Source organism: Actinomadura sp. 6N118 (assembly GCF_044326415.1).
Taxonomy (GTDB): domain Bacteria; phylum Actinomycetota; class Actinomycetes; order Streptosporangiales; family Streptosporangiaceae; genus Spirillospora.
Genome location: NZ_JBIRAZ010000001.1, coordinates 396,984 through 626,851 on the forward strand (window position 1 = coordinate 396,984; position 229,868 = coordinate 626,851).

The following is a 229,868-nucleotide window of genomic DNA, read 5'->3' on the forward strand; positions in this document are numbered from 1 at the left end:
CGGAGCATCCCGCTCGCCATGAACGCGACGAGCAACTTCATCGTGGACGACAACGATCACCTGATCGACCTCACCCGGATGATGTGGGCCATGCGCGGCGTCTCCGGCGGCGACGGCCTCACCACATCGGTCCCGCTTGGCCCCTCAGGCTCGTCCCGCGCGGCGGGCTCGTACCTCACCTGGCACCCCACGCAGTCCAAGCGGCTGTTCTCCGCGCTCAAGGAGGACCAGCCGGTGCCCAAGGAAGTCATTACCAAGTAGCCCTGTCATTACCAAGTAGCCGGGCCAGTGCGCGGCATGCGGATGCTCAAGGCATGCCCCTGTGACTAGAGTCGGGGGCATGCCCGATGAGACGCCCGAGTCAGCGGAGCTTGAGAGCCTGTCGTCGAAGGAGCTGCACGACAGGGCGATGGACCTCGCCAAGCAACGCCGCGACGTCGGCTTCCTGTGGGACCTGCTGCGCTCCATCCCCGCGGCCGCGGCGGCGACGGGCGACCACCAGCGCGCCAGTTTCGACATGTTGCACGGGTTGTCGTTGCTCGAAGAGTTCACCCATGCCGGCGAAGGCGAACTCGCGGAGGCCCTACGCCCGGTGTATCTCGAGTATCTGACTCGGCACGGTACGCCTCCTTCGTCAGGTGCTTCGTAAAAGTTCCCCTGAAAGTTCCAAGTGAAGGTGTGTTGAAGGTGTCCGAACGCGCCTGAAAGCAGGGTCTGAACGCACGCCCGAACGCGGCTGAAGGTGCCGCAAAACCTCAACCCCTCTGACTGTTCCTTTGTGAATCCTTGGCCGCCCCTCGCCTGCCGCTGGGAATCACTCCACGTAGGCACATGACAGCGGAGAGGCAGGCAGCGTGAACAAGAAGTTCCTGAAATTTGGGGCGATCGCATTCGTCGCCTGGTATGTCATCACCAGGCCTGAGGGGGCCGCCAGCCTGGTGAACAGTGCCTTGGGGGGTCTCGGCAACGCTGCGGAGTCGTTGTCCCAGTTCGTGAGCGCAATCCCCTAGCCGGAGCGCGGCCACCGCAGCGGAGCGAGGGCGTCCGCACGACCGTCTTAGGGAGCCTGCCCCAGGATTCGACAGCTCTGCGAGGCCCCGTGCCCTTCGGCCGGTACGGGGCTCTTTCGTGTGCGCTATCCGGCACTTGCCCCCAGGCACAGTAAAATCGCGCTTTGCGGGCCGAAGCAGCTGGGCACAATTGAATCGGGTCAGTGTGTCGCTGCGCTACAACAGGGACGGCGTACGGATGAATAAGAAGAACCTCCGCTATGTGGCCATCGCCTTCGTCATCTTCTACCTGCTGAGCAACCCCACGGAAGCCGCCGCTGTGGTGAACAACGGCATCGACCAGCTTGCCAAGGCGGGCAACCAGGTCGCCGCCTTCGTGGGCGCGCTCGGGACGTAACGGCGGCCAGGGGCGGGTCTAGGATCTGCCCCATGTCTGTCTATGAAGTAGAGATCGGTGGTCTGCAGGGTGGCTCTGCGGACCTCGGACAGTACGAGGGCAAGGCCGTGCTGGTTGTCAACGTCGCGTCCAAGTGCGGCCTCACCCCGCAGTACGCAGGGTTGGAGCAGTTGCAGGAACGGTTCGCGGCACGTGGGTTCTCGGTCCTCGGCGTGCCCTGCAACCAGTTCATGGGCCAGGAGCCGGGCTCGCACGAGGAGATCGCGCAGTTCTGCTCCGCGACGTACGGCGTGACGTTCCCCATGACCGAGAAAGTCGAGGTCAACGGGCCGGGACGCCACCCGTTGTACGTCGGCCTCGTCGACGTCGCCGACGCCGAGGGGCACACCGGCGACATCCGCTGGAACTTCGAGAAGTTCCTCATCGCGCCCGACGGCACCGTGGCGGCGCGCTTCGCCCCCCAGACCGAGCCCGAGTCGGCCGAGGTCGTCGGCGCCATCGAGAAGAATCTCCCCGCCTAGAAGAACGCGTCATCCCGGGGGCCAGCGGCCTCCCCCGGGGGGCCGGCGGGCTCTCGCGGGTGTCGTGGCGGCGGTGAGTCTGTGGGGTTCGGAGTCTGTGGGGTTCGCCACATCCCGGGTGAGCGGTTGTCGCTATTCGACGGCCGCCCTAATTTGGGAAGTCGAGATATGACGTGGAGGTGGCCCTCATGAGCGGCTGGACTGCGGCGGACATCCCGGATCTCACCGGCCGGCGGGCGATCGTCACCGGAGCCAACAGCGGCCTCGGCTACCACACCGCGCTGGAGCTCGCCCGGCACGGCGCGTCCGTCGTGCTGGCCTGCCGCAGCATGGAGCGCGGACAGCGCGCCCACGACCGGATCATGTCGGCGGTCCCGGCGGGCGAGGTCGCCCTGGCTCCGCTCGACCTCGCCGACCTCGCCTCGGTACGCACGTTCGCGGGCACGCAGGCCGCCGCCCCGCTCGACATCCTGGTCAACAACGCGGGGGTGATGGCCCTCCCGCACCGGACGACGGCCGACGGCTTCGAGATGCAGTTCGGCACCAACCACCTCGGGCACTTCGCGCTCACCGGGCTGCTGCTCCCGGCGCTTCTCGCCGCGTCCGCCCCGCGCGTGGTGACCGTCACCAGCGGTTTCGCCCACGCCGGGCGGCTGCGTTTCGACGACCTGCAAGGGGAGAAGCGCTATCGCAAGTGGGGTGCGTACGCCCAGTCCAAGTTCGCCAACCTCGTCTTCGCCAAGGAGCTGGCGCGGCGCTTCCCCGACGTGCTGAGCGTGGCGGCGCATCCCGGCTTCGCCGCCACCAACCTGCAGGGGGCGGGCCCGAAGATGACGGGCAACAAGCTGGAGGAGCGGGTCGCCGCGGCCGGCAACGTGGTGCTGGCCCAGTCGGCGGCGGCCGGGGCGCTGCCTTCGCTGTACGCGGCGACCGCGCCCGGTGTCCAGCCGGGTGCCTGCTACGGCCCGCGGCTCGCGCAGCTCCGGGGTGCTCCCACAAAGGTCTTCACGGCGCCGGCCGCGTCCAAGCCCGAGGTGGGCCGTCGGCTGTGGGAGGTCTCCGAAGACCTCACCGGTGTCGGCTACGAGGTCTCCGCCAAGGGCTGATCCTCCAAGGGCCGGCCGGTCCCGAGGCCGTGCAGGGCCTGGACGACCGCCGTGGAGATGACCTCCTCGGCGTTGCCCGGCCGTTCGGCGAAGAGCTTGGCCGCCGCGTCGACGATGCCCTGGATCAGATGGGCGCGCAGCTCCGGCCCGGAGACCCCGGCCTCGTCGAGTGCCGTCACGAGCGGCCGCAGCAGCTGCGCGTGCCCCTCACGGATCCGCCGAGCCTCACTTCCCTGACTCCGCCCCGCCGTCCCCGGTTGCGCGGGCTCAGCCAGCGCGTGCTCCACGAGCGCGACGGCGGCCGCGTGGCGGCCGTCGGTCATGACCCCGAGCTGGACGCGGATGTAGGCCTCGACCTTGCCCGCCAGGTCCGGCGGGCCCGCCAGCGCCTCATCGACCAGCGAGGCCCAGCGCGGCAGTTCCTCTTCGACGACGGCCGCGACCAGGTCGTCCTTGGAACGGAAGTACTCGTACAGGCTCGGCCGTGACAGCCCGACTCGCCGCGCGAGCGCGGCGAGCGACAGTGCCTCGATGCCCTCCTCGGCGACGAGAGCGCGGGCCGCGTCGAGAAGGGTCCGGAGCTGGCGGGCGCGGTGCTCGGCGACGGTGGCTTCGCTGATTTTCGGCACCCCGCCATTCTCCCCTACGGAGCGGTGGGGCCCTGGTCCGGATCCCAGTCGAGGGTGGCGGGCACCGAGCCCTCCAGCGTCAGCAACCACCGCTTGACCTCGATGCCGGAGCCGCCGCTGTAGCCACCCAGTCCGTTCGCGGCCACCACCCGGTGGCACGGCACGATCACGGGGATCGGGTTGCTGCCCATGACCTGGCCGATCGCCTGGGCGCCCACGTTGAGGCCGCTGAGCCTGTCAAGCTCGCCGTACGTGACGACCTTCCCGTACGGCACCTGCTCGTACAGCGTGGTCAGGACCTTGCGCTGCACGTCCGACGTCAGCCGCCAGTCGATCGGCACCTCGAACGTCAGGCTCTTGCCGGCGAAGTAGTCGGCGAGTCCCGCCAACGCCTCGGCGGTACGGTCCGGGTCGTCCACGACCGGCAACCCGGCCCTCTTGACCGCGCGGGCCCGCGTGCCGGGGGTGTCCTTGAACGACAGGTAGGCGACGCCGTTCTCGGTGGCGCCGACCAGCAGCCGGCCCAGCGAGGTCTCGATCGCCCCGAGTGTCAGCGTCTCCGTCATGGTGTCCATGTTCCGGACCTCCTCCTCCATAACCTCCACGTCTCCTGTCACCTTCTCGGCCGTGAACGGCCGAACTTGGAGGCCCGGTGTTCACACCTTGTCGCGCTCCCCTTCGCGGCTGGCTGCCGTGCCGGGGGCGCATCACCCTTTGTCCCGTGCCTGGCCCGGGTGGGCTGGGGGTGGGGGTCGGGGTCGGGCATGGTGACAAATGCCCACGCCGTGCGCGCCCGGTTGCGGAGGTTCACGGCGGCGATGTCGTCGGCCAGGCCAGCGAGCCCGCACGCGACGCACAAAAAGGTGCCCCGGGTGGGGCGGTTGTTGCGGGAGACGTGCCCGCACCAGGGGTTCGGGCAGCTTTGCGAGGTGTAGGCCGGATCCACCTGCTGGAACGGCACCCCGGCCCGCAGGGCCTTATACGCCAGGAAGGTGCCCAGTTGGTGGAACGGCCAATTGGACAGTGTGGCCCGCTGGTGCCGCCTGAGCCGGACCCGGTCGCGAATCCCATCGAGGTGCTCGATGGCGATGCCGCGTCCGGTGCGTTGGGCATCGGCCACGATCTGCTTGCTGATGATGTGGTTCTGGTTGGTCGCGTGCCGGGCCTCGCGCGCCTTGCGTTTGGCCAGCCTGCGCGCCGCCGAGCGGGACCCGGCGGCCTTCTTGGCCTGCAGTTCGGCGCGGCGGCGCGCCTGCGCCCGCCGGTACCGCTTCAGCGCCTGGCCCTGGTAGTTGTTCCCGTCGCTGGTGGTGGCCAGGTTCTCGATCCCCCGGTCCACGCCGAGCCAGTCGGCCGGGTCGGCGTTGAGCGGCTTTTCGGGGACCTCGCAGGTCGCCAACAGGAACCACAGGCCGTCCCGGTGGATCAGGTCCGATTCGCCCTGGCGATGCTCGGCCAGGGTCTTCAGCTGCGCGGTCGAGCCGGTGAACGCGATGCCCCGCATCCGGCCCGCCGTCGTCCAGATCGACACCGTCCGGGCGTCGTACTGCCAGCTGAGACACCGGTCGTCGAACGCCTGGGCCGCGTCCGGGCGGAACGCGATCGGCTTGGACTCGGCTTTACGGCGCCGCTTGGACCGCTCACCGCCCAGCAGCCCGGCGTCGATCTGCGCGTGCAGCGTGGTGTAGGCGTCGGCGACCTTACGGATCACGTGAAGTGTCGGCTGTGCGGACAACCCCACCGCCTTCAACTCCGCGTACACGTCCTTCTGCAACTTCGCACGGGAGAACACCCGGCTCTCATACGCCCGGGCCGACACCCGGTTCGCCGCCTGATTGCACGCGTGCAGGGTCGCCGCCAGGGCCGCCGCCTGCTCAGGCGACGGCAGCAGCTTCACCTGCACCACGATCTTCACACCCACAAAGTAACCAACGGCACCGACAAAATCACTCAACGTCACACATCTGTGGTGATCGACACATCCACCGCCGCTCCACCACCGACCCCGGCAGCGCCAGCGCGCCACATCACACCACAAGCGATCCTTCCCGGCCCTGAAGCTGAAGGGCCGGGATTCCTCGCTAGAACCGCGTTGAACAACACCGGAACGCCCATGATCGTTGCATGCCTCAGGCCCCTGGCGGGCGGCGAAGCCAGGTAAGGACCAGCGCCGCGGTCATGGGGAGTACCAGGAGCACGGCGATCGCGGAGAGGGTGCCGTAGGAGAAAACGGTCACGATGGCCCCTGCGGCCAGGCCGCCCAGGGCGCCGCCGCCGTTCATCATCAGGTCGGAGATGCCCTGGACGGCCGGACGCTGCGCCGGGGGGACGGACTCGGTCAGCAGGGCGGAACCGGCGACGAGGCCGAACGACCAGCCGAGCCCCAGCAGGACCAGGGCGATCGTCAGCCGGGTGACGTGGTGCGGGGCGGAGACGGTGGCCAGGGCGGCGGCGGACGCCAGAAGGGCCATGCCGACCAGGAGAGCCGGGATCCGGCCGTGGCGGTCTGCCAGCCATCCTGCGACGGGCGAGAGCGCGTACATCCCGGCGATGTGCAGGCTGATGACGATGCCCACGACCGTGAGGCTCGCGTGGCCGTGGTTGAGGTGGACCGGTGTCATGGTCATCACGGACACCATGACCATGTGGCTGACGACGATCGCGGCGACGGCGAGCCGCGCACGCGGGGTGGCGCGGAGGGCCTGCCAGCCGTTGGAGCGGCGGGTGGTCGTCTTCGGTCCCGCGTTCTGGAGCGGGTCGGGACGGAGGAGGGCGAAGACGCCGAGCATCGCCAGCCCGTAGGCGGCGGCTGCGAGGGCGTAAGGACCTGCCCACTCGGACAAGCCCAGCGTGCGCCCCAGGTCGTCGGCGGGTTGGGCGAGGTTGGGTCCGGCGATCGAGCCGATCGTGGTGGCCCAGACGACGACGGACAGGTCCCGGGCGGCATGGGTGGGGCGGGCCAGGTCGGTGGCGGCATAGCGGGCGGCGAGGCCGCCGGCGGCACCGCCGCCGAAGAGGAACAGGCCCGCGAGGAGCAGTGGCCAGGAGTCCAGGGTGGCGGCGACCATGGCGATCACGGCGCCCAGGGTGCCCGAGCCGTACGCCAGGGTGAGAGCGGCCCGGCGGCCGTGCCGGGCGGCGGCGCGGGCCATGGGTATCGCCATGACGGCGGCACCCGTGACCGCGCTCGTCTGGGCCAGGCCACCGATCGTCTCGGAGCCGGAGAGCGTGGCGGCGGCCAGGGCGCTGATGGCGACCCCGGTGGCGACGCCGATGCCGCCCAGCACCTGGCTCGCCGTGAGCACGGCGAGGACGCGCCGCTGGGCGGGATGCCGCCCGAGGGCGGGTTCGGCCGGCGTCTCGCTGAGAGCCGTCATGTCCCACCCCGTCCTGTCATGACTGAACGCGCAATTGTACCTGAATTGTGCGCTCATGATACGGGAAGGGGGTATTAAGTCAAGGCCCGGTGAAGGCGCCCGGCCTCGCGTGCCAGCCTGCTCGATCCGGTCCGCCCGGCGAGCTCGGCGAGCTCGGCGGGGATCATGGACCGGGTGCCGGTCTCCGCCGCCTCGGTGGCGAGGGCGATGAGATCGGCCAGACCGGCCGGAGGGCGTTCGCCGGGCCGGGGGAGCAGGGCCGGGAGCGCGGCGGTGATCACGTCGAGGACGTCGGGATACGCGCCGGCGCGAGCCGCGTCGGACAGTGCGCCGGTCACCCGGTTGAGTTTGATCTGCCCGTCCAGCGCGCCGATCGCCTCGCCGACCGGCGGAAGGTGCCCTCGTGCGTAGAACGTGAGAAAGGCGTCGACCGAGGCGGAGCGCTCCTCTGTTCTCTTGGAGGTGAGGCCGAGGGCGAGCGCGGTGGCCATCGCGGGGCCGATGGGACCGTCGGCCTCGGCCAGGGCGAGAAGGATGGCCCCCTGACCGTCGCGGGCCTCGGTCCGGTCCGCGAGAGGGACGAGCAGGTGTGCGGCGAGGATCTCGCGATGGGAGGGGAGGAGAGAGGGCCACCACGAGAAGCAGGAGGGCGCGTACGTCGCCGAGGGCAGCCGTGTCCACTCCCCGCCAGGGGGCAGGTCGAGCAGCCGCCCGGCGACGCCGTCCGGGTCCGGCATGACACCGTCACTGTCCCCGGCGAGGATTGCCGGCAGGACGCGCACGACGTCCTGCTGTTCGCTGCCCCGCCAGGAGTACACGGTGCGCGGGAGGGAGACCGCTTTGCAGATCACGGCCGGATCGGGCATCCCGCGGTCCGCGAGCCACGCGGCCGTCCAGCGGCCCTCCGGTGAGGTGAGGCGCTGGGCGCGGAGCACGATGTCATCCGGGAGGTCACGGGGGAGCCGGAGCAGAGCCTGATCCAGGTCGAACGGGCCAGGCCGCAGGTCCGCCGCCTCCAGCCGTTCGAGCCGGTCGACAAGGACCTCCGGGGCGATGTGGCCGGTGGAGCGGGTCGGCGTCGACAGGAGCACCGGGAGGCGGCCCACCGCGCCGACTATCTCGCGCATCCGGGCGCGCAAGGCCGCGGTGGGTGCCGGTCCGCTCCCTGAGAGCCGCGGGTCGGCGTCCGGGGGCGACGCCGGGTACGGGCGGGGATCGGTCGGCGGGACCAGCGCACGGAGGGCGGCGCCCAGCCAGGTGGTGGGGTGGTCGCTGAAATGGTCGTGGTCGAAGAGCAGCCACGGCGCGACGTCCGGAACGAGCCGTCGCATGGCGGCCCGGGTCTCGTCGGGCTCGCGGTGAGCGAACTCGACCAGACCGGCGAGCACCCGTTCGCCGTCCGCCCATGTCAGGCTGCCGCGCAGGTGCGCCGCCATCTCCTCGGTCAGCTCGGCGACGGAGGCGATCGGGGGCGGAAGTTCACGGGGTGGCGGTGGCGGTGCCAGGCGGGCGGCCGGCGCGGTCACGGCCGTGACGGTCACCGTGCCGAACGCTTCGGCGACACGGTCGCGGGCCTCCTTGGGCAGCCCGGCCGCCGCCTGCCGGACGGCGTCGCGCGCGGCCTCGCTCGCCTTGGCCGCGTGCTTGGCGGCGATGTTCGCCGCGCGATCCCGGAGATCGAGGCTTTCCTGGCCGAACGCGACGGTGAGCGCGGCGAGTGTGGCGTCCACGCGGTCACGCTTGCGGGCGGTCCGGTCGATCCACGAGAACGTGGCGCGGACCAGTTTCGGCTCCGGACGGAACAGAAGCGCCTCGGCCACGTCGGCGAACGTCGCATCGTCGAGTTCACCGGCGTCGTCGACGCGGCGCAGCTCCTCCAGCGCGAGCGCGGCGATCTGGCTCGGCGCGGCGGGCAGCAGCCGGGAGAGATCACGAGTACGTTCGGACACCTCCGTGAGCGACGGCTCCAGCGTCCGGTAGAGCGCGGCGTACCAGCGCAGGTCCTGGATCCGCCCGCCGCGCAGGAAGCGGCGGATACAGCCGTCGAGCAGAAGCTCCCGCTTGACACGGCCCGCGCTGGCCAGCCGCAGGAGCATGTCGATCCACGGGTTGTCGCCGGGAAAGCCGCCGAGCACCCGGCCGACGGCCTCGACCTCGAACAGCCGGGGAACGAGCACATCGAGGTACGGCTCCTCGTTCAGCTCGGGATACGGCCGGGTCCATCGCACCCACCCCACGGTGTACGCGTCATCCTCGGGGAGACCCTCACCCGCTCCGCGGGCGAGCACGTCCGCGAGCCGCCAGTGGGCCTGCGAACCCCACATCACCTGGTCGGCAACGCGCAGGCGGTGGGAGATCCGCCGGGCCACCTCCGCGCGCCAGGGTGCCGGGCGGTCGGCGACGACCTGAGCGATCAGCAGGGCGTGCGCCGTCGCCTGGTCGTTGATGTCCAACCGGTCCAGGTCGGCGCGGCACAGCCAGTTCGCCGCCGCGGCGGCGCCGGGGATGCAGGCCGCGCCCGCGACCAGCAGTCCCTGGATCTGCCGGGTACGTTCGGTCCAGTGAACTGTGATGCCGGTCCCGTCTCTGATGTAGCCGGGCAGTTCCGCGGCGATCGCGCGCCGCTCGGTCTCGCCGAGCATGGTGAGCATCGCGGCCACGACCTCGAAGTTTCCGGCGGTGATCTGGTCGCGGACGTTGTCCCACGTGTACATCGGCGTTCCTTTGTCAGTGTTCTTTTTTCAGGATTCCTGCGCCAGGGTGCGGTGCAGCCGGGCCGCCTCCCGGACCAGGCGGCTCGTGCCGCCGCGCCCCGCCACGTCGGAGAGCCCGGCCAGGCCGTCGCGGGCCCCGGCGGCCTCGGCGGTACGGGTCGCGAGGGCGAGCAGGTCGGGAAGCCCGGCGGCCGCCCGTTCACCGCGAACGGGGAGGAGCCGCGGCAGGGCGGTGGCGAGGACGGTCCACACGTCGGCGTGCGGACCGGCCCGCGCGGTCTCGTCGAGGGCCTCCGCGACACGGTTGATCTTGAGCCGGCCCTGCCGGTACAGCGTGGGGATGGCGTCGCCCAGCTCGCGCGCGGGAAGCTGCCCCCGGCCGCTGAACGCCAGGACGGCATCGACGGAGCCCGCCCGTTCGGCCTTGGTCTGGGCGCTCAGCCCATAGGCCAGGACGGTCGCCGTGGCGGCACCGGCGGGGCCGTCCGCTTCGGCCATGGCCAGGAGCACCGTGCCCGGATCCTGCCAGTACTGCGACCACTCCGGCAGGTACGGCACCATGTGCGCCGCAGTCACCTCACGGTGAGAGGGGAGCAGCGTGGGCCACAGACTGAGGCCGCCGCGGTAGTACCCCTTGGGCAGGCTCTGCCACGTGCCGGTCCACGGCAGCCGGCAGAGAGCGGCGATGTCGCCGGGCACATCGGCCTTCGCGGTGACGGTGGCCAGCATGCGCGGTGAGGCTTCGAACGGAGGGTACGGGCCGGGCAGCGTCACGTTCGCACAGGTGACCTCGGGGTCAGGGAGGCCGCCCGCGGCGAACCATGACGCCAAGGTCCGGCCCGCGTCGCTGGACAGCCGTGCGGCCGCCGCCAAGGTGTCGGCTCCGATGTCACGATGAACCCGGAGCATGGCTTGGCACAGGTCGGACGGCAGGGGCGCCAGCCTGGCCTCTTCCAGCCGCCGCATCCGGGACACGAGCACGTCGGCGTCGACGTGACCGCTCGCGGCCGTCGGCGTGGCCAGCAACACGGGTGAACGGCCCGCGGCCGCCGGAATCTCGTGCATCCGCCAGGCGATGAACCGTTCCGGAAGAGGCCTGAAGCCCTGCGTGTACCAGGCGGGCTTCCGCTGGAGCCTCCCGAGCAGGACGCGCAGTCCTCGAGGAGCCTCCGAAGCCGTGAACCTCGCAGTGATCCGGGTCAACCATGTCGCCACCTGGGTGGCGTCCGGTGCGGAGGCCTCGTTTGCCGCATCTGGCAGAACACGCGCCAGCGCCGTCCGGGTGCCTTCGGCGTCACGGTACGAGCACTCCACGAGCCCGGCGAGCAGGCGGTCGAGAGCGTAGAGCGCCTCGTCGGGCGTGACACGCATCGTCGCGCTGACCTCTTCCGCCAGCTCAGCGGGTGACGCGATCGGGGCGGGATGCTCGCGCGGCGTGAAAGGAGGAGGACCGGGCAGAGCCATGGGCGCTTTCGCCGACTCCACGGACAAGGCGGCTCGCGTATCGGCGCTCGCCTTCGCGGCGTGCTTGGCGGCGATCTTCTCCGCGCGTTCCCGCAGGTCGAGATCTTCGGCGTCGAGCAGGACGGTGATGGCCCGCAGTGTCGCGTCCACGCGATCCCGCTTGCGCGCCGTCCGGTCGAGCCAGGTGAGCGCGGCGCGGACGAGCTTCTTCTCCTGGCGGAAGAGCACCGCGTCCGCGACCTCCGCGAAGATGTCGCCAGTGAGCGGCTGCGCCTCGTCCACCCGGCGGATCTCCCGCAGCGCCAGCTCGGCGACCGGAGCGGGAGCCGCGGGAAGCAGGCGAATGAGGTCGCGGAGCCGGGCGGCCGCCTCGTCCACCGCCGGTTCGAGCGACTCGTACAGCTGGACGAACCAGCGCAGGTCGGCGACCTGCCCGCCGCGCAGGAAACGGGCGACGCACCCGTCCAGCAACGTCTCGCGCTTGATCCGTCCGTCCCGCGCGAGGGTGACGAGCGCTCCGTGGAACGAGAGCCCTGACCCGAGGCCGTCCACCTCGAACAGCCGGGGCAGCAGGGTGTCCAGGAACGGGTCGTGTTCCAGCTGGACGCGCGCGGGGCTCTTCTGGGCCCACATGACCACGAACGCGTCGTCGGTCGGCGGCTCCTCGCCCAGGTCACGGATCAGCTCGGCCGCCAGCAGCCAGAGCGGAAACTCGCGCCAGCGCTCGCCGTTCACCCGCATCCGGGCCGCGACGCGGCGGGCGAGGTCGGACCGCCACGCCTCCGGCCGGTCCGCCACGGCCTCGCGGACGAGCAACCAGAAGCCCCAGTCGCCGTTGATGACGCCGCCCGCCGTCCGCATCTCGGTGCGGCACACCCAGGCGGCGACGCCCGCCGCGCCGCTGATCGTCGCCGCACCGGCGACCAGCAGCGACGTGATGACGGCGTTGTCCAGCCATCGGAACTCCGCGGCGTCGCGACGGTCTCGCAGATAGCGGGGGAGCTCGACGGCGATGGCCCGGCGCTCCTCCGGCGCGAGGGCACGGGCCCGGCGGATCACCTCGGCCGGATCGTCGATCTCGACCCACGCGTGCAGGGTCTCCCGGGCGTTCACCGCGCTGTCTCCGTTCACCGCGCCCTCTCCCCGGACGTCTCCAGGGTCTTGGCGCGGACGATGCGGGCCGCGAGGACGTGCTTGCACGGGCCACGCCCACCGCGGTGGTCGGCCCACCACGGGCAGGTACACGAGACGCGGTCGCCGTCGAAGCGCACCTGACGCGGTCTGCCGTCGACCGTGACGACGGCGAGGTCGTCCGCGGTGAAGTCGACGGCGCCCTCGTCCACCAGGGCGTGCGCCGAACGCAGGCGCGGATTCATGGCGGCCACACGATCAGGGTCGTACGGCAGCTCGCGGTGGAAGTGCGCGGCCTCGGCGGCGTCGTAGCCGACACGGCCCGACGTGCCCAGCTGCGTCAGCGCCGCCTTGACCCGTGACCGGTCGAAGCCCGCGCGTTCGGCCAGCAGGTCGGGTTCAACGCGCGGCTCGAACGCCAGCAGCGCGCCGATCAGGTCGGCGTCCCCCGCAGCCTCGTCGGTGATGAGCGCGTCCAGGACAGCGCCCTCACCGGAGAATCCGCGCCGCACCTCGGGAGAGAGCGTCAGCACGTACCGCATGCCGGGCAGCTCCAGCTCCCACGCGCTCGCCACCGGTCCGCTCCCGCCCGCGACAGCCGGCCCGTACGTGCGCAGCGCACGGGCGAAACGCAGCAGCGGAAGCATGGTCTGCAACCGCTCAGGCCCAGGCAGGCAGACCGAACCCGGCGACGGGCGGGACGTCAGCCGCAACCCCCGCCCGGCGGGAGTCGCCCACAGAACGTCCCGGGCACCGCGTGGCAACGCCCGCAGGAACCGGACCGCCTCCGGGCCCGTCAACTCCGCCCGCAGGTCGAACCCGGCGGCGATGACCTGCACCTCGGCGAAGCCGCGCAGCCAGCGCTCTGGCAGCGGGACCTTCTTCTCGACCACCGCGCCGTCGAGCGTGGTGACCGCCAGCCCGTCGCCGCCGACCGCCAGATGCAGCGGATCGGAGCCGCCGACGCGGGCGAGCGCCTCGCGCAGCGGCCCGTTCACGTCCACGTTGGTGGTGCCGAGCGCGACCACGTCCCCGTCGAGCGCGCCTTCGAGCACGTCGAGCCGCGCGTAGACGCCGCAGCACGCCGAGAACGACTCCATCCGGAGGCGGTCGCCGTTGCACGTCACCACCGGGTCGCGCATCGCCGTGAGCTGCGGCTGGAAGTAGCGGGCCCGCGCGACGTCGGCGAGGCCGATCAGGGCGGCGGCGGCCGGGGCGGCCTGGGTGAGCAAGCCGCTGAAAAAGTGGGGGTGCGCATCGGGGCCCGTGGCGGTCGTGCCGCCGGAGGTCGACAGGCCCAGGGCGTCTCCGGCGAGCGCGGAGGGGCGCGTATAGGCGTATGCCTGTGCGGTAGCCATGCCCCCGGAAGGTAGACCCGCCGACCGACATTTATGGGCGATTTGGAGATCAGTCGAGGACGCCAGGGAAGAGCAGCGCCAGCTCGCGCGGGTAAGCACCGATCAGCCGCAGCTCGTCGTCGGCGAGCGGGCGACCGGTCATCGCGTTGCACAGCTGGACGAGCTTGAACGAGAGCTCCTCGTCCACCGGCTCGATCCCGAGGCCCTCCATGACATGCCGGAACCCGGCCTTGCCACCGTACTCCCCGGTGAGGATCACCCGCCCGGACCGTGCGTGCCAGTCGTCGGGGAACGGCCCGAGCGTCGCCTTCTCGTATAGCTCGTAGTTGCCGTGGTCCTTGAGCGCGCCGTCGGCGTGGATGCCCGACTCGTGCGCGAAGGCGTTGCGGCCCACGCCGACCTGGTTGTAGGGGAGGGGCTGGCCGAGCGCGTAACTCGCCCACAGCGCGAACCGCCGGGCCCACGACAGGTCGATCGGATCGCCGATCCGCGCGCCGCGTTCCGCCAAGCCGAATCCGTGGCGGAACGCCAGGATTGTGGACAGCAGGTCGGCGTTCCCCGCCCGTTCGCCGACGCCGTTGACGCAGGTGTTGATCCAGGCATCCTGTCCCGCCTCCAGGTCGCCGAGCGCGCCGGAGACCGAGTTGGCCACCGCCAGCCCGAGATCGTTGTGGCAGTGCGTCTCGACCGGCATCCCCACGGCGGCGGCGAGCTTGGCGAAGCGTTCCCGGATCCGGTCGGGGGTGTCGCCGCCGATGGTGTCGCAGTAGCGGACCCGGTCGGCGCCCGCCTCCTTGGCCGCGAGGGCGAACTCGGTGAGGAACCCGTCGTCGGTGCGCGAGCCGTCCTCGGCGTTGACCCCGACCGTCCGCGCTCCCCCGGACTTGGCGGTACGGACGGCGGCGGTCATCTCCCGGATGATCGCGTCCCGGTCCAGCCTGCCCCGGAACTTGTTGGCGATCATGTAGTCCGAGGTCGAGATCGACAGGTTGTAGTGCGCGAGCCCGAGCGGCAGCGCCTTCTCCACGTCCTGCGCGACGCCACGGCACCAGCCCGACAGCCGGAGGTCGACGAAGGCACCGGCCTTGGCCAGCGCGACCTGCGCGCGGACGTAGGGCACCTCGTGGAACAGGAACGGGAAGCCGATCTCCGACTGGGCCACGCCGAGCCGGCCCAGATAGAAGTTCACCATCGTCTTCCCGAACTTCGACAGCCCGGTCCGGGCGGTCTGAACACCGTCACGGTTGGTGACGTCAAGGAAATGAATCTGAGGCATGCGCTCAGATTGACACCTTCATCAACATGTATCAATATTGATCAAAATCAATGCTGCCGATGGTCCGAGGCGAGGGGATGCCCGGTGGGGGAGTGGATCGACACCGAGGTGGCGGCGGAACGGCTCGGTGTGAAGCCCGCCACGTTGTACGCGTACGTGAGTCGTGGTGTGCTGCAGCGGAGGCCCGACGCCGACGGGCGGCGCAGCCTCTTCGACGCCGACGAGATCGAGGAGCTCGCCCGGCGCGGCAGGCCCCGGCGCCCGCCGAGCCCCACCGAGCTGGCGATCGAGTCGGCCATCACCGCGCTCGGCGCGGACCGGCAGTACTACCGGGGGCGGGACGCCACCGAGCTCGCCGCCACAAGCAGCTTCGAGGAAGTCGCGAGCTGGCTCTGGACAGGCGACCAGGAGCCGGGCGAGCAGAAGCCGGGCGAGGGCGAGGCGGGCGAGCAGGAGCCGGGCGAGGACGGGCCAGGCGAGGGTGAGCCCGACGTGGACGCCGTGGGCGGGACCTGGCGCGCGCCTGAGGAGGGTCTCGCGGCCGCCGTCGCCGCGCAGTCCGGGCTGCCCGGTGATGTGCTGCCGCTGGACCGGCTCCAGGTGATCACCACGGCGCTGGCCGCCGTCGACCCGCTCCGGTTCCAGCTCGACCGGCCGGGCGTCATCGCCACGGCCCGCGCCCTCATCGCCGGTCTCGTCGACGCCCTGCCCGCCGCGGGTGAGGACGCGGACAGCACGATCGCCGGACGGCTGTGGGGCCGGCTGAGCGCGCGCCCGCCGGAGCCGGGGCTGCTGCGGGTGGCCGGGGCGGCGATGGTGCTGCTGGCCGATCATGAGCTGGCCGCCTCGACGCTGGCCGCCCGCGTCGCCGCGTCCGTCCGGGCCGACCCGTACGCCGTGGTCGCCGTCGGGCTCGGCACGGTCGGCGGCCCGCTGCACGGCGGCGCCTCGTTCGGCGCGGAACGCATGTTCGCCGAGATCGGCGAGCCCGGCCGGTCGGGCCGCGTGATCGGCGAGCGGCTGCGCGCCGGTCAGCGCATCCCCGGCTTCGGCCATTCGATCTACAAGTCCGGTGACCGGCGCGCCTCCGTCTTGTTCGACCTGATCAGGGAAGTGGCGCCGGATCACCCGTGGCTGGCCGTTGCGGACACCGTGCTGACCGAGGCGGCGCGGCGGCGGCTGCCCGAGCCGAATGTCGATCTCGCCCTCGCCACCCTCACCTCGGTCGCAGCGATGCCCCCGGGCTCGGGTGAGGCGATCTTCGCTGTCGCGCGCACCGCGGGCTGGATCGCGCACGCCCTTGAGGAGTACGAACGCACCAGCCCGCTCCGCCCACGGGCCATCTACGTCGGTCCGCCGTTGCCACCGGCCGCGAAGCGGCGGACGCGGTCATGACAGACGCGGTTATACGGGGTTGTGTGTGGGCTGGCGGAGACCGGCGGTAGTCTCGATGACGTGCGAAGGTTCCTCACCCCCGGCTGGCTCGGACTGCATGCGCTGGCGATCGTGCTGTGCGCCTCGTTCCTCGGTTTCGGATGGTGGCAGTACGACCGCGCCCAGGCGGGCAACGACCGCAGCTGGGCCTACACCTTCGAGTGGCCGATCTTCGCCATCTTCGTGATCGCGATGTGGATCAAGATGATCCGCGACGAGCTGAGCGGCGACGAGAGCCGCTCGGCGCCCAAGGTGATCGAGGAGCCCGCGGAGGCCGCGGTCAAGCGCGAGATCATCCGGCAGCAGGAGGATGAGGACCCCGCCCTGGCGGCCTACAACCGCTACCTGGCGCGCCTCAACTCCGAGAGTCACCGGCGCGACTGACCGTCCTCGCGTCACCTCCCCTGAGAAAGGTGTGATCTGTGGAAGCGGCCATCACCCGGTACCGCCTCCTGGCCATCGTCGTCGGCGTGATGCTGCTCCTCGTGGTCTTCGTGGGAATGCCCATCCGCTACATCGGTGGCAACGGGACCCCGTCGGCGATCATCTCGCCGATCCACGGCGCGCTCTACATCGTCTATCTGGCGATCGCCTATGACCTGTGGCGCAAGACCGGCTGGCCGCTGAAGCAGATGGCCATCATGGTCTCCGCGGGCCTGATCCCCTTCCTCGCCTTCTTCATCGAGCGGAAGATCGTCCGCGAGGCGCGGGAGCTGGCCGCCGTCCAGACCTGAACGCCTCGGTTCGCTGGGCCTGATCGCCTCGGTTCGCTGGACCGGGGCCGCCTCGCGCGCTTATGTTTGACTGAGTCAAACATAAGCGCGGAGGTGAGTCGTGGACGTCATCGCGGACGAGATCGCCACGGTCCGGTCGTTCAACCGCTTCTACACCGGCGTGATCGGGGTGCTCGGCGAGGGCCTGTTGAAGACGCCGTACTCCCTCACCGAGGCAAGGGTGATCTTCGAGCTGGCGCAGCGTGACGCCACCGAGGTCCTGGAACTGCGTCGCAGCCTCGATCTTGACCCCGGTTACCTGAGCCGGATGCTGGCCCGGTTCGAGAGCGACGGCATCGTCGCCCGGGAGCGGTCCGCGGCGGACGCGCGCCGCCAGGTGGTCCGGCTCACGCCGCACGGCCGGGAGGTGTTCGCGATGCTGGACGACCGTTCCGTCGGCGAGATCCAGGCGATGCTGGAACGGCTGCCCGGCGAGGACCGGCGCCGGCTGGTGGCGGCCATGAAGACCATCCGGAGCGTGCTGAACGAGGAGGCGCGGTCCCGCGAGACGTACATCTTGCGCCCGCTGCGGCCCGGCGAGCTCGGCTGGGTCGTTCAGCGGAACGGCGCGCTGTACGCCGAGGAGGTCGGCTGGGACCGCACGTACGAGGGGCTCGTCGCGAAGATCGTCGCCGGGTACGGGGAGGGGCACGACCCCACGTGCGAGAACGCCTGGATCGCCGAGGTGGACGGTGAACCGGTGGGCAGCGTCTTCTGTATGAAGCAGGACGAGACGGTCGCCCAGCTGCGGCTGCTCCATGTCGAGCCGCACGCCCGCGGGCTGGGCATCGGCGCCGCCCTGGTCCGCGAATGCCTGAGCTTCGCGGAGAAGGCCGGCTACGCGGAGATCATGCTCTGGACGACCGCGCTCCAGCGGCCCGCGCACCGGATCTACCGTGCCACCGGATTCGAGCTCGAACTGGAGGAGGAGCCGGTCGAACGGTTCGGCGACGTCATCCACGGACAGTACTGGCGCAAGAAGTTCCAGACGTCCTGAGGGCGGGTGCGTCACGGCCCGTGGCGGCGGTGTGCCTCCACGGGCCGTGCGTCGCAGCGGTGCGAAACTTCCTTCAGGGCGGCCCGGGACGGGGTCGGGACAGGATCCGGTCCGCCCGTTCGTTCCGGTTAGGTCGCGTTCTCACCCCCCTCCCGAAGCGGACCGGTCTGCTGTCGGCCGATGAGCGGCGCGTCCGCGTCTCCCGCGAGGGCGGCGGGCGAGGCGCACGGTCGCTGGATGGCCGGGCCGGCGGCATTGCTCGACGATGCCGCCGGCCCGGCGGTGAAGGACGGCGGTGCCGCGGGGGCGTACGGCGCCGGCGTCCGGGGATGGTCTGGTCGGACGGCCGTGCTGTCTGTGGTGCCTGTGGTGTCCGTGGACCGGCGGCCTGCCGCCACTCCGCGCTCGCGTGGCGGCAGGCCGGTCGGTTTCGCGCCGGACGCCGCGCGCGGTGCCGGGCGAAGCGCGGGGGCCGGTCCGGGACGGCCGAGGACCCGAGGTGTGTCGCCGAGCGCCGCCGTGTGCGGTATGCCGGGAACGCCCTCGGCCGTCCGGACCAAGCCAGGTAGGAAGCCGTCGACGAGATCGGTGACGGCAGCGCCGGACGTCGAACACCGCATGTGACCCTCCCTTGAACGGCGGAGCTCAGGAGCTGGATCTTTACCGGTCCAGGGGTTCGCCTTCACTCTGCGTCACGATCTCGTTGCGGTAAGTACCCCAGCGTCATGGGGCCGTAAACCCAGGTCAACGAAGATTTGGCGGCCGAGATCGTTCAAGGCAGGCGACGGAGGGTGAGGAAGTGCGCGCAACAAAAGAGGCTGGTGCCGCCGGGGCGGCACCAGCCTCAACGCCAGAACGTCATCGCCTGGGAGTCACCACGGGGGAGTTGAACGGGAGGACCAGGAGAGGCCCGGTCACCACCACGCGGTCGGTGTTGGGGCCCCAGTTGAGGTTGGCGGTCTGGTGGCAGGTGCCCCGGTCTTCGATCCAGTACCGGGCGTTCGCCCCGTCCGCCCCCGACTTGAAGCGTCCCATGAGCGAGATGCGGTCGCGCACCTTGCCCTTGCCGTCGACGATCAGGCCGTGGATCGGGTACGTCCCGCGGAACCCGCCGTTCTTCGTCCGCGCCTCGTACCCCAGGTCCGAGATGAAGACCCGCAGCGTCTCCCCGGCGGCGTCCGTCACGGTCGCGTCGATCTCGCCGAGGAACGGGGTGACGAAACCGGGGAAGGCCGTCTGGAACTGCTCGGGGTAGATCGCAGGCCGCCGCTCCAGCAGCGAGAACCGCCAGGCCCGCTTGAACGTCCCGGCCTTGATCGTGTACGTCCCGTTCTCGCACACGAACGGCCGCAGGGTGCGCCCGGCGAAGTCGATCAGCTGCCGGACGATCGGGTTGCCGGTGCTCGGATCGCCGAACTTATCCTCGTTGACCCGGGTGACGATGCCGTCCTTGTTCAGCTTCAGGACGAAGCCCGGCCCGAGCGCCTTGAACCCTCTCTTGTTCTCCTTCACCACGATGTCGTGCCGCACGCCGCCGCCCGTCGCATGGGCGGCAGGGACGGACACCAGGCCCGCGGCCATCGCCACACCGGTCACGGCGGCGAATCGAATGCCAATTTTCACGAAACCTCCAGTACCGCGCACCTCGTCGTACGAAGGATCATGATCACCTATAAAGCGCGATTCGCACAGGCCCCGGCCGTGATCGGACACCCCCGGGCCGTGATCGGTCAGCCGCCCATGAGCCTGAGCCGTACCTCCTGGAGAAGCTGCTGGCGCTGGAGCTCCTCCTGCCGGTCGCGCGGCCGGAACATCACGAGCCCTTCCTCCAGCACCTGCCAGTACTGCGGGTGGGGTGTCGCCAGGCCCCGCCGGAGGAGCCCGCGGATCTCGGTGAGCTCCAGTCGGCCGACCTCGGCGGCCACCCGCCGCTGCGCCCGCCGCTGGCCCTGCTCCTGCTTGATCGCTGTGATGAGCCCGGCCACGCCGAAGAGCGCGACCGCCACGACGATGACGATCGTGTGCGGTGCCAGTAGTCCAAGATCCATAACGCCGACCCTAACCGCGCTATCCCGCCCGCGGCATGTAGTCCCTAGGACAGGCGCCGGCGGACCAGCCAGAAGCAGAGCCCTGCCAGCCCGAGGGAGAGAACGGTGTAGATGGCGGTCTCGTACCACTGGAAGGTCCAGAAGCGGCTGGCGGGATGGTAGGTCAGCTCCTGCCGGTAGCCGAGCCGCTTCAGCTCGTTGAGGCACGGCGACGTTGCCCGCTCGGGCCGTTCGCCTCGCTCCCCGAGCGGCCTCGGTGCGCAGGGGCCTGACTCCGTGGACACGGGAACGGTTTCGCCGACCGTCTTCCCTGAGGCGTTGATGAGTCGGCTCGACAGGACCCAGGCGCCCGGATCGGTGGCCACCTGAGATTCCAGGCTCAGGTAAAGAGGCCCGCCACGGCCCTCGATCCCGAGCGTGTCGATCTCCGCCTGGGGCAGCTCGATGGTCGCCTTGACCGGCGCGACGAAGTGGGGCCTGGCCAGCAGCGGCATGGCGACCTGGACGGCGACGAACACGGTCAGGGTGATGGCCATGGCAGGCAGGGTGCGGCGGACCAGGATCCCGAGGGTGACCCCGAGAGCGAAGGCGAACGCCGCGTACCCGATGGGGACGATGCCGCGGGCGTCGAACAACAGCGGGCCCATCCGCGGGAAGCCGGGGGAGTTGCCCGCGGCCGCCTTATCTATGGGGCCGGACCACCAGGTCACCGCCAGGCTGCCCAGACCGGCGGCGCCCATGGAGGCCAGGCCGACGAGCCCGAGCTTGACGGTCAGCCAGCGGGTGCGCGTGATGCTCTGGTTCCACACCAGCCGGTGCGTTCCGGTCTCCAGCTCCCGGGTGATCAGCGGCGCTCCCCAGAACAGCCCGACGAGAGCCGGCAGGACCAGCATGATCGCGGTGACGGCGAGGAAGGGTGCCTGGTGGTCGTGGAAGAACGCCTGGACGTAGTTCGAGCAGCCGCCGTTCTGGCCCGTACAGGTGGCGATCCCGGAGGCATAGTCGTTCGCTATGCCAGGGCCGGTCAGGGCTAGCACGGCGGCGAGCGCGGCGAGGGCGGCGGCCATCATCGCGGCGGCGGCGCGGAACTGCCGCCAAGTCAGCCAGATCATCGCTGGACCTCCAAAGCGCGCAGGTGGGTCTGGGTGCGCTCGTCCATGTAGGCCAGCACAAGGTCTTCCAAGCTGAGCTTCGTGACCGTCCAGGCCGGGTCGTGGATCGGCCCCGTGGTCCGGACGATGAAGTTGCTCTGGCGTTCGGTATGGCTCGCTGACACCACGTGCTGATCAGCAGGCAGCCGGTCACGACGCGGCCCGGTAAGCCGATGGTGGGTGGCCAGCAGCTCATCGACCTCGCCCGCCACCCGCACCCGGGAACCGACGAGCACGATCAGGTAGTCGCAGACCCGTTCCAGGTCGGACACCAGATGCGAGGAAAGCAGCACACTGAGCTCCTGCTCAGCCGCGGCCTCCATCAGCCCCTGCAGGAACTCCCGCCGCGCCAGCGGGTCCAACGCAGCCACCGGCTCGTCCAAAACCAGCAGCTCTGGCCGCTTGGCGATGCCCAGGGTCAAAGCCAGCTGGGCACGCTGCCCGCCCGACAACTTCCCCGCCTTTTGATTGAGCTCCAGGCCGAGCTGCTCAAGACGTTCCCTGGCCAAACCATCGTCCCAGCCGGGATTGAGTCGTGCGCCCAGCCGTAGATGGTCGGCGATGCTTAGCCCTGCATAAGTCGGAGTGTCCTGAGCGACGTACCCGACCTTGGCCAACTGCGCGGGCCCGGCCCCAGGCTTGTCCCCGAGCACCGTGATGTCACCGGCCGTAGGGCGCAACTGCCCCACAGCCAGATTGAGCAGCGTGGTCTTCCCCGCCCCGTTGGGACCGACCAGCCCCACCACGTGCCCGGCCGGGATGTCCAGGTCGCAGTCCTTGAGCGCCCAGCGGCTCCCGTACTTCTTGCCCAGCGCCTGGGCTCGCAAGACAGTCACGCTATGTCCTCCTCAGCGGCGGCCCGAAAGGTCGTCATGAACAGGGCCTCGATGCTCTCCTCGTCCAGCCCGGCCAGCCGCGCCTTGGCCAGCCACCGCCGCAGGTCCTGCCGCAACGGCCCGTGCGCCGCCAGCGACGCGTCGGCCAGCGTCGCGGTCACGAACGTGCCGACCCCCGGCCGCGCCCCCACCAGCCCCTCGTGCTCCAGCTCCCGATAGGCCTTCAGCACCGTGTTCGGGTTGATCGCCAGCCGCGCCACGACCTCCTTGACCGTGGGCAGCTGATCCCCCTCCCGCAGCAACCCCAGCCGCAATGCCTGCCGGACCTGCCGCACCAGCTGCAGATAAGGCGACAACCCCGACCGCTCATCCAGATGGAACTCGATCATGCTTCACCCCAAACATCTAGCTAACTAGTACAATAAGACCCTATAAGGACAGGCTGTCAACCCCGCTTACCCGGTGATCGCCAACCTGACGCGCCATGACAGCAGGTCAGACCCCCCTGATGGTCCCGCGGAGAGTGTCAGGGAATCGGTTACGGGAGCGGCCGGCCTTGCGCGTGGACTGCTTGGCGTAGCTGGGCTGCCATTTCGGAGGTGCTGGCCTGATCCATGCGGAGTACGCCGCTGTCGGTCATGAGCGCGTGGAATTGTTGTTGCCGGTACGGGACGCCTGGGGGGAGCCCCGCGATGTGCCAGTGCAGGTGCGCGTTGCCCTGCTGGCTGCCCAGGGAAAGCAGATAGGTGCGCTCGGGTCGGAAGACCGTTTCGACGGCCAATGCCACCCTGCGGACGACGAGCATCAGGCGGGTGTAGGCGGCCTCGTCCAGGTCGCCGACAACGTGCTCAATGTGCAGCCTGGGAGCGACCAAGACCTTGCCGGGCACGGTGGGCCACCTGTCGAGGAAGGCCACGTGGTCGTCGTCCTCGTAGATGGTCTCGTGTGCATAGTCGGGGTGGCCGGAAAGGAAGGAGCACACGAAGCACGGCCCGCTCCTTGCCTGAGCCTGGTAAGCCTCATGGTCCATGGGTTGCCGGTCCGTCATCCGCGCTCCTCAGTCCGCTCGAACTCGCAGGTCAACCCATGACGACCAGCTCGACCGTGCGCCCGTCCGGATCTTCTAGAAGGTGACGTCCGGGTTCCAGCCCTGCAGCAGCGACAGTGGTGAAACCGAGCCGTAGACGACCGGTCTCGCCTCGCGGACCGGCGGGGTAGAGCTCGACCACCGTGCCGTCATCGAGCTCCGCGGCATAATGCTCCGGCCCCTGACCGTGCCTTTCCAGCGCCAGTGGCAGGCCGAGGTCCGTGTAGAAGGCCCGGCACTCTTCCAACCTCGCCGTGTAGATCACGATCAGAGCTACCCGCACAGGGCCCTCCCGAATTACCCGTCAGTCCAGCCAAACCTCCCACGTCCGTCGCCGGCTCCGCCCAGCGCCGGCGAGCGTGTCCGTTCCACGAGAAGGTTGCAGGCGCCAGTGAGCTGAGCAGCGGGTCGCAAAGCAGATCCTGACGGCGGTGGCCGATCTTCGAGGGCTTGCCCTGTGGCGGCTTCCGGTGGATCAGGTGCTCGCTGATGTCGACCTGACTCGGCTGGATTCGGTGGCGCTGACGTTGGGTTCGTTGGCGGACGTGGATTGGCTGGGGCGCCTCTCCGGCGTCCGCTATCTGGCGTTGCGTCGGGTGCGGGGAGTAGCGGACCTGAACGTGCTCACCGGTTTTGAATCGTTGGTGTGGCTGTGGCTCGACTCGCTCGGGAAAGTGACCAGACTGCCCGAGATGCGTGGCTGTATCGCGTTGCGGCGGGTTGAGTTGACGGAGCTCAAGGCTCTGCGCGAGGCGACCGCGCTGCAGGGTCTTGCCGGTGCCCCGCAGCTTCGTGAAGTACTCGTTAGCGAGTCTCGTTTGCCTGTCGAGGCATTCGAGCAGTTGGCGAAGCACCCGCGCCTGGAGCGCATCGGCGTCGGGCTCGGGAGCGCGCGCCGGAACGCAGCGGCCGAAGCTCTGCTGGCAAGACCGCCTCAGCGGTCACCAGAAGAATTCGCTGCCGAGCAGGGCATCTTGCACCTGCTGTAGTCCCTCCGCAGGAGACGGTCAGGTCTCGGCGGCTTCGGCAGTCCATGGTCACGTACTGCCCCACCTGGCACGAGCCCCAGCGACTCCACGCTGAGAGCGCGACCTCCCGGGCGGAAGAGCTGATCAGACCCGGTCTCAGGTCGCCGTGAAGATGACCGCACGTCCTGCTTTGGCCGCTCGCTCGTAGAACGCCCGCACGTCGACAAAGTTTTCCCAGACGTACCCGAAGTCACCGCCGTGGTCGGCATCTTCTATGGCGTCGAACCGCTGGCGCAGCCATGCCTCATCCACCCGGCTAAGCCCCTCGGCCACGTCGCAAACCTCGGCTGCGTTGAGGTAGACGACGTAGTACTCCTCGTGCAGATGCCGGCCGCCGAGGACGGCGTACGACAATGGATACTCGCCGCCATCTGGGTCGAGAGTTCCGTCGCTGAGGCAGCGGTGCATCTCGTCCCACGCCTTGTCAGTGGATACCGAGAGAACGTCGTCGTCCCAGCTCTCTTCGATGTCTTCGAGGATTTCTCCGATCCCCGCGTCCGTCGCGAGTAGGAGTCGCTCATGGTCGGCGGTGATGGCGAAGTGCACTCCAAGCATGTCCAGGGATGCTACGCGTCACCAAGCAGCGGGCCCACTCGACATCACCGACAAACCAGTCGCACAGGCATTTGGTACACACGTCGACTTCGAACTCACCGTGGCCTGAGGCGCTGAGCGGGCCTGAGCGTGATCAACGGATGCCGTTCAGATCTCCGGGCAGGCCCAGGCAAGCCGGTGAAGTCCTGCCGCCGGTGCGCGGACGGGACATCGGGGTGGTGATCGCTTAGAGCGAACGTTGCTGAGGAAACAAATTGCTGCTCCGTTTTCTTGAGTGTGTATGACTCAACCTTCGGGTGGGGTTCCTACGAGACTTTGGAGCTGAGCATGAGCGAGACCCTGACGCTGCCGGTGCTGCCCCTGGACGACGGGGCCGTTCTGCCGGGCATGGTCGTTCCCCTGGACCTTTCCGAGAGCTCGGAGGTGCGGGCGGCCATCGAGGCGGCACGTGCGGTGGCCCAGTCGAAGGGGCCGGGCATCCGGTCCGCCGTCAAGCCGCGGGTGCTGCTGGTGCCTCGGCTCAACGGGCAGTACGCCGCGGTGGGAACGCTGGGCGTGATCGAGCAGGAGGGGCGGCTGCCCGGGGGAGAGCCTGGGGCTGTGGTCCGGGGTGTCTCCCGGGTGCAGATCGGCACCGGGACCACGGGGCCGGGTGCGGCGCTGTGGGTTGAGGGCACCGAGATCGAGGTGCCGGCCACGAGTGGGCGCGCGGATGAGCTGGCCAAGGAGTACAAGGGCCTGGTGAGCGCGATCCTGCAGAAGCGGGGCGCCTGGCAGGTCGTCGATGTGATCCAGCAGATCGATGACCCCTCGGCGCTGGCCGACAACGCGGGGTATGCGCCCTACCTGTCGATCGAGCAGAAGATCGAGGTGCTGGAGACCGCGGATGTCGTGGAGCGGCTCGATCTGGTGATCGGCTGGGCGCGGGACCATCTTGCCGAGCTGGATGTGGCGGAGACCATCCGCAAGGACGTCCAGGAGGGGATGGAGAAGACCCAGCGGGAGTTCCTGCTGCGGCAGCAGCTGGAGGCCGTCCGTAAGGAGCTCGCCGAGCTGAACGGGGACCCGGCGGACGAGGAGGACGACTACCGGGCACGGATCGAGGCCGCCGACCTTCCCGAGAAGGTGCGTGAGGCCGCGCTCAAGGAGGTCGACAAGCTCGAACGTTCGTCGGATGCGTCACCCGAGGGCGGCTGGATCCGGACGTGGCTCGACACGGTCCTGGACATTCCGTGGAACGAGCGGACCGAGGACTCGTACGACATCGCGGGCGCGAGGGAGATCCTGGACGCCGACCACGCGGGGCTTGGTGATGTCAAGGAGCGCATTATTGAGTACCTCGCCGTAAGGAAGCGGCGTGCGGATCGGGGTCTCGGTGTCGTTGGCGGGCGCAGGTCTGGGGCTGTGCTGGCTCTGGCCGGTCCTCCTGGAGTCGGCAAGACCTCACTGGGCGAGTCTGTGGCGCGGGCCATGGGGCGCAAGTTCGTGCGTGTCGCCTTGGGCGGCGTGAGAGATGAGGCGGAGATCCGCGGGCACCGGCGTACGTATGTCGGCGCTCTGCCGGGCCGGATTGTGCGGGCCATCCGCGAGGCGGGCTCGATGAATCCTGTTGTGCTCTTGGACGAGGTCGACAAGGTCGGCGCCGACTACCGGGGCGACCCGACGGCGGCGCTCCTGGAGGTCCTGGACCCGGAGCAGAACCACACCTTCCGGGACCACTACCTGGAGGTCGAGCTCGACCTGAGCGACGTGCTCTTCCTGGCGACGGCGAACGTCATCGAGGCGATCCCCGGGCCGCTCCTGGACCGCATGGAGCTCGTCCAACTGGACGGCTACACCGAGGACGAGAAGGTCACGATCGCCCGCGACCACCTGCTGCCGCGCCAGCTGGAGAAGGCCGGTCTGGAGGCCGCCGAGGTCGCGTTCGACGACGGCGCGCTGCGGCTGCTGGCCGGGGAGTACACCCGGGAGGCGGGCGTCCGGTCGCTGGACCGGTCGATCGCGCGGGTGCTGCGCAAGGTCGCCGCGAACGTGGCGCTGGAGAAGGCCGAGCTGCCGATCGCGGTCGGCGCCGAGGACTTGAAGGACTATCTGGGACGGCCCAGGTTCACGCCGGAGGTCGAGCTCAGCAAGTCCGAGCGGCGGACCAGCGTGCCCGGTGTGGCGACGGGCCTGGCGGTGACCGGTGCGGGCGGTGACGTGCTCTACATCGAGGCGTCGCTGGCCGACAAGGAGACCGGCGACACCGGGGTGACGCTCACCGGCCAGCTCGGCGACGTCATGAAGGAGTCGGCCCGGATCGCGCTCAGCTACCTGCGTTCGCGCGGCGCCGAGCTCGAACTGCCCGTCGGCGACCTGAAGGAACGCGGCGTGCACGTCCACGTGCCCGCCGGCGCGATCCCGAAGGACGGGCCGAGCGCGGGCATCACGATGACCACCGCGCTGGCGTCGCTCCTGTCGGGGCGGCCGGTCCGGTCGGACGTCGCGATGACCGGCGAGGTCTCCCTGACCGGGCGGGTGCTCCCGATCGGCGGGCTCAAGCAGAAGCTGCTCGCGGCCAGCCGCCTCGGCATCACGACCGCGATCGTGCCCAAGCGGAACGAGCCGGACCTGGAGGAGGTGCCCGCGGAGGTGCTGGAGAACATGACGGTCTTCGCCGTCAGCGACGTCCGTGAGGTGCTGGACCTGGCCCTGGAGCCCGCCACCACCGACACCCCCGTCACCGTCTGATTCCAGAAGGGAACGCCTGTGCCAGGCCCCTGCGGCCTGGCACAGGCGTTCTGTCGTGTTCAGCGGATTGTCGTGCTTAGCGGATTGTTAGCGGCTCGCGAGATGCTCTGTGCGCACGGGAGGACGGGGCGTCTTCGCGAGGGCGGGGCCATGTTGCGGGGCGTGCGCCATCGGAGAAGATCCGGTGCGTGTCCGAGTCGCGGAGACGCCCAATCCGTTGCGGGGACCGACACGTTTCAGCGTCGGCCGTAGCCACGGCCCCCGCCTCGTACGGCGGCCGAGGCGGGGGCAGGAAAGCGGCAGGAAACGGGCAGGCAAGCGGCAGGACCACAGAGGTGATGACCACAGGCGCATAGCGGTTGGCGGAAATCCGGCATAACGGGAGCGGAGCGGCTACAGTGGGCGACTCCCCGCCCTCTTTTCGCATGCCGTGAGGTAGACGCCGATGCCCGGTGGGCTGTACTTCCGCGTCCTCGGCCCCGTGGTCGCCGAACGCGACGGCGTGCCGCTGGACGTGGGTGGCCCCCAGCCGCGCGCCGTGCTCGGCCTGCTTCTCCTGGAGGCCGGCCGGGTCGTGTCGGTGGACCGGCTGGCGAGGGCGCTGTGGGAGGACGAACCGCCCAACTCGTGGCGGGTCCAGCTCCAGGGCATGGTCTCCCGGCTGCGCCGCAACCTGGGCGCGGGCGGCGAACGCACGTCCGCGCCGATCGACACGGTCCCGCCCGGATACCGGCTGCGGTTGTCAGACGATCAGCTGGACCTCCTGGTCTTCCGGCGCGAAGTCGACCAGGCCAGGCGGCACATGGCGGCGGGGGAGCACCTGCTCGCCGCCGAGCTTTTGCACGCGGCGATGGCCCGGTGGCGCGGCCCGGTGTGCGCCGACGTGGTCTCGCCGTACGTTCGGCAGGCCGCAGCGGACTGGGAGGATCTCCGGCTGGCCGCGCTGGAGGACCGGATCGACGCCGACATGGCCCGGGGCCATCACGACGGGCTTGCCGCCGAGCTGCAAGGGCTCGTCCGGGAGCATCCGCTCCGGGAGCGCTTCAGCGGCCAGCTCATGACCGTCCTCTCCCGCGCGGGACGGCCGGCCGACGCCCTGGCGGTGTTCCGGGACGCCCGCGAACGCATGGTGGCCGAGCTGGGGATCGAGCCGTCCACCCGGCTCCAGCAGCTCCACCGGGCCATCCTCACGGGTGTGCACGGTGCGGAGAACGCCGACGCCGTGCGGGGCCTCCCGTACGTCGTGCCGCGCCAGCTCCCCGCCGATGTCGTCGACCATGTGGGCCGGGAAGGGCTGCTGGCGGAGCTGGACGCCGTCCTGTCCTCGGGCGTGCCCCGGGCGGCTCCGCCGCGTATCGCGATCACCGGGCCCGGCGGCATCGGCAAGACCGCGCTCGCCCTGCGCCTGGCTCACCGGAACCGCGAGGTCTACGCGGACGGCCAGCTCTACGCGCGGCTCGGCACCGCCGACGCCGCCGATGTGCTGGCGACCTTCCTGCACGCGCTCGGCGTGCCGCCCGCGGGCGTGCCGCAGGAGGTCGACGAACGCGGCTCCCTGTTCCGCGAGCTGCTGGCCACCCGCCGCGTGCTCCTCGTCCTGGACGACGTGACGGACGAGGAGCAGCTGCGTCCGCTGATGCCCGCCGAGCCGCGCTGCGCGGTTCTGATCACCAGCCGCCGGCGGTTGTCGGGCGAGGGCGCGCTGCGGGCCGTCCAGCTCGACGCGCTGCCCGCCGACGCGGGCCTGCGCCTGTTCGGAGCCATCGCGGGCCCGGAGCGCGCCGCGGCCGAGCCGGACGCGGCGGCCGAGATCGTCCGGTTGTGCGGTGGGCTGCCGCTCGCCGTCCGGATCGCCGCCGCGCGCCTTCGTACGCGGCCCGACCTGACGGTCCAGGACATGGCACGGCGCCTGGCCTCCCAGCGTGACCGGCTCGACTGGTTAAAGCAGGGCGACGTCGGCGTGCGGGCCAGCTTCCAGGAGTCCTACTCCGCGCTGAACCCCGATCAGCAGCGCCTCTTCCGGTGTCTCGGGGCGCTGGAGGCCCCGGAGTTCCCCTCATGGGTCCCCGCCGCCCTGCTCGCGGGCGACGCCGCGGAGGCCGAACGCCTCCTGGACGACCTCGTGGACGTTCACCTGGTCGAGCCCGCCGGCCGCGGCGTGACCGGGCCGCGGTACCGCGTACACGACCTGATCCACCTCATGGCCGCCGAGCTCGCGGACCCCGCCGATCGGGTCACCGCGCTCCGCCGCCTGCTGGGTGGCTGGCAGGACCTGGCGGCGACGGCCGACGCCGAACTCCCGCACTGGTACGGCCTCGACCCTGCCCCGGCGCCGCTCTGGCGCGCGCCCGCCCACATGCACGAGGCCGTACGAGCCGCACCGTTCAGCTGGTTCGACGAGGAACGTGTCCAGCTTTCCGGCCAACTGAGATCGGCGGAGAAGCAGGACCTCGGCGCGGTGTGGCCCTTGGCGCAGAGCGCGACCACCTACTTCGACCTGCGGGGCCGGTTCGACGAGTGGAGCGCGGCCCTGCACGCCGGGCTGCGGGTGGCCGAACGGACCGGGGATCGCCTCGGGGAGGCCTGCATGCTCGGCCTCCTCGTGGACTGCGAGTCGAGCCGGTTCGAGCTCGGCGCAGGCCTCCAGTACGCCGAACGCGCGCTGGCCGCATACCGGTCGCTTCCGCCGTACGAGCATGAGCCGCTGCCGACGGCGCCCTTGGACGAGCATTGCCCGCCGCTGGAGGAGGCCCGGCGAGCCGGGGACGCCCTCGGCGTCGGCCGCTTCGCCTTCACGCTCTGCCTGCGCAGCCGCGAAACGGGGGAACGCGGCGACTACCTGTCACTCCTGGAGGAGGCCACGGCGGCGTTCGAGGCCTGCGGCGCTCCCGTGGCCGAGCTGTGGACGCTCAAGACCGCGTGGCTGGCGCACCTCAAGCTCGGCCGGATCGACGACGCGCTCGCCTCCCTGGAGCGGGGAATAGCGATCATCATGCGGCTGGGGGACGACTTCGAGAGCACGTCGGTCGTCGGCGAGATCGGCACGCTGCTGGTCACGGCAGGCCGGCTCGGCGAAGCCGGCGAGCTGGCCCGCGAGACCCTGCGTCGTGCCCGTGCGCACGGCCACCGATGGGATGAGGCCGCCGCGCTCGACATCCTGGCGACCCTCGCCGAAGCCTCCGGTGACCGGCACGCCGCCGTCGACGCCCGGCTGCAGGCCCTCGCGTTGTGGCGGCGGCTGAACGCCGAGGCCCGCATCTCCGACACCATGGCCAGGCTCGCAGGTGACCTCAGCGTCAGCAGCCTCCTGCAGGGCTAGTCCTTCGGCAGCCTCCCGCCGGGCTAGTCCTTCGGCGTCAGGCGGAAGATGCGCAGCTGGCGTTCCACGCGTTCGACGTAGCGGTCGTACACCGGCCAGACCTTCATGAGCTTCGGCCACACTTCGGTGCGCTCGTCGTCGTCGAGCAGGTGCGCGGTGACCGCGACCGTCCGGCCGCGGAAGCTCACCTCGGCGTCGGGGTTCTTGAGGAGGTTGCCGGTCCAGGCCGGGTGCTTCTCGCGGCCGAAGTTGGACCCGACGATGACCCAGGTGCCGTCCGGCTCCGGCATGCAGGCGAGCGGCGCCTGCCGAGGCTTGCCGCTGACCGCGCCCGTGGTGGTGAGGACGAGGCTGGGCACGAGCGCCTGGCCGAGCAGGAAACGGCCCCCGCTGGCCTTGTGCAGGGCGCGGTCCAGCGGTGGCACGATCTTCGGGGCGATCTTGGCGAACACGGGGGAGCCGGAGACGCGCTGCATGATGGGGCCCATCGTGCGCTGGATGAGGGTGGGCATCTGCTGCTCCTTGCTGGCGATGTTCGGGGCCGGGGCGAGGCGTCCGGCCTTGCGCGGATCGAGGTGGCCGGCCGCGGCCAGCCAGCGGAGCCCGTCCTCGACGGTGTCGCGGACCGGCCGCAGGTCCAGGTCCAGGGCGTCGAGGGCGGGCCGGTCGTCGGTCGGCACGAGCTTGACCATGAACTCGGCGGCGTCCCGGGTCAGTGGATAGTCGAACGTCTTGACGCGCTTGGCCAGGTCGAGCGCCGAACCCAGGCCGAGCATGACGGAGCCGGGCACGGTGAGGCGGCGGCACTTGACCCCGGTGAGGTCGTCGCAGAGATCGGCGCATTCCGGCCATGTCAGATAGTGGCCACCGAGCAGCCAGCGTTCGCCGCTCCGTTCGGCGGTCACCGTGCGCGCGACGGCCTCCGCCAGATCGCGGACATCGATGATCGAGACGCCTCCGCGCGGCATCGGCCAGGCCTTGCCGAGGGCCCCCGCGAGCCCTTCCATCAGCGCGTCCAGCGTCGGCTGATGGGGACCGCAGACGCCGCCGGGGTAGAGGATCGTGACGGGTGCGCCCTCGTCCTGGAGGCCGCGGACGTATCGCTCGGCCTCCAGTTTGGATTTGCCGTAGTCGGTGCGCGGTGCGGCGAGCGGGCCGTCGGCGGTGATGACGGGGCCGGACGGCGGGACGAAGACGGCGACGGTCGAGATGTGCACCACCGGGTCGAGCCCGCGGGCCACGGCGCCGCCGATGACGTTGCGGGTGCCGTCGACGTTGACCTTCACGATGTTCGCCTCGGTGCCGGTGACCCCGATCGCGGCGGCGGCGTGGACCGCGGCGTCGCAGCCGTCCAGGCCCTCGGCGACGGCGGCCTCGTCGAGCATGTCGCCGGGCACGAGTTCGACGTTCTCGGCGGGGACGCCGACGGCGTTGAGGACCTTGGCGGCCTTGCCCGGGTCGCGGACGAGCGCTCGCGGGCGGTGCCCGGCCGCGAGCAGGGCGGCCACGGTGTACGACCCGACGAAGCCGGACGCGCCGGTGAGGAAGACCCGCATGCGATCAAACTAGCGTTTGGTCGGGTAGGGATTCAATCGCGACGCCTCTTTCCGGTTTCGGTCTTCATCTTTTGCCGTCAAATCTGGTCCTGGCCGTTGACGGTTCTGGAACGCTCCAGCACACTCGGGTCCCACCCAACCGCGAACGGGAGGGGACTTATGAGAATCGCATTGGCAGGCGCGGGACGCATCGGGGCCCGCCACGCAGCCGCGCTGGCCGGGCTGCCCGAGGTCGAGGCCGTGCTGGCCGCCGACGCCGATCCGCGGCGCGCCCGCGATCTGGCCGCCAGGGTGCGCGGCGTACGGGCCGTCGACACCGTCGAGAAACTGTTCACCACGGGCGCCGACGGCCTGGTGATCACCGCCGCGACCGACGCGCACGCCGGGCTGGTCGGCCGGAGCGTGGCCGCCGGCATGCCGGTCTTCTGCGAGAAGCCACTGGCGTCGACTGTTGATGGAACGTTCCAAACCGTTGCCGCCGCACGTGCCGCGGGAGTGCCCGTGCAGGTCGGCTTCCAGCGCCGCTTCGACGCGGGCTACCTCGTGGCACGGGACGCGGTCGCCTCCGGACGGCTCGGCTGGCTGCACACCGTGCGGTCGTGCAGCTTCGACCCGGCGCCGCCGCCCGCGGGCTACATCCCGACGTCCGGCGGGCTCTTCCGGGACTGCGTGATCCACGATCTCGACTCCATCCGCTTCGTCACCGGCCGCGAGGTGGTCCGGGTCATGGCCATGGGCGCCAACAAGGGCGACGAGATCTTCCGGGAGAGCGGCGACGTCGACACCGGGACCGCACTCGTCACGCTGGACGACGGCACCCTCTGCACGGCGTCGGCCACCCGCTACAACGCCGCCGGGTACGACGTGCGGCTGGAGGTCTTCGGCTCCAAGGACAGCGTCGTCGCCGGTCTGGACGACCAGACGCCCATCAGCCCCATACCTGAACGGGCCCGGCCGGCCGGGCACGCCGCCGAGGCCTACAGCGGCTTCCTCGAACGCTTCGCCGCCGCGTACGACGCCGAGCTGCGCGCGTTCACCGACCTGGTCGCCGGGCGGCGGAGCAACCCGTGCCCGCCTGAGGAGGCGCTCGAAGCGTGCTATCTGGCCGAGGCCTGCGAGCTCTCCAAGCACGAGGGCAGGGTCGTCGAGATCGAGGAGGTACGGCGATGAGGATCGCCGGGGCGCCGATCTCGTGGGGTGTGTGCGAGGTGCCGGGCTGGGGCCACCAGCTGGCGCCGGACCGGGTGCTGGCCGAGATGCGCGACCTCGGCATCACCGCGACCGAGCTCGGCCCAGCCGGGTTCCTTCCGATCGGGCGGGATGAACGCGACGAGCTGCTCGAGTCGTACGGGCTGGAGCTGATCGGCGGGTTCGTGCCCGTCGTCCTGCACGATCCCGCGTACGACCCCATGCCGGAGGCCAGGCGTGCCCTCGACGACCTCGGCGAGGGCACGACGCTGGTGTTGGCGGCGGTCACCGGGCTCGACGGTTACGACCGGCGGCCGGCCCTGGACACCAAGGGCTGGACCACCCTGCTGGCCAACCTCGATGCGATCTTCGCCATGGCCGCCGACCGCGGGCGGTGTGCCGTCCTGCATCCGCATGTCGGCACGATGGTGGAACGCCGCGACGAGGTCGAGATGGTCCTCGGCGAATGCGGGATCCCCCTCTGCCTCGACACCGGCCACCTCCTCATCGGAGGCACGGACCCGTCCTGGCTGGCCCGCACCGCCGCCCACCGGATCGCCCACGTTCACCTCAAGGACGTGGACACTCAGCTCGCCGAGCAGGTGCGCGCGGGGCAGACCGGCTACACCGAAGCGGTCGGCGCCGGGATGTACCGGCCGCTCGGCCGCGGGGACATTGACATCGCCGGGATCGTCCGCAGTCTGGAAAACGCCGGGTACGAAGGCTGGTACGTCATGGAGCAGGACGCCGTGCTCACCGCCGAGCCCGCACCGGGCGGCGGGCCCTACGACGACGTCCGGGCGAGCCTGGAATACCTGGCCGAGTCCGACCTGACTGAGTCCAACCTGACTGAGGTGGACCTGACTGAGCCGGACCTGACAGACGCGGGCCCGGCAGAGGCCGGTTTGGCGGAGGGGGCGTCGTGACGAGCCGGTACGACCTGATCACCATGGGCCGGGTGAGCGTGGACATCTACCCGCACCAGGTGGGCGTCCCGCTGGAGGACGTGGAGACGTTCGGCAAGTATCTCGGCGGGAGCCCCACCAACGTGGCGGTGGCCGCGGCCCGGCTCGGCCGCCGCACCGCGGTGATCACCCGGACCGGCGACGATCCGTTCGGCCGGTTCGTGCACCGCGCGCTCAAGGAGTACGGAGTCGACGACCGCTTCGTCACGGCGGTTCCGGGGCTGCCGACACCACTGGCGTTCTGCGAGATCTTCCCTCCGGACGACTTCCCGCTCTACTTCTACCGGTATCCGAAGGCCCCCGACCTGGAGATCCGGCCGGACGAGCTGGACCTGGACGCCATCCGTTCCGCGCGCCTCGTCTGGGCCACGGTGACCGGGCTGTCCCAGGAACCGAGCCGCGAATCCACCCTGGCCGCGCTCGCAGAGCACACCGGGAGCGCCGGGCGGACCGTGCTCGACCTCGACTACCGGCCGATGCTCTGGTCCGCGCCCGAGAACGCCCGGCGGTGGGCGCAGTCCGCGCTGGAACACGCGACCGTGGCCGTCGGAAACCTGGAGGAGTGCGAGGTCGCGGTGGGCGAGCGGGAGCCGCACGCCGCCGCCCGCGCCCTCCTCGACCGCGGCATCGAACTCGCCGTCGTGAAGCGCGGCCCCGAGGGCGTCCTCGCCGCGACAGCGGATCAGGTGGTGGAGGTCCCGCCCGCGCAGGTGAAGGTCGTGAACGGGCTGGGAGCCGGGGACGCGTTCGGCGGCGCCCTGTGCCACGGGCTGCTCGCCGGATGGGACCTTGAGCGTGTCATCACGTTCGCGGGCGCCGCCGGTGCGATCGTGGCCTCACGGCTGGCCTGCTCCGACGCCATGCCGACCGAGACCGAAGTGGACGAACTCCTCTGGGAGACTTCGAGATGAAGCATCACCTGCCCTCTGGGATGACCGCCGACGGGCCGTACCGCCTGATCATCACGCCCGAGACGGCCGGCTGGGAGCACACCGCGCTGCGGGTGCTCGAACTGCCGGTCGGCGGCGCGCACACGTTCGGCACCGGCGAGTTCGAGATGATCGTGCTGCCGCTCTCCGGCTCGTGCCGCGTCACCTGCGACGGGGAGGTCCTGGAGCTGCGCGGCCGCCGCACCGTCTTCACGCGGGTCTCCGACTTCGCCTACGTGCCGCGCGACGCGCAGGTCACCATCACTGGGCGGGGACGGTTCGCGCTGGCGGGGGCACGGTGCCGCGAACGGCTCGTACCGCGCTACGGCCCGGCGGGACGGGTGCCCGTCGAGCTGCGCGGAGCGGGACCGGCCAGCCGCCAGGTCAACAACTTCGGCACACCCGAGGGGTTCCCGTACGCGGACAAGCTCATCGCCTGCGAGGTCCTGACGCCGGGTGGTTGCTGGTCGTCGTTCCCGCCGCACAAGCACGACGAGGAGACGCCGACGGAGTCCGTCCTCGAAGAGATCTACTACTTCGAGGTCGAGGGTCCGTCCGGCATGGCCTACCAGCGGGTCTACGGCTCGACCGACGTCCTCGAAGAGGTCCGCACCGGGGACGCCGTGCTGATCCCGCACGGCTGGCACGGCCCGTCGATGGCGGTGCCGGGACATGATCTCTACTACCTGAACGTGATGGCCGGGCCCTCGGACGAACGCGCCTGGCGGATCTGCGACGACCCGGCCCACACCTGGATCCGCGAGACGTGGACCACGCAGTACATCGATCCCAGGCTCCCGTTGACGTCGGTGGAGGAACGATGACCAGGCTCACCGTCGCGCAGGCGACCGTCCGCTTCCTGGCGCACCAGTGGTCCGAACGGGACGGCGAACGTCACCGTTTGATCTCGGGATGCTTCGGAATCTTCGGACACGGGAATGTGGCGGGGATCGGGCAGGCACTGCTGGAGGAGGGCTTCCCCTATCACATGGCCCGCAACGAGCAGGCGATGGTCCACACGGCCGTCGGGTACGCGCGCACGCAGGACCGGCTGCGCACGTACGCCTGTACGACGTCGATCGGTCCGGGCGCGACCAACATGGTCACGGGCGCCGCGCTGGCCACGATCAACCGCCTCCCCGTGCTGCTGCTCCCCGGCGACATCTTCGCCACGCGCAGCGCCAACCCCGTGCTCCAGGAGCTGGAGGACGCCCGTTCGTACGACGTGTCGGTCAACGACTGCCTCAAGCCGGTGTCGAAGTACTGGGACCGGATCAACCGGCCGGAACAGCTCCCGTCCGCGCTGCTGGCCGCGATGCGCGTGCTGACCGACCCGGCCGAGACCGGCGCGGTCACGCTCGCGCTGCCGCAGGACGTCCAGGCCGAGGCGTACGACTGGCCGGACGAGCTGTTCGAGGACCGCGTCTGGCACGTCGGCCGCCCGGTGCCCGAGCCCGCCGCACTCGCGCGGGCGGCGGCGTTCCTCACGGCGGCGGAACGGCCCTTGATCGTCGCGGGCGGCGGTGTCATCTATTCAGGTGCCGCCGGCGAACTGCGTGCGTTCGCCGAGCAGACCGGCGTGCCCGTCGCCGAGACGCAGGCGGGCAAGGGCTCGCTCGCCTGGGACCACCCCTGTGCTGTGGGCGCGATCGGCGCCACCGGTTCGACCGCCGCCAACGCGCTCGCGCGCGAGGCCGACGTCGTGCTCGGCATCGGGACCCGCTACAGCGACTTCACCACCGCCTCACGCAGCCTCTTCGCGCGGCCGGGCGTGCGGTTCGTCAACCTCAACGTCGCCGCCTTCGACGCCGCCAAACACGCGGGGGAGTCCCTCGTTGCCGACGCACGGGCCGGCCTCGCCGCCTTGCGCGGAGCGGTCGGTGACTGGGCCGTCCCGGAGTCCTACCAGGAGGAGGCCCGGATCCTGGTCGCGCGCTGGAACACGACCGTCGACCAGGCGTACGCCCTCGGCCACACGCCGCTCCCCGCCCAATCGGAGATCCTCGGCGTCGTCAACGAGGTCAGCGGGCCCCGCGACGTGGTGGTGTGCGCCGCCGGGGCGATGCCGGGCGACCTGCACAAGCTGTGGCGGGCCCGTGACCCCAAGGGCTACCACGTGGAGTACGGCTTCTCCTGCATGGGCTACGAGATCGCGGGCGGGCTGGGCGTCAAGCTCGCGGCGCCCGACCGGGACGTGTTCGTGATGGTCGGCGACGGCTCGTACCTGATGATGGCGCAGGAACTGGTGACCGCCGTCGCCGAGGGGGTCAAGCTGATCGTCGTCCTCGTGAACAACCACGGCTACGCCTCCATCGGCGGCCTGTCGGAGACGGTCGGCGCCCAGCGTTTCGGCACGGCTTACCGCGACCGCGAGGGCGGCCTGCTCCCGGTCGACCTCGCCGCCAACGCCGCCAGCCTCGGCGCCGACGTCGAGCGCGCGGGTACGATCGCCGAGTTCCGCGCCGCGCTGCAGCGGGCCAAGGAGTCCGCGCGCACGACCGTCGTCCACGTTGAGACCGATCCGCTCGTATCCGCTCCCGGCAGTGAGGCCTGGTGGGACGTCCCCGTCGCCGAGGTGTCGGCGCTGGAGACGACCCAGGAGGCCCGCGCCCGATACGAGAAGGAGCGGCAAGCCCGACGCTCCTACCTGTGACCTTTCTTCGCTTTCCTAGCCCACCCCATTCGGGGAGAACGGAGAACGCCCAATGAAGCGCATACGGAGGTCCGGCCTGACGGCCCTGGCGGTGGCGGGCGTGCTGTCCTTGGCGCTCACCGCGTGCAGTGAGTCGGGCGGCAAAGAGGCAGAGAAGACGCCGGGCGTGGGCGGTGCTGGGCCGAGGCTCAAGGTCGCCATGGTCACGCACTCCGGGCCGGGCGACACGTTCTGGGACATCGTCCAGAAGGGCGCCAAGGCGGCCGCCGCCAAGGACAACGTGGAGTTCCTCTACTCGGCCGACCCGGACGGCGGCAAGCAGGCGCAGCTCGTCCAGGCCGCCATCGACAAGAAGGTGGACGGCATCATCGTCACCTTCGCCAAGCCGGACGCGTTGAAGGACGTGGTCGCGCGCGCCACCGCGGCCAAGATCCCGGTCGTCTCGATCAACTCGGGCGCCGACGTGTCCGCGCAGTACGGCGCGGTCGCGCACTTCGGACAGGACGAGACCGTGGCGGGCGAGGCCGCCGGCCGCGAGCTCGCCAAGTCCAATGCGAAGAAGGCGCTGTGCGTCATCCACGAGCAGGGCAACGTCGGCCTGGAGGACCGCTGCGCCGGCGCTAAGAAGACCTTCGGCGGCTCGATGCAGAACCTCTTCGTGCAGGGCACCAACATGCCGCAGGTCAAGTCGTCCATCACCGCCAAGCTGCAGGCCGACAAGTCCGTCGACGGCATCCTGACCCTGAACGCCGCGATCGCCGCCACCGCCGTCGACTCAGCCAAGGAGGCGGGCAGCCAGGCCAAGGTGGCCACGTTCGACATGAACAAGGACCTGGTCGCCTCCCTCAAGGCGGGCACGATCCAGTTCGCCGTCGACCAGCAGCCCTATCTGCAGGGATACGAAGCGGTGGACGAGATCTGGCTGCTCAAGAACAACGGCAACGTCCTCGGCGGCGGGCGGCCGGTGCTGACCGGGCCGGCCATCGTCACCAAGGACACCGCGGCCTCGATCGAGCAGTTCGCCAACCAGGGCACGCGCTGATGGGTCAGGCAGTCGTCCAGCCGCCGCCGATCGCGGCCGACGAACGGGTCACCCGGCGGTCGCCCGTGCGGCGGCTGCTGGGCCGCCCGGAGCTCGGCGCGCTGATCGGCGCGGTGGCGGTGTTCGTGTTCTTCTCCGTCGTCGCCGACGCGTTCCTGCAGGCCAGCTCGTTCTCGACGGTGCTGTACGCGGGTTCCACGTTCGGCATCATGGCGGTCGGCGTCTCGCTGCTGATGATCGGCGGCGAGTTCGACCTGTCCGCCGGGGTGATGGTGACGACGTCGGCGCTGATCGCCGCGCTGTTCAGCTACCAGCTCACGCTGAACGTGTGGGTCGGCGTGGTGATCTCGCTCGTTCTCACGCTCGCGCTGGGATTCCTCAACGGGCTGCTCTATGTCAAGACCGGGCTGCCCAGCTTCATCATCACGCTCGCGACGTTCTTCATGCTGGCCGGCGCCAATCTCGGCGTGACCAAGGCCGTCACCGGCAACGTCGCCAGCGACTCGGTCCGCGACATGGACGGGTTCGCCACGGCGCGGAACGTGTTCGCGTCCGACGTGGTGATCGGCGGTGTCAACGTCAACATCACGGTCTTCTGGTGGCTGCTGCTGGTCGCGGTGGCGACGTGGATCCTGCTGCGCACCCGCACGGGCAACTGGATCTTCGCGTCCGGCGGTGCCGCCGCCAGTGCCCGGGCGGTCGGCGTCCCGGTCACCCGGACCAAGATCGGCCTCTTCATGGGGGTCGCGTTCTGCGCCTGGTTCTCCGGGATGCACCTGCTGTTCGCGTTCGCCTCGGTGCAGTCCGGCGAGGGCGTCGGCAACGAGTTCTTCTTCATCATCTGCGCGGTGATCGGCGGCTGCCTGCTGACCGGCGGCTACGGATCGGCGATCGGCGCCGCCATCGGCGCGTTCATCTTCGGCATGGTCAACAAGGGCATCGTGTACGCCGAGTGGAACCCCGACTGGTTCAAGTTCTTCCTCGGCGCGATGTTGCTCATCGCCACCGTCGTCAACCTCATCGTGCGCCGACGAGTGGAGCAGTCGAGATGACGACCGGGAACACCGACACGACCGGGGCCACCGAAACGGCACAGCCCCTGGTCAGGCTCGACGGGGTCGGCAAGAACTACGGCAACATCATCGCCCTGCGCGAGGTGTCCCTGGAGGTCTCGCCCGGCGAAGTCACCTGCGTGCTCGGCGACAACGGCGCCGGCAAGTCCACCCTCATCAAGATCGTGGCGGGTCTGCACCGCCATGACGCCGGCGCGTACCACGTCGAGGGGGAGGCGGTCTCCTTCGCCTCGCCCCGCGAGGCCCTCGACCACGGCATCGCCACCGTCTACCAGGACCTGGCGGTCGTGCCGCTGATGCCCGTCTGGCGCAACTTCTTCCTCGGCTCGGAGAAGCGCAAGACGTTCGGGCTCATGGACATCGAGTTCATGCGCAAGACGACCAAGAGCGAGCTCCTCGCCATGGGCATCGACCTGCGTGACGTCGACCAGCCCATCGGCACCCTCTCGGGCGGCGAACGCCAGTGCGTCGCGATCGCCCGCGCCGTCTACTTCGGCGCGAAGGTGCTCGTGCTGGACGAACCGACAGCCGCCCTCGGCGTCAAGCAGGCGGGCGTCGTCCTCCGCTACATCGTCCAGGCACGCGAACGCGGGCTCGGCGTCATCTTCATCACCCACAACCCGCACCACGCCTACCCGGTCGGCGACCGCTTCCTGATCCTCAAACGCGGACGCAGCATCGGCTACCACAGCAAGGACGACATCACCCTGGACGAGCTCACCGCCCTCATGGCGGGCGGCTCCGAACTCGAAGAGCTCGCCCACGAGCTGCAAGGCATCACCGCGGGCAAGGAACTGACCGAGGAGGCCAAGAAGCTCGGCCTCACCGACTAGAGCCAGGTGGCAGCGGCGAGGATCTTCTCCAGGCCGGGGGTGTTCCAGTCGTCCACGATGAGGATCTTGGACTGCGGGAAGAACCACGTCTTCTGGATGAACGGGTCCTTGCGGGTGCCATTGACGTCCTGGGCGATGCAGTAGAAACGCCACTCGTAATACTCGGCCTTGCGGTTGCCGACCTGCGCCAGGCCCTTCTTCATGAGCCGGTCGGGAGTTCGCATCCGGTAGGTGGCGGGTTTGGGCGGGCACACGCCGCCCGGATCGTTCGCAGGGTGGAAGCCCTTGCCCCGCCGGTACCTGGCCTCCTGTGCCTCCTGCGTCCAGAGCATCTTGTTCTCGTCCAGCAGCGCGAAGCTCGGGCAACCGGAGTTGTAGTAGGTCCTCCTCATGTCCGGGTACCAGGCGTTGGCCGGGCAGCGGCCCGGCACGTCGACCCGGTAGTTGCCGCCCGGCCCGCCGAGGCGCTGGACCTTCCATCCCTGGGGGACCGACAGCTGCAGCCTGCCAAGGGTGATCGGGATGCCGGGCGGCGGCGCGGGGGACGAGTTGGCGGCCGGCGCCTTGGGCTCCGGCTCGGGTTTGGCGGCCTGGTAGACGCCGACGCCACCGGCGGTGGCGCCGACGACGGCCGTTCCGGCGATGGCGACGGCGGTCTTGGTGCTGAGCGCGGTGAGCACCCCGCTGGAGCCCGCGGTGGAGGCGCCGGCCCCGGCCGCCGCCACGGACGCGCCCGGTGCGAACCCGGCTGCGGCGAGCGGGAAGAGCGCGGCGAGCGCGATGGCCGTGCCGGCGAGGGCGCGGACGCCGCGTGACTCCCAGTCCGGGCCGTACGTGGAGCGGGCGACCTCTTCGAGCTCCCCGACGAAGACGGCCGCGCTCGCGGGGCGTTCACCCGGTTCCTTGGCCATGCCCTTCGCGACGAGCGGCCGCAGTGCGGTGGGGATGGCCTCCAGCGGGATGGGCGTGTTGACGTGCCCGTTCATGAGCGCGGCCTGGTTGCCGCCCTCGTACGGACGGCGGCCGGTGACGCATTCGAAGAAGACGCAGGTGGCGGCGTAGACGTCGGTCGCCGGGGACGCCGGTCCACCCCGCCACTGCTCGGGCGCCATGTAGAGCGGCGTGCCGGCGGACGACGACGCGCCCTCGGGCGTGGCGATCCCGAAGTCGATGAGCTTGCTCCGCCCGTCGGCCGGTACGACCACGTTCGCCGGTTTGTAGTCGCGGTGGACGACGCCCGCCGTGTGAGCGGCGGCAAGGCCCAGCAGCGAACCCTTGAGGACGGTCAGCGCCGCCTCCGGCTCCAGCGTCCCGTACCGCTCCAGGATCGTCTTGAACGGGACGCCCTCGACCGCCTCCATGATGATCGCGACGCCCTCGTCCGTCTCGACCAGCCGGTAGAGGCGGGCGACATGGGGGTTGTCGACCTGCCCGAGCATGCGCGCCTCCTGCCGGAGCCTTCGCTGAGCCTCCGGGTCGGCGTCGGCGGGCAGGTACTTGATCGCTACCGGCGTGCCCCGCTCGGCATGCCGGGCGAGCACCACCCTGCCCTGGGCGCCCCGGCCCAGCTCCCGCACTTCCTCGAACCCAGAGACCCGCCACTCCGTCAACGCCGTGCTCCCTGCCCGTCAGTGATCCGCCGCCTGTCTGACGCGGATCCCGCCCTCCAGGTTCGCGGACGATGATCTCTGACCCGTCACGTCAGGCCGCCGTGTCAGACTGCTCTGTCAGATCGCTGTCAGGCCGTCCAGGTGGCCTTCTGGAGGATCGCGCCGAGGCCGGGGGTGTTCCATTCGTCCACGATGAGGACGTTCGACTGCGGGAGGTACCAGAGGCGGTGCACGAAGCTGACGTTCGTCTTCTCGTACTTGGGAATGATCTTCGCGCAGGTGATCTGCCACTCGCGGTACTCGGCCTGGCGCCCGCCGATGGGGGCCAAGCCTCGTTTCACGAGCTTTTGACCTCCGACGCCGAACAGGTCGGCGCGGGGCGGGCAGGCGTGCGTCGCCTCGGTGTCGGGGGCGAAGGTACTCGTGATCTTGAACGTGTTCCAGCCCAGCTCGCCGTCGTTGCGAAACGGCATGACGATCACCGCGAAGCTCGGGCAGTGGTTGTTGTAGTAGGGGTCCTGCTCGCGCGTCTTCCCCTCGCGCTTGTCGTTTTCCTGAACCAGCTTCGGCACGCGGCATTGACCGGGCACATTCACCCGGTAGTTGTACGTCAAGGGCGTCCGGGAGTTGCGTTCGTACACCGGTAGCGGGTGCGACTTCCAGGTCAGGGGGAGCCGCAGGGAAAGCTTGCCGAACGCGACGTTCTTGCCCGGAGCGAGCGAGCTCGCCGCCGCGGCCGGTCTGCGCGGCTGCGTATCGTCGGACTGCGCGTACTCATAGACGCCGAAGACGCCCGCCGTGGCGCCGACCACGGCGGTGCTCGCGATCGCCACGGTGGCCTTCGTCCCCAGCGCTCCCACCACACCGGACGATCCCGCGGCCGAGGCGCCCGCGCCCGCGGCGACGCCCGCCGGGGCGAGGCCCGCGGCGGCGAGCGGGAACAGCGCGGCGAACGCCAGGGCGGCGCCGCCCAGGATCTGCACCCCGCGCGACTCCCAGTCGGACCCGTAGGCCTTGCGCGCGGTCTCCTCCAGCTCGGCGACGAACGCGGCGGCGCTCGGCGGGCGTTGCGCCGCCTCCTTGGCCATGCCGCGCGCCACGAGATGCCGCAGCGGCTGGTCGACCTCTTCGAGCGGGACGGGGGTGTTGAGGTGCGCGTTCATGAGCGCGGCCTGGTTGCCGCCCTCGTACGGACGGCGGCCGGTGACGCATTCGAAGAAGACGCAGGCGGCCGCGTAGACATCGGTGGCCGGGCTCGCGGGCCCGCCCCGCCACTGCTCGGGCGCCATGTAGACGGGCGTGCCGGAGGCGGAAGAGCTTCCGGTGAACGTGGCGATGCCGAAGTCGATGAGCTTGCTCAGGCCGTCGGCCCGGACGACGACGTTCGCGGGCTTGTAGTCGCGGTGGACCACACCCACCGCGTGGGCGGCGGCGAGGCCCAGCAGCGAACCTTTGAGGACGGTCAGCGCTGCTTCTGGCTCCAGCGTTCCATAACGTTCGAGGATCGTCTTGAACGGAACGCCCTCGACGGCCTCCATGATGATCGCGACGCCCTCGTCCGCCTCGACCAGCCGGTAGAGCTTGGCGACGTGCGGGTTGCGCACCTGGCCGAGCATCCGTGCCTCGTAGCGGAAACGCTCCTGCGCCCCGGCGTCCGCGTCGGCCGGCAGATATTTGATGGCCACAGGAGTGCCCTTGACGGCATGCCGCGCCAGCACAACGCGACCCTGCCCGCCCCGGCCAAGCTCCTTGACTTCTTCGAATTCCGAAACACTCCACTCAGTCACGCCCATGTGACGCATCATGCACCCGAAAAGTTGTCGTTCGTCCCTGGAGTGTCACTCGTCCGACGTGATGATGTGGCGTGCGGTGTAGCTGACATCCGGATGGGCGTGAGTGCGAAGAAGGCGGAGCAGGGCGCGCCATTCCTCCGGCCAGCCCGCTCGCGGTGCGTGACGACCGGCCAGGGCGCAGGCGAACAGGCCACCGGACAGGTCGCCGCGCGCGGCGAGCCGTTCCGCGTGCGGCTGGACCTGCGCGGGCTCGGGCAGCAAGTAGCCGTACGACCAGGGCTCCACGTCGCCGGAGGCCAGCGCGTGCGCGACGGCGTCGACCGCCAGGACGCCGCCCATGGGCCGGTCGGCGAGCGCGTCGATCTCAGCGGCGACGCCGGGGGCGTCCCACCGTACGGCCGCCGCGAGGAGCTCGCTCGCCTGCGGTTCCGGCAGCCGCCCGTCGAGGGCACGGACGGCGGGTTCGGCGGCGTCGCGGGAGCGCACGGCCTTCGCGCGCACGGCGTCGACGAGGGCGCCGAGCCGCTGGAAGGCGGGCCGGTCGCGGTCGGCGGCCGCGTCGGGCTCGGCGGAGGCGCCAGCGAGAGCGTCGGCCGCCGCCGAGAGCTCGGCGGCGCCCGTGCCGCTCGTTGCGCAGCCGATCAGTGCGTCGAGCGCGGCCCGCCAGCCGGTCACGGCCAGGTCGGTGAGGAGCGCGGCGGCGACGGCGGGCGCGTCGGGCGCCCACGGCGCCCAGGCGGGGAGCGCGGGCAGTGCCGCAGCACGCGCCTCGGGGTCGGTGGAGCGGGCGACGTGGACCACAAGCCGCCCGTAGGCGGGCCGGTGCCGATCCTCGATCAGGAACGGAGACGTGCCGAGGACCTGGCGGGCCAGGTCGCGCGGACCGTTCGCGGCCTCGGTCAGGATCCGCATCGCGACCGGGTCGCCCAGGCGCGCGCGCATGGCCGAGGCGATCGCGGCCCGCACATCGCGATGCTGGCCGGGGTCGTCCCAGGCGGCCTCGATCAGGGCCATCGCCTCGGGCACCCGGTTGTGCAGGAGGATGCGCAAGGACTCCTTGCGAGCGGTGATCTTCCCGGTGGTGAGCACCGGTCCGAGCTGGGCCGCGAGGGCGCTCGGCGGTACGTAACGTGCCGCCCGGGCCGCCGCGTACACCGCGACATGCGCGTCATCGCCGGACGCGTGCTCCAGCAGAACGGGCAGCATGTCCTGGGGCGTCGAGATCCAGGGAGCGGCGGTCAGCGCGACCCGCCGCAGCAGTGCGTCCGGATGGGTGAGATAGGGGAGGAGCTCGTCAGCCCCCACGCCGGGCACCGCGCCGATGTTGCGGACGGCCTCCGCACGGCGCGCGTCGGGCGTGCCCTCGTCCTGTGCCAGGAGATGCTGCAACTCCAGGTAGCGGACGCGCTGCCCGGCAGTCCAGCGGCGCGGCCACGAGGACTCTGCCGAGGGCACGTGAACGACGTTCGGCGTCGAGAAGCGGCCCGGCGGCACGTTCCCCGACAGAGGAACGTCCAGCAGATCGGTACGGGCGGTGGCCATCACAGCGAACACGCTGGCAAGAGCCACCGCGGACGGCTCCCGCGCCAGAAGGCGGGCGACGCGGTCCCCACGAGCCCGCGGCGGGGCGAGCCACAGCCTGATCGCTTCCTTGGCCACGGCCGTCTCCCGTGCGTCCGTGGCCTTCTCCAGCGCGTCCTGGAGCAGCGGGACGTCGTGCGCTCGGCGGCGCAGAGACCTGGTGAGCCTGAGCGCCAACCCGTGGTCGCCCCGCCGCTGCGCCTCGGAGAGCTGCGCCGCAAGCACGCGTACAAGACCGTGTTCGGCGCCGTGCGGCAGCACCGTGTCCAGCTGTCCGAACGCCGCGTCACCCAGGTGGTCGGTGAGCTTCCCGAACAGCTCCAGCCCCTCGGCCACAAGGCTCTCGTCGCCGCGCATCGCACCCTGCCGGCAGATGAGCCGGGCGAGCCGCGCGATCGCGTCGCGTGTGGCGTACGAGCAGTCGCGCGCGTTGAGGGCCTCCTCGGTGAGCCGGGCGAACGTGGCGCCATGCTCCCTCCGGATCTGGCCGGGCGGGATGGCGGCGAGCGCGTGCAGCGCCGCTGACCGGACCGGGTCCTGCTCGTTCCGCAGCCGCCCGAGCGAGTCGAACAGCCGCGCCAGCACGTCGGGGTCGCGGGCCCGCCCGGCGCAGCCGATGAGCAGCCGGTAGCCGGTCGCGCGTTCGTCGGCGTCCTGCCGCTCGGTGAGCGCCTTGAGGATGGGGAACGCCTCGTCGTACGGCAGATAGGAAGCGATCTCCCAGTACCTGGCCGGTGTATGAGCCACCCGCCGCAGCTCCAGCATGCGCCGGGCCTCCCGGACGCGCGCCGCAGCGGGCAGCACGTCGAGCAGTTCGGTGTTCAGCTCCATCGCGCCGCGGTCCACGCCGGTCATGACCAGCTCGAAGACCTGCTCCCGGCGGCTCGGCGGGAACTCCTCGACCAGCAGCCGCAGGACGCGCTCGTCTGCCCGGACCGCGTGCGCCACGGCGGCCAGGTCGTTCTCTCCCAGCTTGGTCATCCGCCGCCGGATGGACGGCGTGCGCAGCAGATTGACGAGCTGATCCCGGTGCGGCTCCGACAGCAGCAGCCGCATCATCCGGTCGCGGTCGGCGTCCAGGAGCTGCCCCAGCGGCGGGACCAGCGCCGCAGGCAGCGCTCCTTCCACCCAGTGACTTTCAAGAAGGCCGATGACTCGGCCGGGCTCATGCTCAACGGCCGCCGCGACACCGTCCGCCGGACCCCACCACCAGTGGCGCCGCATTCCCTCGGGGAGACCGGCGAGGGCCTCCTCCGCGTGGTCGAGCATCACGCCGGGGTGGGAGCGGCCGAACGACCGCCAGTTGGGCACCGCGTGGGCGAGCGCGCCGATGCGTTCGCGGGCAACCCGCTCTCCGCAGACCGGCAGCAGGGAGGCCGCCTCGTCCTCGCCCCACCGCGCCGCCACACGTTCGATCAGCGCCTCGGCCAGGTCCGCGCGCCGCCATCGCCGGATCCCCTGGTAGGCGGCCGAACGGAGGGCGGCGGGCGCGTCGTCGAGCAGCGCGGCGAACGCCTCCGGACCGACTCCGAGCCGTGCCGACCAGCCGATCGCGACCCCCGCCAGATCGACGGCGGGGTCCCGCATGGCCGCCGCCAGATGATCCAGACCCGCCGTGTCACGCGCGGCCGACGCGATGAAGATCGCCAGCGACCGTTCATAGTGGTCACCGCGGCCGAGCTCGTCGAGTACCTGGGGCTCAACTCCCTGGCGGGCGAGCGCCGCCAGGCGACGGCAGCGTTCGCCATGGGCGAGGGGTTCGATCTCGTTCAGCAGTTCCGCGACGCGCATGGAGCGCATCCTTCCGGATCACGAAGTCGCGGTCACCTCGATATCCGGCACGGGCCGGGTGGCGGAGATCTGGGCGGCTAGGAGGCGGACGCGGGGTTCGTGGTCGTCGTAGCCGACGACCACGGGGGGCTCGTTGTAGGGCATGGTGTCGGACGAGCGGCGCAGCTTCACGTACTGCCCGCAGGCATCGATGGCGTACGGCTCCATGTCGTCCTGGAGTGCGCCGATGACCGTGATGCCGTGCGTCTCACCGATCTTGCGGAAGAGGGCGACGGCCTCCTTGCGGTGCTCCTTGCCGAGGTTGCGGCCGAGCTCGTCGAGGACGAGGACCAGGCGGCCGCCGCCGGAGCTGGCGAGCGCGGCGGCGCAGACGAGCTTGACCGCCTTCTCGTCCATGAGGGCGGTGTTGGCACGACGGTTGTACGGGACGTACCGCTGGCCGTCCGAGCGTCGCCACTTGGGGGTCACGCGCCAGCGCCACTCCTGCTCGGGGTCGCCGGGTTGTTCGGGGGTCGGGAATTCCAGGGTCGCGCCATATCCGCCGTATGCCAGGTCGAGCTTCTCGAATTCTTCTGAAACGCGTTGGAGGCGTGCCCGGATCGCGGCGGTGAGGGCGGTGCGGTGGGCCTCGGCGGCACCGGCGGCCTCATGGGCGCCCTTCTGGGCCTTGTCGAGGTCGGCCCGGCGGGCGGAGAGCTGGACTTCGATCTGGTGGCGCTGGTGCCGTTCGTAGTCCTCCTGCTGGCGGAGGTAGTTCTCCAGGACCCTGACCAGGCGGGGGAACGTTGCCTGCTCTCGTTCGGTCCGGCGGCCTTCGCCCTCGGCTCTTGCGTTGAGGAGGAAACGCATCTCCTCCGGCATGTCCTCGTCGGCCGGGCCGTCGGGGAAGACCCGGCGTGTCCCTTCGGACAGGTGCTTCTCGGCGCTGTGCCACCACTCGTCGGGCGTCCAGGTCCGTTCGTCGGCGTCGAGGGCCGCCAGCCACTCGGCGGCACCGTCACGGGACCCGCCCCACTCCTTTTCGAGGTCGTCGAGGCCCAGGGCGGCCCGCTTGCCTGCGAGATCTGACTGTGCGGTGCGGATCCGGTCGCGGTCGCGCTCGTGCGCCTCGCGGCGGCCGCGCAGGCGGTCCACTTCGAGGGCGCGGGTGTCGGCCTTGGCCTGGAGGCGCCGGAGCGCCTGTTCGGCTGAGCCGAGGCGCGGCCCGAGCTTGGCCTCGCTGCCCGCGAGGTCTTCGAGCTGCTCGCGGAGGCCGGTCATCTTCTCGCGTACGAGCTCCAGCTCGACGGCGGCGCGGGCGCCGGTGAGACGGCGGCCGGCGAGTGCGATGTCGGCGGCGGCGTCGGAGGTGCGCTGCCGGGCCTTTTCCAGGGTTTCACTGGCTGTCTGCACTGCTGCCCGGGCCGCCTGGACGCGGGCGACGCGGCCGGTGACCGGCTCGGGGAAGCCGCCGATGATGATGACGCCGGTCCCGTCGGCCGAATCGAGGGCGGTGAAGAATCCGCGCAAGGGGAGGGCGGAGTTCACGCCGTCGGGGTGGCCTTCCAGATCGGCGCCGTCGGGGTCCAGATCGCCGTCCGCCGGGACGATCATTGAACCGGGGAGATCGCGCAGAGCGGTGGTTGCGGCGTCGATGTCTGAGGATCCGACGACGACGGCCTCGCGATAGGGCCAGAGCGCCGCTTCCCAGCGTTCCCGGATGTCCTCGGCGAGCTCGACCGCGTCCAGGAGGCCGACGGCCGCGATCCCGGCTGCGGCGAGGGCACGGATCTGCGCGGGGGCGCTGCTCTCACCCGCCTCGGCCTCGGCGAGTTCGCGCTCGGCGCGCGCCACCACGCCCTTGGCCATGCCGAATTCCTGCTGCGCCTCGTCGCGGCGCGCCTCGGCCTCGGCCAGCTCGCGCTGCGCGGTCTCGGCGTCGCGGCCGTCGGCTTCGCGCTGTTGCTCCTCCAGCGCCGAGACCTGGCGGCGCAGCTCGTCCATGCGGTTGCGGGCCACGGCCTTGTCCGCGCCGATCTTCTCGGCCTGCCCCTTGAGGTCGGCGAGGGCGGCGCCGGCCTCGGCGAGCTGCGCGTCCAGCGCGCCGCCGGTGAGCTGCTCGACCTCCTTCGCGGCGGCGCCGATCGCCGCGACGATCTCCTCGTTCTCCTCGTGCAGCCGTTCCTGCTCGGCGGCGTACGCGGCGTCGGCCTCGGCGGCGTCCACCAGGAGCCGCGCCTGCCGGGTCCGCCAGTAGCGCTGCGCGGCGGCCACCTCGGCACGGGCGCGGTCACGCCGGTCGAACGTCTTCAGCAGCGAGCCCGCCTCGTTCTCCCACTCGGCCAGCCGCTCGCCCGCCTCCACCACCTTGGCCCGCTCGCGGTGCTCCTCCGAACGTGACGTGCGCTCGGCCTCCAGCTCCCGGTCCAGCCCGGTGAGCGCGGCGATCGCGCTGAAGATGCGCTCCGGGCTGATCTCGTTGAGGGGCTGGGAGAGCAGGTTGGTCGCGACCTTGGACCGTACGGACGTGGAGAGGAACGACACGCAGCGCACCTGGCCGCCGTACAGGGTCCTGCCCAGGTCCTTGGCCACCAGGTCGCGGCGCCCCGCGCTGCGGGGCAGCGAGGCCCACATCCGGTCGGCCGCCGCGACGCGTTCGGCCTCCGAGGGCGCCGCGGCGAGGTGCACACCCTGGCGCCACCGGATCTCCAGATGCGGCGCGTCCGCGTTGACCCGCAGCCACACCGTCACCGCCGTGCCCCCGACGATCCCGTCGGCCTCTTCGCCCTCGGCGTGTTCGAGTTCGGCCTCGTCAACCTCGGCGTCTTCAGGAAAATCGAAGACGCCGACGATGTAACCGTGGTCGGCGCTCGCCCATTGAGCGTCGCCCTGCGCCGCCAGCTCGGCGTTGAACAGCAGCTCGGCGACGGCCCGCGCGCCCGACGCGAACCGCCACTGCTCGTCGCCCAGCAGCGCCGTGATCGCTGCGATGAACGACGACTTGCCCGCGCCGTTGGAGTCCTTGGGCCCCTGCCCGGCGACGACGATGAGCGTCCCGGGCACGGTCGGCACCGGGTGCGTGGACAGCCGCGAGATGTTCACGGCCTGGACGGCGATCAGCGTACGGGCGCCGACGACGCCCTCGGTGCCCACGCCCCCGCGGGCCGACTCGGCACCCGGCAAGAGCGGTTCGAGGACAGCGGTCATGGGTTCCCCCCGGCTTGGTTGCGGCGGCGTGCCCTGATGGCCGCCGCGAGCGGCGAATCCGGCCCGGCCGCGAGAATGAGCTCCTCCTGCAGTCGGCGGCGCGCCGCGTCGGTGAGCCGGTGGAACTGCGGGCCCGGAACGAATCCGCCTGCCTCTTCCGTCCCCGCCTTCACCTGGGACACCAGCCCCGCCGTACGGAGCCGCCGCAGCGCGCTCTCCAGCTCCCCGATCGGCAGCTGCGACCGGCGGCGCAGCTCCTCCAGCGGCGTCGGGTACGTCGACATCCACGAGTCGTCGCCCAGCAGCCCGGCCGCCCGCGGGATCGCCACCGAGTGGATCAGGACGAGCACCAGCACGGCACGGTCCCCGACCGAGGGCACGCACGCGGGGTCGCCCGCCAGCTCGGCGGTGACGTCGTCGCGGTATCCCGAGATCCACTCGTTCTGGCTGGAACGCACGAGCGTGCGGCCGGTCAGCCCGAGCATGCCCTCGACCGTGCGCCGCAGCGCCGGCTCGCGCAGGGCCGTGAAGCGCACCTCGGGTACCGGTTCGGCGGCGTGCTCGACCGCCATGTAGGCGGCGACCAGCTCCGACCGCCGCTTCTCGTCGTACGACCGCAGCAGTGGTTCGAACAGCTCACTCACCCGGCGCCTCCGGCGGCTGCGGGAGACGCCGCAGCAGGTCGCGCAGCGAGGACAGGGATTCCTCCGGCCACATCGCGACCCGGGGCCCCGGCCGTACCGTTCCGGCATCCTGGTCGAGCAGCAGCCAACCCGTGTCGGCCAGGCGGCGCAGCTCACCCGTCGCCCACCGGCGGGCGAGCTCGCTGTCGCCGCGCGACATGCCCACGTACACCTCCAGCACGGCGGCGACCGGCGCCCGCTCACCAGGCCACGGCGCGTCGTCCAGCCGGGGCCAGCAGCAGCGCAACGCCGCAGCCAGGACGCGTCGCGCCTGCCCCGGCCGGTCCAGCGGCATCGGCGCGGTCTGGTACTCCTCCAGCAGCGCCGGCGTGGCTCCGTCCGGCCAGGAGGGCAGCAGCCACACCCGGCCCCCGCCGGCCTCGGTCGCGGCGGTCAGCCCGGCCGGGACCGGCTCGGACGCCGGGATCGAAGGAGTGCCCAGCACGCGGGACCGCGCCCGCGCGAGCACCTCCGGCTCAACGCTCACGAGGCGGTCCTTTCGAACGTGCTGGTCCTTTCGAACGTGCCGGGGGAGAGCCAGGTCGGCGACCCGCCCTCCCGGACGGTCATGCCGTCCGACCACACCAGGCGGTAGGGAAGCTCCGGGTGCAGGTGGGCCGCCGACAGGTCGGCCAGCATCCGGCGCGCCGTCACCCAGTCGTCGCCCAGCACCTCCTCGACCGCGACCCGGTCTCCGCCCCTGAGGACGTGCTCAGCGACGGTGCGCAGTCGTTCAGCGGTGGCGTCGTCGGAGCCGGTGTCGTCCGACAGGCCGGGGTCGGGCCCGGACGGCCGGGGCGGCGCGGGCCGGGGCGGCGTGGTGCGCGGCCCGTCCTCCACCGCCGTCACCACGGCCGACGGCTCGTGCCAGGGCGCCGCCGCGTCGAAGACGAACTCTTCCAGGACGGCCGCCAGGTCCTCCCGTGACGCCGTGCGGGCGAACGTCCGCCATGTCTCCGGAGGCAGCAGGGTGAGATTGCGGGTCGTCCCCGCAGAGTCGGTCAGCCGCGCCGCCGCCCGGCGGGACGCGTCACCGTAGGCGTAGATGGCCGCGCGCAACTCCGTGCACGTCCGGTCGAGCTGCGGCCAGCGCCGCAGAATGGCGCCGTGCAGCCGTTCCGCTCGCAGCAGGATCTCCTCGGTGCCCCACAACTTGGGCGCCTGCTCGCGCAGCTCCTCGATCGTTCCATTCGTCAGGGTCAGCAGCTCGACGCTCCACAGCCGGAACGCCCGCGCCAGACCCTCGGCCCCGTCCCGGGCCTGGGCGGGAGTCATCCGCGGGTCGGCCACGTTCAGCTGTTCCAGGGCCAGCAGCCGGTGCATCTCGCTCTGGCCGCCGTCCAGCATCATCCGCCGGACGAACATCAGGCCCACCACGCTGGTGAACGAGGCGCGGTAGCGGAGCTGGTTGGGCTTGGGGAAGACCTCGCGGATCGCGCCGAGCCCCTTCAGCACCCGCAGCCGGTTTTCGAAGACCTCGGCCGGGTAACGCCGGCATACGTACCGCATCTGTTCGCGGCTCAGCCCGTCCTCACCCGCGTCAGCGAACGCGGTCAGCAGTGTCTCGGCCACGTCGACCAGATCGGGATCGTCCACCACCGCGCCGCTGTCGCGGGCCAGGGCGGCGAACATCTGCCGGTAGACCCCCAGCACCGCCTCGCCGACCAGCGCGTCGTCCAGGCTGGGCACGGCGGGGTCGTTGATCACGTTCTCGGGGGAGGATGACACGGCGCACTACGGTACGGCCCCCGGGCCCTCAACGTGGAATCGACGGCCGAAGAAGGGCGTGTTCACCTGCGCGCTCACCTGTTTGGTCACCTGTTCGCTCACCACGGTGGGGCAGGGGCGGCAGGCCTCGGCGGAGCGGCGATCGGGGCGTGGACCGGTGCTGGGGCGGCGGCCAGGGCAACGCCCATCTGGGCACGTTTCTTCAGGCGCGCGGGAATGGTGAGGCAAGCGTGCAGCGGCGCGCCGAAGGTGAGCACGAGGAGAGGAACGGTGAACCACAAGGACCGTTCGGACGTGACCTCCGACATCGTGATCGTGAATGTCAGCAGGACGAGGTAGAGGGCGCCGAAGAGGATCCACAGCCGATGCCGGTGCCGGATCCCGATGTAAAAGAACGAGACCCACGACGTGAAGCCGAGCGAGAACGTCGGCAGGACCCAGAGGCTGTGCAGCAGGATCCAGCCGATCGAGTGTTTTTGCGACCCCGGAATATGAGCAGGGGCCGCCGCGATGCCGTGTCGTCCGGTGCCCGGGTCCATGGTCGTCGTTCGTGCCCGATACGGCGGTGCGGTCGCAGCGGCTCCCGGCCCTTCTGACGGAGCTGGTACGGCGAGACGAACGAGGGCCTGGGCATAGAGGTGGTGGCCGCTGAGCGTGGCGGGCGAGAGCACGATGCCGCCGATCGGCGCTGCGGGCCCGACATGACCGAGGAGTCCCTCGTACACCTCGCGGGCATCACCGGGACGGTCGCGCGGCTCCTTGGCGAGCAACCGCTGGACCAGCCACTCCAGCTGCGGCGGAACGTCGGTCCGGCCGATGGGGGCTGGGGACTCCTGAAGGTGCTTGTAGCTGAGGGCATGCGGGGATGTCGCCTCGAAGACCGGCCGGCCCGCGAGCATCTCGTACATCACGCAACCGATGGCGTACAGGTCGCTGTGCGGCGTGACCCGTTCGCCGCGCAGTTGCTCGGGCGCCATGTAGGCGGGCGTGCCGACGGTGTCGCCGGTCTTGGTGATCCTCGGCACCCCGGCCGCGTCGAGCACGGTCGCCACGCCGAAGTCGAGGACCTTCGCCGAGCCGTCACCGGTCAGCATGAGGTTCTGCGGCTTGAGGTCGCGGTGCACGAGCCCGCGGCCGTGGGCGACCGTCAGCACCGCGCACACCTGGGCCGTGATCGCCGCGACCCAGGGGACCGGCAGCGGGCCCTCCTCGGCGATCAGATCGCCGATCGTGTGCCCCTCGATGAGCTCCATCACCAGGTAGAGGCCTCCGCCATAGGCCCCCGCGTCGTACACCGCCGGCACTCCGGGATGCTGCAGGCGCGCGGTGAACGCGGCCTCGCGGGCGAAGCGCTGGACCAGTTCCTCGGGGTCCGTCCGGGCCGTGATGAGTTCGTTGGTGAGCAGCTTGACCGCGACCTTGCGGTTGCCGAGTTGCCGGTCGGAGCCCTCCCAGACCTGGCCCATGCCACCACGTCCCAGCGGCGTGCTCAGGTCGTAGCGACCCGCGAGTAGCCCCGGTGCCATCGTGTCCCCTTTGCAGCCACCGCCCCCGAAGTGGCACACATTGTGGCCTATCGGCGGGCCCGCGGGGACGGCTTGGCGATCTTCAGCGAGCTTCTGGCTTCAGCGATCTTCAATGATCTTCTGGCAGAAGGTGGCCTTGCGCCACGCCGTCGGCCAGCAGCTGGGCCATCTCGCTTCCGAGGGCGACGCTGCCGCGCAGCGCGTACTCCAGCTCCTGGACGCGGCGGAACACCACGCCGAGCCGGCGCTGCTCGTCCAGCGGCGGCCGCGGCACCTGGGCCCGCCGCGGGTCGACCCGGCTGCCGGTCGTGGCCCCCGAGGCGGACCGCACGTTGGCGGTGCTGCGCAAGATGCCCGCGAGGTAGTGCGGGTCGAGCACCGACGCATCCACTCGTACCAGCCAGAGGTGCGGGCCGAGCAGCGCGCCGTCCTGCTCCACGACCCGGGCGGCGAAGTGGCGGGCGGCCGCCGTCACCACCACGTCCCCGCTCCGCGTGATGATCCAGGGCTCGCCGGTGCCGGCCTGGCCGGCCTCGGCTACACGGCCGGCCTCCACGACCCGGCCGGACGGCCGCCGGCCTTCGATGACGTCCTCGGTGGTGAGGAGCGGACGGCCGGACCCGGCCGCATCGGGCTCCCGGCCGGTCGGCCCCTGGAGCAGGGACAGCGCCCCGATCCGGGCGAGCTCGGCGAGCGACGTCACCGGCAGCTCGCGCGGCTCCGGCTGCGGTTCGACGCCGGGGATGAGCTTGCCGAGCCCGTTGACGAGCGCCGCCAGCCGGTCGCGGGTCTGCAGGTAGCGTTCGGCGGTCTGGGGCCCGCCTGCCGTGGCCAGGTGCCGGCCCGGCGTGAGGTCGACCTCGTCGTCCAGCAGGTCGATGACGGGGACGACCCGGCCGAGACCGGGCTCGTCCAGGTCGGGTTTGGTCTGGAAGTCGCTCCAGAGCCGCGTGACGCCTTCAGCGTCCGCGCCCTCGACCATCAGCACGCCGTTCGGGGACGCCGTCGTGCCGGGGTGCCGCAGCAGCCAGAGATGGTACGAGTCGGAGAGCGCGACGACGGCGCGCAGCGCGCCGCGCCGCAGGAGCTGGGCGCGGATCCGGCGGCCCGAACGGCGGCCGGCGGCGGCGGGCGGCATCAGGACCACGGCCAGGCCGCCCGGATGGAGATGGGCGAGGGCGTGCTGCACCCACGCCAGCTCCGGCTCCATCCGCGGAGGCAGGCCGTACTCCCAGCGCGGGTCGGCGGTGAGCTCCTCATGGCCCCAATGGCGGTGGTGGAAGGGCGGGTCGCACAGGACCGCGTCGGCTGTGTTTCCGCTGAACGCGTCGTCCCGCAGCGAGTCGCCCATCCGGATCTCGACACCCTGGTCTCCGGCGAACTCCAGCCGGGTGCGGGCGATGTGAGCGAGACCTGGATCCTGCTCCTGGCCGAGCAGCCACCGCACAGACCGCGCCGACTGCGCCGACTGCCCTGACTGCGCCGACTGTGCCTCGCGGAGCAGGGCGCCCGTTCCGCAGGCGGGGTCGAGCACCGCGCCGGTGCCCGGGTCGAGGAGGCCTGCCATCAGCGCCGCGATCTCGGGGGGCGTCGTCTCGCCGCGCCGCGCGTGCACCTCCAGATGCCGGCCCACGAGGAACTCGAACGCCTCTTGCGCGCCCCAGGCCTCGGCCAGCTCCCGGAGCCCTTCGACGGTCATGGGCCGCGTTCCCCGCAGCTGGTCACCGGCCTCGCCGACGACAACGCCGAGGTGGGCCTCGTCGGCCGCCATCCCGCGCAGCCGCTGCCAGACGTCTTCTTCGAGCGGGACCTCGTTCAGCTTGCCCTGCGTACGAAGCCAGGCCGTGATCTCGGCGAGGGAGAACGTGGGACTGGCCACCGTCCCGCCCACCGGACGCGGGAAGTCCGGATGCCGCCGCCGCCAGTTGCTCACCGCGGCCCGGCCTACTCCGGCCAGCCGTGCGATGTCGGCCGCGGTCACCGTGGCGTCCTCGGGCACGTCCGGTCCTCCTCTGCTCGGCAACAGAACGCTAACACGATGCATGCCGACACACAGGACATGGCCGTGAACTCAAGTCACATCGACACAAATAGATTCACACGTTCTTCTTGTGAACTCAATTCACTCATGCTCTAATCGGTGCCGTCGAAACGCCCGCCCTTCCAGCGCGGCCCCTTGCCAGCACAGACCCTGGAGGTCTCATGTCCGTTCGTCGCCTCATCGCCGGCCTGGCCCTTGCCTCGCTCGCGCTCACCGGCACCGCCTGCGGAGGCGCGTCGGGATCGTCGGGCAAGCCCGCGAAGGGCTCCAAGAGCAAGACCAGCACGAAGGGCAAGACCGGCAAGGCCGGGAAAGCCGGAAAGGCCGGCAAGCAGGTCGCCAAGCTCGGCCAGGAGGCCAGGGACGGCAAGTTCGCCTTCACGGTCACCAAGGTCAAGCCCGGCGTCCGCAAGGTCGGGTCGGGGATCCTCGCCGAGAGGCCGCAGGGCGAGTTCGTCCTCGTCGCGGTCACCGTCAAGAACATCGGCGACGAGGCTCAGATGTTCATCGACTCCGAGCAGAAGGTGGTCGACACCGGCGGCAAGGAGCACACTCCCTCAACCGAGGCCGCCATCGTCCTCAACGAGAAGACCCGGGCCTTCCTGACCGACATCAACCCTGGCAACTCGGTCAAGGGCCTGCTCGCCTTCGACGTCCCCAAGGGCACGAGGCTCGCCTCCCTCGAACTCCACGACTCGGCCTTCTCCGGCGGCGTCGCGGTGTCCCTCGCCCCGTGAACGTGCGTCACTGCCGCGGCCCCGTGAACGCGCGGCATTGCCGCGCCGTCCTCACTCCACGCGCATGGCGAAGATCGCCATGTCGTCGTCGAGGGGGCTGCTGGTGAACTCGCGTACGGCGGCCTGGATGCGCAGCGTCACGGCCCGCGCGGTCAGTCCGGTGCAGTCCGACAACAAGCGTGCCAGCCCGTTGTCGTCGTCCAGTTGCGCGTCACCACGCCGCCGTTCGGTGATGCCGTCGGTCACGCACAACATCACGTCGCCCGGGGCCAGCTCCATCGTGTCGAGCCGGTACGCCGGCTCGGTGACCGCGCCCACCAGCAGCTGGGACATCCCGATCGCCGTGACCTCGCCGTCGGGCCGCAGCCGCAGCGGGAGCGGATGGCCCGCCGAGGTGACCGAGACCCGCAGGTTGCCCGTCGACAGGCGTTCGAGCTCGCCGTGCACGATGGTCAGCAAGCGGGACGCCTCGTCGTCCAGCATCGCCTCGTTCAGGCTGTCGAGCGCGCGGGCCGTGCCGCGGCCCTCGCGGCTGAGCGCGCGCAGCGTGTGCCGGACCAGCCCGGTCACCGCGGCGGCGGCAGCACCGGTGCCGCAGACGTCGCCGAGCATGAAGCGCCAGCGGTCGCGGCCCGCCGGGAACAAGTCGTAGAAGTCGCCGCCCGCCTTGGCGTCCTGCCCGGCGGGCAGGTAGACGATGCTGTAGTCGATGCCGGGGATCTGCGGCAGCTGCGCGGGCAGCAGGCTGCGCTGCAGGGTCTGGCTGACGGCCACCTGCTCGCCGTAGCGGCGCGCGTTCAGCAGGGCGAGTGCGAAGCGGCCGCCGAGGTCTTCGGCGAGCCTCACCTGCTCTGGCCGGAAGTCGTCGTCGCCGGGGCCGCCCAGCACGATGCAGCCGAACCGGTGCTCCCGGCACGCCAGCGGCAGTTCGAGCACGTGGGAGCCGCTGATGCGGCGAGCGGCAGGCTCCAGCGACGCGAACATGTTCCACTGCCGCGCTTCCCGTACTTGGTGGGAGGTGGGTGCCGGACAGCCCGCCAGCAACTCACGCAGAGGCCCGATGAGCTGCTCGTCGGCGTGCCAGACATGCTCGAGCACGCCCTTGCCGCCCTGGTCGTCGAGATAGACCGCGCACCAGGAGGCGATCCGCGGCACGAACAGCTGCGCAGCCAGGGCGAGCACCAGCTTCTCGTCCAGCGTCCCGGCGAGCAGGTCGTTCGCTTCGGCGAGGAAACCGAGCCAGCCGCGGTAGCCGTTGTGCCCGGTCGTCTGCTGCTCCCGTGACAACACCGGCGCGAGCGACTCCGCCGCGTACTCGAGCCGGCTGATATCGGCCGGGCCGAACCGGTCGGCCTCCTCTGCGGTCACCACGACCAGGCCGAGCCGTTTGCCGCTGACCCTGAGCGGCGCGGTGGCCAGCGACTGGAACGTGCTGCCCGTCGGCGGTGGCATCACCGCCGCGTCGTCGTGCGCGACGATGGCCAGCCGGGTGGCTTCCGCCGGTCGCAGTGCCGGTCGCAGTGCCGGTCGCAGCCCAGAGGGCTCCGCCGGTCCGTCCGCGGCGTGACCGGCCGCGCCGCCGGGGTCGTGACCGGCCGTGCCGGCGGGGTCGTGACCGGCCGCGCCGGCGGGATCGTCGAACGCCGACGCCCGCACCTTGAGGGACTCGTCATCGGCGCCCACCAGCACGTACGCGGCGTCGGCGCCGGTGGACGCGCGCGCCCACTGCACGACGTGGTCGAAGAGCTGCTCGGCGGGCAGGATGGGAGCCGGTAGGCCGGGCTCCCCGATCCCGGGGGAGATCTCCACACCACCCGGCGAGAGCGTCCCTGGGGGGATAGCCGACGTCGGAACCGCCGACGTGGTCATGAAGGGCCCGGGCGTGCGCGGCGACGGCACCGGCTGGACGGGCTGGATGCGCAGGAGCGGGGACGCAGGACAGGGCGGTTGTCGGTCGGGCGGTTGGCCGGACGGTTCGTCGGACGGCTCGTCGTGCATCCGGGCCGTTCCGGCCAGCTCGAACCAGACGGTCTTGCTGGCCTTGGTGTAGGTGACGCCCCACGCCTCCGCGAGCGAATGCGTGAGCACCAGGCCGCGATGCCCGTCCAGGCGGCCCGCGACCTGGTCCGGCGCGTCCACGCGGCGCATCGGCAGCAGGTCCCGCACCTCGATCCGGACGGTGCCGCCGGGCGCGTCGAGATGGCACGTGAGCTCGAGGTCGGTGCCCGCGTGCACGACGGCGTTCGTCACCAGCTCGCTGGCGATCAGGACCGCGTCCTCGACACGGTCGAAAGGGAGGTCCCAGGCGTAGAGCGTCTCCCGGACATGCGCCCGGGCAGCCGGAACGGTCGTGCTCTCCGGCACGTACTGGGCGCTGGACCTCCGCGGAACCGACACGATGACCCCCCTGCGGGAAACATGCTGATTCGCGGGGTGAAGCTAGAGCCATAGTGACAGAATGAACGGGCTCAGATACGCCGAGTTGGCAAGGTTCGTCCAATGAGTGCAACCTCGAGCAGGTCGCAAGGCCAGTCGCAAGGCGAGTCGCAGGGTCAGCAGCCCGTCCCGGCGGGAGGCACCGAAGGCGCCGAAGGCGCCATACCGGCAGACACCGAATCAGCGGACACTGAATCGGCGGACACAGGCGCGGCCCAGCGGCTGCCGGAGAGCGAGGCCGCACTCCGGTCCCTGCTGGAGGCGATGCGGGCGTTGCGTGACGGGGACTTCCGGGCGCGTTACAAGGCACCGCAGGACGGCACCCTCGCCGAGATAGGCGAGGTCCTCGAACAGATCCTGGACCGCAACCGGCATCTCTCCGATGAGCTCACCCGGGTCTGCCGGCACGTCACCCGGGAGGGGCGACTGGACGAACGGCTCGCCGCCGGTCCCGGTTCGGGCCGCTGGACCAGCAGCATCGAGTCCGCCAACACGTTGCTCGACCTCATCACCACGCCGCTGAGCAACACCGCGCGCGTGCTGGAGGCGGTCGCGGCGGGCGACCTGTCGCAGCGGGCCGACCTGGAGGTCGGCAACCGCGGCCTGCACGGTGACCTGCGGCGCGCAGGCAAGGCGACCAACCGGATGATCGACCAGCTGACGCTGTTCACCTCCGAGGTGACCCGGGTCGCCCGCGAGCTCGGCACCGAGGGCCGGCTGGGCGGCCAGTCCAAGGTGCGCGGCCTCACCGGCAGCTGGGCGCAGGTGACCGAGGCGGTCAACGACATGGCGGGCCGCCTCACCGGCCAGGTCCGCGACATAGCTGTGGTCACCACCGCGGTCGCCAAGGGCGACCTCACCCGCAAGGTCACAGTCGAGGCGACCGGCGAGATGCTGGAGCTCAAGCTGACCGTCAACACGATGGTCGACCAGCTCTCCGCGTTCGCCGACGAGGTGACCCGCGTCGCGCGCGAGGTCGGCACCGAGGGGCGGCTGGGCGGCCAGGCGCAGGTACGCGGCGTCAGCGGCACCTGGAAGGACCTCACCGAGTCGGTCAACGTCATGGCCAGCAACCTGACCTACCAGGTGCGCAACATCGCCCAGGTGGCGACGGCGGTGGCCAAGGGGGACCTGAGCCAGAAGATCACCGTCGACGTCAAGGGTGAGCTGCTGGAGCTGAAGGACACCCTCAACACCATGGTCGACCAGCTGTCGGCGTTCGCGGGCGAGGTGACGCGCGTCGCCCGTGAGGTCGGGTCCGAGGGCAACCTGGGCGGGCGGGCCGAGGTCACCGGCGTGTCGGGGGTCTGGAAGGACCTGACCGACAACGTCAACGCGATGGCCAACAACCTGACGTCGCAGGTGCGGAACATCGCGCAGATCACCAAGGCCGTCGCCGACGGCGACCTGACCAAGAAGATCGACGTGGACGCGCAGGGCGAGATCCTGGAGCTGAAGTCGACCATCAACACGATGGTCGACACCTTGTCCGCGTTCTCCTTGGAGGTGACCCGGGTCGCCCGTGAGGTGGGCACGGAGGGGCGTCTCGGCGGTCAGGCGCAGGTGCGGGGTGTGTCGGGGGTCTGGAAGGACCTGACCGACAATGTGAATTCGATGGCCAACAACCTGACGTCGCAGGTGCGGAACATCGCGCAGATCACCAAGGCGGTCGCGGACGGGGATCTGTCGAAGAAGATCACGGTTGACGCGCAGGGTGAGATCCTGGAGCTGAAGGACACCCTCAACACGATGGTCGACCAGCTGTCGGCGTTCGCGGGCGAGGTGACCCGTGTCGCGCGCGAGGTGGGCACGGAGGGGCGTCTCGGTGGTCAGGCGCAGGTGCGGGGTGTGTCGGGGGTCTGGAAGGACCTGACCGACAACGTGAACTCGATGGCCAACAACCTCACCAACCAGGTCCGCAACATCGCGCAGGTGGCGACCTCCGTGGCCGGCGGCGATCTGACCAAGAAGATCACCGTGGACGCCCGCGGCGAGATCTTCCAGCTCAAGACCACCCTCAACACGATGGTCGACACGCTCTCGGCGTTCGCCGACGAGGTCACCCGGGTCGCGCGCGAGGTCGGCACCGAGGGCGAACTGGGCGGCCAGGCGCAGGTACGCGGCGCCTCCGGCGTGTGGAAGGACCTCACCGACAACGTCAACGCGATGGCCAACAACCTGACCTACCAGGTCCGCAACATCGCCCAGGTCACCACCGCCGTCGCCAACGGCGACCTCACCAAGAAGATCGACGTCGACGCCCAGGGCGAGATCCTGGAGCTCAAGACGACCATCAACACGATGGTCGACCAGCTGTCGGCGTTCGCCTCCGAGGTCACCCGCGTCGCCCGCGAGGTCGGCAGCCGCGGCGAGCTCGGCGGCCAGGCCCAGGTGCCCGGCGCCACCGGCACCTGGAAGGACCTCACCGACAACGTCAACCTGCTGGCCAGCAACCTCACCACCCAGGTCCGCGCGATCGCCGAGGTGGCCAGCGCCGTCGCCCGCGGCGACATGACCCGCGCCATCACGGTCGAGGCGCGCGGCGAGGTCGCCGAGCTCAAGGACAACGTCAACCTGATGGTGGCCAACCTCCGCGAGACCACGCGGGCGAAGGACTGGCTGGAGTCCAATCTGGCTCGCATCGCCGGCCTGATGCAGGGCCACCGCGACCTGGTCGAGGTCGCCAGCCTCATCCTGAGCGAGCTCACCCCGCTGGTCGGCGCGCACTACGGGGCGTTCTTCCTGGCGCAGCGGGAGGCCGGTGGCGAGCCGACGCTCCGCCTCATCTCCGGCTACGGCTACGGAGGGCACAACCGGCTGAACGAGGAGCTGGACTTCGGCCAGGGCCTGGTCGGCCAGGCCGCCGTGGAGAAGAAGCGCCTCATCATCGTCGATACGCCGCCCGACTACATCAAGATCTCTTCGGGGCTGGGCGAGTCGTCCCCGGCGTGCGTGGTCGTGCTGCCGATCGTGTTCGAGGACGAGGTGCTCGGCGTCATCGAGCTGGCCGCGTTCAGCAAGTTCAGCGATGTGCACCTGGCGTTCTTCGACCAGTTCGTGCACACCATCGGCGTGGCGATCAACACCATCATCGCCAACGCCCGGACCGAGGCGCTGCTGGGCGAGTCGCAGCGCCTCACCCGCGAGCTCCAGGAACGGTCGGGCGAACTGCAGCGCCAGCAGGCCGAGCTGCGCCGGTCCAACGCCGAGCTGGAGGAGAAGGCGGCGCTCCTCGCCCAGCAGAACCGCGAGATCGAGGTCCAGAACACCGAGATCGAGCAGGCCCGCCGGGCCTTGGAGGAACGGGCCGAGCAGCTGGCGCTCTCCTCGCGCTACAAGTCCAACTTCCTGGCCAACATGTCGCACGAGCTGCGCACGCCGCTCAACAGCCTGTTGTTGCTGGCCAAGCTGATGTGGGCCAACCCCGACGGCAACCTGACCGCCGAGCAGGTGCAGTTCGCCCGCACGATCTACGGCGCCGGACGTGACCTGCTCCAGCTCATCGACGACATCCTCGACCTGTCGAAGATCGAGGCCGGCAAGATGGAGATCCATCCCGAGGAGATCCCGCTCACCAAGCTGGTCGACTACGTCAACGTGACGTTCCGGCACATCGCCGTCGAGCAGGGACTGGAGTTCGAGGTCGTCATCGACGACGGCCTGCCCCGGGTGCTGGCGACCGACGAACAGCGGCTCCAGCAGATCGTGCGCAACCTGCTGTCGAACGCCATCAAGTTCACCAACGAGGGCGGCGTCCGGTTGGAGATCAAGCTGGCCCGGGACGTCTTCTTCGCCACCGAAGCGCTGAGCAACGCCGAACGGGTCGTCGCGTTCACCGTCACCGACACGGGCGTCGGCATCCCGCCGGGCAAGCTGGAGGTCATCTTCGACGCGTTCCAGCAGGCGGACGGCACCACCAGCCGCAAGTACGGCGGCACGGGCCTCGGGCTGTCGATCTGCCGCGAGATCGCCGGGCTGCTGGGAGGCGAGATCAGGGCCGACAGCAGGCCCGGCGTCGGCAGCACCTTCGTGCTCTACCTGCCCGAGCGCAGCCCCTACCCGAGGCGAGAGGGGCCTGCGGACGAGAGCCAGGCCGGCGCGCTCGACGCGGTGGGCGACGGCGGGCTGGTGGCCCTGGAGCCGGCCGCCCGGGTGCACGCCGGCGACGACTTCGCCGAGCCCGGCCTGGTCGTCGCGCGGGACGCGGTCTTCGCGGGGCGCAAGGTGCTCATCATCGACGACGACATCCGCAACGTCTTCGCGCTGAGCACCGTGCTGGAGAGGTCGGGCCTCAAGGTCCTCTACGCCGCCGACGGCAAGAAGGGCATGGAGAGCCTGGAGAACAACGACGACATCTCGCTGGTCTTCATGGACGTGATGATGCCCGAGATGGATGGGTACGCCACGACCCGGGCGATCCGTGCGATGCCGCAGTTCGCGGCGCTCCCGATCGTCGCGCTCACCGCCAAGGCCATGAAGGGCGACCAGGAGAAGAGCCTGGTCGCCGGGATGTCCGACTACGTCACCAAGCCGGTCGAGATCGAGCACCTCTTCGGCGTGATGCGCAAATGGCTGGACGAGGCAGACGGGCCCGCGGACGACAAGGGGGAACAGCGGTGATGGACAAGTCCGGCCTGCCGAAGATCCTGCTGGTGGACGATCAGGAGGAGAACCTGGTCGCCCTCGCGGCGATCCTCAAGACGGTGGACGCGGTGGTGGTGCCGGCGCGCTCGGGGGAGGACGCGCTGCGCGCCCTCATGATCGAGGACTTCGCGGTGATCCTGCTGGACGTCGTGATGCCCGACATGGACGGCTTCGAGACCGCGTACCACATCAAGCGCAAGGACCGGACGAAGGACGTCCCGATCATCTTCCTGACCGCCGCGCGCAGCGAGCCGGACCTGGCGTTCCGCGGCTACGCGGTCGGCGCGGTGGACTACCTGGTCAAGCCGTTCGACCCGTGGGTGCTCCGGTCCAAGGTCGAGATCTTCATCGAGCTGCACGAGCAGCGGCGCCGCGCCCGCGAGCAGTCGGCGATCCTGAGCGGCCTCTTCCCGGGCGCCGCCGCGGGGCTGGCGCGCGGAGCCGAGCTCGTCAGCGAGATCAACGACCGGCTGTCCGCCGTGGAGAACGCGCTGAACGTGCTGGCCGACCGGATGAACGACCGCCTCGGCGACGTCGCGGCCAAGGAGGCGTTCGGCCGGCTCGACCGGGAGCTCGGGGCGTTGCGCGGCGCCCAAGAGGCGCTGTTCGGGCAGCCGGCCGACACGTCCCCCGCCGAGGCCACGTAGCCATCCCAACCGGCCATCCCAACCTAGTCATCCCAACGGAAGGACCTCATCGACTGCGGGAGCCGATGAGGTCCTGTCCTGTCCGTATGTACGGGTGACGGATGTACGGATGGCCTGCTCGGGTGTCCTGTCCGGTTCAGGCGGGTCGGGGGATGGCCTTGTACTCCAGGTAGGGGGAGAGGCCTTCGGGTCCCAGCTCCCGGCCGAGGCCGCTGTCCTTGTAGCCGCCGAACGGGGTGTTGGGGTCGAGGACGTAGAGGTTCACGCCGCAGCTGCCGGTGCGGATCCGCCGGGCCACCTCGACGCCGTGGTCGACGTCGGCCGACCAGACGGAGCCGCCCAGCCCGTAGCTGCTGTCATTGGCGATCCGGACCGCGTCGTCCTCGTCCTCGTAGGCGATGAGCGCGAGCACCGGGCCGAAGATCTCCTCCTGGGCGATGCGCATGTCGTTGGTGACGTCGCCGAACACGGTGGGCGCCACGTACCAGCCACGGTCGTGCGGCCGGTTGAGCCCGCCGGCGATGACCTTGGCCCCCTCGTCCTGCCCGACACGGATATAACCCTCGACCCGTTCCTGCTGCCGCTTGGCGACCAGCGGGCCGATCTCGGTGCCGTAGTCGGCCGGGTCGCCCACGTTGAGCGAGCCGACCATCGTGACCAGCGCGTCGGCGACCTCGTCGTACCGGCTGCGCGGCGCCAGGATGCGGGTCTGCGCGGCGCAGGCCTCGCCGTTGTTCATCAGCGCGGCCATCTTGAAGCCCTCGATGGTCGCGGCCAGATCGGCGTCCTCAAGGATGATCGCCGCCGACTTGCCGCCCAGCTCCAGCGTGACCGGCCGCAGGAGTTCGCCGCAGGCCGCGCCGATCTTGCGCCCGGCCTCGGTGGATCCGGTGAAGGCGACCTTGTCGACGCCCGGGTGCGAGACCAGGTACGCACCGACCTCGCGGCCCGCCGGGACGATGTTGATGACGCCGTCCGGGACGCCCGCCTCCTTGATCCACTCCGCCAGCAGGTAGGCGTCCAGGGGGGTCTCGGGGGAGGGCTTGGCCACGACCGTGCAGCCCGCGATCAGTGCCGGCGCCAGCTTGAGCATCAGCGTGAACTGCGGGACGTTCCACGGGTAGATCGCCGCCACCACCCCGACCGGCTCGCGGGTCACGGTGACCGGGCCGAGCATGCCGGCGCGTTCTTCCTCCCAGGTGAACGAGGCGGCCAGGTCCACGTAGTACTGCAGGACCATCTGCGGCATCGCGGCCTGACCGAAGATCGAGAAGAGGATCGGCGACCCCATCTCCGCGGTGACCAGATCGGCCATCGCCTGCTGCCGCTCGGCGTAGATCGCCGACAGCCGCCCGAGGATCTCGGCGCGCTCGGCGGGGGTCATCCGGGGCCACGGGCCCTGGTCGAACGCCTGCCGCGCCGCGGCGACGGCGGCGTCCATGTCCGCCTCGGTGCCCTCGGGCACCCGCCCGATGAACTCTTCGGTGTGCGGGGAGATCACGTCGATGGTGCCGGTGCCGGCCGGTGCGGTCCACTGACCGCCGATGAACAGCCGATCGTGTTCACGCATGCTGCTGGAGCCTCCCGCTATCGACCGAATGCTTGCTTGGTCACAGCATCGCATGGTGCCCTGGGGGATTGGCAAGAGCCCCGTGAGACGGGAGTCTCATTTCTTCTCCGGTCTAGTCTGGAGCGATGATCGCGGACATATGGTTCGATCCCTCCTGCCCGTACACCTGGGTCACGTCCCGCTGGCTGCTGGAGGCGGCGGCGGTGCGGTCGTTCGAGATCCGATGGCACGTGCTGAGCCTCGCGGTACTCAACGAGGGGCGCGACGACGATCCGGAAGACGACCCCGAGGGCTATCTCTGGTATCCCGTCCGGGTCTTCGCGGCCGTCGCGGAACGGCACGGCCAGGAGGCGCTCGCCACGTTCTACACCGCCTTCGGCACCCGCACCCACCGCGACGGCGAGTGGGGCGGCTTCGAGGGCTCGCTCGCCGCTGCCGGGCTGCCCGTGGAACTGGCTGCGGCCGCCACGTCGGAGGAGTATGACGACGCCGTCCGCGTCTCCACCGCCGACGGGATCGGCCGTCTCGGCCCCCACATCGGCACGCCCGTGATCGCCGTCGGCGACGTGGCCTTCTTCGGGCCGGTCAGCTCCCGCATCCCGAAGGGCGAGGACGCCGGGCGGCTCTGGGACGGGACGCTGCTGGTCGCCGGGACCCCGGGCTTCCACGAGCTCAAGGGCGTCCCGCACGCGGAGCCGCAGCTCAGCTGAGCAGGTGGGCGTTCGGTGCCCGGGCCAGGTCTGCGAGCGCCGGCAGCTCCACGACCTCGACGCCTGCCGCGCGTAGCTGCTCCACACCTTTCCCCTCGACGAAGACCGAGGGCTCCCGCCAGGCGAAGACCACTCGCGCTATCCCCGCCCGCAGGATCAGCTCCGAGCAGGTCAGGGGACGTGACTTACGTTCGGCACACGGCTCCAGGGAGCTGTAGATGGTCGTCCCGCTCAGGTCGGCGGCCGTCTTGGCCAGCGCGGACTCCTCAGCGTGGTCGTGCGGGTCGTGTTCCCGCGAATACCCGCGGGTGATCTCCCGCCCGTCCGCGCCGACGATGACCGCGCCGACCGAGAACGCGGTGCGGGACGGCGGGCACAGACCGGCCAGCTCGCACGCGATCCGCAGCCAGCCGACATCATCCATGGGCAGGCGTGCCCATCACATAGCGCAACAGGACCAGGTTGCCGATCCGGGTGCACTCGGCCAGCCGCATCGGGCGGTCCGGGCTCTGCGGGAACACCCCCGAGCCCACGAAGCGCGGCGCGGACGGGTCGCCGATGAAGAACGGCGCCATCACCAGCTGGATCTCGTCGACCAGCCCCGCGGTCAGGAACCGCGTGTGCATGCCCCCGCCGCCCTCCACCATCAGCCGCCGCACCCCGCGCGCGGCCAGATCGCCGAGCATCACCGGGAAGTCCAGCGGATCGCCCGCATCGATCACCTCGGCGCGCCCGGTCAGCCGGGCGGCGAGCGGGTGGGCGGCCGAGGACGCGCAGTAGACGAGCTTGGGCGACTCGCCCGTGGTGAAGAAGAGCGCCTCGGGATCGAGGTCGCCTCTCTCGGTCACCGTGACCTTCGTCAGGTCGGCCGGCAGCCCCTTGGCGACCCGCTGCTCCCGGCGGGTCGGCGATTTGAGGAGCAGCTTGGGGTCGTCCCGCCGGACCGTGCCGGCGCCCACCAGGATCGCGTCACAGGTCGCGCGGACGCCGTCGACGCGGTCGAAATCGGCTGGGCTGGACAGCCGCAGCCGTTCCGGGCTGGCGTCGTCGATGTAGCCGTCCACCGACATCGCACAGCTCAGTAGCACATAAGGACGCTCACTCACGGCGTAACTCTAAGGGAATGAGACATCGCTCACGAATAGTAATCGTGATACTACGTTCTGTATTCGCTTCTCCGTTCGAAGATTGTTTGGGGCTCCTCGGCGTTTCTGCGCCGGATGTGGCGTGCGTGGTGCCTATGGTGACCCCGTCATGCGACTTCTCCACACCTCCGACTGGCATCTCGGCAGATCGTTCCACCGCGAGGACCTCCTGGGCGCCCAGGCGGCCTTCGTGGACCATCTCGTCGACACGGTCCGGTCGGAGAACGTGGACTGCGTGCTGATCTCGGGCGACGTCTACGACCGCGCGCTGCCCGCGGTGGACGCCGTGCGGCTCTGCAACGAGGCGCTCGAACGGCTTGCCGCGCTGACCCGGGTGGTCCTGATCGCGGGCAACCACGACTCGGTGCAGCGCCTCGGCTTCGGTTCGTCCCTCATGGACAAGGCAGGTGTGCACGTACGCACCGACCCCGCGTCCGTCGGGGAGCCGATCCTCGTCGACGACGCCGCGATCTACGGCATCCCCTATCTGGAGCCCGAGCTCGTCCGCCATCCCTGGGACCTGGACGAACGCAGTCACGCCGCCGCGCTCACCGAGGCCATGCGGCGTGTCCGCGCGGACATCGCGCGCCGGGACGCCACCTCGATCGTCCTGGCCCACGCGTTCGTCACCGGAGGGGAGGCCAGCGACAGCGAGCGCGACATCTCCGTCGGCGGCGCCGCCAATGTGCCCGCGTCGGTCTTCGAGGGAGTCGACTATGCGGCGCTCGGCCACCTGCACGGACGCCAGGCGATGACCGACCGCGTGCGCTACTCCGGCTCGCCGCTGGCCTACTCGTTCTCTGAGGAACGCCAGCTCAAGGGCTCCTGGCTGGTCGACCTGCGGCCCGGCGGCGAACTCTCAGCCGAATGCGTCGAGGCCCCCGTGCCGCGCCGCGTCGCACGCCTGAGGGGCCCGATCGCCACCTTGCTCGACGACCCGTCGTACGAGGCCTACGAGGACCGCTGGCTCCAGATCACGCTCACCGACGCGCAGCGCCCCTCCGCCGCGATGGAACGGCTGCGCCGCCGCTTCCCGTACGCCCTCGTCCTGGGTTTCGACCCCGAGGACGAGGGCGCGGCGGACACCAGGACCTGGTCCGAACGCATCCGTGAACGTTCCGACCTGGACATCGCTGGTGACTTCGTCACCGAGGTCTCGCAGGCCCCTGCTTCGGCCGCCGAACGTGACCTGCTCCACGAGGCCTTCGAGCGCTGCCGCCAGAAGGAGGCACTGGCGTGAGGTTGCACCGGCTGGAGATCACCGCGTTCGGGCCCTTCTCGGGCACCGAGGAGATCGACTTCGACGCGCTCTCCGGCGCCGGGCTGTTCCTCATCCAGGGCCAGACCGGGGCCGGCAAGACCAGCGTCCTCGACGCGGTCTGCTTCGCGCTGTACGGCCAGGTCCCCGGCGTGCGCAACGCCATCAAGAACCTCCGCAGCGATCACGCCGCACCGCACCAGGCGCCACGCGTCGTCCTGGAGACCACGATCCGCGGCCGCCGCTTCCGGATCAGCCGTTCCCCGGCCTGGGAGCGGCCGAAGAAGCGCGGCACCGGCACCACCACCGAGCACGCCTCCGTCATCCTCGAAGAACGGGCACACGGCGACTGGATCGGCCTGACCAACCGCCTCGACGAGGCAGGCGATCTCATCGGCCGCCTGCTCGGCATGACGGCCGCGCAGTTCTGCCAGGTCGCGATGTTGCCGCAGGGCGAGTTCGCGAGCTTTCTCCGTGCCGGGGCCGAGGAACGCCGCAAGGTCCTGGAGCGGCTGTTCGCCACGGAGGTCTTCACCCAGGTGGAGAAGTGGCTCGCCGATCGCCGCGCCACGACCCGTCGCGAGGCCGCCGACCTGCGTTCCGCCGCCGAGTCGGTTGCCGACCGCATCGCCGAGGCCGCCGGCACCCAGCGACCGGGCCGATCCCTCGTCCCCGAGCCCCGGCAAGCCGAGCCGCCCGACGAGTCGCTGGACGACATCGAGATCCTGCCCGCCTGGGCTGCAGAGCTGGCGGGCCACCACACGACGATCCACACGATCAACGAGACACTGCTCGCCGAGGCGTCCGCGGCGCACGAAACGGCGAGGACGACCCTGGAATCCGCCCGTACCCTCGCCGAACGGCAGCACCGCCACGCCGAGGCCCTGCGCCGCCGCCACACCCTCGAAGAACGCGCGGAAGAACGCTCGCGGCTCACCGCCCGCCTCGACGCCGCCGCCCGCGCCGACCGCGTCGTCGCGCTGATCAAGCAGGTCCGCGAACGCGCCGAACGCGCCAAGCTGACCCACCGCGAGGCGAACGAGGCCCGGTCCCGTGTCGCGTCGCTGGTGACGCCGGGAGCCGCCGCCGACGTACTCGCCAAGGCCGAACGCGAACGCCGCGACGACATCGCAGCCTTGGAGGGCAAACGCGGCAGCGCCGACCGGCTGCGGCGGATCACCTCCGAACTTGCGGACCTTTATGGCGAACGCGACCGGCTGGAGCCCGAAGAGGCGAAGCTCGCTGCGACGCTCGACGAACTGCCGGGCGTGGTCGACGAACAGCGTGCCCAGCTCGACGAGGCCCGGATCGTCGTGGCCGGACGTTCCGGTGCCGAAGCCGTCCTCCAGGAGGCCGCGCGGCGCCTGGACGCGGCCCGGCGCCGTGACCAGGTGACGGCCCGGCTCGGCCAGGCCGAAGAGGCCCTGCGCGATGCGATCGATGTCGCCCAGCAGGCCCGTGAACGTTTCCAGGATCTCCGTCAGGCCCGCCTGGAGGGCATGGCGGCCACCCTCGCCGAAGACCTCACCCCCGGCGAGCCGTGCCGCGTGTGCGGATCCACGGACCACCCCGCGCCCGCCACCTCGCTCGGCCTCATCCCCGGCGAGGAGGACGAGGAACGAGCGAATACCGCCTACGAACAGGCCCAGACCCGCCGCGAGGAGACAAGCGGCCTCGTCGAGTCCCTGCGTGCCGAACGCGACGCCGCCCTGGAAGTCGCAGGCGAGGCCGACACCGCGACGCTCGGCGCCGACGTCGCCGAGGCCCAGGAGGCCCTCGCCGCGATCGACGCCCGCACGGCCCACCTGGAACGCATGGAGCGGCAAGTCCACCAGGCCGCACAAGAACTGGAACGCGTCCGGGACCGGCGCGACGAGATCGCCCGCGTCCTCACCACCAACCACGCCCGCCACGGCGAGCTCTCCGCCGAGCAGGCCCGCCTCACTGCCGAGCTCGACAAGGCGCGAGGCGACGACCCGACACTGGAAGCCCGCATCGACCGTCTGGGCCACGAGGCCGACGCGCTCGCCGAAGCCGTCCAGGCGCTCCAGACCGCCGATCGCGCCGCCGACGAACTGGCCGCCGCCCGCGCCCGGGCCAAGCAGACCGCGGCCGACGAGGGCTTCGCCACGCCCGACGACGTGATGGTGGCCGCGCTGGAGGACGAAGACCAAGCCGCCCTCCGCGACCGGATCCGCCGCTTCGACAACGAGGAGGCGGCCGTCAAGGAGATCCTCGCAGACCGCGCCCTCATCGCCGCCGCCGCGCAACCCGCCCCCGACCTGTCCGCCCTGGAAGCCGCGCTGGCGATCGCCCAGACGACCCGTACCGCCATCGCCTCCGCCGCCGACCGTGCCCGCAAACGCCGCGAGCGCCTGGCCGAGCTGCGCACCGAGCTCACCACCCGCGTCCACGCCTGGCGTCCTGCCGCCGAACGCCACGCCCTCGCCGCCCGCCTCGCAGGTCTCACCTCCGGCCAGTCCGGCGCCAACCGCCTCAGCATGCGCCTCTCCGCGTACGTCCTCGCCGCGCGCCTCGAACAGGTCGTCGCCGCCGCCAACGAACGCCTGGCCCGCATGTCCGCAGGCCGCTACGCCCTCCTCCACACCACCGACAAGGCAGCAGGAGATCGCCGCGGAGGCAGCGGTGGCCTAGGCCTGCGCGTAGTCGACGCCTGGACCGGCCAGGAACGCGACCCCGTCACCCTCTCCGGTGGCGAGTCGTTCATCACCTCCCTGGCCCTCGCCCTAGGCCTAGCCGACGTGGTCACCGCCGAAGCCGGCGGCACCGAGATCAACACACTCTTCGTCGACGAGGGCTTCGGCACCCTCGACGAGGAAACCCTCGACGAGGTCATGGACGTCCTCGACGCCCTCCGCGACGGCGGCCGCGCCGTGGGCATCGTCAGCCACGTAGCTGAGCTCCGCACCCGGATCCCCGCCCAGCTACGCATCAGCAAACAACGCACCGGCTCCACCGCCGCCGTCACCGTCTGACGGCCACCCTGGCCCAGACGACCTTTCCTCCGCCCTGCGTCTCGTCGACCATGACGATGCCCCATTTGTCGGCCACGTGACCGATGAGTCCCATTCCCCGGCCGTTCTCCTGCTCCTCTGTCGGCGTGAGAATCTCCGGCTCCCGAGGGCACGCGTCCCATACTTCGATCAGCAGATGGCCGGGATCATCGAGCGACACCCGCACGATCAGCCATTCGCCCGGCGAATGCCGGTGGGCGTTCGTCACGAGCTCGGACACCAGGATCCGTGCGGCGAAGTCATCCTTCACCGCCCACAAGGCACAGCACTCCACGACGAAATCGCGAGCGCTCTTGGCGGCCGAGCCGGTCGACGGAAGGAAGAGCGGCAGAACGTCTGTCGCGGTAGCTGCGTGAATCATGGCGGGGTGACCTTCGGGATCGATTCGAGAAGCACTGGCCGTCACCATGAAGCCACGCATCGCTAACGGTTTCTAGAAACCTGCCAGAACGAGAAACAATCCGCAGTTAACCTGATCCCTTGGGTTAATCGAGGTAAGTCCCGGTTGCAGAAAGGCGATCATGTCAAACCCTCAGAGACGTGCGACGACATCGCCGGTGCTGAGCGCGTTCGGCCGTCAATTCAAGCGGTACAGACATGAAGCCGGGTTAACCCAGCAGGTGATCGCGAGAGCGTGGGGAACGACTACTGCTTTCGTCTCACAGGTGGAACGAGGCAAGAAGCGCCCCACGCGCAAGCGCATCGAAAAGGCCGACGCCTTGATGCGCGCGAGTGGCGTGCTGCTGGAGCTCTACGACGACCTCACGACGGATCAGGCGCTCGCCTTCCCTGACTGGTCGGAGTGGGCGCCCATCGAAGCGGACGCCATCATGCTCGTCTCGTGGCAGCCGATGGTCGTCCACGGCTTGTTGCAGAGTGAGGCGTACGCGAGCGCCATCCTCCACGGCAATGAAGCTGACATCGCCAACCGTATGGCTCGGCAAAAGGTCTTGAGCAGGGATGATCCGCCCCCGCCGCGGTTCACTCTCCTGCTGGAGGAAGGCGTCTTGTTTCGCGAGGTCGGCAACCCTGGCATCATGCGGGAGCAACTGCTCCTGCTCGTGGATCGCATCTCCGATCAACTGTCCGTTCAGGTCGTTCCGCCCCGAGGTGAACATGACGGGAACTCTGGTTCGGTCACGCTCGCGCGGTTGGATGACATGTCAGAAGTCGCATACGTCGAGACGATCGGACGTGGGTTCACCCTTGGAGAGCCGGAGGACCTCGTCCGAGTTCACAAAGCTCTGGAGGAAGTCAGGACCCTCGCCTACAACGTCCACGAGTCGGTAGAGATAATAAAGAAGGTCGTAGAGGATAAATGGACTTGAGTGACGCGAAATGGCGGAAGTCATCACAATCCACTTCACAGGGTGGCGAATGTGTGGAGTTGGCCGCAGTGCCGGGCGTCGTTGCCGTTCGTGACAGCAAGGATCCGGAGGGGCCCATGCTGGTGTTCACGGTGAAAGCGTTCAGGCGGTTTGCCGAGGGCGTCCGGCACCGGGCGTGACCATGGACTGCCAGGCGTGACCCGTCACCGGCGTGATACAGCTGCGCTCCATGCGCTGCCACGCGAGTGGCTTCACCCACCTCGCTCGATCGGCCCGTGGCAGGTCAGAGCCGCTGTGCCTGCTCCTAGTACGCTCGTCACCGGCGATCCGGTCGCCGGTGGAAATGCGAGATCGCGAGCTGAGGAAGCACATGGAACTGGTCCACTCCGGCAAGGTGCGCGACGTCTACGCCGACGGCGACGATCTGATTCTCGTCGCCTCGGACAGGGTGAGCGTCTATGACGTCGTGCTCCCCACAGAGGTCCCCGACAAGGGGAAGATCCTCACCCAGCTCTCGCTGTGGTGGTTCGAGCAGCTCGCCGATGTCGTGCCCAACCACATCATCTCCGCAACCGACGTCCCCGGCGAATGGACGGGACGGGCAGTCCGCTGCCGGCGCCTCACCATGCTCCCGGTGGAGTGGATCGCACGCGGCTATCTGGCGGGCCTCGGTCTCAAGGAGTACGAGAAGAACGGCACCGTATCCGGGATCGAGCTGCCCCCGGGCCTGGTCGAAGGCTCCAAGCTGCCCGAGCCAATCTTCACACCGACGACCAAGGCCACCGAAGGCCATGACGAGTTCATCACCTACCAGGACGTGGTGGACGAGATCGGTGACGACACCGCCGCCCGCCTCAAAGAGGTCACCCTGGAGATCTACCGGCGCGGCGCGGCCATCGCTGCGGAGCGGGGCATCATGATCGCCGACACCAAGCTGGAGTTCGGCCGCGCCGCCGACGACACGCTCGTGCTTGGCGATGAGGTTCTGACCTCGGACTCCTCACGCTTCTGGCCCGCGGACGACTGGCAGCCCGGCCGCCCCCAGCACGCGCTCGACAAGCAGTTCGTACGAGACTGGAGCAGCTCGCTCGACTGGGACCGCACACCTCCCGGCCCGCCCATCCCGGCCGAGATCGTGGACGCGACCAGAGCCCGCTACATCGAGGTCTACGAACGACTCACCGGCCGCCGTTGGGGCTGACCATTGCAGCCGTACGATCCCGCTGACCTCATCAAAGACAGCCAGGCGCTACTCACCGAGCGGGGTCTCACTCCGGTGCTCCGGCCAGAACCTCCTGCAGAGATCGCCGCAGCCCACCTCCTCCGCTCGCTCTCGACCACCCCGGCCATGGACGGCAGAAAGCACTGACCCAATCCATGGACAAGATCTGGTCAGACGAAGAGCTCTACGGGTTGTAGGCGGGATCTTAAGGAGTCCCCGGTGGCCTTCTTTCGTTTTCACGGACGCCTGGCCAAGGGCCTGTCTTGCCTATGAGGCCCCTCTTGCCGATGACGTCTCTTTGGCCCATGAGGTGCGCCTTTCGCATAAAGATGTTCGCCATGCCCAAACGACATCGACCGAATTCCGGCGTCGCGCGATCGAGCTGGTGTCCCAGGACGACAAGTCACTCATCCCATTCACCAAATTGCCGGGGGCTTTGGGTGCTCGTTCGTCTGCCGGTTTGTGAATTTGTGGGTTAGTGCTGTGCCGCTGCGCGGTCGGCGGCAGCGGTCACCCCTTTGGCGCCGCACCCAGCCCGGCAGCCGGTCAGTTGGGGCTGAAGGCCAAAAGTGGCGGCGACAAGAAGGTAGGCGGTGGGCGCGGCCTGTGCGTACGCACCGGTTTCCGGGGCAGGCTACTTCGTGCCGCTGCGCGGTTTGCGGCAGCGGTCTCCCCTTTTGGCTTCGCGCCCCGCCCGGGCAGCGGGTGGGTGGATGCTGAAGGTCTAAAAGCGGCGGCGACAAGAAGGCAGTGGGCAGGGACGGCAGGTGCGTAGGCACAGGATTCCGGGCGGCAGCTTTCTTCGTGCCGCTGCGCGGTTGCGGCAGAGGTCTCCCCTTTGGCTCGCGCCCCGCCCGGCAGGCGGGTGAGGCGGGCTAATGGCCCAAAAGCGGCGGCGACAAGAAGGTAGGCGGCGGGCGCGGCAAGTGCGTACGCACCGGTTTCCGAGCGGCAGGCTACTTCGTGCCGCTGCGCGGTTGGCGGCAGCGGTCTCCCCTTTGGCTCGCACTTCGCCCGGCCGGCGGGTGGGGTGGGGCTGAAGACCTAAAAGCGCAGCGACAAGAAGGCAGTGGGCAGGGGCGGCAGGTGCGTACGCACCGGTTTCCGGGTGGCAGCTTACTGATCTGCCGCTGCGCGGTTGGCGGCAGCGGTCACCCCTTTGGCTTCGCGCCCCGCCCGGCAGCCGGTCGGTTGGGGCTGAAGGTCTAAAAGCGCGGCGACAAGAAGGGAGGCGGCGGGTGCGGCGGGTGGGTGTTGTGTGGGTTTGCTGGTGGCTGATGCTCGACCTTAGCCGCGCGAAGAGCGGGATTCCCCACAACCCCAGGCCGCCGCCCGCCCTCACCCTTGTGCACAGACCAGAATCCGCAACAGCAACCAACGTGACCGCAACCCACGACAAAGCCGCACCAACCCGAAAACGGTCATTTCGGCACCGCTCAACCACCCACCCAGACCAGCCGACTTAATCCCCGACTCACCCGCCCTCAACCGACAACAACCGTGGGATGGCACCCCCACCGGCCACCCGCAAAGACGGCCACAAAGACGACCACAAACGGACACGCTGATCCCGGCGAATGATGGCGACATAACCTCCGACTCGCCGCTCCTGGCCCAAGTGGAAATCGCGGGACGGCCACCTATCGCACTGGTCACAAAAAGGTGGCCGGATACCGTCGGCAATCACCCACCCACACCTTGCGATATCACCGAACGTGACGATAGAATAACAGCATGGATTCGATCGTGGCGGGACTAGATTCCGCTTCCACCGCTGACTTGGTGGAAGCGGCCGCCGCGATCACCACCCAACTCACCCAACGATCGGCACCCGACTCCGGGACCGCCTGCATGGAGCTGGCCGAACAGTTCGCCACCGCGCTGGACCAGGGCGAGCAGGTGCTGGCCGGGTTGATCGCGGTGGTGGACCGGACCGGCGAGCCCAAGCGGTGGGGGTTGGCGTCGACTCAGGCGTGGTTGCGGTGCCGGCTGGGCATGCGCGAGGGCCGCGCCCAAGAACGCCTCACCCTGGCCCGCCAACTCCCCCGCCTGCAGCAGATCAACCAGCAACTGGCCACCGGCGCCCTCTCGTATGGGTATGCCGCCACCATCGCCGACGCCGTACAACGCCTCAACGATGACGACTGTACGGCCGCCGAAGGCATCCTGTTGGAGGCGGTGGCTGGCGGGGTGTCGGCGCGGAACCTGGCGCGGCTGGGCCGCAGAGTGCATGACCTGGTCGCCGAACTCACCGGCACCGATCAGCCGCCACAGGATGCGGCGCGGGGGTATCAGCGGTCGTGGATGACCGTCAGCCGGTCGCTGGATGGCGGCTGTTACCTGCACGGCTGGCTCAATCCCGAAGACACCGCCATCCTGGACGGCACCCTCGCGCCGTTGGCCAAACCCGCCGGGACCGACGACCGCCGGGACCTGGCCGAACGCACCGCCGCCGCCCTATCCACCGTGCTGTCTGGTGGGCACAGGGACACCCGGGTCACCGTCATCGCCGACCTGCAGACCCTGACCGGCGACGACACCCCCGGGCGGCTGCGGGACGGCACCCCGATCCCGGCGGCGCAGGTGCGGCGCATCGCCCTCAACGCCGGAATCTCCCCACTGATCCTCAGCCCCGACCACGTCCCGCTGTACCTCGGCCACGCGGTGCGGATCGCCACCGCCGGGCAACGCCGGGTGCTGGAAACCCTGTATGACACCTGTGCGGTGCAGGGCTGTGAGGTGCCGGGGCTGTTGTGCGAGGTCGACCATGTCGATGGGTGGGCGCTGGGCAACAGCCCCACCGACATCGACAAACTCGCCCTATGCTGCGGCTGGCACAACCGCTGGAAACACACCCACCCCCACCAGATACACATCACCACCACCGACGGCCGCTTTGTCTACCGGGCGCTGCCTCCCGACGGGGTCGCCAGATCCAGACGCGGCAGACCTGTCGATCAGGCCGACAACCCCTGGCATGACCACGCGGCCTGACCACTCCGCACACCCCCCAGCCTGCAGCCCGGCGCACCCTCAGCGCCGGGCCTACAGGCACGCCCCGCGCACAACCGCTTTCACCATGGGCGGCAGCCGCGTCCGGCAGCCTTGGCGCCCGCCCCTGCCCGCAACCCCGACCAGGTGAGCGCCAGCCCAAAGAGGGGGACACCACACCCACCGCGTCGGCCAGCCCTGGGCCGCCACGGGTGTGAGCACCGGCCGGGATGCAGCAGCACCAGCCTCCCTCCGCGCACAGCGCCACAAAAGCTCTTCCCCCGCCAGACGCGCGGCCACCTTGACGCCCAGACCTCCTCTCCCGGCTCACCTCGCCGCCGGGTCTGAACCCAACCCCAGCGGTGACCCGCAGCCGGGGGATCAGCCGCGTCAAAAGGGGATAGCCGATGCCCAGATCACAGCCCTTAGGCCGCTGCGGCCAGGAGCATGGCCGGGTCGCGGCAGTGCCAGCGTCCCCGCGCGCAGCGCGGCAAGTTTCTTCCTCCACCGGATATGCGGCCACGTCGACGCCCAGCCCTGCCTCCCGCTCACCTGGCTGCCGAGTCTGAACCCCAGCCCTGCGGTGACCCGCAGCCGGGCAAGCCGCCGCCCCCAAAGGGACGGCCGACGCCGAGATCACAGACCTAGAGCCGCTACGAGCATGAGCATGGTCGGCGTGGGGCAGTGCCAGCCTCCCCGTGCGCAGCGCGGCAAAGCTCTTCCGCGCCAGACGCGCGGCCACCGTGGCGCCCTGCCCTGCGCTCGTCTCGCTGCCGAGTCTGAACCCCAGCCCCGCGATGACCCGCAGCCGGGCGACCAACAGCACTAAAGGGGTGGCCGATGCCGAGATCACAGACCTTGATTGCTGCGGTCATGAGCGTGGTCGGCATGTGGCGGTATCAGCCTCCCCGTGCGCCAGCGCGGCAAAGCTCTTCCGCGCCAGACGCGCGGCCACCGTGGTGCCCTGCCCTCCGCTCGTCTCGCTGCCGGGTTTGAACCCCAACTCCGCGGTGACCGCAGCCGGGCAAATCAGCTGCACCAGGAGGGGTGGCCGTGCCGAGATCACAGGCCTTGGGCCGCTGCGGGCATGAGCGTGGTCGGGATGTGGCAGTCTCAGCGTCCCCGCGCGCGCAGCGCGGCAAGTTCCTTCTTCCACCACCGGATCTGCGGTCACGTCGGCGCCCTGCCCTGCCCTGCCTTGCGCTCGCCTCGCTGCCGGGATTGAAGCCGAGCCTAGCGGCGATCCGTAGGCGGGCGATCAGGCCGTACCAAAGGGGCGGCCGATGCCGAGATCGCGGTCATTAGACCGCTGCGGGCGGGAGCATGGCCGGGATGTAGTGGCAACTGCCACCTGCGCAGCGCGGAACCCTTCAGTGCCAGCAGATGCGCGGTCACGTCGCGCCCAGCCTGCCCGCGGGCGCACTTCGTTGTCGACAGCGGGCAACTTCGGCCCCTGCGGCTGAGGGCGCCCCTCAGGCTGGCATCCTGGGCCTGGGTCTCCGCGGTTGATGGCGTTCCACAAGGATGTTCACCAGGGGGCCGCCGGCACCGATAGCAGCCATGATCGCGGCAGCGACCCAGTACCGCTGTCCCTGTCCCAGCTCCAGCACCGACACTGCGCCCACTGCGGTACCAATGGTCAGACTCAGCGAGTGCCACCATTTTTCACGAAACAACGGCCTGGCGAAACCGCCGCCGGAATAGGCGTAGAAGGACACGATGAGGCCAAGGATGAAGGCGAGTTCGTACCATCCTCCGCCCTCGGGCAGGCCGTAGCCGCCATTGGGCCCTCCGCTGTACTCGAACCCCAGGTGAACCGCCCCCGCCGTTCCCCAGCACAACGCGCTCACAGCAGCCATGCAGACCAGAACTCTCCACCTGTGTTTGCTCATGTCGGGAATAGTAGGCACCCCGATGTGAACGGCCTGCCCGACACGCTACGCCAGATATGTGCGTTCGCTGCGTTGTCGGAGCCTTCCGGTGCGTAGGGAAAAGGGGCGATCCTCCGCCGTGCCGGGGGCAGCGATTGTGCTCGGTATCTGCTGGGGCGGTGCTGAGTGGGGATCGGAATGCCCAGGTATCATCCGGCTTGGGGTCGCGGAGCCATATTCGTATCGAGGCGACGTCGATGGTTCCCTGGTAGATGCGTTCGCGTTTGTCATACCTTGTCGCCACGGCCCGGAAGTCCTTGAGCTTGTTGAAACACCGCTCCACGGTGTTGCGCTCGCGATAGCGATCAAGGTCGAAGGAGGGTGGCCATCCTCACGGTGTTCCAGACCTACAGGTCGCTGCCACAAGACCTGATTCTGAGCCCCGACCATGTGCCGCTCTACCTCGGGCATGCGGTGCGGATCGCCACCGCGGGGCGGCGCCGGGTGCTGGAAACGCTGTATGACACGTGTGCGGTGCAGGGGTGTGAGGTGCCGGGTTGTTGTGCGAGGTCGATCATGTCGATGGGTGGGCGCTGGGCAACAGCCCCACCCACCTCGACAAGCTGGCGTTGTGCTGCGGCTGGCACAACCGCTGGAAACACACCCACCCCGAGCAGATACACATCACCCACACCGAGGATGGGCGCTACCGGTATCGGGCGCTGCCACCCGACGGGGTCGCCAGATCCAGACACGGCAGACCTGTCGATCAGGCCGACAATCCCTGGCACGACCACGCGGCCTGACCACCCCCACACATCCCCAGCCTGCAGCCCGGCGCGGACCCAGTGCCGGGCCTACAGGCACGCCCCCACCCCCGGCCCAACCGCTCACTACAGGCGGCAGCCGCGTCCGGCAGCCTTGGCGCCCACCCTGGCGCCCCCCACCCGCAGCCCCGACCGAGTGACCGCCAGCCCAAAGAGGGGGACACCACACCCACCGCGTCGGCAGGCTCTAGGCCGCTGCAGGCGTGAGCACGGCCGGGATACAGCAGCGCCAGCCTCCCCGCGCACAGCGCGACAAAGCTCTTCCCCACCAGAGGCGCGGCCACTTTGGCGCCCTGCCCTGCCTTCCGCTCGCTTCGCTGCCAAGTCTGAGCCCCAGCCCTGCGGTGATCCGCAGGCGGGTGACCAGCCGTACCAAAGGGGTGGCCGATGCCGAGCTCCGCAGACCTAGAGCCGCTTCGGACGTGAGCATGGCCGGGACGCGGCAGCACCAGCCTCCCCGCGCGCAAAGCCCTCCCCACTGGACGCGCGGTCACGTCGCGCCCAGCCTGCCTGCGGGTGCACTTCGGCGTCGACGGCGGGCAACTACGACCCCTGGGGCTGAGGGCGGCCCTCAGGCTGGTATCTCTCCTCCGCGGTTGCTTGTGCTGATCTCTCGGCCGGTTGAGAAAGGGAGCTCCCAGGCGCGTGCGGTGTCGATGTGGGCTGCGCCGATGACTACTGGGCAGCCGTTGAGCTCGGTCATGCGAACACCTCGCTGCCGTATTCGCGGAACGGCTGCCTGAGCAGTCGGCGTCGGGCCAGATCCCAGACGCAGATCGTGCTGTCCTTGGCGCTGGTGATAGTGATCGGTCGACCCCTCACCGAGCCCACGTCCAGGCAGGTGATGACGGTGAGCGGCTCGGCCCACTCGCCGGTTTCGGGATCTCCCAGAAGCAGGCTCTGTCCACCCGCCGCCACCACAGGTGTGCTCTTGCACGGTGACCAGGGCAAACTCGTGCAGTGTTTTGGGTGAGGGTGCGTTGCTTGTCGATGTCCCACACGAGCACCCCCGCCGTGGCGGCCGCTGGCCACCACGACCGGCCGGTCCCCTAGCATGCCCGCTGCGACGGCACTGCCTGAGGGCGAAGGCCCGGCATCGTCGGCCACTGATGGGTCCCACAGCTCCACGCCTCGAAACCCACGACGAGCATCGAGCGTCCGCCGAAGTCGGTCCGACCGCGGAGCCCCATGCCGCCTTCCTGCTCGGTCAGCTTCACCTTGCCCGTCTCCAGGTTTCACGTCGCGAAGCCCTGGTGGTCGCGGCCACCGCCGATCACGACTCCGGCGCCGAGCGCGGTGAGTTCGGTGTGGTCCAGTTCCTTAAGCGTGGGGTCGTCGAGCTGGCACTCCGCTCACTGGTCGGTCGCCGGGTCCAAGGTGCAGGCCTGGCGGCTGCGGTCCGGGGGTACCTACGAAGAGCAACCGGCCGTCCAGGACGACGAGGTCGAAATTTAGGATCTGGCCGTCGGGGGCGAGTTGACGATGATGGATATGGCCAGCGGCGACAGTCGGTCTCACGCCCAAACCAGGAGTGTTGTGCATACGCAGGGGGTTCAGGTCACCGCGCTAGCTCCGCGTGGGGTTGTCGTCCCCCAGACTTCGGGGCCTACCGCGCACCGGAAGCGGGCGGGCTTCGGAACGTTCGGGGGGCTGGGGCCGTCGAATCAGGTGGACGAAGCGAGGGGAATTATGGGGAATTCGATTCCGCACGACAGGTCGGGGCAGCTGAAGCAGATTGAGGGCGGGTTGCTGCCGGGGGAGCAGATCATCGCCGTGTACGACGCGGTGGGGGCGGGGACCGGGTTCATCGGGCTGACGGACCGACGTGTGATCATTCAGGACAAGTCGTTCGCCGGGAAGCGGATGGCGATCACGAGCGTGCCGTACTCGAAGATCAGCTCGGTGAGCGTGGTCAGCAACAAGTCGATCGCCGGGTCGTTCTTCTCCAGCGGCACGATCGCCATTCATGTGGGCACGCAGATCTACGAGATCGAGTTTCGCGGCGAGGAGAAGACCCGCCATGTGCACGACGTGATCGTGCACTACATCTCTCGTTAGGGCTTGCGGCCCACGCCTGCGAGGAGCCAGCCCGAGGGGGGATCGTACGGGCGGTCGGGGCGCCATTCGGGGGCCAGGACGAGACCTGGCTCCACCAGGTTGAGGCCGTCGAAGAAGCCCTTGAAGCGTTCGCTGGAACGGAAGGTCAGCGAGATGCCGTAGCGTTCGGTCAGCTCGCGGTGGGTGGCCCGGTCCGCTTCGGAGAGGTTGTCGCTGAGGAAGTCGCAGATCACCAGGTGGCCGCCGGGGGAGAGCGCTTCGCGGAACGCGGCGACGAGTGTGTCGGGGTCGTCCTCGTCGGGGATCCAGTCCAGCATCGAGATCATCAGGATGCCCACCGGACGGTCGAAGTCGATGAGCGCGGTGAGCTCGGGGTGGCTCAGGATCGCGTCGGGGTGGCGCGCGTCGGCGTTGATGGCGGTGGCCCCGGGTACCGAGTGCAGCAGCGACTGGAAGTGGACGACGGCCACCGGGTCGTTGTCGACGTAGACGACCTTGGCATCCGGATCGGCCCCGTGCGCGAGGTCGTGCACGTTGCCCTTGCCGGGCAGGCCGCAGCCGAGGTCGACGAACTGCCGTACGCCCGCGTCCAGGAGATAGCGGACCGCGCGCCGCATGAACTTCCGGTTTTCGCGGGGCAGCAGGTGGGCCACGCTGTACGCGTCGAGCGCGTCAGAGGCGGCGCTGCGGTCGGGGCCGTAGTTGTCCTTGCCGCCGAGGGAGTAATCGTAGACACGGGCGCTGGCGGGGCCGTCGAAACCAAGATCGTTTAGGGGATCGCGATCGCTCATATGCCATCCCTGGGTCCGGGGCGGGGGGCTGCTCCAGGGTAGTGGATCGACGGTCCTTTGGCGTGATCGTGGCAACACGGAACGTCCGCATCGCTCTGCCTCCCATGACAAAAAGAGGCTCACGATGCGGACGGTTCCGTCAGGTGCCCGGCACGTGCTCCAGGCGCCATTGCTGGGTGCTCGTCCCGACACAGGTCGCGGTCCTGGCGACGACCCCGTTGGCCGTCAGGCACGTGTGCCGGTTGAGGTTCTCGAACGTGACCGGCAGGCCGGCCCACATCCGGTCGCGGTCGGACACGATCCAGGTCGTCCCGTCGAAGCCGCAGTCGTGCTGGAGCACGAACGTGTCGTTGGCACCCGCGCGGGCACAGAGGTGCGAGTGCCGGTTCTCCAGCTTGCGGAGGGTGCCGGAGCCGCCGATCTTCCAGTGCATGGCGCCCTCGTTGGTCTTGCTCTGCATGACGATGTTGGTATTGGGCTCTTTGGAGTGCTTGAAGGGGAGCAGCGCCTTGCCGTTCCCCTCGTTGACGATCCAATAGAACGGCCCCGGTGCGGCGGAGGCGGGGGTGGCGACGGCGGTCACACCGGCGGTGGCCGTCGCTGGTCGCGCGTATCCGTGACGGCCACCGAGTTAACGGTGTGCCGAGATGTCAGTGGTGGGCAGTGTCAGTGGAACACCGGATGTCATGGAGGGCCGCCCTGCGGATACTGAGCCAATGGCTATCGACGGCGATGGCGGCATGGTGGGGCGCGGGGCCGAGCTGGCCCGGCTGACTGCTCTGGTCGAAGGTGTAGGGGACGGCCGCGGCGGGATGCTGGCGGTCATGGGCGAGGCGGGCATCGGCAAGTCCCGCCTGCTCGCGGAGGCGGCACGGCTGGCGCGCGAGGCGGGGCTGCTCGTACTGACGGGACGGGCCGTGGCGGGTGGCGGCGCGTACCGGCCGCTGGCCGAGGCGCTGGTCGGGCATCTGCGCGCGGACTGCCGCGAGCGGTGTCCCGAGCTGCGGCCCTACCGGGCTGCGCTGGGCCGCCTGTTGCCCGAGTGGGCGGGGGAGGAGCCTCCGGCGAGCATCGATCCCGTGCTGGTGCTGGGCGAGGGCCTGGTCCGGCTTCTGGGGATGCTGAACGGGCCGCGCGGCTGCCTGCTGGTCCTGGAGGATCTTCACTGGGCGGACGGGGACACGCTCGCCGTCGTCGAATACCTGATCGGGGTGCTGCACGCATGCCCGGTGCTCGTCGCGGCGTCGATCCGCGATGAGGACTGTCCACCCTGCGTGCAGAGCCGTATCACCGAGCGGCCGGAGGTGCACACGGTCCGGCTGCAGAGGCTGGACGAGGACGACTCGATGGTGCTCGCCGAACGGTGCGCGGGTACCGTCCCGCTGCCCGCGGCCGTACGCGACCTGGTGGTGCGGAAGTCCGACGGCCTGCCGTTCCTGGTGGAGGAACTGGTGGCCGGCGGCATGGAGGAACGTTCGGTGCCGCCCAGCCTGGCGGGCATGGTCGCCGCCCGTCTGGACGCGCTCGGGCCCGAGCAGCGGCGGGTCCTGGAGGCGGCCGCGGTGCTGGGGGACGAGCCTGACTGGACCGTTCTCGGCATGGCGACCGGCCTGGCCGAGGACGTGGTGCTGGGCGCCGCGCGAGCCGCGCAGCCGCGGCTGCTGGTCGCGGCGGGCGACGCGCTGCGCTGGCGGCATGCTCTGACGAGGGACGCCGTGCTGGCGACGGTGCCGCCGCCCGTGCGGGTGGTGCTGGCCCGCCGGTCGGCCGAGGTCCTGCTGGGCCGTGGCCGGCCCGACGATGAGGTGCGTGCCGCCGACCTGCTGGTCATCGCGGGTGAGCAGGCGCGTGCGGCGGTGGTGTTCGTACGGCTCGCCCGGCGCGACATCGCCAGGGGAGCGCTGCGTGACGCCCGTGTTCTGCTGGACCGCGCGGACGGACTCGCGGCGTCCCCGTCGGCCGTCGCGATCGAACGTGTGGTGCTGCTCACCCGGCTCGGCGAGGCGGACGCGGCGCTGGAGGCCGGCGCACGGGCACTCGGCCGGACGACCGGGGACGAACATGCCCAGCTGTGCCTGCGGCTGGCCGACGCAGCGATCGTCACGGGCCGGTGGGACGAGGCCGAACGGTATCTCCAGCGCGCGGGGCGGCCCGAGGACCCGCACGCGCTCGTGCTCGCCGCCAACGCCGCGTTCGGGCCGGGACGCCTCACCGAGGCGGCGCAGCTGGCCACGGCGGCCATCGAGCGGGCTGAGGCGGCGCACGACATGGAGGCGCTGTGCCGGGCCCTGATCGTCCTCGGCCAGTGCGCCATACGGCACGACGTGGAGATCGCCCGGCTCACCTACACGCGGGCGGCCCGGCTCGCCGCCGAATACGGGCTGATGCCCTGGCGCGTCACCTCCCTGAACCACCTGGCCTTGGTGGAGGTGCTCACCGACCCCCACACGCCGGCGTTGGCGGAGGCGAGAGAGCTGGCGCTCGAGAACGGGCAGCTGGTCGACGTCGTCTCCGCCGATCTCGTCCGTGCCGACCACATGTGCACCGTAGAGGGGCCGCGCGCGGCGGAGGTCCCGGCGCGCGCGGCGGCCGAGCTGGCGAGCCGGTTGGGGCTGGGGGGCTATCAGGCGGTCGGTGAACTCTTCATCGCGCTCGGGCGCGCGGCCGACGGCGACGGGGAGGGCATGGAGGTGGCGCTCGACGCCGCGACCGGGCATGAGCTGCTGCCCGTCGAGGTGTCGGCGCTCGCGCCGACCGTCCGCGCGTTCATTCCGCTGCTGGACCGCGACCTGGACACGGCCGTCGCGCTTTTCGACGACGGCATGCCGGCTCTGGAAGGCCAGGGCCAGACGGCGCCGGTGTCCGCATGGGGCCTGTGGGCGCTGCTCCGGACCGCCGTCGCACGGGATGACCTGAAGGTACGGGACGCCCTGCGCCACTCGGCACCGGTACTGCGGAACGTGAACCGGGGGGCGCTCCACTACGCCGACGCCATCGCCGCCGGACGGACCGGGCACGCGGAGCGCGCCGCAAGCCTCCTGGCGGCCGGCGACGACGTGCTGGCGCATTACCACTGGTGGCGGCGCCTCTGCCGGTCACTCGTGCTGGAGGCCGCCGTGACCGATGGCTGGGGAGACCCCGTGCCCGCCCTCCGGGCCGACCTGGCGGCGTTCGAGCGTGCGGGGGAGGTCCGGCTCGCGCGTACGACCCGTGATCTGCTCCGGCGCGCCGGAGCGCCGACCCGGCGGGGCCGCGGCTCCACCCCGGTTCCGTCCGGCCTGCGTGCCGCCGGGGTGACGAGCCGGGAGATGGACGTGCTCATGTTGCTGGCCGAGGGGCTCACCAACCGGCAGATCGCCGAGCGGCTCTTCCTCTCGCACCGCACCATCGACACGCACGTCGCCAGCCTGCTCGCCAAGACCGGCACGGCGAGCAGGCTGGAACTACGCGCTCACAAGCTCAGCGCTCTGAAAGCCAACGCTCAGAGAGTCAATGCTTCGGAGGCCGGCGCTCAGAGCTTGCCGAAGCAAGGGGCGTCGAGCGTGTAGGCCTTCGCGGTGGGTCCGGTGAACGCCTCCTTGATGACCTTGATCCCGGTCGGTTCCTTGTCGTCCGGCTTGGCGATGAGGCTCGTACGGACCGCGCCGGTCGCGGCGTCGCCCGCGAAGTTGCCCGAGCCCGTCGGCATCATGCCCTCGTAGTCGACCTGGTTGATCTGCTTCACGGCCTTCAGCAGCCCGTCACGCGTCAGCTCCTTGTTGGCGGCGGCCTTCTGCAGCGCCGCCTTGAGCGGGTACGACCAGACCCAGCCCGCGGTGTAGCCGTCGTTGGGGTCGACCTGCCCGATGGCCTGCCGCATGGCCTGGTGGCCGGGGGACTGCGTCTGGAACGGCGCCCACGGGGCCGACTGCAGGTACTGGGCCTTGATCGCCGGTGCCGCCGGGCTCTTGAGCAGGCCCTTGTTCCAGCTCGGGCTCGTGCCGATGTAGCGGCCCTTGTAGCCGCGGGCGGCGGCCTGCCCGATCACGGTCGCGGCGTCGGTCGGGCCGGTGGTGAGGATGACCAGGTCGGGCTTGTCCTTGACGATGGCGTCCACGGCGCGGCCCTGGTTGTCCTGGCCCTGCGGTGTCTCAATCGCGTTGAACGTCAGCTTCTGCGCGGCCGCGCCGGCCTTGGCCCCGGCCGCAGCGTCGGCGCCGTAGTCACCGGCGTAGTGGACCGCCATGACGCTCTTGGGCTTGAACGTCTCGACGGCGTAGTCGATCGCGTTCATCGACTCGATGCAGTAGTTGGCGCCGGACTCCAGGATCACGTCCTCGAAGTTCCACGCCGACGTCCACGACGCGGGCGCCGCCACGATCTTGCTGGACTTGAGGTCCTTGATGATCGCGGCGGTGGTGGGCGAGCCCAGCGTCTGGGCCAGCGCCAGCACCTTGCCTTTGATCTCCTGGTAGACCTGGTTGTGGGTCTCCGGGTTGTACTTGTTGTCGCGGACGTACTTGGTGACGTCGATGTCGTAGCCGCCGATGCCGCCCTGCTGGTTGACCCGCTTCCAGAACGCCTTCTGCGCCTCGGTGATGGGCACGGCCAGCGTCTTGAACGGGCCGACCGTCAGGTCGGAGATGGCCCCCAGATAGATGCAGCCGTTGTTCTTGTTCACCGCGTTCGGGCACGCGTCCTTGGTGACGCCGGGCGCGCTGCTGTCCTCGTCCCCCCGGAAGACTCCGCAGCCGCTCACGCTCACGACCAGTACGCCCGCGGCCAGCACCGCGCCGATCCTGCTTTTCATGATGGCTCCTAATAGCTGAAGGGCCAGGCCTTCCAGTAGTTGCGTATCCGGGTCCAGATACCGAACAGGCCGCGGGGCTCAAGGATGAGGAAGACGATGATGAGGAGCCCGTACAGCACGGTCTCGACCTGGAAGATGTTCGGGGTTTCCTTGGACTCGGAGCTGATGAACGGGAGCACGCCGGGCATTTCACGGGTGATGCGCGGCAGGAGCGTGATGAACATCGCGCCCATGATCGAGCCGCTCACCGTGGCCACCCCGCCGATGAGGATCATGGCGATGAACTGGACGGACAGCAGCAGGTTGAACGAGCCGGGGTCGAAGTACCCGGCGACGGTGTACATCAGCGCACCCGCGACGCCCGCGTAGAACGAGGAGACCGCGAACGCGAGCAGCTTGTAGCGGCGCAGGTCCACACCGATGATCGCGGCGGCGATGTCGCGGTCGCGGACGGCGGCGAACGCGCGGCCGACGCGCGAGCGCATGAGGTTGCGGGCGAGCACCGCGAAGAGCACCAGCATCACCAGCATGAGCAGGTAGAGCTTCTGCTCCTTGCTGTACGCCCCCGCCTCGTCCAGCCGGATCCCGAACAATTCGGGCACCGCCGAGGGCCGCCCGACGCCGGGGCCGCCGGTCAGGCTGTCCCATTCCTTGAAGATGTGCTCGCCGAGGAACACCAGCCCCAGGGTCACGATCGCCAGGTACAACCCGCGCAGCCGGGTCGCGAGCGGTGCCACGATCACGCCCGCGAGCGCCGCCGCCAGCCCCGCCGCCGGCAGCCACACCAGGATGGAGGTGACGCCGAAGCCGATCACCTTGCCGTCCGGGTCGCCGGACACGGCCGCAGCCGTGTACGCGCCGATCGCCAGGAAGAACGCGTGCCCGAGCGAGATCTGGCCCGCGTACCCGGTGACGATGTTGAGCCCGATCGCCCCGATCGACGCGACGAAGCCCACCGCGAGCAGCTGCAGGATGTCGTCGGTCAGCATGAACGGCGCCAGCACCGCGATCACCAGCAACGCGCTCAGCCACCGCCGTTTGCCCGGCGTGTCCAGCAGCGCCATGTCCTGCTTGTAGGAGGTGTGGAGCAGAGGGCGGCCCCGGGGCCGGCGCCCCTGGCGTCCGCCGCGGTCAAGCAGAGCGGGCCCTGCCCGCCCGAGGGGGGCCGACTCCCCACGCCCCCCGGCGTTCCTCCGGAGCGTGTTCATACCCGTTCCACCTCCGGCGTCCCGAACAGCCCGTTCGGTCTCATCAGCAGGACCAGCAACATCAGCACGTACGGCGACACCACCGCGAAGTTCTGCCCGAGCCAGGGCGCGAGATCGGCCTGGTAGGTGCCGACCAGCGACTCCACCAGCCCGACCGCGAGCCCGCCGGCGACCGCGCCGCCGAGCGAGTCCAGCCCGCCGAGGATGATCGCGGGCAGTGCCTTCAGCGCGATGATCCAGAGGTTCTGGTCGACGCTGGCGCCGCTGCCGACGAGCACGCCCGCCACCGCGGCCAGCCCTCCGGCCATCGCCCACGACGTCGCGAACACCGCGCCGACCGGCACACCCTGCGCCAGCGCCGTCTCCTGGTCGAACGCGGCGGCCCGCATCGCGAGGCCGAACCGTGTGTAGCGGAAGAACGCGAACAGCGCGGCGACCATGAGCGCGGTGGTGAGCAACATGGCCAGGTACCGCTGCTGCACCGGCACGCCGAGCAGATTCACCGTCTGCAGGCCCCAGGGGTCACCGACCTGCCGCACGTCGAGCCCGATGAAGCCGTTGACGATGACCCGGATGACGATGTCGAGCCCGAGTGTGATGATCGCGACGACGAAGACCGGCTTGCCGACCATCGGCCGGACCGTCACCCGTTCGACGCCGAGTGCCAGCAGGGCCACCGCGACCGCCGACAGCAGCAGTGCCAGGAAGAAGTTGACCTCGGCCGCCAGATAGGTGACCAGGACCGCGCCGGCGAGCATGAACGCGGGCTGGGCGAAGCTGATCACGCGGGTGGACTTGTAGATGATCACGAAACCCAGCGCGAGCAACGCGTAGATCGACCCGTTGCCGAGCCCGCGCGCCACGCTCTGCCAGAACTCTGTCATGCTCTCGCTCCGCGCTCTGTCATGGTTTCGTTCCGCTCGGTGTCACCGGGGCGACCTCCCGTACAGCTCGTCGATCAGGTCGGCGAAGACGCGCTCGATGGCGGTGCGTTTGACCTTCTGGGTGGCGGTGAGCTCGCCGTCCTCGTGGTCGAGCTCCTTGGGCAGCAGGCGGAAGTCCTTGACCTGTTCGGGCCGGGCGAGGCCCTTGTTGACCTCGTCCACGATGCCCTGCACCAGCTCGCGCACCTCGTCCTGCTCGGACAGGTCGCGGTAGGTGGTGTAGGCGAGGCGGCGGCGCGTCGCCCACTCGCCGACAGTGTCGAGCTCGATCCCGATGAGCGCGGTGAGGTAGGCGCGGCGGTCACCGAGGACGATGGCCTCGCGGATGTACGGGGACACCTTCAGCTCGTTCTCGATCAGCGGCGCCGCCACGTTCTTGCCGCCGGAGGTGATGATGATCTCCTTCATGCGGCCGGTGATGCGCAGGTGCTCCCCGTCCCACTCGCCGACGTCGCCGGTGTGCAGCCAGCCGTCCGGCTCGACGACCCGGCGGGTGGCCTCCTCGTCGCGCCAGTAGCCGGCGAACACCCCGGCATGGCGGGTCAGGATCTCGCCGGTGTCGTCGTCCACCCGGAGCTCGCAGCCCGGCTGCGCCTCGCCGACCGTGCCCAGCTTGACCCTGCCGGGCCTGTTGGCGGTGGCGATCGCGGTGTTCTCGGTCATCCCGTACACCTCGTGCATGGGGACGCCGATGCCCATGAAGAACTTGAGCACCTCCGGCGCGATGGGCGCGGCCCCGGACGCCGCGTACCGTACGCGCCGCATCCCGATCCGCTCGCGCAGTGCCCGGAAGCAGAACAGCCAGCCCACGGCGTACATCAGCCGGGTGCCGAGCGTGTGCTTTCCGCCGCGGCGCACGAGGGTGTCGCCGACGTGGTCGGCCAGCCGCAGCCAGAACCGGGTCGTCCAGCGCTTCACAGGGCTCGCCGACCCGAGCCGGATCTCCACGCTCGCCAGGATCTTCTCCCAGATGCGCGGCACGCCGAACAGGATCGTCGGCTGGACCTCGCGCAGGTTGGCGGGGACGGTCTCGATCGACTCGGCGAAGTTGACCTGCATGCCCGAGGACGCGTTGAACCAGACCGTGAAGATCCGTTCAGCGACATGGCAGAGCGGCAGGTACGACAGCGCGAGGTCGCGCGGCGTCGGCGGCGGCTGGGTGAAGCCGCCCTCCTCGATGAGCACCCGGATGGCGAACTCGACGTTGGTGACCGTGAGCATCGCGCCCTTGGGCGGGCCAGTGGTGCCGGACGTGTAGACCAGCACCATGACGTCGTCGGGGAGCGCCGCCGCCATACGTTCCTCGACCGCGCCGGGGAACTCGGCGCGGTGCCGCGCCCCGAGCTCGCACAGTTCCTCCCACGACATGAGCCGGGGGTCGGTGTAGTGGTTCTTGATGCCGCGCGGCTCGATGTAGACGATCCGCTCCAGGTCGGGCAGGTCACCGGTGACCGCGAGGGCCTTGTCGACCTGCTCCTGGTCCTCGGCGATGAGGACCTTTGAGCCCGAGTGCTGCAGCAGGTAGCCGACCTCGGCGGCGGGGTTGGTGGGGTAGAGGCCCATCGTGGTGCCGCGGATCGCGACGGTGGCCAGGTCGCTGTAGAGCCATTCGCGCCGGTTCTCCGAGTGCACCGCCACGCGGTCGCCCGGCTCGACCCCCAGCGCCAGCAGCGCGTGCGCGACGGTCAGCACGGTCTCCCAGTACGTGTGCCAGGTGACCTCCTGCCAGATGCCGAGGTCCTTCTCCCGCATCGCGACGCGGTCCGGGGTCTTCGCGGCGTGGTCACGGACTCTGGTGGCGATCGTGGTGGTCATGGTCGCCGGCAGCTCGGTGGCGGTCTTCACCTCGGTCATGAGGCCTCCCCCAGATATGCCCTGATGACTTCGGGGTCGGTACGGATGTCGGAGGGGGTGCCCAGCGCGATCGGCACGCCGAAGTCGACGACCAGCACCCGGTCGGCCAGGTCCATCACCAGGCCCATGTCGTGCTCGACGAGGATCATCGGGATGCCGAGTTCCTCGCGGATGTCGAGGATGTAGCGGGCCATGTCCTCGGTCTCCTCGAGGTTCATGCCGGCCACGGGCTCGTCGAGGAGCAGCAACTTGGGCTCCTGTGCCAGCGCCCGGCCCAGCTCCACCCGCTTCTGCACCCCGTACGGCAGCAGCCCGACCGTGTGCCGCCGCCACTGCTCCAGCTCCAGGAAGTCGATGATGTCCTCGACCGCCAGCCGTGCCGCCAGCTCGGCCTTGCGCGCCCGGCCGAGCCAGGCCATCCCGGCCAGCGCGCCGTACCGCAGCTGCTGGTGGCGCCCCAGCATCAGGTTGTCGAGGACGGTGAGGTTGGCGAAGAGCTCGACGTTCTGGAACGTGCGCGCGATGCCGAGGCTCGCGATCTCATGCGGCCGCCGCCCCAGCAGATCGGTGCCGTCGAACGCGACCCTGCCTTCCTGGGGCCGGTAGACGCCGGAGATCACGTTGAAGATCGAGGTCTTGCCCGCGCCGTTCGGCCCGATGACGGCGAACAGCTCGTCCGGCCGGACGCCGAACGAGACGCCGTCGATCGCGGTCACGCCGGCGAACGACAGCCGCACGTCGGCCAGCTCCAGGATCGGAGCGCCCTCCACGGACGCCTCCACCGGCCGATTCATGACAACCACCGCTTCCGCCGCCGGTAGTGCTTGACATCGCGGAACGAGCGGGCCGCGCCCTCCGCGCCCAGACCCAGGTAGAACTCCCGGATGTCCTCGTCCTGGAGCAGCTCGCGGGCGGGCCGGTCCATGACGATCTTGCCGGTCTCCAGGACGTAGCCGTGGCCCGCGATGGCCAGCGCCATCGTCGCGTTCTGCTCCACAAGCAACACCGTGGTGCCCTGGCGGTTGATCTCCACGATGATGTCGCGGATCTGCTCCACGAGCTTGGGTGCCAACCCCAGGCTCGGTTCGTCCAGCAGGAGCAGCTTGGGCTCCGACATCAGCGCCCGGCCCACGGCGAGCATCTGCTGCTCGCCGCCGGACAGGTAACCCGCCGTGCGGCCGCGGCGTTCCTTGATCACAGGGAACAGCCCGTAGACGCGGTCGAGGTTCGCGGCGAGCGCTCCCGGGTTGGTGTGGGCGCCCAGCCGCAGGTTCTCCTCGACGGTCAGCTCGGCGAAGATGCGCCGCCCCTCCATGACCTGCCGCACGCCGAGGCGCACGACCCGGGTCGGGGGCAGTTCGTGGATCGGGCGGCCGTCGAGCAGCACCGATCCCTTGGTGACCTCGCCGTCATGGACGTCGAGCAGTCCGGAGATCGCGCGGAGCAGCGTGGTCTTGCCCGCCCCGTTCGCGCCCAGGAGCGCGACGATCTCTCCCTCGGGGACCTCGAGGCTGACGCCTCGCAGGACCAAAATCACATCGTGGTAGACGACCTCGAGATTCCGAACACTCAGCATGAGCGCCGTCCGATGGTTGTATCCAGCTCGGCTCAATGTCAGAGAGTGTGACCTGCATCTCACCGTGAGACAAGAGCGGGTTTTGTCCCGCCCGTATCTCTTTGATAACACCCCGTCGATCTCACCTGCCAGGCTGTCCCCATGCTCGATGTGAAGAGGCTCGTCCTGCTCAGGGATCTGGCGGACTACGGCACGGTCACCGCGGTGGCCGACATTCACCAGGTCACACCGTCGGCGGTGTCCCAGCAACTCCGGGCCCTGGAGACCGAGACCGGCGCCGCGCTGCTGCACCGGGAGGGCCGGACCGTACGGCTCACCGCCGTCGGGGCCGCGCTGGCCCGGCAGAGCGAGCACGTTCTGGCCGAGCTGGAACGGGCCCAGAGCATCGTCCGCTCGCTCGGCGACAAGGTGGTCGGTGAGCTGCGGGTGGGCTGTTTCCCGAGCGCGCTCGTGCCCGTCGCCGCCCCCTTCGTCGCGGCGCTCGCCGAACGCCACCCCGGTCTCCGGCCGCGGATCACCCAGGCCGAGCCCGAAGAAGTGGTCCCGATGTTGAAGCGGCGCGACCTGGACGTGGCACTGCACTACCGCTACCTGCATCTCGGCACCCCGGCACCGGAAGGCCTCACCGTACGGCCCCTCTTCGACGACCCGCTGGCCCTGGCGATCCCCGAACGCCTCCGGCCTGCCGTCGAACGGGAGGGGCCGGCCGTCCTGCGCGACGAGAAGTGGATCACCACGGCGGCGCCGAGCAGCTGCCGGGACGTGACGTTGCACGCCTGCCACAGCGCCGGCTTCACCCCGGTGATCGAGCACGAGTACACCGATCTGGCCGCCGCGCTGTCGCTGGTCGGCCTGGGACTCGGCGTGACGATCCTGCCGGGGTTGCTCTGCGGCAATCCCCCGCCGGGAGTCGCGATCATCCCCATGCCGGGGAAGGGCCGTACGACCGAGGTCCTGATCCGTTCGGGCTCTGACGACCATCCCGCGGTCGCCGCCGCCGTCTCGGTGCTCGAAGAACTCGCCGCCGAGCTCCGCGACCGCTAAGACATGCCGCGCGCGGGAGGGCGCTCGGCAGGGAAGGTCAGCTCCGTCCTCTGGCCACGTGTGAGACCTTGCGCCCGATCAGGAGGTAGGCGAGCACGACGCCCGCGGCGTTGAGGATCACATCGTCGATGTCGAACGCCCGGCCCTGGACCAGCATGCCCTGGGTGGTCTCGATCGCGAGCGAGATCAGCCCGCCCACCACGAACAGCCGCAAGGGCCCGCGCAGCCGGGTCGACACGACCGGCAGCAGGATCCCGAGCGGCGCGAGCAATATCAGGTTGCCGCCGAGCTGGATGAGTGCGTCCCGAGCGGGCTGGTCGAGGTAGAAGCGCAGCGACCGCCCTGGATCGGTGTTGCCGCCGGCCTGCCCGTTGTCGTGGATCGGAGTGAGGGTGAGCTGGAACGCCACGTACGAGAAGGCGGCCAGGACGCCGAGCGCGGCCATCACGGCGAGGCACCGCAGCGCGGTGACCAGCCATCGTGGAAGTCCTCGAGTCGCCGGAGCCTGGTGGAGTTCGACCTGCGTGTCCGCGTGCACTGCTCGATCAGCCGCCACGGTGATTCTTTTCCCTCCCACGTCCGGGGTACTCCGGATCTCTTTACCCGATCGGGAAGGAATCGAGGTCAGGAGATCCAGCCGTTGGCGCGCGCTTGGTCGAGTGCCTGGGCCGCCTCCCGGTCGTCCAGCATCTCCAGCCCGCGGACCGCCCAGAACTGCAACGACTCGTCCAGGCTCTCCAGCTGGTCACGGAAGACGTCCAGTGCCTGCGGCGACCGCGCCTCGGCGATGAGCTCCAGCAGCCAGCAGCGCAGCCCGGTGTCGTCCCGCTCCGCCGCGAACTCCGCGATCAGCTCGTCGACGTACGCGTCGGCGTGCTCGCGCAGAAAGTCGAACGCGTCCTCTTGGACCGTGGGGTCCTTCTTCCGCATGAGCTCCATGGCCTGATCAAAACGTCGCCGCGACATGCCCCCGAGCCTAGAGCCGGCCACCGACATGGGACGCGTGGCGAGGGCGTTGACACAGGGGCGCGGCAGGGATGCCGACGAGCGGTGCGCGGCAAGGGCGCGCCGTCTGTGGTTATAGTGCTTGTGCAATATGAAGCGTATGCAACTATCGCATACGCGGCTATTTGCACACGCTACGGATAACTCGATCGATGGGGACGAACAGCATGAGTGTGAACAGCATGAGTGTGAACACCCAGGCCTCCTACGCCGTTCATCGGAACGGCGGGCCTGCGACGGCCGAGGATCTGGCACCGCTCGCCTTCGCCGGCTATGCCCACTTCACCGCCATGCAGGTGCGCAGAGGGCAGGTCCGCGGTCTCGACCTCCATCTGGAACGCCTGCGGGTCGCCTCGATCGAGATGTTCGGTGAAGCCCTGCCCGACGACCAGGTGCGGTCCTACCTGAGGTCGGCGTTGGCGGACGGCTCGGCGTTGGCCGATGGCCCGGCCGACCTCTCGCTCACGGCGACGGTCTACTCGTCGGCGGGCGAGTTCACCTCGGCCGACCGGGAGCTCCAGGTGCTGGTCCGTACCGGGCCGCCCTCCTCCGGTCCGGAGGGTCCGCTCTCGCTGGCGATGGTCGAACACGAACGGGATCTCCCCGCGGTGAAGCATGTCGGCGAGGTGGCCAAGACCTACTATCTCCGCCAGGCCTGTCAGCAGGGCTTCGACGATGCCGCGTTCGTCGACCGCCGGGGCCGGCTCAGCGAGGCGACGATCTGGAACCTGGCCTTCTGGGACGGCGCGACCGTGGTGTGGCCCGTGGCCGAGATGCTGGGCGGGATCACGATGAGCATCGTCCGGCGCAGGCTGAGCCGCATGGGCGTTCCCCAGCGGGACCAGGAGATCACGCTCATCGACCTGCCCTCGTTGACCGGTGCGGTGGTCATGAACTCATGGACGCCCGGCGTGCCCGTCCACCGGATCGGCCCCGTGCCCTTGCCCGAGGCGCGCTCCTTCGTAGAGCTGCTCCACAAGGCCTACCAGGCAGAACCGCTCACCTCGCCGTAAGCAGGGCCCACGGCACCCTCTGTGCCACATCTCCTTCGCTCTTCCTCCCCATGCCTCGCCCAAGTGTTTTTCAATTCTGATCAGGCCTGATGTGTCGTGCTGGAACGGGGGGTAGTGGTGCCTTCGTGAACCAGCCAGCGCAGCAGATGAACCCGCACTGGTACCCGCTGAGCCTGAGCACCCCCTTGATGGGGCATGTGTTCGGCGGGAAAGCAATCGTTGACCGGTTGAAGCGCTCGTCAACGCCCCGGCCCGGCCGGATCGCTGAAGCGTGGGAGGTCAGCGATGTTGAGGGGCACATCGGCGAGGTGAACGAGGGTCCGCTCGCGGGTGAGTCCCTGCGCTCCCTGATGCTGAAATATCCCGAAGAAATCATGGGCGCCGGGTGGAGCGGCGACCGTTTCCCGATCCTGACGAAATTCGTCGACGCCACACGGTCCCTGCCCATCCATTTGCACGCCGACGACGAGGACGCCCGGACGTTGGAAGGCGAGCCCAACGGTAAGACCGAGGCGTGGCATATCTTGGAGGCGGTTGCCGGCGCCACCGCTCTGGTCGGCGTCAAACCGGGAGTGGACGCCGCCACATTGCGTGACGCTCTGGTGCGGGGCGACTACGACGCCGTGATGCGGCGCGTGCCCGTGCGTGCCGGGGAGACCCTCTACCTGCCTGCCGGAACGTTGCACAGCTTCGGCCCGGACACGTTGGTGTACGAGATCGAGCAGACCTCGAACATCCAGCGGTCGGCCATGCCGTGGCGCATCGAAGACGGCTCCCGGCTCCCCGAAAGGGAATGGGAGAACAACCTCGACATGCTGCTCGCCGAATGGAAACCGGAGCCGCGCCCGGACTTCCAGCCAGGCTTGTCCCTCCCCGTCGACCACGACGGCGAGCGGGTCATCTGCTGTGCCGGCCCCTACTTCGCACTCGAAAGGTGGCGCGCTGCTGCGGGCGCGACCGCAAGGGGCTCGTTCAGCACCGCCGTCATTGTGAGCAACGTCGGTTCCGCCGTGGAGATCGCCGTGGACGGATGGCGGGGCGAACTCGGCCCGGGGCGGAGCCTGCTGATGCCCGCTGCCGTGGGAGAGTTCCGCATCGCGGGGCCTGCGGACGTCCTTCTGGGCTACCTTCCTGACCTCGTCTCCGACATTCACAAGCCCTTGGCAGCCGCCGGGTACAGCCCCGACGTGATTGCTGCTCTGGGAGAGACAGCCTCGACGGGTTGAGCCTGCGAAGCCGAAGCAGGGCCCTCGACAGACAGTTGTCGGCGAGGGCCCCACGTCTTGCGTCAAATGTGCCTCAGCGATGCGCGGAGATGGACGAGGTTGCTGTCTTCTCCTGCGCCTCCTGCCGTGGTCCATCTGGCCGGGTGCGGCGGGTGCTGCGGCTGCGGCGGGTGACGAGGAGTGCGGCGGTGAGGAACGCGGCGGCCAGCAGGATGGCGAACGCGGTCATCAAGGCCGTCGTGTAGCCGTGCACGGTGGCCGCGTCGGTGCGCGGATGCGAGGCGAGGTAGGCCGCGGTGGCACTGGCGGCCAGCGTGTTGAGCAGTGCGGTGCCCAGGGCGGCGCCCAGCTGCTGCGCGGCGTTGTAGGCGGCCGAGGCGGCTCCGATGTCATGTCCCTGCATGCCCTCGGTGGCCAAGCTGGCGGTCGGAGGCATGACACAGCCAAGCCCGAGCCCGGTCAGCACCAGCGCGGGAAGCAGGTAGAAGACGAACACATCGGTGCTGTCAGCCGTCAGGCGAGTGAGGATCAGCATCCCGGCAGCCGCGGCGAGCAGCCCCGGCACCAGCAGCGCAGCAGGCGGGACACGGCCGTGCAGCTTCCCGGCGATGAGCATGGACCCGGCCAGTGCGGCCAGCGCATTGACGATGAGCGTCAAGCCCGCCTGGACCGGTGAATAGCCGAGCACCGTCTGGGTGTAGTAGCTCATGAACAGGTAGAAACCGAACATCGCCACGAACATCAGCGTGATGGCCAAGAACGCACCGGCGCGTGCGCGGTGCAGCAGCACCCGCATCGGCAGCAGCGGATGGGCCGCCCGGACCTCGACGGCGACGAACGCGGCCAGCAGCACCACGCCACCGGCCAGCAGCACCAGCACCTCGGCCGAGCCCCACCCGAGCGGCTCGGCCCGGCTGAACCCGTACACCACAGCGGCGAATCCCGCGAGGCTGAGCAGCGCCCCGGCGACGTCCAGCCGTCCCCGCCCGGCGATCGGCCGGTCCGCCGGCACCAGCGTCACCCCGAGTACGGCGAGCAGCGCGATGGGCACGTTGATGTACAGGCACCATCGCCAGTTCGCGTACTCGGTCAGCAGGCCACCGGCGATCAAACCGACCGCCGACCCCGCCGCGCCGACGGCGGCGAACACACCGAACGCCCGGCCGCGTTCACGGGCCTGAGTGAAAGTACCGGCCAGCAGTGACAACCCTGCGGGCGCGAGCAAGGCGGCGAACACCCCCTGCAGCGCCCGGGCCCCGAACAACATCAGCGAATCGACGGCCGCACCGCCCAGCGCGGACGAGCCGGCGAAGCCCACCAGCCCGATCACGAACGCGCGCCGGTGACCGAGCACGCCGCTGACCCTGCCGCCGATCAGCAGCAGCCCCCCGAAGGCCAGCGCGTAGGCGGTGATCGCCCACTGCCGGTTCCCGTCCGACATTCCGAGCGCCCGCTGTGCCGACGGGAGCGCGATGTTCACGATCGTGCCGTCCAGGACCACCAGCAGCTGCGCCGCGCTCACCACCGCGAGCGTCCACCACCGCGAACGTCCACCTCGCTGCCCGCCGGCAGGCTCCGCCATCTGCGATTTCTTGTCTTCGACATCCATGACTTCCAGTGTTTCGTTGAAGCCGTCCCGGAGACTTTTCGCAGTCAACGGCCCACCGACCAGCGCCCTTCGACGGCCAACCATCAAATTGCCGGTTTAAGCCCCGAGGCAGGCATGGTGGAACGCAGACGTTCCACCATGGAGCTTCCGCAGGGAGGAAAAGCATGGAACTTCGTGTGGTCGAGGCGTTCTTCGCCGTGGCCGATGAACTGCATTTCGGAAGAGCAGCCGCGCGCTTAGGTGTGACGCAGGGCAGGGTGAGCCAGATGATCCGTTCGCTGGAACGTGAGATCGGTGCCGCGCTGTTCGTGCGTTCCAGCCGCCAGGTCCAGCTCACGGTGCTCGGCGAACGGTTCCGCACCCAAGCCCTGGCGGGTTACGAGCAGCTCATGGGCGCTCTCCGGGATTGCCGAGAGGCGGCGACCAGCGTCGGCGGCCGGTTACGGGTCGGCTTCCTCCCGGGATCCGGCGGCTACATCGCGCCGGTGGTGGCCGCTTTCGAGGCGCGCCATCCCGACTGCAGCGTGGAGGTCGGTTCCGTCCCGCTCCCTGCCGCGCTGATTCCCTACGATCTTCTCGCCTCGGGGGAGTACGACATCATCGTGGGCTGGGCCCCTGGCGGCGATCCGAAGGTGGTTGCCGCCGCGGGCCTGACCGTCGGCTCCACGTTCATCAGCACGCCTCGCGCGGTCGTCGTCCCGGAGGGACATCCGCTGACCGCGTTCGAGAGCGTGACCTGGGACGATCTGGCGGACTACGAACTGCTCAACCCGAGCAACACCGTCCGCCCGGAGATCCGGGAGCTGTGGACGGAGCGTTCGACCCCGTCCGGCCGCGCCCTCCGCTACACGGCCGACGACCTGCTCACCATGGGCGGCGGCCGGGAGCGCACGGTCGAAGACCTGCTGTTCCTCGTCGCCAGGGGACGCGGCCTCTACGTCAGCATCATCGCGCTCATGGACCATTTCCCGCAGCAGGGACTCGCGCTCATTCCCCTGCGCGACGCGGCGCCCAAGCATCTGGTGCCGATGTGGATGACCGCCGCCGAGACCGCCACGATACGAGCGTTCGCCGAGGTCACCACCGCCAACCGCCCCCAGGGAGTGGAGATGCAGATCATCGAACAGGGCGAATGGTAGACCGCCCGCCGCCCCTGCCGGCCGATCGTGATCATGCTCCGCGCTTTACCGCTTCCGGTCGTTCAGGCGGCCAGGTCGGCGAGGCGGGGCGGGTCTGCGCCTTGCTTGCGGCATGTTTCGGCGGCGACGTCGGAGGCGAAGGTCAGGGCCCTGGTGAGCAGGTCGGGGCTGAGGTCGGTGAGCCGTTCGCCGAGGGCCCCGCCGGTGTGGAGGCGGTAGAGCAGGCCGGCGGTGAAGGCGTCACCGGCGCCGACGGTGTCGACCGGGGTGACGGGACGGGCGGGGACCTGGAAACGTTGCCCGTCCAGGGAGGCGTAGGCGCCGTCGGCTCCGCAGGTGATGACGACGAGGCGGACGCCGTCGGCGTGCCAGTCGTCGCATGCCTGCGGCAGGCTCGCTCCGGGGCGGAGCACGGCCAGGTCGTCGGAGCTGAGCCGGAACACGTCGGCGACCGAGGTCCAGCCGGGCAGCAGCCGGCGGTACCGGTCGGCGGGGACGATGCCGGGGCGGATGTTGGGGTCGATCGAGATCGTCGATGTGGTGCGGCGTTCGTGCAGCAGCTTTTCGATCAGTGGACCGCTGGGTTCCAGCGCCAGGGCCAGCGACCCGGCGTGGACGCAGGCTGCTTCGGGCGGTGTGGCCGCGGCGAGTTCCCCGGCGGTCCATTGGAAGTCGGCGGTGCCGTTGGCGTAGAAGGAGTACCGGGCGTGACCGTCCCCGTCGACGGCCGCCAGCGCCAGCGTCGCCTGTTCGGCGGCGGTGACGGCCCGGGACAGGTCGACATCGGAGTCGCTGAGGTAGGCGCGGAGCAGGTCGCCCAGCGGGCCGGCCGGGATCCGCCCGGCGAAGGTGACGGGTGCTTCGAGCCTGCCGAGGGCGACGGCGGTGTTGGCCGGCCCGCCGCCCGGGCGCACCCGCAGGTCGAGTGCGCCCGGCGTCGGCTGGTGGGCGGGCACGAAGGTGTCCGCCACGGTCTCCCCGATGACCGTGATCATATTTGGACGGCTCCGGTCATGATCGCGACAACATCGGACATCGTATGGTCTGACGGCTTCACCACGCCCGCACGGCGGCCGAGCCGCTGGATGTGGATCCGGTCGGCGATCTCGAACACGTGCGGCATGTTGTGGCTGATGAGCACGACAGGCAAGCCGCGGTCGCGGACCTTGCCGATCAGCTCCAGCACTTGGGCGGATTCCTTGACGCCCAGTGCGGCGGTCGGCTCGTCCATGATGACGACGTGGCTGGCCCACGCGGCGGAGCGGGCGACGGCGACACCTTGACGCTGCCCGCCCGACAGGTTCTCCACCGCGCCGCTCATGGACTGCAGGCCGATGTTGAGCTCGCTCATGTGCCGGGCTGAGGCGGCCTTCATCGCTGGTTTGTCGAGCATCCTGAACACGGTGCCGAGCACGCCCTTACGGCGCTTTTCGCGGCCCAGATACAGGTTGCTGGCGATGTCGAGGGCGGGAGCGACGGCCAGGTTCTGGTAGACGGTCTCGATGCCCTGACGGCGGGCGTCCAGCGGCGACTTGAAGTGCACCTCCCTGCCGTCGAGCCAGATCTTTCCCTCGTCGGGACGGGCCGCCCCGGTCAACGCCTTGATCAGGGAGGACTTGCCGGCGCCGTTGTCGCCGATGACGGCCAGCACCTCGCCCGGCAGCAGGTCGAAGTCGCAGCCGTCCAGCGCGGTGACGGGCCCGTACCGCTGGACCAGGCCACGCGCCTTCATGACCGGTTGGATCATGCCGGTCTCCTTGTCCGTCCCGGCTTCCTGGTTCGCCGCTGGGTTCTCGTTCGCCGCTGGTTTCTGGTTCATCGCTGGGACCTCTTGCGGGAGAGCTGGTCGACGGTCACCGCCAGGATCACCAGGATGCCGGTGATGAGGATCTGGTAGATCGACGGCACCCCCATCAGCTGGAGGCCGTTGCGGATGACCCCGACCAGCAGCGCGCCGATCAGCGTCCCGATGACCAGGCCGCGCCCGCCGAACAGTGAGGTGCCGCCCAGCACGACCGCGGTGATGGAGTCGAGGTTGTCGGTCTGGCCGGCCTTGGGGTCGCCGACGCCGGTGCGGGCGATGAGCAGCAGCGCCGCGATGCCGTACACCGCGCCGGCGATCGTGTAGACGGCCAGCAGACGGCGCCGGACGGGGATGCCGGTGAGACGGGCGGACTCGGGGGCGTTGCCGACGGCGTACACATGCTTGCCCCAGGCCGTCTGGCTGAGGATGTAGGCGAACACCGCGAACAGCACGATCATCAGCACCGACCCGTAGGTGACGTCGGTCCTGCCGAGCGGGAAGGTGTTGCCGAGCGCGGTCAGCTCTGTGGGCAGCCCGCTGATGGTCTGCTCGTCGGAGTAGATGTGGGTGAGGGCGAACGCCACGTTGAGCATGCCGAGGGTGACGATGAACGGCGGCAGCGACACCCTCGTGACCAGCAGTCCGTTGACCAGGCCGAACGAGGCGCACACGGCGATCCCGGCGGCGATCGCCAGCAGCGGCGGCATCCCGGTGTCCACGGCCAGCTTGGCCATGACGATCCCGCCGAACGCCATGATCGCCCCACACGACAGGTCGATCCCGGCGGTCAGGATGATCAGGGTCTGGCCGATGGCCAGGGTCCCGACGACCATGACCTGCTGGATCACCAGGGCCAGGTTGCCGCCGGACAGGAACTGCGAGGACTGGGTCGTGAAGAAGGCGCAGGCCAGCAGGAAGGCCACGATGGGCCCGATGGTGGAGCCGCCGGGGATCGCCAGCCGCGGGGAGACACCCCGCAGCCGGCTGGCGACGGAACTGGCGTTGGAAGAGGTCACGGTGCTCAGCCCCAGCAGTTCTGCAGACCGAAGGCGGTGTCCTTGGCCTCCACGCCCGGCACCGTCTTGTCGGTCACCAGGGTGACGCCGGTGTCGGTGTAGCCGGAGGTCTTGGTGCCGTCCTTGGCGAACTTGGCGACGGCGTCCACGCCGAGCGAGGCCATCTTCAGCGGGTACTGCTGCGAGGTCGCGGCGATCTGGCCGTCCTTGACGCCCTTGACGCCGGTGCAGCCGCCGTCGACCGAGACGATCAGCACCTTCTTCTCGAGTCCCTTGGCCTTGAGGGCGGTGTAGGCGCCGAGCGCGGCGGGCTCGTTGATGGTGTAGACGATGTTGAGGTCGGGGGCCTTCTGCAGGCAGGTCTCCATCGCGCTCTGCCCCTTGGCCTGGTCGCCGGCGGTGTCGGCGGCGCAGACCACCTGTGGCGCGGTGACGGCCTTGCTCGCCTTGGCGTCGACGTTGGCCGCGCCGAAGCCCTTGAGGAAGCCGTTGTGGCGCAGGATGCCGACGCTGACGCCGGGCGCGAGATCGAGCATCGCGATCTTCGGGGTGGCGCCGCCGGTCTTGGCCTTGGCGTACTGGCCGATCAGCTCACCGGCCTTGAAGTTGTCGGTGGCGAACAGCGCGTCGGTGCCGTCCTGCGGCTCGGTCGGCGTGTCCAGCGCGATGACCAGCACGCCCTTGGCGCGGGCCTTGGCGATCGCGGGGATGATCGCCTTGGTGTCGCTGGGGGTGATCAGGATGCCCTTGACGCCCGCCGCGACCATGTTCTCGATCGCGGTGACCTGGCCTTCGTTGTCGCCGTCGAACTTGCCGGCGGCGGTCATGAGCTGCAGGCCGTCGGCGGCGGCCTGCTTCTGCGCGCCCTCGCGCATCTTGACGAAGAACGGGTTGGTCTCGGTCTTGGTGATCAGGCCGACCTTGGCGGTGCCGCCGGAGCCGGACCCCTTCGAGCCTTCACCACAGGCGGCCGCGGTGAACGCGAGCGCTCCGATCGCGGCGAGGGCGATGCCTCTGCGGATCATGATTTCTCCTCGGTGACGTCGGGGTTTCGCCCCGGTTGCGCGTGGCGTTATCTTGCTCACACGAAAACGTTCGCGCAAGCGTTTGCGCAAACGCTTTGATCTAGGAGTCGAGTATGGCCACGATGGCTGATGTCGCACGTCAGGCCGGAGTTTCGATCTCGACCGTGTCGCATGTGATCAACGGGACCCGTTTCGTGGCCGATCCGACCCGGCACAAGGTCCTGGCGGCGATCGAGTCGACCGGCTACATCCAGAACACCGTCGCCCGCTCCCTGGTCACCTCCAGCACCAAGTCGATCGGGCTGGCGATCTCGGGTATCTCCAACTTCTACTTCGCCGACCTGGTCGCGGCGCTGGAGACGCAGGTGCGGCTCGCCGGCTACACGCTGCTGCTCACCGACACCCATGACGACGCCGAAGAGGAACTCAAGGTCGTGCAGGCGCTGCATCAGCGGCGGGTCGACGGGATCCTGCTGGCCACCCAGGCGCACGGACCCGGATCAGCCGCGCTGCGCTACCTGGACGAGCTGAGCATCCCCACGGTGCTGGTGGACCGGTGCGCGTCACCCCGGTTCGACCAGGTCGGCAGTGAGAACATCGAGTCCAGCGCCCACCTGGTGCTGCATCTGGCGCAGCTCGGACACCAGAGGATCGGCATCGTCGCCGGACGGGAGGGGCTGATGACCTCCACCGAGCGCTTCAAGGGCTACCAGACGGGCCTGGCTCGCGCCGGACTGGCGTTCGACCCGGTGCTGGTCGGGCCGGGACACTCCAACGCCACGGCGGCCGAGGCGGCCGCCCTGGCGCTGATGGAACTGCCCGACCCGCCGACAGCTCTGTTCGTGGCCAACAACCACATGACGATCGGGGTGATGCGGGCGCTGGACAAACAGGGGATACGCGTCCCGGACGACGTCGCCCTGACGATGTTCGACGACTTCGAGTGGGCTTCGATCTTCCGTCCCAGGCTGACCGCGATCGCCCAGCCGATCGGGGAGATGGCGACGCGCTCCGTCCAGCTGCTGGCGGAACGGATCGCCGACCCCGACCAGCCGCCGCGCACCGTCCGTCTCAAGCCCCGTTTCATGCACCGCGACTCCTGCGGCTGCGTGCGTTAGGTCGGGCGAGGTGCGCCTGTATAACCCCGGCGGATTCACCAGGGGATGACCTCTTCCAGGGAGTCTGGGCCGCGGAAGGTGCCTGTGGGGCCGTCTGCGGGGAGCGTCGCGAGCAGGACCGGGACGGCGGCGCCATCGGCTGTGGTGCGTTCGCCGCGGGGGAACGTCGCGGCGGCGTTCTGGTCCGTTGGCACAAGGCCCGGGCTGGCAGCGTTGACCTTGACGCCGTCGGCGCGCAGGGCGTTGGCGTAGATCAGGGTCAGTGCGTTGAGAGCGGCTTTGGAAGAGCTGTATCCGAGGAAGGCGCGGGTCGACAGAGGGTTCGCCGGGTCACTCAGGAGCGTGAGCGATCCGAGTCCGCTGGACATGTTGACGATCCGCGGGTTCCAGGAGCGGCGGAGCAGAGGCAGGCAGGCCGAGGTCACCGTGACGACGCCGAAGACGTTGACCTCGTACACCTCGCGGAGCTGTGCGGCGCCGACATCGGCTGGCCGGAGACCCCACTCGAGCATTGTCCCGGCGTTGTTGACCAGCACGTCCAGCCGTCCCGCCTCCGTCTCGATCGTCGTGACGGCCGCCTCGGCGGATCGCGGGTCAGTCACATCGAGGCACACGAACCGGATGTCCAGCCCGCCGCCCGGAGCGGCCGGCTCCTCGGTCTGCGCCGCTGCCGCTCCGGTCAGTTCTTCGACGGCTGAACGGCCGCGTTCTGGATCGCGGGCGCCGAGGTAGACGGTGAAGCCGCGCTGGGCGAGGCGGAGGACGATCTCCCGGCCGATGCCCTTGTTGCCGCCGGTCACGAGCGCCACGTCGTTCGAGTTCATGGCCCCATCCCAGCCGCTCGCGCGCCGGGAGGAAAAGATCAATCGGGTACCGTCCCATACCCTGGAGGTATGCCGGAGCCGGAATTCCGCGAGCTGCGCTACTTCTGTGCGGTCGCCGAAGACTTGAACCTCACCCGCGCAGCCAAGCGGCTCGGCATCGCTCAGCCGCCGCTGTCGCGGGCCATGCGCCAGCTGGAACGCCGGCTCGGTGTCGCTCTCTTCGATCGCACCGACCGACGGCTGGCGCTGACGCCCGCCGGCGAAGTCCTCGCCAAGGAGGCCGCCGCCGTCTTGGCCGCCCTCGACCTTGCCGTGCGCCGGACGCGGCATGCGGGCGTCCCCGGCCGCAAGCTCGTGGTCACCGCCAAACCTGGGGTGGCCACGGAGCTTTTGCATCGGGTCTGCGAACGGTTCCGCACTGAGCCGGACACACCGGAGCTGCGGGTGGTCGTGAGCGGGTTCGGCGAGCAGGCCGACATGGTTCGCGACGGGCGCGCGGACATGGCGATCGCGGCCTGCTTCGACGGCTACGACCTCGACACCGAACTGCTGGCGACCGAACCACGCGTCGCCGCGCTCACCCCAGAACACCGGCTGGCGGGACGCGATGTCCTCAGCATCGCCGACCTGGTCGATGAGCCGGCTCCCCGATGGGGCGACTCGACGGGTGTCGACAGCCACTACTGGCTGGGAAACCCCGATCGGCCCGCCGACGGCCCGGTCGTACGGGACAGCGCCCAGCTGCTGGAGGTGGTCGCCCTCGGTCAGGCCGTGGCGTTGGTGCCCTCGTCGCTGGCCGCCAGGAACGTCCGGCCGGACGTGACGTACCGCCCAGTGCCCGACGCGGCGCCGTACCGGACCCTGGCCCTCTGGCCGGCGGGCAGCCGGTCGCCTTGGATCTCCCGATTCCTCCAGACGGCACTCGAGTGCTCTAACTGACTGCTGCGAACGCGCTGTCGCGTCCTTCACCTTGCCGGTCGTCTGGCTGGCTGTGCGGCTGGTCCGGAGCCGAAGGTGTCGGCGCATAGTTGTGCGAAGTGGTTGAGGCCGGGCAGGTTCAGTGTCCAGCCGAGCAGCGCCCAGCCCAGGTGGAGATGTCCGGCGGCGTGGGCCCACGCCGCGACGCCTTCGGCGCGGGTGCCGTCGGCCCGTTCGTAAGTCATGCGGCGGATTCCGTCGGGATGGTCTTCGGCGGGGCGCACTGTCAGGGCGATCGGGCGGCGCCGGAGTATCCAGGTCGCTACCGGGGAGCAGCGGTCGCAGTCGTCGGCGATCCAGACGACGGCGGGCTGCATGCCGTGGAACGGGCGCAGGCGTGGCAGCCAAGGTCGGACGGCGTTGCGGTAGGCGGTCCATGCGCTGCCGTATCTGGTGTGCAACTGTTCGTTCTCGTGCCAGGCGGCAAGGCCTGCGCCATAGGAGAGGGCCACGACTGCCGCGAGGAGGAAGCGGACGTCCAGCAGGGCCAGGATCAGGTACGCGGCGGCCATGCTCGTCTGCATGGGGTTGCGGACGTAGGCGTACGGGCCGGTGGTCACCAGCCGGACCGGGGGATCGTAGGGGAGAGGCGTGCCACGTCCGGTCCGCGCGAACTCCCAGACGGCGGCTGCGACCAGTGCCCCGGGGACGATCACGAGTTGGGCCGCCAGGCCGAGCGCCCAGCCGGGACGGTCGGGCACTCGGCTCAGCGCAACGGGCAGCGCGATCATGAGGCCGGTCGCCAGCACGGCCTGCAGCAGCACCCTGAGCATGAGATGACGTCTGGTGATCGTCCAGTGGGCCAAGAGCAGCCCGGGCACCAGCGCCGCGGCGACCGCGACGGCCTCGCCGGTCAGCCAGGTGTCCCCGAGCAGCAGGACCGGCTCCCCGAGCGGCATCACGGCGAGATCGATCCAAACCGCCAAGCCCACGACCAACGGCAGCGGCAGTGGCAGCGGCGGCAGCCGGCGTAGAGCATGCACGGCCAGCCCGCCCCACAGGACGGCCCAGCCGAGCAGCAGGTCGAGCGGTACGCCGCCGAGGGTGCCGCCTTCTGCGGCGAACGTCCACCAGCCGGCCCGGAGCGCCAGGACGTTCACGCCGGTCAGCGTCACTGCGTTCCAGGAAATGGCCAGGATCAGGGCGGCGATCTCCCCGGGCCCCGGCGGCCGGTATCGGAGCAGGCCCATCAGCACCAGGACCGGCCCGAACAGCGCGACGCCGCGTACCAGTGCCGGATCCATCACGGCGCCGTGAACGTCTCGGCCAGGTAGGCGGCGGCCTCCCGCATGGCGTGCTGCTGGATTGGGCCGAAGTACCAGGACGGGTCGAACGTACGGGAATAGCGCAGGGTGACGCTCAGCCGGGCCTTGTTCCAGCTGAACTCGGCCTCCTTGAGCTCAAGCCAGCGGGCCAGCGTGGTGTCCTTGGTGATCGCGAAGACGACCCGGCCCGTCTCGCGCCGGACGACCTTGAGCTCCATGGATCGGGCCTCTGGGTGGGCGCCGATCCCGAGCGACTTACGTGGCGTGAAGGTGATGAGACGGGTGGCGCCGATGTCGAGTCCGGTGCCGTCCGCGCGGACGGGCTTGGGGAACTTGAGCCGCAGCAGCCGCGACGGGATCGGGCCGAACTCCGGCGCGGCGGCCAGGGCCCGCTCTACGTCGGTTCCGGCGGATGCGGTCCTAGTGACCGTCACCTCACCGCCGCGCGGCAGGCCGACGGCCGTCCCCTCGGCGGTGAGCAGCAGCGGAACGATCAGGAGGGCATGCATGCCGCGGCGTCGGCCGGCCCAATCGGCGAGCAGCCCCACGATCGCACCCACCAGGTAGAGCAGCGGGGCAGCGACGATCAGGCAGACGACGCCTTCGCCGAGCAGCGGTCCGGCCAGTGCGAGCCCGACCGTGATGGTCGCCATGATCGTCCCGAGCGTGCTCCGTGGCCGCGCCGTCTGCACGACGGTGAGCGCGATGAGAGCGGGGATTCCGACGTAGAACAGCGCGGTCTGCTCCAGCCCGCCCGCCTTGAGGATCTTGTAGGCCAGGATCGCAGCGAAGAGCGCGGCCACGACGGCCAGCAGGGTGCGCCGCGCGGACCGCTGCCGTCCGGGCTCGGGGGCGACCATGGGGCCTCGATTCTCCGTTTTAACCGGTCGATTTAACCGAGTGATTAAACCGTATGATGAAGGAGGGCCCGGTTGTCAACCTGGAAGCGCGGGAGATGAGCAAGCACAACAGTGCGGAGACCAAGGAGCGGATCCTCGAGGCGGCCGCGCACACCCTGCGGACCGAGGGGTACGCGGGTACGAGCGCGCGGACGATCGCCAGGGCGGCCGGCTGCAACTCGGCGTTGATCTTCTACCACTTCGGCGGCGTGGACCCCCTGCTGCTCGCCGCGCTGGACCGGTCGTCGCAGGAACGCATGGCCGCCCACCGGGAAGCCGTCGCCGGTGCCAAGACCCTGGAGGAACTGGTCGAGGCGGCCACGGGCATCTACCGGGCGGACCTCGAGGGCGGCCACATCACGCTGTTCTCCGAGCTGGTCGGGGCCAGCATCGCGCGTCCCGAACTCCAGAAGGAGATCGTCGCCAGGGCGGAGCCTTGGATCGAGTTCGTGGAGCAGACACTGGAGCGGGTGATCGGCGGCTCTCCGCTGGCCAAGCTGATGCCGCCCCGCGACCTCGCTTATGCGGCGATCACCTTTTACCTCGGCGTCAACCTGTTCACTCACCTGGACGCCGACCGCACCCGCACCGAGTCGCTGTTCAACCTGGCGGCCCGGGTGGCGCCCCGGGCAAAACTTCTCACCATGCGCCTCCCGCGCCGTAAACAGAAGTCTGCGGAGTAGCCGGACTAGCCGGGGTGGCCGGAGTGGCCCCTGCTCGTGATGGGCCGGTCCGACGTTGTCGCGGAGGAGGCGGGTGCGGTCGGTCGCGTCCTTACGGCACCAGCAACCATCGCCCCCGCTGCCCGCCGCCGGCGACCTTGTCGTACGCCGTGGCGGCTTCGGCCAGCGGTACCTGGCCGGCCACCCGCAGTTCCAGGACGCCGGACGCGGCGAGGGCGAGCAGGTCGGCGAGCCTGGCACCGTCGGGCTGGACGCTCAGGATGCCGACCTCGATGCCACGCTCGGACGTCGCAGGAGACGCCGACATCACGCCGACGAACGTCCCGCCGTCGCGGACCGCGCCGAGCGCCGCCGCGTGCAGGACTGCGCCGTCGACAACGGCGTCGAACGACGGCCCCGGCATCTGCGTGACGAGCGCGCGAGCCCCGGCTCTCAGCACGAAGTCGCGGTCGGACTCGCGTGCCAGCCCGGTGACGGTCCAGCCGGCGTGCGCGGCCAGCGCGACGGCGTACCCGCCCACGGCGCCGGCGGCGCCAGTGACCAGCAGGGTCCGCCCATCGGCAGGGCCGAGCCGGTCGACCATCTGCGCTGCGGTCAAGGCGTTGAGCGGGAGGGAGGCCGCACCGACCGGATCAAGGACATCCGGCAGCAGCGCAGCTACCGCCGCCGGTACAACGGTCTCCTCGGCGTGCGCGCGGACCGGGGCCGTGAAGTCGCTGTGCGCGGCGGCGACCGGGTCACCGACCGAGAAGCCGGTTACTTCGGCACCGGTCTCGGTGACGACGCCGGTGAGGGACCAACCGAGGCCGACCGTGCCGGTGAGTCCGAAGATCGCCCGCGCCGGTCCGCCGGCGAAGAGGGTGTCGACGGGATCGACCGATGCCGCCGTGACAGCGACCCGCAGGTCACCGGGCCCCAACCGGGGCAGCGTCACCTCTTCGAGAATGGGGGCGGGGGCGTCGGGCTTGGACACCAATGCGAGCGGCATAAGGAATCTCCTTCGAGTAGGTGGCTCTCCTAACCATGGGTGACCTACTCTCTATTCGGAAGAAGGCACTTTGAAGTGGTGTAGGTACCCAGGGGTAGGCCATGGACATGACCACTGCTGACGCGCGGTTCGATGCGTTCGCCGCCTCCTGCCCCAGCCGCCGGCTGCTCGACACGATCGGCAACAAGTGGGCGAGCCTGGTGATCGTGGCACTGGGCCTGGAGGGTCCGATGCGCTTTTCCGAGCTCTCCACACGGATCGACGGGGTGAGCCAGAAGATGCTGACCCAGACCTTGCGGGGTCTCGAACGTGACGGTCTGCTCACCCGCACGGTGACCCCGTCGGTGCCCGTCCGCGTCGACTACGAGCTCACGCCGCTGGGCCTATCCCTGCTGGACCCGATTCGCCACCTAAAGGAGTGGGCCGAGGCCCACATGGCCGAGGTGGACAGAGCCCGCGAGGATTACGACCGCAACACCGCCTGATCCGAAATCAACTCGCCCCGTTACACGATCTCGCCGTTGGCCCATGCCTGGTAGAGGGCTTCGCGAGTGTCGAGCATTGTGCTCCTGCCGGGAACTCGGCGATGAGTTCGTCAAGATGATCGGCCGCGTGTGCGTCGTCGAGCCCAGGGACTGCGTCATTTGAGTGTCTCGTGGAAGACGATCTGGGCTTACGGCGAACTATGGGGGACAGTCCGGCCGCTACCCCCTTGGAAAGGTTCTCTATGACGGAGAGTGTGACGTGACCGCCGAGGTCGGTGAACGTGCGTCCGACGCCGAACTGGTGGACCGGTTCCAGCGGGATCCCGAGTTGTTCACCGCGGTTCACGAGCGGTACTTCCTGCACATATACCGCTATGTGGCCGGTCGCCTGGACGTCCAGGAGGCGGAGGATCTGGCTGCCGAGACGTTCTGCATCGCCTTCGAGGACCGCGACCGGTTCGATCCGGAGCGCGGGAATCTGCGCGCCTGGCTGTTCGGGATCGCCACCAACCTGGTCGCCCGGCACCGGCGCGCCGAGGCCCGCCGCTACCGGGCCCTGAGCCGGGCGGTGCCCGGTTCCGCCGCCGTCGACAGCCACGAGGACCGCGTCCTCACCTCGGTGTCGGCCGCGCGGATGCAGCCGGCACTGGCGAAGGCCCTCACCAGGTTGTCGCGGGGCGAACGCGACGTCGTGCTGCTCATCGCCCTCGCTGAGCTCAGCTACGACGAGGTCGCCGCGGCGCTCGGCATCTCTCAGGGAACGGTGGGCTCCCGGCTCAGCCGCGCCCGCAAGAAACTGCACCAGGCGATCGGACAGGAGAAAGAACATGGATGAGATCCGGCTGCTCGGCACGCTGCTGGCGGAGCCCGAGCCGAGTCAGGAAGTAGTCGACAACAGCATGCGTGCGCTTCGACAGAGGATGAACGGCCACGTTCCCCTTCGGCGCAGGATCGTACGACCCGCGATCATCCTGGGTGCGGCAGCCGTGACGGCGACTGCGGCGGTCGCGGTCGCAGCCCTCCCGGAGGAGAACCCCGCCTCGCCGCACAGCCCGCCGTCCACCGCCACGGTGCTGGACGGACGCGCCGTGCTGCTCGCCGCTGCCGCCACCGCCGAGAAAAAGCCGGCAAGCGCAGGCACGTACTGGAAGATGACGCAGGTGCACTCGAGAGCAGATGGCGCCGTCGAAACAGCGGTGACCATCTGGACCCGTCGCGACGGTCAGTCCTGGGTCAGCTACAAGACCGGCCTGATCAGCAGGGACTCGAACAAGGGCAGGCCCAAGCACTGGACGACCAGGTTCGGCCTCAGCTTTGACAAGCTCGCCGAGCTGCCCACCGACCCGAAACGGCTGAAGGCCGTGCTCGCCAAGATCGAGCCCGCTACCACCGACGAGCCGGGTCCCCCCCGCACAGCCGACGACGAGGCCAGCCATATGCTCGGCAAGCTGATGGAACTGATCAGCCGGGCACCGGCTCCGCCGAAGGTGCGCGCCGCCGCGTTCCGGGCCCTGGCGACACTGCCGAACGTCAAGAGCACGGGCAAGGTGGAGGGCGGGTACGGCATTGTGTTCGCCTGGGGCGGCGGCGGCTCCAGATTCGTCGTCGATCCCACCACCGCTCAGACGAGCGCCCAGGGCTTCACCGACGACGGTTACCGCACAGGACCCTCAACGGCGACAGGTGAATGGACCAACGCTCTGCCGAAGTGGAAGGTCGTCCCCATCGAGGATCAGGCACCGTGACACTGGCCGCGGGCCCGCACGGATCGTGCGGGCCCGCGGCTTCGGCGTCTGTTGGTCCATTCCCCGGCGGCGGTTATCGGGCGGCGGTTATCGGGCGGTGGTGGCGTAGATGTTGCCGGCGGGCGCTGCGGGTGTGCCGGTGGCGACCCCGTAGAACGGATGGAATCTCCCAGGGCTGGTGCCGAGTCCGATGTAGTCGCCGACGAAGAAGCCTCCTGCCGCAGCGGCGCCGGACATGTCGAAGTCGGCACCGATCTTCGTCTCGCTGAAGGTCCGGCCGCCGTCGTGTGAGTGCAGCAGCAGGGTGCTGGTTGTGAGCGGTGCCGCGGCATTGTCGTTGCGGAAGTCGTAGTGGAGTACGCCGACCGTGCCGTCGGGCAGCACCGCGATCGCGGCGGTGAAGGCCTGCGTCGAGGTCACCTTGTTGATGCCGTACGACAGGGTCCGCCACGTGCGGCCGCCGTCGGTCGACTTGGCCAGCGCGATCTGGTCGCGGGCACCGCCCGTCGCGCGCGCGTCCTGCCAGACCATGTAGACGGTCTTGCTCCCCGGGCGCGGGTCGGCGGCGATCGAGGGGAGGATGTCGCCCGTACGGACCGGGGCGCCGGTCGTGGGGTCGGTCACGCCGGCGAACCGGTGCCGGTCCACGATCACCGGGCGGCCCCAGGACGCACCGCGATCTGTGGAGCGCTGGGCGGCGATGTTGAAGTCGCTCACCTGCTGATCCGCGTCGAAGATCAGGTCGAAGCCGTTCACCAGCGTCCGGTCGCCGGCCTGCACGATCTGGTTGCCGATCGTCTGGTTGCCGGCGCCCGGGTCGAAGATCGGCCGGGCACGCCGCCACGTCCGGCCGCCGTCGGTCGTCCGCGCGAACCAGGTCGGGCCACGGAACTCGGTGGGCGCACCCGGCCCGGCCGAACGCAGGGAGTTGAAGCGCCGGCCGAGGAAGGCACGCCCGTCGGTCGTCTTGGCCGCGGCGGCGGCCTGCGCGTCGGGGATCTCCAGCCGGTCCCAGATGGCATAGGCGAACCGCGAGTCGAAGCGGTCAGCCGTCAGGCTGTTCTTGTCGTTGAGGATGTTGGGCGAGGTGTCACGGCGCAGCTCTGTCGTGGGCCCCCACGTCCGCCCACCGTCGGTGGACCTGCTGACCAGCATGGCGTGGTTGGCGTCCTGCGCGATGTCGAGCGCGAGGCTCATGAAGTAGGCGGTGCCGTTGGGTGAGATCGACGTCCACGGATCGGTCGCCCGCTCGTAGTCGCCCTTGTTGGCGGCGGTGCCGCCGGTGCAGCGTGCGTGCCGGGGCTGGAGCGCCGACAGGCGCCAGTTCCGCCCGCCGTCAAGGGAGTAGGCGGCGAGGTTGGCGTTGGCGCCACCGTTGGACCAGCGGTCCTGCTGCCAGCCTCCGATCAGGTTGGCCTTCAGTCTCGGGTTCACCGACACCCACGGCTCAACCTCGGTACCGGGGAAGTTGGTGCCCGTCTGAGCGCTGCCCGGCACGCCGTTGCAGGGTGCTCCCGTGGGGCCGGCGCCAGGGAACGGGCTGCCGGTCGGACTGACCTGCACCGGGGGACCGGCGGTGATGGGGCCGGCCGCCGCACCGACCGCCGAAGAGACCACCAGGGCCAGCGCTCCTGTCAGGGCTGTCGCGGATCTGCGCATCCTTACCTCCTCGGAGGCTTGAGCTTGCCGAGTACGACCTTGAAGCCGGGAGCGAGCCCCAAACTCCGCCCGCCATGAAGGGCTGTCAACGTCCGCTAATGGACACCCGCCAGGAAATCCCCTGCTGCGTGCGTACTGGCCTCGGGGGCCACCTCCGGCCCCTACGCGAGGAGGGAAGTTAGGCAGTCTATTGACTGCAATCAGAATTTTGTCTAGCTTCGGCGGCGTCCGCTTACGCATGGGCCATGACGTCTCCGGGGGCATCGCTTGTGGCCGGAAGGGATCCGTCCATGCCACGGCTATGGCGAGCGATGATTGCCGCTGCTACGGCGGCCGTTACGGCGCTGACTCCAGGCGTCGTCCAGGCTTCCGACGCGACTGCCCACTACACAGGCACGCTGCCTGACGGGTCCAGCTGGGTGGCGGATGTGCCGGCCCGATGGAACGGACGGCTCGTCCTGTTCAGCCATGGGTTCGGGCCTCTGGTCGCACAGAACCGGCCCAGCGCGGCAGCCGGTGAGGCGCTGCTCGCCCGGGGCTATGCGCTGGCGGGTTCGTCGTATGCTCCTGGTTCGCTGTGGGCCCTGGACAGTGCCGTACGAGATCAGATCGGGACCGTCGACGCCCTTTCGGCGATCATCGGACGTCCCCGCTTCACCATCGCGCTGGGCCAGTCCATGGGCGGCCTGGTCAGCGCCAAGCTCGCCGAAACCGGCGCGGTCAACGGGGTGCTCAACACCTGCGGCATCGTGGCGGGGGGCGTCGACCTCACCAACTACCAGCTCAACGCCGGGCACGCAGTGGCCACGCTCCTTGCACCGGGTCAGAACATCAAGCTCACCAACTACACCAGCCCGGACGAAGCATCGAGCGCCGCAACCAAGCTCACCCAGGCCGTGACGAGTGCCCAGAGCACGCCCGCTGGGCGGGCCCGCAACGCCCTCATCGCGGCGCTGCACAACCTGCCCGCCTGGTCGTCCGGGGCAACACCGCCGGGCCCGAACGACTACACCGCCCAGCAACTCCAGCAGTACCAGTGGTTCGCCTCGGGGGTTCTCAACTTCACCTTCGGCGCCCGCTACTGGATCAACCTTGCGTCCGGTGGTGACAACGCCTGGAACAAGGGGCTGAACTACTCCCGGCTGCTGCGGTCGTCGGCCAACCTCAAGCAGATCAAGGCCCTCTACCGCGAAGCGGGGCTGAGCCTGAAGGGTGACCTGTCCCAGCTCACCGCCGCGGCCGCCAAGCAGGTCGAGCCCCAGCCGCTGGCGTGGATGACCCGGACCTCGCAACCCACCGGCCGACTCCGGGTCCCGGCCTTGTCCATCCACACCGTTGCGGACCAGCTCGTCCCGGTCGAGCAGGAGAACGAGTACGCCGCCGCTGTGCGCAACGCCAGGCGATCGGCTCTCCTACGCCAGGCGTACGTGAACCGAGTCGGCCACTGCAATTTCACGGCCGCAGAGTACGTGTCCTCCCTCCAGGCCGTCGATAAGCGGGTCCGTACCGGCCACTGGCACGCCACCACGGCACGATCGCTGAACGACGCGGCGGCCTCCCTGTCGCTCGACGGCTCCGCGTTCATCGACTACAGGCCGCCGCCGTTGGTCGTACAGCCATCCCATCCGTAGATTCGGGCGGAGCCAGAACCGCTGACCTGTCTCCCGGCAGTCGGGTGCGGTATCACATAGTCGATCGGCTGGAGCGGCAGGGCCGAGGCCGAGCGAGCAGCGGTCCACCCAGGATCGGCACGCTTCTGCGGGGTATCAGTTGCGCTTGGTGTGCGGGGGCTCTGTGTCTTGGGGCTGGTCGCTCTGGTCGTCGGTGGGGTCGAGGGTGGCGGCCCAACTGGCGAGGAGTCGCAGGGCGTCGTGGGAGGAGGTGTCGGGGGCGGTGGTGTAGACGGTCAGGTGCAGGCCTGGGTCGGCGTGCAGGTCCATGGACTCGTAGTCGAGCGTGAGGTCGCCGATGGCGGGGTGGTGGAAGGTCTTGGTACCGGAGTGGTGAAGGCGGACGTTGTGCTGGGCCCAGCGGGTGCGGAAGTCGGCGCTGCGGGTGGTCAATTCGCCGATCAGGTCGGTGAGGTCCTTGTTGTAGGGGTCGCGGCCGGCTTCGGTGCGCAGTAGCGCGACGGTGACGTCGGCGGCGGTGTTCCAGTCGGCGAAGAAGTCGGGTCCGGCCGCATCGAGGAACTGAAAGCGCGCGATGTTGGCTGTGGGGGTGCGTGTGGTGTCCGGGCGCGGGCTCTGACCGGGGGCGGCGTGCCGGTAGACCGGCCAGTACATGGCGTGGCCGAGGTGGTTGGCGGCCAGGATGTCCATGCGGCCGTTGCGGATGATCGCGGGGGCGTCGGTCATGGCGTCCAGCATCCGCTGCAGCCCGGGCCGGATCTTGGGGGTGGGCCGGCGGCGGGTGCGGTGCCGGGTGCCCGCGGTGCGGGCCAGGTCGAACAGGTGGGCGCGTTCGGCGTCGTCGAGGCGGAGGGCCCGGGCGACGGCGTCGAGGACGTCGTCGGAGACGCCGGTGATGTGGCCTCGTTCCAGACGGGTGTACCACTCGGTGCTCACGCCGGCGAGGACGGCGACTTCCTCGCGGCGCAGGCCGGGTACCCGGCGGCGTCCACCGGCCGGCAGCCCGACCTGCTCCGGGGTGATCTTGGCGCGCCGGCTGGCGAGGAAGGCGCGGATCTCGTCTCGATGGTCCACCCCTTCACTGTAGGTACCGGACGGCCCGGAGGGGGGTGGAGATTGTCCCCCCGATAAACCCGACCTCCCACGCACGAGCTGAAACGGGTTTCCTGGCTTTGTCGCAAACAGTGACGGCATATCGCTGTCGCCCGACAGGAGACGGACCCTGTCGATGACATCTGCAGGAGAGTGGTCGTGCGAGCTTCACGTCTGCGCCGCCTCTGCGGCCACGTGGCCGGGGTAGGCCCGGTCGGCGCGTTGGTGACGCCGATGCTGCTGGTCGCGGGCGTCGTGCTGGCGGCGTGCAGCAACACGGACCCGGCGGCAGGCCCCACCGGCGGCACCAGCGGCACCGGCTCCACCGGCGCCACGGCCGGTCCGGCGGACTCGGGGACGAACCGGATCAGGTTGCGGGTCGTCGGCGCCGAGGGGCGCCGGGAGGCGACGGCGACGCTGCGGGACACCACAACGGCCCGGGACTTCGCCTCGCTGCTGCCGGTGACGTTGCGCATGCACGACCTGGCCGGGCGGGAGAAGGTCGGCGCGCTGCCGCGTGCGCTCACCGCCGGCACCGGCCAGCGCACCTACGAGGCGGGAGAGCTCGGCTACTGGGCGCCCAGCAACGACGTGGCGATCTATTACCGCGACGACGGGGCGAGGATCCCCTCGCCCGGGATCGTGATCATCGGCCGGATCGACTCCGGCCCGGACGTCATCGCCGACGCAGGCGGGGACTTCGAACTGACGATCGAACCGGCCCGCTGAGCTGACCGCGTTGACAGCGACTCATGGCAAGGAGATCCACTGATGCGTGGAGTCGTCCGGCCCTCCGCTTCGACTACACCCTCCGCTTCGACCGGCACGACTGGCCACCGTGGCGTGCGCCCTGGCCCCCAACGCCGCTCTGCTGATCGTCGCCCGCCTCGCCCAGGGACTGGCTGCGGCCGCGGGCATCGTCATCGCCCGCGCCGTGCTGACCGACCTGCTCACCGGCCTCGGCGGCCCCCACACCGCCATCTCCATGGCCACTGTCGAGGTCATCTGCGCTGCGCTCGCCCTGATCGTATTCCTCGCCATGCGCCGATCGGCGGCGTCCCGCACTGGGTGAACGTTCCATGAAGGAGAAAGTGAGGATTCCATGTCTGCCAATCTCCCCGGAGAAGACTGCGGCGATGTGAAGGAGTCGTCGGGGGTGTCCCGGCGTGGTTTTCTGTCGACGACAGCCGTCGGTGGCGTGGCAGCGGGTGTGCTTCCTTCCACACTCGCCGCAGATCAGGCCGGCGCGTCCGTCGAGCAGGTCGCGGCGCCCGGCGGTCACAGCAGTGCGCTGTCGGTAACGGTGAACGGGAAACGACACCGGCTGACAGTGGACAACCGGACGTCCCTGCTGGACCTGCTGCGCGAGCGGCTCGCCCTGATGGGCACGAAGAAGGGCTGCGACCAGGGCGCGTGCGGTGCGTGCACGGTGCTGGTGGACGGTCGCCGCGTCAACGCGTGCCTGACGCTGGCGGTGCGGTGCCAGGGCGCCGAGGTCACCACGATCGAGGGTCTGGCCTCCGATGAGGGTGACCTGCACGCGTTGCAGCGGGCGTTCATCGAGTACGACGCCTTCCAGTGCGGCTACTGCACCCCGGGACAGATCATGTCCGGCGTCGGCTGCATCCGGGAGGGGCACACCGGCTCGCGGGAGGAGATCCGGGAGTGGATGAGCGGCAACATCTGCCGCTGCGGCTGCTACGTCAAGATCGTCAACGCGGTCGAGCAGACCGCACGCGGGAGGAGTTGAGGCATGTTCCCCTTCGCCTACACCAAGCCCTCCGACACCCGGGCCGCGCTGGCGGCCGGGGCACGCGGCGGCCGCTACATCGCCGGTGGCACCACCCTGGTCGACCTGATGCGCGAGACCGTGGAGCGCCCCGGCACGCTGGTCGACATCAACGATCTGCCGCTGCGGGACGTGCAGGCCACCGAGCGCGGCGGGCTGCGGATCGGCGCGCTGGCCCGCATGTCCGACGTCGCCGCCAACCCGCGGGTGCGCAGCGCCTACCCGGTGATCTCGCAGGCCCTGGAGCTCAGTGCCTCAGCCCAGCTGCGGAACATGGCCACCATCGGCGGCAACATCCTGCAGCGCACCCGCTGCACCTACTTCCGCGACGTCACCGCCAACTGCAACAAACGGCAGCAAGGCTCTGGGTGCGCCGCCCTGGAGGGCTACAACCGCTCGCACGCGATCCTGGGCACGTCGGATGCGTGTGTGGCCGCGCATCCGTCCGACCTGGCCGTGGCGTTGGCGGCGTTGGACGCGGTCGTGCACCTGCTGGGCCCGGATGGGGAACGCAGCGTCGCCCTAGCTGACTTTCTGCTGCGGCCGGGCGACACGCCCGACCGCGAGCACAACCTGCGGCCGGGCGAGCTGATCACCGGTATGGAGGTCCCGCCGCATCCACAGCCGCTGCGATCTGGGTACCTGAAGGTCCGCGACCGTCAGTCGTACGAGTTCGCGCTCACCTCCGCGGCAGTCGTCCTGCACATCACCGGCGGCGTCATCCGCCTGGCCCGGGTCACTGCGGGCGGGGTGGGGACGGTGCCGTGGCGGGTGACGGCGGTGGAGCGGCGGCTGGTCGGCGCCCGCCCCTCGGACCGGCTGTGGGCGCAGGCCGCCGCGGTCGCGTCCGACGGCGCACGCCCGCTCCGCCACAACGGCTTCAAGGCCGAACTGCTCAAACGCACCGTCGAACGTCAACTGCGCACCGTGGGAGGCACGCCGTGACCCAGCAGACCCGGCAGACACGGCCCGCCGCGGGATCGCCGCTGTCCCGGGTGGACGGGCGGCTGAAGGTGACCGGCCAGGCCACTTACGCGGCCGAGCACGACGCCCACGGCGCCGTACGCGGAGTCGCGCACGGCGTGATCGTCACCAGCACCGTCGGCCGGGGCCGCATCACCGGGATCGACGCCCGGGCCGCCCTCGCCCAGCCCGGCGTGCTGAAGGTGATCAGCCATCTGAACGCGCCGAAACTGCCCTACCGGCCGTTCCGCGGCGTGCCTGACCCTGCCCGGGGGGAGCGGCTGCGGGTCTTCCAGGACGACCGGGTCCGCTTCTTCGGCCAGCCGGTCGCGGTCGTGGTGGCCGAAACCCTGGAGATCGCCCGGCACGCGGCCGGCCTGGTGAAGGTCGGCTACGACGCCCAGCGGCCCGCCACCGACCTGGGTTCGCCCGCCGGCGCCCCCAACGCCCCCGACAACTACGCACGAGGCAACGTCGATCAGGCGCTGCAGCGGGCGCACACCCGCTTGGAGCGGACCTACCGGCTCCAACGCGAGCATCACAATCCGATGGAGCCGCACGCCACCATCGCCCGCTGGGACGGCGACCGGCTCACGGTGTGGGACAAGACCCAGATCGTCCTCAACACCCGGGCCGACCTGGCCTCGGTGTTCGGCATCGAGGAGGAGTCGGTCCACGTCATCTCGCCGTTCGTCGGCGGCGCGTTCGGCAGCGCCCTGCGGTGCTGGCCGCACGTCACGATCGCCGCGCTGGCCGCCCGCCAGGTGCGCCGCCCGGTCAAGGTGGTGCTGACCCGCAAGCAGATGTACACCGGGACGGGCTTTCGCCCCGTCACCGAATACAAGCTCACCCTCGGTGCCGACCAGCGCGGACGGGTGAGCGCGGCGATCCATGACATCCGCGCCGAGACCTCCACCTACGAGGACTACCGGGAGGGCCTGATCGACGTCGGGCGGATGACGCACGCCACGCCCCATGTCCGCCAGACCTACCGGACGCTACCGCTGGACATCAACACCCCCACGTGGATGCGCGGCCCCGGGCCGGCCACCGCCGCCTTCGCCATCGAATGCGCGATGGACGAGCTCGCCTACGAGCTCGGCATCGACCCGATCGACCTGCGGCTGCGCAACGAACCCGACCGGGATCCCGGTACCGGGGTGCCGTTCTCCACGCGGCGGCTACGCGAGTGCTTCAACATCGGCTCCCGCGCCGTCGCCTGGAGCAAACGCGATCCCCGGCCGCGCTCTGCCCGCGACGGGAACTGGCTGATCGGCACCGGCGTCGCCGTGGCCACCTACCATACGGCGCGCGGCGCGGCCCAGGCACTGGCCAGACTCGACGCCGACGGCACCGCGACCGTCCAGAGCGCGACCTCCGACATGGGCCCAGGCACCTACACCTCCATGACCCAGCTCGCCGCCGACGCCCTCGGCCTCCAGGTGCCCAAAGTGCGGTTCCAGCTCGGCGACTCCACCATGCCGCTGGCCCCGCCCCACGGCGGTTCCATGACCATGGCCAGCGTCGGCTCCGCCGTCCAGGACACCTGCGACAAGCTCCGCCGGCAGGCCATACGCCTCGCCATCGAGGACTCTGGTTCACCCCTGCACGGCGTCCCCGCCGAGAACGTCGTCGTCCACAACGGCCGCCTGCACCTGCGCGACAACCCTGCACGCGGCGAGACCTACCGGCAGCTGCTGGGCCGCAACAACCGCCCCCACCTGGAGACACGCGGCGGCTACACCCCCGGCGACGAGGTGGAACGGTTCTCCACCCACGCCTACGGCGCCGTGTTCGCCCAGGTCGCCGTCGACGAACGCCTGGGCCTGGTACGAGTGCGGCGGATACACGGCGTCTACGACGCGGGCCGCATCATCAACCCCAAGCTCGCCGAAAGCCAGGCCATCGGCGGCATGGTCGGCGGCATCGGCATGGCCCTGCTGGAACACACCATCACCGACCCGCGCGACGGCCGCATCGTCAACGCCAACATGGCCGACTACCTCGTCCCCGTCAACGCCGACATCCCCGACGTCAACGCCGTCTACTTGAACGGCGACGACCGCACCGCCGACCCCATCGGCGTCAAGGGCCTCGGCGAGGTCGTCATCGTCGGCGTGGCACCCGCCATCGCCAACGCCGTCTTTCACGCCACCGGACGCCGCGTCCGTGACCTCCCCATCACCATCGATGCCCTCCTGTGACACCGGCAGCAATAAAAAGGGCAAGGAGGGATTTCCGCTCCTTGCCACTACCAACATATCGCGCGTGGGGGGCCTTGCCACAAGGCCCCGGTCATACCGCACAATCGCCCCTCGACGCCGGAACGTACGGAAAGTTGGAGTCGCGGAATGCGCGTTGTGTTGGTGACCTACGGGTCACGCGGGGACGTCGAGCCGATGACGGGGCTGGCGCTGCAGCTACAGGCTCTCGGCGCCGAGGTGCGAGTGTGCGCGCCGCCGGACTTCGCGGAGCTGCTGGACAGTGTCGACGTGCCACTGACTCCCGTCGGCTGGCCGATCCGCGCGCTGGCGACGGGGGCGGTCCCCGGCAAGGCGAGCCTGTCCGACATCGCCGCTGACCTGACCGCCATGGCCTACGAGGCGGTCGTCGCGGTGGCCGAGGGCTGCGCCGCGGTAGTGGCCACCGGCTCGTTCCCGGCCGCGGCCGGTGCGCGGGCGGCGGCCGAGAAGCTGGGCGTGCCCTATGTGTTCACGTCCTTGTCCCCGAACTACCTGCCGTCACCGCACCACCCGCCTCCCCCCTGGCCGGGCCAGGTGATCCCCACGGAGGTGACCGACAACCGGGGACTGTGGGATCTCAACGCCGAGCACAAGGACGTGCTGTTCGGCGAGACGATCAACAACCATCGGACCTCGGTCGGCCTGCCGCCGGTGGACGGCATCCGGGACCATGTCTTCACCGACCACCCGTTCCTGGCGGCCGACCCTGTCCTTGGCCCGTGGCACGAGACGCCGGAGCTCGACGTGGCGCAGACCGGCGCATGGATCCGGCCGGACGAGCGCCCGCTCCCGGCCGATCTGGAGGCGTTCCTGGCCGCCGGTGCAGAGCCGGTGTACGTGGGCTTCGGCAGCATGCCGATGCGGGGCGCGAACGCGCAGGATCTCTCCCGGGCCGTCATCGAAGCGGTCCGGGCGCAGGGGCGCCGCGTCCTGCTCGGGAGCGGCTGGGCCGATCTGGCCTTGATCGACGACCGGGACGACTGCTACGTCGTCGGCGAGGTCAACCAGCAGGCGCTGTTCCGCCGGGTGGCCGCGGTCGTGCACCACGGCGGCGCGGGCACCACGACGACGGCGGCCCGTGCCGGGACGCCGCAGGTGCTGGTGCCCCAGGTGGCGGACCAGCCGTACTGGGCGGGCCGGGTGACCGAGCTGGGCATCGGCACAGGACACGACGGTCCGACGCCGACCGCCGAGTCCCTGGCGGCCGCGCTCAAGATCGCCTTGTCCCCCGAGACCGGTGCCCGTGCGGCCGTCGTGGCCGAGACGATCCGTACCGACGGAGCGAAGCTGGCCGCGAGCCTTCTGGTCGACAAGATCGGCCGGAGCGCGCCCGCAGAGTCCGCAGGCGGGACGGGCACCCACTCAGCGAGGGCTACACCTAAGCGCTCTCGAGGGCGATGACCTCTTCCAAGGCGCGCCGCAGCAGGGTGACCTGGTCCCCGCCGAGATGCAGCGCCCACCGCTGCTCGATGTCCGTGAGGATCCGGGCCGCTGCGACCTGGGCCATCTTGCCCTGATCGGTGAGCCGGATGATCTTCGCGCGGCGGTCGCCCGCGTCGGCCACCCGCTCGACGTAGCCGTGATCCTCCAGTTCGCCGACCAGTTCGGCGATCGCCTGCTTGGTGAGCCTGGAGCGTTCGGCGAGCGTGGTCAGCCGCGAGCCCTCGGGGTCGATGAACCGGAAGACGGAGCCGTGCACGTACCGGACCCCCTCGAATCCTTCGTCGGCCAGCCGCTGGTGAAGTCGTTCGAGCGCGATGTCCTTGGCCTGCGTGAGCAGGGTGGGGAGCGGCATGCCGGGCTCCTCTTGCCGCTCGCGCGTTCGCGTCGTCATCCCCGTGCGGCCCTTCTTCCATGCGATTTCGTCAGGCAGCTTGACGATACCAGGCATCATGGTAAAGTCACCTGACTGTCAGGGCGCTTGACTAATAACTGGAGGGCGCAATGCAAAGCCTTTCCGAACAGCGCGAGCAGTTCGCGGCCATGCTCACCAGGCCCTTGCCCGCAGACGTCCACTCGTCGGCGACGACACTCGGCGGGCGGCCGGCGCTGGAGTTGCGGATCGAGGCGCCCGGCCCGGCAGGTGAGGACGTGCTGCTGTATTTCCACGGCGGCGGCTTCGTGGTCGGGTCGGCGCGTGTCCCCGCCCACCTCACCGTTGCGCTGCTGCGGCACCTCGACGGCCGGGCGGTCTCGCTCGACTACCGGCTGGCGCCGGAGCATTCGTTCCCGGCCGCGCCCGACGACTGCCTGGCGGCCTACCGCGAGCTGCTGGACTCCGGCGCCGACCCCCGGCGGCTGGTGATCGCGGGCGACTCGGCCGGGGCCGCGCTGGCCGTCGTCACCATGATGCGCGCCCGGGATGCGGGCCTGCCGATGCCGGCGGCGGCGGTCCTGTTCTCGCCGGCGGTCGATCTGACCCTCAGCGGCGCGAGCATGCGGTCCAAGGACGGGGTCGACCCGATCTTCACTCCGGCCGCTCTCGAGTGGTACTTCGATCAATACGTCCCGGGCGGTGACAGGTCGGCGCCTGAGGCGAGCCCGGTCTTCGCCGACCTCGCCGGGCTGCCGCCCTTGCTGATCCAGGTCGGCTCGAGCGAGGTCCTGCTGGACGACGCCGTACGGCTGGCCGGGCGCGCCGGGGCCGACGAGGTCGCGGTGACGTTGGAGGTGGCTCCGCGCCAACCGCACGTGTTCCAGCTCGACGGATCGGCCGAGGCGGCAGCGGCGCTAGAGCGGGCCGGTCGTTTCCTGGCCTCCCGGCTTCAGGGCAGGAAGGAGGAATCCTGAGCTCGCTGTCCGGGGGATGAGGGCGTGGTTCAACGTGGGGTCAGGCCCTCGAAGAGCACGGCAAGAAGCCGGTCGAGGGGTTGGCCGGGAGATTGTTCGTGCGCCCATGCCAATCCGGCTATGAGCAGGAAGAACTCCGTGGGGTCGATGTCCGGGCGCAGTTCCCCTGCCTTCTGCGCCCGGGCCAGCAGGGTCGTTCCGGCCTGGCGCATCGACTCGCAGGAGGCATGCAGGGCGGAGTTTTCGTCCCGGATCGTCGCCATGAGGGCGGCCGTCAGGCCCCGGTAGACGGTGGACGTCTCCGCGAATGCGTAAGCCCAGGCGGTCAACGCTTCACGGGCGGCTTCACGGTCCAGCAACCGGCGCGCCTCGGCGGTGAGGGCGTCGAACTGGTTCTGCAACAACGCGGCGAGCAGATCCTCGCGCGTCGGGAAGTGCCGGTAAAGCGTGCCGATCCCGACCCCGGCGCCGCTCGCGATGTACTCCAGTGACGCATCCACGCCGTGTTCGAGGAACGCGGCGCGGGCCTCGGCCAGCAGCCGGTCGCGGTTGCGGCGGGCGTCCGCTCGCATGGGCCGGGCGACTGCCGTGTCGTCCACCTTGACTCCCCTGGACAATCGGAGGCTTCCTCCGTATATCGTATCCTCACGATGAATCGGAGGCCACCTCCGATTGAGAGGAGTGGACGATGGTCACGCAGGAGACACGTCGGCGGCTCGGCCGGTTCGGCGTGTGGCTCGCACCGGGGACGTTGCTGGACGCGCCTGTGACGGTGCAACGCGAGCAGTTCGCCCGGATCGAGGGGCTCGGATACGGCTCGTTCTGGACCGGTGAACCGCCCGCCGCCTCGGGGTACGGGGGCCGTGAGGCGTTCGCCCAACTCGCCGTGATCCTGGCGGCCACCGAACGATTGGTCGCAGGCACCGGCATCGCCAACGTGAGCATGCGCGACGCCGTGGCGATGCACGGCGGCGCCGTCACCCTGGCGGAGGCATATCAGGGCAGGGTGATCCTCGGACTCGGCGGGGCGAGCGGCGACCGTCCCCTGACCCGGCTGCAGGACTATCTGGACGAGATGGACAGGGCCGCCACCCGGATCCTGCCCGACGTGCGCTACCCCCGGGTGCTCGCCGCGCTGGGGCCCAGGGCGCACCGGCTGGCCCGCGAGCGCACAGATGGAGTGCACCCCTTCATGCAGCCGGTCGAGCACACCGAGGTCGCCCGCAAAGCACTGGGACCTGAAGGACTACTGATCCCGCACCAGACCCTCGTCCTCGACACCAACGCGACCTCGTCCCGAGGACAGATGCGCGCCCTCCTGTCCCAGGGGATGAAAAATGTCGAGACCCCGTACACCAGGAATTACCGCCGGCTCGGGTACGGAGACGACGACCTGGCAGACGACCGCAGCGATCGCCTCATCGACGCCACCCTGGCCTGGGGAGACGAGAAGGCCATCGCCGCCCGGCTCCACGAACACCTGGACGCTGGCGCCGACCACGTGCTTCTCCATCCCCTGGCCCCAGACCTGAAATCGACGGTCGACCAGCTGGAACGACTGGCCCCCCAGCTGAACCAATAGCCACGCCATCATCGCCCCGACTGGATCCGCGCCGTACCTGAATCTCGCCGGTTACAGCTCGACCCCCGCCAGCGTCGAAGCCACTGCGTCGTGGGTCTCCATGCCGCGAGCCAGTCGCACGCGCGAAACCCCTGCGCATTTCGTGACAGTTGGTAGAGAAGGTTGGAAGCGGCTCACTATCGCGGCATGTTCGACGGCGGCGCCCAGCCTGGCCACTGGCCCCAGTAGGGCGGCTGCGAAGAGTGTGGCCACGGCTTCCACCACGGGTATGGGGAGTGCCAGCCGTACCCGGGAAGTGGCGGCGCAGAGTAGCCGGGCCCGGGCGACCGGCGCTGTTGCGTCCCGTCGTTCGACGGCGGCAGTGTGTTGGAACGTTTGATCAAAAACACTGAAGTCTTGCTCTGATCGGATGTGCCGAGTTGGTGGGGTTTGCTTGGCGGGTGCACAGCGATCGGCGGCGTCGGCCTGGGTTTCGGTGCCTGCTCGGAGTCCTTAGTTGGCGGGAGTGCAGGCTTCGGGACGATGCCGCCCGGTGTTGTGGGCAGCGTTTTCGACGGATATGTCCGAAGATCCTGTGCCGCGAGCTGTGACAGGGGCGGCCGGCTGTGCTCTGCATCCAGCGACGTCGTGATTTCGCGAAGGGATACGCCGACTGCAAGGGCGAGCAACACCATTCCGATCCAAAGGCTGTACCGGGAGCGTGGCTGGCCTGGTGCGGGCGGCCGACGGTGCCGTCCCGCGCGCGAATCGAACAAGCAACCCCTCGGGAACATTCGACCCCATCTCCTGCATGGCCCGCAAGCGACACTTGGGTAAGTAGTTACGCCCCACTGTCGGTGATCGTCAAGGGCATGGCTTGAGATGCGCTCATGAGTAGCGGACGCCTGCGCACTCTTGGCGCGCCCGGGCCGCGCCCCGACCTGCAGAGGCGAGTATCCAAGCACCTCCTGCGCGTAACCCGAGGCACAGAACGACGTGCCCCAGCCGAGCATGGCGAACAGAGCCATGGCCAGATTGCCGCCGAGGAACAGCGCTCTGGCCGACTTGAAGCAGCGTCTGGCGAACACCCGTTTCCCGCTGGAGGCAGTGATCTCGGACTGGTCCCAGGGCGTTCCGCCGGAACGGCAGAAGCGACTGATCGACTATTGGCAGCACAGCTATGACCGGAGGGAGGCCGAGCGGATCCTGAACGGCTTCGGCCAGTACCGCACGCTGATCGACGGCCTCGGCATCCACTTCCTGCACGTCCGCTCGCCGCACCACAACCCCTGCCGCTCGACGTCCCGGTCGGCGTCTCGAATTTCCGGAAGGAGCTCTTCGGCACGCCCCGCCGCTGGGCGGAAGAGACGTACAGCAACCTGGTCTACTTCAATCACGTACCGCGCGGCGGCCACTTCTCCGCGTTCGAGCAGCCGGAACTGTGGACCGATGAGCTGCGAAAGTTCGGCCGCCTCTTCAACTGAGGTCAGCAGGATTTCCAGGAACTGACCGGGGCGTTTCATCCAGCTGGCGAGGCCGCACATAGGAGCGTGACATGGTCACTGCCGTCCTTCCTGGTGGCTGGTGAGCCACTCGATGGCTGAAAGGCTGGGCATGAAGAAGTACTCGCCGCCCCGCAGGGTGTTGAAGCTCTGGATGCCGTGCACGCGGCGTGGGGGCGCGCCGGGCACGGTGAAATACGCCCCTTTGTCCTGAAGCGAGATCAAGGGGTCCTTCTCCTTGCCGAGACCCGCGAAGTTGCCGGAGTTGACCCACTCGCTCTGCAAGAACTCCACGGTGTCGATGGCACGCGCGCCGAGGGCGATGAAGTCCAGGCCGCGTTCCTTTCCGTCGTCGACGAGCTGATTGGTGGGGAGCGGTCGGCCGTAGGAGGTGCTGCGCCGGATGATCCTGCGGATGTTCACGTCGCTGAGCACCTCGAGCTTGGCTGCGCGCGGGTTCATCCGGCGGATGTGCGAGCCCAGCGGCGTCCGCAGGCCCCGCGGGTCGTCGGTGAAGTCGAAGTCGTTGAAACGCCGGGGATCTTCGCCGAGTGCCGGGTCGTCGCGTTCGGGTGACAACGCCAGCGGGGCACCGCTGCGCCAGCGGCCGACGAGCTTGGCGGCCAGCAGCTCGCGCTGCTCGTCGGTGGAGGCGTTGTCGCGCAGGAACCGGTTGAAGGCGGCCACGTGCGAGTGGTACTTGCGGAACACCACGTAGGTCCCGTTGCGCCCCAGAACGTCCGGGGCCGGCATCGTGAGCGGCTGCCCGGTCTCGCTGGGATACCCGAGCACGAACTCCCCGGCCTTGATCGGCCGCCCGTCTCCCGGCAGTGACCCGGCGCCGCTGCCTTCCACCACGGGCTGGGTGAACCCATCGCGGTAACCGAACACGTTCCTGGCCGGAGCGGTCACCCCGAAGTCCTGATGCGACAGCAACCGTACGCCGGGCAACGTGCGCAGCTGATTCTGGTAGGCGGCGACCTCGCGGCGCCAGTCGCGTTCGTCGGCGGCGTAGACGCTCAGGGCGATGTGCACCCGCGGGCTGCCGAACGGGGCCTCCCATTTGGCCGGCGCGTTCACTCCGACATCGCGGAGCCGGTGGGCGCGCGCGGCCATTCCGGCGCGGAAATTAGCGGGGAACGACGCCAACGAAGCGTCGGGCACTCCCAACGCGGCCAGGCCGTGATAGCTGATGGCCAGCGCCAGCCAGGACGGCCGTGGCTCGTCCCAGCGGGCCGCCGAGGTCACCCGTGGCGCAAGGCGACGCAGCAGCTCCTTGCCGGCCACCTCGTCGAGGATCTCCAGGATCGCGTGAGTCCCGAAGTACGGTTCTGGCCGTGCCCTCAGCGCCGTCGCCTGGATGTCGTCGAGCTCCAGCGTCGGCCGCTGCAGGATGCGTCGGAAGAGGTTCACCGGACGTCACTCATTCAGTTGAGGGCGTTCAGGAAGCTCTGCACGGCGGCATCCTGCCGCTTGAGCCGGGTGGCCTCTGAGACGGTGACGTGAGGGTGGGCCGCGAACCAGGCCGAGGCCGGGATCTGGTGCTGGACGATGAAGTCCTTCACCTGCGGAGACGCGATGCCGGGCCAGCCCTCGACGTTGTCGAAGAGGTAATCCATCATGTCGGGGATCTTGGTGGCGAAGTCGTCGATGTAGGGATCCCACTCGCCGTCGTAGGCGGTGGCGAACAGCAGCTTGGTGTCGTCGTCGAGGAACACGAAGCGCATGTTGTGCAGGGTGCCGACCTGGCCGGCGCCGACCAGGTTCCCATCGATGAGCTCGAAGAACTTCCGCAGCCGCTGTGCTCCGCCGGGCTTGAGCGGAGCGATGAACGTCAGCTCCGATATCTCGCCGCTCTGGGCCCCGACGCGTCCGGCGGTCGACACCGCGTGCTCGGCCACCTCGGACTTGTCGGCCAGTGCCTGTCCGATGCGGAGCTTGAGCGCGATCTTGGCGTCGGTGAGCGTCTCCTCCACCCGGGTACGGACCGCTGTGGGAAGCCGCTGGAACCTGGATCGCAGTTCGTCTTCGTTCATCACATCTCCTCAGCCGCAGCCTTCTGTCGGCGAAGCATGCCTCTAGCTGCGCCTATACCCTTGTGGAAGAGATCATCATTACTGATGATTTCATCACTATCTTAGCAGGTAGATGCTTTAGAGGTTTATTGCAGGGCTTGTATGCAGCAGGAACGCGCGGAAGGGACAGGCCTTGGGGCGGGAGACGATCAAGGACCTGTAGGCGGGGAAGGCGGCTGCCGCTAGGGCTGGGTGGTCCCGTTGCTGATCGGCGACGCAAGAACATGGACCGTGAACGCCGGAGCGGAGCGCCGCAGGGGGAAGGCCCAGTCAGTCGAGTGTGGGGAGCGGGCGGGTGGCGAGACGGTGGGCTTCGGCGCCGTCGAGGCCGAACATGCGCAGCAGGTTGGCCGCCACCTGGTCGGTAGCGGCTTCGGTGTCCATGTCGGGCCGGGACTCCAGCAGTTGCAGCAGGCCCAGCAGCGCACCGCCGGTGCAGGCGAGCGCCACGTGGGCGTCTTCGATGTCCAGGCGCCCGGCCTCCGCAGCGGCGCGTAGGTCACGCAGGGCGCTGGCCGGCATCCCTTCGCTGGAGGTGACATGGGGCAGGCCGGTGCGCAGGAGAATCCGCGCCAGTTGCGGATGGGTTTGGTGCAGTCGCCCGGTCAGCCGGACGGAGGCGGCGAAGACCTCGGCGGGATCCTCCAGATGCGCGGTGGCCCGCTCGATCAGCAGCGCGTGTTCGGCCAGGGTCTCGTCGATCGCGGCGTCGAAGAGAGCGGCCTTGCTTGCGAAGTGGTTGTAGAAGGAGCCGAACCCTACGTCGGCGGCTTCGGTGATCTCCTGAATGCTCACCTCCGCCCGACCCTGCTCAGCGAGCGTCTGCCGCGCCGCAGCGATGAGGGCGGCCCTGGTGCGCGCTTTGCGGCGGTCCAGCCGGTTCCCCTGGGAGGCGGTCTCGCGTGCCGTGCTCACCCTTTGGATCTTACTGTGGATCGCTTCTGACGAAGTCATCAGTAACTGCCCGGACCAAGGCCTGATCCGAACTCGGACAGGTCCCGACTCGGAACCACGAGATGATCCGCCTTTGGCGGATGTGGTGTTCTGCGACCTGCACGGCACCCTGCGGCCAGGCCCGACCCCGTCACCTTCGCCACTACCTGCCGGCGGATGCGGACCGACCCGGAGCACGCGGTCAACGTAGGCGACATGCTGGAAAGCGACGTCAACGCAGCCGCCCTCGCCGGACTCAGCGGCATCTGGCTGGACCGCGGCATCGACTCCATCACCGGTGGACCGCCGCCAACGGCAGACGAGACGGTGCTCCGCATCGAACGGCTCACCGATCTCCCCGACCAACTATCACGCGCCAACGCCTGACCGGCTCGCACGGTCGTTGTCAGGCACTTGCCTCATGGGCCCTTGCCAATGGATGGCAGGGGTGGGCGGCGAACCCGTTAACCATCCGTTGTGGATCGGATGACACGGCTTTGCCGTCAGGGACAGCTCGCTGCGGCCGCCACGAGGACTCAGCCGGGACCTTGCCGGTCAGCCGCCGGACGGGCCGACGTGCTGGGCAGCCTGTGAGGCCTCATCTCTGAGGGCTCCGGCCAAGATGGCATCGAGCAGCCCGGGGTAGCGCGCATCGAGGTCCTCGCGGCGAAGCGTGAGCAGATTCTCTCGGCCGGAGGGCTGCTGCCAGATGACGCCGCTTTCCCTCAGCACGCGCCAGTGGTGCGTCATGGTCGACTTCGCCGTCACGCCCAAGATGCCCAAGACGCTGCTGCAGTTGTGTTCCCCTCCGCCGTCGAGTACCCGGACGGCTGCCATCCGCACGGGGTTGCCCAGCGCTGCCAGGACGCCCTCGATCCGGATCTGATCGCGGTCTGGATGACGAAGCACCATGGTCCCACTGTAAATCAACATTCGAACTATCCCTCCTGGCCTGCGTGTATCCGCTCCGTAGCGCTCGCTGAGCTTGCCTTAATGAACGATTGTACGTAAACATACGTACTATCTCGCATGGTGGCGCTGTCCGCCCATCGGCCGAGGCCCATGACTCAGACCCCAGGAAGGGCGCACTCACATGTCCACTTCATCCGTGTCGAAAGACGAGACTCCGGGCGGCGCCAAGCGGCGCCTGGGCTGGACCCTGGCACTGCTGGCCCTGGCGCAACTGATCTACGCGCTCGACCTCAACATCGTGTTCGTCGCACTTCCCGAGATCGGCGCGGACCTGGGGTTCCCAGGCCAGACCCAGCAACTGGTGGTCAGCGCCTACGTCGTCTTCGCGGGCGGCTTCCTCTTGCTCGGCGGTCGCGCGGCGGACCTGCTGGGCCGTCGCCGGATGTTCGTGCTCGCCCTCGCCCTCTACGCCGTCTCCTCACTGGCGGGTGGCCTGGCCGGCGACCCCGGCCTCATCATCACCGCCCGTGCCATCCAGGGCATCGGCGGCGCCCTGTTGCTGCCGTCCACCCTCTCGCTGATCAACACGCTCTTCGCCGAGGGACCTCAACGGAACCGGGCACTCGCGGTCTGGGGCGGCGCCGGCGCCAGCGGCCTGACCATCGGCGCACTGCTCGGCGGCGTGCTCACCGAGAACTTCGGCTGGCCCGCGGTCTTCTTCGTCAACGTGCCCCTCGCCGGCCTCGTCGCGCTGGCCGCCCTGTTCGTCATACCGCGCGACCCGGCACAGAGCGTGCGCCGCAAGTTCGACCTGCCGGGTGCGTCCAGCGTCACCGCCGGTTCCACCTTGCTGGTCTTCGGTCTCGTCGAAGGACCCGAGCTCGGTTGGGGAGACCCGCTGGTGATCGGCGCTCTCGTGCTCGCCGTCGTGCTTCTGGCGGTATTCACGATCGTTGAGGCCCGCAGCGCCGACCCGCTGATGCCGTTCCGGCTGTTCCGCAACCGCAGCCTCACCGTCGGCATGGCCGTCACCTTCATCTACATGGCGACCTTCGGCGTCCTGCCCTACTTCCTCACCGTCCTGATGCAGAGCGTGCACGGCTACAGCGCCCTGCAGACCGGGCTCGCCTTCCTCATCCCCTCCATCGCCATCGCCACCGGCACCCAGCTCGGTGAACGCCTCACCACCCGGATCGGCACCCGCAGCACGCTGCAGATCGGCTTCGCCATCGGCGTGATCGGCACCACCGGGCTCGCCTTCGGGTTCGACTCCGACGCCGGCTACGGGCTGCTGGTCCCCGGGCTACTGGTCTCCGGCATCGGACAGGGCATCGTCTGGACCGCCATGTGGATCGCCGCCGCCACCGGCACCCCCAACCACGAACAGGGCGTCGCCAATGGCATTGCCTCCACCACCCTCAACATTGGGAACGCCATCGGACTGGCGGTGTTCACCGTCATCGCCGACATCGGCACCGAAGACAAGACCGGCGAGGCTCTGCGCGTCGCCACCGCCGAGGGCGAGTTCGTGGTGGTGATCCTCACCGCGGCCGGGATGCTCGCCGCCGGCCTGCTGGTGACGTTCACCCTGCGGCGGCGTTCTGTCGAGACACCCTCCAGCCGTACACCCGAGAACGAGGAGACCCTCACGGCTCACTGACCCGCCACACGGTTGCCTGGCTACCAATGCGTTCACTAACGGATGATCTTGAACGGTTTCGTCAGAGGTAGAGGCCGGTGCCGTGTTCGGGGCGTTCGTTGGCGATGGCGTGCAGGTCGCGTTCGCGCATGACCAGGTAGTCCTCGCCCTGGATCTCGACCTCGTACTGGTCGCCGGGGTGGAAGAGGACGCGGTCGCCGACCTTGACGGTGCGGGCGTGGGTGCCGACGCCGCAGACCTCGCCCCAGACGAGGCGGTTTTCCTGCTCCACGGTGGCGGGGATGACGATGCCGCCGGAGCTGCGGCGTTCGCCGGACTCCTTGTCGACCTTGATCATGACGCGGTCGTGGAGCATCTGTACTTCGAACTTCGGCACGGACACGCTGGGAGTTTATCCGGCTTCGGGGGACAGGGCGGCCCACGAGTCCGCGATGATCATGGGGAGGGCGGAACGTTCCGGCTGCCAGCCCAGGTCGCGCTGGATCGCGGTGGCGTCGGCGACCAGGAGGGGCGGCTCGGGCTGCGGCGGGTTGTGGCGGGTGGGGACGGGACGGCCGGTGACCTCTTCGACCGCCTCGATGACCTCCTTGACGGAGGCGCCGGTGCCGCTGCCCACGTTGTAGACGCGTTCGGTGCCGGGACGGGCGGCTTCCAGGGCGAGGACGTAGGCGGCGGCCAGATCGTCCACGTGCAGGTACTCACGGACCGCCGCGCCGTCGCCGTTGATCGTCAGGTGCGGGGCGTGGCCCGCGGCCACGGCGAGGGCCTTGGGGATGAGGCGGGTCTCGTCGGGGTCGCGGCGGCCATCGACGGAGCCGGCGACGTTGAACGTGCGGAGGACGACCGCGCCGATCGCCCCCGTGCGGGCGTGGAAGCGGATCACCTGCTCGGCGGCGAGCTTGGCGGCGCCGTACGGGCTGGTGGGGGAGGGCACCTCGGCTTCGGGGATGGGCTGGCGGTCGGGGTTGCCGTAGACGGCCGCGGTCGAGCCGTAGACCACGGCGGGGGCGAGCGCCGGGGAGCCGTCGGGCCGGACCTTGGTGAGGGCTTCGAGGAGGTTGATCGTGCCCTGGACGTTGGTGCTGAAGAAGGGGAGTGGCTGGTCGAACGACTCGCGGACGCGGGTGCGGGCGGCGAGGTGGCAGACGCCGTCGTACGTCTCGTGCAGCGTGGAGTCGAGGGCGTTCGGATCCAGGAGGTCGGCGATGACGGGCCGCACGCCCGGAGGGAGCGGCCGGTCGGCGCGCCGCACCAGGCCGGTCACCTCGTGCCCGGCAGCGATCAGCCGGCGGCCGACGGCGTATCCGACGTAACCGGCCGCCCCCGTGACCAAGATCCGCATCGTGTTCCCCTCCCCGTCGCAACCAGCATCCTCGGGTCAGGGAAGATCGGCAACGCGCGCGAAGACCCCCGGATAGCCGGCCTTGCCGCAGCCGTACCCCCAGGAGACGACCCCGACCAGGCGGCCGCGGGTCAGGAGAGGGCCGCCGCTGTCGAACTGGCAGGTGTCGGCCTTCTCGGTCCCCGCGCACAGCATGTCGGCCGCGTCGTACGAGCCGCCGTACGCGCGCTGGCAGGCGGCGTCACCGGGCAGCGGGAGCCGCACGGCGCGCAGCTTCGTGTTGAGCAGGTCGTTCTCCGACCTCATGCCCCAGCCGAGCGCGAGCCCGTCGCGTTCGGCGCCCGGGGTGCCGAGGGGCACCGTGGGCCGGGCCACCGGGCGCGAAAGGGTGAGCACGGCGAGATCGTGATGGAGAACGGTCTCGTCCTTGAACGTCGACTCGCGGAACTTCGGATGCACCCGGACGGCCCGTACCCCCACGGTCTCCCCCTCGCGGCTGACGAGATCCGAGCGGCCGAATGTGGCCTTCAGCAAGCCCGGGGTGGAGCTGAACATCGAGACGCAGTGCGCCGCCGTCAGAACGGTGTCCGGCTTGATCAGCGCGCCGCCGCAGAACTGCCCGGACGGGCGGACGAAGAAGAGCGGGGTGCCGACGGAGGCCAGCCACGGGTATCGGGACGCCTGCACCGGGGTCCCGCCCACGATCGCCGACGCGGGGGAGGCCAATGTGAACACGGCTACCGCCGCGGTGAGACACGCGACCGCACGGCGGAGGGCGACGAAGGGCATATCGGGACTTTAGGGGAGCGGGCGGCGAGCGGTCAGGTGATCGCTTGGATGTCTTCCTGATCCCCGCCGCGGGCGGTCTGCCGAGTCTTCCCGGCGGCGGTGCCGGCGTCGGTCAGGTCGGGCCGCTCGTACCGCGGAAAGGTGACGAGCGCGACCAGCGCGAGCGCGAAGCCACCGGCGCGGAGCGCGAACGGCAGCGTCTCCTCCGGCCATTCCTCACCGAACAACACCGTGCTGCTCATGATCAGATACGCCCGGCCGATGACGGTGAGCACGGTGGCGACGATCGCCAGCCGGCAGCGCTGCAGCGCGACCTGGAGGCCGCCCAGGGCGATCGCGGCCATGCCGATGGTGAGGAGGGGATACGGCGATTCGAGCACGGCCCGGACGCTGCCGGTGTCCTCGTACACGATCGAGATGCCGCGGATGCCCGCTTCGGCGAGCCCCGCGCACGCACCCGCCCCGATGCCGTACGCGACGCCGGCGAGCTTGCGGGCGTGGCGGCCGCTCGTGCGGCGGTCGCCGAGCAGCCACACGAGCGCCGAGACGATGACGGCGGGCGCCATCACCCCCAGCATCTGCCACGGCGAGGCGAGGGTGCCCGCCAGCGTGGCATCGGCGGTGAGCTCGGCCTCGGACCCGGCGGACAGCCCGATGAGAACGGTCGCCAGCACGAACAGCGCGACGCTGATCCACTCGCGCGGGGTCAGCCGCTCGCCCAGGAAACAGACCGCGTAGACCACCAGGAAGACCAGGCTGACCGCGAAGATGGGCTGCGCGACGGCCAGCGGGATCGCGGCGAACGCCACCACCTCGGTGGCGAGGCCGAGGAAGAGGATGAGCCCGCCGGCGAACCAGATCGGGCTGGTCAGCATTCGCCAGGCGACGTGGAACGGACGGCTTCCTCGCAGTGGCGGCATCCGTCTCGCGGCGATCCGGAAGACCAGGAACGCGACGTAGTAGGCGGTGGTCGCGAGGAGAGCGAGGGCGGCGTAACCCAGATCGTGACGACCCATCGGGGGAGACCTCTCAGCGGACGTTGATCAGCAGCCTGCCGTGCTGAACGCCGCGTGACAAGACCGTAACGCACCACTCACACGCCCGGAACACGAGATGTCGCCGCGGCCCGTCAGTCGTACTTGCGGCCCGTACGCGACGACAGCTTGCCGGCCAGCTCACGCGGGACGAGCCTGCTGAGCCCGACGATCGCCTTGTACTGGGCGCCGGGCACGCTGACCTGGACGCCGCGGCGCAGATCGCGCAGGGCGGCGTCGACGAGCTTGTCCTGGTCGAGCCACATGAAGTCCGGGACGCCGGTGACGTCCATCTGGGCGCGTTCGTGGAACTCGGTGTGCACGAAACCGGGGCAGAGTGCCATCACACGGACCTTGCCGTCCGCCTGGCCCGCGATGTCGGCCGCCACGCCCTGGCTGAAGCTGACCACCCAGGCCTTGGACGCGCCGTACGTGCCGCGCGTGGCGAACGCCGCCACCGAGGACACGTTGATGATCCCGCCACGGCCGCGATCGAGCATGCCCGGCAGCCCGGCGTGGGTGAGCCGCAGTACCGCCTCGCAGTGCACCTTGAGCATCGTCAGCTCGTCGGAGAGCGGCACGTTGAGGAACGTTCCCTTGTTGCCGAAGCCCGCGTTGTTCACCAGCAGATCGACGCCGTTTCGGACGCGATCCTCGGCGGTTTTGAGTCCCTCGTCCGTGGCGAGGTCGGCGACGACCACCTCGGCCCGGACCGCGTACTTGTCATGGAGTCCGCGCGCGGCCTCCGCGAGCCGGTCGCTGTCGCGGGCGAGCAGCACCAGATCGAATCCGTCGGCGGCCAGGCGGCGGGCGAAGGCGGCACCGATCCCCGCGGTCGCGCCGGTGATGAGAGCAGTCGGCATGATCCGAGCTTAGGACGTGACTGCCGCGTCGCCTACGCGCCGGCGTGCGGTGTCGCGCGCCGGGCGCGGAAGTCGCGAGGGTCGGGGCGGCGGGTGGCGCGCCGGTAGGCGAACGTGAAGCCCGGCCAGTTGTTGACGACCTTGCCCTCCGCGTTCATGTACCAGCTGTCGCAGCCCGTCTCCCAGACCGTCGACCGCAGCCGTTCCTGCATCTCGCGCCCGAACGCGTCGAAGACGTCGGGCCGCACGTCGATCCAGTCCAGGTCCGCTTCACGCAGCGCGCCGATGCACCCCATCACATATCTGAACTGCGATTCGAGCATGTAAATGATGCTGTTGTGCCCCAGATTGGTGTACGGGCCGTAGAGCAGGAAGAGGTTGGGGAAGCCGCTCACCGTGATGCCGAGGTGCGCCTGCGCGCCGTGGCGCCACACGTCGTTCAGCTCCCTCCCCTCCACCCCGCTGATCTTCATCGGGGCCAGGAAGTCGGTGGAGCGGAATCCGGTGGCGTAGACGATGACGTCGGCCTCGTGCTCCGTGCCGCCCGCCGTCGTCACCCCCGAGGGTGTGACGCGCGCGATGGGATCGGTGACGAGATCGACGTTCGGCCTGTTCAGCGCCGGATAGTAGTCGCTGGAGACCAGGATGCGCTTGCAGCCCATCGGGTAGTCCGGCACGAGCGCCTCGCGCAGCGAGGGGTCGGGGACCTGCGCCTCCAGGCCCTTGCGGAAACCCTTCTCCATGATCTCCATGAGCCGCGGGTACTTGACGAAGCCGAGCGCGCGCGACTCGTACAAGGCGTAGATCTTGGCGCGGCTCAGCTCGTACACCCCGGGCACGGTGGCGAAGAGCACCCGCTCCCAGCGGCGGTACGGGCGGTCCGGCTTCTCGATGACGTACGGCGCGGACCGCTGGAACAGCACCAGCCGCCCGGCCTCCGCGGCGATCTCGGGCACGATCTGGATCGCGCTCGCCCCGGTGCCGATGACGGCCACCTTCTTGCCCCGGAGGTCCACGCCGTGATCCCACCGCGCAGAGTGGAAGCTCGGTCCGGTGAACGACTCGCGGCCCTCGATGTCCGGCAACGCCGGCCGGTTGAGCTGCCCGCACGCGGAGATGAGCACCCGGGCCGTGAGCTCGTCGCCATCACTCGTGGACACCCGCCAGACCGCGTCCGAACGCCCATCGCCGGCCTCGAAGCGGGCCTCGGTCACCTCCGTGCCGAACCGGATGTGTGAAAGCACGCCGTACTTGCGGGCGCAGTGCCAGAGATAGTCGAGGATCTCGCGCTGCAGCGGGAAACGCCGCGTCCAGTCCGTCTTGCGTTCGAACGAGAACGAGTAGAGGTGCGACGGCACGTCACAGGCCGCGCCCGGGTAGGTGTTGTCCCGCCAGGTGCCGCCCAGCTCGTCTGCCTTTTCCAGGATGACGAAGTCGTGGATGCCCGCCTGCCTGAGCCGGACCGCCATCCCGATACCACCGAAACCGCTGCCGATGATCAAGACGCTGTGACTCATGACCGATCCCGAGGGTCGTTCCGCTCCGCCGTCCACCCGAGCATAATGACCAGCGGGTCATGTGGCCAGGCCGCTTTGGCGGCACCGACGCGGCCGCCGCATCGACGTGGCGATCTGGCCGGTCAGATGAGGCCCAGTGCGTGGGCGCGGCGGCCCGCCTGGAAGCGGGAGTCGGCGTCCAGCAGGGTGAGGATCTCCGCGACACGGCGGCGGTAGGTGCGCAGGGAGAGGCCGAGCTGCCGGGAGGCGGTCTCGTCCTTGAGGCCGTCGCCGAGGAGCCGGAGGATCTCCCGGCTCTCCGCGTTCAGCACCGGCGGGCGCGTCCGCCGGTACTCGGCGAGGTCCGCCGCCGACTCCCAGGTGGCCCAGAAGAGCGAGGCCACGCCCTGGATCACGGCGGGGGAGCGGACCACGGTGTACTCGCGGACGCCCTGCGCCGGAGGCCCTGCCAGCACGGCGATCCGGTCGTCAATGATGATCGTCTCGTGTGGCAGCGGGGTGGCGCAGATCCGGATGCGGGCGCCGTGGCGCGCGATCTCGATCAGCCGCCGTTCGGACTCCTCGTCACCGAGGGCCTGCGGGTTGTAGAGCTTGAAGACGGGCAGGTCGGGAGCCGACCGGCGGCGGTCGGCGACGATCTGCTCGCGTACGCCGGGCATCGCCCACGTCCGCAGGTCGGCCGCGGCGCACACGAACCGTTCCCGGGTGCCCGCGAAGAGGTGGCCCGCGCGCCGGGCGAGTTCGTCATCGCCGCGCAAGGTGACGTTGGTGTCCAGGTCAAGGCTCATCAGGGCCAGTCTGCGGGCGTGGCGGGACGTGGTCAATGTGGCAGTTTGCTGCCACGGGCTCGTGCCGCGTGCCGTGAGTCCGGAGGCTTCGGGCATGAACACGAACGAATTCTGGATGTTGGGCGGCGACCTGAAGATCTCGCGGATGGGCTTCGGTGCCATGCGCCTTCCCGCCAGCGAACGCGGCGGGCCGCCCAACGACCCCGACACCGGGCGGGCGGTGCTGCGCCGCGCGGTGGAGCTGGGTGTGAACCACATCGACACCGCCGCCTTCTATTTCTCCGGTGACCTGACGGCGAACGGGCTGATCAGCGAGGCGCTCCGGCCGTACCGGGACGACCTGGTGATCGCCACCAAGGTCGGGCCGCGGCGCGGGCCGCGGGACCCCATGCCCACCGGGCACATGGAGCCCGGCGAGCTGCGGCCGGAGGTCGAGCGGAATCTCCGGGAGCTCGGGCTTGACCGGCTTGACCTGGTCTACCTGCGCATCGGCGGGCTCGGGCCGGCGCCGGACGAGTTGGTGGGCGAACGGTTCCAGGTGCTGGCGGGGCTCCGGGAGGAGGGCCTGATCAGGCATCTCGGTGTGAGCAACGTGACCGCCGGGCAGCTCGAAGAGGCGCGGGCCATCGCTCCGGTCACGGCCGTGCAGAACCGCTTCGACGTGACGATGCCGCAGGACACCGAGGTGCTGCGGATCTGCGAGCGTGAGGAGATCGCGTACGCGCCGTTCTTCCCGCTCGGCGGCTTCGGGATCCCGGAGGACGATCGGATCACCCGTATCGCCGGGCGGCACGGCGCGACCGTCCCGCAGGTGCTGCTGGCGGGGCTCCTCGCCCTGTCGCCGGTGATGCTGGCGATCCCGGGCACGTCGTCACCGGCTCACTTGGAGGAGAACGTGGCGGCCGCGGGCCTCAAGCTGACCGCCGAAGACCTCGCCGAACTCCACACCCCTTAATCTGGCCCTACGCTGCGGTCCCGAAGGGGTGTCCGGAGCGATCGGCCTATCAGGGGAGACGATGTCGGCGACGCGGTTGCTGGTGCTGGGTGCCGTGCGCGGCTTCAGCCGGGCGAACGGGTACGAGATCCGCCGTGCGTTGCTGTCCTGGGGGTCGAACGAGTGGGCCAACGTCAACCCGGGGTCGATCTACCACGCGCTCAAGCAGCTCACCAAGGAGGAGTTGCTGCGCGCGTACGACGTCCCGGAGAACGACGCAGGCCCCCCGCGTACCGACTACGAGATCACCGAACGCGGCGACGAGGAGTTCCTGCGGCTCCTGCGAGAGGCCGTCGTCACCGTGGACCAGCGGCGGCCCGAGCTGCTGTCGGCCGCACTCGGCTTTCTCACCGAGCTGCCGCGGGCGGAGGCGATCGAGCTGCTCGAACGGCGGCTGGAGGCGCTGGCGGCGTGGCGCGGGGAGGTCGCGCCCCACATCTCGCGGGATCCCGATCACCTGAACGAGCTGCTCGGCTGGTGGGTCCACTCCGCCGACTCGGCCGCCGAATGGACGCGCGGGCTGATCGAACGGCTCAAGGACGGCGCGTACGTGATGGCGGGCGAGCCTCCGCACGTCCCGGGCGCATAGGGGTTCAGGCGAGGCAGACCCAAAGGGGTTCAGGCGAGGCAGACCAGGGCGCGGCTGAGGTCCGGGTCGAGCGGGTAGCCCGGCGGGAGCCGGCGGGTGGTGGCGTCGACGAAGTCCACCGCCGACAGGTCCGCGGACTTGTCGTCCAAGGTGACCCGGTAGCCGCCCGGGATCTGCTTGATCTGGACGTCGGCCCCCTGCTCGGCGAGCACGAAGACGCCGAGACGTCCCCGCCAGGCCGTCCGCGCGGGCTCCTCCTCCGGAGTGACCGGCACCCCCACGTCGTCCGCGTGCGTCGCGAACTCCGACGCGAGGTGGAAGGCCTGCAACCCGACCGGGTATTGCCCGACCATCGTGGCCAGCGTCGCGTCCGCGCCGAGCTCGCGCATCCGCCGCCGGGTCTCGGTGCTCTTGCTCCGCCACTCGTCGAGCACCTCGCCGACCGGCAGGTTGCGGCGTTCGTCCACGGTCCATTCGTTGAAGGCGCTGAGATCCTTGACGCCCTTCTCGTCCAGGAGGGCGAACAGCCGTTCCAGATCGTTGTTCAGGCAGGCGTGGTTGTAGAGCTCCTCCCCGGCGAGATGGGCGAGGACGTCCCGCACTGCCCAGCCCTCGCAGCGGGACGGCTCTGCCCAGCCGCTCTCGTCGAGCAGGGTGAAGTACACGTCGAGCCGGGCGTACTCGGTGTCGAGGACGTCGAAAGGATTCAGATCACGAAGGGTCTCAGAGGCCATTTCGATTCCGTACCCCGAAGCGCCGCGCCTGTATCACGGCGTATGAACGGGAGGCGTTGGGTAAACGTGCTCCCAAGAGGCCTTGTCCGCGGACCCCGTTGGGGCGCAGATGAAGATCACGACCTTTGCGGGAGCGCTGGCCGCCGGGACGGCCCTCACGGGGACGGCTCTCGCAGGGTGCGGGGGAGACCCTGACACGGAGAACATGCACACCCCGGGGCGAACCCGGGCGACGCCGTCGGGCACGACCTGGACGACTTCGGCGCCGAGTGGTACTTGATCGACGCGGCCGGCGACAAGGTCCCCGGCTGACCCGTGCCCGGCTGCCCTGTGCCCCTGGCTGACTCGCGTTCCGGCTGACCCCGCGTTCCCGGCTCTGTCCGGGTGGCTCAGGTGTCGATGAAGGACTGCGGGACGATCACGCGGAGGGCGTTGCCCAGGAGCTTGACCGTCACCGGGGTCAGTCCTCGGATCTCGCCGTCCACGTCCACCGCCATGGGTGGCTCGGTCACGATCTGCACCTCGTCGGTGGTCAGGAACGCGTCCTCGTTGAGCGACCGCCACTGGCCCGTGAGCATGTGCCGGGCGGTGGCCGAGGCCAGCCGGAGCCGCCGCTCGTCCCCCAGCCGGTAGACCGCCAGCAGCCGGTCGTCGGGGCTGGCGTCGCGGGCGATGCGCTTGCCGCTGTGGTGGGCGCCGTTCGCCACGTTCAGCTGGTGGGTCAGGAGCTCCTGCGTCTCGTCGCCGATGCGGATGGTGGCCTTGAACGCCTCGTGCTGCGGCAGAAGCCGCACCGCCGTCAGCCCGTACGCGGCGCGGCCGGCCAATCGCTTGAGCCCGTGCGGAACGTTCCGCGCGACCTCGACGGACAAGCCGAGGCTGACCATGTTGGCGAAGATATGCCGCTCGTCCGGCCCCACGCCATCGGCGGTGCCGCCGTTCGCGGTGCCGCCGTTCGCAGCGCCGGTAGCCTTCGGATGGGTGCCGGTGAACCAGCCCACGTCGACGTCAGCGACCTTGCCCTCGCGCAGGGTGGTCACCGCCCGGCGCAGGTCCTGCGGCAGCTCCAGGCTGCGGGAGAAGTTGTTGGTCGTGCCCAGCGGCAGCACGCCCAGGGCGATGTCGCGGTGGGTGAGGTGGCTGACCGCCGCGGCGATCGTGCCGTCACCGCCGCCGACCACGACGAGGTCGGGCTCCAGCGCGAGCACGTCGGTGAAGATCTCGGTCAGCCGGGCCGGATCCGTCACCGGGTAGACCTGATCGAACTCAATGCCCGCCTCGGCCAGCATCCGGCGCGCGGAGCCGAACAGCCGGCGGCCGCGGCGCGACCTGGCGTTGACCACCAGAACGGCCCGGCCCTCCGTGCGGATCGCGGCTTCGAGCTCCTGTTTGCTGCGCATATGACGGTTACACTCCCTCCACCCACGGTCACCCTACCGGGCACCTGGCGGCGTGCCTGTCGGCCGTACATTTTATAAAACCTTTGCCAAGCATTGAAACTTCCTCAATGCGGGGATGTTCATAGGAAAGCGCACAAGGAATGGCCGGGGCGAAGGAATGTGGCGGTATGGGTGGCTCGGAGCGAGCTTTATTGCGGGGCTTTCGGCGTCCATTGCGCCCGGCGGACCGGCACAAGCCTCATCCCCTGCCGCGGACGACGGCGCGGCCGTCATCGGCGAACGTTCCCGCGGCTCCCGCATTCTCGATCTGGCGATCCGTTCGCCGGTGCTCGCAGTGCCGGCTCACGTGCGGCTGCTGCTGCCTTCGGGCTGGTCGCGGGACGCAGCGCGGACATGGCCCGTGCTGTGGCTGCTGCCCGGAGCGGGCAGCGGACCGGCCTTGCACACCACGTGGACGGACAATACCGATGTCGATGGGCTGACCGCCGATTTGGACGTCATCGTCGTCATGCCCGACGGCGGCCGGTGCGGCAATTACACCGACTGGTGGAATCACGGCAAAGGCGGGCCGCCGAAGTGGGAAACCTTCCATCTGGCTGAGCTCCGGCAGATCCTGGAACGCGGATACCGCGCCGGAACGGCCCGCGCCATCGCCGGTAATGGGATGGGCGGCATGGGCGCGCTGGCCTATGCGGCCCGGCACCGCGGCCTGTTCCGCGCCGCCGCCTCGTTCAGCGGACCCCTCAACACCCTCCACCGTGACCCGGGCGGGCTGGACGTGGCCGACCTGGTGGAGCTCGGCGTCGCGATCGGCTGTCCTGCCGCCGACTGGATGGACGTCTGGGGCGACCCGGACGTCCAGCGTGTGGTGTGGCGGCAGCACAACCCGTACGACCTGGCCGAACGGCTGTCCGGAGTCAGGCTCTACATCAGCTCCGGTGACGGTGACCCCGGTCCGTACGATCCGCAGCCGGGCACCGATCCCGACGTCTTGGAGTCCCTCGCGCACACGCTGGCGCTGGAGTTCAGCGGCAAGCTCAAGAAGCTGGGCATCCCGGTGTCCACGCACTTCTACAGCGGCACCCACCGCTGGCCGTACTGGCAGCGCGAACTCCACGCGGCCCTCCCGATCCTCCTCGCCGAGATCACCTGACGGCGGGAGACGGGAGACCCTGGACGGGAGACCCTAGACGGGACATGCGCCGGGAGGATCGTCAGTGGTCGCATTGCGGGTCGGCGGCGTGGTCGTGTGGTTCGGCGGCCACCGGGACATGCCGCGGCCCGTGCGGGTCCTCGCAGTGGAACTCGTCGTCGAGGTGATCGACTTCGAGGGTGGTGTGCGTGATGCCGTATGAGGAGCGCAGCAGCTCCTGCAGGTCGCGCCGTACGGCATGGCAGTCGCCCTTCGGCTCCACCAGGACGTGCGCCGAGAGCGCCGGGTAGCCGGAGCTGACCTCCCAGACGTGCAGGTCGTGTACTTCCTCCACGCAGGGGCGTTCGGCCAGCCGCGCGCCGAGCTCGGTGGGGTCGATGCCGGCGGGGGCCGCCTCCATCAGGACTCGCCCGGCGTCCCGCAGCAGCCCGTATCCGGCCTTGAGCATGAGCGCGGCCACGAACAGCGAGGCGATCACGTCCGCCCGGTTGAAGCCGGTCGTCCAGATCACCAGGCCGGCGATGGTGGTGGCGATGAACGCGTAGAGGTCGTTCAGGATGTGCTGGAACGCGCCCTCGACGTTCAGGCTGCTCCGGTTGGCCTTGCTGATCAACCAGGTCGCCGCCACGTTGACCGCGACGCCGGAGAGCGATGTCCAGAAGACGAGCTGGCCGTTGACGTCCGGCGGGGAGAGCAGCCGCTCGACGCTCTCGTACACGAAGTACGCGGCCAGCAGGAGCAGCGTCAGCCCGTTCAGCTGGGCGGAAAGGATCTCCGCGCGGCGCAGGCCGTAGGTGTAGCCGCCCTTGGGCGGCCGCACCGCGATCCGCATCGCGATCAGCGCGAAAATGATCGCGAACGCGTCGGTCATCATGTGCGCCGCGTCCGAGATCAGCGCCAGCGAGGAGGCGATCACGCCGATGGTCGCCTCGACGCTCATGTAGCCGAGGATCAGCGCGAGCGCGGCGGTCAGGTAGCGCCGGTCGGCGTTCGCGGAGACGCCGTGCCCGTGCCCGTGGCCTTGCCCCTGGCCATGGGCGCTGCCGTGGGCGTTGTCGTGGCCGCTGCCATGGCCGCTGCCATGGCCGCTGCCATGGGCGTCGATCCGCTTCCCCGGGGGGCCGTCCAGGTCCGCGCTCATGTGCCTTCCTCCAGGTGTCCGACGTGGGCGACGGCGAGCTCCAGGAGCATCCTGACGTGCGAGTCGTCCAGCCGGTAGTACGCCATCCGGCCGGATCTGCGAACCCGCACGACACGGTCGGCGCGCAGCAGGCGCAGCGCGTGCGAGACCGCGGACTCGGTGTGCCCGCAGGCGGCGGCGATGTCGCATACGCACATCTCGCCACCTTCGAGCAGCGCCATGATGATACGGAGCCGTCCCGGGTCGGAGAGTAGCCCGAAAATGCGGGCCATCTCGCCGACCGCCTCGCCATCCGGCATGGCGGCGGTGACCATCGCGACCTTTTCGGGATCGACCACGCGGATCGCGCACGCGTCCGGGGCGACATCTGAAGTACTGCTCATATGAGCAGATTACATCACCTGTGGATCACGAGGGAACCGGGTCCTCGGGCTGTTCCGGAGCGGTAGAGGTCTCGATGGTCGGCTCGGATTGGGACTCGGTCTGCTGCGAGCTCGGGGCGACCGGGGCCTCCGGCTCGGACGTCGGCTCCTGTGACGGCACGCCGTCACCGTTGGCCGGGGTGCTGGGACCACTCGTCGAGTTTCCGGTGCCGTCGGTCGGGGTGTTGTCATCGGTTCCGTTGCCGTTCGTCGGGGTGCCGGCCCCGTCGGTCGGCGTCCCGGTGCCGTCGGTGGGGTTTCCCGTGCCGTCGGTAGGAGTTCCCGTGCCGTCGGTGGGCGTCCCGGTGCCGTCGGTCGGCGTCCCAGTGCCGTCAGTTGGGGCCCCGGTGCCGTCTGTTGGGGTTCCCGTGCCGTCGGTGGGCGTCCCAGTGCCGTCGGTCGGGGTTCCGGTGCCGTCGGTGGGCGTCCCGGTGCCGTCGGTCGGGGTTCCGGTGCCGTCGGTCGGGGTTCCGGTGCCGTCGGTCGGGGGCCCCTTGGTCTCGGTAGGCGGGAGCGCTTCGGGTGGTCCGTCCACGGTCCCCAGCGTGCCGCGCGGCCGGTCGAATCCGATCTTGCCCTCCGGGTCGACCAGAATGAACACGGTCACCGCGCTCTTGGTGAATTCCCGGGGCTTGATCTTCGTAACCTTGCCCTTAGAGAAGTGCGGCCAGGAGTGGCCGGTGTATTCCGCGTCGTCAGAGGAGATCTTTCCCTCTGGTTTGGTCAAGGGATTGCCACAATTGCACTTGACGACCGGAAAACCGTACTCGTTGACCAGCACGCCCATTCCGGCCTGAAGAACGGCCGGGGACTTGGTCGGCTTTCCGTCTCGGATGCCGTGATTGGTCACGAGTGTGTCCGTGCGCAACCACACAGGCGTCAGCCGTCCGACGAACCTGGCGATCTCGTGTGGCTTGATCTTGTGCACGGCGGCCCATGCCTTCGCCTTCTCGGTGTCAACGCCCAGGAACTCCACCAGCTTGGCCGGATTACAGCTGGCAGCGTGCCGTGTACCGCCGTAGAGGCCAGGTGAGTCACCGCGCTTCGTGCCGCCCGCCTGGGTGCTGCTCGCCGTCAGCTGCACCTGATCGGTGCCGGACATCGGAGAGTACGGATCAGGGCCCGGTGTGCCCACGGCCAAGCGCGTGATCGCCGCCCCCGCGTCGCCACATCCGGTCACCAAAGCGCCGATCATTACCCAGCCCACAACCCCAGCCAGGTAAATCCGTGAATTGATCTTAGGCATCGGTCGTCCCCCGTTCAAAGCCGCGCCGTTCCTATACTATTTGATGTCAAGACGGCGTGTTTTGTGCGCGTCAAAATGCACGTAATTATCGCGAGGTCCGGATGGCAGTTCCGCTGCCCCTCAACCCGGTCGATCCCGTACGCCTGGGGCCCTATGAGGTCACCGGACGGCTCGGCACCGGCGGGCAGGGCGTCGTATTCCTCGGTCGCGACGAGAACGGGCACAACGTCGCCATCAAGCTCCTGCACGCCGAGCTGCTCGGCGACCAGCAGGCCCGCGCCCGGTTCGTCCGCGAGCTCGCCCTGCTCCAGCGCGTCGCGGGCTTCTGCACGGCCAAGATGATCGACGCGGATGTCGCCGGAGATCAGCCGTACATCGTCAGCGAGTTCGTGTCCGGCCCGTCCCTCCGTGAGCTCGTCCTCACCGAGGGCCCTCGCGTCGGCGCCGACCTCGACCGCCTCGCCATCAGCTCGGTCACCGCCCTGGCCGCCATCCACCGCGCCGGGATCGTGCATCGCGACTTCAAGCCGCAGAACGTCCTGATGGGCCCCGACGGGCCCCGAGTGATCGACTTTGGTATCGCCCGCGCTCTGGACGCCGGCGCCACCGTGACCAGCCAGGTCGTCGGCACCCCCGTCTACATGGCCCCCGAGCAGTTCCTGGGCGCGGAGGTCGGCCCGTCCGCCGACCTCCATGCCTGGGCCGCGACGCTCCTGTTCGCCGCCACCGGTGCCGACCCCTTCGGGGGCGGTCCGCTCCCCACGGTGATGTACCGGATCCTGCACGAGACCCCCGACCTCAGCGTCCTCCCACCCCAGGTCGTCGAAATCGCGGCCGCCTGCCTGGCCAAAGACCCCCAAGCCCGGCCCAACTCCCAAGAAGTCCTCCTGTGGCTCCTGGGCGACCACGAAACCCCGGCCGACCATGGCCGCCCCGGTACGCCGACCCAACCCGCCGCCCACGAACCATCCACCACCCACGACCAGCCGGGGGGACCTGGCGTATATGACCAGCCCGCCGGACCAGGCCCGGCAGGCCCACCCGGCGCGTCAGGTCGAGTTGCCGCGTACGACCAAACTGGCGGGGCGGGCGAGCCTGGTGGGGTGCGCCCACCTGGTGTTTACGGCTCCCCCGGCGAGCCCGATCGGCCTGCCGCGTACAACCAGCCCGGCGGGTCCAGTCTGTCCGGCACATCTGGGCCGCCTGGTGCGGGCGTACGTGAGCAGACAGGCGTGTTCGACCAGCCCGGTGGACGCGACCGGCCCGGTGGGTACGACCAGCCCGGCGGGTACGACCAGCCCGGTGCGGCGGGGCCGCCTGGTGCGTCGGATTGGCCTGGCGCGTACGACCAGCCTGGGGTGTACGGCCCCCCGGGTGAATCCGATCAGCCTGCCGCCTACAGCGGGCCCGGTGGACCGGGTCCGCCAGGAGTGTCAGATCGACCAGGCGCATACGGCCAGCCAGGTGCGCAGAACCAGCCCGGTGAGTCCGGCCAGCTTGGTGGGTACGTGGAGCCTGGCGTGTCAGAGCGACCGGGCGTCTACGGCCAACCGGGTGGATTCGGCCAGGCGGGTGGGGTCGGCCAACCGGGCGTTTACAACCAGCCCGAGTATGGCCCGCCTGGCGTTTCGGATTGGCCTGGCACGTACGACCAGCAGCCCCGGGCATTCGATCAACCGGGTGCGCAGTACCAGTCCGATGCGGTCGGCCCCCCAGGTGCCTACGCCCCGCCCGGCGAATACGTCCCGCCCGGTGAATACGCCCAGCCGGATGCTTACGGTCAGCCCGGTGATTACGGTCAGCCCGCTGCCTACGGCCAGGCGGCTACCCACGGTTCGACTGATGTCTACGACTGGCCCGGTGGGGCTGGCCAACCTGGGGCCGGTGATCAGGTTGGTGCCCGTGAGACTGGGACGGGTTATCGGGTGTTGCGGCGCTCGCCTGCGGTGGTGCTGGGGTTGCTGCTGGCCGCCTTGCTGTCGGCGATCGATATCTCGGCGCTGGCGTGGTTGGTCGCTAATCCGGGTCGGGAGTCGGGGCCAAAGGGAGAGTTGTTGCCTCCGGCGGCCTCCTTTGCGGTCCTGGCCATAGGCACGCTGGTGGCGGTGGTCGTGGCCTGGCGGGGGAGCAGGGCTGCGGCTTGGACGGTGCTGGTGCTACGGCTATTGCGGATCGCGGCTCCGATCGCGTGGAGCTATGTGGTGGCGCCGGACGCCACGTTCGCCGTGTACGCCGTGGTGTCGCTGGTGGCGGTGTTGTTGCTGGCGGTCGGTCTCTTCTCCCGCGACAAGTGATCTGCCGGAGCACCGTTTAAAGGTTGCGTTCAGACCACTCCTTCAGGTCGCGGCGTTCGACGGCGGCGGCCATCAGATCGGGGAACGCGTCGGGAGTGCAGGCGAACGCGGGGACGCCGAGGGAGGCCAGGGCGGCCGCGTTCTCGTGGTCGTAGGAAGGGGCGCCGTCGTCGGAGAGGGCGAGGAGCACGATGACCTGGACTCCGGCGGCGGTGAGGGCGGCGACGCGCTGGAGCATCTCGGCCCGTACGCCACCCTCGTACAGGTCGCTGATCAGCACGAAGATGCTGTCGTTCGGCCGGGTGATCAAGCCCTGGCAGTACGCGATGGCCCGGTTGATGTCGGTGCCGCCGCCGAGCTGGGTGCCGAACAGCAGCTCGACAGGGTCGTGCAGCTGATCGGTCAGGTCCACGACGGAGGTGTCGAAGACGACCAGGGAGGTACGGAGCGAGCGCATCGAGGCGAGGACCGCCCCGAACACGCTCGCGTAGACCACGGACGCGGCCATCGAGCCGCTCTGGTCGATGCACAGGACGACATCGCGCTTGACGGCCTGCTGGCGGCGGCCGTATCCGACCAGGCGTTCGGGTACGAGGGTGCGGTGCTCCGGCAGGTAGTGACGCAGGTTGACGCGGATCGTCCGTTCCCAGTCGACATCGGCCAGGCGGCGGGGACGCAGGACGCGGGCGGAACGGTCGAGAGCGCCGCCGATCGCGGAGCGGGTGCGCTGGGCGAGGCGCTTTTCCAGATCTTGAACGACCTTGCGGACGACCGTGCGGGCCGACTCACGGGCCCGGTCGGGCATCACCTGGTTGAGTGACAGGAGCGTGCCGACCAGGTGGACGTCGGGCTCCACGGCGTCGAGCATCTCGGGTTCGAGGAGGAGACGGGTGAGGTTGAGCCGTTCGATCGCGTCCTTCTGCATCACCTGGACCACGGTCGACGGGAAGTAGGTGCGGATGTCGCCGAGCCAGCGCGCCACCGAGGGCGCCGAGTCGCCCAGGCCCGCGCTGCGCCGGCCCGACTTGGCGCGCGCCTCGTCGCGGCCCCCGGTGCCGTAGAGCTTCTCCAGCGCCGCGTCCATGCGTGCTTCGTCACCCTCCAGCACGACCCCGGTGCCGTCGGCTCCGCCTTCGCCACCGAGCATGAGCCGCCAGCGCTTGAGCCGTTCTTCGCCGGACTCGGTGTTCACGTGTGGGTTTACCTGTGGATTCACGTTCGGGCCTCCCAGCCGAGGATCCGCAGGGCCGTCGCCATGGCGGGCGCGGTGCGTTCGAGGTCGAGGTCGTCGTCATCGCCGTCCGGGCGGTGGCCCCGCGCGGGCGCCGTGCCGAGGCGGCGCACCCGCTCGCCGATCGCGCGGCGTTCCGCGGTGGCGTAGGCGCCGAACGTGCGGCGCAGCAGCGGCAGGACGTCGGTGAACGAGTCGCCGCTGAGGTCCGCGATCCAGCCGTCGACCAGGCGCAACAGCTCCTCGTCGTGCACCAGGATCAGGCCGCCGCCCGACAGGAACCCCTCGATCCACGAGGCGGCCCGGTCCGGCGCGGTGCCGACCGACACGGCACGCGCCATGCGGTCGGGCACGTCCTGCAGCAGCCCGGCGTCCTGGAGCAGCCGGGTGAGGCGGCCTTCGAGAAGGCCGTGCAGGTCACGGCGGTCGACGAGGCCCCGCAGGGTACGACGCCACCGTTCACTGTGCTCGTGGGAGCCCAGCAGCGCCAGCCCGCCGTGCACGGCGTCGACATGGCCGAGCAACTCGCGGGCGGCACTGTCGTCCAGACCCGCGACGGCCGGTGGCAGCCCCACGCAGATGCGGACGATCAGCGTGTCCACGACCGACTGCAGTGGGCCTGTGCCGGTGCCGCGCACGTCGCCGTACCGCAGCGCGCGGACGAGGGACGGCAGCGCGGACATCAAATGCGCGACGTCGGTGTCGACGGCGGCCCGGTCGGCGAGCGACCGCATCACCCTCGGCAGCGCGTCGCCGAGGTCGGCCAGCAGGCAGCGTTCGGCGACCGACGTGAGCTCGGCGAGCGTCTCCGCCTGCGCGGCCATCGCCTCGGCGCGCGCGGACGCCGCGCCGTGGACGGTGGTGCCCCACGCGCTCGCCTCGATCAGCTCCACGTCGAACTCCGGCCGCCACATCAGCGTCCACGTCTCACGGAAGGTGCCCTTGGACGCCCTGCCGTTGCCCTCGGCGGGCACGCCCCAGTCCACGTTCAGCAGGCGCAGCCGGTGGAGCAGGTGGCTCCGTTCAAGATCGGTGGGCTTGCGCAGGTCGAGATCCTGCTCCTTGTCGAGAGCGGACGGCTTGAGGCGCAGCCGCCGCTGCTCGGACTGCAGATCGCGCTGCAACGGCACCATGGGGGTGCGCTCGGGTACGGATCCGAGCCGTTCACCCACGACCATCTTGCGCTGGATCAACTCGACCGGCAGGTCCGCGCCCTCGCAGAGCACGGCGCGGGTCGCCTCGGTGACCTCGTCGAGCCCCGCCAGCGGCCGGCCGCGCAGCGCCGCGAGCGCCTCCGCGAGCCTTACCGCCTCGATGACATGGGCGGACGAGACGTGCAGGTCCTCCTCGCGCAGCACCCGCGCGGCGTCGGTCAGCCACCGCTCGATCGGCCGGTCCGGCGCCGCGAACAGATGGTGGTACCAGCCCGGCGATCGCACGCCCGCCCCGTAGCCCGAACGGTTGGCCAGCCTGCCATGCGTCCACGGCACCCAGGTCATCGCGACCTTGGCCTTGGGCAGCCCGCGCAGTGTCTGCTCGTCCTTGGACGCGGTGACCTTCGCCTGCAAGGCCGGAACATGCCACGCGCCGCACACCACCGCGACCCGCTCGTACCCCTCCTTGAGCGTGCGCCGCAACGTCCGGCGCATGTAGGCCTCGCGCTGCTCCTCGCGCCGGAGATAACCGGGCGGCAGCGCACCCGTCACCTCGGCCTCGGGCAACGCGGCCAATTGCTCGCGCAGCTCGGCCATCGCCTCCGCGATCGCCGGGAACGGCGACGGCCCGTCGTCCCGATGCTCGACGACGTCGTCCCACCACCGCTCCGCGTCGTCGTAACCGGCCGCCTTGGCCAGCCATCCCAGCGGATCAAGCCGGATCCGCTGCTCAGCCGTCAACTCGGCGTCCGGCGGCTCGTCGGTGTTAGGCGGTTCGTCGGTGTTAGGCGGTTCGTTGGTATCGGGCGGCTCGTGGGCTTTGGGTGGTTCGTTGGTGCTGGATGGTTCGTTGGGATTGGACGAGTCGTCTGTTGTCTCGGGCGTGTTCGGAACGAGTTGGTGGGCGGCGGGCAGGTCGCAGAAGTGGACGGGGACGCCGGTGCTCAGAGCGTGGCGGATGGCTTGCCACTCGGGGCTGAACTCGGCGAACGGCCAGAAGGCGGCCTGGCGGTCGGAACCCTCGGCGGCGTCGTCCACCGGGGCCTTGCCGGGGGCGTAGGCCAGCAGGGCCACCGGCGGGACCATGCCGTCGTCGCCGGCCAGCTCGATGAGCGGGTCGGCCTCCGGCGGGCCCTCGATGAGGATCGCGTCGGGCTTGAAGTCTTCCAGCGCCCGCCGGACCGCCCGTGCCGAGCCGGGGCCGTGATGCCGGATCCCGTACACCTCGACCTGTGCGCCCATGGTCAGGAGACCTCCCGGCAGGCGCGGTAGAAGTCGAGCCACTCGGGGCGTTCGCGGACGACGGTCTCCAGGTATTCCTGCCAGACGACGCGGTCGGACACCGGATCCTGGACGACGGCGCCCACGATGCCGCCCGCGACGTCGGCGGCGCGCAGCACACCGTCGCCGAAGTGCGCCGCCAGCGAGAGCCCGCTGGTGATCACGGAGATGGCCTCGGCGGTGCTGAGCGTGGCGGACGGGGACTTGAGCTTGGTGCGGCCGTCGCTGGTGAGGCCGCCGCGCAGCTCGCGGAAGACGGTCACGACCCGGCGGATCTCCTCCAGCCCGGCCGGGGCCTCGGGGAGCTCGAGGGCGGTGCCGAGCTGGTCGACGCGGCGCGCGACGATGTCCACTTCGTCGTCCACCGTGTCGGGCAGCGGCAGCACCACCGTGTTGAACCGGCGGCGCAGCGCGCTGGACAGCTCGTTGACGCCGCGGTCGCGGTCGTTGGCGGTGCCGATGACCGTGAAGCCCTTGCGCGCCTGGACCTCGGTGTTGAGCTCCGGCACAGGAAGGGTCTTCTCGGACAGGATTGTGATCAGCGTGTCCTGGACGTCGCTGGGCATGCGGGTGAGCTCTTCGATGCGGGCGACGGCGCCGGTACGCATCGCACGCATCAGCGGGCTCTCCACAAGGGCCTGCGGGGACGGGCCTTCGGCGAGGAGGCGCGCGTAGTTCCACCCGTACCGGACCGCCTCCTCGGCCGTGCCCGCCGTGCCCTGCACCAGCAGGGTCGAGTCGCCGCTGACGGCGGCGGCCAGGTGCTCGGACACCCAGGTCTTGGCCGTGCCGGGAACACCGAGCAGCAGCAGAGCCCGGTCGGTGGCCAGCGTCGCCACGGCGACCTCCATCAGCCGCCGCGGGCCGATGTACTTGGGGCTGATCTCCGAGCCGTCCGGCAATGTCCCGCCGAGGAGGTACGTGGTGACCGCCCACGGCGACAACCGCCAGCCGGGCGGGCGCGGCCGGTCGTCGTGCTCGGCCAGGCGGGCCAGCTCACCGGCGTATTCCTGCTCGGCGTGCGGCCTGAGCACGGTGGCGTCGATGGCGCCGGCTTCGATATCAGGTGTCACCCGATCCGATGTCACGCGGAAAGCTCCTTCAGCATCTCGTGGCGGAAACGCAGGGTCTCGGTCAGTTCGTGCAAGGCGCGCGTCGCGACCGTTCCCGAGCCGACGACGCGCACGGCGGGACCGGTACCCGTGCCTGGCTCGGTGCTTGATTCGGTGGCGAGGCGGTGTGCGAGCGCTTCCAGGCGAGGGCCTGCCTCGGGAACGAGGCGCTGGTCGGCCAGCCTGCACAGCTGGGTCAGGGTGTGCTCGTAGCGCTGCGAGGAACGTTCGGCGGCGCTCGCCAGCGTCGCGACGACCGCGTCGGCCAGGTCCCCCGACCAGGGGCCCGGGATGCGTTCGAGAACGCGCAGCAGGTCGGGATTGCCCTCCACCCACCGGATCAGCCGGGCCGCCGCGACGTCGCGTTCGGCCGCGGGCAGGATCGCGAGGAGATCGGCGAGCGCCTCCGGCTCGTCCACCACCACGCCGCCCTTGAGCAGCGCGCGGGCCCATTCGGCGTCGCGCTGGCGCAGCGCGGCGCGCGCCCAGCCGATGTGCACATCACGGGCGCCGCGTGCGTCCCGGTCGACCGCGTCCGCGACGGGCAGGCAGACGATCTCCATCGGCGGCAGGCCGAACAGCTCGGTCCAGGTGGTCAGCGGCGTACGGGCGAGGATCTCCCGCAGCCATCCAGCGCGGGCGCCGACCGGCCCGCCCGCCCGGCCTCCCGGCGCGAACGAGCCGGTGGGGTGGAACGGCACGCCGTCGCGCGCCATGTCCTCGTCGTGCTCGTGCGGCGCCTCGACCACGACCCAGGTCTGCCTGCGCTCCCGTACGGTCCGGAGCTCGGGCCGGACGCATTCACGTGCCCGGACCGCCATCCGCCGGCCGTACGCCGAGCCGGGGAGCCGCGCGAGCAGATCCGAGGCGAGCTGCCGGACGTCCTTGCCGCGATCTTCCAGGGCCTCTTCCAGGAACTCCTCGTCGTCCGCCGACAGGCCGTGCTCGAACGTGGCGAGGAACGCGGCGCGGTCTGGCGCGGGCTCCTTGGCCCAGGTCTCCCGCAGGGCCTGCCGAGCCTGGCCGGGGTCGGTGCCACGCAGGCGGATCAGGTGTGCGACCCGCTGGTTGCGCGTGCCGGTCTCCCACACGTCCGGGCCGCCGCCGGGATCGTCACCGGCCCCGACGAGGTAAGCCCAGTCGGTGTTCTGAAGGGCCAGCCACACGCCGCGTCGCCCGGCCGCCCGGACGATCGCGGGCCGCAACATCCGGTCACTGCGTCCCTTTTCGAGCAGCTCGGGCAGCAACCGAGCGGGAACGCGGAGTCCGTTGGCCGCCGCCGCCTCAAGCCACTCGGGCAGCACCCTGATCTGCTCGCCCCGGAGGATGCGTGCCAGCCGTCCCGCCGCCGCTTTCGACGCCGCCGGAACATCCTCCGCCGGCGCGGGCGCGATCAACGCGGGCGCGTCCGCCGCCGCAGCCTGGCCCGTGCCCACGCTGCCCGTGCCCACGCTGCCCGTGCCCACGCTGCCCGTGCCCACGCTGCCCGTGCCCACGCTGCCCGTGCCCACGCTGCCCGTGCCGACCCCGCCCGTGCCTACCCTGCCCGGCTGGAAACCCGCACGCCGCTGAACGGTCAGCAGCGCGGCCTGGTCGAGCAGCCGCCCCGCCTCGTCCGAGGCCTGCTCGGTCGCCGGCTGGTCGGGGAGGGCCGGGGCGGGGCGGCGCTGGGTGCCGAGGAGGGCTGCGGTGACGTGCTCGTTCCAGGTGCTCAAAGGATCACGACCCCCTCGTCTTCGTGCCAGGCTGACAGCGGGCGGAGCCCGCGCGGGCCCCATTCTCCGACGAGCGTGAACTGGGCGCCGCCCGAGACCGCCAGCAGCCGCCACGGATCGGTCGGCCGGAGCGGGAGCGAGTCGCCATCGGCATCGACGATGTGCAGGGCCGCCGGGGCCGACCGCGCCAGGCGTACGGAACGGAGCACCGCGGGCCAGCGGGCGAGCCACGGATCGCGGGCGAGCGCCGCAGCGTGCTCGGCCAGGAACCCGCGTATGGACGTCCCGCCCGGAGCCGCCGCCGCGGTGGTGCCGAGCCGTTCGGCCACCAGGGCCCGCAGCGGCTGGGCACCCGGATAGAACGCCAGCTCCGCCTCCACCTCGGTGCCGACCACCAGCGACACGTCCAGCGGCCGCCCGGGGACCCCGAACGACAACACCAGCGCGGGCCGCCCGCTATCGCGGCCGCGCAGCCAGACCCGGCGCGTGGTCAGCCGGTCTTGCTCGGAGTCGCGCGCGCCCGCCACGTACCACCGGTCGCGGACCCGCTCGCCCTGGGCCAGCACCTCGTCCTGCGCGAGCGTGAACCCGACCCGCGACCGCACGGTGTCGCGCAACTCCTGAGGCAGCCGGTCACGCCTCTGATGCGCCCGTACGAGCAGCCGCATCAAGGCGTACTCCTCCAGCAGGCGATCGGGCCAGCCCGGCTGCCGTGGCACGGCGGCCAGGCCGCGGACCTGGCCCGCCAGGGCGCTCGCCTGCGCGTCGACCAGCCGCCGGGCGACGTCGTCCCACATCCGGTACGGGGCCTTCTCGGCCTGCGCGAGCCCGTGCGTCACCTGATCGCGCAGCCACTGGTCGAGCTCGGCGAGGCCGTCGTCGACGCGGCGCTCCCGCCGCTCGGCGGTCTTGGGATCTCTGGTCCGGCCCTCGGACGCCGCGGCCGCACCCGCGGCCGCCTTGCGTTCGGCGGCCTTATCGGCCCGCTCCTGCCGTTCGTGGAGCCATTCGGAGACCCAGCCAGGACGGGGCCCGGCGCCGACCGTTCCGTCGCTCCACAACAGCAGCAGACCGAGGGCGTGCTTACACGGGAATTTGCGGCTCGGGCAGGAACACCGGAATGCGGGCTCGGTCAGATCGGCGCACGTGCGATAGACGCTTTTACCGCTGCCCTGACACTCGCCCCAGACCGCCTCTCCATCGCTGCCCGTTTCGCTCCATTTGGCCGGTCTGGCCACGGCACCGGCGGCCCTGGCCGACGCCGGATCCGGCGCCAGGCCGAGCACCTGCTCCCGCCCCCATCGATCGCTCACATTGTCGAAACTATCGGCAAGGTCGGACATTCACCGGCCTTTTCCCGGCCGCAGGTTTTCCGTCGCTCTTGACTCAGGTGCGGAAGGGGCCGCTGACGCAATACGTGATCCCGCCGGAGGACGAGCCGGATGTGCCGCGCTGGGACGAGAAGTACAGGCGGTTGCCGGCCGGGTTGAACGCGGGCCCGCAGATCTCTGACGACGACTGCCCGTTGATCCGCAGGAAGACGGAGATCGTGTCGTTCGGGGTGATCATGCAGATCTCCATGTTGCCGCCGTCCTCGGCCACGTAAAGATCGCCGAAGCTCGACCCGGTGACATTGTCGACGCCGGTCAGCGGCGCCGGTCCCGGGTTCACGAGGTTGTCGTCGTACGCGAGCTCGTACGTGCTGTTGGCGAGATTGACCTGCCAGACGCGGTTGTCGCCCTTGGTCGTGAACCACACCGTGTCGTTCGCGTAGTAGCAGCCCTCGCCGCCGTTGAACCTCTTGGCGCCCGAGACCTGGTTGCGCGTGGCGGTAGGGGAGCCATCCGGGTCCGGGACCGTTCCCCACGTGAACGAGCCTGACGTGGCGGTCCCGGCCCTGAGGACCTGCAGCGTCCCCGCCGACAGATCTCCCCATGTGCTGGGAACGAACCGGTAGAAGCATCCGTCGCTCTTGTCCTCAGTGAGGTAGACGGCCTGCCGCACGGGATCGGCCGCCGCCGCCTCGTGGTTGAAGCGCCCCATGGCGGGCCTTACCGCCGCCGTACCGCCGAACGGGTACGTCTCCCAGACGCGGCCGGTGTCGACCTCTTCGCAGGACAGCCAGGTGTTCCAGGGCGTCTTGCCGCCGGCACAGTTGCGGTTGGTGCCCGACAGGATCCGCGACGCGCCCGTCACCGTTCCCGAGGAGTTGAACCGCAACATCGAGGCCCCACCGCCCGCGCTGCTGCTGACCTCGGCGTTCGAGACATAGATCCACCCGGTGCCGTCCGCGAAGCAGGCGCCGCCGTCAGGCGCGTCATGCCAGGTGTAGGAGGTGCCAGAGACCGTCTGCCGCGAACGGGCGACGATCTGGCTCGTGAAGCCCGCCGGAAGCTGGATGCCGCGGGCGTCGGCGGCCTGGAGCGGGCCGTAGGGGCTGGCCGCGTTCTGTGCCGGGGCGGCGAGGGCGGCGTTCTGCCACAACGTCCCGGAGAAGGCGACGGCGCCGGTGCCGAGGACCGAGGCGCGGAGGAAGTTACGGCGTTCCATCGAGGTCTCCTGTCAGGGGGGTGAGGAGGACGATCAGTTGCCGAGGTTGTGCGGAGGGTGAGGCTGCGCCGAGATTAGAGAAGGCATTGAACGTTCGCCGGTGACATGGATGAACGGCGGATTGACGGGGACTGTCCGCTTTTGCGTGCCCAGATCATCCGGACTCCACACGGCTTCCGTTCGCGCGGAGTTTCCCCAATCGGCGTCCGGACGCGACCGGAACGTCGGCCGGCATGGACACGCTCTCGGCCGTGAAGGTCGCCATCGTGACCGAGTCGTTCCTGCCCCAGGTGAACGGGGTCACCAACTCGGTCTGCCGTGTTCTCGAGCACCTCGACGCCCTGGGCCACGAGGCCCTCATCATCGCGCCCGGCCGGGGGCCCCGGAGCGCGGGTCCGACTGGGCCGGGTCCGGACTGCTATGCCGGGGCTCCGGTGCGGTACGTCCGCAGCGTCGCCCTCCCGTTCTATCCATCGTTCGTCCTAGGGCTGCCTACGCGCCGGGTGATGTCGGCGCTAGCGGAGTTCGAGCCGGATGTCGTGCATCTGGCCTCGCCGTTGGTGTTGGGCACGTCAGGCGCCGCCGCTGCGCGCAGACTCGATGTGCCGTGCGTGGCTGTGTTCCAGACCGATATCGCCGGTTTCGCGCGGCGGTACGGGTTCCGCGGCACCGGCTCGATCATCTGGTGGTGGCTGCGCCGCCTGCACCGGCGTACCGACCGGACGCTCGCGCCTTCCACACCCGTATTGGCCGAGCTAGAACGACGTGGTGTGCCCAGGCTTGCGCTCTGGGGCCGCGGGGTGGATCGGCGCCGCTTCAACCCTGACCATCGTTCGGCCGCCCTGCGCGCGCGCCTAGCACCTAAAGGCGAGGTGCTCGTGGGGTACGTGGGGAGGCTCGCGGCTGAGAAGCGCCCACGAATGCTCACCCGACTGGTCGGCATCCCCGGAGCACGTCTCGTCATTGTCGGGGACGGACCCGAGGAAGAACGGCTGAGACGCCAGCTGCCCGAGGCTGTATTCACGGGCTTCCGTACCGGCACCGAACTGTCTGAGCTGATCGCATCGCTTGACGTCTTCGTTCACACCGGCGCGGACGAGACGTTCTGCCAGGCGATCCAGGAGGCCCTGGCCGCCGGCGTTCCGGTGGTGGCGCCGGCGGCGGGAGGCCCGCTGGACCTCGTCCGGCCTGGTTTCAACGGGCTGCTGTACGCGCCGGACGACGACGCCGAGATGCGCGCCGCGGTGAACACGCTGGTGACCGACCCCGCGCTGCGCCGCCGCATGGCCGCATGCGCTGTGGAATCCGTCCAGGGCCGCGGCTGGGCGGCGGTATGCGACGAGCTGATCGAGCACTACCGCGAGCTCACGGGCACGACGACGGAACGCCAGAACGCCGCCGGGCATGCGGCAGAACGCGGACCGACGGCTGAGCGAGAGGAGAGTGCTGCGTGAGCAAGCGTGCCGAGTTCCGGTTCGTGGTGTCGGTGCACGATGTGGCCGCGAGCACCGCCGAGCCGGTGGCTCAGTGGCTGGCCGATCTGGACGAACGAGGCGTCCCGGCGACGTTGCTCCTCATCCCCGGGCCGTTCGGCGGCGGGCCGGCGCTGGCGGGCGCGCCCGATTTGGTGTCGTTCGTTCACAAGGCCGTCGGACGGGGGCACGAGCTCGCGTTGCACGGCTTCCTGCACGAGGGCGTGCCCGGTGGTCCGCGCTGGCGTCACCACGTGAACCAGCTGGTGGCACGTGGTGCCGGGGAGTTCTGGTCCCTGACCGAGGACCAGGCGCGCGAACGGCTGCGGGCAGGCCTGGAGGTGCTCGCGGACGCGGACATCGGGGTCGTGGGGTTCACCCCTCCGGGTTGGCTGGCCTCTCCAGGGACCCGGCGTGCCCTGGCAGCCCTTGGATTCGCCTACTGGACGAGCCATCTGGCGGTGCATCGCCTCCCGGACGGGCCGATCGTCCGTATGCCGGCGCTCTCGCACCGGCCCGGCGGGATTGGTGAACGCACAGGCGCTCACCTGATGGTCGAGGCGTCTCGTACGTTCACGCGCACGCGTATGCCGTTCCGCATCGCCCTGCACCCAGCCGACCTCGCCAGGCCGGGTCTTCGCCGTGCCGCACTCGCAGCCATCGACCAGACGGTGGCCGCAGGCGGCAGGCCAGTGACGTACGAGACGTTGGTGACAGAGTGAGATTGGCGACAGGGTGAGAGTCGTACAACTGGCGAACCTCTACAGTCCTGTCTCCGGCGGGCTCCGCACGGCCGTGGACCGTCTCGGCAGGGGGTACGTGGAGGCAGGCCACAGACGTGCCCTCGTCATTCCGGGGCCTGCGTACACGCGCAGGCAGACCGAGGCGGGTCTCGTCATCACTGTCCCCGGCCCATCGGTGGCACCCGGCTACCGCTTCGTCCTTGATCCTCGCCCGGTGCTGCGCGTCCTGGGGCGGTTGCGGCCGGACGTCATCGAGGTATCCGACAAGGCGACCCTCACCGTGGCCGCCCGCTGGGGGCGCCGCCGAGGTGTGCGCACGGTGTTGTTCTCCCATGAGCGGCTGGACGCCATCCTCGCGCCGCGTACGCCTGGCTGGGTGCCCCTAGAGGCGGTTGCGGACCGCTGGAACCGCCGCTTGGCCGCGGCCTTCGACGCGGTTGTGGTCACGTCTGCGTTCGCCGCCGCAGAGTTCGCCAGGGTAGAAGCCCCCGCCCTCCACCGCGTCCCCCTTGGCGTGGACCTGGACACCTTCCACCCCGTGCAACCTTCGCTGTCAGCTGCCGCAAGGCCGCTAGGCCCCGTAGGCCTCACAGGCCCTGCAAGCCCCGTACGCCTCGTACACCTTGGGCGGCTTTCGACAGAGAAGCGGCCGGATCTCGCGCTCAACACCGTGGCAGAGCTCCATCGGCGCGGTGTCCACGTGCACCTGGACGTGATCGGCGATGGTCCGCTGTCCGGCACGCTGCGGGGAATCGCGCAGCGCGACGACCTGCCGGTCCGTTTCCACGGTCACGTGCCCGGTCGTGCGGACATCGCCCGACTCCTCGCCAGCGCGGATGTCGCGCTCGCCCCCTGCCCGGTCGAGTCGTTCGGCCTGGCGGTCCTGGAGGCGCTCGCCTGCGGCACGCCCGTGGTCGCGGCCGATCGAGGAGCGGCGCACGAGCTGCTCGTTCCCGGCGCGGGCGTGGCGGTGCCGCCCACCCCGGAGGCCTTCGCGGACGGCGTGCAGCAGATCCTCCGTTTGCCCGCCGACCACCGCCGTAAGGCCGCCAGGGCCCGTGCCGAGCGTTACCCCTGGGACGCCACCGTCACCGGCATGCTCGACGTCCTCGCAGAGGGGGTGTCCTAACGGCCGCGGCCCTTGCCCACAGTGGGCCGGGAACGCTTGTGGTGCTTGCGAAGCCGGGCTCTGCGCTTGCGGTGATACTTGGCGCGATCAAGCTTTTTCTGGGCCATGTGTCATCGTGTTCTCGATCTACGGAAGAGCCCAGAGCCATGACCGCTTCCGGCCCTCCTGAGCTAGAAGCCGGGCGGCTGGGGGAGCGAAGCGGTGTCGGGGGCCAGAAGCACGCCGCCGGTGCCGAGGGCAACGAGCGCCACGATGCCGAAGAGGCTTACCCAGGCGAGGCCGGGGACGCCGGTCAGGTGGGCCAGCTGGTCGGCGTCAGAGGTGGGGGCCCTGCGCTGCGCACGCATGCGCTGGAGCTCGACAACGGGGCGGGCGGCGGCGAAGAGCAGGAACCACGCGGCCAGGTAGGCGAACCCGGCCTGGGTCCGGTCACCCCCGAGCCACGAGACGCAGAAGATGATCGCGATGACGGCGAGGACGGAGAACACGCCGTAGGGGTTGCGGATCATCACGAGCATGGCGCCGAGCAGCGCCAGTGAGAGCCACAACATGAGGGTGATGCGCCCGCCGGCGAGCAGCGCCGCGAAGAGCAGGCCGAGGAGCGGCGGCGTGAGATAGCCCGCCATGGCCGTGAAGACCATCCCGGGGCCGTGCGGCTTGCCTCGCGAGACGGTGACGCCAGAGGTGTCGGAGTGGAGCTTGATGCCGTCCAGTTTGCGGCGCGTGACCAGGGCGATCAGCGCGTGCCCGCCCTCGTGCGCGATGGTCACCACGTTGCGCGCGACGCGCCAGGTGGGGCCGTGGGCCACCGCCGCGAAGGCGATGAGGCCCACCAGGATGACCAGCCACCACGGCGGGGTCTGCTGCGTGCCCGTCACTTGGTCCCACAGCTCAGAGATGCTTACCTGTTCCACGTCCACCCCGGGTTGTCGTTCGGCGTCCCAAGGTTAGGACGTTCGGGATAAGTGCCGCGTTCGGTTCCGTTCGGTTCCGTTAGGTAACGCTTTGTCAGGGACACACTCAAGATCGGCGACGCCACCGCGCCGCGCTCGACGATCACTGTCCAGGTCCTGTCCAACTGCGGGCCCTGCCGCTCGGGTGAACACCCCTCCCGCACGCCTGGTCACCCGCCGTGACCTGGGCTGTTACTGATGTGGGCTGAGTCACTGGAACGGATGCCTGATCCGGCCACTCTTGCGGTTCGCAGGGCGAAACGGGCCGGGTCCCATTATGTTGTGGTGTCCGCACGCACTAAGGTGCGCTTCGCGCTGAAGGTGACGCTTCGTCCAGGTCAGAACGGAATGCGCTCGGCGCGACAGGAGGGTGACGGGGTTTGAGCGGGGTGAGATCCCCCGGTCGATCGACGGTCCTTGCGAGACTGCTGCGACGTGACCGGGTGACCGGGCAGGTGGCGATCGGCCTTGTGGGCGTACTGGTCGTGTCCGCGCTCGTCTACGGCGTCGGCATGGCCAGCTCGCGCTACAAGCTGTCCGACGTCGGCGCCTGGCTCACCGCCACCGGCAAAGGCATGATCGTCCATGCCAACGGGTTATTGGGCAAGGTGGACGGCAAGACCCAGATCCAGGCGGCCCCCAACCACCGGATCAAGATCATTCAGGATGGTAACACCGTCCTTCTGGTGAACGAGACGACGGGCGTCGTCAGCCGGATCGACCCCTCCCAGCTCAAGGTCACCCAGAGCCAGCGCTTCGGCATCGGGCTGCAGATCATCGCCGCCGAGGGCGTCGCCTACACCCTCGACCCGGTCAAGGGCATCGTCCAGCAGATCAACCCGGTCACCCTGGCCCCGATCGGCCGGGCCACCGTCCTCACCCCGCCGATCCGGCCCGGCGGGCTCGACAACCGTGGCACGTTCTGGGTCCCCACCGAGCAGACCGGCCGGCTGATCCCGTTCCAGAACGGCGTCCAGGGCACGCCGGTGCAGGTGGCCCAGCCGGGCGCCCAGCTCCAGCTGTCGATGGTGGCGGGCGTCCCGACCGTGATCGACACGACCTCCGGCCACGCCGCGATCGCCGGCCCCGACGGCGTCCGCAAGGTCGCGCTGCTCTCCGCCGTCCGGGACCGCCCCAAGATCCCGGCCAAGGTCGAAGGCCAGACCTTGCCGATCCTCGGCCGCGGTGGCGCCCTCGTCCTGCTGGACACCGGAACGGGACGCCTCACCTCGGCGGGCCTCCGCCTGCCGCAACGCCACACCTTCGGTGAGCCCCAGGTCCTCGGATCCCGGATCTTCATCCCGGACGAGACCGCCGGGGCCCTCATCGTCTACAACTCCACCACCGGCCGCTTCGAGCAGACCATCCGGGTGTCCGGCAAGCCCGGCCCCATCGACGTCTTCGTCAAGGACGGCATGCTCTGGGCGAACGACCCGTACGGCGACAAGGCCGTGTCCGTCGACCAGAACGGCCAGCGCCGCAACATCCAGAAGTACACCGACAAGGTCCCCGGCGGCATCCGCCGCCCCATCCCCTCCCAGGGAGCGGGCGGCGACCGAGGCGGCAACCCCGGCGGCAACGGCGACCGAGGCGGCAACCGCCCCGGCCGCCCCACCCCGCCCAGCAAGCCCAAGCCCAACGACCCGCCGGGCCCGCCGACCGTGGACGCCACCGGCGACAACCAGACCGTCACGGTGGACTTCAGTCCGTCGTGGCGTAACCGGATCGTTCCCACCGGCTACGTGCTGCTGAACGAGAAGAACCAGCCCTGGCCGAAGGTCGACCGGCCCACGGTGCCCGACAGCCCAAACGGTGGCACGTTCACCGTCTCCGGTCTTGAATGCGGCCGTCCCTACGTCTTCCGCGTCGCGGCGCAGTACCAGGATCCGAGAACGAAACGTGTCCGCACGGCGAGGCCAGGCCAGGACTCGACCTCGGCCTGCAAGGAGCCTGCGGCCCCCACAGGGCTCACCGCCAGCGGCGACAACGGAGCGATCACTGTCAGGTTCGCCCAAGGGGAAAACCCGGCGGCCGTCAAGGATTATGTCCTGGCCGATGACGCTGGAAATCCGGTCCAAGGTGTCGGGCCGGTGGGGCCGAGCGGCCCCTTTGAATTCAAGCCGTCCGGTCTCAGTTGCTCGAAGGAGTACGTGTTCCGCGTGGCGGCTCGCTATGGCACCGACAAGATGGCGGTGTCGGCGGACAACGTCTCATCGTTCCCCTGCAAGGCTCCTGGGCCACCGCCCAGTTTCAGAGCCACCGGCGTCAACCACGGTGCGAACCTTGAATGGGGCGAGTCGGGATATCAGGCCGAGTATGTGCTGGCGGGCCCGAATTCGCCCGGTCAGGTCACAGGCACGTCGGCCGCCATCACTGGCCTCCCGAACAACCAGCAGCACGCGTACACGCTCACTGCCAGGAACGGCGCGGGCCAGAGCCAGGCGGTCACCGCTTCGGCCGACCTCAGCTATCAGCGGCAGGCGCACAGGAACAAGGCCAACAACCAGACCAACACGCTGATCCGTCCTGGGCCGAGCAAGGATGGGCAGGTCGGATCCATCCCCAAGGGTGAGTACAGGTCGATCACCGTCATCTGCCAGACATCTGGCCAGAGCGTCACCGAGGCTGAGACGGGTGAGACGAGTTCTTGGTGGAACCGGATCGAGTGGAACGGTGGCACCGCCTACCTGAGCGTCACGCTCATGGAGGGGCCGCGCCAGCCCGGCGGGACGATGTTCGAATGCTGAGCGTTAGGGGGCGGGTCCCGTGACCGAGAGCCAGAACGGTGTGGTTGACGGGGAGGCGCTGGCGGGGCGGTTCGCGCAGATGTTCGCGGCGTTGGCGGGGAACATCGAGCGGGTCATCCGGGGCAAGCGCGACAAGGTGGAGCTGGCGCTGATCTGCCTGCTGTCGGAGGGGCATCTGCTGCTGGAGGACGTGCCGGGCGTGGGCAAGACCACGCTGGCGCGGGCTATCTCGGCCTCGGTGGAGGCGCGCTGGACTCGCATCCAGTTCACCCCCGACCTGCTGCCGAGCGACATCACCGGGGTGTCGATCTTCAACCAGGGCAAGAACACGTTCGAGTTCCATCCGGGGCCGATCTTCGCCAACCTCGTGGTGGCGGACGAGATCAACCGGGGGTCGCCGAAGACGCAGTCGGCGCTGCTGGAGGTCATGGAGGAGCGCCGGGTGACGGTGGAGGGCAAGCCGCATCCGGTGCCGCGGCCGTTCATGGTCATCGCGACGCAGAACCCCGTGGACATGGACGGCACGTACCCGCTGCCGGAGGCGCAGCTCGACCGGTTCCTGATGCGCGTCACCATGGGCTACCCCGACCACCAGTCCGAGGTGGCGGTGCTCGCCGGCGCGCCGACGGGGGCGATGCTCGACACGATGCCGCCGATCGCGGGCCGTGAGGACGTCGGGCGGATGATCGAGTTCGCGACGCGGCTGCATGTCGCGGCGCCGCTCTATGACTACGTGGTACGGGTCGTGTCGTCGACGCGGGAGCATCCGGAGCTGCGGCTGGGCGCGAGCCCGCGGGCGAGCCTGGCGCTGCTGCGGGCGGCGCGGGTGCGGGCGGCGGCCGCGGGGCGGTCGTTCATCGTGCCCGAGGACGTCAAGGCGCTGGCCGTCCCGGTGATCGCACACCGCCTGATCGTGACGCCGGAGGCGGAGCTGCGCGGGCGTACCGGCGCCGACATCGTGGGCGAGGTGCTCGCCAACGTGCCGACACCGCAGGCCGCGGCCGTCTGATGTTGACTCCGCTGGGTTGGGGGACCGCGGCGGCCTCGATCGTGCTGTACGGGGCGGGCTGGTGGCTGGGTTATCCCGAGCCGGCGATGCTGGCCCTGGCCGGGTTGCTCGCGGTGGGCGGCGCGGTGGTCTGGACCCTGCCGCAGCCCAAGCTGGAGGTCCGGCGTGAGATCGCGCCGCTGAAGGTGGGCCGTGGCGAGCCCTCCGTGGGCGTCCTGCATGTGACCAATACCGGGCGGGGCATACGTGGTGGGCTGACGGGCCTGGACGCGGCCGGTTCCACCGAGGTGGCCGTGGACATACCGCGGCTACGGGCGAAGGGGACGCGCACCGTCACCTACCGGCTGCCGACGGACCGGCGTGGCGAGATCGCAGTCGGCCCGTTGCGGCTGGTGCGGGCCGATCCGCTGAACCTGGCCCGGCGTGTACGTGAGTACGGGGCACCGCAGACTTTGCTCGTACGCCCCCGGACCGTTCAGCTGGGTCTGCTTCCGTCTGGGCGGGCCTACCACCTTGAAGGCCCGACGAGTGACAAGTCGCCTGCGGGTACGACGACGTTCCACGCCCTGCGTGAGTATGTGATCGGCGACGAGATGCGGCACATCCACTGGAAGTCGTCCGCGCGTACGGGCACGCTCATGGTCCGGCAACTCGTGGACGCCAGCCTTCCGACGACGACGCTTGTGATCGAGGGGCGGCCGGAGGCGTGGGCGGACCCGGACGACTTCGAGCTGGCGGTCGATGCCGCCGCGTCGGTGGCCGTGGGCGCGTGCCAGGCCAACTTCCCGGTACGGGTCCTGGCGGGCGGCGGGCCAGTCGCCGACACCCGGGGCGGGCCGGATGACGCCGAGGTCGTGCTGGATCAGCTCACCAAGGTGATGCCCGCGGAGGGCGCACAGCCGGTGCTCGACGTCGTACGCCGCGTCCGGCCTGGCGGCTCCCTCGTCGTGGTGACCTCAGGGACGGCCGACCTCAGCCGGATCGCGGCGGTGCGGAGCCGGTTCGACCGGATCGTCGTGCTTCGGGTGCGGCCGGCGGAGTCCGCCCTCGCGGCCCCCGGCGTTCAGCTCATCGACTTCAGTGACCTGGAGGGCCTGGCGAACGGATGGCAGCGGCTGGGGAGGAGCCGATGAAGCTCCGGCGCTACCTGTCGCTGATCGTGACCGCCTGCCTGACGGCCGTCGCCGGGCTGGCGTTCCACCGGGTCTTCGGATTCGGGCCGATCGTGTCGGTCGTCGTGGTCGCCGCGGTGGTCCCGACGGTCGTGTCCGCGCTGCTGGCGGGCCCGAAATCCGATCGCCCCTGGCCGCTGTGGATTTCCGTGGTCCTCACCGTTCTCGCCTCAGTCGGCACGGTCACCGTCACGGCGCTCCGGCCCGCCCTGGGCGACGGGAGCCTCCCGCAGACGCTTCGATCGGGTGTCCTCAGCTCGTGGAAGTCGATCCTGACGACGCTGCTGCCTGCCCCGGCCAAGCCCGAGTTCCTTGTCCTCGTGCATGTGGTGGTGTGGCTGGCCGCGTTCGCGTCCGCCGAGTTGGCATTGCGGACGTCACTGCGGGCGGCGCCGTGCCTGCCCGCGTTCGGCGTCTTCGGCATCGCGCTTCTGCTGGGCGTGGACGGCCCCGGCTCCAACCTCGGGCTCGTCGGCGCGACCGTGGTCCTGATCGCCGTGCTGATCCTCGTCCGTTCCGGCGAGGGCGCGAACTGGCGGCCGATCCTGCTCGGGCTGCCCGCCGCCGGAGTCCTCGGCGGGCTGGCCTTCCTGTCCGGCCCGTACGTCCCGGTCAGCGCCGAGCCGTACAACCCGCGCGAGCAGGTGGCCGCGCCACCGCCGCAGCAGCATGACAGCGTGAGCCCGCTCGACCGCGTCGGCGGCTGGCTGCACAACGGCAACCAGTTCCTCTTCACCGTCCGCGGCGGCAAGAGCGAAGACCTCCGGCTGGCCGTCCTGGACAGGTTCGACGGGGTGACCTGGTCGTCCACGGCCAAGTTCACCCCCACAGGGAGCCGAGTCCCCGCTGACCCGGAGCCGGGGGAGCGCAGCTCGGTGACCCAGCAGATCACCATCCGCGATATGCCCGGCATATGGCTTCCCGCCGCCGACCGTCCCCGCCAGGTGAAACCCCAAGCCGGCCTAGGCGTTGTCGTCGACCCTGACAGCGGGACCATGGCGGCGGCGCAGCCACTCAAGCCGGGCCAGACCTACCGGATCGATGCCCGAGTACGGACCTGGAAGGACGCCGACTTCGGTGGCGCGAACGCCGCGCAGGACGCCGAAGCGCAAGCCGCTCGCCAACTGCCCAACGGGCCGGGCGCGGCGAAGCCACCCGTCCAGATCGCAGAGTTCCGTGCGCTCGCCCAACGCGCCACGGCAGGCGCAACCTCGTCCGGCCAGCAGGCGTACATGCTCTCCCAGTTCCTCAAGAAGTACGCCAAGTACGACATCAGCGCGCCCCCAGGGCACAGCTACCGGCAGCTCGACTACTTCCTTGGTGAGGCCAGGAGGGGCACGCCCGAGCACTTCGCCACCGCCTACGCTCTGCTGGGCAGAACGCTTGGTCTCCCCACCCGCGTCAAGGTCGGCTTCAGCGGCGGCACCCTGACTGGCGACGAACGGGTGATTCGGTCCGGTGACGTGATGGTGTGGCCCGAGGTGAAGTTCGAGGACTACGGCTGGGTGCAGTTCGACCCGATCCCTGAGCAGGCCAGACGTTCCAAGGGCAACACAGTGGCCGCAGGCGAGACCCAAAAGGGACTGGCGCAGGCCCAGCAGAACGCCATCAACCAAAACCGCGGTTCCGGCCCGGGCAAGGTCCCTGCGGCACCTCCCACTAAGCCCGGCGCCACCAAGGACTCGGGGATCCCACTCTGGACGCTCCCGATCGCCGGCATCGTCCTCCTCCTCATCGCCTACCTGCTCGCCGTCATGATCGTGCCCGCCCTGCGCAAGCGCCGCCGCCGCTCCGGCCCCCCGGCGGCCCGAATCGCGGGCGCCTGGCATCAAGCGCTGGACCACCTGAACGATGTCGGGCTGGCCACCGCTCGCACTCTCACCGCGCACGAGGTCGCCGGGTTCGGCGCCAAGCACCTGGGTGAGACCGCCCTCGCCCACCTTCGCCCCCTGGCCGACCTGGTCAACCGCAGCCGGTTCTCGAACGGCCCCCCGGACCCGCGTGCCGCCGACGCCGCCTGGGAGCACAGCGACCACGTGGGCCGCCTGGTGACCGCCAAGGCCGGCAGGCCGAAGCGCCTCTACCGCCGCCTCCACCCACGTTCACTCAGACGAGGCAAGTAGCCGCCAAAGGCCGGCAGTGCATCGCCCATACATGCGCTCGGCCCCTGTCCGGCCGATTGGTCGTTCCTTGGCGCGGACACACGCCCAGGCGTAGTTCCGAGGTGGCCGTGGACCTCAGGAGCGACGAGGGCTGGTATCTCCTGCAGATGTCCGCCATGGACCGGGTCTTCATGGACCACGCCGCCCGCGTCTTCGAGGCCCTCCGGGACGCCACCGGGAATGTCGGAGACCCTGGATAAGGTCCGAACCCTGGATAAGGTCCGAGCGGACCCATCGCCGCCACATCAGGGGGAGCAGTGCCCAAGGCCCAGCAGTTGCGTTCGCTCCACGACGACCTTCTCGTCCTGCCGAACGCGTGGGACGTGGCGAGCGCCGCAGCGATCGCCCAGGCGGGCGCGGCAGCCGTGGGGACCACCAGTGCCGGGATCGCCTGGTCGCTGGGCCGCCCGGACGGCCACCAGCTCACCCGTGACGAGATGGTCGAGGTCGTCGCCCGCATCGTCGCCGCCGTCGACATCCCGGTCAGCGCCGACATCGAGAACGGCTACGGCGAGAGCCCCGCGGACGTGGCCGAGACCGTCCGCCAGATCGTCGCCGCGGGCGCCGTCGGCATCAACCTGGAAGACTCCCGCTCGTTCAAAGCACCCCTCCACACCCTTGAGGAGCAGGCGGCCCGCCTCCGCGCCGCTCGTGACGCGGGCGGGCCCGAGCTGGTCATCAACGCCCGTACGGACGTCTACTTCTCCCGCGCGGTCGAGCGCGACGCCCGCCCCGCCGAGGTGCGCGCCCGCGCCAAGGTCTACGCCGAGGCCGGTGCCGACTGCCTGTTCGTCCCCGGCCTCCTCGATCTGGACGAGCTCAGCGCCCTCACCGCCGAATCCCCGCTCCCGATCAATGTGATGGCCGACCCGAGCGGCCCCGGCGTCCGCCAGCTCGCCGAGGTGGGCGTCCGCCGCATCAGCCTGGGCGCCGCCCTCCATCTCTCCACCTACGCCGCCACCCACCGCGCCGTGGCGACCCTCCTCCGCAACGGCACCTACGAAGAATTCGCCGACCCCACCGAAGTAGCCCCCAAAATCGTCAAGTTCTAACGCTCTCAGCCGTCGTGCCCCATCCAAACCGGGCTGTGGCTGGAGCGCGGCGAGTCTCCCGGTCTTACCGGCATGCGCATCTTGGGGTTACCGGCCGGACCGGCTCTGAGCTGTATGAAGATTTCGCTGCGAGTCGCCCGTGTGGCGTGAATGGGTGGGCAGGTGGCGGAGGATGGTGGTCTGGAGGTGGGCATGCGGGTTGTTCGGGTGCCGGGGGCTGAAGATCTGGAACGGGCCTGGCGCGATGTGAGCGGGGTTTTGCAGCCCACTCCCGCCGTGTCGAGCGGGATCGGGTTGCTCAAGCTGGAGACGTTCCAGCCGACCGGGTCGTTCAAGGTCCGGGGTGCGATCGCGGCGCTGACGCCGGAGGAGCCCGCCGTCACCGCCAGCGCCGGCAATCATGGGCTGGCCATGGCGTACGCGGCGTCGCGGGTGGGCGCGGAGCTGACCGTGGTCGTTTCGAGGCGGGCCTCGGCCGCGAAGGTCGCCAAGATCGGGTCGTATCCGGTGCGGCTGGTGGAGCACGGTGATGACTACGACCAGGCCGAGGCGCACGCGCTGAACCTCCCGGGGCGTTATGTGTCGCCCTACAACGATCCGCATGTGATCGCCGGGCAGGGCACGATCGGGTATGAGCTCGACGCCCAGGTGGACGGGCCGATGACCGTGGTCGCGCCGGTCGGCGGGGGAGGGCTCGCCGCCGGACTGACCCTGTGGGCACGGCAGCGCGGTGACGTGCGGGTGGTGGGAGTCGAGGCCGCCCAGTCGCGGCCCGTCGCCGCGGCGGTGAGCGCCGGGAAGGTCGTGGAGGTCGAGGTCGGGGAGACGATCGCCGACGGGCTCGCGGGCAACCTCGAACCCGGCTGTGTGACGCCTGACGTTCTCCGGGACGCCGAGCTGACCTCGGCGACCGAGGCCGAGATCCGGGGAGCCATGCGCTGGTTGTTCGCCGAGCACGGCCTCGTGGCCGAGGGGGCGGGGGCGTGTGGAGTCGCGGCGGTGCTGGCCGGCAAGGTCGAGGTGTCGGGCCGCCTGGTCGTGGTGCTCTCCGGCCGCAACATCACCATTCCCACGTACAGGGAGGCTCTGATCTGAAGGCGTACTGATCTGAAGCCCATCGTGCCGGGCGTTCTCTGACCGAGTTCGGTCGGTCTGTGCAATCTCGGGGTGAAGGGGACGGCTCCGGGCTAGTGTGTCCTGCGCGTCGGCGAGGAACGGGTGACAAGTGGGGCGATCGGGCTTCCGCGGGGCGATGCGCGCGGCGTTCAGCAGGGATCGGGTGACGGGCCAGGTGGCGCTCGGCCTGGTCGGCCTGCTGCTTGTGACCGCGGTGGTGTACGGCGTGGGCATCGCCAGTGCCAAGTACCGGCTCGCCGATGTGGGTGCCTGGTTGAGTGCCAAGAGCAAGGGCGTGCTCGTCCACGTGAACGGACCGGCGGCCAAGGTCGACGGCAAGGCCGCGCTCCTCCCGCAGATGCGCAACCACCGGATCAAGGTCGTGCAGGACGGCAACACCGTGCTGCTCGTCGACCTCGACACCGGAGCCGTCAGCCGTATCGACCCGTCCCAGCTGAAGGTGACGCAGAGCAAGACGCTCGGTGGGCTCAACCTCCAGGTGCTCGCGGAGGCGGGCAAGACGTACACCGTCGATCCGGTCAAGGGGGCGATCCAGCAGATCGACCCGGTCAGCTTGGCCGCGCTCGGGCCGTCCGCGGTGTTGGCGCCGCCGTTGGAGGAGGCCGGAGTAGACGCGCGGGGCACCCTGTGGGTGCCTGTGCCGCAGCTGGGCGAGGTCACGCCGTTCCGGGACGGCCGGCTGCTGCCGACGATCCATGTCGGGAAGGCGAAGGACCGGCTGTCGCTCGTGATGGCCGCGGGCGAGCCCGTCGTGGTGAACTCCACGAGGGCCACCGCGATGGTGCTCGGAGGCTCGGGCGTCCGCCTCGACGTCAGGCTCCCGTCGACCGTGCAGGCGGCGAACGCCGAGACGCTGGTCCCCGCCCGGACGGAGGGGACGGTCGTACCCCTGCTCGTGCAGAGCACCGGGTCGCTCACGCTGTTCGACAGCGGCACGGGCCGGCATCAGGGAGTCGCGCTCAAGCTGCCCAAGCACCGCTATCAGCCGCCCCAGATCCTGGGCCCCAGGACATATATCCCTGATGAGACCCTCGGGCAGTTGCACGTCTACAACACCGCGACGGCCAGCAGCGAGAGAGCGATTCCCGTGGCGGGTCGCAACTCCAGCCTGGAGGTCTTCGTCAAGGAAGGCATGCTCTGGGCACACGATCCGGCCCAGCCCAAGGCGGTCGTCGTTGAGGGCAACGGCTCGGCGAGCGCGTTCGGGAAGTACGAGACGAAGGTCCCGGGTGGAGACAAGCGCAAGTCCCTGCCGTCCGGTGGCGGTGGTCGGACTCCTCCTCCGGGTCCTTCGTCCGATCCACCGGTCTCGCCACCCCGCCCGCCGGGTGCGCCGACGGCCCCCACGGAGCTGACCACGAGGTTCGAGGGCGGCGCCATGCGGATCGGGTTCAAACCGTCGAGCGGTGGGACGCCGACCGGATACGTCCTCAAGGACGTCAAACGAGGGCTTACCGCGAGCCCCCAGTCGATACCGGTGAACGCGGGCACGTTGGAGTTCGGCGTCGCGGGCGGCGACTGCAACAAGGAATACCGCTTCCGCGTCGCCGTCCAGTACCGGAACGCCGAAGGGAAGGCGTCGGAGCTCGCGTCCGATCCCAGCCCACCGGTGCGGCCCTGTTCGGCACCGCTCGCGCCCCGCGACGTCAAGGCCGAGGCCACGGCACAGGGCGCGAAGCTCTCATGGGTGCCGGGCGCGGGCGCGGACGACGCGTCCACCAGCTACCAGGTCAGCTGGGAGACCTCAAGCAGGCTCGGCATCAAAGGCACCAGCATCCTGATGAGCGAGGTCTTCACGAACGGGCAGTACTCGTTCAATGTGCGGGCCTCCAACGGCGCAGGCATCAGCGAGGGCACCGACCTCAACGTCACCCTGACCGGCCCGCCCCAGCAATACTCGATCCAGCACAACGGCAGTGGTTCCACCGCATTTGTGAACGCTCAGCCTGACAAAGCGAGTGCCGACGTCTACACCTACAAGGACAACGGACACAAGCTGACCCTGCTCTGTCAGGTCAAGGGGGCGAACTACACGCACCCGAACAACGACCCGAACTTCGCCGGAAACCTCTACAACAAGGTCCGAACACCTCAAGGTGACGGCTACATGATCGGGTATCTCGCCAAGACTCCCAACAGCGCCGGCAGCGGCTGGAAACAGTTCCTCGGTCTTCCGCTCTGGCGCTGTGCGTAACGGGATGGCGTCAGCCTGCGATGCGCGCGCCGCGGATGCACTTCGGGAGTGACCACGACACCTTGGGAGAGTTGTCCGGGCCGATGCCGGGGACGGAGCCCACGCGGAAGCAGTAGCCCAGTTTGGGGTTGAGCTTCGAGACGGTCGTGGTGACGGCGCCGTTGCTCACGGGCACGACCGCGCTCGTTCCGAACGGGGCCTGCTGGACGAGGATCGGCATCTGCTGGGCGACCGCGGGCAGCCGCCAGGTGAGGCTGACCGACGTGCCGAACGACTTCGCCACCAGGCCGTAGGGGCGGGCGGCGGCGAGCTGCTTGCGGGTGACGGGGGCGTTGCCGAGGGGCGCTTGGGTGCCGCCGTTCTGCGGTGTGAGCGGGCTGGTCCCCTGCGTCGTCGGGTCCTTCGATCCGTCACCGCCGCCGGAGAGCGCGAGCGCGCCGAGGCCCACCGCCAGCCCGCCGACGAGCGCGACCGTGACGGCGACCATCAGGCCGCGCCGCGGACCGTCCGAGCCGGGCTGGGGTGCGTGCGGGTGCTCCGATTGCTGCGGCGGCCAGGTCGGAGCCGGCGCCTGGTCCGCCATGGGCGTGGCGGCCGCCGCGGAGCCACCCGGCAGGCCGGGCTGAAGGCCCGGCTGGAGACCCCCGTGGAGGCCTCCCTGGAGGCCGCTCTGTGCGGACGGCGCGGGTTGCGGTGCGGTGGGGTAGCCCGTCGGCGGCGCGGACTGGGAGGCGGGAGCGTCCGGATGCCAGGGCGAGAGCGGGCCGGACGGGGACACCTGCTCGGTCAGCCCGTCCGGAGTCGCCGCCGGTGGGGCCGAGGACGCCGGTGTGGTCGTGGAACGCGGCGTCGTCGGCGCCCACTCGGGGACCGCCGGAGGACGCGGGTGCGCCGGGAACTGCGGGGTGATGACGGGCACGTCCCCGCTGCCGCTGTGAGCGAGGTCGGTGATGGGCAGCCCCAGCTCCGCCTGGAGTTGTTGCATTCGCTGCGCGAATTCGACGGCGCTGCCGAATCGGTGTTCCGGTGCCTTGGCCATCGCCTGGGTGATGACGTCGAAGACCGGCCCCGGTACGTCGCCCCGCTGGAACGCGGGCGGCGGGTCGTTCATGATGCGCAACATCAGCGGCGCGATGCCCTCGCCGCGCGGTCCCTTGAACGCGGGCTGGCCCGACAGCAGCTGGTAGAGCGTGGAGCCGAGCGAGTAGATGTCGGACCCGACGCCGGGCGTCCTGCCCTCGAGCACCTCGGGCGCCGCGTGGTGCGGGGTGAACGCCTGCGTGTGGCTGTGGTCGAACGAGTCGGTCAGCCGGGCGATGCCGAAGTCCGCCAGGGCGGGTTCGCCGTATTTCGAGACGAGGATGTTCTGCGGCTTGACGTCGCGGTGGAGCACGTCGGTCTCGTGCGTGGCGGCCAGCGCGCCCGCCATCTTCACGCCGATGCGCAGCGCCTCGCCGACGGGCAGCGGCCCTTCGCGCTCGAGCCGGTCGATCAGCGCGCCGCGTTCGAAGTACTCCATCGCGATGTACGGGCGGCCGAACCGGCTCGTTCCGGTGTCCAGGACCGTGACGATGTTGGGGTGCCCGGACAGCCGTCCGGTGATCTTGCATTCGCGCTGGAACCGGCGCATGGCCGCGTCGTCGACGGCGCTGATCGACAGGACCTTGAGCGCCACGGTCCGGTCCAGGCGTTCCTGGTGGGCCCGGTAGACGACGCTGAATCCGCCCTCGCCGACCTGCTCCAGCACCCGATACCCGGGAACGTCCTCGGTCATGAGTGGGCAGGTTCCTTCGGTGGGGGCAGCCCGGGGGTGTTCCCCCAGGGAGGACCAGATTAGTACCTGGACGAAACGGACGAGGCTGGACGGCTCGATGGGGCCGGTGGCGGCCAGCGGCCCGCCCGCGGCCACCCACCGCCATCCGCGTCGCGGGGAAATAGCGGGATAAGTCATCCGGGCCGGTTAAGGGTTCCGTCAATTCCAGTCCGCTGCGCCATCCACCCTCCCTAGCCTCTGGGGCGATATCGCTCAGCAGGTCAAGAGGGAGTTGGCTGATGCCGGAAGATGCCATGGCGCGTACCGAGGCGGAGTCGTATTATCGCGACCTTGTCCGCCTGGCGTATTTCGTACTTCCGGGAAACGGAAAGCGGTTCTACCGCCTGGCGGTCGCCCAGCGGATCGTCGACGGTGTCCTGGCCGGCGGGGGATTCCTCGGCCTGCGCCGCCGCACCCCGGCCAAGCAGCGGACCAAGGTGCTGAGGATGGCCATGCGCCCGTCCTGGCGGCTCCGGATCGGCCTCGGCCCGTGGTTGCGCGCGCTGCCCGCCAAGCTGCCCGACCCGGCGCTCACCAAGGCGCTCGCGGGGATGGAGCCGGGGGTCCGCGTCGCGTACGTGCTGAGGCACATCGAGGGCCTGCCGCGGTACGCGGTGCGCGACCAGCTCGTGGAGCTGCGGTTCCGCGATGTCTGGCCGATCATCGACGCCGCTGACGCCACCGACCGTCCCGCGGCGCGACCCGAACCCTTCGAGCCGACCCCGGTCCGCCCGGGCCGCCGCCCCGTGCTCCCGATCGCCGCCGCGACCTTGGTCACGTTGCTGATCGGCGCACTGATCGCGAGCGGGAGCAGTGGCTCGCTGCTCGGCGGGGCCCTTTCCGCCGAGGCTCGCAAGCTGCGCCTCAGCTCGGCCACACCGGACGCCTGGACGCGCCGCGCGCACACACTGGACGTGTGGCCTGCGCGGGGTGACCTGGTGACCGACAAAGCGTTCACCGCCCGGGCCCTGAACGCATGGTCCAGGAAGGCGCGGCTGTCCGGCGACGCCCAGTTGCTCTACGCCGGGCGGGTCAGCGGTGTTCCGATCGCCCTCCTGCGCCACCGCGACCGGATCGCCCGCTACACCGGATCCCCGGAAGACCTGCAGGTCACCACCGCCGGAACCGACGCGTCCAACCCCATCGCCCTCGGCGGTGGCCGCTACCTCCTCGCCCCTTGGGACACCGGCGCCGTGACCCCGTCCGGCCGGAAGGTGACCGTGACGGAAGGCGTGACCGACGCCGTGACCGTCCGAACCCGCTGCCGGCGCGGACCGCTGTTCGACCTCAGCGGACACGACGGGTCCCGAACCGTGGGCGAGTTCGGCGGCATCCGTCCGGTGGCCTTGGCCTACCGCTCACCCACATCCACCGCCCCACCCGCCGCCACCCCAACTGTCAGCCCACCGGCAAAGCCCGCTGCCTCGGCCACGGCGTCACCTGCCAAGCCCGCCACGCCGTCGGCAAAGCCCGCCGCCACACCGACCAAGCCCGCCGCTCAGGCAGCCAAGCCCGGCACCCCGCCTGCCAAGCCCGGCAGCCCATCGGCCAAGGCCGCTAGCCCATCCGCGAAATCCTCTGCTGCGCCTGAGAAGCCAGCGCCTGCGAAGCCCACGACTGTGAAGGCTGTGCCCGCGAAAGCTATGCCCGTGAAATCCATACGGCTCAAGGCGGCGAACGTGAAGTTGTGGGATCGGCTCAGCTGCCTGCTGCCGCAGCCGATGCGGCCGGTGATCGAGGCGGTGGCCTGGGACTTCTGGTCGGGCTCGCTGCCGCACGGCGGCGGGCGCGCCCAGTGGGTGTGCACCCGCATGGCCTTCGCGGGCGGCGGCGAGTCCGCCCAGGCGGCGCTCGTGGCGGAGAAGAAGGAGCTCGCCACCGGCTGGTGCGACAGGCGGCGACCTGTCAGCGGCACCTGGTGGAAGGCGCCGTCGGACCGCTGGTACTACCTGGCCGCCGCCGCACGTGATCTCGTCCCGCATGCCGAGGGGCCGGTGAGCAAGCCCAAGGTGACCAAGAGGCTTCTGGTCGGCTCGGCTCCGCAGGCCAAGAAGCGTCCCGAGAACCCCGTCACGCTGACCACCCGGCCGGAGTGATCCGCCCGGCCGGGCCCGGCGTCCTTGCGACGGGGCGGTCAGCGCGCACTTACCGCGATCGGGCACACTAGGGGTGCACCGAACGAGGTTCAGGCGGTTGGGCGAAAGGGGTCGCGCATGGGCAAGGGTCCGCTCTCCGGAGTGCGGGTGATCGAGCTGGCCGGGATCGGGCCGGGTCCGTTCGCCGCCATGTTGCTGGCCGACCTCGGGGCCGAGGTGATCCGCGTGGACCGGGCCGCGGCCGCGTCCAAGGGCGGCGGGTTCGCGGCCACCGACTTCACCAACCGGGGCAAGCGCTCGATCGCCGTCGATCTCAAGAGCGAGCAGGGCAAGGAGGTCGTGCTCCGGCTGGCCGAGCGGTCCGACGTGCTGCTGGAGGGTTTCCGCCCCGGGGTGACCGAACGGCTCGGCATCGGCCCTGACGACTGCCTGGCCCGCAATCCCGCGCTCGTCTACGGCCGGATGACCGGGTGGGGCCAGGAGGGGCCGCTCTCGCAGAGCGCCGGTCACGATGTGGGTTACATCGCGATCACCGGCGCGCTGCACGCCATCGGCCGTGCGGGCGGCCCGCCGCAGGTGCCGATGAACCTCCTCGGCGACTTCGCCGGCGGCAGCATGTATCTGATCGTCGGGGTCCTCGCCGCCCTGCTGGAGGCCAAGGTGAGCGGCCGAGGCCAGGTCGTGGACGCCGCGATCGTGGACGGCACGGCCCATCTCTCGACGTTCATCCACGCGTTCCTCGCCGGTGGGATGTGGCAGGACGAGCGCGGCGTGAACATGCTCGACACCGGTGCCCCCTGGTACGACGTCTACGAGACCGCCGACGGCAAGCACATGGCGGTCGGCGCGATCGAGCCGCAGTTCTACGCCGAGTTCGTCCGGCTCATCGGCCTCCAGAACGAGGACCTCCCAGCCCAGCACGACAGGGATGGCTGGCCCGAGTTGCGTGAACGGTTCGCCGCCGCGTTCAAGGCCAGGACCCGCGACGAATGGGCCGAGGTCTTCCTGCCCAGCGACGCCTGCGTGGCTCCCGTCCTCTCGCTCAAGGAAGCCGCCGAACACCCGTACAACACCGAACGGGATGTCTTCGTCGACCAGGGCGGCCACCTCCAGCCCGCCCCCGCGCCCCGCTTCTCCCGTACGCCCGCCGAGATCGAGGGGCTTCCGGTCCGCCCCGGCGTCAACAGCCGCGACATCCTCACCGACCTGGGCTTCGACGATGTCGAGGCCCTGCTCTCCTCCGGCGCGGTGGCCCAGGCCTGACTCCCAGGTCTTGACCCCCAGGCCCGGTGGAGACCTCCACCGGGCCTCCGTTCATCAGCGCGTTTCGGCAGCTGGGACGAGATCGGCCGCCGCGTCCACCGGGACGTGCTTCGCGCGGGGGAGCACGGTCGCGGCCACCACGGCTGCGACCACGTATAGGCCAGCGGCGACAATGAGCGCGTTCGCGTAGCCGTCGTTCACGCTGCCCGTGTTGTGGGCGGCGACGGTGGCCAGCGACGCGAGGCCGATGGCGCCGCCAAGCTGGCGGGCGCTGTTGAGGATGCCCGAGGCCGTTCCCGCTTCGCCGGGCGCCACGCCGAAGATCTCGCGGCCGGAGATCATCGCGGCGGCACGGCGGATCATCGACACCGACGGCGTCGAGAAGCTGACGATGCGGCGGCTCGCGCAGGACCTCTGCAGCACACCGATGGCGGTCTACCACCACGTGCGCGACAAGGAGGAGCTGCTCCTCTTCGTGCTCGACGACATCGCGAGCGGCATGCTCCGCCCCGAACTGCCTGCCGACCCGCGCGAACGCATCATCGTCACCGCGCAGGCGATGCACGACACGCTGGCGCGGGTGCCGTGGGTCGTCCAGGTCATCACCGCCGACGACCTCTTCTCGCCCACGGCCCTCTGGTACAACGAGACGATCATCGACGCGGCCATGGCCTGCGGGCTCTCCATCGAGAACGCCGTCTACGCCTATCGCGGCATCTGGTACTACACCGCGGGAGAGCTCATCATCCGGTCCGCCGCCGCGCGCCGCCGTGCCGAGGACGACCGGCCGACCTTCCGGGAGCGGGTGTTCGCCGACCTCGACTCGGAGGATCTGCCGAGGCTCTCGTCGCTGACCGGCCGCTGGACGGAGATCTCCGCCCGTGACACCTACGCCGAGGGGCTCCGGGCGCTCGTCGACGGGCTCCTCGCCGCCTACCGCTGACTCGCCATTCCCGGCTTTACCTGTGCTTTCTCGGTAATTTGGGGGAATTCGCCCGCGCATCGGTGTTGAGGCTGGTGACAGGGGTACGCAGAGTCACCACCGTCAACTCGATCGAAGGTGACCCGCCACATGGGATTGCTCCGGTCAGCGGCGCGCAGGGTCCCTCGTCCCCCGTTGCCCTCGCTGCCGCACCCCTCCCTGCCACGCCTGGACAAGATCCCTGGGGTCCCCAAGCTTCCCGGCCTTGCCGACCTGGCGGAGATTCCCGTCCGCGCCGACCTGGGCAACCTCCTGGGCCCCAGGACACGGCGCCGCGTGTGGTCGCGGAACGGGCGGGCGTACATCGAGCTGCGCGGCCGCAGCCAGCACACCGACGAGATGCGCCGTGCACTGGCCTCCGCCGTCCAGCGCCTGAAGGGCGTGCGGTGGGCCGAGGTGAACGCGGTGACCGGCGAGCTTCTGTGCGCCTTCGACGAGGGTGGCATCACGATCGAGCGCCTCATCGACACGATCGAGTCCGTCGAGGAGGCCCACGACATCCCGGACGAGACGTTCCCCATGGACGCCCATCCGGCCGACCAGGCGCCGATCACGGCCGAGGCGATCGCGCTGGCCTCCGACTGCACCGCGTTCGCGCTGGCCACGACCGGAAAGTTCATCCGGCTGCCGCGGCTGCCCAGGGGGGCGCGTATCGCGCTGACCTGGATGGACAACCAGCACCGCCTGCGCGAGCAGCTGGAGACGCGGATCGGCCCGCACGGCACCGACCTGGTGCTCGCCGCCGGCAACGCCGCCATGCACGGCTTCACCCAGGAGCCCGCCGCGCTGGCCGTGGACGCCGTGAACCGCGTGATCCAGCTGTCCGAGCTGACCACGCGCCGCGCGACGTGGTGTGACTTCGAGGAGCAGCTGTGCTCGGCCGGCCTGCCGGCGGAGGCCGCGCAGCGGCAGGAACGGCCGTGCCCGCTCCCGGCCGGGCCGATCGAGACCTGCGGTGATCGTGCCGCGATGGGGGCCCTGGCAGGGGCGGGCGCGGTGCTCGCCCTGACCCGTGCCCCCGCCACCGCCGCCGACGTCGCGCTCGCGATGGTGCCGCGCGCCGCCCGGCTGGGCCGGGCCGGGTTCGCGGCGACGCTCGACCGGGAGTTCAGCCGCAGGGGAGTGGTCGCGCTCGACGGCTCGGCTTACCGGCGGCTGGACCGGATGAGCGCGGTGATCATCGACTCGCCGGTGTTGTGCCGGGACACCCTGGAGATCCTCGAAGCGGACGGACCCGAGGTGTGGCGGGCGGCGACCCGGCTGCTCGGCTCGGACCCCGATCTGAAAGGGGAGCCCGGCGCCGACGGGCGGCGGTTCCAACGTGTCAAGGGAAAGACGGGCAAGGGCGGGGCGGCGCCGCCGGGCGGCACCCGGCTCCGGGTCGTCGAGGAGGACGGGACGGCGCTGGGCGAGGTGCTCGTCGGGCCCGGGCTCGATCCGCTCGCCGAGGCACTACCGTCCGCCGTGCGTGACAGCGGCGCCCGGGTCCTGCTGACCGAGCACGCCTCGACGGCCGAGTTCGCCCCGCTGGTTGACGACGTGCTCGACGCGGGGATCCCGCTGTCCGAGCACGTACGCGAACTGCAGCGCGACGACGGCCACGGCGGCCACGGCGTCCTCGTGGTGACCACCTCCGACGATGACGCCGCCCTCGCCGCCGACGTCGGCATCGGAGCGACACGGCCTGGTGAACGTGTCTGCTGGGGCGCCGACCTGATCTGCACCGGCGGGCTCGACCAGGTCTGGCACCTGCTCGGCGCGGTCGGCACCGCGCACGAGGCGAGCAGGCGGGCCGTCCGGTTGGCCGTGGGCGGCTCGTCCCTCGGCACCCTGCTGGTGGTGACCGGCCGCCGCGCCACCTCGCCACTCGACCTGGCACCTGTGCACAGCGCCGCCGTGATGGCGATGCTCGGCGGCGTGGTCTCGGCGCGGCGGCTTGCGGCCCGCACGCCACCCGATCCGCTGCCGCGCGTCCCGTGGCACGCGCTCGACCCCGAACAGGCCGCCGAACGTGCGCTCGGGCTCCGTCCGGGCGAGGACGCCGTCCCGCGCAGACCGGCTCGCCGCCCATCCCGGCCGGTGCAGGCGGTCACCGAGGTCGCGAAGTCCGTCGGGCACGAGCTGCGGGACCCGCTCACCCCGGTCCTCGTCCTGGGCGCCGCCGCGTCCGCCGTCGTCGGCTCCGGCGTGGACGCCGCCCTGGTCGGCGGCGTCATGACGGGGAACGCGTTGATCAGCGGCGTCCAGCGGGCCCGCGCGGAGCACGTCCTCCGCGGCCTCCTGCTCGGCCAGCGCGCCCCCGCCCGCCGCGTGCGGCGCGACAAGGGCGAGGAGGGCACGGCGCCGGAGTTGCAAGCGCAGCAGGGATGGGCGCCGTACGACTCCATCCCGGCCGCCGAACTGCGTTTGGGAGACATCATCGCGATCGGGCCGTCCGATGTCGTCCCGGCCGACGCGCGCCTCCTCGAAGTCGACGATCTGGAGGTGGACGAGGCGACGCTCACCGGAGAGTCGCAGCCGGTCACCAAGGCGCTGGAGGCGATGCCCGGCGCCGACCTGGCCGAACGTTCCTGCATGTTGTACGAGGACACCACCGTCCTCGCCGGCCGGGCGTACGCCGTCGTGGTCGCCACCGGAGCCGCCACCCAAGCGGGGCGTGCCGCCGCGCTGGCCGGACGCGGCGCCGCGCCGTCCGGGGTCCAGGCACAGCTGAACGAGCTCACCCGCGTCTCGCTGCCCGTCACCGGGATCAGCGGTGCCCTGGTCAGCGCCCTGTCGCTGCTGCGCGGAGTACCCGTGCGGCAGGCGGTCGAGTCCGGCGTGGCCGTCTCGGTCGCCGCCGTGCCCGAAGGGCTGCCGCTCGTCGCGACCGTCGCCCAGCTCGCCGCGGCACGCCGCCTGACCCGGCGCAACGTTCTGGTACGCAGCTCCCGCACGCTCGGCACGATGGGCCGGGTCGACACGCTGTGCTTCGACAAGACCGGCACGCTCACCGAGGGACGGCTCCGCGTCACCCGGCTCAGCGGCGCGACCTCGGACGACGAGGCGGGCGACCGGCTCGCCCGCCGCGTCCTCACCGCCGCCCTCCGCGCCTGCCCGCAACCGGAGAACGGAGACGTGCGGCACGCCACCGACCGTGCCGTCCTCGAAGCGGCCGAAGCCCAACCGGGCGAAGACTCCCAGTGGAAGCTCCTGCATGAGACCCCGTTCGAGCCGAGCCGGGGATACGCCGCAGCCACAGGGCGCGCCAAGGGCAAGCCGTACGTCGCCGTCAAGGGCGCTCCGGAGGTCGTCCTGCAGCGCTGCGACCAGATCTTGTCCGGCAACACCACGCGTTCACTGACCGAAGAGCGCCGGGACCAGGCACATGCCGTCGAACGCAAGCTCGCCTCGCGCGGGTTGCGCGTCCTCGCCGTCGCCGAGGCCAGACCGTCCGAGGACGAGCTGGAGGACGCCGAGAAGCTGGGGGAGACCCTCGATCTGGTCCTGGTCGGCTTCCTCGGCATCGCCGACACCCCGCGCGCGGAGGCGGCCGACGCGATCAGCACCCTCAGCGAGGCGGGCATCCGGGTCGCGATGATCACCGGCGACCATCCCGACACCGCCCAGGCGGTGGCGGCCGACCTCGGCATCCCCGACCCCGGCAACGTGCTGACCGGCGCCGAGCTGGACCGGCTCAGCGATCGTGAACGCTCCACCCGGATCACGGAAACCGCCGTCTTCGCCCGGGTCAGTCCCGAGCACAAGGTGCGGATCGTCCAGGCGCTCCAACGGGCCGGGCGGACCGTGGCGATGACCGGTGACGGCGCCAACGACGCCGCCGCCATCCGGCTCGCCGACGTCGGCATCGGCCTCACCGCCGGTGACTCCCGGGCGGCCCAGTCGGCCGCCGACCTGATCCTGCGCGGCGGAGATCTTCCCGGCATCGTCGCCGCGCTGATGGAGGGACGCACGCTCTGGGAGAGCGTGCGCAACGCCGTGTCCATCCTCGTCGGCGGGAACGCGGGCGAGGTCGCGTTCACCGTCTACGGCACCGCGCTCGGCGGCAAGGCTCCGCTCACCACCCGTCAGCTGCTGCTCGTCAACACGCTCACCGACATGATGCCCGCGCTGGCGGTGGCGCTGGCACCGCCCAACGGCGACGGCTATGGCGAACGCCCGGCGCGCGGTGGCCCGCTTGGTGATCCGATGAACGAGGCGATCGCCGTACGCGGTGTCGTGACCGCCGTCGGCGCCATCCTGGCCTGGCAGAGCGGCAGGTTCACCGGACGCCGCGTTCGGGCCGGGACGATGGGTCTGGCCGCGCTCGTCATGACCCAGCTCGCGCAGACCCTGCAGACAGGGTGGCGGAGCCCGGCCGTCCTGGCCACCTGTGCCGCCTCGGTCCTGGTGCTCGCCGCCGTGATCGAGACGCCGGGGGTCAGCCGGTTCTTCGGCTGCGTCCCCTTGGGGCCGATCGCCTGGTCCCAGGTGCTCGTCTCGGCTGCAGCGGCCATGGGGGTCTCCGCGTTCGCGCCGCAGGCGATCGAACGCCTGGACGCCTGGTGGAGCGCCCGGTCAGCGGCCTAGGCGCTGGGCGACAGTCCACGTTCATGCCGGTTCATGACCCTGGGCACCGCCACCGAAACCGCGCTTTCCGATGGCACTCTCCGTGTTCGTCTGATTACCTGATGGAGTCAGAGGGTCGCCACACACCTTTGGGGGAAGGCGATGCACGCGAGACCGCCCCGCAGACCTGGGTTCCGTTGGATCTGGGCACCGCTGGTGGGGATCGTGGTGTTCTCGTTGACCGCCGGCATGATCAGGCTGCAGGAGACCGCCTGCGCCGCAGTCGCCGGCCCGCCGCCGCGCTCCGCGCCATCGGCCGACTTCCAGCCACCGCCTGCGCCCGCGCCCGCCACGCGCCCGGCGCCGCTGTCGGCCCGTTGGGGCACCGCCGCCTATCACCGCGACTGGTCGGAGGTGTTGTGCTCGATGGGCCCCTTGTCGCCGACCGGATACTACGTCTCGCTCTCGGCCGAGGAGTTCGGGCGGGCGTCGTTGTGCGGCTCGTATCTCGAGGTCGCCGGCCCCGAGGGCGTCGTGCGCGTCCAGGTCGTCGACCGGTGCCGCGCCTGCCCGCCCGGCCGCCTCGACCTCAGCGAACGCGCGTTCGCCCGCATCGGCGACCGGAGCGAGGGCGTCATTCCGGTCCACTACCGCCTGGTCCACGACCCGCGGCCCGTGCCGCGCCTGGCCGTCCGCGTCAAGCCCGGCTCCACGCGGATCTGGCTCGCCCTGCTCGTCCTCGGCCACGGCAATCCGATCAGCCGCGTCGAGCTGCGCGCGGTCGGTCGTGACTGGCGGGCCATGCGACGCGGTGTGGACAACCACTGGGTGATCTCCGCCCCGGGAGACGGCCCCTACCGGGTGCGCGTCACCGACCGCTTCGGCAACCGGGCGGTGCTGCGGTGGGTCGCGTTCGAGACCGCCGCCGTCCAGCACAGCGAGGTCCGGTTGTACGGGACGTTCAAGCGGCCGGGCAACTCGACGCTGCCCTCCGCGCGGCTCCCCGAGTCCGGGCCGGCCACCTCGCCGACGCCGTTCAAGGTCACCTCGCTCTGCTCCTGACCCTTCGGGTATCAGCTCAGCCGCGCAGCCGACCAGCCGTTCAGCCGACCCGCCGTTCAGCCGACCAGCCGACCAGCCGTGCAGCCCTTCAGCCGCAGAGCCGCGCGATCGATTCGACCATGTGCTCCTCGATGAGGCGGAGCAGGCGCTCCTCCTCACCGTCGGCGATCGCGTCGACGAGGCCCCGGTGCTCCTCGACGAGCTCCTTGGGCTCTGGATACTTGGCCTGCAACGCGTTCAGGCACATCCGGGTCTCGACCAGCAACGTCTGCGCCATGCGCTCCAGCCGGGGGCTGCCGGACGCGCGCACCAGCACCTCGTGGAACGCCTGGTCGGCATCGCTCATCTTGATCCGGTCACGCTCCCGCGCGGCCTCCACGAGCTGCTGGAGCGCCTCGTTCAGCTGCACGACGGCCTCGCCGCGGTTGCGCTGCATGAGCAGGATGCAGGCGGCGCGCTCGATGGCGAGGCGGGCCATGTAGACGTCCTCGACGTCGTTCTCGTCCAGCGTGATCACGAACAGCCCGCGATGGGGTTCGCTGTGCAGCAGCCCCTCCTGGACCAGGCGCTGCATGGCCTCGCGCAGCGGTCCGCGGCTGATGCCGAGCCGGGCGGCGAGCTCGGCCTCGCCCAGCTGGTCGCCGGGCGCCAGCGAGCCGTAGAGGATCGCGGACCGCAGCTCGTCGTAGACGATCTCGACAGTGGACTTGCGGGGGACGGGTTCCAGTTCACCCAGTCGGCCCATGGTGAGGGCCCTCCTTTGTGGCGAAGAGTGTGCCCAGCCCGGGATGTGAGGGCGTGCGGCCGGCCAGGCGCAGCCCTTCCCAGACGCTCACCTGGTTGGCGGTGAGCACGGGTTTGCCGACCCTGTCCTCCAGCTCGGCGAGCCAGGACACGGTGTGCAGGGCGGTGTCGGGCACCAGCACCGCCTCTGCAGCAGGGTGGTCGTTGGCGGCGACGAAGTCCAGCACCTCGGCGCGGCCCAGCGTGCCCACCTCGGCGGCGGTGACGATGCCGCGGCAGGACAGCGCGACGACCTCGATCCCGGCGTGCGCCAGGAACGCGCTGAACCGCTCGGCCACGTCCGCGGGATAGGTGGCCGCGACCGCGACCCGCCGCAGGCCCAGCCGGCGCGCCGCGTTCACGAACGCGAAGGAGGTGCTGGACGCGGGCACCCCGGCGGCCTCCTGGACGCCCGCCACCTGCGCGGTGGCGCCGTCCCAGCCGAACACGAAACTGCCGCTGGTGCAGGCCCAGACGGCTGCCTCGATGCCCAGCGCACGCAGCTCGCGGGCGCCTTCGGCGAGCACGTCGGGACCGCCGATGTCGAGGAGCGCGTCGACCCGGTGAGCGTCCTCCCGCATGGTCGTGTGCACGACCGGCAGGCGGACCTCGCCCAGCATCCGCTCGATCGCCGGATAGTCGTCCTCGGCGCTGAACCCCGGATAGAGGAAGCCGACACCGGGAGATCCGACACCGGGAGATCCGACACCAGATCCGACACCGTTCCCCATCGATCCTCCGTCCGGCGTCCGGTAGCTCGACCGATCCGTAGATTGTCAACAATATTACCATCGCGTGGTACGGGCGTTCGGCCGAGCAGCCGGGCAGCCGGGCCGATCAGCCGAGGAGACGGTTCACACGGCGGTCGTGCCGCTGAGCCGTACGAGCGACTGGCCGTCGCCCGCCGCAGTCCAGCCCATGGCCCGCAGAGCCGAGCACATCGTCACCTGGTTGGCGGTGAGCACCGGCTTGCCCAGCATGCGTTCCAGCGGCGCGATGATGTCGTACGTCGGCACGTTCGTGCAGCTGATGAACACCGCCTCCGCCTCGGGCCGGTCCACCTGGGCGACCGCCTCGACGATCTCCCCGTACCCCACCTTCCAGATATGGCTCAGCAGCCCGAGCCCGACCCGGGACACCACCTGCACGTCGTGCGCCCGCAGGAAGTGCACGAGCCGGTCGGTCACGCTGTCGATGTACGGGGTGACCACCGCGATCCGGCGCGCGTCCAGCAGGCGCAGTGACTCGGCGAGACCGCCGGACGTCGTCACCGCCGCCGGTGCGCCCGCCGACAGCATCGTCTCGGTGAGCCGGCTCTCGCCGGTGGCACCGCGGACGAAGCTGCCCGAGGCGCACGCGTACGCGACCACCCGCGGCTCGGGTGTCAGCACGTCGCGGGTCGCCTGCCGGACGATCGAATGATCGGAGAGCGCGGACGCCATCTCCACGGTCACCGGGACCGGGACGTACGGCAGCCGCGTCATGTAGAGCGAGACGTCGTCGGGCATCCAGCGCCACAGCTCGCGGTCGAGGGCGAAGTCGAAGGGCGCGACGACTCCGATCCCCTGCTGTGCGAGTAGCGCCGGGGTGACGACGAGGGCGGGGTCGAGTGCCATCGCCGGGACCGCTATTGCCCGTGCCGCTGGTAAACCAGGCGTTCGCCGACGGCTCCCGACCTCCAGACGTCGTTACACGCCTCGGCCATGCGATCGAGACCCTCGGTGATGGTCGCGTAGACGTTGCCCGGCACCCAGCCGACATCGCCGTTGAGGAGCAGGTTGTTGCGCCCGTAGAAGATGGCGAGATCGATCACGCCGGGCAGCGCCGCGATGCCCTTCTCCTCCTTGAACGCCCGGTCGAGCATGCCGCCGGGGAACGAGAAGTAGACGACGTCACCCGGGATCGGTGTCACGGTCGGGTTCTCGAGGCCTATCTCCTCGCCGAACCGCTCCACCATCGTGTAGACCTCGTTGCGGGCGTATTTCGCATGGTAGGCGTCGCCGCCCAGCGGGAGCGCCTGCCACACCGCCTCGCACGTCCGAGGTGCGTCCTTGTCGAGCAGTTCTGCGACGCAGGAGACGCCGCGGCGCTCGAGCGTGATGCTGATCTTCCTTGGCATTCCCACCCTGGCCTGAGTAGTCGCGCTGATTGTTGACAATCCTACGAAGCGTTCATAGCGTGTCAATGCCTCGAGCAGTTGCATTCTCGTTAACTCCTGACCAGCGTAAATAGCGTCGAGCGAAGCTTCGGCTGTCATGGTGGGAAGGCGGAGCGTCACGTGGACTCAGTGGTGGTGCTGCGGGGCGATGACGCGCCGCCCGGCATGGCCGAGATCGAACGCCTGGCCGACGTCCGTTACGTGCGGGAACCGGAGCTCGCGGAGGCCCTTCCGGACGCCGATGTCCTGTTCATGTGGGACTTCTGGTCAGACGCCCTGGCCGCGGCCTGGCCGGAGCAGGGCGGGCCAGACTGGGTGCACATCGCGAGCGCGGGCGTGGATCGGCTGCTCTTCCCCGAGCTGGTGGCCGGGGACGTCGTCGTGACCAACTCGCGAGGGGTCTTCGATGAGCCGATCGCCGAGTACGTGCTGGGCCTCGTGCTCTGCTTCGCCAAGGGGCTGCACACGACGCTCGGCCTGCAGGCGCGCAGGCAGTGGCGGCACCGCGAGACCGAACGGATCGGCGGCGCCCACGCGGTCGTCGTCGGCACCGGCCCCATCGGCCGGGCGATCGGCCGCAAGCTCACCGCCGCCGGGCTCCAGGTCAGCGGCATCGGCCGCACTGCGGATCCCGCCGATCCCGACCTCGGCGAGATCCGTTCGATGGACGGAGTGAACGAGACGCTCGCGCAGGCCGACTACGTGGTCCTGGCCGCACCGCTGACCGAGCTCACCCGCGGCATGATCGACAAGGCGGCCCTGTCAGCGATGCGTCCCACCGCCCGCCTCATCAACGTGGCGCGCGGTCAGCTGGTGGTCGAGAACGACCTGATCGACGCCTTGCGCGAAGGCCGGATCGCCGGTGCGGCACTTGACGTCTTCGAGACCGAGCCACTCGACGAGGCCTCACCCCTGTGGGGCCTGCCGAACGTCATCGTGTCCCCGCACATGTCCGGCGACACGATCGGATGGCGGCACGACCTCGTCCGCCTGTTCGCCGATAACCTCGACCGGCGTGGCACCGGCCGGCCGCTCCGTAACGTGGTCGACAAACGGCTCGGCTACGTTCCGTCTCAGCAGAAAGGCAGGGCCCGATGAGCCTGACCGCGCTGACCGCGACCGAGCTGCTGGCGGGCTACCGCGACGGGACGATCTCGCCGGTCGAGGCCACCGAGGCCGTGCTGGCGCGCATCGCGGAGCTGGATCCACAACTCAACGCCTTCTGCCTGGTCACCGCGGACGAGGCCCTCTCGCGAGCACGCGAGTCCGCTGACCGGTGGCGGCGGGGCGAGCCGTGCGGCCTCCTCGACGGCGTGCCGGTCTCGATCAAAGACATCCTCCTGACCCGCGGCCATCCGACCCGCCGCGGCTCCCGGACGGTCTCCCCGGACGGCCCGTGGCCCGACGACTCGCCGGCGGCGGCGCGGCTGCGCGAGCACGGCGCGGTGATGGTCGGCAAGACGACGACCCCGGAGTTCGGATGGAAGGGCGTCACCGACAGCCCGCTCACCGGGGTCAGCCGGAACCCCTGGGACCTCTCGCTCACCCCCGGCGGCTCCAGCGGTGGAGCGGCCGCCGCGGTGGCGGCGGGCCTGGCACCGCTCGCCGTGGGCACCGACGGCGGCGGCTCGGTCCGCATCCCGGCGGCCTTCACCGGCACGTTCACCCTCAAGCCCACGTACGGCCGGGTCCCGCACCATCCGGCGAGCCCGTTCGGCACCCTCGCCCACGTCGGCCCGATCACCTGGACCGTGGCCGACGCGGCCCTCATGCTCGACGTCCTCACCGGACCCGACGGCCGTGACTGGTCGGCGCTCCCGCCGCCCGCCACGCCGTTCGCGGAGGTCCGGCCGCCAGACGACCTTGGCGGGCTGCGCGTCGCCTACAGCCCGACCCTCGGCTACGCCTCGGTCGAGCCGGAGGTCGCGGCGCTGGTCACGGCCGCCGTCGGCGTGTTCGCCGAGCTGGGCGCGAAGGTGGAGCAGGTCGATCCCGGCTTCGACGACCCGGTGCACGACTTCGAGGCCCTCTGGTTCGCGGGCGCCGCCAAGGTGGTCGAGCCTCTCTCCCCGGCCCGCCGCGCCGAGCTGGACCCCGGGCTGCGCGAGGTCATCGAGGAGGGCGCGCGGCTGTCGGCCCTCGACTATCTGGAGGCCACCGCCACACGGGTGCGGCTGGGACGGATCATGGGCACCTTCCACGAGGAGTACGACCTCCTGCTCACCCCGACCCTTCCGATCACCGCCTTCGAGGCCGGACGGGAGGCACCGCAGGGCGCCCGTGCCCGCTGGACCGGCTGGACGCCGTTCACCTACCCGTTCAACATGACCCAGCAGCCGGCGGCGAGCGTCCCGTGTGGTTTCACCGCCGCCGGCCTCCCGGTCGGCCTGCAGGTGGTAGGCCCACGCCATGCCGACGCCTTGGTGCTCAGCACGTGCGCGGCGTACGAACGCGCAAACCCCTGGCACGCCCACCGGCCCCCCGTCGGCCCCACCTGACCGTGATGGTCAGTCGACTGTGTGGTCAGTCGACGGTGCTGGCCAGTTGACTGAGTGGTCAGTCGAACGTGATGACTGAGCGGCCTCGGGCGGTGCCTTCGGCCATTGCGGCCAGGATGGCCGGTGCGTCCTCCAGTTGGACCTGGGTGACCTCCGGGAGGATGTCGTGCGCGGCGGCGAAGTCGAGGGTGTCGCGCATGTCCTTTGGGGAGCCCGACGGCAACCCCATGACTCGGCGGCGGCCCAGCACGAGGCCGATGGGGGCGAGCGTGATCGGCTCTGGGCCGTATCCGAGGTAGAGCAGGGTTCCGTCGGGGCGTAGGCCGCCGAACGCGGCCAGGCCGGTGGCGGTGTCGGGCGCGGTGTTCATCGCCAGGTCCGCGCCGCCGTCCCAGGCGAGCAGAGCCTCGGCCGGGTCCTGCTCCTCGGTGGCGACGAAGACCTCGGCGCCGAGCTCGCGCATCTCGTTCTCGGTGCGGCGCGATCGGGAGACCACGGCGACCCGGGTGCCCATGGCGACGGCGAAGCGGACGGCCATCGTGCCCACGCCGCCGGTGCCGAGCACGGCGACCTTCGACCCGGCGACCGCGCCGCCCTGGCGAAGCCCGTTGAACGCGGTGATCCCGGCGCACATCAGCGGCGCCGCGGCGACCGGGTCCAGGTTCGTGGGCAGCGGGGTCACGAAGCCCGCGCGGGCGATGAAGTACTCGGCGTATCCGCCGTCGTGGTTGACGCCGGTGACGTGCTTGGGCCCGGCGCAGAGCATCTGGTCGCCACGCACGCAGTAGTCGCAGCGGCCGCAGGACGTGTAGAGGAACTGTGCCCCGACGGGGGTGCCGACGTCCGGCCAGCCGACCCCCTGGCCCAGCGCGGCGACGACACCGCTGATCTCGTGGCCGGGGACGACCGGGAAGTGGCCGAACGGGTAGTGGCCGTGGAACTGGTTGACCTCGGAGTAGCACATGCCGCAGGCGGTCACCTTCACCAGGATCTCGCCGGGGCCGGGCTCAGGCACGTCACGTTCGACCAGCTCAAGCGGTTTGTGCGGGGCGTTGAGGACGGCGCTGTGCATGAAACTTCCTCTCGTTTAGCGTCGATATACGGTTCTGCTTATCGACGGTATATCAATGTAGCGATGGTTTGCAAAATTTTGTAGCATCGATGTCATGAGTACTCAGGATGACGCCAGGGAACGGATCTTGCGGGCCGCGTCCCAGCTGCTCGCCGAGGCGAACGGCGAGCCCGTGTCCACCCGCGCCATCTGCACGGCCGCCGGGGTCGGGGCACCGACCCTGTATCACCACTTCGGGGACAAGGAGGGCCTCTTCGACGCCGTGGCGAGCCGTGGCTTCGAGGAGTACCTGGTGGAGAAGCGCGCGCAGCCGAGTACGGGTGATCCGGTGGACGACCTGCGGCGCGGCTGGGACTTGCACGTGGAGTTCGGTGTCACCCACCCGGCGATCTACGTGCTCATGTACGGCGGCACCCGCACGCCCGCCGCCGCCAAAGAAGCCCAGGCCATCCTGCTCGGCCTGCTCGAACGGGTCGCGCACGCCGGGCGCCTCCGGGTGCCGGTCGAGACGGCGGCGCGCATGGTCCATGCCGCCGGTGCCGGTGTCACGATGACGCTGATCGCCGACCCCGACCCCGAACCCGACTCCGGTGGTCTGTCCGCTCGCACTCGCGAGGCAGTGCTGGCTGCGATCGCCGCGCCCGCAGGTGTCGAGAGAGCCGAAGGCGGGGTGGGACTCGAAAACGGGGCGGGTGCCGAAGCTGGGATGGGTGCCAAGGGCGGGATGGGTGCCGAAGGTGGTGTGGGTGTCCGCGCCATCGCCCTGCGTGCTGCGCTCGACGCCGACGGGGCCGCGCCGCTCAGCGCCGCCGAGGCCGCCCTGCTCCGCGAGTGGCTGGACCGGCTCGCCCGTTAGGTGGCGGTCCGGCTATGGTCGCGGGGCGCTGGAGGCGCTAGTGTCCCAAGCAAGCACATGCTCGGTTTTGGGAGGCTCCATGCGCCGCGGCGTTCACCTGCTCGAAGAGGTCGAGTTCCACCCGATGAACTCCCGCCGGCCACTGGAGTACCTGCGCTGGCTGACCGACTACAAGCGAGAGGACGACCGGCTCGCCGAGGGCGCGCACGAGCTCACCGAGGGCATGTCGATCCGTTCCCGGGAGATCGACCTCGTCGGCGCGTTCTACGCCGTCGGCATCACGGGGCACCCGCAGTTCAAGGTGGTGACCCTCTGGGACTGCCACGGCGGCTGGGACGGCGGCTGGCGGCAGATGCTGGAGATCTACGACGACGTCAAGGAGAACCTCTTCCTCTCCGACATCGACGACCTGCGGTTCTCCGCGTTCTCCCGGCCGCTCGGGGCGGCGCCCGGCAGCCCCGCGTTGGCCGACGTCCTGGCCGAGGGATACGCCGCGCCGCTCTACCTCTTCGAGAGCGCCGAGGTCCGGCCGGGCGCGGCGCTCGACTACCTGGAGGCCGTGCGCGAGGAACGTGCCCCGATGCTGGCCGAGCACGGGCACCGGCTGATCGGCTCGTACGAGGTCCAGTTCTGCGACACCGAGGTGGTCACCCTCTGGGGGACCGACATCGACGCGCACCTGGGCCTGCAGCGTGCCCGCGACGCCGCACTGGGCATGGACGACGAGGTCGAGCCTGATCATCGGCTCGTCTCCTGGCGCAAGCGGGCCCGCGAGTTCCTGTCCGGGCCGTGGCGGGAGAACCTGCTCAGCCCCTATCCCGGCAGCAAGCTGGCCCCACGGGATTAACGGGACTAATCCGTCAGCTCCTTTTTGCGCCGCCGCTCCTCACGGCGGGCCTTGCGCTTGACGGTGACCCCGCCCCAGAACGCCAGCCCGGTGACGACGACGCGCGGCGCGCCCGGAACGCCCGGGCCGCTCGCCGTGTGGTCGAACCCGCCCATGATCCCGATGCCCTTGACGTGCACGGTGAGGTCATCCGGCGCGATCACGTCGATGCCGCCCATGATGGCGAACGCCCGGATGCGTACCTCCTGGCCGGGAACGAACCGGGCTTCGCGCAGGTCGACCTTGCCGCCGCCCCAGAACGCGAACCCGGTGAACTTGGCCGGGACGTTCCACACGCCCTGGCGCTTGAACTCGCTGCAGAACGCGAAGCCCCTCCGCCACGAGGGGGCGTCGGTGATCGGCGCGCCGAAGACAGGCGGGCCGGACGGATGCGGTGCGGAGCCGGTGACCGGGAGATCCCTGGTGATCGGCTCCAGCTCGGCGTAGGTCTTGGCGGCGTAGACCGCGGTGAGCCGGTCGTCCAGCTCGTCCAGGCCCAGTCGGCCCTCGCCCGCGGCTTCGCGCAGGATCTGCGCGACCTGGTCGCGATCAGCGTCCGACGCCCGCATCTCAGGTGGGCCGGGGGATCGCTCGGGGAGGTTCATGTCCCAGAGCCTAAGCCGGTTCGAGGCGTATGACGATGGACTTGGAGGTCGGTGTGTTACTGATCTCGGCTGTGCTGTCCAGCGGCACCAGGACGTTGGTCTCGGGGAAGTACGCGGCGGCGCAACCCCGCGCCGTCGGGTAGGCCACGATCCGGAAGCCGGGCGCACGCCGTTCCACCCCGTCGGACCACTCCGAGACCAGGTCGACCATCGCGCCGTCCGCGAATCCGAGCTCGGCCAGGTCGTCCTCGTGCACGAACACCACGCGCCGGCCTGCCTTGATGCCTCGGTAGCGATCGTCCAGCCCGTAGATCGTGGTGTTGTACTGGTCGTGGCTCCGTACGGTCTGCAGCAGCAGCCGTCCCTCCGGCACGCGCAGCACGTCCAGGGCGTTGACCGTCAGGTTGGCCTTGCCGGTGGCGGTGGGGAAACGGCGGTCGTCGCGCGGGCCGTGCGGGAGGGTGAAGCCGCCGGGCTCACGGATCCGGTCGTTGAAGGCCTCGAAGCCCGGTACGACACGGGACACGTGGTCGCGGATCACGTCGTAGTCGCGCTCCATCGCGTCCCAGTCGATGTCCCCGTCGCCGTCTCTGCCGCTGTCCCTGTCCCTGTCCCTGTCGTGCAGCGTCGCGCGGGCCAGCCCGCACACGATGGCGACCTCGGACTTGAGCTGCGATGACGCGGGAGCCAGACGGCCGCGCGAGGCGTGGACCATGCCCATCGAGTCCTCGACGGAGACGAACTGCTCCCCGCCCGCTTGCACATCGCGTTCCGTACGGCCGAGCGTCGGCAGGATCAGCGCCTGCTCACCGGTCACGGCGTGCGAGCGGTTGAGCTTGGTCGAGACCTGCGCGGTCAGGCGGCACGAGCGCATCGCCGCCTCGGTGACCGCCGAGTCGGGAGTGGCGCGCACGAAGTTGCCGCCCATCCCGAGGAACACCTTGGCCCTGCCGTCCCGCATCGCGCGGATCGCGTCCACCGTGTCGAAGCCGTGCTCGCGCGGCGGCTCGAAGCCGAACTCCTTGGCCAGCGCGTCGAGGAACGCGGCGGGCGGCCGTTCGAAGATGCCCATCGTCCGGTCGCCCTGCACGTTGGAGTGCCCGCGGACGGGGCACACGCCCGCGCCCGGCCGCCCGATGTTGCCGCGCAGCAGCAGGAAGTTGACCAGCTCGCGGATGGTCGGCACCGAGTTGCGGTGCTGAGTGAGGCCCATCGCCCAGCAGACCACGATCCGGTCGGCGGCCAGCACGTCCCCGAGCGTCGCTGCGATCTCGCCCCGGGTCAGGCCCGTGGCCTCCAGCACGTCGTCCCAGTTCAGCGCCCGGACGTGGCGTTCGAACGCCTCGAACCCCGCGGTGTGGCCGGTCAGGAACTCCCGGTCGACGGCGTCGGGCGCCTCCGATTCCAGGAGCAGCCGGCCCAGGGCCTGGAAGAGCGCGAGGTCGCCGTTCAGCCGGATCTGCAGGAACCGGTCGGCGAGGGAGGTCCCGCGACCCGCGATGCCGGACGGGCGCTGCGGGTTCTTGAACCTCATCAGCCCCGCCTCGGGCAGCGGGTTGACCGCGATGATCCGCGCTCCGGACCGCTTCGCCTCTTCCAGCGCCGACAACATGCGCGGGTGGTTGGTGCCCGGGTTCTGCCCCACGACGAAGATCAGGTCGGCCTGGTGGAGGTCCTCCAGGAGCACCGAGCCCTTGCCGATGCCGATCGTCTCGTTGAGCGCCGAGCCGGACGACTCGTGGCACATGTTGCTGCAGTCCGGGAGGTTGTTGGTCCCGAACGCGCGGGCGAAGAGCTGGTAGGCGAACGCGGCCTCGTTGCTGGTCCGGCCCGAGGTGTAGAACAGCGCCTCGTCGGGGGAGTCCAGCGCGTTCAGCTCAGCGGCGAGCAGGCCGAACGCCTCGTCCCACGACACCGGCTCGTAGTGCTCGGCGCCCGCACGCTTGATCATCGGCTCGGTCAGCCGGCCCTGCTGCCCCAGCCAGTGATCGGAACGCTCCGCCAGCTCGGCCACGGTGTGGCGGGCGAAGAACTCGCGGGTGATGCGCCGCGTCGTGGCCTCCTCCGCGACCGCCTTCGCGCCGTTCTCGCAGAACTCGGCGACGTGCCGCTTGTCGCCCTCCGGCCACGCGCAGCCAGGGCAGTCGAAACCCTGCTTCTGGTTGACCTGGAGCAGCGTCAGCGCCGTGCGCTTGGCGCCCATCTGGTCGAACGACTGGCGCAGCGCGTGCGTCACGCCGGGGATACCGGCGGCCGTGTCCTTGGGCGCCGAGACCTTCAGGCCCTCGTCACCGGTGTCCTCAACGGGTGCTTTGCGGCTCATTGCAACTGATCCTGGCTCTTCGCGGGCTGATCCTGGCTCGTTGGTGCTGGTCCTGGCTTATTGGTGCTGGTCCTGGCTCATATAGTCCTACTGTCGCATGCCGGGGGGCAGTGCCCGGTCACTCGCTGATCGTGATTAGGTAGTCGTATGGCGGGCGAGACGGCGAAATCGGCTACGGCGAAGGCGGATCGGGGTACGGAGGTCACCACCCCACCCGAACTGCTCGCCGCCCCGGGATACGTGGCCCGCCGCCTCTACCAGTCGTACGTCGCGCTCTGGACCCGCCTGGTGGACCCGGTCCTCACCGGCCCGCAGTTCGCCGTGCTGACCGCGGTGAACAAGTACCCCGGCGTCGACCAGGGGTCGCTGGCCGCCTCGGTCGCGCTCGACCGTTCCACGATGGCCGACATCGTGCGGCGGCTGGAGGACAACGGCCTGATCGTCCGGCACACGGCGACGCACGACGGGCGCCGCAAGCTGCTCTACCTCACGGGCGAGGGGGAGCGGCGGCTGGACGAGGTCAACCGCCGGGCGAGGCAGCTCGACGAGGACCTGATGCGCGGTCACTCGGCCGCTGACCGGGACCGCTGGCTGCGGGAGATGACCTCGCTCGCCGCCCACTGGGAGAGCCTGCTCGCCGAGTAACCCCGGCGTTCCACCGCGTAACCCCAGCGTTCCACCTCGTAACCCCAGCGTTCCGCCTTCCCTCAGCCCCCACCCAACCACCCTTCCAACGGACGAAACTTCGTTTCGGCCGCCTCGTTTCGGCCCAGTTAAATCGAGCGCCGGGTCTTGCTTTTCTGAGATCGTCCGTGTTCGGATTAGTTAGTCCGAACACGGAGCATCTTCGAATCCTTCGTGGATCGGTTGTCTGTGCCGCGTTTCCGATCGCTTGGAGGAGCTTTGACGGCGAGCCAGTCGTACAGCGTCACGATCGTCGGAGGTGGCCTCGGCGGGCTGACCGCCGCGCTCGCGCTCCGGCAGCGGGGGCTGCGCGTCACCGTCCTGGAGCAGGCCGAGCAGCTCGGCGAGGTGGGCGCCGGCATCCAGACCGCGCCGAACGCCAGCCGCGTCCTGATGGCGCTCGGACTCCGCTCGCAGCTGGAGGCCATCCACACCGAGCCGCTCGACCAGGTGCGGCGCCGGTGGGAGGACGGCAGCGTCATCGCGGTGACCCCGCTCGGTGACTTCTGCAAGCGCACGCAAAACGCTCCGTACTGGCACTACCACCGCGCCGACCTCCACAAGGTGCTGCTGGACGCCTGCCTTTCGCCGGACACCCCCGGCCCCATGGTCGAGGTGCATACCGGCAGCAAGGTGGTCTCGATCGACCAGAGCGACCCCGCCCGTCCGGTCGCCGTGACGGCGGCGGGAATGCGGCACGAGTCCGACGTGCTGGTCGGCGCCGACGGCATCCGGTCCGGCGTCCGCGACGCCCTCGGCATGCCCGACACCCTGCTCTTCTCCGGGGAGATGGCCTACCGCGTGCTCATCCCCGGAGACAAGATCGCCGCCGATCCGGCGACCCGCTGGCTGGTGGACCGGTTCCAGAGCACGATCTGGTACGGGCCCGACCGGCATCTCGTGCACTACATGATCCGCGGCGGCCAGTACCTCAACGTCGTCGCGATCGTCCCCTGCTCCCCAGAAGTGGAGGAGCTGTGGACCGTCTCGGCCACCGTTGACGAGCTCGTCGAGGCCTTCCCGGGCTGGGACGACCGGGTGGCCTCGATGCTCTCCAAGGCGGAGGGTGAGATCTCCGCCTGGGCCATGTACCACCGCCGCCGCGATCCGGTGTGGGTGGACGGGCATGTGGCCCTGCTCGGCGACGCCTGCCACGCGATGCTGCCCTACCAGGCGCAGGGCGCGTCACAGGCGATGGAGGACGCGGCCGTGCTCGCCGAGGAGCTCGGCTCGGTCCCGGTGACGGGCGTGGCGGGGGCGCTCGCCCGTTATGTGGCGCGGCGCGCCAAACACGCCGGGATGGTCCAGGACGCGGCCTGGCGCAACATGAGGTTCTACCACCTGCCGGACGGGCCTGAGCAGCGCGAACGCGACGCCAAGCTCAAGAACTTCGGTGGCGAGTCCGATGTCTCCTACGAGTGGCTCTGGAGCGGCACGCCGCTCAACGACCCCGACCAGGAGTCCTTCGCCTACCAGTTCCGCGGTTAGAGCCACTCAACTGCAGCACCCTTCCACCGCAGCACCCCTCACCGCAGCACTCTTCACCGCACATGGCGGGAGCCTCCATGAAGACAGGAAACCAGATCGTCCAGGAACTGCCCTGGAAGTGGGGCGTCCAAGGAAAGATCTTCATCATCGGCGGTCTCGGCTACATGTTCGACGCCTGGGACGTGGCGCTCAACGGATTCCTCACCCCTCTGCTCGCCAAGCACTTCGAACTGTCGGTCGGCGAGAAGGGCCTGATCGCCACGGCGAACCTCATCGGCATGGCGGTCGGCGCCGTCGCCTGGGGCACGATCGCCGACCGGATGGGCCGCAAGAAGGCCTTCAGCCTCACGCTGCTGATCTTCGCGCTGTTCTCGATCCTCGGCGCGCTGTCGCCGAGCTACGAGGTCTTCCTCCTGTTCCGCTTTCTGGCGGGCGTCGGCCTGGGCGGCTGCATCCCGGTCGACTACGCGCTGGTCGGGGAGTTCTCGCCGAGCCGGCTGCGCGGCAAGATCCTCTCGGCGATGGACGTCTGGTGGCCGATCGGCGCCACCTTCTGCGGGGTGGCCGCCACCCTGCTGGAGCCGGTCCAGGGCAACTGGCGCTGGATGCTCGCTGTGATGATCATGCCGGCGCTGCTGCTGTTCTGGGTGCGGCGCGGTATCCCCGAGTCACCGATGTACCTCGCCAAGGCGGGACGTGAGGCCGAGGCACGCGAGATCATCGACGATCTGGTGGCGCGGACCGGCACCCCCGCCGAGCCCTACGTCATCACCGCACCACCCGAGGAGACGGGCGGACCGCGAGGCCTGCGCGCCGCTCTTTACCAGCTCCGCCTGGTGTGGAGCTTCAGCCCGCGCATAACGTCGGTGGCGTGGACGCTGTTCGTCACGGTCATGACCGTCTACTACGTCGCGCTGAGCTGGATGCCCACGATCCTCAAGGAGGAGGGCTACACCGACGCCGCCGCGTTCGCCAAGACCACCCTGATGACGGGCGTCGGCATCGTCGGCGTGCTCCTGTCGGCCTGGCTGGTCGAGGTCGTCGGCCGCAAGTGGGTCATCGGCGTCTCGGCGCCGGTGTCGGCGGCGGCCCTGGTCGCCTTCGCGGCCTCGCTCGACCTGCAGACCACGGCGCTGGTGTGGCTCGGCGTCTTCGGCTTCATGATCCAGGTCACCATCCCGGTGCTGTACGCGTACGTGGCGGAGCTCTACCCCACCCATATCCGGGCCAGCGGGTTCGGCTGGGCGTCGTCGGCCAGCCGGGTGGTGTCGGGGTTCATCCCGTTCATCTTCGGCACACTGCTCTGGCCCGCGCTCGGCCTGACCTGGACGTTCGCCGCCCTGGGCGGCGTGACCGTCGTGGTGGTCCTGTGGATGGCGGCCGGTGCGCCGGAGACCAAGGGCCGGGAACTCGACCACGTCACCGAGCCCGCGCCGAGGCCCGGCGAGGAGCCCGACCCCGTCCCCGTGAGGGCGTGACGGAACGATGAAGCCCGCGCCCTTCACCTACCATCGCGCCCGCGATGTCGCCGGGGCCATCGATCTGGTGGCCGAGCTGGGCCCGGACGCGAAGTACATCGCCGGAGGCCAGAGTCTGGTCGCGATGATGAACTTCCGGCTGGCCCGCCCGTCCCACCTGGTCGACCTCGGCGGCCTGTGGAGCGAGCTCGCCCATGTACGGCGGGACGGCGACTCCGTCCGGATCGGCGCCCTCACCACGCACCATGAGGTCGAGACGGCGGGCCTCGGGTTCGTCAGCGAGGCGATGGGGTGGATCGGCCACCTGCCCATCCGTACCCGGGGAACGGCCGGCGGCAGCCTCGCCCACGGCGACGCCACCGCCGAGTGGTGCCTGCTCGCGCTGCTCCTGGACGCGGAGATCATCGTGCAGGGGCCGGACGGGCGCCGCACGATCGCGGCAGGCGAGCTGTTCCTCGGCTTCTTCTCCACCACGCTGGAGCCAGAGGAGATCATCATCGAGATCGTCTTCCCGCGTTCCGGCCGCCGGGCCGCGCTCACCGAGTTCGCCGAACGGCGCGGCGACTTCGCCACGGTGGCCGCCGCCGTGGACCTGGAGACCTCCGCCGTGGTGCTGGGCGGCGTCGCGCCCGCGCCCGTCCGCGTTCCAGAGGCCGAGGCCGTGCTGGCCTCGGGCGGATCGTTCGCCGACTGCGCCGAGGCAGCCGCAGCGGCGATCGATCCGCCCGGTGACACCAACGGAAGCGCCGAATACCGCAGGGTCCTCACCCGGACCCTGGTGGCCCGAGCCTGCGAGGAGGCCCAGTCATGAAGGCCACCGAGTCATGAAGGGCACTCAGCCATGACCGAGCGACGAGGGACGTGGGTCGGCTCGTCGGTGGGCCGTCGCGAGGACCCGCGCTTGCTGACCGGGCAGGGCCGGTTCGTGGACGACATCCATCTGCCGCGGATGTTGCACGCTCAGTTCGTGCGCAGCACGATCGCGGCGGGGACCGTCGTCTCGATCGACCTGTCCGCGACGCTGGCCGTGCCGGGCGTCGTCGCCGCGTACACGGCCGCCGATCTGGATATTGGCGACATCACGGCCATCTTGGACCGGCCGCGGTCGGAGTTCGTGCCGACGGCCATGCCCGTGCTGGCGCGGGATCGGGTGCGGTACGTGGGCGAGCCGCTCGCGATCGTGCTCGCCGAAGATCCCTACGCGGTCGAGGACGGCCTCGAAGCGGCGCGCGTGACCTATGACGCGGGTGCCCCCGTGTTGTCGGACGAGGCCGCGATGGCGCCCGGCGCGCCGCTCGTCCACGACGTGGCGGCGGGGAACGTGCTCGTGGACGTGTCGATGTTCGCGACGGAGGGCATCGACCGGATCATCGACGAGGCGCCGTGCGTCGTGCGCGTCCGCGCCAAGACCGGGCGCCAGAACGCGCTGCCGCTGGAGACCAGGGGAGTGGTCGCGAGCTGGGACGCGCGGGACGAGCAGCTGCTCGTCCAGACCTGTACGCAGGTGCCCCACCAGGTTCGCACGGTGATGGCCGGGTGCCTCGGCCTGGCAGAACGATCGGTGCGCGTGCTGGTGCCCGACATGGGCGGCGGCTTCGGCCTGAAATGCGTGGTCGGCCGGGAGGAGATCGCGGTCGGCGCGGCCTGCCTGAAGGCGAGGCGGCCGGTGAAGTGGATCGAGGACCGCCGGGACGCCCTGACCGCCTCGTTCCTGGCTCGTGAGCAGCGGTACGACGTGCGCGCCGCCTTCGACGGTGCCGGGCGCATCCTCGCGCTGGACGCCGACATCGTGTGCGACATGGGCGCGTACTCCTGCTATCCGTTCACGGCGGGCATCGAGCCGCTCATGGCGTCGGCCGAGCTGCCAGGCGTCTACAAGGTGCCGGCCTACCGCGTTCGCGGCCGTGCCGTCACGACCAACAAGGCGCCGACCGCCCCCTACCGGGGAGTGAGCCGCCCGCAGATCGTCATGGTGATGGAGCGGCTCGTCGAACGGGCCGCCCGCGAGCTGGACCTGGACCCGGTGGAGATCCGCCGCCGCAACCTGATCACCGAGTTCCCGTACACCGGGATCAACGACGTCACCTACGACCCCGGCTCGTACCTGGAGTCGCTCGATCTGTGCGAACGCGTGCTCAAGGACGAGGGCTGGTACGAACGGCGTGGCGACAGCCGTTACATCGGCATCGGCTACTCCTGCTTCAGCGAACGGACCGGCTACGGCTCGGCGGCGTTCGCCAAGCGCAAGATGGCCGTGGTGCCCGGTTTCGACATGGCCGAGATCCGGATGGATCTCAGCGGCAGCGTCACGGTCACCACGGGGACGATGAGCCACGGCCAGAGCCACGAGACGACGCTCGCCCAGATCGTCGCCGACCGGCTCGGCCTCGACATCGCCGAGATCAAAATCCATCAGGGTGACACCGACCGCATCACGTACGGATTCGGCACGTTCGCCAGTAGATCCGCAACCATCGGCGGCAGCGCCGTGGCCCGCGCCGCGACCATCTTGGGCGAACGGCTCCTGGCCCTGGGCGCTCACCTCCTCGAAACGACGTACGACAACGTCGAGCTGGACGCCGCGCGGGTCCGCCGCCGCGACGACGGCCGTGCCCTCTCGTTCGAGGAACTGGCCGACGTCGCCTATCTGAAGGCCCACCTGCTGCCGAAGGACGCCGACCCCGGGCTCACCGCGAGCGCGACGTTCGACGTCCAGGGTGACGGCACGTTCAGCAACGCCGCCCACGGCGTGGTCGTCGAGCTGCACCCGGGCACCGGCCAGGTCGAGATCCTGCGCTACGTGTGCGTCGAGGACTGCGGCGTCGCGATCAACCCGCAGGTCGTCGAGGGGCAGGCGCGCGGCGGCATCGCCCAGGGCATCGCGGGCGCCCTCTTCGAAGAGGTCACCTACGACGAGCAGGGCGAGCCGTCCTGCGCCAGCTTCATCGACTACAAGGTCCCGACGGCCAGCGAGATCCCCGACATCTCGGTCCACCACCTGGAGACGCCCTGCGCGTTCACCGAGAGCGGCGCCAAGGGCGCGGGCGAGGGCGGCACGATCGGCGCCCCCGCCGCCGTCCTCAACGCCGTGAACGACGCGCTGCGCCCCACCGGGGTCGAGCTCGACGACACCCCTATCCGCCCGGAGACCGTCCAGCGGGCGCTGGCCGCGATCGGAGTGTTCGCATGACGTGTTCATGGTCGCGGCTCCGCCGCTCCGGGTTTCTCCTCAATCCAGACAAGGCGGCGCCATGACCGAGAAACTGCTGATCAGCCTCACCGTCAACGGGCGCACGCACGACGACCTCGTGATCGAGTCGCGGCACACACTCGTGGACGTGCTGCGGCATCAGATCGGCCTCACCGGCACCCACGTCGGTTGCGAGCACGGCATCTGCGGCGCCTGCACCGTCCTGCTCGACGGCGCCCCGGTCCGCGCCTGCCTGGTCTTCGCCGCCCAGGCCGAGGGCCGCGACGTCCGCACGGTCGAGTCGCTCGCCTCCGACGGCGAGATGAACGACCTGCAACGGGCGTTCTCCGCCCACCACGGGCTGCAGTGCGGCTTCTGCACACCCGGTTTCCTGATGCTCGCCGAGGGGTTTCTCGCCGAACGCCCCGACGCCACCCGAGAGGAGATCCGCGAGGTCGTGTCCAGCAACCTCTGCCGGTGCACCGGCTACCAGACCATCGTCGACGCGATCGAGGACTGTGCCAGAGCCCGGGAGGAGGCCCGATGATCCTGGAGAACGAGATCACCGTGGCCGCAGCCCCAGGCGAGCTCTTCACTCTGATCAACGACGTGGAACGCGTCGTCACGTGCCTTCCCGGCGCCGCCCTCGAGGGCCGCGACGGCGACACCTACCGCGGCGGCGTCAAGGTCAAGGTCGGCCCCATCACCGCCGCGTACGCGGGGACCGTGCGCTTCCTGGAGGTGGACGAAGCCCGCCGGCACCTCCGGCTCCAAGGCCGCGGCGCCGACACGCACGGCAGCGGCGACGCCGAAGCCGAGCTGAGCCTGACCATCGATGAGGCACCCGAGGGCTCGGTCCTCCGCATCAAGACGGACCTGCTGATTCGCGGCAAGCTGGTGCAGTTCGGGAAGGGCGCGATCGTCACGGTCTCGAACCGCCTCCTGCAGCAGTTCGCCCAGAACCTCGCCGCCCTGATCGAGGCCGACCGCACCGGCGTGCCCGTCCAGAAACCCGCCGCCCCGGAGCCCGCCACGGTCTCGGCGCTGGTCCCGCCGTCCGCCGCCAAGTACGCGCCGATCGCCGCCGCGTTCGCCGTCGGCCTCTTCCAAGGCTGGCTGCTGGGCAAGCTGAACGCGCAGTCCCGCGAGCTCAAGGCACTGCGCCGTGGCTGAGGACCTCTCCGGCGCCGAGCTCGCCGAGACCTATTCCACCGCGGGCTTCGGCAGCCCGGTCCGCCGCGGCGACCGCCCAGCGCTGATCATCGTCGACCTCACGAACGGCTTCACCGACCCCGCGTACCCCTCGGGCGCGGACCTGTCCGACGTCGTCAAGGCCACCGCCACCCTGATCGAAAGCGGCTCCGCACCGGTCATCTTCACCACGATCGCGTACACCCACTCCGAACTCGACACCGTGACCTGGCTGCACAAGGCACCCGGCATGCGGGTGATGCGCGAGGGCACCCCGGCCGTGGAGATCGACGCCCGCCTACCGCGCAACCCCGGCGACATCCTGATCACCAAGAAGGGCGCCTCCGCGTTCTTCGGTACGACTCTCGCCGCGACCCTGACCGCGCTCCGCTGCGACACCGTCCTGGTCTGCGGCGCCACCACCAGCGGCTGCGTCCGCGCCACCGCCGTCGACGCCGTCCAGTCAGGCTTCTCCGTCCTGGTGCCCCGCGAGTGCGTCGGCGACCGCGCCGCCGGCCCGCACGACGCCAACCTCTTCGACATCCAGGCCAAGTACGGCGACGTGATCAGCCTCGCCGACGCCTGCGACTACCTGGCGGGAGCCCATGCCTGACCGCATCCTCACCCAGTCAGCCCTCGCGGACCTGGCCGACGTCCCAGCCCAGAGCCGCTGGACGACCTCGAACGGCCTGCGCCTCCACGCCCTCGACTACGGCGGCCCCGGGACACCCCTGATCATCGTCCCCGGCATCACCAGCCCGGCGATCGCCATGGATTTCGTGGCCCGCGAACTCACCGACCTGGTCCGCCCGATCGTCCTCGACGTGCGAGGCCGGGGCTTCTCCGACGACGGCCCCTCGTACACCCTCCAGGACTACGCCGCCGACACCGAGGCACAGATCGCCGGCCTTGATGACCCGATCCTCCTAGGCCATTCCATGGGCGCCCGCATCGCCGCCCTGGTCGCCACCAAAACAACCTTGCGCGGAACGATCCTGGTGGACCCGCCCATGAGCGGCCCAGGCCGCGGTCCGTATCCCACCACCCTCGCCGCCTTCCAAGCCCAGCTCTCTGAGGCTAAACACGGCACCACAGCCGACAAGGTCGCCCAATCGTGGCCCCGCTGGCCCCGCCGCGAACAAGAGCTACGCGCCCGCTGGTTGTCCAGCTGCGGCGCCGACGCGATCGCCGCCACCCACCAGGGCTTCGAGACCGAGGACTTCTTCGACATCTGGCCCGCCGTCCCGGCCCCCACGACCCTGGTCTACGGCGCCGAGAGCCCCGTGGTGACGTCCGCCGGAGCCGCCGAGGCCGCCCACACCAACCCCGCCGCCCGCCTCCTCGAAGTCCCCGCCGCAGGGCACATGGTCTTCTGGGACAACCCTCAAGCCGCCCTGAAGACCACCCGGGAGATCCTGCGCGCCCTCGTCTAGTGGCCTGCGCCCGTCGGGCCATGCCACACGATTTCCGTCAGGCTCGCGGCGGCACCTCGCCGTGCTCCAAGCCCTGGCGGATGGCGTCGACCAGCGCTGCCGCGTCGCTGGTGAAGCCCGTAATGAGCAGGCGTCCGCCCTTGCGGCCGTCGCCACCCTTGATCTTGACGACGGTGTAGACGTCCCAGCCCAGCATCTGACCCACCCAGTGGTCCTGCCCCCGGTTGGAAATCCGGCTGATGTGTTCCCAGGGGACGACCCGGAACTGGGTGGCGTGTTCGTACGCCAGACCTCCGGTCCGCAGCCTGAACACCTCGCCGGGCGTCATGAAATAGCGCCGCAGGCATGAGCCGCCCCACCACAGCCCGGCCAGCGCGACCCCGAGCAGCAGCCCGGCCACCAGCTGGCCCCGCTGTCCGTCGGCGAATATCGCGATCAGCACGGGTACCGACACCGCCCCGGCCACCAGGCCCACGAGCAACGAGGTCACCCCCACCGCGCCCCGCCGGGAGTCGTCGGTCTCGAAGCGCCGTACGAACGCCCCCAACTCCTGCTCCGCCGCCCGCACCATCGCGCCTCCCATCGCCGCACCTCGCTAAGGATCACGCAAACGACGGCGCCCACGACCGGATCATGGGCCCTGACCACTAACGGCCAGACACGCACCCGCTGTCAGCCAGACTCGGCGTGCCGGCTGCCGTGTGCCGGCCGCCGCGTGCGAGGTCATCAGAACCTGCGCCTGACTGTCGATCTCGGGAAGGGCCGTTCGTGTAGGAGGTGAAAGCACGAGGAGAGGGAGCGCGACATGGGCAAGATCGTGGTGATCGAGCATCTGACGCTCGACGGTGTGATGCAGGCCCCGGGGCGGCCTGACGAGGACCCGCGGGGTGGCTTCGAGCACGGCGGGTGGGCGCAGGAGCGTAATGACCCGGCCATGGCGGCCGCGATGGGCGAGCGCATGGGGGCGTCCTGGTCGTTGCTGGCCGGGCGGCGGACGTACGTGGACTTCGCGTCGTTCTGGCCGAAGCAGGAGCCCAATCCGTTCACCGACGCGCTCAACCGCGTCCAGAAGTACGTGGTGTCGGCGACGCAGGACGAGCCTCTTGAATGGGTCAACTCCGTGCTGCTCAAGGGTGATCCGGCGGAGACAGTCGCGAAGCTCAAGGGTGGTCTCGACGAAAATCTCGTGGTCTTCGGGAGCGGCGTGCTCGTCCAAGCCCTGATGCGGGCGGATCTGGTCGACGAGTTCGTTCTCCAGATCCACCCGCTCGTGCTGGGGACGGGGCGCCGCCTGTTCGAGGAGAGCACGACCGCCTCGTTGCGGCTCGTCGATTCGGTGACCACCGCTACCGGGGTGGTCATCGCGACCTATGGAGCCCGCTGACCGATGATGACGGTGGCGTTGAGGTCGTCGGAATGGGCTATCCGGGTTTGGAGGCCTGCCTGGGTAAAGGCTTCGCGGGCGGTTTCGGCTTGGCGTTTGCTGGTCTCGATGAAGAGGTGACCGCCGGGGGCTAGCCATTCGGGGGCAGCGGCGGTGACGCGGCGGAGAATGTCGAGGCCATCCGAGCCGCCGTCGAGGGAGACCTTGGGCTCGTGGTCGCGGGCCTCGGAGGGGAGCAGGGGGACTTCGCCCGTGGGGACGTAGGGGGTGTTGGCCACCAGGATGTCGACGCGACCCCGGAGGTGAGCGGGGAGGGGATCGAAGAGATCACCTTCGTACACCTGGCCGTTGGTGATGTTGCGGCGGGCGCAGCGAACGGCAGCGGGTTCGATGTCGGCGGCGTACAGGTCCACCTGGTCGACGTTCGCGGCGATCGCGGCCCCCAGCGCGCCGGAACCGCAGCAGAGATCGAGGACCGTGGTGAGGGGAGTGGCGAGAGTCACGGCCTGGTCGATGAGGAATTCGGTGCGGCGGCGGGGGACGAAGACGCCGGGGGAGACGTGGACGCGGAGGCCGTAGAACTCGGCCCAGCCGAGGACGTATTCGAGCGGGAGTCCGGCGACGCGGCGTTCGACCATGGAGTCGAGCTCGGCTGGGGTGCGGGCCGTGGAGATGAGGAGCTCGGCTTCGTCCTCGGCGAAGACGCAGCCGGCGGCGCGGAGCTTGGTGACGATCGACAAGAGAGCCTCTCGGGATGTGCCGGAGGGTGCTCTCTATCCGAATGGGTGTGAGGTGAGAGCACCCGGCCATGAACTGGCGTTAACGGGACCCACCTCCTCTGATCGTGCCTGGATCAGCAACCTTACCCTGCGCGCCGCGGCCAGATCGTCAGTGAGCGCCGGACAGGAGGCTGCCCGCGTTCGGGACCGTCGTGGCGAGGCCGAGCGTGGACAGGACGCTGTAGGTGGTGGCGGTCGCGGCGGAGAGCACGGGCAGGCCCGCCTCGTCCTGGACTGCCTGGATTGAGGGGAGGGACGGCATCTGGACGCAGGCTGAGAGGACCAGTGCGTCGGCGCTGGTCAGGGATAGTTTCCGCCAGTGGTCGCGGAGGTCGGCCGGGTCTAGGCGGCCTACGGCGAGATTGTCGGGGACTTCCAGGCTCAGGGCGTCGACCACTTCGACGCCCGCGTCCTCGATGTAGTCCACGACCTTCTGGGTGAGCGGCTTCATGTACGGGGTGATGACGGCGATGCGTTTTGCCTTGAGGGCGGCCAGGCCGGTGAGGAGGGCTCCGGCACTGGACACGACGGGGGCCTGCGAGCCCTCGGCGCGGAGGGCCTCGCGGATGGAGTCCTCGGCCGTGCAGTGGTAGCGCGGGCCCTGCGCCATGATCGCCACCAGGCAGGCCGTGGTGACGACGTCGGGGCGGGCGTCCGCGAGCTCGGCTGCGGCGCGTTCGGCCTGGGCGTTCATGGCGCGGAGCTGCTCGGGCGTCACGTGCTGCATGCGGGCGCGGGCGCTGTGGAAGACGAAGCGATCGGCGGGGTATGCGTCCTCGCGGGCCCGGAGCATGCGGGGGAGCTCGGTCTCCATGGTCAGGTTGGAGCTCGGCACGATCAGGCCGATGTGGTGGTCGGTCACTGGATCCTCCGGGTGGCCGGGCGCATCTCGGGGACGACGACATCGCCGTCGCGGACGATCGGCTCGTCGTCCAGGAAAAGGCTGCAACCGCGCATCGGGATGTCGAAGTGGCATGGGGTGTCGTTCGGGCCGCCGAGCTCGTTGTTGGGCCCGATCGAGAACATGACGTTCCCGTAGAACGACCGCAGCTCCATGCCCATGCCACCGGGGAACTGCGTCAGGCCGTGCCACTGCGCGCGCTCGTCGAGACCCCAGCCGACGTGCGACATCCCGTAGCCACGCGGGTCGTTGAAGGACTTGATGTACGAGGAGAGCAGGTCGGCGTCGAGCCCGCCCCGGATGTCGGTGATGAAGCCCTGCTCGATGGTGAGCGTGACGGGGGCCTGCACGTAGGTGTTGAACGGGAGCAGGACGTCGCCGGGGGAGAGCACGATGGTGCCGTCCACGCCGTCGTCGGCTCCGCCGGTGAAGACGAACGCGGCGGGCCAGTGGTCCCAGCGGCCCGGGGTGTCGGTGTAGCCGTATTCGCTGAGAGTCGGGTAGACGCCTAGGTGGTACGTGACGTCCGTGCCAGCGGGGCTCGTGATCCGCATGGTGCCCGCTTTGGCGAGGAGCTCGGCGCCGACCTCCACGCGTTCGCGCAGCTCGGGGGTGGGCATCAGGCGCGCCAGGAGGGGAGCGGGCTCTACGCAGGTCAGGATGCGGGTGCCCGCGTCCTGGATCGCGAACTGCTCCTTGGAGAACAACAGGAACTTCAAGTCGACCAGCATGTCGGCCCGCTTGAGCGCCTCGACGGCCTCCGGGTTGCCGCCCAGGCCGGAGTCGCCCACCGCCCAGGCTCCGGAGAGGTCGAGGGAGTTGGGCAGCCGCATGTGGTACGAGCTCGCGCCCAGGCGGCTCGCCGCGTACAGGAACGCGTCGGCGTAGTCGAGCCGCTCGTCGCCCTGGGAGAGCACGGCGATGGTCTCGCCCTCGTGCACCCCGCTCAGGGTGAGCTGCCGTACGCAGATCTCGTTCAGCAGGTTCTGGTCCATTGCGCGCCTCCACGCTCAGGTAGTCCGGACACGGACGATCTGGCGAAACTAATCCGAACACGGACGAGTTGTGCGGCGCAAGGGGTGAAACAGAGTTGTCACATGTGATCAGCCGCTCATTCCGCCAGCAGGGCGTGCATCATCTCGACCCAGGTGGCGACGAACGTCTCGTCGTCGACCCCGACCGAGGTCACGCCGAGTACGCTGCGGAGCATCCGCGAGGACAGCAGGGAGCCCAGGCCGACGGCCGCCACGGCCGTCGCGCGCTCCGCCGGGAGTTCGGCGCGGTCGCGCAACCAGGCGGCGAACTCGGTGTAGGTGGTGCTCACCAGCTGCTCGACCGCGACCTCGACGAGCTCGGGCCGGCTGCGGGCCTCGGAGACCAGGATCCGCAGCAGTTCCTCCTCGCCGTCCAGCTCGGCCAGGATGTAGCGGGCTGACAGCGTGAGCTCGGCGCGCAGGTCGCCGAGGTCGCCCAGCAGGCGGCGGATGTCGCGCAGCGCGTCCAGCCGGGCCAGGTGCCGCTCGATGCCCGCTCGCAGCACTGCCTCCTTCGTGCGGAAGTGGTGGTAGAGCCCGCCCGCGCCGGGGGTCAGCCCGGCGGCCTTCTCGATCTGGGCGACGCTCGTTCCGCGATAGCCGTTCTCACCGAACAGCTGCATCGCGGCATCGATGATCCGCTCACGGGTCGGGGTTGACTGGCTCACGCTCCTAAGTAAACACTTAGGCGACGGCAGTGTCTACTTACGGGGTCTTGTTCATGGCTGAGGAACCACACGCCATCCGCCGCGGCCGCGTCGTCCGCGCGGCTCCGTTGCTCGGCACGGCGAGCCGCACCGCCGGGGAGGCGGTGGTCGCGTCCCTGCGGAAGCGGGTGACGGGCAAGGACGACGGCGCCGACTTCCACGCCCGGGCCGCCGAGCGTTACGCCCAGCGGCTCGGCCGGTCCAAGGGCGTGCTGATGAAGGCCGGCCAGATCCTTTCGTTCGTCAACTTCACCCCGGCGGTGGACGGCGACTACCAGCGGATCTACCGGGCGGCGCTCCAGCGGCTGCAGGACGACGCGCCGCCCATGCCGTACGAGGTGGCGCGCGGCGTGATCATCGCCGAGCTGGGCGCGCCGCCGGAGGAGCTGTTCGCCGAGTTCGACCGCGAACCGCTCGCGGCGGCGTCGATCGGGCAGGTGCACGCCGCCCGGCTGCACGACGGCAGGCGGGTGGCCGTGAAGATCCAGTATCCGGGGGTGGCGGAGGCGATCCGCTCCGATCTGCAGAACACCGAGCTGCTGGCCACGTTCCTCCAACTGGGCCGCCCGCTGACCGGCGCCATGACCCGGCTCGACGTCAAGGCGCTGGCCCGCGAGGTGACCGAACGCATCGGCGGTGAGCTCGACTACCAGGCCGAGGCCGCCAACCAGAGAGAGTTCGCCGATGCCTACCGGGGCCATCCGTTCATCCGCGTCCCCGAAGTCGTGCCGGAGCTGTGCACCGGCCGCGTCTTCACCCAGGACCTCGCGGACGGGATGCGCTGGCAGGAGGCGCTCCAAGCGGACCAGGAGCTGAAGGACCGCTGGGGCGAGGTGATCTATCGCTTCACGATCGGCAGCATGCGCAGGCTCGGCCTCTTCAACGCCGACCCCCATCCCGGCAACTACCTCTTCAACCCTGACGGCACGGTGACCTTCGTCGACTTCGGCTGTGTCACCCGGTTCACGCCTGAGCAGGTCCGCCGGATCGCCGGCTTCGTCACCGCCACGGTGGACGGAGACGCCGACGCGCTGGCCGCCGCGGTGACGGCCATCGGTTTCATCGACCCGGCGAGTGACGATCCGCCCACGCCCGGGGAGCTGATGGGCTGGTTCGGGTCGTCACTGCGGTCCATGATCGAGCCGCAGCCCTACACGTTCAGCCCCGAGGAAGCGGCGGAGATCGTCCAGAACGCGTTCTCGCCGTTCGGGCCCCACCGTTCGGTGGTCCGGCAGCTGACCACGGGGCCCGCCTATCTGTTCCTCATGCGCATCGACATGGGCATGACGGCTGTCCTGGGCGACCTGCGCGCCACCGGCCACTGGGACGGCATCTGCAGGGAATGGGACCGCGGCGGGCCGCCCGCCACCCCGCTCGGCGAGCAGGACCAGGAATTCTGGAAGGAGCATCGTGACAACGGGAACCTTCACCGAGCCGGTTCGGTGGGCGGATGAGCTCCGGTCCTTCGTCGTCGCCGGATTCGACGAGGCGTCGGAAGTGCTGCGCGGGCAGGGCTGGAGCAACGATCCGCACCGCAACCCGATCGCGCCGGTCATCCTGAGGACGCTTCCGCCCGGCATCCTGCTCTTCATGGACCCGCCCGACCACACGCGGCTGCGGCGCCTGGTCGCGCCCGCGTTCACGCCGCGCGCGGTGGAACGGCTCCGGCCACGGGTCGTCGCCGTGATCGACGCCGTGCTGGACGGGCTCTTCGACGAGGGCGACGAGATCGATCTCATGGCGGAGGCCGCCTACCTGATCCCGCTGGCCGTGATCGCGGAGCTGCTCGACGTGGGGGTGGAGGGCGCCGAGGTGTTCCGGGCCGAGACGCCGGCGCTGGTCCGCATGCTGGAGATCGGCCTGAGCGACGACGATCTCGAACGGAGCCTGGCCGCCTCGCAGGAGCTCGCGATGTTCCTGCTGCCGGTGCTCAGCGAGCGCCAGCGGCATCCCGGCGACGACTTCATCAGCGGGCTCTTCGCCGAGGGCGAGCTGACCCTCGAAGAGGCGCTGGGGACGTGCGTTCTGCTGCTCGCCGCGGGACACGAGACGACCGCGAACCTCATCGGCAACGGCACCCTCGCGCTGTTGCGGCATCCCGGCCAGGTGCCGCACCTCCACGCGGATCCCGGACGCGCCGTCGAGGAACTGCTGCGCGCCGAGTCACCGGTCAAGCTGGCCGTACGGCTTGCCCTGACCGACCACGAGCTGGGCGGGCACCGGATCGAGGCGGGCCGCCAGGTGGTCGTGGCCATCGACGAGGCACACCGGGACCCGCGCCGGTTCCCCGATCCGAACCGGCTCGACCTCGCGCGCGAGCCGGGGCCGCACCTGGCGTTCGGGGCCGGTCACCACTTCTGCCTGGGCGCGGGCCTGGCCCGGATGGAGGCGGCCGAGGCGCTGCCGCGGCTGTTCGCCCGGTATCCCGGCCTGGCCTTGGCGTCCGGCGAACCTTGCTGGCGTGACTCGACCACCTTCCACGGCCTCCAGGAGCTCAGAGTCCGCGAGTCCTAGCCGTTCCGCTCGTTCCGCTCGTTCTCTCAGCTCCCGGCGAGTGCCGAGACCACCGGGGTGAACGCCGTCAGGTCGGCTTCGTGGTGCAGCACGAAGTAGGTCAGCCCGAGTTCCCTTCGCCAGCGGTGCAGGTCGTCGCAGATCTTCGCGGTGTCGCCAGCCAGCACCTGCGGCGTGTCGGTCTGCGCTTCGGGGGCGGCGGCGCTCCAGGCGGCCTTGCTGTTCGGGCCGGTGTCGCGGCCGATGCTCAGGATCGAGGTGCCGAGCTCGACGTCCCGCCCGCCCGCCTCGGTGCGGATGATGTCAATCTTGCGGCGGAACGCGTCGGGGCCGCCGTCGGCGGTGTCCGGCCCGGCGCCGTCGGCCCGGACCCGCATGGTGAGGTTGACGATGTCGGCTTCGCGGGCCGCCAGCCGCAACATGCGAGGCCCGCCGCCGCCCAGCATGAGCCTCGGTCCGGGACGCTGGATCGGGACCGGCTCCTGTTCCAAGCCGTCGAGCCGATAGTGGCGGCCCTCGTACGAGAACGGCCCGCCGCGCCATAGGCCCTTGAGGACGTCGATGGCCTCGGTGAGCCGGTCGACGCGTACTCCCGGCGGGTCCAAGGTCAGCCCCGCGCGGTGGTAGTCGTGGGCCATCCAGCCGGTGCCGATCCCCAGCTCCAGCCGCCCGTCCGAGAGCACGTCGATCGTCGCCGCCTCCTTGGCGAGCACGGCGGGATGGCGGAAGTCGTTCGCGAAGACGAGCGTGCCGACCTTGAGCCGGGACGTCGCGCAGGCCGCCGCCGTCATCGCGGCGACGGGCGCGAAGCGCGGGCCGACGAGGTGGTCGGGCACGAGGAGCGTGTCGAATCCGGAGTCCTCCAGGCGGCGTGCCTTCTCCGCCCAGGCCTTGGCTGACTCGGCCATCCGGATCACTGCGGCGAAGCGGAACATCGGACCTCCGTATACCAAGCGCTTGCTCGCCAAGATATGCGGCGCTACCGTCGCGGGGGAAGGGACAGTCTTGGCCGGTAGCGAAGGGCGGCGCCGATGGGTCTTTCCGTACTGCGGGCACCGGTACGCGAGGTGACGGAACAAGAGATCGCCGACTTCCGCGCGAACGGCTGGGCACGGCTGCCCGGCCTGGTGGCGCCGGAGTTCGTCGCGGACCTCAAGGACCGCGCGCTGGAACGGCTCGCCGACCGGCGCGAACGGTTCCGCAACAGCTTCGTGGACCAGGCGTTCGGACAGGACCGCGACATCGCCAAGCACGACGAGGCGTACGCCGCCCTCGCGCTCTCGCCCCAGCTGGCCCACAACGTCACCCGGCTGCTGGTCGGCGTGGACGCGGTCCGGCTCCAGGTGACCAACCTCCTGATCAAGGAGCCCGCCAACGGCGACGGCCACGGCGCGACCGTGTTCCACCAGGACTTCCCGTGGATGCCCATGGACCGGTCCGCGATGCTCACCGTCTGGCTGGCGCTGGCCGACATCCCCGCCGACATGGGCGCGCTGCGCTTCTACAACGGCTCGCACCTGTACGGGTCGCTCGGGCGCAGCTTCGTCCGGGAGGACGACGACGCGCTCAGCCAGCATCCGTGGCTGGAGACGCTGGAGCTCTCCGAGCCGATCGACCTGGCGGCGGGTGACGCGACCATGCACAGCTCCTTGGTCATCCACGGCGCACCGGCCAACCGGCGGGACAGTCCGAGGCTGTCGTTCACCGCTACCTACTTCGACGCCGGCGCTCTCTACACCGGCGCCGCGTACGGGCAGACCGACGGCCTCGGCCTCGAGGTGAACAAGCCGTTCGACCACCCCATGTTCCCGGTGGTGCCAGCCCCATGAGCATCGAGGAAGCGGGCACGGAGGAAGCGGGCGACGCGAGAACGGGCGCCGGGCCAGCGGGCGCCGGGCGAACGGGCGCTGGGCCAGCGGGCGCCGAGCCAGCGGGCGCCGGGCGAACGGGCGTGGAGACCTTTCGCGGTCTCGTCGCCGAGCCGGGCGCGACGCTCATGCACGAGCACATCTTCGGGCTGAGCCCAGAGATCCTTTGGAACTGGCCGGACATCCCTGAGGGCTGGGACCTGGAGGAGCGCGCCCAGGAGGCGGCGGGCAAGCTGAACGACCTCAAGGCCGCCGGGGTGGACACCGTCGTCGACCTGACGGTGATCGGCCTCGGCCGCTACGTCCCCGCCGTCCAGCGCGTCGCCGAACTCACCGACCTCAACATCGTCGCGGCCACCGGCCTCTACACCTACGACGCCCTGCCGCCCTACTTCGGCAACCGCGGGCCGGGCTCGCTGTTCGGCGGGCCGGACCGGCTGGCCGAGTTCTTCGTGCGCGACATCACCGAGGGCATCGGCCGTACGGGCGTCAAGGCGGGCATGCTCAAGTGCGCCACCGGCCGCCAGGGGATCACGCCCGGGGTGGAACGGGTCATCCGCGCGGTCGCGCAGGCCCACCGGGAGACCGGCGTGCCGATCACCACGCACAGCGAGTCGGCGACCCGCAATGGCCTTGACCAGCAGAAGCTCCTTGCCGAGGAGGGCGTGGACCTCTCCCGTGTCGTCATCGGGCACGCGGGTGACTCCACCGACCTCGCCTACCTGGAAGAGCTCGTCGCGAACGGGTCGTACCTCGGGATGGACCGGTTCGGGATCGAGTTCACCTCGTTCGAGGACCGCGTCGCCACCGTCGTCGCGATGTGCGAGCGCGGCCACGCGTCCCGGATGGTCCTGTCGCACGACTCGTACTGCTTCAACGACCGCTTCGAGCCCGAGGTGGTCAAGGAGCGCCATCCCAACTACCACCTGCTGCACATCTCCCGCGACGTGCTGCCCGCGCTGCGCGCCGCCGGCGTCAGCGAGGAGCAGATCACGCAGATGCTCGTCGACAACCCACGCACGATCCTCACCGGAGGCGGCCGCCCATGATCCCCGCGGACTTCGACGTCAGCGCCGACTGGCATGTCGCCGACCCCTATCCGTTCCTGCGTCACCTAAGGAACGAGAAGCCCGTCTTCTGGAGCGACCACCTCCAGATGTGGGTGCTGACCCGCTACGACGACGTCCGGGGTGCCTATCGCGACCACGAGACGTTCTCCAGCGTCGGCTCGCTGACGATCTCGCGCACGCTCACCGAAGCTGTGAAGGAGACACTCGGCGAGCACCGCTCGTTCCTCGACGACTTCGCGGCCAACGTGGATCCGCCCAAGCACACCCGCATGCGCCGCGCGATCTCCCGGGCCTTCACGCCGCGCGCGGTCTCCCGCCTCGGCGACGACTTCCGCACGAAGGTGGACGCCGTCCTGGACCAGGTGATCCCGCGTGGCCAGGCCGACTTCGTGGCCGAGATCGCTCACCTGCCGTCCGCACGGCTGGCGGCGGTCTTCATCGGGGTGCCGCCGGAGGACGAGGAGCAGGTCAAGCACTGGGTCTACTCCTGGTTCCAGCTCTTCCTGTCGCCCCAGACGGAGGAACGCCAGCACGAGCTCGCCCAGGACTTCCTCAAGTACCTCGACTACGTGGACCGCCTGGTCACCGAACGCCGTGCCGAGCCGCGCGCCGACTTCGTGTCGCTCATGGCCGAGCTCATCGACACCGGCCCGGACGGCCTCTCGCACCGCGAGGTCGTGGAGACGATCAGCGCGCTGCTCCTCGGCGGCAACGACACCGTGCCGAACGGCGTGTCCAACGCCGTCTACCGCCTCATGCGCGAACGCGATGTCTGGGAGGAGATCGTCGCCGACCCCGCGCTCATCCCGGGAATGATCGAGGAGAGCTTCCGCATCGACGGTGCCAGCCTGGGCAGCTTCCGCACCACGACCACCCCGGTGGGCCTGCATGGCGTGACCATCCCCGAGGGCGTCCAGATTCTGCTGCACGCCGACTCAGCGGGGCACGACGAGACGGCCTTCCCCGAGCCCGAACGCTTTGACATCCGGCGGCCCAACGCCCGCGACCATCTGGTCTTCGGCTACGGCGTCCACCACTGCGTCGGGGCGGCGCTGAGCCGGCTCAAGATGCAGATCGCCTTCGAACAACTGATCACCCGCATGCCCTCCCTCCGCCTCGCTCCAAACGCCAACCCCACCTACCGCAGAAGCCTGGTCGGCCGCGGCCTGGCGGCACTCCCGGTCGAGTGGGACGAACGGTGAGGTTCGCCGGCAAGGTCGCCCTGGTGACCGGGGCGGGCTCGGGCATCGGCCGTGCCTGCGCCATGCGCCTGGCCGCCGAAGGAGCCAGGGTCGCGGTCGCCGACATCAACCCCTCCACGGCCGCCGAGACCGCCCGCCTGATCATCAAGAACGAGGGCACCGCCCACCCGTTCACCGCCGACGTGAGCAGCGAGGACGACGTCCGCGCCATGATCGCCGCCGTCCTCGACGCCCACGGCCGGCTCGACGTCCTGCACAACAACGCCGCCGTGCTGTCCCGCGACGTCTACGGCCGCGACCTCGGGCTCACCGAGATGGACGTCGACGTCTGGGACCGTACGCTCGCGGTCAACCTGCGGGGCCCGATGTTGTGCGTCAAGCACGCCGTGCCGCACCTGCCCCCGGGATCGGCGATCATCAACACGTCCTCCGTCTCGGCGCTCGTCGGCGACACCGACCACGCCGCCTACGGGTCCGCGAAGGCCGCGCTCGTCTCGTTCACCCGCTATGTGGCCACGATGTACGGCGACCGCGGCATCCGCTGCAACGCCGTCGCACCCGGCCTGGTCCTGACCGAGGCCGCCCGTCGCGTGATGTCACCCGAACGCCTCGCCGAGAAGGCAGCCGAACGCATCCTCCCCGACCCCGCCGAGCCCGAGGACGTGGCAGCCCTCGTAGCCTTCCTGGCCTCCTCCGAGGCGCGCTGCATCACCGGCCAGACCATCGTGATCGACTCCGGCACGACCGCCCACCGCCCCGAGCACGCCCTCCGCAACTGGACGAAACAGACCAACGCGACCCCTGCGTAGGACCACTGCGTAAGCAGCCTGCCCCAAACACGACCGCCACGGCCGCAGCCGAGGCCTCCTGACGAAAGACCGGGCTACTGCGGGGGGCCGTTGCCAAGGGTCACGGGGGTGGCGAAGCGGTTGCCTGCCCGGTCGGTCCAGATGACCCGGACCGTGTCGCCTGGCTGGTGCTGGAGCAGGAGGTCGGTGAGACCGCCGGGGGAGTCGACCGGCTCGTCGTCCAGGGCGACGATGGTCGTTGAGCGGCGCAGCCCGTCCCGTTCGGCGGGCGTGCCGGGGAGCAGGCCGGTGATGAACGCGCCGTTGCCCTGGCCGCCGGACTGGGTGGTGGGAGTGCGGACCTGCACGCCGAGCAGCGCCGTACGGCCGATGTGCACGCCGTTGGAGGAGTCGCCGCGCTGGATCTGCCGGACGATGGCGAGTGCCTGGCGGGAGGTGATGGCGTAGCCCCGGGAACCGCCCTCCAATTTCATGCTGTAGTTGGCGGAGGCGGCCGTGTTCATGCCGATGACGCGGCCCCTGGTGTTGAGCAGCGGGCCGCCGGAGTCGCCGGGCTTGATCGGCGCGTTCGTCTCGATGAGCCCGTCCAGGCGCTCGGAACTGCCGTCGGACTGGTCGGTCGCGGTGATCTCCCGGTCGAGCGCGGTGATCGTGCCGGTGACGACCTCGGGGTTGCCGCCCTTGCCGCCCGCGTTGCCGACCGCGGTGACGACGTCGCCCCGGCGGGTGTCGCCGGTGGTGTCGAACACGGCGGGCTTGAGGCCGGCGGCCCCGGTCAGCCTGATCAGGGCGATGTCGCCGGCCTTCTGGTAACCGAGCACCTCGGCCCGGTAGGTGCGGCGGTTGTCGGTGTTGGTGCCCCTGATCTCGGTCGCGCCCTGGATCACGTGGTTGTTGGTGAGCACCAGGCCCGCGGAGTCGATGACGATGCCGGTCCCGGCCGCGCCCGAGTTGCGCAGGCCCTGCTCGGTGAAGATGTTGACGACGCCGGGCTTGCGTCCGCTCGGCTTCGTGCTCCTCGGCGCCTCGGCCGTGCTCTGGGGCGCGGCCACCGTGTCGCCTTGCTGCTGGAGTCCCGGGATCGGGCGGCCGAGCAGGACTGAGACCAGCGCGACAGCGGCCGCGACGACCAGGGCCGCGACGATGACGCAACCGCCCGCGGTACCGGCTCCGCGACCGCTCCGACTCTCGTGCAAGACGTGCCTCCTCAGGCGAGCGTTGCCCAGAAAACGGGCGATCTACACCGATATACGCGCGGAGAGTCAGCGGCGTTCGAGAAGCTCGCGAAGATACCGGCCCAGCGCCACCTCGACGGTCGGGCGGTCATAGCCACGCAGGACGACGTCCAGCCGCGGGTTGTTGAGCTCCTCGCGGGTCACCGGGACGCCGTTCAGCGGGGCGCGGCCGAGCGTGCCCCAAATGCGGGCGATGAGGTCGTTGACCTGGGCGCGGTCGTAGCCGCGGAACCGCACGGGGAACGAGTGCTCGCCGCGGATCTCGCTGAAGAGCGGGGTGTCGGGGGTGTCCTCGTCCGCGGAGCCCAGGATGAGCCCGAGACCCGCGTCGGGCTCGTCGAGGTCAGCGGGCAGCTCGACGCCCTCGTTGGCCGCCAGCTCCCGGCGGTAGGCGCGCATCATGCCGTCGACCTCGAAGCGGTCGTAGCCGCGCACCACGATGTCGAACTCGATCCAGCCGAACTCCTTCAGCGTGATCGGCTTGCCGGCGAGCGGCGCGCGGCCCAGCGTGCCTTCGACCCGGGCGACGAGCTCGTCCACCTGCCGCCGGTCGTAGCCGCGCATGACCACTGACAACTCCGGCATCAAGGGCACCTCCTGGCAGGAGAACTTATCTTCCCACCCACCGGGCGGCCCCGTCCTGAAACGGTCAGCTCGGTCAGCGCGGATTGAAGTAGCGCTGGGGGTTCTCGACGAGCATCTGGTCGATCTGGGCCTCGGAGACGTTCAGGGCGCGCAGGGACGGCAGGACGTCGTCGCTGATGTGCCGGTAGTTCCAGTTGGGCGCCATGCCGCGCACACTCTCGGGGTCGGGCCCGAACCAGTCCATGTAGCAGTGGGCGTCATGGCTGAGCACCATGCGGTCGGCGTAGCCGCGTTCGCAGAGGGCGGCGATCGTGCTGACCCGGTTGGCGGTGGGGTTGAGCAGGTCCAGCCCGAAGCGGTCCATGCCGAGGATCGCTCCCGTGTCGGCGAGCTCCATGAGGTAGTCGAGGTCGTTGCTGTCCCCGGCGTGCCCGATGACGACCTTGGTCAGGTCGACGCCCTCCTTGCCGAGCAGCTCAACCACGATCCGCCCGGCGTTGGTCTCGCTGTGGGTGTGCACGGTGAGCGGCGCGCCCGTCTCGCGGTGGGTCGCGGCGACGGCGCGCAGGATGCGTTCGACGCCCGGCGTGAGCCCCGGCGCGTCGATCGCGCACTTGAGGAAGGCGGCCTTGACCCCGGTGTCGGCGATGCCCTCGGTGATGTCCCGGGTGAAGTCGGCGACCATCGGCTCCGGCCCGCCCAGCAGCGTCCCGGGGCCGCGGTAGTGGAACTGGAACGGCACGTCGTCGTACGAGTAGATGCCGGTGGCGACGATGATGTTGAGCTCGGGCACGAGCTCGGCGATGCGCTTGATGCGCGGGATGTAGCGGCCGAGCCCCCACACGGTCGGGTCGGCGATCGTGGTGATCCCGCGGTCCACGAGCTGGCGCAGTTTGGTCACCGCGTCCTCGATCCGTTCGTCCTCGTCCCACCAGGCCCCGGTGCCGTAGTTCTCGAGGTGCTCGGTCGACAGGATGAACACATGCTCGTGCATGAACGTGCGGCCCAGCGCGGTGAGGTCGACGGGGCCACGGGCGGTCTCGACTGCGGGCATCGGGGTCTCCTCCGGCTGCATACCGACTGGTCGGTTTCTGGCAAGCTATGACCAGCCCGGTCACACGTCAATGGGCACACGCCGATGGGAGGGCCGCACGATGACAGATCGCCGGAGGGCGGCGACCCCGCGGTCCAGCCCGGTGGAGCGGCGGATCCTCGACGCGGCGGTGCGGCTGTTCGCCGAGCGGGGGTTCGACGGGACATCCGTCCAGGAGATCGTCATGGCGGCCGCGGTCACCAAGGGCGCCCTCTATCACTACTTCGACTCCAAAGATGATCTCCTCTACGAGATCTACCACACGCTGATCGCCCGCCAGCTGGCCGATCTCGACCGCGTGGTGGCGGCCGGGCGGCCCCCTCGCGAGACGATCCGCGCCATCCTCACCGAGCTGATCCAGAGCACCGCCGAGCACATCGACGAGGCGAAGGTGTTCTCCCGCGAATCGCACCGGCTGGACGAGGACTACATGCACGTGCTCCGTGCCGACCGCCGCCGCTATCACGTGACGTTCCGCCGTATCGTGGCCGCGGCCCAGAAGGAGGGCGTCTTCTCGAACGCGGCGTCAGCCGACACGGTGACCATCGTCGCCCTCGGCATGGTGAACCAGATGCCGTCCTGGTTTCGCGCCGACGGGGCCAAATCGGCGGCCGAACTCGCGGACGAGGTGACCGCCTTCGTGCTGGCCGCCCTGGACCCCCGCTAGCACCCACCCGCCGAATCCGAAAACTCACATGGAACGTTACGGGGTGCCGTAGGTGGGTGGGCGGCGGAGGAGCCAGGCCAGGAGGCTGCGGCGGGGTGGGCGGGCCACGATGCTGCCGCCGTCGACGGATCCTGCCACCTCGACACGGAGGGATGTCGTCGGGGCCTCGCCCGGGGGCGTGCGTACCTGGACGGAGCCGCTCCGGACCTTGACCTGGTCGGCGTCCACCTCGATGCCGGGCCTGGTCACGAGTGTCAGGCTGCCGCCGGTGACGGCTGCCATGATCCGCAGAGTCGGGTTGGTGATGACGGCTGTGGTCAGGTCCAGCACCACGCTGCCGCTGTCCACCGTGACCTCCAGAACGCGTGGCACGATCCACTGGCCTTCGCGCTTGGAGGAGGCGGCCTGGACGTCGATCTGGACCAGGTCCTTGGGGGCGGGCGGGCCGGTCAGGGGGAGGTCATTGACCAGCGTGACGAGCTCGCCCGCGGTGCGGGCGGCCAGCGCCTTCTCCAGGCGTTCGTCCAGCTCGTCAAGGGTCAGGCGGCCGTCACCGGCGGCGATCCTCAGCTGCTCGGCGACTCGATCCCGATCCGCGTAGGACACCCTCAGCTCGGGCGAGGTCTCGTCCGTCATGGTCAGTACAGTATGCGCCTTCTGGTCAGCGCGCCGGTGATCGGCAGAGGCGCCGCATCAGGGTGGTAACCGGTGCCCATTGCCCGGCTGTCGCAGAAGAGCTGAGCACTTATGGATTTTCGCGAGAAATCGGCTGGCGTAAGAGCAGCATGGCCCGGGCCGATGTGGTGGGAGGACATCGGCCCGGGCTTCAGTGGTCGATTACTTCCAGGCGCCGCACTTCACGTTGCTCCAGGAGTCCTTCATGCAGGCTCGGAAGACGAACTTGCCGCCCTTGTCCTTGACCCTCCAGTACTTCATGGAGCTCTGGTTCTTGTTGGTCCAGGAGGGGTAGAACTGGCGGACCACCCGGTTCGAGTACTTCACCTGAACGCCGACCTTGACGTACCTGTCCCTCGGTGAGAGGTCCTTGATCGTGCCGTTTGCGGTGAAGCCCTTCTTGTCCCAGCAGACCGTGCCGGTGACCCGGACACGCTTGGAGATTTCGCTCTTGGTGCTGCGGCACTTGCGCGCGTTCGTCTCCGCACCGGAGTCGGCCGCCTGGACGACGGTCGCTTGGGCGGCGGGAGCGGCGGACGCCGGGCCGGCGGTGAGCGCCATCGCGCCCGACATTGCGGCGCCGGTGACCAGCAGCGCTCCGGTCCGTGCGAGTGTCGATGCCATGGACGAATTCCTTTCGGCTTTTCAACGGCCGAATTGCCGTTGATCGATCAGCCATAAAGTTAGGGCCCCGGTATTGGCGGCCCCAGGGCCCTAGGGCCCACCCAGGGGCCTCAAGAATTCGCTGACAGCAGGAAGATTTGTGCGCTTTGGGTGTCTCTCTAGCGGCGAGTTTGGAGGGGGAGGGCGGCGTCGCGGACGTCGGCCAGTTCGGTGTCCCAGTCGGGTGGCGCGGCCAGGGGTGCCAGGACGAACTTGGAGAGGCCTGCCTCGATCAGGTGCTTGAGGTGGGTCTCCAGGTTCTCGAGGGTGGGGACCACGTCGTCCAGCGGGGCGGGGCCTCGGACGGCTCGGGCTCGGGTGAAGCGGGCTTCGAGCTGGGGGTCGATGGGACCGCGGCGGTACGGGACGACGGCGCCGAAGTGTTCTTCCTCGATCTCGCGGCCGGTCTCAGCGGCTGCCTGCTGGATGAGGATGCGGCCTCGTTCGCCTTCGGCGGGGGTCATGAACGCGGCGAGCCAGCCGTCGGAGAGGCGGCCGGTACGGCGCAGTTCGGCGTCGGAGGCGCCGCCCATCCAGACGTCGAAGCCCCGTTTGGCGGGCTTGGGCAGGACGCGGAGATTCTCGTAGTGGAAATGCGTGCCGTGGTGGGTGACTTCGTCCTCGGCCCAGAAGCGGCGGAGGAGGGGGAGCGCCTCTTCGAAGATGGCGGCTCGTTCCTCGCGGCGGACGCCGAAGGCCTGCTGCTCGCCGACGTTGCGCAGACCCAGGCCGAACGCGGGGAGCAGGCGGCCGTTGGAGAGATTGTCGAGCGAGGCCATCTCCTGGGCGACCAGCGCAGGCTGGCGGCCGGGCAGCGTCATGACCGAGGTGCCGAGTTTGATGCGGGAGGTCAGTGCGGCGGCGTAGGTGAGGGCGACGACGGGGTCCGGGGACGGGCCGGTCGCGCGTTCGGAGACCCAGAGGGAGTCGAAGCCCTCGCGTTCGAGGCCCAGGGCCAGGGCGCGGAGGTCGGTCGTCGCTGGGGCGTTGTAGCCGATTCTGACGATCACATCCCGACCGTACGTTCGGTTAGTTCTTTGACGCAACCCTTGCGACGAGCGCGGCGGCCAGTGCGGTCGCGGCGATGGTGACGGCCATGGGGACCGCGGTGTCCGGGCCGAGGATCCCGGCCAGGGGGGCCGCGGCGCCGCCGATGCCGAACTGGGCGAGCCCGAGGAGGGCGGAGGCGCTGCCCGCGACATTGGCCGGCCGGCCGGAGAGGGCCAGCGCTGCGGCGTTCGGCAGGACGAGACCCTGGCCGGAGACGACGAGGAAGAGCGCCGGGAGGACGGCCGGCGGGCCGAGATCGGCGAGCACGGCGAGCAGGAGGCCCGCGCCGCCGGTCGCGACGATGGTGAGGCCGGCGGCCAGCAGCCGGCCGAGCGCCACCCGGCCCGCCAGGCGCCCACTGACCTGACCTGCGAGGACGATGCCGAGCGCGTTGACGCCGAAGACCACGCTGAACGCCTGGGGCGACATCCCGTAGATGTCCTGGAGGACGAACGGGGAGCCGGAAATGTAGGTGAACATCGCTGCGAAGGCCAGACCGCCGGACACCGCGTACGCGACGAACGGGCGGTCGGACAGCAGGGTCCGGAACGTCGGGAGTGTGGCGGCGCCTGTGTCGCGGCGGTCGGGCGGCAGCGTCTCGCGCATGCCGAGAAGTGCGGCCAGGAACATCGCCACGCCGATCGCCGAGAGGACCGCGAAGACGCCGGGCCAGGGCATGACGCGGAGGATCTGGCCGCCGAGCACCGGTGCGAGGATCGGCGCGAGGCCGTTCACCAGCATCAGCATCGAGAAGAACCTGGCCGCCTCCGCACCGTCGTACAGGTCGCGGACGATGGCACGGGCGATCACGATGCCGGCGGCGCCGGCCGCGCCCTGGATCAGCCGGAACGCGATGAACGTCTCGACGGTGGGCGCCACGACGCACAGCAGCGAGGCCGCCGCGTAGGCGAGCAGGCCGATGAGCAGCGGGCGGCGGCGGCCCCACCGGTCGCTCAGCGGGCCGGCGATCGCCTGCCCGGCGGCGAGCCCGACCACGCAGGCCGTCAGCGTGAGCTGGGCCTGCATCGCGCCGGTCGACAGGTCGGTGGCGATCCGGGGCAGCGCCGGAAGGTACATGTCGATCGACAACGGCGCGATGGCGGTGAGCGCGCCCAGAATGACGATCAGGCGCAGGCGGTGGTCGTCCGCGGGGGCCGGGGCGGTCTTGCGCACCACCTGGGTCATGGCGTGTCGTTACCTCTCGTGGTCGGCTTCCATGAGAGGTAACGGAGTAACTGTCAGTTATCTGCCGCGTCAGGAAGTGCGATGCGTCACAGTGTTCACCGGAGTGTGAGCGTGATCGTGGAGCCGCGCAGGTAGACGGCGCCCGGGCGTGGTTGCTGGGTGGCCACGACGGTGCCCGTGTTGGCCAGGGTGATCTGGAAGCCCAGCATGGCCGCGGTGCTGCGTGCCTGCTCCTCGCTCAGCCCGATGAAGTACGGCACCGCGACCTGTTTGCCGGTGATCGAGCCGCCCTGGCCCGCGGAGACGTAGAGGGTGACCGGGGCGTCGGATCGCACGGTGGTTCCGTCGGCGGGGTAGGCGCGTACGACCAGCCCCGCCTCCTGCGAGGACGGCACGCGGATGACCGCGCCGAGCGGGATCTTGCGCGCCGCGAGCTGGCCGACGGCGGACGTGGTGCTGAGGCCGGTCACGGCCGGGAGGGTGACCGGCGGGGCCGTGGAGGTTCCGCTCGGGGCAGGGCTCGGGGGCGGCTCCTGCTGGCCGGAGGGGGCCTGACCGGCCGGGGCCCTGGAGGCGTTCGGCGATGCGCCGCCCAGGAGCAGGGTGAGCCCGAAGACGCACGCCACGGCCACGCTCATGATGCCGGCCATGAGGACCATGGCCCGCACCGACATTTCGGGCTCGGTGTGGTCCGGTGGCGGGTCCTCCGTGACGGCGGACTTCACGTGGGAGCCGGCGACGGGCACGTCCGGGGCCTGCGCCGGCCCGCCTGGATATTGCTCGGGCATATGCTGCCCCCATCCTCTGGCGGGGTCTGAACCCCTCTTGTTCGATGGGACGCCCGCTCACGTGCCAGAGTTCGCCCCACCCGCATATAGGCATATACCCGGCCAGGCTGATCAGCCCCAGACGAGCCGCTCAACCCTGGGGAGCTGTCAGCCGCGTGGGGAGCTGTCAGCCCCAGGGGAGTCGTGCGGCTGCGACGACGACCGAGGCGGCCATGGCCGCGATCATGAGCACTGAGAGGCCGGTGAGGACGGCCCAGCGGCCCAGCTGGTACCCCAGCGGCACCCGCGAGGCGTCCCGTCCCCGGACGGGCCAGGGGGAACGCAGCGGAGCCGTCCCGGGCACCTCGCCCGCCGCCGGCGTGGATGGACGATCGGTGGAGGCTCCGTTCACCGGCAGGCCCGACACCCATCCCAGCAGACCGGCGACGTCGGCGGGGTCGGTCTCCAGCCCGGAGCCGAGATACCGCACCTGGCCGGCGACCTGGTCGAGCGTGCGCACGGTGTTGCCGAGGCCGACCTCGCCGAGCCACCCGCGCAGGTCGGTGCCGTTGAGCAGCGGCCGTCCGATCTCGGTGCGCACGAGCAGGTCGGTCTTGGTGACGACGACCGCCACCCGCCGCTGCCTGCCGCGATCGGGGCGGGACCGCAGCTCGTTGAGCACGCGCTGCAGCGTGTCGGCGGGGTCCTCCTCCGAG

The 229,868-nt window shown here is 70.2% G+C and carries 201 protein-coding genes and 1 pseudogene (2 of these 202 cut by a window edge); 97 read left to right on the plus strand and 105 right to left on the minus strand.

The features are described 5' to 3' along the window. From ACH34W_RS01775 to ACH34W_RS01800, 6 genes are all read left to right on the plus strand, one after another. Positions 1-261, plus strand: partial view of an LCP family protein gene (locus ACH34W_RS01775; RefSeq protein WP_395958863.1) — the final stretch only. The gene continues 891 nt to the left of window position 1, outside the view; the window shows 261 of its 1,152 coding nt (coding positions 892-1,152); the start codon falls outside the window, past its left edge; it ends in the stop codon at positions 259-261. A gap of 79 nt (positions 262-340) precedes the next feature. Next, positions 341-649: a hypothetical protein gene (locus ACH34W_RS01780; protein WP_395958864.1), complete on the plus strand. Its 309-nt coding sequence runs from the start codon at positions 341-343 to the stop codon at positions 647-649. A gap of 205 nt (positions 650-854) precedes the next feature. Further along, positions 855-1,010: a hypothetical protein gene (locus ACH34W_RS01785; protein ID WP_395958865.1), complete on the plus strand. Its 156-nt coding sequence runs from the start codon at positions 855-857 to the stop codon at positions 1,008-1,010. Positions 1,011-1,248: 238 nt separating this feature from the next. Beyond that, the gene (locus ACH34W_RS01790; RefSeq protein ID WP_395958866.1) at positions 1,249-1,407 is read left to right on the plus strand and encodes a hypothetical protein; all 159 of its coding nucleotides are present in this window, start codon (positions 1,249-1,251) and stop codon (positions 1,405-1,407) included. Positions 1,408-1,439: 32 nt separating this feature from the next. After that, positions 1,440-1,928 (plus strand): glutathione peroxidase, encoded by a 489-nt coding sequence (locus ACH34W_RS01795; protein ID WP_395958867.1) that lies wholly within the window; start codon positions 1,440-1,442, stop codon positions 1,926-1,928. A gap of 188 nt (positions 1,929-2,116) precedes the next feature. Continuing rightward, positions 2,117-3,034 (plus strand): oxidoreductase, encoded by a 918-nt coding sequence (locus ACH34W_RS01800; RefSeq protein ID WP_395958868.1) that lies wholly within the window; start codon positions 2,117-2,119, stop codon positions 3,032-3,034. Here ACH34W_RS01800 and ACH34W_RS01805 read toward each other — a convergent pair. From ACH34W_RS01805 to ACH34W_RS01840, 8 genes are all read right to left on the minus strand, one after another. Beyond that, positions 3,010-3,663 carry a TetR/AcrR family transcriptional regulator gene (locus ACH34W_RS01805; RefSeq protein ID WP_395958869.1) on the minus strand — a complete coding sequence of 218 codons (654 nt, stop codon included), beginning with the start codon at positions 3,661-3,663 and terminating at the stop codon, positions 3,010-3,012. The genes ACH34W_RS01800 and ACH34W_RS01805 overlap by 25 nt on opposite strands. 14 nt (positions 3,664-3,677) lie before the next feature. Beyond that, entirely contained in the window at positions 3,678-4,238 is a 561-nt protein-coding gene (locus ACH34W_RS01810; RefSeq protein ID WP_395958870.1) for a methylated-DNA--[protein]-cysteine S-methyltransferase, read from the minus strand. A gap of 38 nt (positions 4,239-4,276) precedes the next feature. After that, complete coding sequence (locus tag ACH34W_RS01815) at positions 4,277-5,578, minus strand: RNA-guided endonuclease InsQ/TnpB family protein (protein ID WP_395958871.1); 1,302 nt, start codon at positions 5,576-5,578, stop codon at positions 4,277-4,279. Positions 5,579-5,792: 214 nt separating this feature from the next. Beyond that, positions 5,793-7,040, minus strand: coding sequence for an MFS transporter (locus ACH34W_RS01820; RefSeq protein ID WP_395958872.1), 1,248 nt, complete (start codon positions 7,038-7,040; stop codon positions 5,793-5,795). Positions 7,041-7,114: 74 nt separating this feature from the next. Then, positions 7,115-9,754, minus strand: coding sequence for a DUF6493 family protein (locus ACH34W_RS01825; protein WP_395958873.1), 2,640 nt, complete (start codon positions 9,752-9,754; stop codon positions 7,115-7,117). A gap of 27 nt (positions 9,755-9,781) precedes the next feature. After that, a complete protein-coding gene (locus ACH34W_RS01830; protein ID WP_395958874.1) occupies positions 9,782-12,349 on the minus strand; it encodes a DUF6493 family protein in 2,568 nt (855 codons plus the stop codon). Continuing rightward, positions 12,346-13,707: an SWIM zinc finger family protein gene (locus ACH34W_RS01835; protein WP_395958875.1), complete on the minus strand. Its 1,362-nt coding sequence runs from the start codon at positions 13,705-13,707 to the stop codon at positions 12,346-12,348. The genes ACH34W_RS01830 and ACH34W_RS01835 overlap by 4 nt, the downstream gene beginning before the upstream one ends. A 49-nt stretch (positions 13,708-13,756) precedes the next feature. After that, complete coding sequence (locus ACH34W_RS01840) at positions 13,757-14,983, minus strand: hypothetical protein (protein WP_395958876.1); 1,227 nt, start codon at positions 14,981-14,983, stop codon at positions 13,757-13,759. Between the two features lie 84 nt (positions 14,984-15,067). On the opposite strand from ACH34W_RS01840, the gene ACH34W_RS01845 reads away from it, so the two are divergent. From ACH34W_RS01845 to ACH34W_RS01860, 4 genes are all read left to right on the plus strand, one after another. Continuing rightward, positions 15,068-16,378, plus strand: coding sequence for a citrate synthase (locus ACH34W_RS01845; protein WP_395958877.1), 1,311 nt, complete (start codon positions 15,068-15,070; stop codon positions 16,376-16,378). Between the two features lie 60 nt (positions 16,379-16,438). Beyond that, on the plus strand, positions 16,439-16,801 hold the full coding sequence (locus tag ACH34W_RS01850) for a hypothetical protein (RefSeq protein ID WP_395958878.1): 363 nt from the start codon (positions 16,439-16,441) through the stop codon (positions 16,799-16,801). A 38-nt stretch (positions 16,802-16,839) separates the two neighbouring features. Continuing rightward, positions 16,840-17,151: a DUF3817 domain-containing protein gene (locus ACH34W_RS01855; protein ID WP_395958879.1), complete on the plus strand. Its 312-nt coding sequence runs from the start codon at positions 16,840-16,842 to the stop codon at positions 17,149-17,151. 100 nt (positions 17,152-17,251) lie between these two features. Beyond that, a complete protein-coding gene (locus tag ACH34W_RS01860) occupies positions 17,252-18,187 on the plus strand; it encodes a GNAT family N-acetyltransferase (protein WP_395958880.1) in 936 nt (311 codons plus the stop codon). 128 nt (positions 18,188-18,315) lie between these two features. Here the strand turns inward: ACH34W_RS01860 and ACH34W_RS01865 are convergent, their stop codons facing one another. From ACH34W_RS01865 to ACH34W_RS01900, 8 genes are all read right to left on the minus strand, one after another. Next, positions 18,316-18,807, minus strand: coding sequence for a hypothetical protein (locus ACH34W_RS01865; RefSeq protein ID WP_395958881.1), 492 nt, complete (start codon positions 18,805-18,807; stop codon positions 18,316-18,318). 238 nt (positions 18,808-19,045) lie between these two features. Further along, positions 19,046-19,810 (minus strand): hypothetical protein, encoded by a 765-nt coding sequence (locus tag ACH34W_RS01870; RefSeq protein ID WP_395958882.1) that lies wholly within the window; start codon positions 19,808-19,810, stop codon positions 19,046-19,048. Between the two features lie 107 nt (positions 19,811-19,917). Beyond that, positions 19,918-20,235: a hypothetical protein gene (locus ACH34W_RS01875; RefSeq protein WP_395958883.1), complete on the minus strand. Its 318-nt coding sequence runs from the start codon at positions 20,233-20,235 to the stop codon at positions 19,918-19,920. Positions 20,236-20,279: 44 nt separating this feature from the next. Next, positions 20,280-21,347, minus strand: coding sequence for an ABC transporter permease (locus tag ACH34W_RS01880; protein ID WP_395958884.1), 1,068 nt, complete (start codon positions 21,345-21,347; stop codon positions 20,280-20,282). After that, the gene (locus tag ACH34W_RS01885; RefSeq protein ID WP_395958885.1) at positions 21,344-22,222 is read right to left on the minus strand and encodes an ABC transporter ATP-binding protein; all 879 of its coding nucleotides are present in this window, start codon (positions 22,220-22,222) and stop codon (positions 21,344-21,346) included. The genes ACH34W_RS01880 and ACH34W_RS01885 overlap by 4 nt, the downstream gene beginning before the upstream one ends. After that, on the minus strand, positions 22,219-22,611 hold the full coding sequence (locus tag ACH34W_RS01890) for a GntR family transcriptional regulator (protein ID WP_395958886.1): 393 nt from the start codon (positions 22,609-22,611) through the stop codon (positions 22,219-22,221). The genes ACH34W_RS01885 and ACH34W_RS01890 overlap by 4 nt, the downstream gene beginning before the upstream one ends. A 149-nt stretch (positions 22,612-22,760) precedes the next feature. Next, a complete protein-coding gene (locus ACH34W_RS01895) occupies positions 22,761-23,270 on the minus strand; it encodes an HIT family protein (protein WP_395958887.1) in 510 nt (169 codons plus the stop codon). Between the two features lie 31 nt (positions 23,271-23,301). Further along, a complete protein-coding gene (locus ACH34W_RS01900) occupies positions 23,302-23,592 on the minus strand; it encodes a VOC family protein (RefSeq protein ID WP_395958888.1) in 291 nt (96 codons plus the stop codon). Positions 23,593-23,740: 148 nt separating this feature from the next. Here ACH34W_RS01900 and ACH34W_RS01905 point away from each other — a divergent pair, with 148 nt between their 5' ends. Then, the gene (locus ACH34W_RS01905) at positions 23,741-24,298 is read left to right on the plus strand and encodes a hypothetical protein (protein WP_395958889.1); all 558 of its coding nucleotides are present in this window, start codon (positions 23,741-23,743) and stop codon (positions 24,296-24,298) included. Positions 24,299-24,433: 135 nt separating this feature from the next. On the opposite strand, the gene ACH34W_RS01910 is transcribed toward ACH34W_RS01905, so the two are convergent. Next, complete coding sequence (locus ACH34W_RS01910; RefSeq protein WP_395958890.1) at positions 24,434-24,892, minus strand: YfbM family protein; 459 nt, start codon at positions 24,890-24,892, stop codon at positions 24,434-24,436. A gap of 327 nt (positions 24,893-25,219) precedes the next feature. Between ACH34W_RS01910 and lon the strand changes: the two genes are divergently transcribed. Both lon and ACH34W_RS01920 read left to right on the plus strand, forming a co-directional pair. After that, the gene (gene lon / locus ACH34W_RS01915; RefSeq protein ID WP_395958892.1) at positions 25,220-27,622 is read left to right on the plus strand and encodes an endopeptidase La; all 2,403 of its coding nucleotides are present in this window, start codon (positions 25,220-25,222) and stop codon (positions 27,620-27,622) included. A 445-nt stretch (positions 27,623-28,067) separates the two neighbouring features. Continuing rightward, positions 28,068-30,941 (plus strand): AfsR/SARP family transcriptional regulator, encoded by a 2,874-nt coding sequence (locus tag ACH34W_RS01920; RefSeq protein ID WP_395958893.1) that lies wholly within the window; start codon positions 28,068-28,070, stop codon positions 30,939-30,941. 23 nt (positions 30,942-30,964) lie between these two features. Here the strand turns inward: ACH34W_RS01920 and ACH34W_RS01925 are convergent, their stop codons facing one another. Further along, complete coding sequence (locus tag ACH34W_RS01925) at positions 30,965-32,497, minus strand: nitroreductase family deazaflavin-dependent oxidoreductase (protein ID WP_395958894.1); 1,533 nt, start codon at positions 32,495-32,497, stop codon at positions 30,965-30,967. Between the two features lie 159 nt (positions 32,498-32,656). On the opposite strand from ACH34W_RS01925, the gene ACH34W_RS01930 reads away from it, so the two are divergent. Genes ACH34W_RS01930 through ACH34W_RS01965 form a run of 8 tightly spaced genes read left to right on the plus strand, consistent with a single transcriptional unit; the run spans position 32,657 to position 41,180 of the window. Next, positions 32,657-33,667, plus strand: coding sequence for a Gfo/Idh/MocA family oxidoreductase (locus ACH34W_RS01930; protein WP_395958895.1), 1,011 nt, complete (start codon positions 32,657-32,659; stop codon positions 33,665-33,667). Then, on the plus strand, positions 33,664-34,611 hold the full coding sequence (locus tag ACH34W_RS01935) for a TIM barrel protein (protein ID WP_395958896.1): 948 nt from the start codon (positions 33,664-33,666) through the stop codon (positions 34,609-34,611). The genes ACH34W_RS01930 and ACH34W_RS01935 overlap by 4 nt, the downstream gene beginning before the upstream one ends. Positions 34,612-34,634: 23 nt before the next feature. Continuing rightward, positions 34,635-35,561 carry a 5-dehydro-2-deoxygluconokinase gene (gene iolC, locus ACH34W_RS01940; RefSeq protein ID WP_395959287.1) on the plus strand — a complete coding sequence of 309 codons (927 nt, stop codon included), beginning with the start codon at positions 34,635-34,637 and terminating at the stop codon, positions 35,559-35,561. Next, positions 35,558-36,403, plus strand: coding sequence for a 5-deoxy-glucuronate isomerase (iolB, locus tag ACH34W_RS01945; RefSeq protein WP_395958897.1), 846 nt, complete (start codon positions 35,558-35,560; stop codon positions 36,401-36,403). The genes iolC and iolB overlap by 4 nt, the downstream gene beginning before the upstream one ends. Beyond that, positions 36,400-38,232, plus strand: a complete 1,833-nt coding sequence (gene iolD, locus ACH34W_RS01950; protein WP_395958898.1) for a 3D-(3,5/4)-trihydroxycyclohexane-1,2-dione acylhydrolase (decyclizing) — start codon at positions 36,400-36,402, stop codon at positions 38,230-38,232. The genes iolB and iolD overlap by 4 nt, the downstream gene beginning before the upstream one ends. A 52-nt stretch (positions 38,233-38,284) precedes the next feature. Beyond that, positions 38,285-39,274: a sugar ABC transporter substrate-binding protein gene (locus tag ACH34W_RS01955; protein WP_395958899.1), complete on the plus strand. Its 990-nt coding sequence runs from the start codon at positions 38,285-38,287 to the stop codon at positions 39,272-39,274. Continuing rightward, on the plus strand, positions 39,274-40,326 hold the full coding sequence (locus ACH34W_RS01960; RefSeq protein WP_395958900.1) for an ABC transporter permease: 1,053 nt from the start codon (positions 39,274-39,276) through the stop codon (positions 40,324-40,326). The genes ACH34W_RS01955 and ACH34W_RS01960 overlap by 1 nt, the downstream gene beginning before the upstream one ends. Further along, positions 40,323-41,180 carry an ATP-binding cassette domain-containing protein gene (locus ACH34W_RS01965; protein WP_395958901.1) on the plus strand — a complete coding sequence of 286 codons (858 nt, stop codon included), beginning with the start codon at positions 40,323-40,325 and terminating at the stop codon, positions 41,178-41,180. The genes ACH34W_RS01960 and ACH34W_RS01965 overlap by 4 nt, the downstream gene beginning before the upstream one ends. Here the strand turns inward: ACH34W_RS01965 and ACH34W_RS01970 are convergent. From ACH34W_RS01970 to ACH34W_RS02010, 9 genes are all read right to left on the minus strand, one after another. Further along, positions 41,177-42,790 (minus strand): serine/threonine-protein kinase, encoded by a 1,614-nt coding sequence (locus ACH34W_RS01970; RefSeq protein WP_395958902.1) that lies wholly within the window; start codon positions 42,788-42,790, stop codon positions 41,177-41,179. The two genes, ACH34W_RS01965 and ACH34W_RS01970, sit on opposite strands and share 4 nt — an antisense overlap. 128 nt (positions 42,791-42,918) lie before the next feature. Continuing rightward, entirely contained in the window at positions 42,919-44,583 is a 1,665-nt protein-coding gene (locus ACH34W_RS01975) for a serine/threonine-protein kinase (protein WP_395958903.1), read from the minus strand. A gap of 45 nt (positions 44,584-44,628) precedes the next feature. Next, the gene (locus ACH34W_RS01980) at positions 44,629-47,955 is read right to left on the minus strand and encodes a hypothetical protein (protein WP_395958904.1); all 3,327 of its coding nucleotides are present in this window, start codon (positions 47,953-47,955) and stop codon (positions 44,629-44,631) included. Between the two features lie 18 nt (positions 47,956-47,973). Continuing rightward, on the minus strand, positions 47,974-51,141 hold the full coding sequence (locus tag ACH34W_RS01985; protein ID WP_395958905.1) for a chromosome partitioning protein ParA: 3,168 nt from the start codon (positions 51,139-51,141) through the stop codon (positions 47,974-47,976). After that, positions 51,138-51,785 (minus strand): hypothetical protein, encoded by a 648-nt coding sequence (locus ACH34W_RS01990; RefSeq protein WP_395958906.1) that lies wholly within the window; start codon positions 51,783-51,785, stop codon positions 51,138-51,140. Before ACH34W_RS01990 ends, ACH34W_RS01985 begins: the two co-directional genes overlap by 4 nt. Then, positions 51,778-52,311 (minus strand): hypothetical protein, encoded by a 534-nt coding sequence (locus ACH34W_RS01995; protein ID WP_395958907.1) that lies wholly within the window; start codon positions 52,309-52,311, stop codon positions 51,778-51,780. The genes ACH34W_RS01990 and ACH34W_RS01995 overlap by 8 nt, the downstream gene beginning before the upstream one ends. Next, positions 52,308-53,552: a hypothetical protein gene (locus tag ACH34W_RS02000; RefSeq protein WP_395958908.1), complete on the minus strand. Its 1,245-nt coding sequence runs from the start codon at positions 53,550-53,552 to the stop codon at positions 52,308-52,310. The genes ACH34W_RS01995 and ACH34W_RS02000 overlap by 4 nt, the downstream gene beginning before the upstream one ends. A gap of 98 nt (positions 53,553-53,650) precedes the next feature. Further along, the gene (locus tag ACH34W_RS02005) at positions 53,651-55,078 is read right to left on the minus strand and encodes a serine/threonine-protein kinase (protein WP_395958909.1); all 1,428 of its coding nucleotides are present in this window, start codon (positions 55,076-55,078) and stop codon (positions 53,651-53,653) included. A gap of 109 nt (positions 55,079-55,187) precedes the next feature. Next, entirely contained in the window at positions 55,188-57,077 is a 1,890-nt protein-coding gene (locus ACH34W_RS02010; protein ID WP_395958910.1) for an N-6 DNA methylase, read from the minus strand. A 203-nt stretch (positions 57,078-57,280) separates the two neighbouring features. Here ACH34W_RS02010 and ACH34W_RS02015 point away from each other — a divergent pair, with 203 nt between their 5' ends. After that, the gene (locus ACH34W_RS02015) at positions 57,281-57,856 is read left to right on the plus strand and encodes a DUF4352 domain-containing protein (protein WP_395958911.1); all 576 of its coding nucleotides are present in this window, start codon (positions 57,281-57,283) and stop codon (positions 57,854-57,856) included. Between the two features lie 51 nt (positions 57,857-57,907). Here the strand turns inward: ACH34W_RS02015 and ACH34W_RS02020 are convergent, their stop codons facing one another. Then, a complete protein-coding gene (locus ACH34W_RS02020; RefSeq protein WP_395958912.1) occupies positions 57,908-60,253 on the minus strand; it encodes a SpoIIE family protein phosphatase in 2,346 nt (781 codons plus the stop codon). Between the two features lie 102 nt (positions 60,254-60,355). Here ACH34W_RS02020 and ACH34W_RS02025 point away from each other — a divergent pair, with 102 nt between their 5' ends. Both ACH34W_RS02025 and ACH34W_RS02030 read left to right on the plus strand, forming a co-directional pair. Next, positions 60,356-64,912 carry a HAMP domain-containing protein gene (locus tag ACH34W_RS02025; protein ID WP_395958913.1) on the plus strand — a complete coding sequence of 1,519 codons (4,557 nt, stop codon included), beginning with the start codon at positions 60,356-60,358 and terminating at the stop codon, positions 64,910-64,912. Continuing rightward, positions 64,912-65,583, plus strand: coding sequence for a two-component system response regulator (locus ACH34W_RS02030; RefSeq protein ID WP_395959288.1), 672 nt, complete (start codon positions 64,912-64,914; stop codon positions 65,581-65,583). Before ACH34W_RS02025 ends, ACH34W_RS02030 begins: the two co-directional genes overlap by 1 nt. 136 nt (positions 65,584-65,719) lie before the next feature. On the opposite strand, the gene ACH34W_RS02035 is transcribed toward ACH34W_RS02030, so the two are convergent. Then, positions 65,720-67,153, minus strand: coding sequence for an aldehyde dehydrogenase (locus tag ACH34W_RS02035; protein WP_395958914.1), 1,434 nt, complete (start codon positions 67,151-67,153; stop codon positions 65,720-65,722). 125 nt (positions 67,154-67,278) lie between these two features. Between ACH34W_RS02035 and ACH34W_RS02040 the strand changes: the two genes are divergently transcribed. Beyond that, the gene (locus ACH34W_RS02040; RefSeq protein ID WP_395958915.1) at positions 67,279-67,863 is read left to right on the plus strand and encodes a disulfide bond formation protein DsbA; all 585 of its coding nucleotides are present in this window, start codon (positions 67,279-67,281) and stop codon (positions 67,861-67,863) included. Here ACH34W_RS02040 and ACH34W_RS02045 read toward each other — a convergent pair. Together ACH34W_RS02045 and ACH34W_RS02050 are read right to left on the minus strand one after the other, a co-directional pair. Next, positions 67,856-68,287, minus strand: a complete 432-nt coding sequence (locus ACH34W_RS02045; RefSeq protein WP_395958916.1) for a dCMP deaminase — start codon at positions 68,285-68,287, stop codon at positions 67,856-67,858. The genes ACH34W_RS02040 and ACH34W_RS02045 overlap by 8 nt on opposite strands. After that, positions 68,280-68,969, minus strand: coding sequence for a RibD family protein (locus ACH34W_RS02050; protein ID WP_395958917.1), 690 nt, complete (start codon positions 68,967-68,969; stop codon positions 68,280-68,282). The genes ACH34W_RS02045 and ACH34W_RS02050 overlap by 8 nt, the downstream gene beginning before the upstream one ends. Before the next feature lie 148 nt (positions 68,970-69,117). Here ACH34W_RS02050 and ACH34W_RS02055 point away from each other — a divergent pair, with 148 nt between their 5' ends. Next, the gene (locus tag ACH34W_RS02055; RefSeq protein WP_395958918.1) at positions 69,118-70,248 is read left to right on the plus strand and encodes an exonuclease SbcCD subunit D; all 1,131 of its coding nucleotides are present in this window, start codon (positions 69,118-69,120) and stop codon (positions 70,246-70,248) included. Continuing rightward, on the plus strand, positions 70,245-73,262 hold the full coding sequence (locus ACH34W_RS02060; protein WP_395958919.1) for an AAA family ATPase: 3,018 nt from the start codon (positions 70,245-70,247) through the stop codon (positions 73,260-73,262). The genes ACH34W_RS02055 and ACH34W_RS02060 overlap by 4 nt, the downstream gene beginning before the upstream one ends. On the opposite strand, the gene ACH34W_RS02065 is transcribed toward ACH34W_RS02060, so the two are convergent. Further along, positions 73,252-73,722, minus strand: a complete 471-nt coding sequence (locus tag ACH34W_RS02065; RefSeq protein WP_395958920.1) for an ATP-binding protein — start codon at positions 73,720-73,722, stop codon at positions 73,252-73,254. The two genes, ACH34W_RS02060 and ACH34W_RS02065, sit on opposite strands and share 11 nt — an antisense overlap. 136 nt (positions 73,723-73,858) lie before the next feature. On the opposite strand from ACH34W_RS02065, the gene ACH34W_RS02070 reads away from it, so the two are divergent. The 4 genes from ACH34W_RS02070 (at position 73,859) to ACH34W_RS02085 (ending at position 78,845) form a co-directional block, all read left to right on the plus strand. After that, complete coding sequence (locus ACH34W_RS02070; protein WP_395958921.1) at positions 73,859-74,629, plus strand: helix-turn-helix domain-containing protein; 771 nt, start codon at positions 73,859-73,861, stop codon at positions 74,627-74,629. Continuing rightward, complete coding sequence (locus ACH34W_RS02075; RefSeq protein WP_395958922.1) at positions 74,620-74,808, plus strand: DUF397 domain-containing protein; 189 nt, start codon at positions 74,620-74,622, stop codon at positions 74,806-74,808. Before ACH34W_RS02070 ends, ACH34W_RS02075 begins: the two co-directional genes overlap by 10 nt. A 191-nt stretch (positions 74,809-74,999) precedes the next feature. Continuing rightward, complete coding sequence (locus tag ACH34W_RS02080) at positions 75,000-75,830, plus strand: phosphoribosylaminoimidazolesuccinocarboxamide synthase (RefSeq protein ID WP_395958923.1); 831 nt, start codon at positions 75,000-75,002, stop codon at positions 75,828-75,830. A 1,755-nt stretch (positions 75,831-77,585) separates the two neighbouring features. After that, on the plus strand, positions 77,586-78,845 hold the full coding sequence (locus tag ACH34W_RS02085; RefSeq protein WP_395958924.1) for a DUF222 domain-containing protein: 1,260 nt from the start codon (positions 77,586-77,588) through the stop codon (positions 78,843-78,845). Positions 78,846-80,314: 1,469 nt separating this feature from the next. On the opposite strand, the gene ACH34W_RS02090 is transcribed toward ACH34W_RS02085, so the two are convergent. Beyond that, on the minus strand, positions 80,315-80,734 hold the full coding sequence (locus ACH34W_RS02090; RefSeq protein WP_395958925.1) for a hypothetical protein: 420 nt from the start codon (positions 80,732-80,734) through the stop codon (positions 80,315-80,317). A 205-nt stretch (positions 80,735-80,939) separates the two neighbouring features. Further along, a pseudogene (locus ACH34W_RS02095) lies at positions 80,940-81,083 on the minus strand (IS5/IS1182 family transposase); the annotation flags it as partial. A gap of 190 nt (positions 81,084-81,273) precedes the next feature. On the opposite strand from ACH34W_RS02095, the gene ACH34W_RS02100 reads away from it, so the two are divergent. Further along, positions 81,274-81,519, plus strand: coding sequence for a hypothetical protein (locus ACH34W_RS02100; protein ID WP_395958926.1), 246 nt, complete (start codon positions 81,274-81,276; stop codon positions 81,517-81,519). Positions 81,520-82,239: 720 nt separating this feature from the next. Here the strand turns inward: ACH34W_RS02100 and ACH34W_RS02105 are convergent. Beyond that, positions 82,240-82,458, minus strand: coding sequence for a hypothetical protein (locus ACH34W_RS02105; protein ID WP_395958927.1), 219 nt, complete (start codon positions 82,456-82,458; stop codon positions 82,240-82,242). Between the two features lie 771 nt (positions 82,459-83,229). On the opposite strand from ACH34W_RS02105, the gene ACH34W_RS02110 reads away from it, so the two are divergent. Continuing rightward, positions 83,230-83,598 (plus strand): PH domain-containing protein, encoded by a 369-nt coding sequence (locus ACH34W_RS02110; RefSeq protein ID WP_395958928.1) that lies wholly within the window; start codon positions 83,230-83,232, stop codon positions 83,596-83,598. Here the strand turns inward: ACH34W_RS02110 and ACH34W_RS02115 are convergent. Then, entirely contained in the window at positions 83,595-84,389 is a 795-nt protein-coding gene (locus ACH34W_RS02115; protein WP_395958929.1) for an SAM-dependent methyltransferase, read from the minus strand. The genes ACH34W_RS02110 and ACH34W_RS02115 overlap by 4 nt on opposite strands. Positions 84,390-84,528: 139 nt before the next feature. Beyond that, entirely contained in the window at positions 84,529-84,972 is a 444-nt protein-coding gene (locus ACH34W_RS02120; RefSeq protein WP_395958930.1) for an RICIN domain-containing protein, read from the minus strand. A 133-nt stretch (positions 84,973-85,105) separates the two neighbouring features. On the opposite strand from ACH34W_RS02120, the gene ACH34W_RS02125 reads away from it, so the two are divergent. After that, a complete protein-coding gene (locus ACH34W_RS02125; RefSeq protein ID WP_395958931.1) occupies positions 85,106-87,937 on the plus strand; it encodes an ATP-binding protein in 2,832 nt (943 codons plus the stop codon). Here ACH34W_RS02125 and ACH34W_RS02130 read toward each other — a convergent pair. Genes ACH34W_RS02130 through ACH34W_RS02155 form a run of 6 tightly spaced genes read right to left on the minus strand, consistent with a single transcriptional unit; the run spans position 87,901 to position 94,760 of the window. Continuing rightward, entirely contained in the window at positions 87,901-89,178 is a 1,278-nt protein-coding gene (locus ACH34W_RS02130; RefSeq protein ID WP_395958932.1) for an ABC transporter substrate-binding protein, read from the minus strand. The two genes, ACH34W_RS02125 and ACH34W_RS02130, sit on opposite strands and share 37 nt — an antisense overlap. 8 nt (positions 89,179-89,186) lie before the next feature. Beyond that, complete coding sequence (locus ACH34W_RS02135; protein WP_395958933.1) at positions 89,187-90,386, minus strand: branched-chain amino acid ABC transporter permease; 1,200 nt, start codon at positions 90,384-90,386, stop codon at positions 89,187-89,189. Then, on the minus strand, positions 90,383-91,270 hold the full coding sequence (locus ACH34W_RS02140; protein ID WP_395958934.1) for a branched-chain amino acid ABC transporter permease: 888 nt from the start codon (positions 91,268-91,270) through the stop codon (positions 90,383-90,385). Before ACH34W_RS02140 ends, ACH34W_RS02135 begins: the two co-directional genes overlap by 4 nt. Before the next feature lie 42 nt (positions 91,271-91,312). Then, on the minus strand, positions 91,313-93,184 hold the full coding sequence (locus ACH34W_RS02145; protein ID WP_395958935.1) for an AMP-dependent synthetase/ligase: 1,872 nt from the start codon (positions 93,182-93,184) through the stop codon (positions 91,313-91,315). Then, positions 93,181-93,978: an ABC transporter ATP-binding protein gene (locus ACH34W_RS02150; protein WP_395958936.1), complete on the minus strand. Its 798-nt coding sequence runs from the start codon at positions 93,976-93,978 to the stop codon at positions 93,181-93,183. The genes ACH34W_RS02145 and ACH34W_RS02150 overlap by 4 nt, the downstream gene beginning before the upstream one ends. Beyond that, positions 93,975-94,760 (minus strand): ABC transporter ATP-binding protein, encoded by a 786-nt coding sequence (locus ACH34W_RS02155; protein WP_395958937.1) that lies wholly within the window; start codon positions 94,758-94,760, stop codon positions 93,975-93,977. Before ACH34W_RS02155 ends, ACH34W_RS02150 begins: the two co-directional genes overlap by 4 nt. A gap of 141 nt (positions 94,761-94,901) precedes the next feature. Here ACH34W_RS02155 and ACH34W_RS02160 point away from each other — a divergent pair, with 141 nt between their 5' ends. Continuing rightward, a complete protein-coding gene (locus ACH34W_RS02160) occupies positions 94,902-95,804 on the plus strand; it encodes a LysR family transcriptional regulator (protein WP_395958938.1) in 903 nt (300 codons plus the stop codon). Between the two features lie 37 nt (positions 95,805-95,841). Here the strand turns inward: ACH34W_RS02160 and ACH34W_RS02165 are convergent, their stop codons facing one another. Further along, positions 95,842-96,360, minus strand: a complete 519-nt coding sequence (locus ACH34W_RS02165) for a VanZ family protein (RefSeq protein ID WP_395958939.1) — start codon at positions 96,358-96,360, stop codon at positions 95,842-95,844. Positions 96,361-96,428: 68 nt separating this feature from the next. Then, positions 96,429-96,770, minus strand: a complete 342-nt coding sequence (locus tag ACH34W_RS02170) for a HEAT repeat domain-containing protein (RefSeq protein ID WP_395958940.1) — start codon at positions 96,768-96,770, stop codon at positions 96,429-96,431. Between the two features lie 221 nt (positions 96,771-96,991). Here ACH34W_RS02170 and ACH34W_RS02175 point away from each other — a divergent pair, with 221 nt between their 5' ends. Further along, entirely contained in the window at positions 96,992-97,822 is an 831-nt protein-coding gene (locus tag ACH34W_RS02175; RefSeq protein WP_395958941.1) for an aminotransferase class IV family protein, read from the plus strand. A gap of 125 nt (positions 97,823-97,947) precedes the next feature. Continuing rightward, positions 97,948-99,048, plus strand: coding sequence for a class I mannose-6-phosphate isomerase (locus ACH34W_RS02180; RefSeq protein ID WP_395958942.1), 1,101 nt, complete (start codon positions 97,948-97,950; stop codon positions 99,046-99,048). A 73-nt stretch (positions 99,049-99,121) separates the two neighbouring features. Here ACH34W_RS02180 and ACH34W_RS02185 read toward each other — a convergent pair whose 3' ends face one another. After that, positions 99,122-100,657, minus strand: a complete 1,536-nt coding sequence (locus ACH34W_RS02185; protein WP_395958943.1) for an MFS transporter — start codon at positions 100,655-100,657, stop codon at positions 99,122-99,124. Positions 100,658-100,821: 164 nt separating this feature from the next. Between ACH34W_RS02185 and ACH34W_RS02190 the strand changes: the two genes are divergently transcribed. Beyond that, on the plus strand, positions 100,822-101,796 hold the full coding sequence (locus tag ACH34W_RS02190; protein ID WP_395958944.1) for a LysR family transcriptional regulator: 975 nt from the start codon (positions 100,822-100,824) through the stop codon (positions 101,794-101,796). Positions 101,797-101,858: 62 nt separating this feature from the next. Here ACH34W_RS02190 and ACH34W_RS02195 read toward each other — a convergent pair whose 3' ends face one another. From ACH34W_RS02195 to ACH34W_RS02210, 4 genes are all read right to left on the minus strand, one after another. After that, positions 101,859-102,791 carry a carbohydrate kinase gene (locus ACH34W_RS02195; RefSeq protein WP_395958945.1) on the minus strand — a complete coding sequence of 311 codons (933 nt, stop codon included), beginning with the start codon at positions 102,789-102,791 and terminating at the stop codon, positions 101,859-101,861. After that, positions 102,788-103,543 (minus strand): ATP-binding cassette domain-containing protein, encoded by a 756-nt coding sequence (locus ACH34W_RS02200; protein ID WP_395959289.1) that lies wholly within the window; start codon positions 103,541-103,543, stop codon positions 102,788-102,790. The genes ACH34W_RS02195 and ACH34W_RS02200 overlap by 4 nt, the downstream gene beginning before the upstream one ends. Positions 103,544-103,611: 68 nt before the next feature. Continuing rightward, positions 103,612-104,616 (minus strand): ABC transporter permease, encoded by a 1,005-nt coding sequence (locus tag ACH34W_RS02205; protein WP_395958946.1) that lies wholly within the window; start codon positions 104,614-104,616, stop codon positions 103,612-103,614. A 5-nt stretch (positions 104,617-104,621) separates the two neighbouring features. Beyond that, positions 104,622-105,641 carry a sugar ABC transporter substrate-binding protein gene (locus ACH34W_RS02210; protein ID WP_395958947.1) on the minus strand — a complete coding sequence of 340 codons (1,020 nt, stop codon included), beginning with the start codon at positions 105,639-105,641 and terminating at the stop codon, positions 104,622-104,624. 122 nt (positions 105,642-105,763) lie between these two features. On the opposite strand from ACH34W_RS02210, the gene ACH34W_RS02215 reads away from it, so the two are divergent. Next, positions 105,764-106,759 (plus strand): LacI family DNA-binding transcriptional regulator, encoded by a 996-nt coding sequence (locus tag ACH34W_RS02215; protein ID WP_395958948.1) that lies wholly within the window; start codon positions 105,764-105,766, stop codon positions 106,757-106,759. 35 nt (positions 106,760-106,794) lie between these two features. Here ACH34W_RS02215 and ACH34W_RS02220 read toward each other — a convergent pair whose 3' ends face one another. Next, a complete protein-coding gene (locus tag ACH34W_RS02220) occupies positions 106,795-107,583 on the minus strand; it encodes an SDR family oxidoreductase (protein ID WP_395958949.1) in 789 nt (262 codons plus the stop codon). Positions 107,584-107,652: 69 nt separating this feature from the next. On the opposite strand from ACH34W_RS02220, the gene ACH34W_RS02225 reads away from it, so the two are divergent. Next, on the plus strand, positions 107,653-108,522 hold the full coding sequence (locus tag ACH34W_RS02225) for a LysR family transcriptional regulator (protein WP_395958950.1): 870 nt from the start codon (positions 107,653-107,655) through the stop codon (positions 108,520-108,522). 26 nt (positions 108,523-108,548) lie between these two features. Here the strand turns inward: ACH34W_RS02225 and ACH34W_RS02230 are convergent, their stop codons facing one another. Together ACH34W_RS02230 and ACH34W_RS02235 are read right to left on the minus strand one after the other, a co-directional pair. Further along, entirely contained in the window at positions 108,549-109,805 is a 1,257-nt protein-coding gene (locus ACH34W_RS02230) for a methyltransferase family protein (protein ID WP_395958951.1), read from the minus strand. Then, a complete protein-coding gene (locus ACH34W_RS02235) occupies positions 109,805-110,686 on the minus strand; it encodes a hypothetical protein (RefSeq protein ID WP_395958952.1) in 882 nt (293 codons plus the stop codon). Before ACH34W_RS02235 ends, ACH34W_RS02230 begins: the two co-directional genes overlap by 1 nt. 95 nt (positions 110,687-110,781) lie before the next feature. Between ACH34W_RS02235 and ACH34W_RS02240 the strand changes: the two genes are divergently transcribed. Beyond that, positions 110,782-111,408, plus strand: a complete 627-nt coding sequence (locus ACH34W_RS02240) for a TetR/AcrR family transcriptional regulator (protein WP_395958953.1) — start codon at positions 110,782-110,784, stop codon at positions 111,406-111,408. A gap of 91 nt (positions 111,409-111,499) precedes the next feature. Here the strand turns inward: ACH34W_RS02240 and ACH34W_RS02245 are convergent, their stop codons facing one another. Beyond that, the gene (locus ACH34W_RS02245; protein WP_395958954.1) at positions 111,500-112,396 is read right to left on the minus strand and encodes a zinc-binding dehydrogenase; all 897 of its coding nucleotides are present in this window, start codon (positions 112,394-112,396) and stop codon (positions 111,500-111,502) included. A 107-nt stretch (positions 112,397-112,503) separates the two neighbouring features. On the opposite strand from ACH34W_RS02245, the gene ACH34W_RS02250 reads away from it, so the two are divergent. The 3 genes from ACH34W_RS02250 to ACH34W_RS02260 all read left to right on the plus strand — a co-directional run bounded on the left by ACH34W_RS02250 (position 112,504) and on the right by ACH34W_RS02260 (position 114,626). Continuing rightward, on the plus strand, positions 112,504-112,881 hold the full coding sequence (locus ACH34W_RS02250) for a winged helix-turn-helix transcriptional regulator (protein WP_395958955.1): 378 nt from the start codon (positions 112,504-112,506) through the stop codon (positions 112,879-112,881). Positions 112,882-113,140: 259 nt separating this feature from the next. Further along, on the plus strand, positions 113,141-113,716 hold the full coding sequence (locus ACH34W_RS02255; RefSeq protein ID WP_395958956.1) for an RNA polymerase sigma factor: 576 nt from the start codon (positions 113,141-113,143) through the stop codon (positions 113,714-113,716). Next, the gene (locus ACH34W_RS02260) at positions 113,709-114,626 is read left to right on the plus strand and encodes a CU044_5270 family protein (protein WP_395958957.1); all 918 of its coding nucleotides are present in this window, start codon (positions 113,709-113,711) and stop codon (positions 114,624-114,626) included. The genes ACH34W_RS02255 and ACH34W_RS02260 overlap by 8 nt, the downstream gene beginning before the upstream one ends. 87 nt (positions 114,627-114,713) lie before the next feature. On the opposite strand, the gene ACH34W_RS02265 is transcribed toward ACH34W_RS02260, so the two are convergent. Continuing rightward, a complete protein-coding gene (locus ACH34W_RS02265; protein WP_395958958.1) occupies positions 114,714-116,285 on the minus strand; it encodes a sialidase family protein in 1,572 nt (523 codons plus the stop codon). A 311-nt stretch (positions 116,286-116,596) separates the two neighbouring features. Between ACH34W_RS02265 and ACH34W_RS02270 the strand changes: the two genes are divergently transcribed. Continuing rightward, positions 116,597-117,916, plus strand: coding sequence for a hypothetical protein (locus ACH34W_RS02270; protein ID WP_395958959.1), 1,320 nt, complete (start codon positions 116,597-116,599; stop codon positions 117,914-117,916). A gap of 135 nt (positions 117,917-118,051) precedes the next feature. Here the strand turns inward: ACH34W_RS02270 and ACH34W_RS02275 are convergent, their stop codons facing one another. Further along, positions 118,052-118,990, minus strand: a complete 939-nt coding sequence (locus tag ACH34W_RS02275) for a helix-turn-helix transcriptional regulator (RefSeq protein WP_395958960.1) — start codon at positions 118,988-118,990, stop codon at positions 118,052-118,054. A 177-nt stretch (positions 118,991-119,167) separates the two neighbouring features. Here ACH34W_RS02275 and ACH34W_RS02280 point away from each other — a divergent pair, with 177 nt between their 5' ends. The 6 genes from ACH34W_RS02280 to ACH34W_RS02305 all read left to right on the plus strand — a co-directional run bounded on the left by ACH34W_RS02280 (position 119,168) and on the right by ACH34W_RS02305 (position 125,404). Next, positions 119,168-119,737: a cyclophilin-like fold protein gene (locus tag ACH34W_RS02280; protein ID WP_395958961.1), complete on the plus strand. Its 570-nt coding sequence runs from the start codon at positions 119,168-119,170 to the stop codon at positions 119,735-119,737. Between the two features lie 109 nt (positions 119,738-119,846). Further along, positions 119,847-120,080: a hypothetical protein gene (locus ACH34W_RS02285; RefSeq protein WP_395958962.1), complete on the plus strand. Its 234-nt coding sequence runs from the start codon at positions 119,847-119,849 to the stop codon at positions 120,078-120,080. A 30-nt stretch (positions 120,081-120,110) separates the two neighbouring features. After that, positions 120,111-120,758 carry a 2Fe-2S iron-sulfur cluster-binding protein gene (locus tag ACH34W_RS02290; protein WP_395958963.1) on the plus strand — a complete coding sequence of 216 codons (648 nt, stop codon included), beginning with the start codon at positions 120,111-120,113 and terminating at the stop codon, positions 120,756-120,758. 3 nt (positions 120,759-120,761) lie between these two features. Further along, positions 120,762-121,742: an FAD binding domain-containing protein gene (locus ACH34W_RS02295; protein ID WP_395958964.1), complete on the plus strand. Its 981-nt coding sequence runs from the start codon at positions 120,762-120,764 to the stop codon at positions 121,740-121,742. After that, complete coding sequence (locus ACH34W_RS02300; protein ID WP_395958965.1) at positions 121,739-123,964, plus strand: xanthine dehydrogenase family protein molybdopterin-binding subunit; 2,226 nt, start codon at positions 121,739-121,741, stop codon at positions 123,962-123,964. Before ACH34W_RS02295 ends, ACH34W_RS02300 begins: the two co-directional genes overlap by 4 nt. Positions 123,965-124,111: 147 nt before the next feature. Continuing rightward, positions 124,112-125,404, plus strand: coding sequence for a glycosyltransferase (locus ACH34W_RS02305; protein ID WP_395958966.1), 1,293 nt, complete (start codon positions 124,112-124,114; stop codon positions 125,402-125,404). Here ACH34W_RS02305 and ACH34W_RS02310 read toward each other — a convergent pair. Next, a complete protein-coding gene (locus ACH34W_RS02310) occupies positions 125,382-125,798 on the minus strand; it encodes a MarR family winged helix-turn-helix transcriptional regulator (protein ID WP_395958967.1) in 417 nt (138 codons plus the stop codon). The two genes, ACH34W_RS02305 and ACH34W_RS02310, sit on opposite strands and share 23 nt — an antisense overlap. 149 nt (positions 125,799-125,947) lie before the next feature. Here ACH34W_RS02310 and ACH34W_RS02315 point away from each other — a divergent pair, with 149 nt between their 5' ends. Further along, positions 125,948-126,793: an alpha/beta hydrolase gene (locus ACH34W_RS02315; RefSeq protein ID WP_395958968.1), complete on the plus strand. Its 846-nt coding sequence runs from the start codon at positions 125,948-125,950 to the stop codon at positions 126,791-126,793. A 29-nt stretch (positions 126,794-126,822) separates the two neighbouring features. On the opposite strand, the gene ACH34W_RS02320 is transcribed toward ACH34W_RS02315, so the two are convergent. After that, entirely contained in the window at positions 126,823-127,392 is a 570-nt protein-coding gene (locus tag ACH34W_RS02320; protein ID WP_395958969.1) for a TetR/AcrR family transcriptional regulator, read from the minus strand. An 89-nt stretch (positions 127,393-127,481) separates the two neighbouring features. On the opposite strand from ACH34W_RS02320, the gene ACH34W_RS02325 reads away from it, so the two are divergent. Together ACH34W_RS02325 and ACH34W_RS02330 are read left to right on the plus strand one after the other, a co-directional pair. Then, a complete protein-coding gene (locus ACH34W_RS02325; RefSeq protein WP_395958970.1) occupies positions 127,482-128,375 on the plus strand; it encodes a TIGR03620 family F420-dependent LLM class oxidoreductase in 894 nt (297 codons plus the stop codon). Between the two features lie 1,005 nt (positions 128,376-129,380). After that, the gene (locus tag ACH34W_RS02330; protein ID WP_395958971.1) at positions 129,381-129,863 is read left to right on the plus strand and encodes an epoxide hydrolase N-terminal domain-containing protein; all 483 of its coding nucleotides are present in this window, start codon (positions 129,381-129,383) and stop codon (positions 129,861-129,863) included. Positions 129,864-129,913: 50 nt separating this feature from the next. Here the strand turns inward: ACH34W_RS02330 and ACH34W_RS02335 are convergent, their stop codons facing one another. From ACH34W_RS02335 to ACH34W_RS02345, 3 genes are all read right to left on the minus strand, one after another. Further along, positions 129,914-131,269, minus strand: a complete 1,356-nt coding sequence (locus tag ACH34W_RS02335) for a Dyp-type peroxidase (protein ID WP_395958972.1) — start codon at positions 131,267-131,269, stop codon at positions 129,914-129,916. Between the two features lie 14 nt (positions 131,270-131,283). Continuing rightward, positions 131,284-131,892 carry a hypothetical protein gene (locus ACH34W_RS02340; protein ID WP_395958973.1) on the minus strand — a complete coding sequence of 203 codons (609 nt, stop codon included), beginning with the start codon at positions 131,890-131,892 and terminating at the stop codon, positions 131,284-131,286. A 309-nt stretch (positions 131,893-132,201) separates the two neighbouring features. Beyond that, positions 132,202-132,846: a TetR/AcrR family transcriptional regulator gene (locus ACH34W_RS02345; RefSeq protein ID WP_395958974.1), complete on the minus strand. Its 645-nt coding sequence runs from the start codon at positions 132,844-132,846 to the stop codon at positions 132,202-132,204. 129 nt (positions 132,847-132,975) lie between these two features. Between ACH34W_RS02345 and ACH34W_RS02350 the strand changes: the two genes are divergently transcribed. Continuing rightward, complete coding sequence (locus ACH34W_RS02350) at positions 132,976-133,251, plus strand: HAD family hydrolase (RefSeq protein WP_395959290.1); 276 nt, start codon at positions 132,976-132,978, stop codon at positions 133,249-133,251. A gap of 168 nt (positions 133,252-133,419) precedes the next feature. Here ACH34W_RS02350 and ACH34W_RS02355 read toward each other — a convergent pair whose 3' ends face one another. Beyond that, positions 133,420-133,776 carry an ArsR/SmtB family transcription factor gene (locus ACH34W_RS02355; protein WP_395958975.1) on the minus strand — a complete coding sequence of 119 codons (357 nt, stop codon included), beginning with the start codon at positions 133,774-133,776 and terminating at the stop codon, positions 133,420-133,422. Positions 133,777-133,972: 196 nt separating this feature from the next. Here ACH34W_RS02355 and ACH34W_RS02360 point away from each other — a divergent pair, with 196 nt between their 5' ends. Further along, positions 133,973-135,436, plus strand: coding sequence for an MFS transporter (locus ACH34W_RS02360; RefSeq protein WP_395958976.1), 1,464 nt, complete (start codon positions 133,973-133,975; stop codon positions 135,434-135,436). Between the two features lie 61 nt (positions 135,437-135,497). On the opposite strand, the gene ACH34W_RS02365 is transcribed toward ACH34W_RS02360, so the two are convergent. The 7 genes from ACH34W_RS02365 to ACH34W_RS02395 all read right to left on the minus strand — a co-directional run bounded on the left by ACH34W_RS02365 (position 135,498) and on the right by ACH34W_RS02395 (position 141,769). Beyond that, positions 135,498-135,818, minus strand: a complete 321-nt coding sequence (locus ACH34W_RS02365) for a GroES family chaperonin (protein WP_395958977.1) — start codon at positions 135,816-135,818, stop codon at positions 135,498-135,500. A gap of 9 nt (positions 135,819-135,827) precedes the next feature. Then, positions 135,828-136,778 carry an NAD-dependent epimerase/dehydratase family protein gene (locus ACH34W_RS02370; protein WP_395958978.1) on the minus strand — a complete coding sequence of 317 codons (951 nt, stop codon included), beginning with the start codon at positions 136,776-136,778 and terminating at the stop codon, positions 135,828-135,830. A 36-nt stretch (positions 136,779-136,814) separates the two neighbouring features. After that, positions 136,815-137,567 (minus strand): serine protease, encoded by a 753-nt coding sequence (locus ACH34W_RS02375; RefSeq protein WP_395958979.1) that lies wholly within the window; start codon positions 137,565-137,567, stop codon positions 136,815-136,817. A gap of 32 nt (positions 137,568-137,599) precedes the next feature. Then, positions 137,600-138,583 carry a DMT family transporter gene (locus ACH34W_RS02380; RefSeq protein ID WP_395958980.1) on the minus strand — a complete coding sequence of 328 codons (984 nt, stop codon included), beginning with the start codon at positions 138,581-138,583 and terminating at the stop codon, positions 137,600-137,602. A gap of 113 nt (positions 138,584-138,696) precedes the next feature. Then, on the minus strand, positions 138,697-139,464 hold the full coding sequence (locus ACH34W_RS02385; protein ID WP_395958981.1) for an SDR family NAD(P)-dependent oxidoreductase: 768 nt from the start codon (positions 139,462-139,464) through the stop codon (positions 138,697-138,699). A gap of 32 nt (positions 139,465-139,496) precedes the next feature. After that, on the minus strand, positions 139,497-140,981 hold the full coding sequence (locus tag ACH34W_RS02390; protein WP_395958982.1) for a flavin-containing monooxygenase: 1,485 nt from the start codon (positions 140,979-140,981) through the stop codon (positions 139,497-139,499). 122 nt (positions 140,982-141,103) lie between these two features. Further along, positions 141,104-141,769 carry a DNA-binding response regulator gene (locus ACH34W_RS02395; RefSeq protein WP_395958983.1) on the minus strand — a complete coding sequence of 222 codons (666 nt, stop codon included), beginning with the start codon at positions 141,767-141,769 and terminating at the stop codon, positions 141,104-141,106. Positions 141,770-141,863: 94 nt separating this feature from the next. Here ACH34W_RS02395 and ACH34W_RS02400 point away from each other — a divergent pair, with 94 nt between their 5' ends. Both ACH34W_RS02400 and ACH34W_RS02405 read left to right on the plus strand, forming a co-directional pair. Then, entirely contained in the window at positions 141,864-142,724 is an 861-nt protein-coding gene (locus tag ACH34W_RS02400) for an aldo/keto reductase (protein WP_395958984.1), read from the plus strand. Between the two features lie 61 nt (positions 142,725-142,785). Further along, entirely contained in the window at positions 142,786-143,352 is a 567-nt protein-coding gene (locus ACH34W_RS02405; protein WP_395958985.1) for a PadR family transcriptional regulator, read from the plus strand. Positions 143,353-143,381: 29 nt separating this feature from the next. Here the strand turns inward: ACH34W_RS02405 and ACH34W_RS02410 are convergent, their stop codons facing one another. Beyond that, complete coding sequence (locus ACH34W_RS02410) at positions 143,382-144,086, minus strand: maleylpyruvate isomerase family mycothiol-dependent enzyme (protein ID WP_395958986.1); 705 nt, start codon at positions 144,084-144,086, stop codon at positions 143,382-143,384. Positions 144,087-144,475: 389 nt separating this feature from the next. Beyond that, complete coding sequence (locus ACH34W_RS02415) at positions 144,476-145,486, minus strand: diacylglycerol/lipid kinase family protein (protein ID WP_395958987.1); 1,011 nt, start codon at positions 145,484-145,486, stop codon at positions 144,476-144,478. Positions 145,487-145,643: 157 nt separating this feature from the next. On the opposite strand from ACH34W_RS02415, the gene ACH34W_RS02420 reads away from it, so the two are divergent. Continuing rightward, positions 145,644-146,639: an alpha/beta hydrolase gene (locus ACH34W_RS02420; protein ID WP_395958988.1), complete on the plus strand. Its 996-nt coding sequence runs from the start codon at positions 145,644-145,646 to the stop codon at positions 146,637-146,639. 61 nt (positions 146,640-146,700) lie between these two features. Here ACH34W_RS02420 and ACH34W_RS02425 read toward each other — a convergent pair whose 3' ends face one another. From ACH34W_RS02425 to ACH34W_RS02435, 3 genes are read right to left on the minus strand one after another with little or no spacing between them, the layout of a single operon-like run. Next, a complete protein-coding gene (locus tag ACH34W_RS02425) occupies positions 146,701-147,780 on the minus strand; it encodes a cation diffusion facilitator family transporter (protein ID WP_395958989.1) in 1,080 nt (359 codons plus the stop codon). After that, complete coding sequence (locus ACH34W_RS02430; protein ID WP_395958990.1) at positions 147,777-148,163, minus strand: ArsR/SmtB family transcription factor; 387 nt, start codon at positions 148,161-148,163, stop codon at positions 147,777-147,779. Before ACH34W_RS02430 ends, ACH34W_RS02425 begins: the two co-directional genes overlap by 4 nt. 25 nt (positions 148,164-148,188) lie before the next feature. Next, a complete protein-coding gene (locus ACH34W_RS02435) occupies positions 148,189-149,304 on the minus strand; it encodes a DUF6777 domain-containing protein (protein ID WP_395958991.1) in 1,116 nt (371 codons plus the stop codon). A gap of 245 nt (positions 149,305-149,549) precedes the next feature. On the opposite strand from ACH34W_RS02435, the gene ACH34W_RS02440 reads away from it, so the two are divergent. Then, positions 149,550-151,742: a protein kinase gene (locus tag ACH34W_RS02440; RefSeq protein WP_395958992.1), complete on the plus strand. Its 2,193-nt coding sequence runs from the start codon at positions 149,550-149,552 to the stop codon at positions 151,740-151,742. 16 nt (positions 151,743-151,758) lie between these two features. Here ACH34W_RS02440 and ACH34W_RS02445 read toward each other — a convergent pair whose 3' ends face one another. The 6 genes from ACH34W_RS02445 to ACH34W_RS02470 form a co-directional block, all read right to left on the minus strand. Then, positions 151,759-152,889: a VWA domain-containing protein gene (locus ACH34W_RS02445; RefSeq protein WP_395959291.1), complete on the minus strand. Its 1,131-nt coding sequence runs from the start codon at positions 152,887-152,889 to the stop codon at positions 151,759-151,761. Positions 152,890-152,954: 65 nt separating this feature from the next. Beyond that, positions 152,955-155,369, minus strand: a complete 2,415-nt coding sequence (locus tag ACH34W_RS02450) for a DUF5682 family protein (protein WP_395958993.1) — start codon at positions 155,367-155,369, stop codon at positions 152,955-152,957. A gap of 2 nt (positions 155,370-155,371) precedes the next feature. After that, a complete protein-coding gene (locus ACH34W_RS02455; RefSeq protein WP_395959292.1) occupies positions 155,372-156,454 on the minus strand; it encodes an AAA family ATPase in 1,083 nt (360 codons plus the stop codon). A 38-nt stretch (positions 156,455-156,492) separates the two neighbouring features. Beyond that, positions 156,493-158,235 (minus strand): DUF5691 domain-containing protein, encoded by a 1,743-nt coding sequence (locus tag ACH34W_RS02460; RefSeq protein ID WP_395958994.1) that lies wholly within the window; start codon positions 158,233-158,235, stop codon positions 156,493-156,495. Further along, a complete protein-coding gene (locus ACH34W_RS02465; protein WP_395958995.1) occupies positions 158,232-159,548 on the minus strand; it encodes an SWIM zinc finger family protein in 1,317 nt (438 codons plus the stop codon). The genes ACH34W_RS02460 and ACH34W_RS02465 overlap by 4 nt, the downstream gene beginning before the upstream one ends. Before the next feature lie 73 nt (positions 159,549-159,621). Next, positions 159,622-160,785, minus strand: coding sequence for an alkaline phosphatase PhoX (locus ACH34W_RS02470; RefSeq protein WP_395958996.1), 1,164 nt, complete (start codon positions 160,783-160,785; stop codon positions 159,622-159,624). Between the two features lie 233 nt (positions 160,786-161,018). On the opposite strand from ACH34W_RS02470, the gene ACH34W_RS02475 reads away from it, so the two are divergent. The 3 genes from ACH34W_RS02475 to ACH34W_RS02485 are packed head-to-tail and all read left to right on the plus strand — an operon-like array spanning position 161,019 to position 164,129. Continuing rightward, positions 161,019-162,239 (plus strand): glycosyltransferase family 4 protein, encoded by a 1,221-nt coding sequence (locus ACH34W_RS02475; RefSeq protein ID WP_395958997.1) that lies wholly within the window; start codon positions 161,019-161,021, stop codon positions 162,237-162,239. Beyond that, positions 162,236-162,979, plus strand: a complete 744-nt coding sequence (locus ACH34W_RS02480; RefSeq protein WP_395958998.1) for a DUF2334 domain-containing protein — start codon at positions 162,236-162,238, stop codon at positions 162,977-162,979. Before ACH34W_RS02475 ends, ACH34W_RS02480 begins: the two co-directional genes overlap by 4 nt. Positions 162,980-162,992: 13 nt before the next feature. Further along, entirely contained in the window at positions 162,993-164,129 is a 1,137-nt protein-coding gene (locus ACH34W_RS02485) for a glycosyltransferase (protein WP_395958999.1), read from the plus strand. 170 nt (positions 164,130-164,299) lie between these two features. On the opposite strand, the gene ACH34W_RS02490 is transcribed toward ACH34W_RS02485, so the two are convergent. After that, a complete protein-coding gene (locus tag ACH34W_RS02490; RefSeq protein WP_395959000.1) occupies positions 164,300-165,043 on the minus strand; it encodes a M50 family metallopeptidase in 744 nt (247 codons plus the stop codon). Positions 165,044-165,525: 482 nt separating this feature from the next. On the opposite strand from ACH34W_RS02490, the gene ACH34W_RS02495 reads away from it, so the two are divergent. The 8 genes from ACH34W_RS02495 (at position 165,526) to ACH34W_RS02530 (ending at position 176,555) form a co-directional block, all read left to right on the plus strand. Continuing rightward, positions 165,526-167,829, plus strand: a complete 2,304-nt coding sequence (locus ACH34W_RS02495) for a hypothetical protein (RefSeq protein ID WP_395959001.1) — start codon at positions 165,526-165,528, stop codon at positions 167,827-167,829. Positions 167,830-167,848: 19 nt separating this feature from the next. Beyond that, positions 167,849-168,838 carry an AAA family ATPase gene (locus tag ACH34W_RS02500; RefSeq protein ID WP_395959002.1) on the plus strand — a complete coding sequence of 330 codons (990 nt, stop codon included), beginning with the start codon at positions 167,849-167,851 and terminating at the stop codon, positions 168,836-168,838. Next, complete coding sequence (locus ACH34W_RS02505; RefSeq protein ID WP_395959003.1) at positions 168,838-169,971, plus strand: DUF58 domain-containing protein; 1,134 nt, start codon at positions 168,838-168,840, stop codon at positions 169,969-169,971. Before ACH34W_RS02500 ends, ACH34W_RS02505 begins: the two co-directional genes overlap by 1 nt. After that, positions 169,968-172,133 (plus strand): DUF3488 and transglutaminase-like domain-containing protein, encoded by a 2,166-nt coding sequence (locus ACH34W_RS02510; RefSeq protein WP_395959004.1) that lies wholly within the window; start codon positions 169,968-169,970, stop codon positions 172,131-172,133. Before ACH34W_RS02505 ends, ACH34W_RS02510 begins: the two co-directional genes overlap by 4 nt. A 107-nt stretch (positions 172,134-172,240) precedes the next feature. Then, positions 172,241-172,372, plus strand: a complete 132-nt coding sequence (locus ACH34W_RS02515) for a hypothetical protein (protein WP_395959005.1) — start codon at positions 172,241-172,243, stop codon at positions 172,370-172,372. A gap of 57 nt (positions 172,373-172,429) precedes the next feature. Beyond that, complete coding sequence (locus tag ACH34W_RS02520; RefSeq protein ID WP_395959006.1) at positions 172,430-173,224, plus strand: isocitrate lyase/phosphoenolpyruvate mutase family protein; 795 nt, start codon at positions 172,430-172,432, stop codon at positions 173,222-173,224. A gap of 192 nt (positions 173,225-173,416) precedes the next feature. Continuing rightward, positions 173,417-174,319, plus strand: a complete 903-nt coding sequence (locus ACH34W_RS02525; RefSeq protein ID WP_395959007.1) for a threonine/serine dehydratase — start codon at positions 173,417-173,419, stop codon at positions 174,317-174,319. Between the two features lie 130 nt (positions 174,320-174,449). Continuing rightward, a complete protein-coding gene (locus ACH34W_RS02530; RefSeq protein ID WP_395959008.1) occupies positions 174,450-176,555 on the plus strand; it encodes a hypothetical protein in 2,106 nt (701 codons plus the stop codon). A 10-nt stretch (positions 176,556-176,565) separates the two neighbouring features. On the opposite strand, the gene ACH34W_RS02535 is transcribed toward ACH34W_RS02530, so the two are convergent. Beyond that, positions 176,566-178,329 carry a protein kinase gene (locus ACH34W_RS02535; protein ID WP_395959009.1) on the minus strand — a complete coding sequence of 588 codons (1,764 nt, stop codon included), beginning with the start codon at positions 178,327-178,329 and terminating at the stop codon, positions 176,566-176,568. A 278-nt stretch (positions 178,330-178,607) separates the two neighbouring features. Between ACH34W_RS02535 and ACH34W_RS02540 the strand changes: the two genes are divergently transcribed. Both ACH34W_RS02540 and ACH34W_RS02545 read left to right on the plus strand, forming a co-directional pair. Then, positions 178,608-180,464 (plus strand): hypothetical protein, encoded by a 1,857-nt coding sequence (locus tag ACH34W_RS02540; protein ID WP_395959010.1) that lies wholly within the window; start codon positions 178,608-178,610, stop codon positions 180,462-180,464. A gap of 117 nt (positions 180,465-180,581) precedes the next feature. Continuing rightward, positions 180,582-181,727, plus strand: coding sequence for a CaiB/BaiF CoA transferase family protein (locus ACH34W_RS02545; RefSeq protein WP_395959011.1), 1,146 nt, complete (start codon positions 180,582-180,584; stop codon positions 181,725-181,727). 54 nt (positions 181,728-181,781) lie between these two features. Here ACH34W_RS02545 and ACH34W_RS02550 read toward each other — a convergent pair whose 3' ends face one another. Next, on the minus strand, positions 181,782-182,090 hold the full coding sequence (locus tag ACH34W_RS02550; RefSeq protein ID WP_395959012.1) for a hypothetical protein: 309 nt from the start codon (positions 182,088-182,090) through the stop codon (positions 181,782-181,784). Positions 182,091-182,118: 28 nt separating this feature from the next. Here ACH34W_RS02550 and ACH34W_RS02555 point away from each other — a divergent pair, with 28 nt between their 5' ends. From ACH34W_RS02555 to ACH34W_RS02565, 3 genes are all read left to right on the plus strand, one after another. Then, positions 182,119-182,670 (plus strand): TetR/AcrR family transcriptional regulator, encoded by a 552-nt coding sequence (locus ACH34W_RS02555; RefSeq protein WP_395959013.1) that lies wholly within the window; start codon positions 182,119-182,121, stop codon positions 182,668-182,670. A gap of 129 nt (positions 182,671-182,799) precedes the next feature. After that, a complete protein-coding gene (locus tag ACH34W_RS02560; protein ID WP_395959014.1) occupies positions 182,800-187,278 on the plus strand; it encodes an HAD-IC family P-type ATPase in 4,479 nt (1,492 codons plus the stop codon). A gap of 204 nt (positions 187,279-187,482) precedes the next feature. Beyond that, complete coding sequence (locus ACH34W_RS02565; RefSeq protein WP_395959015.1) at positions 187,483-188,319, plus strand: expansin EXLX1 family cellulose-binding protein; 837 nt, start codon at positions 187,483-187,485, stop codon at positions 188,317-188,319. 88 nt (positions 188,320-188,407) lie between these two features. On the opposite strand, the gene ACH34W_RS02570 is transcribed toward ACH34W_RS02565, so the two are convergent. The 4 genes from ACH34W_RS02570 to ACH34W_RS02585 all read right to left on the minus strand — a co-directional run bounded on the left by ACH34W_RS02570 (position 188,408) and on the right by ACH34W_RS02585 (position 191,221). Continuing rightward, positions 188,408-189,064, minus strand: coding sequence for a GntR family transcriptional regulator (locus tag ACH34W_RS02570; RefSeq protein ID WP_395959016.1), 657 nt, complete (start codon positions 189,062-189,064; stop codon positions 188,408-188,410). Next, on the minus strand, positions 189,048-189,833 hold the full coding sequence (locus ACH34W_RS02575; protein ID WP_395959017.1) for a maleate cis-trans isomerase: 786 nt from the start codon (positions 189,831-189,833) through the stop codon (positions 189,048-189,050). The genes ACH34W_RS02570 and ACH34W_RS02575 overlap by 17 nt, the downstream gene beginning before the upstream one ends. Positions 189,834-189,956: 123 nt before the next feature. Beyond that, entirely contained in the window at positions 189,957-190,718 is a 762-nt protein-coding gene (locus ACH34W_RS02580) for an Asp/Glu racemase (protein WP_395959018.1), read from the minus strand. An 11-nt stretch (positions 190,719-190,729) separates the two neighbouring features. Further along, a complete protein-coding gene (locus ACH34W_RS02585) occupies positions 190,730-191,221 on the minus strand; it encodes a DUF3830 family protein (protein ID WP_395959019.1) in 492 nt (163 codons plus the stop codon). Positions 191,222-191,425: 204 nt separating this feature from the next. Between ACH34W_RS02585 and ACH34W_RS02590 the strand changes: the two genes are divergently transcribed. Together ACH34W_RS02590 and ACH34W_RS02595 are read left to right on the plus strand one after the other, a co-directional pair. Next, the gene (locus ACH34W_RS02590; RefSeq protein ID WP_395959293.1) at positions 191,426-192,358 is read left to right on the plus strand and encodes a D-2-hydroxyacid dehydrogenase; all 933 of its coding nucleotides are present in this window, start codon (positions 191,426-191,428) and stop codon (positions 192,356-192,358) included. After that, positions 192,355-193,758, plus strand: a complete 1,404-nt coding sequence (locus ACH34W_RS02595) for an amidase (protein ID WP_395959020.1) — start codon at positions 192,355-192,357, stop codon at positions 193,756-193,758. Before ACH34W_RS02590 ends, ACH34W_RS02595 begins: the two co-directional genes overlap by 4 nt. 58 nt (positions 193,759-193,816) lie before the next feature. Here the strand turns inward: ACH34W_RS02595 and ACH34W_RS02600 are convergent, their stop codons facing one another. After that, the gene (locus tag ACH34W_RS02600; RefSeq protein WP_395959021.1) at positions 193,817-194,830 is read right to left on the minus strand and encodes an alcohol dehydrogenase catalytic domain-containing protein; all 1,014 of its coding nucleotides are present in this window, start codon (positions 194,828-194,830) and stop codon (positions 193,817-193,819) included. Positions 194,831-194,924: 94 nt separating this feature from the next. Here ACH34W_RS02600 and ACH34W_RS02605 point away from each other — a divergent pair, with 94 nt between their 5' ends. Both ACH34W_RS02605 and ACH34W_RS02610 read left to right on the plus strand, forming a co-directional pair. Beyond that, complete coding sequence (locus tag ACH34W_RS02605) at positions 194,925-195,686, plus strand: TetR/AcrR family transcriptional regulator (protein ID WP_395959022.1); 762 nt, start codon at positions 194,925-194,927, stop codon at positions 195,684-195,686. 79 nt (positions 195,687-195,765) lie between these two features. Next, positions 195,766-196,533 carry a hypothetical protein gene (locus tag ACH34W_RS02610; RefSeq protein ID WP_395959023.1) on the plus strand — a complete coding sequence of 256 codons (768 nt, stop codon included), beginning with the start codon at positions 195,766-195,768 and terminating at the stop codon, positions 196,531-196,533. 5 nt (positions 196,534-196,538) lie between these two features. Here the strand turns inward: ACH34W_RS02610 and ACH34W_RS02615 are convergent, their stop codons facing one another. Both ACH34W_RS02615 and ACH34W_RS02620 read right to left on the minus strand, forming a co-directional pair. Further along, positions 196,539-197,177, minus strand: a complete 639-nt coding sequence (locus tag ACH34W_RS02615; protein WP_395959024.1) for a DUF1707 domain-containing protein — start codon at positions 197,175-197,177, stop codon at positions 196,539-196,541. A 10-nt stretch (positions 197,178-197,187) separates the two neighbouring features. Then, on the minus strand, positions 197,188-199,500 hold the full coding sequence (locus ACH34W_RS02620; protein ID WP_395959025.1) for an FdhF/YdeP family oxidoreductase: 2,313 nt from the start codon (positions 199,498-199,500) through the stop codon (positions 197,188-197,190). Between the two features lie 147 nt (positions 199,501-199,647). Here ACH34W_RS02620 and ACH34W_RS02625 point away from each other — a divergent pair, with 147 nt between their 5' ends. The 9 genes from ACH34W_RS02625 (at position 199,648) to ACH34W_RS02665 (ending at position 208,964) form a co-directional block, all read left to right on the plus strand. Then, positions 199,648-200,145, plus strand: a complete 498-nt coding sequence (locus ACH34W_RS02625) for a MarR family winged helix-turn-helix transcriptional regulator (RefSeq protein ID WP_395959026.1) — start codon at positions 199,648-199,650, stop codon at positions 200,143-200,145. 258 nt (positions 200,146-200,403) lie between these two features. Continuing rightward, positions 200,404-201,672 (plus strand): FAD-dependent monooxygenase, encoded by a 1,269-nt coding sequence (locus tag ACH34W_RS02630; RefSeq protein WP_395959027.1) that lies wholly within the window; start codon positions 200,404-200,406, stop codon positions 201,670-201,672. A 77-nt stretch (positions 201,673-201,749) separates the two neighbouring features. Next, a complete protein-coding gene (locus tag ACH34W_RS02635; RefSeq protein WP_395959028.1) occupies positions 201,750-203,150 on the plus strand; it encodes an MFS transporter in 1,401 nt (466 codons plus the stop codon). 7 nt (positions 203,151-203,157) lie between these two features. Beyond that, complete coding sequence (locus tag ACH34W_RS02640) at positions 203,158-203,961, plus strand: FAD binding domain-containing protein (RefSeq protein WP_395959029.1); 804 nt, start codon at positions 203,158-203,160, stop codon at positions 203,959-203,961. A 30-nt stretch (positions 203,962-203,991) separates the two neighbouring features. Next, a complete protein-coding gene (locus tag ACH34W_RS02645) occupies positions 203,992-206,340 on the plus strand; it encodes a xanthine dehydrogenase family protein molybdopterin-binding subunit (RefSeq protein WP_395959030.1) in 2,349 nt (782 codons plus the stop codon). A 61-nt stretch (positions 206,341-206,401) separates the two neighbouring features. Continuing rightward, a complete protein-coding gene (locus ACH34W_RS02650; RefSeq protein WP_395959031.1) occupies positions 206,402-206,887 on the plus strand; it encodes a (2Fe-2S)-binding protein in 486 nt (161 codons plus the stop codon). Then, complete coding sequence (locus tag ACH34W_RS02655) at positions 206,884-207,513, plus strand: SRPBCC family protein (protein ID WP_395959032.1); 630 nt, start codon at positions 206,884-206,886, stop codon at positions 207,511-207,513. The genes ACH34W_RS02650 and ACH34W_RS02655 overlap by 4 nt, the downstream gene beginning before the upstream one ends. Continuing rightward, a complete protein-coding gene (locus tag ACH34W_RS02660; protein WP_395959033.1) occupies positions 207,506-208,144 on the plus strand; it encodes an isochorismatase family protein in 639 nt (212 codons plus the stop codon). Before ACH34W_RS02655 ends, ACH34W_RS02660 begins: the two co-directional genes overlap by 8 nt. After that, positions 208,137-208,964, plus strand: coding sequence for an alpha/beta fold hydrolase (locus ACH34W_RS02665; RefSeq protein ID WP_395959034.1), 828 nt, complete (start codon positions 208,137-208,139; stop codon positions 208,962-208,964). The genes ACH34W_RS02660 and ACH34W_RS02665 overlap by 8 nt, the downstream gene beginning before the upstream one ends. 37 nt (positions 208,965-209,001) lie before the next feature. Here ACH34W_RS02665 and ACH34W_RS02670 read toward each other — a convergent pair whose 3' ends face one another. Further along, positions 209,002-209,547, minus strand: coding sequence for a hypothetical protein (locus tag ACH34W_RS02670; RefSeq protein ID WP_395959036.1), 546 nt, complete (start codon positions 209,545-209,547; stop codon positions 209,002-209,004). Positions 209,548-209,769: 222 nt separating this feature from the next. Here ACH34W_RS02670 and ACH34W_RS02675 point away from each other — a divergent pair, with 222 nt between their 5' ends. Continuing rightward, positions 209,770-210,348 carry a dihydrofolate reductase family protein gene (locus ACH34W_RS02675; protein WP_395959037.1) on the plus strand — a complete coding sequence of 193 codons (579 nt, stop codon included), beginning with the start codon at positions 209,770-209,772 and terminating at the stop codon, positions 210,346-210,348. On the opposite strand, the gene ACH34W_RS02680 is transcribed toward ACH34W_RS02675, so the two are convergent. From ACH34W_RS02680 to ACH34W_RS02695, 4 genes are all read right to left on the minus strand, one after another. Then, positions 210,333-211,088: a putative protein N(5)-glutamine methyltransferase gene (locus ACH34W_RS02680; protein ID WP_395959038.1), complete on the minus strand. Its 756-nt coding sequence runs from the start codon at positions 211,086-211,088 to the stop codon at positions 210,333-210,335. The genes ACH34W_RS02675 and ACH34W_RS02680 overlap by 16 nt on opposite strands. A 148-nt stretch (positions 211,089-211,236) precedes the next feature. Then, complete coding sequence (locus tag ACH34W_RS02685) at positions 211,237-211,989, minus strand: Asp/Glu racemase (RefSeq protein WP_395959039.1); 753 nt, start codon at positions 211,987-211,989, stop codon at positions 211,237-211,239. After that, complete coding sequence (locus ACH34W_RS02690) at positions 211,986-213,023, minus strand: leucyl aminopeptidase (RefSeq protein ID WP_395959040.1); 1,038 nt, start codon at positions 213,021-213,023, stop codon at positions 211,986-211,988. The genes ACH34W_RS02685 and ACH34W_RS02690 overlap by 4 nt, the downstream gene beginning before the upstream one ends. A 116-nt stretch (positions 213,024-213,139) precedes the next feature. Next, complete coding sequence (locus ACH34W_RS02695; RefSeq protein ID WP_395959041.1) at positions 213,140-213,730, minus strand: TetR/AcrR family transcriptional regulator; 591 nt, start codon at positions 213,728-213,730, stop codon at positions 213,140-213,142. A gap of 53 nt (positions 213,731-213,783) precedes the next feature. On the opposite strand from ACH34W_RS02695, the gene ACH34W_RS02700 reads away from it, so the two are divergent. Both ACH34W_RS02700 and ACH34W_RS02705 read left to right on the plus strand, forming a co-directional pair. Further along, entirely contained in the window at positions 213,784-215,223 is a 1,440-nt protein-coding gene (locus ACH34W_RS02700) for an ABC1 kinase family protein (RefSeq protein WP_395959042.1), read from the plus strand. Then, on the plus strand, positions 215,180-216,283 hold the full coding sequence (locus ACH34W_RS02705) for a cytochrome P450 (RefSeq protein WP_395959043.1): 1,104 nt from the start codon (positions 215,180-215,182) through the stop codon (positions 216,281-216,283). The genes ACH34W_RS02700 and ACH34W_RS02705 overlap by 44 nt, the downstream gene beginning before the upstream one ends. A gap of 26 nt (positions 216,284-216,309) precedes the next feature. Here ACH34W_RS02705 and ACH34W_RS02710 read toward each other — a convergent pair whose 3' ends face one another. Beyond that, positions 216,310-217,218, minus strand: a complete 909-nt coding sequence (locus ACH34W_RS02710) for a TIGR03621 family F420-dependent LLM class oxidoreductase (RefSeq protein ID WP_395959044.1) — start codon at positions 217,216-217,218, stop codon at positions 216,310-216,312. 96 nt (positions 217,219-217,314) lie between these two features. Between ACH34W_RS02710 and ACH34W_RS02715 the strand changes: the two genes are divergently transcribed. The 4 genes from ACH34W_RS02715 to ACH34W_RS02730 are packed head-to-tail and all read left to right on the plus strand — an operon-like array spanning position 217,315 to position 221,232. Next, the gene (locus ACH34W_RS02715) at positions 217,315-218,112 is read left to right on the plus strand and encodes a phytanoyl-CoA dioxygenase family protein (protein WP_395959045.1); all 798 of its coding nucleotides are present in this window, start codon (positions 217,315-217,317) and stop codon (positions 218,110-218,112) included. After that, a complete protein-coding gene (locus ACH34W_RS02720) occupies positions 218,109-219,200 on the plus strand; it encodes a phosphotriesterase (protein ID WP_395959046.1) in 1,092 nt (363 codons plus the stop codon). The genes ACH34W_RS02715 and ACH34W_RS02720 overlap by 4 nt, the downstream gene beginning before the upstream one ends. Then, complete coding sequence (locus ACH34W_RS02725; RefSeq protein ID WP_395959047.1) at positions 219,197-220,423, plus strand: cytochrome P450; 1,227 nt, start codon at positions 219,197-219,199, stop codon at positions 220,421-220,423. Before ACH34W_RS02720 ends, ACH34W_RS02725 begins: the two co-directional genes overlap by 4 nt. Beyond that, a complete protein-coding gene (locus ACH34W_RS02730; protein WP_395959048.1) occupies positions 220,420-221,232 on the plus strand; it encodes an SDR family NAD(P)-dependent oxidoreductase in 813 nt (270 codons plus the stop codon). The genes ACH34W_RS02725 and ACH34W_RS02730 overlap by 4 nt, the downstream gene beginning before the upstream one ends. 74 nt (positions 221,233-221,306) lie before the next feature. On the opposite strand, the gene ACH34W_RS02735 is transcribed toward ACH34W_RS02730, so the two are convergent. The 3 genes from ACH34W_RS02735 to ACH34W_RS02745 form a co-directional block, all read right to left on the minus strand. Further along, positions 221,307-222,428: a S1C family serine protease gene (locus ACH34W_RS02735; RefSeq protein WP_395959049.1), complete on the minus strand. Its 1,122-nt coding sequence runs from the start codon at positions 222,426-222,428 to the stop codon at positions 221,307-221,309. 66 nt (positions 222,429-222,494) lie between these two features. Further along, positions 222,495-223,052: a DivIVA domain-containing protein gene (locus ACH34W_RS02740; protein WP_395959050.1), complete on the minus strand. Its 558-nt coding sequence runs from the start codon at positions 223,050-223,052 to the stop codon at positions 222,495-222,497. Between the two features lie 73 nt (positions 223,053-223,125). Then, positions 223,126-224,106, minus strand: a complete 981-nt coding sequence (locus tag ACH34W_RS02745; protein ID WP_395959051.1) for a phosphotriesterase — start codon at positions 224,104-224,106, stop codon at positions 223,126-223,128. A 100-nt stretch (positions 224,107-224,206) separates the two neighbouring features. Between ACH34W_RS02745 and ACH34W_RS02750 the strand changes: the two genes are divergently transcribed. After that, complete coding sequence (locus ACH34W_RS02750) at positions 224,207-224,812, plus strand: TetR/AcrR family transcriptional regulator (protein ID WP_395959052.1); 606 nt, start codon at positions 224,207-224,209, stop codon at positions 224,810-224,812. A 36-nt stretch (positions 224,813-224,848) separates the two neighbouring features. Here the strand turns inward: ACH34W_RS02750 and ACH34W_RS02755 are convergent, their stop codons facing one another. The 6 genes from ACH34W_RS02755 to ACH34W_RS02780 all read right to left on the minus strand — a co-directional run. After that, positions 224,849-225,448 (minus strand): DUF1707 domain-containing protein, encoded by a 600-nt coding sequence (locus tag ACH34W_RS02755; protein WP_395959053.1) that lies wholly within the window; start codon positions 225,446-225,448, stop codon positions 224,849-224,851. A 201-nt stretch (positions 225,449-225,649) separates the two neighbouring features. Continuing rightward, positions 225,650-226,111, minus strand: a complete 462-nt coding sequence (locus ACH34W_RS02760; RefSeq protein ID WP_395959054.1) for a hypothetical protein — start codon at positions 226,109-226,111, stop codon at positions 225,650-225,652. Between the two features lie 158 nt (positions 226,112-226,269). Further along, a complete protein-coding gene (locus ACH34W_RS02765; protein WP_395959055.1) occupies positions 226,270-227,160 on the minus strand; it encodes an LLM class flavin-dependent oxidoreductase in 891 nt (296 codons plus the stop codon). A 19-nt stretch (positions 227,161-227,179) separates the two neighbouring features. Then, positions 227,180-228,385 (minus strand): multidrug effflux MFS transporter, encoded by a 1,206-nt coding sequence (locus ACH34W_RS02770; protein WP_395959056.1) that lies wholly within the window; start codon positions 228,383-228,385, stop codon positions 227,180-227,182. 95 nt (positions 228,386-228,480) lie between these two features. Beyond that, positions 228,481-229,173, minus strand: a complete 693-nt coding sequence (locus tag ACH34W_RS02775) for a PASTA domain-containing protein (RefSeq protein ID WP_395959057.1) — start codon at positions 229,171-229,173, stop codon at positions 228,481-228,483. Positions 229,174-229,339: 166 nt separating this feature from the next. Then, positions 229,340-229,868, minus strand: partial view of a hypothetical protein gene (locus ACH34W_RS02780; RefSeq protein WP_395959058.1) — the 3' end only. Its footprint extends 1,196 nt past the window's final position; 529 of the gene's 1,725 nt are visible here — the last part of the coding sequence; its start codon lies beyond the right edge, outside the window; it ends in the stop codon at positions 229,340-229,342.

Bases quoted from the DNA above. Each gene is read 5' to 3' on its own strand.
- ACH34W_RS02430 (WP_395958990.1), bottom strand. From the start codon at position 148,163: ATGAGCAGTACTTCAGATGTCGCCCCGGACGCGTGCGCGATCCGCGTG.
- ACH34W_RS02130 (WP_395958932.1), bottom strand. From the start codon at position 89,178: ATGAAAAGCAGGATCGGCGCGGTGCTGGCCGCGGGCGTACTGGTCGTG.
- ACH34W_RS02305 (WP_395958966.1), top strand. From the start codon at position 124,112: ATGCGCGTTGTGTTGGTGACCTACGGGTCACGCGGGGACGTCGAGCCG.
- ACH34W_RS01800 (WP_395958868.1), top strand. From the start codon at position 2,117: ATGAGCGGCTGGACTGCGGCGGACATCCCGGATCTCACCGGCCGGCGG.
- ACH34W_RS02145 (WP_395958935.1), bottom strand. From the start codon at position 93,184: ATGACCGAGGTGAAGACCGCCACCGAGCTGCCGGCGACCATGACCACC.
- ACH34W_RS01935 (WP_395958896.1), top strand. From the start codon at position 33,664: ATGAGGATCGCCGGGGCGCCGATCTCGTGGGGTGTGTGCGAGGTGCCG.
- ACH34W_RS02135 (WP_395958933.1), bottom strand. From the start codon at position 90,386: ATGAACACGCTCCGGAGGAACGCCGGGGGGCGTGGGGAGTCGGCCCCC.
- ACH34W_RS02425 (WP_395958989.1), bottom strand. From the start codon at position 147,780: ATGAGCGCGGACCTGGACGGCCCCCCGGGGAAGCGGATCGACGCCCAT.
- ACH34W_RS02545 (WP_395959011.1), top strand. From the start codon at position 180,582: ATGGGCAAGGGTCCGCTCTCCGGAGTGCGGGTGATCGAGCTGGCCGGG.
- ACH34W_RS02075 (WP_395958922.1), top strand. From the start codon at position 74,620: ATGGACTTGAGTGACGCGAAATGGCGGAAGTCATCACAATCCACTTCA.
- ACH34W_RS02445 (WP_395959291.1), bottom strand. From the start codon at position 152,889: ATGCTCGGTGGCGAAGGCGGAGCCGACGGCACCGGGGTCGTGCTGGAG.
- ACH34W_RS02055 (WP_395958918.1), top strand. From the start codon at position 69,118: ATGCGACTTCTCCACACCTCCGACTGGCATCTCGGCAGATCGTTCCAC.
- ACH34W_RS02230 (WP_395958951.1), bottom strand. From the start codon at position 109,805: ATGGATCCGGCACTGGTACGCGGCGTCGCGCTGTTCGGGCCGGTCCTG.
- ACH34W_RS02235 (WP_395958952.1), bottom strand. From the start codon at position 110,686: ATGGTCGCCCCCGAGCCCGGACGGCAGCGGTCCGCGCGGCGCACCCTG.
- ACH34W_RS02325 (WP_395958970.1), top strand. From the start codon at position 127,482: ATGGTCACGCAGGAGACACGTCGGCGGCTCGGCCGGTTCGGCGTGTGG.
- ACH34W_RS02580 (WP_395959018.1), bottom strand. From the start codon at position 190,718: ATGGCACTCGACCCCGCCCTCGTCGTCACCCCGGCGCTACTCGCACAG.
- ACH34W_RS02270 (WP_395958959.1), top strand. From the start codon at position 116,597: ATGATTGCCGCTGCTACGGCGGCCGTTACGGCGCTGACTCCAGGCGTC.
- ACH34W_RS02570 (WP_395959016.1), bottom strand. From the start codon at position 189,064: ATGGGCCGACTGGGTGAACTGGAACCCGTCCCCCGCAAGTCCACTGTC.
- ACH34W_RS02450 (WP_395958993.1), bottom strand. From the start codon at position 155,369: ATGGGCGCACAGGTCGAGGTGTACGGGATCCGGCATCACGGCCCCGGC.
- ACH34W_RS02725 (WP_395959047.1), top strand. From the start codon at position 219,197: ATGATCCCCGCGGACTTCGACGTCAGCGCCGACTGGCATGTCGCCGAC.
- ACH34W_RS01930 (WP_395958895.1), top strand. From the start codon at position 32,657: ATGAGAATCGCATTGGCAGGCGCGGGACGCATCGGGGCCCGCCACGCA.
- ACH34W_RS02385 (WP_395958981.1), bottom strand. From the start codon at position 139,464: ATGCCGACTGCTCTCATCACCGGCGCGACCGCGGGGATCGGTGCCGCC.
- ACH34W_RS02605 (WP_395959022.1), top strand. From the start codon at position 194,925: ATGAGTACTCAGGATGACGCCAGGGAACGGATCTTGCGGGCCGCGTCC.
- ACH34W_RS02560 (WP_395959014.1), top strand. From the start codon at position 182,800: ATGGGATTGCTCCGGTCAGCGGCGCGCAGGGTCCCTCGTCCCCCGTTG.
- ACH34W_RS02650 (WP_395959031.1), top strand. From the start codon at position 206,402: ATGACCGAGAAACTGCTGATCAGCCTCACCGTCAACGGGCGCACGCAC.
- ACH34W_RS02675 (WP_395959037.1), top strand. From the start codon at position 209,770: ATGGGCAAGATCGTGGTGATCGAGCATCTGACGCTCGACGGTGTGATG.
- ACH34W_RS01865 (WP_395958881.1), bottom strand. From the start codon at position 18,807: ATGCGGTGTTCGACGTCCGGCGCTGCCGTCACCGATCTCGTCGACGGC.
- ACH34W_RS02085 (WP_395958924.1), top strand. From the start codon at position 77,586: ATGGATTCGATCGTGGCGGGACTAGATTCCGCTTCCACCGCTGACTTG.
- ACH34W_RS02420 (WP_395958988.1), top strand. From the start codon at position 145,644: ATGTGGCGGTATGGGTGGCTCGGAGCGAGCTTTATTGCGGGGCTTTCG.
- ACH34W_RS02505 (WP_395959003.1), top strand. From the start codon at position 168,838: ATGTTGACTCCGCTGGGTTGGGGGACCGCGGCGGCCTCGATCGTGCTG.
- ACH34W_RS02310 (WP_395958967.1), bottom strand. From the start codon at position 125,798: ATGCCGCTCCCCACCCTGCTCACGCAGGCCAAGGACATCGCGCTCGAA.
- ACH34W_RS02185 (WP_395958943.1), bottom strand. From the start codon at position 100,657: ATGGATGTCGAAGACAAGAAATCGCAGATGGCGGAGCCTGCCGGCGGG.
- ACH34W_RS02475 (WP_395958997.1), top strand. From the start codon at position 161,019: ATGGACACGCTCTCGGCCGTGAAGGTCGCCATCGTGACCGAGTCGTTC.
- ACH34W_RS02375 (WP_395958979.1), bottom strand. From the start codon at position 137,567: ATGCCCTTCGTCGCCCTCCGCCGTGCGGTCGCGTGTCTCACCGCGGCG.
- ACH34W_RS02620 (WP_395959025.1), bottom strand. From the start codon at position 199,500: ATGAGCCGCAAAGCACCCGTTGAGGACACCGGTGACGAGGGCCTGAAG.
- ACH34W_RS02155 (WP_395958937.1), bottom strand. From the start codon at position 94,760: ATGCTGAGTGTTCGGAATCTCGAGGTCGTCTACCACGATGTGATTTTG.
- ACH34W_RS02220 (WP_395958949.1), bottom strand. From the start codon at position 107,583: ATGAACTCGAACGACGTGGCGCTCGTGACCGGCGGCAACAAGGGCATC.
- ACH34W_RS02260 (WP_395958957.1), top strand. From the start codon at position 113,709: ATGGATGAGATCCGGCTGCTCGGCACGCTGCTGGCGGAGCCCGAGCCG.
- ACH34W_RS02590 (WP_395959293.1), top strand. From the start codon at position 191,426: ATGGCCGAGATCGAACGCCTGGCCGACGTCCGTTACGTGCGGGAACCG.
- ACH34W_RS02080 (WP_395958923.1), top strand. From the start codon at position 75,000: ATGGAACTGGTCCACTCCGGCAAGGTGCGCGACGTCTACGCCGACGGC.
- ACH34W_RS02125 (WP_395958931.1), top strand. From the start codon at position 85,106: ATGGCTATCGACGGCGATGGCGGCATGGTGGGGCGCGGGGCCGAGCTG.
- ACH34W_RS02640 (WP_395959029.1), top strand. From the start codon at position 203,158: ATGAAGCCCGCGCCCTTCACCTACCATCGCGCCCGCGATGTCGCCGGG.
- ACH34W_RS02700 (WP_395959042.1), top strand. From the start codon at position 213,784: ATGGCTGAGGAACCACACGCCATCCGCCGCGGCCGCGTCGTCCGCGCG.
- ACH34W_RS02615 (WP_395959024.1), bottom strand. From the start codon at position 197,177: ATGAACCTCCCCGAGCGATCCCCCGGCCCACCTGAGATGCGGGCGTCG.
- ACH34W_RS02380 (WP_395958980.1), bottom strand. From the start codon at position 138,583: ATGGGTCGTCACGATCTGGGTTACGCCGCCCTCGCTCTCCTCGCGACC.
- ACH34W_RS02370 (WP_395958978.1), bottom strand. From the start codon at position 136,778: ATGCGGATCTTGGTCACGGGGGCGGCCGGTTACGTCGGATACGCCGTC.
- ACH34W_RS02670 (WP_395959036.1), bottom strand. From the start codon at position 209,547: ATGGGAGGCGCGATGGTGCGGGCGGCGGAGCAGGAGTTGGGGGCGTTC.
- ACH34W_RS02755 (WP_395959053.1), bottom strand. From the start codon at position 225,448: ATGACGGACGAGACCTCGCCCGAGCTGAGGGTGTCCTACGCGGATCGG.
- ACH34W_RS02265 (WP_395958958.1), bottom strand. From the start codon at position 116,285: ATGCGCAGATCCGCGACAGCCCTGACAGGAGCGCTGGCCCTGGTGGTC.
- ACH34W_RS02625 (WP_395959026.1), top strand. From the start codon at position 199,648: ATGGCGGGCGAGACGGCGAAATCGGCTACGGCGAAGGCGGATCGGGGT.
- ACH34W_RS01780 (WP_395958864.1), top strand. From the start codon at position 341: ATGCCCGATGAGACGCCCGAGTCAGCGGAGCTTGAGAGCCTGTCGTCG.
- ACH34W_RS02740 (WP_395959050.1), bottom strand. From the start codon at position 223,052: ATGCCGGAGTTGTCAGTGGTCATGCGCGGCTACGACCGGCGGCAGGTG.
- ACH34W_RS02665 (WP_395959034.1), top strand. From the start codon at position 208,137: ATGCCTGACCGCATCCTCACCCAGTCAGCCCTCGCGGACCTGGCCGAC.
- ACH34W_RS02240 (WP_395958953.1), top strand. From the start codon at position 110,782: ATGAGCAAGCACAACAGTGCGGAGACCAAGGAGCGGATCCTCGAGGCG.
- ACH34W_RS02720 (WP_395959046.1), top strand. From the start codon at position 218,109: ATGAGCATCGAGGAAGCGGGCACGGAGGAAGCGGGCGACGCGAGAACG.
- ACH34W_RS02210 (WP_395958947.1), bottom strand. From the start codon at position 105,641: ATGATCCGCAGAGGCATCGCCCTCGCCGCGATCGGAGCGCTCGCGTTC.
- ACH34W_RS02750 (WP_395959052.1), top strand. From the start codon at position 224,207: ATGACAGATCGCCGGAGGGCGGCGACCCCGCGGTCCAGCCCGGTGGAG.
- ACH34W_RS02395 (WP_395958983.1), bottom strand. From the start codon at position 141,769: ATGAGCCTTGACCTGGACACCAACGTCACCTTGCGCGGCGATGACGAA.
- ACH34W_RS01920 (WP_395958893.1), top strand. From the start codon at position 28,068: ATGCCCGGTGGGCTGTACTTCCGCGTCCTCGGCCCCGTGGTCGCCGAA.
- ACH34W_RS02195 (WP_395958945.1), bottom strand. From the start codon at position 102,791: ATGATCACGGTCATCGGGGAGACCGTGGCGGACACCTTCGTGCCCGCC.
- ACH34W_RS01895 (WP_395958887.1), bottom strand. From the start codon at position 23,270: ATGACGGACCGGCAACCCATGGACCATGAGGCTTACCAGGCTCAGGCA.
- ACH34W_RS02215 (WP_395958948.1), top strand. From the start codon at position 105,764: ATGGCTGATGTCGCACGTCAGGCCGGAGTTTCGATCTCGACCGTGTCG.
- ACH34W_RS02025 (WP_395958913.1), top strand. From the start codon at position 60,356: ATGAGTGCAACCTCGAGCAGGTCGCAAGGCCAGTCGCAAGGCGAGTCG.
- ACH34W_RS02655 (WP_395959032.1), top strand. From the start codon at position 206,884: ATGATCCTGGAGAACGAGATCACCGTGGCCGCAGCCCCAGGCGAGCTC.
- ACH34W_RS02760 (WP_395959054.1), bottom strand. From the start codon at position 226,111: ATGGCATCGACACTCGCACGGACCGGAGCGCTGCTGGTCACCGGCGCC.
- ACH34W_RS02290 (WP_395958963.1), top strand. From the start codon at position 120,111: ATGTCTGCCAATCTCCCCGGAGAAGACTGCGGCGATGTGAAGGAGTCG.
- ACH34W_RS02470 (WP_395958996.1), bottom strand. From the start codon at position 160,785: ATGGAACGCCGTAACTTCCTCCGCGCCTCGGTCCTCGGCACCGGCGCC.
- ACH34W_RS02635 (WP_395959028.1), top strand. From the start codon at position 201,750: ATGAAGACAGGAAACCAGATCGTCCAGGAACTGCCCTGGAAGTGGGGC.
- ACH34W_RS02690 (WP_395959040.1), bottom strand. From the start codon at position 213,023: ATGGACCAGAACCTGCTGAACGAGATCTGCGTACGGCAGCTCACCCTG.
- ACH34W_RS02065 (WP_395958920.1), bottom strand. From the start codon at position 73,722: ATGCGTGGCTTCATGGTGACGGCCAGTGCTTCTCGAATCGATCCCGAA.
- ACH34W_RS02645 (WP_395959030.1), top strand. From the start codon at position 203,992: ATGACCGAGCGACGAGGGACGTGGGTCGGCTCGTCGGTGGGCCGTCGC.
- ACH34W_RS02390 (WP_395958982.1), bottom strand. From the start codon at position 140,981: ATGAGTCACAGCGTCTTGATCATCGGCAGCGGTTTCGGTGGTATCGGG.
- lon (WP_395958892.1), top strand. From the start codon at position 25,220: ATGAGCGAGACCCTGACGCTGCCGGTGCTGCCCCTGGACGACGGGGCC.
- ACH34W_RS01795 (WP_395958867.1), top strand. From the start codon at position 1,440: ATGTCTGTCTATGAAGTAGAGATCGGTGGTCTGCAGGGTGGCTCTGCG.
- ACH34W_RS02525 (WP_395959007.1), top strand. From the start codon at position 173,417: ATGCGGGTTGTTCGGGTGCCGGGGGCTGAAGATCTGGAACGGGCCTGG.
- iolB (WP_395958897.1), top strand. From the start codon at position 35,558: ATGAAGCATCACCTGCCCTCTGGGATGACCGCCGACGGGCCGTACCGC.
- ACH34W_RS02045 (WP_395958916.1), bottom strand. From the start codon at position 68,287: ATGGATGATGTCGGCTGGCTGCGGATCGCGTGCGAGCTGGCCGGTCTG.
- ACH34W_RS02175 (WP_395958941.1), top strand. From the start codon at position 96,992: ATGAGTGTGAACACCCAGGCCTCCTACGCCGTTCATCGGAACGGCGGG.
- ACH34W_RS02535 (WP_395959009.1), bottom strand. From the start codon at position 178,329: ATGACCGAGGACGTTCCCGGGTATCGGGTGCTGGAGCAGGTCGGCGAG.
- ACH34W_RS02140 (WP_395958934.1), bottom strand. From the start codon at position 91,270: ATGACAGAGTTCTGGCAGAGCGTGGCGCGCGGGCTCGGCAACGGGTCG.
- ACH34W_RS01960 (WP_395958900.1), top strand. From the start codon at position 39,274: ATGGGTCAGGCAGTCGTCCAGCCGCCGCCGATCGCGGCCGACGAACGG.
- ACH34W_RS01875 (WP_395958883.1), bottom strand. From the start codon at position 20,235: ATGGATCTTGGACTACTGGCACCGCACACGATCGTCATCGTCGTGGCG.
- ACH34W_RS02415 (WP_395958987.1), bottom strand. From the start codon at position 145,486: ATGCGCAGCAAACAGGAGCTCGAAGCCGCGATCCGCACGGAGGGCCGG.
- ACH34W_RS02355 (WP_395958975.1), bottom strand. From the start codon at position 133,776: ATGGTGCTTCGTCATCCAGACCGCGATCAGATCCGGATCGAGGGCGTC.
- ACH34W_RS02330 (WP_395958971.1), top strand. From the start codon at position 129,381: ATGGCCAGATTGCCGCCGAGGAACAGCGCTCTGGCCGACTTGAAGCAG.
- ACH34W_RS02150 (WP_395958936.1), bottom strand. From the start codon at position 93,978: ATGAATCGGCCGGTGGAGGCGTCCGTGGAGGGCGCTCCGATCCTGGAG.
- ACH34W_RS02715 (WP_395959045.1), top strand. From the start codon at position 217,315: ATGGGTCTTTCCGTACTGCGGGCACCGGTACGCGAGGTGACGGAACAA.
- ACH34W_RS01820 (WP_395958872.1), bottom strand. From the start codon at position 7,040: ATGACGGCTCTCAGCGAGACGCCGGCCGAACCCGCCCTCGGGCGGCAT.
- ACH34W_RS02745 (WP_395959051.1), bottom strand. From the start codon at position 224,106: ATGCCCGCAGTCGAGACCGCCCGTGGCCCCGTCGACCTCACCGCGCTG.
- ACH34W_RS02770 (WP_395959056.1), bottom strand. From the start codon at position 228,385: ATGACCCAGGTGGTGCGCAAGACCGCCCCGGCCCCCGCGGACGACCAC.
- ACH34W_RS02200 (WP_395959289.1), bottom strand. From the start codon at position 103,543: ATGATCCAACCGGTCATGAAGGCGCGTGGCCTGGTCCAGCGGTACGGG.
- ACH34W_RS01910 (WP_395958890.1), bottom strand. From the start codon at position 24,892: ATGCTTGGAGTGCACTTCGCCATCACCGCCGACCATGAGCGACTCCTA.
- ACH34W_RS01975 (WP_395958903.1), bottom strand. From the start codon at position 44,583: ATGGGCGTGACTGAGTGGAGTGTTTCGGAATTCGAAGAAGTCAAGGAG.
- ACH34W_RS02585 (WP_395959019.1), bottom strand. From the start codon at position 191,221: ATGCCAAGGAAGATCAGCATCACGCTCGAGCGCCGCGGCGTCTCCTGC.
- ACH34W_RS02575 (WP_395959017.1), bottom strand. From the start codon at position 189,833: ATGGGGAACGGTGTCGGATCTGGTGTCGGATCTCCCGGTGTCGGATCT.
- ACH34W_RS01825 (WP_395958873.1), bottom strand. From the start codon at position 9,754: ATGTACACGTGGGACAACGTCCGCGACCAGATCACCGCCGGAAACTTC.
- ACH34W_RS02245 (WP_395958954.1), bottom strand. From the start codon at position 112,396: ATGCCGCTCGCATTGGTGTCCAAGCCCGACGCCCCCGCCCCCATTCTC.
- ACH34W_RS02315 (WP_395958968.1), top strand. From the start codon at position 125,948: ATGCAAAGCCTTTCCGAACAGCGCGAGCAGTTCGCGGCCATGCTCACC.
- ACH34W_RS02410 (WP_395958986.1), bottom strand. From the start codon at position 144,086: ATGGCCTCTGAGACCCTTCGTGATCTGAATCCTTTCGACGTCCTCGAC.
- ACH34W_RS02005 (WP_395958909.1), bottom strand. From the start codon at position 55,078: ATGGCACCGGGGCTACTCGCGGGTCGCTACGACCTGAGCACGCCGCTG.
- ACH34W_RS02030 (WP_395959288.1), top strand. From the start codon at position 64,912: ATGGACAAGTCCGGCCTGCCGAAGATCCTGCTGGTGGACGATCAGGAG.
- ACH34W_RS02540 (WP_395959010.1), top strand. From the start codon at position 178,608: ATGCCGGAAGATGCCATGGCGCGTACCGAGGCGGAGTCGTATTATCGC.
- ACH34W_RS02435 (WP_395958991.1), bottom strand. From the start codon at position 149,304: ATGTCCGGCACCGATCAGGTGCAGCTGACGGCGAGCAGCACCCAGGCG.
- iolC (WP_395959287.1), top strand. From the start codon at position 34,635: ATGGGCCGGGTGAGCGTGGACATCTACCCGCACCAGGTGGGCGTCCCG.
- ACH34W_RS01955 (WP_395958899.1), top strand. From the start codon at position 38,285: ATGAAGCGCATACGGAGGTCCGGCCTGACGGCCCTGGCGGTGGCGGGC.
- ACH34W_RS01925 (WP_395958894.1), bottom strand. From the start codon at position 32,497: ATGCGGGTCTTCCTCACCGGCGCGTCCGGCTTCGTCGGGTCGTACACC.
- ACH34W_RS02170 (WP_395958940.1), bottom strand. From the start codon at position 96,770: ATGTCGCGGCGACGTTTTGATCAGGCCATGGAGCTCATGCGGAAGAAG.
- ACH34W_RS02550 (WP_395959012.1), bottom strand. From the start codon at position 182,090: ATGATCCGCCGTGCCGCCGCGATGATCTCCGGCCGCGAGATCTTCGGC.
- ACH34W_RS01980 (WP_395958904.1), bottom strand. From the start codon at position 47,955: ATGCGCGTCGCGGAACTGCTGAACGAGATCGAACCCCTCGCCCATGGC.
- ACH34W_RS02775 (WP_395959057.1), bottom strand. From the start codon at position 229,173: ATGCCCGAGCAATATCCAGGCGGGCCGGCGCAGGCCCCGGACGTGCCC.
- ACH34W_RS02600 (WP_395959021.1), bottom strand. From the start codon at position 194,830: ATGCACAGCGCCGTCCTCAACGCCCCGCACAAACCGCTTGAGCTGGTC.
- ACH34W_RS02595 (WP_395959020.1), top strand. From the start codon at position 192,355: ATGAGCCTGACCGCGCTGACCGCGACCGAGCTGCTGGCGGGCTACCGC.
- ACH34W_RS01840 (WP_395958876.1), bottom strand. From the start codon at position 14,983: ATGCCTCAGATTCATTTCCTTGACGTCACCAACCGTGACGGTGTTCAG.
- ACH34W_RS01810 (WP_395958870.1), bottom strand. From the start codon at position 4,238: ATGGACACCATGACGGAGACGCTGACACTCGGGGCGATCGAGACCTCG.
- ACH34W_RS02400 (WP_395958984.1), top strand. From the start codon at position 141,864: ATGAACACGAACGAATTCTGGATGTTGGGCGGCGACCTGAAGATCTCG.
- ACH34W_RS01880 (WP_395958884.1), bottom strand. From the start codon at position 21,347: ATGATCTGGCTGACTTGGCGGCAGTTCCGCGCCGCCGCCGCGATGATG.
- iolD (WP_395958898.1), top strand. From the start codon at position 36,400: ATGACCAGGCTCACCGTCGCGCAGGCGACCGTCCGCTTCCTGGCGCAC.
- ACH34W_RS02510 (WP_395959004.1), top strand. From the start codon at position 169,968: ATGAAGCTCCGGCGCTACCTGTCGCTGATCGTGACCGCCTGCCTGACG.
- ACH34W_RS02110 (WP_395958928.1), top strand. From the start codon at position 83,230: ATGGGGAATTCGATTCCGCACGACAGGTCGGGGCAGCTGAAGCAGATT.
- ACH34W_RS02710 (WP_395959044.1), bottom strand. From the start codon at position 217,218: ATGTTCCGCTTCGCCGCAGTGATCCGGATGGCCGAGTCAGCCAAGGCC.
- ACH34W_RS02115 (WP_395958929.1), bottom strand. From the start codon at position 84,389: ATGAGCGATCGCGATCCCCTAAACGATCTTGGTTTCGACGGCCCCGCC.
- ACH34W_RS02015 (WP_395958911.1), top strand. From the start codon at position 57,281: ATGTCCGTTCGTCGCCTCATCGCCGGCCTGGCCCTTGCCTCGCTCGCG.
- ACH34W_RS02405 (WP_395958985.1), top strand. From the start codon at position 142,786: ATGTCGGCGACGCGGTTGCTGGTGCTGGGTGCCGTGCGCGGCTTCAGC.
- ACH34W_RS02035 (WP_395958914.1), bottom strand. From the start codon at position 67,153: ATGCGTGAACACGATCGGCTGTTCATCGGCGGTCAGTGGACCGCACCG.
- ACH34W_RS02250 (WP_395958955.1), top strand. From the start codon at position 112,504: ATGACCACTGCTGACGCGCGGTTCGATGCGTTCGCCGCCTCCTGCCCC.
- ACH34W_RS02295 (WP_395958964.1), top strand. From the start codon at position 120,762: ATGTTCCCCTTCGCCTACACCAAGCCCTCCGACACCCGGGCCGCGCTG.
- ACH34W_RS01835 (WP_395958875.1), bottom strand. From the start codon at position 13,707: ATGGCTACCGCACAGGCATACGCCTATACGCGCCCCTCCGCGCTCGCC.
- ACH34W_RS01985 (WP_395958905.1), bottom strand. From the start codon at position 51,141: ATGACCGCTGTCCTCGAACCGCTCTTGCCGGGTGCCGAGTCGGCCCGC.
- ACH34W_RS02340 (WP_395958973.1), bottom strand. From the start codon at position 131,892: ATGAACGAAGACGAACTGCGATCCAGGTTCCAGCGGCTTCCCACAGCG.
- ACH34W_RS02610 (WP_395959023.1), top strand. From the start codon at position 195,766: ATGCGCCGCGGCGTTCACCTGCTCGAAGAGGTCGAGTTCCACCCGATG.
- ACH34W_RS02225 (WP_395958950.1), top strand. From the start codon at position 107,653: ATGCCGGAGCCGGAATTCCGCGAGCTGCGCTACTTCTGTGCGGTCGCC.
- ACH34W_RS01790 (WP_395958866.1), top strand. From the start codon at position 1,249: ATGAATAAGAAGAACCTCCGCTATGTGGCCATCGCCTTCGTCATCTTC.
- ACH34W_RS02190 (WP_395958944.1), top strand. From the start codon at position 100,822: ATGGAACTTCGTGTGGTCGAGGCGTTCTTCGCCGTGGCCGATGAACTG.
- ACH34W_RS02440 (WP_395958992.1), top strand. From the start codon at position 149,550: ATGGCAGTTCCGCTGCCCCTCAACCCGGTCGATCCCGTACGCCTGGGG.
- ACH34W_RS01890 (WP_395958886.1), bottom strand. From the start codon at position 22,611: ATGATCGAGTTCCATCTGGATGAGCGGTCGGGGTTGTCGCCTTATCTG.
- ACH34W_RS02555 (WP_395959013.1), top strand. From the start codon at position 182,119: ATGCGGCGGCTCGCGCAGGACCTCTGCAGCACACCGATGGCGGTCTAC.
- ACH34W_RS02040 (WP_395958915.1), top strand. From the start codon at position 67,279: ATGATCGCGGACATATGGTTCGATCCCTCCTGCCCGTACACCTGGGTC.
- ACH34W_RS02090 (WP_395958925.1), bottom strand. From the start codon at position 80,734: ATGAGCAAACACAGGTGGAGAGTTCTGGTCTGCATGGCTGCTGTGAGC.
- ACH34W_RS02160 (WP_395958938.1), top strand. From the start codon at position 94,902: ATGCTCGATGTGAAGAGGCTCGTCCTGCTCAGGGATCTGGCGGACTAC.
- ACH34W_RS01965 (WP_395958901.1), top strand. From the start codon at position 40,323: ATGACGACCGGGAACACCGACACGACCGGGGCCACCGAAACGGCACAG.